This window comes from Mycolicibacterium sarraceniae, assembly GCF_010731875.1.
Classification (GTDB): Bacteria; Actinomycetota; Actinomycetes; order Mycobacteriales; family Mycobacteriaceae; genus Mycobacterium; species Mycobacterium sarraceniae.
The window spans coordinates 4266706-4497391 of sequence record NZ_AP022595.1 but is presented as its reverse complement, the minus strand read 5'-3'; the positions used below and the strand labels follow the sequence as shown (position 1 = coordinate 4497391).

The 230686-nt window shown below is 66.9% G+C and carries 194 protein-coding genes, 1 tRNA gene and 20 pseudogenes (2 of these 215 running past the window's edge); 138 read left to right on the top strand and 77 right to left on the bottom strand.

All coding sequences use genetic code 11. The features are described 5' to 3' along the window. On the bottom strand, positions 1–65 hold the beginning of the coding sequence (locus G6N13_RS22450) for a TPM domain-containing protein (protein WP_163700696.1). Its footprint begins 1951 nt before the window's first position; only the first 65 of its 2016 coding nucleotides appear in the window; its start codon is at positions 63–65; the stop codon falls past the left edge of the window. Between G6N13_RS22450 and G6N13_RS22445 the strand changes: the two genes are divergently transcribed. The 3 genes from G6N13_RS22445 to G6N13_RS22435 are packed head-to-tail and all read left to right on the top strand — an operon-like array spanning position 64 to position 3688. After that, positions 64–1377 (top strand): deoxyguanosinetriphosphate triphosphohydrolase, encoded by a 1314-nt coding sequence (locus tag G6N13_RS22445; protein ID WP_407663808.1) that lies wholly within the window; start codon positions 64–66, stop codon positions 1375–1377. The two genes, G6N13_RS22450 and G6N13_RS22445, sit on opposite strands and share 2 nt — an antisense overlap. Before the next feature lie 9 nt (positions 1378–1386). After that, complete coding sequence (gene dnaG / locus G6N13_RS22440) at positions 1387–3321, top strand: DNA primase (RefSeq protein WP_163700689.1); 1935 nt, start codon at positions 1387–1389, stop codon at positions 3319–3321. Positions 3322–3376: 55 nt separating this feature from the next. Then, a complete protein-coding gene (locus G6N13_RS22435; RefSeq protein ID WP_163700686.1) occupies positions 3377–3688 on the top strand; it encodes a DUF7155 family protein in 312 nt (103 codons plus the stop codon). 91 nt (positions 3689–3779) lie between these two features. On the opposite strand, the gene G6N13_RS22430 is transcribed toward G6N13_RS22435, so the two are convergent. Continuing rightward, positions 3780–4031, bottom strand: coding sequence for a hypothetical protein (locus tag G6N13_RS22430; protein WP_163702437.1), 252 nt, complete (start codon positions 4029–4031; stop codon positions 3780–3782). Between the two features lie 152 nt (positions 4032–4183). Here G6N13_RS22430 and G6N13_RS22425 point away from each other — a divergent pair. The 4 genes and pseudogenes from G6N13_RS22425 to G6N13_RS22410 all read left to right on the top strand — a co-directional run bounded on the left by G6N13_RS22425 (position 4184) and on the right by G6N13_RS22410 (position 5537). Next, positions 4184–4256: transfer RNA gene (locus G6N13_RS22425), tRNA-Asn, on the top strand. Between the two features lie 54 nt (positions 4257–4310). Then, positions 4311–4536, top strand: a pseudogene (locus G6N13_RS22420) (ABC transporter permease); the annotation flags it as partial. A gap of 88 nt (positions 4537–4624) precedes the next feature. Further along, complete coding sequence (locus tag G6N13_RS22415; RefSeq protein ID WP_163700683.1) at positions 4625–5377, top strand: YebC/PmpR family DNA-binding transcriptional regulator; 753 nt, start codon at positions 4625–4627, stop codon at positions 5375–5377. A gap of 7 nt (positions 5378–5384) precedes the next feature. Next, positions 5385–5537, top strand: coding sequence for a hypothetical protein (locus tag G6N13_RS22410; protein WP_163694302.1), 153 nt, complete (start codon positions 5385–5387; stop codon positions 5535–5537). Here the strand turns inward: G6N13_RS22410 and G6N13_RS22405 are convergent. Next, positions 5512–5766, bottom strand: coding sequence for a TetR/AcrR family transcriptional regulator C-terminal ligand-binding domain-containing protein (locus G6N13_RS22405; protein WP_163700680.1), 255 nt, complete (start codon positions 5764–5766; stop codon positions 5512–5514). The two genes, G6N13_RS22410 and G6N13_RS22405, sit on opposite strands and share 26 nt — an antisense overlap. Before the next feature lie 202 nt (positions 5767–5968). On the opposite strand from G6N13_RS22405, the gene ruvC reads away from it, so the two are divergent. From ruvC to G6N13_RS22385, 4 genes and pseudogenes are all read left to right on the top strand, one after another. Beyond that, a complete protein-coding gene (ruvC, locus tag G6N13_RS22400) occupies positions 5969–6547 on the top strand; it encodes a crossover junction endodeoxyribonuclease RuvC (RefSeq protein ID WP_163700678.1) in 579 nt (192 codons plus the stop codon). Beyond that, positions 6544–7137: a Holliday junction branch migration protein RuvA gene (gene ruvA, locus G6N13_RS22395; protein WP_163700675.1), complete on the top strand. Its 594-nt coding sequence runs from the start codon at positions 6544–6546 to the stop codon at positions 7135–7137. The genes ruvC and ruvA overlap by 4 nt, the downstream gene beginning before the upstream one ends. After that, positions 7134–8201: a Holliday junction branch migration DNA helicase RuvB gene (ruvB, locus tag G6N13_RS22390; protein ID WP_163700672.1), complete on the top strand. Its 1068-nt coding sequence runs from the start codon at positions 7134–7136 to the stop codon at positions 8199–8201. The genes ruvA and ruvB overlap by 4 nt, the downstream gene beginning before the upstream one ends. 5 nt (positions 8202–8206) lie before the next feature. Next, positions 8207–8410 (top strand): annotated as a pseudogene (locus G6N13_RS22385) (DUF1304 family protein); the annotation flags it as partial. 1 nt (position 8411) lies between these two features. Here the strand turns inward: G6N13_RS22385 and G6N13_RS22380 are convergent. The 3 genes from G6N13_RS22380 to G6N13_RS22370 form a co-directional block, all read right to left on the bottom strand. Then, a complete protein-coding gene (locus G6N13_RS22380) occupies positions 8412–9266 on the bottom strand; it encodes a phytanoyl-CoA dioxygenase family protein (RefSeq protein WP_163700667.1) in 855 nt (284 codons plus the stop codon). 4 nt (positions 9267–9270) lie between these two features. Beyond that, the gene (locus G6N13_RS22375) at positions 9271–9870 is read right to left on the bottom strand and encodes a TetR/AcrR family transcriptional regulator (RefSeq protein WP_197746812.1); all 600 of its coding nucleotides are present in this window, start codon (positions 9868–9870) and stop codon (positions 9271–9273) included. Positions 9871–9936: 66 nt separating this feature from the next. After that, complete coding sequence (locus G6N13_RS22370; RefSeq protein WP_163700664.1) at positions 9937–10473, bottom strand: nucleotidyl cyclase domain-containing protein; 537 nt, start codon at positions 10471–10473, stop codon at positions 9937–9939. 351 nt (positions 10474–10824) lie between these two features. On the opposite strand from G6N13_RS22370, the gene G6N13_RS22365 reads away from it, so the two are divergent. Continuing rightward, positions 10825–11004, top strand: coding sequence for an alpha/beta fold hydrolase (locus G6N13_RS22365; RefSeq protein WP_235677863.1), 180 nt, complete (start codon positions 10825–10827; stop codon positions 11002–11004). A 6-nt stretch (positions 11005–11010) separates the two neighbouring features. Here G6N13_RS22365 and car read toward each other — a convergent pair whose 3' ends face one another. Beyond that, on the bottom strand, positions 11011–14499 hold the full coding sequence (gene car / locus G6N13_RS22360; RefSeq protein WP_163700661.1) for a carboxylic acid reductase: 3489 nt from the start codon (positions 14497–14499) through the stop codon (positions 11011–11013). Between the two features lie 472 nt (positions 14500–14971). Between car and G6N13_RS22355 the strand changes: the two genes are divergently transcribed. Then, positions 14972–15283, top strand: coding sequence for a hypothetical protein (locus G6N13_RS22355; RefSeq protein WP_235677862.1), 312 nt, complete (start codon positions 14972–14974; stop codon positions 15281–15283). On the opposite strand, the gene G6N13_RS22350 is transcribed toward G6N13_RS22355, so the two are convergent. The 3 genes from G6N13_RS22350 to G6N13_RS22340 all read right to left on the bottom strand — a co-directional run bounded on the left by G6N13_RS22350 (position 15255) and on the right by G6N13_RS22340 (position 18884). Next, complete coding sequence (locus G6N13_RS22350) at positions 15255–16688, bottom strand: gamma-aminobutyraldehyde dehydrogenase (RefSeq protein WP_163700658.1); 1434 nt, start codon at positions 16686–16688, stop codon at positions 15255–15257. The two genes, G6N13_RS22355 and G6N13_RS22350, sit on opposite strands and share 29 nt — an antisense overlap. A gap of 11 nt (positions 16689–16699) precedes the next feature. Then, the gene (gabT, locus tag G6N13_RS22345) at positions 16700–18040 is read right to left on the bottom strand and encodes a 4-aminobutyrate--2-oxoglutarate transaminase (RefSeq protein WP_163700655.1); all 1341 of its coding nucleotides are present in this window, start codon (positions 18038–18040) and stop codon (positions 16700–16702) included. Positions 18041–18194: 154 nt separating this feature from the next. Then, complete coding sequence (locus G6N13_RS22340; RefSeq protein ID WP_163700652.1) at positions 18195–18884, bottom strand: nitroreductase family protein; 690 nt, start codon at positions 18882–18884, stop codon at positions 18195–18197. Positions 18885–19015: 131 nt separating this feature from the next. Between G6N13_RS22340 and yajC the strand changes: the two genes are divergently transcribed. The 6 genes from yajC to G6N13_RS22310 all read left to right on the top strand — a co-directional run bounded on the left by yajC (position 19016) and on the right by G6N13_RS22310 (position 27391). After that, complete coding sequence (gene yajC / locus G6N13_RS22335) at positions 19016–19360, top strand: preprotein translocase subunit YajC (protein WP_163700649.1); 345 nt, start codon at positions 19016–19018, stop codon at positions 19358–19360. Positions 19361–19470: 110 nt separating this feature from the next. Next, positions 19471–21417: a protein translocase subunit SecD gene (gene secD, locus G6N13_RS22330; protein WP_163700646.1), complete on the top strand. Its 1947-nt coding sequence runs from the start codon at positions 19471–19473 to the stop codon at positions 21415–21417. Between the two features lie 4 nt (positions 21418–21421). Further along, positions 21422–22681: a protein translocase subunit SecF gene (gene secF / locus G6N13_RS22325; RefSeq protein ID WP_163700643.1), complete on the top strand. Its 1260-nt coding sequence runs from the start codon at positions 21422–21424 to the stop codon at positions 22679–22681. A 6-nt stretch (positions 22682–22687) separates the two neighbouring features. Next, the gene (locus tag G6N13_RS22320) at positions 22688–24340 is read left to right on the top strand and encodes an ABC transporter substrate-binding protein (RefSeq protein ID WP_163700640.1); all 1653 of its coding nucleotides are present in this window, start codon (positions 22688–22690) and stop codon (positions 24338–24340) included. After that, positions 24322–24864 carry an adenine phosphoribosyltransferase gene (locus G6N13_RS22315; RefSeq protein ID WP_163700637.1) on the top strand — a complete coding sequence of 181 codons (543 nt, stop codon included), beginning with the start codon at positions 24322–24324 and terminating at the stop codon, positions 24862–24864. The genes G6N13_RS22320 and G6N13_RS22315 overlap by 19 nt, the downstream gene beginning before the upstream one ends. Positions 24865–25075: 211 nt before the next feature. Beyond that, positions 25076–27391 carry a RelA/SpoT family protein gene (locus G6N13_RS22310; protein WP_235678113.1) on the top strand — a complete coding sequence of 772 codons (2316 nt, stop codon included), beginning with the start codon at positions 25076–25078 and terminating at the stop codon, positions 27389–27391. A gap of 107 nt (positions 27392–27498) precedes the next feature. On the opposite strand, the gene G6N13_RS22305 is transcribed toward G6N13_RS22310, so the two are convergent. After that, a complete protein-coding gene (locus G6N13_RS22305) occupies positions 27499–28500 on the bottom strand; it encodes a peptidylprolyl isomerase (RefSeq protein WP_163700631.1) in 1002 nt (333 codons plus the stop codon). Positions 28501–28506: 6 nt separating this feature from the next. Next, positions 28507–29400, bottom strand: a complete 894-nt coding sequence (locus tag G6N13_RS22300; RefSeq protein WP_163700628.1) for a peptidylprolyl isomerase — start codon at positions 29398–29400, stop codon at positions 28507–28509. A 445-nt stretch (positions 29401–29845) separates the two neighbouring features. On the opposite strand from G6N13_RS22300, the gene G6N13_RS22295 reads away from it, so the two are divergent. The 3 genes from G6N13_RS22295 (at position 29846) to G6N13_RS22285 (ending at position 32627) form a co-directional block, all read left to right on the top strand. Next, positions 29846–30553 (top strand): MBL fold metallo-hydrolase, encoded by a 708-nt coding sequence (locus tag G6N13_RS22295; protein ID WP_163700626.1) that lies wholly within the window; start codon positions 29846–29848, stop codon positions 30551–30553. Then, positions 30550–31809 (top strand): histidine--tRNA ligase, encoded by a 1260-nt coding sequence (gene hisS, locus G6N13_RS22290; protein ID WP_163700623.1) that lies wholly within the window; start codon positions 30550–30552, stop codon positions 31807–31809. Before G6N13_RS22295 ends, hisS begins: the two co-directional genes overlap by 4 nt. 365 nt (positions 31810–32174) lie before the next feature. Continuing rightward, a complete protein-coding gene (locus G6N13_RS22285; protein WP_163700620.1) occupies positions 32175–32627 on the top strand; it encodes a hypothetical protein in 453 nt (150 codons plus the stop codon). Positions 32628–32710: 83 nt separating this feature from the next. Here the strand turns inward: G6N13_RS22285 and G6N13_RS22280 are convergent. Then, positions 32711–32917: pseudogene (locus G6N13_RS22280) on the bottom strand (urea ABC transporter substrate-binding protein); the annotation flags it as partial. Between the two features lie 258 nt (positions 32918–33175). Here G6N13_RS22280 and G6N13_RS22275 point away from each other — a divergent pair. Then, the gene (locus tag G6N13_RS22275; RefSeq protein ID WP_163700617.1) at positions 33176–33613 is read left to right on the top strand and encodes an Rv2576c family protein; all 438 of its coding nucleotides are present in this window, start codon (positions 33176–33178) and stop codon (positions 33611–33613) included. 5 nt (positions 33614–33618) lie between these two features. On the opposite strand, the gene G6N13_RS22270 is transcribed toward G6N13_RS22275, so the two are convergent. Continuing rightward, complete coding sequence (locus G6N13_RS22270; protein ID WP_163700614.1) at positions 33619–33807, bottom strand: hypothetical protein; 189 nt, start codon at positions 33805–33807, stop codon at positions 33619–33621. Between the two features lie 141 nt (positions 33808–33948). Between G6N13_RS22270 and G6N13_RS22265 the strand changes: the two genes are divergently transcribed. The 3 genes and pseudogenes from G6N13_RS22265 to G6N13_RS22255 all read left to right on the top strand — a co-directional run bounded on the left by G6N13_RS22265 (position 33949) and on the right by G6N13_RS22255 (position 37186). Beyond that, positions 33949–34404, top strand: a complete 456-nt coding sequence (locus tag G6N13_RS22265; protein WP_163700611.1) for a hypothetical protein — start codon at positions 33949–33951, stop codon at positions 34402–34404. Between the two features lie 149 nt (positions 34405–34553). Then, a pseudogene (locus tag G6N13_RS22260) lies at positions 34554–35950 on the top strand (IS1380 family transposase). A 216-nt stretch (positions 35951–36166) separates the two neighbouring features. Further along, entirely contained in the window at positions 36167–37186 is a 1020-nt protein-coding gene (locus tag G6N13_RS22255) for an Rv2578c family radical SAM protein (RefSeq protein ID WP_163700608.1), read from the top strand. On the opposite strand, the gene G6N13_RS22250 is transcribed toward G6N13_RS22255, so the two are convergent. The 7 genes and pseudogenes from G6N13_RS22250 to G6N13_RS22220 form a co-directional block, all read right to left on the bottom strand. Continuing rightward, positions 37183–38067, bottom strand: coding sequence for a TIM barrel protein (locus G6N13_RS22250; RefSeq protein WP_163700605.1), 885 nt, complete (start codon positions 38065–38067; stop codon positions 37183–37185). The two genes, G6N13_RS22255 and G6N13_RS22250, sit on opposite strands and share 4 nt — an antisense overlap. Before the next feature lie 56 nt (positions 38068–38123). Beyond that, on the bottom strand, positions 38124–39176 hold the full coding sequence (locus G6N13_RS22245) for an ABC transporter ATP-binding protein (protein ID WP_163700602.1): 1053 nt from the start codon (positions 39174–39176) through the stop codon (positions 38124–38126). Between the two features lie 28 nt (positions 39177–39204). Continuing rightward, positions 39205–39810 (bottom strand): annotated as a pseudogene (locus G6N13_RS22240) (carbohydrate ABC transporter permease); the annotation flags it as partial. 93 nt (positions 39811–39903) lie between these two features. Beyond that, positions 39904–41163, bottom strand: coding sequence for an acyl-CoA dehydrogenase family protein (locus G6N13_RS22235; RefSeq protein WP_163700595.1), 1260 nt, complete (start codon positions 41161–41163; stop codon positions 39904–39906). Next, complete coding sequence (locus G6N13_RS22230) at positions 41160–42299, bottom strand: acyl-CoA dehydrogenase family protein (RefSeq protein ID WP_163700592.1); 1140 nt, start codon at positions 42297–42299, stop codon at positions 41160–41162. The genes G6N13_RS22235 and G6N13_RS22230 overlap by 4 nt, the downstream gene beginning before the upstream one ends. 84 nt (positions 42300–42383) lie before the next feature. Beyond that, positions 42384–43613 carry an amidohydrolase family protein gene (locus G6N13_RS22225; RefSeq protein WP_163700588.1) on the bottom strand — a complete coding sequence of 410 codons (1230 nt, stop codon included), beginning with the start codon at positions 43611–43613 and terminating at the stop codon, positions 42384–42386. A 109-nt stretch (positions 43614–43722) separates the two neighbouring features. Continuing rightward, the gene (locus tag G6N13_RS22220) at positions 43723–44343 is read right to left on the bottom strand and encodes a TetR/AcrR family transcriptional regulator (RefSeq protein WP_163700585.1); all 621 of its coding nucleotides are present in this window, start codon (positions 44341–44343) and stop codon (positions 43723–43725) included. Positions 44344–44418: 75 nt separating this feature from the next. On the opposite strand from G6N13_RS22220, the gene G6N13_RS22215 reads away from it, so the two are divergent. Next, positions 44419–45300, top strand: coding sequence for an acyl-CoA thioesterase (locus G6N13_RS22215; protein ID WP_163700582.1), 882 nt, complete (start codon positions 44419–44421; stop codon positions 45298–45300). Between the two features lie 133 nt (positions 45301–45433). Here G6N13_RS22215 and G6N13_RS22210 read toward each other — a convergent pair whose 3' ends face one another. Beyond that, positions 45434–46837 (bottom strand): IS1380 family transposase, encoded by a 1404-nt coding sequence (locus G6N13_RS22210; RefSeq protein WP_163700579.1) that lies wholly within the window; start codon positions 46835–46837, stop codon positions 45434–45436. Between the two features lie 129 nt (positions 46838–46966). On the opposite strand from G6N13_RS22210, the gene G6N13_RS22205 reads away from it, so the two are divergent. Further along, positions 46967–47644 carry a DUF427 domain-containing protein gene (locus G6N13_RS22205; protein ID WP_163700577.1) on the top strand — a complete coding sequence of 226 codons (678 nt, stop codon included), beginning with the start codon at positions 46967–46969 and terminating at the stop codon, positions 47642–47644. Here G6N13_RS22205 and ypfJ read toward each other — a convergent pair. Next, positions 47622–48503, bottom strand: a complete 882-nt coding sequence (gene ypfJ / locus G6N13_RS22200; RefSeq protein WP_163700574.1) for a KPN_02809 family neutral zinc metallopeptidase — start codon at positions 48501–48503, stop codon at positions 47622–47624. The two genes, G6N13_RS22205 and ypfJ, sit on opposite strands and share 23 nt — an antisense overlap. Positions 48504–48526: 23 nt before the next feature. On the opposite strand from ypfJ, the gene G6N13_RS22195 reads away from it, so the two are divergent. Next, entirely contained in the window at positions 48527–50005 is a 1479-nt protein-coding gene (locus tag G6N13_RS22195) for a carboxylesterase/lipase family protein (protein WP_163700571.1), read from the top strand. On the opposite strand, the gene G6N13_RS22190 is transcribed toward G6N13_RS22195, so the two are convergent. Then, entirely contained in the window at positions 50002–50490 is a 489-nt protein-coding gene (locus G6N13_RS22190; RefSeq protein ID WP_163702432.1) for an SRPBCC family protein, read from the bottom strand. The two genes, G6N13_RS22195 and G6N13_RS22190, sit on opposite strands and share 4 nt — an antisense overlap. Before the next feature lie 126 nt (positions 50491–50616). On the opposite strand from G6N13_RS22190, the gene aspS reads away from it, so the two are divergent. Further along, positions 50617–52392, top strand: a complete 1776-nt coding sequence (gene aspS, locus G6N13_RS22185; RefSeq protein ID WP_163700567.1) for an aspartate--tRNA ligase — start codon at positions 50617–50619, stop codon at positions 52390–52392. Then, a pseudogene (locus G6N13_RS22180) lies at positions 52389–52544 on the top strand (nitroreductase/quinone reductase family protein); the annotation flags it as partial. The gene aspS and the pseudogene G6N13_RS22180, both read left to right, overlap by 4 nt. A 232-nt stretch (positions 52545–52776) precedes the next feature. Here G6N13_RS22180 and G6N13_RS26270 read toward each other — a convergent pair. Continuing rightward, a pseudogene (locus tag G6N13_RS26270) lies at positions 52777–52893 on the bottom strand (acetyl-CoA C-acetyltransferase); the annotation flags it as partial. 45 nt (positions 52894–52938) lie between these two features. Between G6N13_RS26270 and G6N13_RS22165 the strand changes: the two are divergent. From G6N13_RS22165 to G6N13_RS22150, 4 genes are all read left to right on the top strand, one after another. After that, on the top strand, positions 52939–53433 hold the full coding sequence (locus G6N13_RS22165) for a winged helix-turn-helix transcriptional regulator (RefSeq protein ID WP_163700565.1): 495 nt from the start codon (positions 52939–52941) through the stop codon (positions 53431–53433). Between the two features lie 25 nt (positions 53434–53458). Next, entirely contained in the window at positions 53459–54790 is a 1332-nt protein-coding gene (locus G6N13_RS22160) for a condensation domain-containing protein (RefSeq protein ID WP_163700562.1), read from the top strand. A 280-nt stretch (positions 54791–55070) separates the two neighbouring features. Continuing rightward, positions 55071–55499, top strand: a complete 429-nt coding sequence (locus G6N13_RS22155; protein ID WP_235678112.1) for an MmpS family transport accessory protein — start codon at positions 55071–55073, stop codon at positions 55497–55499. After that, positions 55496–58393, top strand: a complete 2898-nt coding sequence (locus G6N13_RS22150) for an MMPL/RND family transporter (RefSeq protein WP_163700556.1) — start codon at positions 55496–55498, stop codon at positions 58391–58393. Before G6N13_RS22155 ends, G6N13_RS22150 begins: the two co-directional genes overlap by 4 nt. Here G6N13_RS22150 and G6N13_RS22145 read toward each other — a convergent pair. Next, positions 58390–58710, bottom strand: a complete 321-nt coding sequence (locus G6N13_RS22145; RefSeq protein WP_163700553.1) for a hypothetical protein — start codon at positions 58708–58710, stop codon at positions 58390–58392. The genes G6N13_RS22150 and G6N13_RS22145 overlap by 4 nt on opposite strands. A 73-nt stretch (positions 58711–58783) precedes the next feature. Next, entirely contained in the window at positions 58784–59227 is a 444-nt protein-coding gene (locus G6N13_RS22140) for a hypothetical protein (RefSeq protein WP_163700550.1), read from the bottom strand. A 118-nt stretch (positions 59228–59345) separates the two neighbouring features. Here G6N13_RS22140 and G6N13_RS22135 point away from each other — a divergent pair, with 118 nt between their 5' ends. From G6N13_RS22135 to G6N13_RS22120, 4 genes are all read left to right on the top strand, one after another. Continuing rightward, on the top strand, positions 59346–62699 hold the full coding sequence (locus tag G6N13_RS22135; RefSeq protein ID WP_163700547.1) for a transglutaminase family protein: 3354 nt from the start codon (positions 59346–59348) through the stop codon (positions 62697–62699). An 80-nt stretch (positions 62700–62779) separates the two neighbouring features. After that, positions 62780–65449 carry a circularly permuted type 2 ATP-grasp protein gene (locus G6N13_RS22130; RefSeq protein WP_179965038.1) on the top strand — a complete coding sequence of 890 codons (2670 nt, stop codon included), beginning with the start codon at positions 62780–62782 and terminating at the stop codon, positions 65447–65449. Beyond that, complete coding sequence (locus tag G6N13_RS22125) at positions 65446–66354, top strand: transglutaminase family protein (protein WP_163700544.1); 909 nt, start codon at positions 65446–65448, stop codon at positions 66352–66354. Before G6N13_RS22130 ends, G6N13_RS22125 begins: the two co-directional genes overlap by 4 nt. Beyond that, positions 66347–67399 (top strand): zinc-binding metallopeptidase family protein, encoded by a 1053-nt coding sequence (locus G6N13_RS22120; protein WP_163700541.1) that lies wholly within the window; start codon positions 66347–66349, stop codon positions 67397–67399. Before G6N13_RS22125 ends, G6N13_RS22120 begins: the two co-directional genes overlap by 8 nt. A gap of 64 nt (positions 67400–67463) precedes the next feature. Here G6N13_RS22120 and G6N13_RS26265 read toward each other — a convergent pair. Continuing rightward, a pseudogene (locus G6N13_RS26265) lies at positions 67464–67553 on the bottom strand (hypothetical protein); the annotation flags it as partial. Positions 67554–67563: 10 nt separating this feature from the next. On the opposite strand from G6N13_RS26265, the pseudogene G6N13_RS25515 reads away from it, so the two are divergent. Next, positions 67564–67752, top strand: a pseudogene (locus tag G6N13_RS25515) (MmyB family transcriptional regulator); the annotation flags it as partial. Positions 67753–67830: 78 nt separating this feature from the next. On the opposite strand, the gene G6N13_RS22105 reads toward G6N13_RS25515, so the two are convergent. After that, entirely contained in the window at positions 67831–69063 is a 1233-nt protein-coding gene (locus G6N13_RS22105) for a serine hydrolase domain-containing protein (RefSeq protein ID WP_163702428.1), read from the bottom strand. Positions 69064–69149: 86 nt separating this feature from the next. Between G6N13_RS22105 and G6N13_RS22100 the strand changes: the two genes are divergently transcribed. Beyond that, positions 69150–69989, top strand: a complete 840-nt coding sequence (locus G6N13_RS22100; protein ID WP_163700538.1) for a DUF3097 domain-containing protein — start codon at positions 69150–69152, stop codon at positions 69987–69989. A gap of 154 nt (positions 69990–70143) precedes the next feature. Further along, on the top strand, positions 70144–71355 hold the full coding sequence (locus G6N13_RS22095; protein WP_163700534.1) for an acyl-CoA dehydrogenase family protein: 1212 nt from the start codon (positions 70144–70146) through the stop codon (positions 71353–71355). Positions 71356–71418: 63 nt separating this feature from the next. Here G6N13_RS22095 and G6N13_RS25510 read toward each other — a convergent pair whose 3' ends face one another. Continuing rightward, positions 71419–71607: a hypothetical protein gene (locus tag G6N13_RS25510; protein WP_235677860.1), complete on the bottom strand. Its 189-nt coding sequence runs from the start codon at positions 71605–71607 to the stop codon at positions 71419–71421. A gap of 135 nt (positions 71608–71742) precedes the next feature. Between G6N13_RS25510 and G6N13_RS22085 the strand changes: the two genes are divergently transcribed. Next, the gene (locus G6N13_RS22085; protein WP_163700532.1) at positions 71743–72468 is read left to right on the top strand and encodes an IclR family transcriptional regulator; all 726 of its coding nucleotides are present in this window, start codon (positions 71743–71745) and stop codon (positions 72466–72468) included. Positions 72469–72534: 66 nt separating this feature from the next. On the opposite strand, the pseudogene G6N13_RS22080 reads toward G6N13_RS22085, so the two are convergent. Then, positions 72535–73050 (bottom strand): annotated as a pseudogene (locus tag G6N13_RS22080) (SDR family NAD(P)-dependent oxidoreductase); the annotation flags it as partial. Between G6N13_RS22080 and G6N13_RS22075 the strand changes: the two are divergent. The 12 genes and pseudogenes from G6N13_RS22075 (at position 72977) to aroQ (ending at position 84828) form a co-directional block, all read left to right on the top strand. Beyond that, positions 72977–73558, top strand: a complete 582-nt coding sequence (locus G6N13_RS22075; RefSeq protein ID WP_235677859.1) for a TetR/AcrR family transcriptional regulator — start codon at positions 72977–72979, stop codon at positions 73556–73558. The pseudogene G6N13_RS22080 and the gene G6N13_RS22075 overlap by 74 nt on opposite strands. Positions 73559–73944: 386 nt before the next feature. Beyond that, positions 73945–75273 carry a replication-associated recombination protein A gene (locus G6N13_RS22070; RefSeq protein WP_163700526.1) on the top strand — a complete coding sequence of 443 codons (1329 nt, stop codon included), beginning with the start codon at positions 73945–73947 and terminating at the stop codon, positions 75271–75273. A gap of 181 nt (positions 75274–75454) precedes the next feature. Beyond that, a pseudogene (locus G6N13_RS22065) lies at positions 75455–75589 on the top strand (YjbQ family protein); the annotation flags it as partial. Positions 75590–75667: 78 nt separating this feature from the next. Next, positions 75668–78358, top strand: coding sequence for an alanine--tRNA ligase (gene alaS, locus G6N13_RS22060; protein ID WP_163700524.1), 2691 nt, complete (start codon positions 75668–75670; stop codon positions 78356–78358). A gap of 5 nt (positions 78359–78363) precedes the next feature. After that, positions 78364–78861, top strand: a complete 498-nt coding sequence (gene ruvX, locus G6N13_RS22055) for a Holliday junction resolvase RuvX (protein WP_163700521.1) — start codon at positions 78364–78366, stop codon at positions 78859–78861. Continuing rightward, positions 78854–80089: an endolytic transglycosylase MltG gene (locus G6N13_RS22050; protein ID WP_163700518.1), complete on the top strand. Its 1236-nt coding sequence runs from the start codon at positions 78854–78856 to the stop codon at positions 80087–80089. The genes ruvX and G6N13_RS22050 overlap by 8 nt, the downstream gene beginning before the upstream one ends. A gap of 6 nt (positions 80090–80095) precedes the next feature. Beyond that, entirely contained in the window at positions 80096–80896 is an 801-nt protein-coding gene (locus G6N13_RS22045; protein ID WP_163700515.1) for a shikimate dehydrogenase, read from the top strand. A gap of 10 nt (positions 80897–80906) precedes the next feature. Beyond that, complete coding sequence (locus G6N13_RS22040) at positions 80907–81335, top strand: prepilin peptidase (RefSeq protein ID WP_179965037.1); 429 nt, start codon at positions 80907–80909, stop codon at positions 81333–81335. Positions 81336–81415: 80 nt separating this feature from the next. Then, complete coding sequence (aroC, locus tag G6N13_RS22035; protein ID WP_163700512.1) at positions 81416–82633, top strand: chorismate synthase; 1218 nt, start codon at positions 81416–81418, stop codon at positions 82631–82633. Positions 82634–82637: 4 nt separating this feature from the next. Next, positions 82638–83303, top strand: a complete 666-nt coding sequence (locus tag G6N13_RS22030) for a shikimate kinase (RefSeq protein WP_163700510.1) — start codon at positions 82638–82640, stop codon at positions 83301–83303. Next, entirely contained in the window at positions 83300–84388 is a 1089-nt protein-coding gene (gene aroB, locus G6N13_RS22025) for a 3-dehydroquinate synthase (RefSeq protein WP_163700507.1), read from the top strand. The genes G6N13_RS22030 and aroB overlap by 4 nt, the downstream gene beginning before the upstream one ends. After that, positions 84385–84828, top strand: a complete 444-nt coding sequence (gene aroQ, locus G6N13_RS22020) for a type II 3-dehydroquinate dehydratase (protein WP_163700505.1) — start codon at positions 84385–84387, stop codon at positions 84826–84828. Before aroB ends, aroQ begins: the two co-directional genes overlap by 4 nt. Positions 84829–85078: 250 nt before the next feature. Here aroQ and G6N13_RS22015 read toward each other — a convergent pair whose 3' ends face one another. Beyond that, entirely contained in the window at positions 85079–85705 is a 627-nt protein-coding gene (locus G6N13_RS22015; RefSeq protein ID WP_163700502.1) for a B-4DMT family transporter, read from the bottom strand. A 33-nt stretch (positions 85706–85738) separates the two neighbouring features. Between G6N13_RS22015 and G6N13_RS22010 the strand changes: the two genes are divergently transcribed. Genes G6N13_RS22010 through nusB form a run of 3 tightly spaced genes read left to right on the top strand, consistent with a single transcriptional unit; the run spans position 85739 to position 87904 of the window. Further along, positions 85739–86830, top strand: coding sequence for a M24 family metallopeptidase (locus tag G6N13_RS22010; protein ID WP_163700499.1), 1092 nt, complete (start codon positions 85739–85741; stop codon positions 86828–86830). Between the two features lie 30 nt (positions 86831–86860). Then, positions 86861–87424, top strand: a complete 564-nt coding sequence (gene efp, locus G6N13_RS22005) for an elongation factor P (protein ID WP_163700496.1) — start codon at positions 86861–86863, stop codon at positions 87422–87424. Continuing rightward, positions 87425–87904 carry a transcription antitermination factor NusB gene (gene nusB, locus G6N13_RS22000; protein ID WP_163700494.1) on the top strand — a complete coding sequence of 160 codons (480 nt, stop codon included), beginning with the start codon at positions 87425–87427 and terminating at the stop codon, positions 87902–87904. It abuts the gene before it with no gap. A gap of 125 nt (positions 87905–88029) precedes the next feature. On the opposite strand, the gene G6N13_RS21995 is transcribed toward nusB, so the two are convergent. Beyond that, positions 88030–89235, bottom strand: coding sequence for a serine hydrolase domain-containing protein (locus G6N13_RS21995; protein ID WP_163700491.1), 1206 nt, complete (start codon positions 89233–89235; stop codon positions 88030–88032). A gap of 385 nt (positions 89236–89620) precedes the next feature. Here G6N13_RS21995 and pyrR point away from each other — a divergent pair, with 385 nt between their 5' ends. Genes pyrR through pyrF form a run of 7 tightly spaced genes read left to right on the top strand, consistent with a single transcriptional unit; the run spans position 89621 to position 98208 of the window. Next, positions 89621–90163, top strand: coding sequence for a bifunctional pyr operon transcriptional regulator/uracil phosphoribosyltransferase PyrR (gene pyrR, locus G6N13_RS21990; protein ID WP_163702424.1), 543 nt, complete (start codon positions 89621–89623; stop codon positions 90161–90163). Beyond that, complete coding sequence (locus tag G6N13_RS21985; protein ID WP_163700487.1) at positions 90160–91113, top strand: aspartate carbamoyltransferase catalytic subunit; 954 nt, start codon at positions 90160–90162, stop codon at positions 91111–91113. The genes pyrR and G6N13_RS21985 overlap by 4 nt, the downstream gene beginning before the upstream one ends. Continuing rightward, complete coding sequence (locus G6N13_RS21980; protein ID WP_163700484.1) at positions 91110–92402, top strand: dihydroorotase; 1293 nt, start codon at positions 91110–91112, stop codon at positions 92400–92402. Before G6N13_RS21985 ends, G6N13_RS21980 begins: the two co-directional genes overlap by 4 nt. Continuing rightward, positions 92399–92896, top strand: a complete 498-nt coding sequence (locus G6N13_RS21975; protein ID WP_163700481.1) for a PH-like domain-containing protein — start codon at positions 92399–92401, stop codon at positions 92894–92896. The genes G6N13_RS21980 and G6N13_RS21975 overlap by 4 nt, the downstream gene beginning before the upstream one ends. Then, positions 92893–94017, top strand: a complete 1125-nt coding sequence (gene carA, locus G6N13_RS21970; RefSeq protein ID WP_179965036.1) for a glutamine-hydrolyzing carbamoyl-phosphate synthase small subunit — start codon at positions 92893–92895, stop codon at positions 94015–94017. The genes G6N13_RS21975 and carA overlap by 4 nt, the downstream gene beginning before the upstream one ends. Beyond that, on the top strand, positions 94018–97359 hold the full coding sequence (gene carB / locus G6N13_RS21965) for a carbamoyl-phosphate synthase large subunit (RefSeq protein ID WP_163700475.1): 3342 nt from the start codon (positions 94018–94020) through the stop codon (positions 97357–97359). 24 nt (positions 97360–97383) lie between these two features. Next, on the top strand, positions 97384–98208 hold the full coding sequence (gene pyrF / locus G6N13_RS21960; RefSeq protein ID WP_163700472.1) for an orotidine-5'-phosphate decarboxylase: 825 nt from the start codon (positions 97384–97386) through the stop codon (positions 98206–98208). On the opposite strand, the gene G6N13_RS21955 is transcribed toward pyrF, so the two are convergent. Beyond that, positions 98205–98663, bottom strand: coding sequence for a hypothetical protein (locus tag G6N13_RS21955; protein ID WP_163700469.1), 459 nt, complete (start codon positions 98661–98663; stop codon positions 98205–98207). The two genes, pyrF and G6N13_RS21955, sit on opposite strands and share 4 nt — an antisense overlap. 468 nt (positions 98664–99131) lie before the next feature. Between G6N13_RS21955 and mihF the strand changes: the two genes are divergently transcribed. From mihF to metK, 5 genes are all read left to right on the top strand, one after another. Further along, positions 99132–99455 carry an integration host factor, actinobacterial type gene (gene mihF / locus G6N13_RS21950; RefSeq protein WP_036338016.1) on the top strand — a complete coding sequence of 108 codons (324 nt, stop codon included), beginning with the start codon at positions 99132–99134 and terminating at the stop codon, positions 99453–99455. Between the two features lie 5 nt (positions 99456–99460). Beyond that, complete coding sequence (gene gmk, locus G6N13_RS21945; RefSeq protein WP_407663798.1) at positions 99461–100075, top strand: guanylate kinase; 615 nt, start codon at positions 99461–99463, stop codon at positions 100073–100075. A 73-nt stretch (positions 100076–100148) separates the two neighbouring features. Beyond that, positions 100149–100451, top strand: a complete 303-nt coding sequence (gene rpoZ, locus G6N13_RS21940) for a DNA-directed RNA polymerase subunit omega (protein ID WP_108056092.1) — start codon at positions 100149–100151, stop codon at positions 100449–100451. A gap of 22 nt (positions 100452–100473) precedes the next feature. Continuing rightward, positions 100474–101718, top strand: coding sequence for a bifunctional phosphopantothenoylcysteine decarboxylase/phosphopantothenate--cysteine ligase CoaBC (coaBC, locus tag G6N13_RS21935; RefSeq protein WP_163700466.1), 1245 nt, complete (start codon positions 100474–100476; stop codon positions 101716–101718). A 123-nt stretch (positions 101719–101841) separates the two neighbouring features. Further along, on the top strand, positions 101842–103050 hold the full coding sequence (gene metK, locus G6N13_RS21930; protein WP_163700464.1) for a methionine adenosyltransferase: 1209 nt from the start codon (positions 101842–101844) through the stop codon (positions 103048–103050). A 317-nt stretch (positions 103051–103367) separates the two neighbouring features. Here the strand turns inward: metK and G6N13_RS21925 are convergent. From G6N13_RS21925 to G6N13_RS26260, 7 genes and pseudogenes are all read right to left on the bottom strand, one after another. Then, positions 103368–103695 (bottom strand): annotated as a pseudogene (locus G6N13_RS21925) (NAD(P)/FAD-dependent oxidoreductase); the annotation flags it as partial. Between the two features lie 132 nt (positions 103696–103827). Beyond that, a pseudogene (locus tag G6N13_RS25505) lies at positions 103828–104007 on the bottom strand (IS256 family transposase); the annotation flags it as partial. A 116-nt stretch (positions 104008–104123) separates the two neighbouring features. Continuing rightward, positions 104124–104879, bottom strand: a complete 756-nt coding sequence (gene istB, locus G6N13_RS21920) for an IS21-like element helper ATPase IstB (RefSeq protein ID WP_163694606.1) — start codon at positions 104877–104879, stop codon at positions 104124–104126. Positions 104880–104929: 50 nt separating this feature from the next. Continuing rightward, positions 104930–106359, bottom strand: a pseudogene (gene istA / locus G6N13_RS21915) (IS21 family transposase). A gap of 158 nt (positions 106360–106517) precedes the next feature. Next, a complete protein-coding gene (locus G6N13_RS21910) occupies positions 106518–106745 on the bottom strand; it encodes a hypothetical protein (RefSeq protein WP_163694300.1) in 228 nt (75 codons plus the stop codon). A gap of 194 nt (positions 106746–106939) precedes the next feature. Further along, positions 106940–107998, bottom strand: a complete 1059-nt coding sequence (locus G6N13_RS25760; protein WP_163700459.1) for a hypothetical protein — start codon at positions 107996–107998, stop codon at positions 106940–106942. Between the two features lie 78 nt (positions 107999–108076). Next, positions 108077–110448 (bottom strand): annotated as a pseudogene (locus tag G6N13_RS26260) (hypothetical protein); the annotation flags it as partial. Positions 110449–110462: 14 nt separating this feature from the next. On the opposite strand from G6N13_RS26260, the gene G6N13_RS26375 reads away from it, so the two are divergent. Further along, positions 110463–110777, top strand: a complete 315-nt coding sequence (locus tag G6N13_RS26375; protein ID WP_163700449.1) for a hypothetical protein — start codon at positions 110463–110465, stop codon at positions 110775–110777. Between the two features lie 1208 nt (positions 110778–111985). Here the strand turns inward: G6N13_RS26375 and G6N13_RS21880 are convergent. The 4 genes from G6N13_RS21880 to G6N13_RS21865 form a co-directional block, all read right to left on the bottom strand. Next, positions 111986–112342 carry an adenylate/guanylate cyclase domain-containing protein gene (locus G6N13_RS21880; protein ID WP_163700446.1) on the bottom strand — a complete coding sequence of 119 codons (357 nt, stop codon included), beginning with the start codon at positions 112340–112342 and terminating at the stop codon, positions 111986–111988. A 40-nt stretch (positions 112343–112382) separates the two neighbouring features. Further along, positions 112383–112523 carry a hypothetical protein gene (locus tag G6N13_RS21875; protein ID WP_163700444.1) on the bottom strand — a complete coding sequence of 47 codons (141 nt, stop codon included), beginning with the start codon at positions 112521–112523 and terminating at the stop codon, positions 112383–112385. A gap of 467 nt (positions 112524–112990) precedes the next feature. Beyond that, positions 112991–113386, bottom strand: a complete 396-nt coding sequence (locus G6N13_RS21870) for a hemophore-related protein (RefSeq protein ID WP_163700441.1) — start codon at positions 113384–113386, stop codon at positions 112991–112993. A gap of 96 nt (positions 113387–113482) precedes the next feature. Then, the gene (locus G6N13_RS21865; protein ID WP_163700438.1) at positions 113483–114409 is read right to left on the bottom strand and encodes an esterase LipI; all 927 of its coding nucleotides are present in this window, start codon (positions 114407–114409) and stop codon (positions 113483–113485) included. Here G6N13_RS21865 and G6N13_RS21860 point away from each other — a divergent pair. The 9 genes and pseudogenes from G6N13_RS21860 (at position 114387) to G6N13_RS21820 (ending at position 122498) form a co-directional block, all read left to right on the top strand. Next, the gene (locus tag G6N13_RS21860) at positions 114387–115133 is read left to right on the top strand and encodes a lysoplasmalogenase (RefSeq protein WP_163700434.1); all 747 of its coding nucleotides are present in this window, start codon (positions 114387–114389) and stop codon (positions 115131–115133) included. The two genes, G6N13_RS21865 and G6N13_RS21860, sit on opposite strands and share 23 nt — an antisense overlap. A 9-nt stretch (positions 115134–115142) precedes the next feature. Further along, a complete protein-coding gene (locus G6N13_RS21855; protein ID WP_163700431.1) occupies positions 115143–117140 on the top strand; it encodes a primosomal protein N' in 1998 nt (665 codons plus the stop codon). A gap of 132 nt (positions 117141–117272) precedes the next feature. Next, a pseudogene (locus G6N13_RS21850) lies at positions 117273–117602 on the top strand (DUF2207 domain-containing protein); the annotation flags it as partial. A gap of 85 nt (positions 117603–117687) precedes the next feature. Continuing rightward, positions 117688–117958 (top strand): annotated as a pseudogene (locus G6N13_RS25490) (LemA family protein); the annotation flags it as partial. A gap of 4 nt (positions 117959–117962) precedes the next feature. Then, positions 117963–118892, top strand: coding sequence for a methionyl-tRNA formyltransferase (gene fmt / locus G6N13_RS21840; protein WP_163700427.1), 930 nt, complete (start codon positions 117963–117965; stop codon positions 118890–118892). Further along, positions 118889–120361 carry an RsmB/NOP family class I SAM-dependent RNA methyltransferase gene (locus G6N13_RS21835; protein ID WP_179965034.1) on the top strand — a complete coding sequence of 491 codons (1473 nt, stop codon included), beginning with the start codon at positions 118889–118891 and terminating at the stop codon, positions 120359–120361. Before fmt ends, G6N13_RS21835 begins: the two co-directional genes overlap by 4 nt. A 10-nt stretch (positions 120362–120371) precedes the next feature. Continuing rightward, positions 120372–121058 (top strand): ribulose-phosphate 3-epimerase, encoded by a 687-nt coding sequence (rpe, locus tag G6N13_RS21830; protein ID WP_179965033.1) that lies wholly within the window; start codon positions 120372–120374, stop codon positions 121056–121058. Further along, positions 121055–122056: a bifunctional diaminohydroxyphosphoribosylaminopyrimidine deaminase/5-amino-6-(5-phosphoribosylamino)uracil reductase RibD gene (gene ribD, locus G6N13_RS21825; RefSeq protein WP_163700424.1), complete on the top strand. Its 1002-nt coding sequence runs from the start codon at positions 121055–121057 to the stop codon at positions 122054–122056. The genes rpe and ribD overlap by 4 nt, the downstream gene beginning before the upstream one ends. A 205-nt stretch (positions 122057–122261) precedes the next feature. After that, positions 122262–122498, top strand: a complete 237-nt coding sequence (locus tag G6N13_RS21820; RefSeq protein WP_235677858.1) for a hypothetical protein — start codon at positions 122262–122264, stop codon at positions 122496–122498. Here G6N13_RS21820 and G6N13_RS21815 read toward each other — a convergent pair. Beyond that, entirely contained in the window at positions 122487–124064 is a 1578-nt protein-coding gene (locus tag G6N13_RS21815; RefSeq protein WP_163700421.1) for an MFS transporter, read from the bottom strand. The genes G6N13_RS21820 and G6N13_RS21815 overlap by 12 nt on opposite strands. 11 nt (positions 124065–124075) lie before the next feature. Next, positions 124076–124774, bottom strand: coding sequence for an LppX_LprAFG lipoprotein (locus G6N13_RS21810; protein WP_170310463.1), 699 nt, complete (start codon positions 124772–124774; stop codon positions 124076–124078). Positions 124775–124904: 130 nt separating this feature from the next. On the opposite strand from G6N13_RS21810, the gene G6N13_RS21805 reads away from it, so the two are divergent. Next, a complete protein-coding gene (locus G6N13_RS21805; protein WP_163700418.1) occupies positions 124905–125504 on the top strand; it encodes a riboflavin synthase in 600 nt (199 codons plus the stop codon). Between the two features lie 449 nt (positions 125505–125953). On the opposite strand, the gene G6N13_RS21800 is transcribed toward G6N13_RS21805, so the two are convergent. After that, a complete protein-coding gene (locus G6N13_RS21800; protein ID WP_163700416.1) occupies positions 125954–126454 on the bottom strand; it encodes a hypothetical protein in 501 nt (166 codons plus the stop codon). A 154-nt stretch (positions 126455–126608) separates the two neighbouring features. On the opposite strand from G6N13_RS21800, the gene G6N13_RS21795 reads away from it, so the two are divergent. Further along, positions 126609–129743, top strand: a complete 3135-nt coding sequence (locus G6N13_RS21795; protein WP_220096766.1) for a beta strand repeat-containing protein — start codon at positions 126609–126611, stop codon at positions 129741–129743. Positions 129744–129771: 28 nt separating this feature from the next. Here G6N13_RS21795 and G6N13_RS21790 read toward each other — a convergent pair. From G6N13_RS21790 to G6N13_RS25480, 3 genes and pseudogenes are all read right to left on the bottom strand, one after another. Further along, positions 129772–130660 (bottom strand): annotated as a pseudogene (locus G6N13_RS21790) (IS5 family transposase). 45 nt (positions 130661–130705) lie between these two features. Next, positions 130706–130996 (bottom strand): annotated as a pseudogene (locus G6N13_RS25485) (IS110 family transposase); the annotation flags it as partial. Between the two features lie 822 nt (positions 130997–131818). Continuing rightward, the gene (locus G6N13_RS25480; RefSeq protein WP_163694299.1) at positions 131819–132175 is read right to left on the bottom strand and encodes a hypothetical protein; all 357 of its coding nucleotides are present in this window, start codon (positions 132173–132175) and stop codon (positions 131819–131821) included. Between the two features lie 94 nt (positions 132176–132269). On the opposite strand from G6N13_RS25480, the gene G6N13_RS21775 reads away from it, so the two are divergent. Further along, entirely contained in the window at positions 132270–134549 is a 2280-nt protein-coding gene (locus G6N13_RS21775) for an Ig-like domain-containing protein (protein WP_235677857.1), read from the top strand. Here G6N13_RS21775 and mgtE read toward each other — a convergent pair. Further along, positions 134546–135931: a magnesium transporter gene (mgtE, locus tag G6N13_RS21770; RefSeq protein WP_163700406.1), complete on the bottom strand. Its 1386-nt coding sequence runs from the start codon at positions 135929–135931 to the stop codon at positions 134546–134548. The two genes, G6N13_RS21775 and mgtE, sit on opposite strands and share 4 nt — an antisense overlap. Before the next feature lie 271 nt (positions 135932–136202). On the opposite strand from mgtE, the gene G6N13_RS21765 reads away from it, so the two are divergent. Genes G6N13_RS21765 through whiA form a run of 7 tightly spaced genes read left to right on the top strand, consistent with a single transcriptional unit; the run spans position 136203 to position 143367 of the window. Continuing rightward, the gene (locus G6N13_RS21765) at positions 136203–137474 is read left to right on the top strand and encodes a bifunctional 3,4-dihydroxy-2-butanone-4-phosphate synthase/GTP cyclohydrolase II (RefSeq protein WP_163700404.1); all 1272 of its coding nucleotides are present in this window, start codon (positions 136203–136205) and stop codon (positions 137472–137474) included. After that, positions 137471–137950 (top strand): 6,7-dimethyl-8-ribityllumazine synthase, encoded by a 480-nt coding sequence (ribH, locus tag G6N13_RS21760; RefSeq protein WP_163700402.1) that lies wholly within the window; start codon positions 137471–137473, stop codon positions 137948–137950. Before G6N13_RS21765 ends, ribH begins: the two co-directional genes overlap by 4 nt. Next, complete coding sequence (locus G6N13_RS21755; protein WP_163700399.1) at positions 137947–138411, top strand: PH domain-containing protein; 465 nt, start codon at positions 137947–137949, stop codon at positions 138409–138411. Before ribH ends, G6N13_RS21755 begins: the two co-directional genes overlap by 4 nt. 9 nt (positions 138412–138420) lie before the next feature. Further along, positions 138421–140421 carry an excinuclease ABC subunit UvrC gene (uvrC, locus tag G6N13_RS21750; protein WP_163700397.1) on the top strand — a complete coding sequence of 667 codons (2001 nt, stop codon included), beginning with the start codon at positions 138421–138423 and terminating at the stop codon, positions 140419–140421. Next, on the top strand, positions 140418–141335 hold the full coding sequence (gene rapZ / locus G6N13_RS21745) for an RNase adapter RapZ (protein ID WP_163700394.1): 918 nt from the start codon (positions 140418–140420) through the stop codon (positions 141333–141335). The genes uvrC and rapZ overlap by 4 nt, the downstream gene beginning before the upstream one ends. Beyond that, on the top strand, positions 141332–142393 hold the full coding sequence (yvcK, locus tag G6N13_RS21740) for a uridine diphosphate-N-acetylglucosamine-binding protein YvcK (RefSeq protein ID WP_163700390.1): 1062 nt from the start codon (positions 141332–141334) through the stop codon (positions 142391–142393). The genes rapZ and yvcK overlap by 4 nt, the downstream gene beginning before the upstream one ends. Then, the gene (whiA, locus tag G6N13_RS21735) at positions 142390–143367 is read left to right on the top strand and encodes a DNA-binding protein WhiA (protein WP_163702414.1); all 978 of its coding nucleotides are present in this window, start codon (positions 142390–142392) and stop codon (positions 143365–143367) included. The genes yvcK and whiA overlap by 4 nt, the downstream gene beginning before the upstream one ends. Here the strand turns inward: whiA and G6N13_RS21730 are convergent. Continuing rightward, on the bottom strand, positions 143350–144027 hold the full coding sequence (locus G6N13_RS21730; RefSeq protein ID WP_163700386.1) for an MOSC domain-containing protein: 678 nt from the start codon (positions 144025–144027) through the stop codon (positions 143350–143352). The two genes, whiA and G6N13_RS21730, sit on opposite strands and share 18 nt — an antisense overlap. Positions 144028–144267: 240 nt before the next feature. On the opposite strand from G6N13_RS21730, the gene gap reads away from it, so the two are divergent. From gap to secG, 4 genes are read left to right on the top strand one after another with little or no spacing between them, the layout of a single operon-like run. Further along, a complete protein-coding gene (gene gap, locus G6N13_RS21725; protein ID WP_163700383.1) occupies positions 144268–145287 on the top strand; it encodes a type I glyceraldehyde-3-phosphate dehydrogenase in 1020 nt (339 codons plus the stop codon). Positions 145288–145289: 2 nt separating this feature from the next. Beyond that, a complete protein-coding gene (locus G6N13_RS21720) occupies positions 145290–146498 on the top strand; it encodes a phosphoglycerate kinase (protein ID WP_163700380.1) in 1209 nt (402 codons plus the stop codon). A 7-nt stretch (positions 146499–146505) separates the two neighbouring features. After that, on the top strand, positions 146506–147291 hold the full coding sequence (gene tpiA / locus G6N13_RS21715) for a triose-phosphate isomerase (protein WP_163700378.1): 786 nt from the start codon (positions 146506–146508) through the stop codon (positions 147289–147291). Between the two features lie 30 nt (positions 147292–147321). After that, positions 147322–147555, top strand: a complete 234-nt coding sequence (gene secG / locus G6N13_RS21710) for a preprotein translocase subunit SecG (protein WP_099251382.1) — start codon at positions 147322–147324, stop codon at positions 147553–147555. Positions 147556–147650: 95 nt separating this feature from the next. Here secG and G6N13_RS21705 read toward each other — a convergent pair whose 3' ends face one another. Next, positions 147651–149324 carry an amidohydrolase gene (locus tag G6N13_RS21705; RefSeq protein ID WP_163700375.1) on the bottom strand — a complete coding sequence of 558 codons (1674 nt, stop codon included), beginning with the start codon at positions 149322–149324 and terminating at the stop codon, positions 147651–147653. A 260-nt stretch (positions 149325–149584) separates the two neighbouring features. After that, the gene (locus tag G6N13_RS21700) at positions 149585–150943 is read right to left on the bottom strand and encodes an HNH endonuclease signature motif containing protein (RefSeq protein ID WP_163700372.1); all 1359 of its coding nucleotides are present in this window, start codon (positions 150941–150943) and stop codon (positions 149585–149587) included. 124 nt (positions 150944–151067) lie between these two features. Between G6N13_RS21700 and ppc the strand changes: the two genes are divergently transcribed. Further along, a complete protein-coding gene (gene ppc, locus G6N13_RS21695) occupies positions 151068–153860 on the top strand; it encodes a phosphoenolpyruvate carboxylase (protein WP_163700368.1) in 2793 nt (930 codons plus the stop codon). 291 nt (positions 153861–154151) lie between these two features. On the opposite strand, the gene G6N13_RS21690 is transcribed toward ppc, so the two are convergent. From G6N13_RS21690 to tkt, 6 genes are read right to left on the bottom strand one after another with little or no spacing between them, the layout of a single operon-like run. Continuing rightward, entirely contained in the window at positions 154152–154538 is a 387-nt protein-coding gene (locus G6N13_RS21690) for an ATPase (protein WP_163700365.1), read from the bottom strand. 4 nt (positions 154539–154542) lie between these two features. Beyond that, the gene (pgl, locus tag G6N13_RS21685) at positions 154543–155286 is read right to left on the bottom strand and encodes a 6-phosphogluconolactonase (RefSeq protein ID WP_163700362.1); all 744 of its coding nucleotides are present in this window, start codon (positions 155284–155286) and stop codon (positions 154543–154545) included. After that, positions 155283–156194 carry a glucose-6-phosphate dehydrogenase assembly protein OpcA gene (opcA, locus tag G6N13_RS21680; RefSeq protein WP_163700359.1) on the bottom strand — a complete coding sequence of 304 codons (912 nt, stop codon included), beginning with the start codon at positions 156192–156194 and terminating at the stop codon, positions 155283–155285. Before opcA ends, pgl begins: the two co-directional genes overlap by 4 nt. Continuing rightward, entirely contained in the window at positions 156191–157759 is a 1569-nt protein-coding gene (gene zwf / locus G6N13_RS21675) for a glucose-6-phosphate dehydrogenase (protein ID WP_163700356.1), read from the bottom strand. Before zwf ends, opcA begins: the two co-directional genes overlap by 4 nt. Further along, positions 157756–158874, bottom strand: coding sequence for a transaldolase (gene tal, locus G6N13_RS21670; protein ID WP_163700354.1), 1119 nt, complete (start codon positions 158872–158874; stop codon positions 157756–157758). Before tal ends, zwf begins: the two co-directional genes overlap by 4 nt. A 31-nt stretch (positions 158875–158905) precedes the next feature. Then, positions 158906–161029 carry a transketolase gene (gene tkt, locus G6N13_RS21665; protein WP_163700352.1) on the bottom strand — a complete coding sequence of 708 codons (2124 nt, stop codon included), beginning with the start codon at positions 161027–161029 and terminating at the stop codon, positions 158906–158908. 242 nt (positions 161030–161271) lie between these two features. On the opposite strand from tkt, the gene G6N13_RS21660 reads away from it, so the two are divergent. After that, positions 161272–162213 carry a heme o synthase gene (locus G6N13_RS21660; RefSeq protein WP_163700348.1) on the top strand — a complete coding sequence of 314 codons (942 nt, stop codon included), beginning with the start codon at positions 161272–161274 and terminating at the stop codon, positions 162211–162213. A gap of 38 nt (positions 162214–162251) precedes the next feature. Here G6N13_RS21660 and G6N13_RS21655 read toward each other — a convergent pair whose 3' ends face one another. Then, positions 162252–163226: a quinone oxidoreductase family protein gene (locus G6N13_RS21655; protein WP_163700345.1), complete on the bottom strand. Its 975-nt coding sequence runs from the start codon at positions 163224–163226 to the stop codon at positions 162252–162254. 18 nt (positions 163227–163244) lie between these two features. Here G6N13_RS21655 and G6N13_RS21650 point away from each other — a divergent pair, with 18 nt between their 5' ends. After that, positions 163245–164195 (top strand): ATP-grasp domain-containing protein, encoded by a 951-nt coding sequence (locus G6N13_RS21650; protein ID WP_163700342.1) that lies wholly within the window; start codon positions 163245–163247, stop codon positions 164193–164195. On the opposite strand, the gene G6N13_RS21645 is transcribed toward G6N13_RS21650, so the two are convergent. The 4 genes from G6N13_RS21645 to mptB form a co-directional block, all read right to left on the bottom strand. After that, on the bottom strand, positions 164145–165101 hold the full coding sequence (locus G6N13_RS21645) for a COX15/CtaA family protein (protein ID WP_163700339.1): 957 nt from the start codon (positions 165099–165101) through the stop codon (positions 164145–164147). The genes G6N13_RS21650 and G6N13_RS21645 overlap by 51 nt on opposite strands. Before the next feature lie 62 nt (positions 165102–165163). Next, entirely contained in the window at positions 165164–165940 is a 777-nt protein-coding gene (locus G6N13_RS21640) for an ABC transporter permease (protein WP_163700335.1), read from the bottom strand. A gap of 61 nt (positions 165941–166001) precedes the next feature. Next, a complete protein-coding gene (locus G6N13_RS21635) occupies positions 166002–166910 on the bottom strand; it encodes an ABC transporter ATP-binding protein (RefSeq protein WP_163702412.1) in 909 nt (302 codons plus the stop codon). A gap of 20 nt (positions 166911–166930) precedes the next feature. Beyond that, entirely contained in the window at positions 166931–168679 is a 1749-nt protein-coding gene (gene mptB, locus G6N13_RS21630; protein ID WP_163700332.1) for a polyprenol phosphomannose-dependent alpha 1,6 mannosyltransferase MptB, read from the bottom strand. A 25-nt stretch (positions 168680–168704) separates the two neighbouring features. On the opposite strand from mptB, the gene G6N13_RS21625 reads away from it, so the two are divergent. From G6N13_RS21625 to G6N13_RS26255, 12 genes are all read left to right on the top strand, one after another. Beyond that, positions 168705–169463, top strand: a complete 759-nt coding sequence (locus G6N13_RS21625; protein ID WP_163700329.1) for a helix-turn-helix transcriptional regulator — start codon at positions 168705–168707, stop codon at positions 169461–169463. Positions 169464–169526: 63 nt separating this feature from the next. Further along, a complete protein-coding gene (gene sufB / locus G6N13_RS21620; RefSeq protein ID WP_163700326.1) occupies positions 169527–170969 on the top strand; it encodes a Fe-S cluster assembly protein SufB in 1443 nt (480 codons plus the stop codon). Further along, the gene (sufD, locus tag G6N13_RS21615; protein ID WP_163700323.1) at positions 170969–172171 is read left to right on the top strand and encodes a Fe-S cluster assembly protein SufD; all 1203 of its coding nucleotides are present in this window, start codon (positions 170969–170971) and stop codon (positions 172169–172171) included. Before sufB ends, sufD begins: the two co-directional genes overlap by 1 nt. Further along, positions 172168–172935 (top strand): Fe-S cluster assembly ATPase SufC, encoded by a 768-nt coding sequence (sufC, locus tag G6N13_RS21610; protein ID WP_163700321.1) that lies wholly within the window; start codon positions 172168–172170, stop codon positions 172933–172935. The genes sufD and sufC overlap by 4 nt, the downstream gene beginning before the upstream one ends. Position 172936: 1 nt before the next feature. Further along, a complete protein-coding gene (locus tag G6N13_RS21605; RefSeq protein ID WP_163700318.1) occupies positions 172937–174181 on the top strand; it encodes a cysteine desulfurase in 1245 nt (414 codons plus the stop codon). Beyond that, entirely contained in the window at positions 174178–174642 is a 465-nt protein-coding gene (sufU, locus tag G6N13_RS21600; protein WP_163700315.1) for a Fe-S cluster assembly sulfur transfer protein SufU, read from the top strand. Before G6N13_RS21605 ends, sufU begins: the two co-directional genes overlap by 4 nt. Beyond that, positions 174639–174998, top strand: coding sequence for a metal-sulfur cluster assembly factor (locus tag G6N13_RS21595; protein ID WP_163700312.1), 360 nt, complete (start codon positions 174639–174641; stop codon positions 174996–174998). Before sufU ends, G6N13_RS21595 begins: the two co-directional genes overlap by 4 nt. A gap of 138 nt (positions 174999–175136) precedes the next feature. After that, positions 175137–175496 carry a thioredoxin gene (trxA, locus tag G6N13_RS21590; protein ID WP_163700310.1) on the top strand — a complete coding sequence of 120 codons (360 nt, stop codon included), beginning with the start codon at positions 175137–175139 and terminating at the stop codon, positions 175494–175496. Positions 175497–175522: 26 nt separating this feature from the next. Continuing rightward, entirely contained in the window at positions 175523–176347 is an 825-nt protein-coding gene (locus G6N13_RS21585) for an enoyl-CoA hydratase (RefSeq protein ID WP_163700308.1), read from the top strand. An 18-nt stretch (positions 176348–176365) separates the two neighbouring features. Beyond that, positions 176366–178000 (top strand): ABC-F family ATP-binding cassette domain-containing protein, encoded by a 1635-nt coding sequence (locus G6N13_RS21580; protein WP_163700304.1) that lies wholly within the window; start codon positions 176366–176368, stop codon positions 177998–178000. 89 nt (positions 178001–178089) lie between these two features. Further along, entirely contained in the window at positions 178090–178278 is a 189-nt protein-coding gene (locus G6N13_RS21575) for a helix-turn-helix domain-containing protein (protein ID WP_163700301.1), read from the top strand. Positions 178279–178339: 61 nt separating this feature from the next. After that, positions 178340–178543, top strand: coding sequence for an ester cyclase (locus G6N13_RS26255; RefSeq protein ID WP_163702410.1), 204 nt, complete (start codon positions 178340–178342; stop codon positions 178541–178543). On the opposite strand, the gene G6N13_RS21565 is transcribed toward G6N13_RS26255, so the two are convergent. Both G6N13_RS21565 and G6N13_RS21560 read right to left on the bottom strand, forming a co-directional pair. Continuing rightward, complete coding sequence (locus G6N13_RS21565) at positions 178540–179106, bottom strand: TetR/AcrR family transcriptional regulator (RefSeq protein ID WP_163700298.1); 567 nt, start codon at positions 179104–179106, stop codon at positions 178540–178542. The genes G6N13_RS26255 and G6N13_RS21565 overlap by 4 nt on opposite strands. A 6-nt stretch (positions 179107–179112) precedes the next feature. Next, positions 179113–181923 (bottom strand): aconitate hydratase, encoded by a 2811-nt coding sequence (locus G6N13_RS21560; protein ID WP_220096765.1) that lies wholly within the window; start codon positions 181921–181923, stop codon positions 179113–179115. A 190-nt stretch (positions 181924–182113) separates the two neighbouring features. Here G6N13_RS21560 and G6N13_RS21555 point away from each other — a divergent pair, with 190 nt between their 5' ends. The 9 genes from G6N13_RS21555 to G6N13_RS21515 all read left to right on the top strand — a co-directional run bounded on the left by G6N13_RS21555 (position 182114) and on the right by G6N13_RS21515 (position 190920). Further along, positions 182114–182677 (top strand): Rv1476 family membrane protein, encoded by a 564-nt coding sequence (locus tag G6N13_RS21555; protein WP_163700295.1) that lies wholly within the window; start codon positions 182114–182116, stop codon positions 182675–182677. Positions 182678–182867: 190 nt separating this feature from the next. Beyond that, a complete protein-coding gene (gene ripA / locus G6N13_RS21550) occupies positions 182868–184325 on the top strand; it encodes an NlpC/P60 family peptidoglycan endopeptidase RipA (RefSeq protein ID WP_163700292.1) in 1458 nt (485 codons plus the stop codon). 26 nt (positions 184326–184351) lie between these two features. Then, positions 184352–185041, top strand: coding sequence for an NlpC/P60 family peptidoglycan endopeptidase RipB (gene ripB / locus G6N13_RS21545; protein ID WP_163700289.1), 690 nt, complete (start codon positions 184352–184354; stop codon positions 185039–185041). A 107-nt stretch (positions 185042–185148) separates the two neighbouring features. Then, complete coding sequence (moxR1, locus tag G6N13_RS21540) at positions 185149–186267, top strand: chaperone MoxR1 (protein WP_163700287.1); 1119 nt, start codon at positions 185149–185151, stop codon at positions 186265–186267. Beyond that, a complete protein-coding gene (locus tag G6N13_RS21535) occupies positions 186264–187208 on the top strand; it encodes a DUF58 domain-containing protein (RefSeq protein WP_163700284.1) in 945 nt (314 codons plus the stop codon). Before moxR1 ends, G6N13_RS21535 begins: the two co-directional genes overlap by 4 nt. Further along, complete coding sequence (locus tag G6N13_RS21530; RefSeq protein WP_163700281.1) at positions 187205–188212, top strand: VWA domain-containing protein; 1008 nt, start codon at positions 187205–187207, stop codon at positions 188210–188212. Before G6N13_RS21535 ends, G6N13_RS21530 begins: the two co-directional genes overlap by 4 nt. Positions 188213–188285: 73 nt before the next feature. Continuing rightward, positions 188286–189035 carry a 3-oxoacyl-ACP reductase FabG1 gene (gene fabG1 / locus G6N13_RS21525; RefSeq protein WP_163700279.1) on the top strand — a complete coding sequence of 250 codons (750 nt, stop codon included), beginning with the start codon at positions 188286–188288 and terminating at the stop codon, positions 189033–189035. A gap of 13 nt (positions 189036–189048) precedes the next feature. After that, on the top strand, positions 189049–189858 hold the full coding sequence (gene inhA, locus G6N13_RS21520; protein WP_163700275.1) for an NADH-dependent enoyl-ACP reductase InhA: 810 nt from the start codon (positions 189049–189051) through the stop codon (positions 189856–189858). Between the two features lie 3 nt (positions 189859–189861). After that, the gene (locus tag G6N13_RS21515; RefSeq protein WP_163700272.1) at positions 189862–190920 is read left to right on the top strand and encodes a ferrochelatase; all 1059 of its coding nucleotides are present in this window, start codon (positions 189862–189864) and stop codon (positions 190918–190920) included. On the opposite strand, the gene G6N13_RS21510 is transcribed toward G6N13_RS21515, so the two are convergent. Then, positions 190889–191749 (bottom strand): Rv1486c family protein, encoded by an 861-nt coding sequence (locus G6N13_RS21510; protein ID WP_163700269.1) that lies wholly within the window; start codon positions 191747–191749, stop codon positions 190889–190891. The two genes, G6N13_RS21515 and G6N13_RS21510, sit on opposite strands and share 32 nt — an antisense overlap. Positions 191750–191827: 78 nt before the next feature. Here G6N13_RS21510 and G6N13_RS21505 point away from each other — a divergent pair, with 78 nt between their 5' ends. The 3 genes from G6N13_RS21505 (at position 191828) to G6N13_RS21495 (ending at position 194130) form a co-directional block, all read left to right on the top strand. After that, positions 191828–192262 (top strand): NfeD family protein, encoded by a 435-nt coding sequence (locus tag G6N13_RS21505; RefSeq protein WP_163700266.1) that lies wholly within the window; start codon positions 191828–191830, stop codon positions 192260–192262. 12 nt (positions 192263–192274) lie between these two features. Next, positions 192275–193510 carry an SPFH domain-containing protein gene (locus G6N13_RS21500; RefSeq protein WP_163700262.1) on the top strand — a complete coding sequence of 412 codons (1236 nt, stop codon included), beginning with the start codon at positions 192275–192277 and terminating at the stop codon, positions 193508–193510. A 299-nt stretch (positions 193511–193809) separates the two neighbouring features. After that, positions 193810–194130 (top strand): hypothetical protein, encoded by a 321-nt coding sequence (locus G6N13_RS21495; RefSeq protein ID WP_163700259.1) that lies wholly within the window; start codon positions 193810–193812, stop codon positions 194128–194130. Here G6N13_RS21495 and G6N13_RS21490 read toward each other — a convergent pair. Next, a complete protein-coding gene (locus G6N13_RS21490; protein WP_235677856.1) occupies positions 194106–194810 on the bottom strand; it encodes a TVP38/TMEM64 family protein in 705 nt (234 codons plus the stop codon). The two genes, G6N13_RS21495 and G6N13_RS21490, sit on opposite strands and share 25 nt — an antisense overlap. A gap of 120 nt (positions 194811–194930) precedes the next feature. Between G6N13_RS21490 and mutA the strand changes: the two genes are divergently transcribed. The 8 genes from mutA (at position 194931) to G6N13_RS21450 (ending at position 212827) form a co-directional block, all read left to right on the top strand. Then, a complete protein-coding gene (mutA, locus tag G6N13_RS21485; protein WP_163702404.1) occupies positions 194931–196757 on the top strand; it encodes a methylmalonyl-CoA mutase small subunit in 1827 nt (608 codons plus the stop codon). Position 196758: 1 nt separating this feature from the next. Beyond that, complete coding sequence (gene scpA / locus G6N13_RS21480; protein ID WP_163700254.1) at positions 196759–199014, top strand: methylmalonyl-CoA mutase; 2256 nt, start codon at positions 196759–196761, stop codon at positions 199012–199014. Continuing rightward, positions 199014–199997 carry a methylmalonyl Co-A mutase-associated GTPase MeaB gene (gene meaB, locus G6N13_RS21475; RefSeq protein ID WP_163700252.1) on the top strand — a complete coding sequence of 328 codons (984 nt, stop codon included), beginning with the start codon at positions 199014–199016 and terminating at the stop codon, positions 199995–199997. Before scpA ends, meaB begins: the two co-directional genes overlap by 1 nt. Positions 199998–200082: 85 nt before the next feature. Further along, a complete protein-coding gene (gene lipL / locus G6N13_RS21470) occupies positions 200083–201339 on the top strand; it encodes an esterase/beta-lactamase LipL (RefSeq protein WP_163702401.1) in 1257 nt (418 codons plus the stop codon). A 1051-nt stretch (positions 201340–202390) separates the two neighbouring features. Continuing rightward, entirely contained in the window at positions 202391–208624 is a 6234-nt protein-coding gene (gene pks2, locus G6N13_RS21465) for a sulfolipid-1 biosynthesis phthioceranic/hydroxyphthioceranic acid synthase (RefSeq protein WP_235678111.1), read from the top strand. Positions 208625–208653: 29 nt separating this feature from the next. Further along, complete coding sequence (locus G6N13_RS21460) at positions 208654–210096, top strand: condensation domain-containing protein (protein ID WP_163700245.1); 1443 nt, start codon at positions 208654–208656, stop codon at positions 210094–210096. Next, positions 210096–211466, top strand: coding sequence for a hypothetical protein (locus G6N13_RS21455; protein WP_163700242.1), 1371 nt, complete (start codon positions 210096–210098; stop codon positions 211464–211466). Before G6N13_RS21460 ends, G6N13_RS21455 begins: the two co-directional genes overlap by 1 nt. Positions 211467–211477: 11 nt before the next feature. Continuing rightward, on the top strand, positions 211478–212827 hold the full coding sequence (locus G6N13_RS21450) for a hypothetical protein (RefSeq protein WP_163700239.1): 1350 nt from the start codon (positions 211478–211480) through the stop codon (positions 212825–212827). A gap of 6 nt (positions 212828–212833) precedes the next feature. Here the strand turns inward: G6N13_RS21450 and G6N13_RS21445 are convergent, their stop codons facing one another. The 4 genes and pseudogenes from G6N13_RS21445 to G6N13_RS21430 form a co-directional block, all read right to left on the bottom strand. Then, positions 212834–213559: a GAP family protein gene (locus tag G6N13_RS21445; RefSeq protein WP_179965031.1), complete on the bottom strand. Its 726-nt coding sequence runs from the start codon at positions 213557–213559 to the stop codon at positions 212834–212836. Positions 213560–213600: 41 nt separating this feature from the next. Then, a complete protein-coding gene (locus tag G6N13_RS21440) occupies positions 213601–214881 on the bottom strand; it encodes a glycosyltransferase (RefSeq protein ID WP_163700236.1) in 1281 nt (426 codons plus the stop codon). Continuing rightward, positions 214878–215090, bottom strand: coding sequence for a hypothetical protein (locus G6N13_RS21435; RefSeq protein ID WP_163700233.1), 213 nt, complete (start codon positions 215088–215090; stop codon positions 214878–214880). The genes G6N13_RS21440 and G6N13_RS21435 overlap by 4 nt, the downstream gene beginning before the upstream one ends. A 30-nt stretch (positions 215091–215120) precedes the next feature. Beyond that, positions 215121–215479, bottom strand: a pseudogene (locus tag G6N13_RS21430) (XRE family transcriptional regulator). A 137-nt stretch (positions 215480–215616) separates the two neighbouring features. Between G6N13_RS21430 and G6N13_RS21425 the strand changes: the two are divergent. The 3 genes from G6N13_RS21425 to G6N13_RS21415 all read left to right on the top strand — a co-directional run bounded on the left by G6N13_RS21425 (position 215617) and on the right by G6N13_RS21415 (position 221160). Next, a complete protein-coding gene (locus G6N13_RS21425) occupies positions 215617–216201 on the top strand; it encodes a hypothetical protein (RefSeq protein ID WP_163700230.1) in 585 nt (194 codons plus the stop codon). A 229-nt stretch (positions 216202–216430) separates the two neighbouring features. Then, a complete protein-coding gene (gene ileS, locus G6N13_RS21420; protein ID WP_163700226.1) occupies positions 216431–219646 on the top strand; it encodes an isoleucine--tRNA ligase in 3216 nt (1071 codons plus the stop codon). Between the two features lie 104 nt (positions 219647–219750). After that, positions 219751–221160 carry a DNA polymerase IV gene (locus G6N13_RS21415; protein ID WP_163700224.1) on the top strand — a complete coding sequence of 470 codons (1410 nt, stop codon included), beginning with the start codon at positions 219751–219753 and terminating at the stop codon, positions 221158–221160. Here G6N13_RS21415 and G6N13_RS21410 read toward each other — a convergent pair. Continuing rightward, positions 221125–222042, bottom strand: a complete 918-nt coding sequence (locus tag G6N13_RS21410) for an asparaginase (protein ID WP_163700221.1) — start codon at positions 222040–222042, stop codon at positions 221125–221127. The genes G6N13_RS21415 and G6N13_RS21410 overlap by 36 nt on opposite strands. Here G6N13_RS21410 and lspA point away from each other — a divergent pair. From lspA to rarD, 3 genes are read left to right on the top strand one after another with little or no spacing between them, the layout of a single operon-like run. Further along, the gene (gene lspA / locus G6N13_RS21405) at positions 222041–222643 is read left to right on the top strand and encodes a signal peptidase II (RefSeq protein WP_163700219.1); all 603 of its coding nucleotides are present in this window, start codon (positions 222041–222043) and stop codon (positions 222641–222643) included. The two genes, G6N13_RS21410 and lspA, sit on opposite strands and share 2 nt — an antisense overlap. Continuing rightward, positions 222643–223569: an RluA family pseudouridine synthase gene (locus tag G6N13_RS21400; protein ID WP_163700216.1), complete on the top strand. Its 927-nt coding sequence runs from the start codon at positions 222643–222645 to the stop codon at positions 223567–223569. The genes lspA and G6N13_RS21400 overlap by 1 nt, the downstream gene beginning before the upstream one ends. Further along, positions 223566–224468 carry an EamA family transporter RarD gene (gene rarD / locus G6N13_RS21395; protein WP_163700211.1) on the top strand — a complete coding sequence of 301 codons (903 nt, stop codon included), beginning with the start codon at positions 223566–223568 and terminating at the stop codon, positions 224466–224468. The genes G6N13_RS21400 and rarD overlap by 4 nt, the downstream gene beginning before the upstream one ends. Here the strand turns inward: rarD and G6N13_RS21390 are convergent. Next, a complete protein-coding gene (locus G6N13_RS21390; RefSeq protein ID WP_235677855.1) occupies positions 224444–225478 on the bottom strand; it encodes a polysaccharide pyruvyl transferase family protein in 1035 nt (344 codons plus the stop codon). The genes rarD and G6N13_RS21390 overlap by 25 nt on opposite strands. Between G6N13_RS21390 and G6N13_RS21385 the strand changes: the two genes are divergently transcribed. Further along, a complete protein-coding gene (locus G6N13_RS21385) occupies positions 225470–226738 on the top strand; it encodes an Rv1490 family membrane protein (RefSeq protein WP_235677854.1) in 1269 nt (422 codons plus the stop codon). The two genes, G6N13_RS21390 and G6N13_RS21385, sit on opposite strands and share 9 nt — an antisense overlap. A gap of 28 nt (positions 226739–226766) precedes the next feature. Next, positions 226767–227366, top strand: a complete 600-nt coding sequence (locus G6N13_RS21380; protein ID WP_163700204.1) for a SecDF P1 head subdomain-containing protein — start codon at positions 226767–226769, stop codon at positions 227364–227366. A 1-nt stretch (position 227367) separates the two neighbouring features. On the opposite strand, the gene G6N13_RS21375 is transcribed toward G6N13_RS21380, so the two are convergent. Further along, positions 227368–227589, bottom strand: a complete 222-nt coding sequence (locus tag G6N13_RS21375) for a hypothetical protein (protein ID WP_235677853.1) — start codon at positions 227587–227589, stop codon at positions 227368–227370. Positions 227590–227880: 291 nt separating this feature from the next. On the opposite strand from G6N13_RS21375, the gene dnaE reads away from it, so the two are divergent. Then, positions 227881–230686, top strand: the 5' portion of a protein-coding gene (dnaE, locus tag G6N13_RS21370; RefSeq protein ID WP_163700203.1) for a DNA polymerase III subunit alpha. It continues 731 nt past the right edge of the window; 2806 of the gene's 3537 nt are visible here — the first part of the coding sequence; its start codon is at positions 227881–227883; the stop codon falls past the right edge of the window.

The following is a 230686-nucleotide window of genomic DNA, read 5'->3' as shown; positions in this document are numbered from 1 at the left end:
GGTGCCACCAGGGTGGCGGCGGTGAGGATGGCCGCGAGCAGGCTGAGCACACGAGCGAGGCGCATGAGTGTCAAATGTAGTGCTGTCGGGCTGGCAGACTATGCCTCGGTGACGACGAATGAGCACGGCCACTACGACGAGGCCGACCGTGAGCGGGTGGTGCACGAACCGCCGAAGACTGCCGGGCTGCCCGGTACGTCGACCGAACACCGCACCGAGTTCGCCCGCGACCGGGCGCGCGTCCTGCACTGTGCTGCCCTGCGCCGGCTGGCCGACAAGACCCAGGTGGTCGGGCCCCGCGAGAGTGAGAACCCGCGCACCCGGCTGACCCACTCGCTGGAGGTCGCCCAGATCGGGCGGGGAATGGCGCTGCCGCTGGGCTGCGATCCCGACTTGGTGGATATGGCCGGGCTGGCTCACGACATCGGTCACCCGCCCTACGGTCACAACGGCGAACGCGCACTCGACGAGTTCGCGGCGGCCTGTGGCGGTTTCGAGGGCAATGCCCAGAACTTCCGGATCTTGACTCGGATCGAGCCGAAAGTGCTTGACGAACAAGGTCGTAGCGTCGGCCTGAACCTGACCAGGGCCGGGTTGGACGCGGTGACGAAGTACCCGTGGTTCCGCGGTGAGCGCGGGCGGAAATTCGGGTTCTACTCCGACGACCGGGCGCTGGCCGAGTGGGTGCGCGGCAGCGCGGCGGCACAGCGTCCGTGCCTGGAATCCCAGGTCATGGATTGGGCCGATGACGTCGCCTACTCGGTGCACGATGTCGAGGACGGTGTGGTGTCGGGCCGCATCGACCTGCGGGTGCTGGCCGATGACGATGCGGCGGCGGCGTTGGGCAGGCTGGGGGAGTCCAGCGGCGTGAGTGCCGGCGATCTGGAGGCCGCCGCCCGGCGGCTCTCCGAGCTGCCGGTGGTGGCCGGGGTCGGCAAGTACGACGGGACTCTCACGGCGTCAGTCGCACTCAAGCGGCTGACCAGTGAGCTGGTGGGCCGGTTCGCCTCGGCGGCGGTGCGCCTGACCCACGAGCTGGCCGGGCCGCAGCCGCTGGTGCGCTACCGGGCGGATCTGCAGGTGCCTGCCACGGTGCGTGCCGAGGTCGCGCTGCTCAAGACACTGGCACTGCAATTCATCATGTCCGATCCGCGCCACCTCGAACTGCAGGGACGACAGCGCGAACGCATCCACGACGTCGCGGACTGGCTGCTGGATGGCGCGCCGGCGACGTTGGACCCGGTGTTCGCCCCCGAGTTCAGCGCCGCGGCCGACGATGCCGCCCGCATGCGGGTTGTCGTCGATCAGATCGCATCATTCACCGAAGGCCGGCTGGAGCGCATCGACGCGCACAAGGCCGGTGTCCCTGGGCTCTAGACTGTGCCGATGGCGGGAGCGGTGAGCGCGGGTGGCGACCGAAAGGGTCGTATCTCCGACCGCGATATCGCTGCCATCCGGGAACAGGTTCCTATCGAAGACGTCGTCGGCGACTACGTCCAGTTGCGCCGGGCCGGCGCCGATTCGATGAAGGGCCTGTGTCCCTTCCACGACGAGAAGTCGCCGTCGTTCCACGTGCGCCCCAACCATGGCCACTTCCACTGTTTCGGCTGCGGCGAGGGCGGCGACGTTTACGCGTTCATCCTGAAGATCGAACACGTCAGCTTTGTCGAGGCCGTTGAGATGCTGGCGGACCGTATCGGCTACACCGTGACCTACAGCGGTGGTGGCACCAGCGTCCAGCGTGACCGGGGAAGCCGGAGCCGGCTGACCGCCGCCAACGCCGCCGCGCAGCAGTTCTACGCGGCCGCACTGGAATCCGAGGAGGCCGCGCCAGCCAGGAAGTACCTCACCGAGCGCAACTTCGACGCTGCGGTGGCTAAACAGTTCGGTTGTGGCTTCGCGCCGTCGGGTTGGGATTCGCTGACCAAGCATTTGATCCGAAAAGGCTTCGAGTTCAAGGAACTTGAAGCCGCCGGATTGTCCCGCGAAGGCAGGCGCGGACCGATGGACCGCTTCCACCGCAGGCTGCTGTGGCCGATCCGCAGCGCCAGCGGCGAGACCGTCGGCTTCGGCGCACGCCGGATTTTCGACGACGACCAGATGGAAGCGAAGTACGTCAACACCCCAGAGACTGTGCTGTACAAGAAGTCCAATGTCTTGTTCGGCATCGATCTGGCCAAGCGGGATATCGCCAAGGGGCATCAGGCCGTCGTCGTCGAGGGGTACACCGACGTGATGGCCATGCACCTGGCCGGGGTGACCACCGCAGTCGCCTCGTGCGGTACTGCGTTCGGCGACGAGCACCTGTCCATGCTGCGGCGACTGATGATGGACGACAAGTTCTTTCGCGGCGAACTGATCTACGTGTTCGACGGTGACGCGGCCGGTCGAGCCGCCGCGCTCAAGGCATTCGCGGGCGAACAAAACCTTGCCGGCCAGAGCTTCGTGGCTGTCGCGGCCGACGGGATGGATCCGTGCGATCTGCGGCTGGCGCAGGGTGACACGGCGCTGCGCGATCTGGTGGCCCGGCGTACGCCGTTGTTCGAGTTCGCCATTCGCACCGCGCTGGCCGAGCACGACCTGGACATGGCCGAGGGGCGGGTGGCGGCGTTGCGCCGCTGTTCTCCGATGGTCGCTCAGATCAAGGACCCCACGTTGCGCGACGAGTACGCCCGCCAGCTCGCCGGCTGGGTCGGCTGGGACGACGTCGCCCAGGTGATCGCACGGGTGCGCGAGGAAGCCGGCCACAAACCCGGGGCGCGCGGCGACAACCGGCGCCCGGCCGCCGGACGGCCCGCGGCCGCTGCCGACCATGGAGCCCACCGTCCCGACCCCCGGGATCCGACGCTTCGACCGCAGCGCGAGGCGCTCAAAGCTGCCCTGCAACACCCCGTACTAGCCGGGCCGGTGTTCGACTCGCTGGCTGTTGAGTGCTTTACCCATCCCGGCTATGCCGCGGTGCGCAACGCGATCGAGACCGCGGGTGGGACGTCGTCGGGCCTGACCGGTGGTCAGTGGATCGATACGGTGCGTGAACAGAGCGGTGCCCCGGCGACGGCAGGCCTGATCTCCGAACTCAGCGTCGAGAGCGTCCGGATCGAAGACGAGGAAAAACTGCCCCGGTACATCGGCAGTGTGCTCGCTCGGCTGCAAGAGGTCTGGGTGGGCCGACAGGTCGCCGAGGTGAAGTCCAAGCTGCAGCGGATATCGCCGGTGGATCACGGAGACGAATACCACGCGCTGTTCGGCGACTTGGTGGCGCTGGAGGCATATCGGCGCAGCCTGCTCGAGCAGGCTAGCGGCGACGACCTCACTGCGTGAGACCAGTCGGCGGGTTATGGTTAACGAACTGCCTGTCTTAAGCGAAAGGTCAGATATGACTACCGCGAACACCCGTGCCCGCCGTTTCGCCGCCGCTGGCGCGCTCGTCGTGGCTGCGGCTGCGGTTACGGTCCTGGCTGAACTGACTGCCCCGACCGCCTCGGCGAACCCCGGCGGCACCTGCCTGGCGTGGTTCGGCTCGCGGGGCGACGGCCAGTGCCTGAGCTACTCGAACAACAACGTCAGCGTGGGCACCCCGCAGCTCGGCGTCTTTGGCCCCACCGCCGGTTCGATGCCCGGTGGCGGTGTCGGTATCAGCACCGGGCCGCTGTTGCCAGGTCAGACCATCAGCATCCCGTTGGGCTAGTTCTTCTCCGTACACCCTCGAGATCGACGTGTGGGCGGTAACTTCGCGCGATCTACGACCATGAGGTCGATTCTGGCCTCGTGAGCCTGAGTTATTGCGTTTCCGACCGCCGTGGTTCAACCACGGTGGTTTCGGCGTCTATCTCGGTCAGCGTGACCATCTTCGGATCGGGATCCGGCGACACGCGGTCGGCGAGCTTGCGGCGCCCGGCGTCGATCACGGTCTTGGTGGCGGGATTGTCCGTCAGTGCGCGGTAGGTGCCGACAATCTGCTCATAGCGCTTGCGTCCGGCCTTGGTGCCCAACACATAGCCCACTCCGAGCACGGCCAGATATTGGATCACTGCATTCCCTTCGTCGAAACTCTGCTCCACCATCCTGCCTGACCCGGCGGGGTTGGCGCCCCTCCACCGGTTTGGCGTCGGGGGTGTTCGATAAGCTAGAGTCACCTTCCGGTCCGCATCAGCGCAAGCGCGCTTTCGCGGGAAGTAGATAGTCCCCTGTAGCTCAATTGGCAGAGCTTCCGACTGTTAATCGGACGGTTCTTGGTTCGAGTCCAAGCGGGGGAGCAGTAGAAAAATAGCCGTCTAGCTGGTGGTTGCCCGGATTAGACGGCCTGAGTTATCCGCGGCCACATTCAGACGAGTCTGCGGCTGGCGCTGGGCATCGCGTGGGGTGGTTATGGTGCCCGCGCAAATGCTCGGAGTTCGCTCGGGGTTGGGCTACCAGATTTTCAACGCCCGCGATCCGCTCGCGTATGGCCAGGGAGTGGCCGTCGTTTTGGTGATCGGCGTCGTCGGCTACCTGCGCGATCTCCTCGCCCGCCTCGCACTGGGCGGTCGAATCAGGGCGTGGCCGCCTGGGTTAGCTTCATGGCTGGCGCCGACCAGTAGACTCGTCGGGTTATGGCAGGACGGAAAGTACGGAGAAGAACCCGATGAGCGGCCATTCCAAGTGGGCTACAACCAAACACCAGAAGGCCGTCAAGGATGCGCGCCGCGGCAAGGAGTTCGCCCGGCTGATCAAGAACATCGAGGTTGCGGCGCGTACCGGTGGCGGTGACCCCGGGGGTAACCCCACCCTGTACGACGCCATTCAGAAGGCCAAGAAGACCTCGGTCCCCAACGACAATATCGAGCGCGCCCGCAAGCGTGGCGCTGGTGAAGAAGCCGGTGGCGCCGACTGGCAGACGATCATGTACGAGGGCTACGGGCCCAACGGTGTCGCGGTGCTGATCGAATGCCTGACCGACAACCGCAACCGCGCCGCCGGTGAAGTCCGTGTGGCGATGACCCGCAACGGCGGCAATATGGCCGACCCGGGTTCGGTGTCGTACCTGTTCTCCCGCAAGGGTGTCGTCATCCTGGACAAGAACGGCCAGTCCGAGGACGACATCCTGATGGCGGTCCTGGATGCCGGTGCCGAAGAGGTCAACGATCTCGGCGAGAGCTTCGAGGTGATCTCCGAGCCGACCGATCTGGTCGCGGTGCGCACCGCCCTGCAGGACGCAGGCATCGACTACGACTCCGCCGAGGCCGGTTTCCAGGCGTCGGTGACGGTGCCGCTGGACGCCGACGGCGCCCGCAAGATCATGAAGCTCGTCGACGCGCTGGAGGACAGCGATGACGTGCAGGACGTGTACACCAATGCCGATATCTCCGACGCGGTCCTCGCCGAGATCGAGGAGTGAGCTCGGCATGGCTGATGTGACCGACCCCAACGGGGTCACCTGGTCGGTGCGACGCTGGTGGTTCGATGCGTCGCCCTGGGAGTCCGGCTTCGCCACACTCGATGCGCTCGCCCGCGCAATGCAGGAAAGCGCCGTCACCCAATATGCGCCCGAGGCCTGATCAGCGCATCCCGTGGCCTGACCCGTCGTGGATGATCAGCCCGCCGCCTAGCAGGAACGGATAGAGCGACGGGTTCGGCTCCGATCGCGATATCGCGGTCGATGTCGGCACGCAGTTCGCTCCGCGCCACCCCGCGGTCCCAGACCGTCTCCAGCACCGCGCGCCGTGAGCGAATCACCCCATCCCGCAACTCGTCGGCCACCTCGGGGTCGGGGGAGTCGGCCTGCATCTCAGAGGTCGCACGGACCACCGCTGAGCGCGACTGTTCGCTGCGGGGTCGGCCCGGACAGATCGGGGTGGAACGCGTCGGGGCCGCTCATGGTCTGACGATAGCCACTGCTCAGCGATCCGCGTGGCGTGTCATGACCGATCCCGTCACCCCGGCCCGCTACTGTTATCGAACAGCTGTTCGTAGTCGGAAAGGGCGATCCGTGCGGGTGATGGGAGTCGACCCAGGGTTGACGCGCTGCGGTCTGTCGGTGATCGAGAGCCGCGGTGGCCGGCAGGTCACCGCGCTGGATGTCGACGTCGTGCGCACTCCGGCCGAGCAGCCGCTGCAGCTTCGGCTGATGACGATCAGCGACACCGTCGACCACTGGATGGGCACCCACCTGCCCGATGTGATCGCGATCGAGCGGGTCTTCGCCAACCAGAACGCCAACACCGCGATGGGCACCGCCCAAGCCGCCGGAGTGATCGCGCTGGCGGCCGCCCGCCGCGATATCGACGTACATTTCCACACCCCCAGCGAGGTCAAGGCCGCCGTCACCGGTAACGGCCGGGCAGACAAGGCACAGGTCACCGCGATGGTCACCCGGATCCTGCAGTTACAGCAGAAGCCGACGCCGGCGGACGCCGCCGACGCGCTGGCTCTGGCGATCTGCCACTGTTGGCGCGCCCCGATGATCGCCCGGATGGCGCAGGCCGAGGCGATGGCCGCCGAACAACAACGCGCCTATCAAGCCCGCCTGAAGGCCGCGCGCAAGCCGATGACGCGGAGCGCGACATGATCGCCTCGGTGCGCGGTGAAGTCCTCGACATCGCCCTCGACCACGTGGTCATCGAGGCCGCTGGCGTCGGCTACAAGATCATGGTCACCCCCGCCACGCTGGGGACGCTGCGCCGCGGTACCGAGGCCCGGCTGATCACCGCGATGATCGTGCGGGAGGACTCCCAGACGCTCTACGGCTTCGCCGATTCCGATGCGCGCGACCTGTTCTCGACACTGCTCGGGGTGTCCGGGGTCGGTCCGAAGATCGCGCTGGCGACGCTGGCGGTCTACGACGCGAACGCGCTGCGCCAGGCCTTGGCCGACGGTGACGTGACCGCCCTGACGCGGGTGCCCGGCATCGGCAAGCGTGGTGCCGAACGCATGGTGCTGGAGCTGCGGGACAAGATCGGCGCGGTCCCCGGCGGTGCTGGCCTGTCCGCGGCCACCGGGCACGCGGTGCGCGCACCGGTGGTGGAAGCCCTTGTCGGACTTGGCTTTGCGGCCAAGCAAGCCGAGGAAGCCACCGACAAGGTGCTCGCCGCTGACCCGGATGCGAATACGCAGAGCGCGCTGCGCGCGGCGCTGTCACTATTGGGGAAGACCAAGTGAGCCGGTTCGACGACGAAGACGAGGGCGACGAACTCGAACGCGATGTCTCGCCGGCGCTGACCGTCGGTGAAGGCGATATCGACGCCAGCCTGCGGCCCCGGTCGCTGCGCGAATTCATCGGCCAGCCGCGGGTGCGCGAACAGCTGCAGCTGGTTCTGGAAGGCGCCAAGAATCGCGGCGGCACACCGGATCACATCCTGCTGTCCGGCCCGCCCGGCCTGGGCAAAACATCACTGGCGATGATCATCGCCGCCGAACTGGGCACCTCGCTGCGCATCACCTCCGGGCCCGCTTTGGAACGAGCGGGCGACCTGGCGGCGATGCTGAGCAACCTCGTCGAGCACGATGTGCTGTTCATCGACGAGATCCACCGCATCGCCAGGCCCGCCGAGGAAATGTTGTACCTGGCGATGGAGGACTTTCGGGTCGATGTCGTCGTCGGCAAAGGCCCTGGGGCGACGTCGATTCCACTGGAGGTCGCGCCCTTCACCTTGGTCGGTGCCACCACGCGGTCCGGCGCGCTGACCGGGCCGCTGCGCGACCGCTTCGGGTTCACCGCCCATATGGACTTCTATGAGCCCTTCGAATTGGAGCGCGTGCTCGCCCGCTCGGGGGGCATCCTCGGCATCGAGGTGGGTGCCGAGGCCGGCGCCGAGATCGCCCGGCGGTCGCGCGGCACACCACGTATCGCCAACCGGCTGTTGCGGCGCGTGCGTGACTACGCCGAGGTGCGTGCCGACGGCGTGATCACCCGCGATATCGCCAAGGCCGCGCTGGCGGTCTACGACGTCGACGAACTTGGCCTGGACCGGCTCGACCGCGCGGTGCTCACGGCGCTGACCAAAAGCTTCGGCGGCGGTCCAGTCGGGGTGTCCACCCTCGCGGTCGCGGTGGGGGAGGAAGCCACTACCGTCGAGGAGGTGTGCGAGCCGTTTCTGGTCCGCGCGGGCATGATCGCGCGGACTCCCCGCGGCCGGGTGGCCACGCCGCTAGCCTGGACTCACCTCGGCGTGGTGCCACCGCCGCGGGCCAGCGGACTAGGTCAGTCCGGTCTTTTCGAATGATGGGAGCCCCGTTCGGCACCACCGCCGAGGAGGCGCAGACCACCACACTGATGGCCCTCAATCAGGGCTTCTACAACCTGTTCCTGGCGATCGTCAGCGTCATCGGCATTGTCGCAATCATCATGGGAGACAATGCGATCGGTGCGGCACTGGTGTTCGCCGGCGTCGGATCGATGCTCGCCGCTGCTGTCGTGTTGCTGGTCATCGCCATCATCTGATCCCCAGGATCCGTTTGGGGTGCATGCCGTCCACCATGCCCATGAACGGCGGATGGATGCTGTAGCCGAGCATCCGGCGGATGTTCTCCGATACGGTCCGCACCGTCGCGGGCGGTGTCGACAGCGTGAACGCCTCCTGCGGGCGTAGCCACGGCTCGCAATACTGCGCGGTCACGGCCAGCCGGCTCTGGTCATCCGTGCGGTTGGCGCCGCCGCCATGCCACAGCGTGCCGGCGAAGAACACCACCGACCCGGCCGGCATCACAACGCTGACCTGTTGGTCGGCGTCGGTGGGTCTGCGGTCGTCATCCCAGTGGTGGCTGCCCGGAATGACGACGGTGGCACCGTTATCCGCGGTGAAATCGGTGATCGCCCAGATCGTCGCCACGCTCAACGCCGGGCGTGGGCGCGGGACCGGATACATGCCGTCGTCGAAATGCAGGAACTGGGCCGATTCTCCGGCGTTGATCCGGATGGCCTGGAGCTGGGACAACAGATAGTTGGGCAGCAACAGCCGATCGAGCAGTGCCAGCACCCGCGGATGCTCGACGATCCCGTCGCAACCCCGGGTCTTGGTCAACAGGCTGTAGGCCCGCTGAGTGTGTAAGCCCTCGAAGGCATTTCGGCCGACCGGCCCGAGCAGTGGGTCCACCGCGGTGCCGATATCCCGACAGGCCTGCGCCGTCAGGAGGCCTTCGAGGACAACGTAGCCGTCACGCTCGAGGGCGGCCAGATCGGAGTCGACGTGCTCTCCCGGCGCTGTTGCGGTGGCGGTCGATCGGTAGGTCCCGGCGATATCGGTATAGAGATCTTCGACGTTGTCGACACGAACTACGTTGTGCGCCATGGGTTTATCCTTTCCCGGTTGAGCTGAGACCGACGGCACCGGCGACGAACGACCAGAGCTGGTCGATGACGTCGGGTGCGGGCGGTCGGGGATCGCGCGTCAGACACACGGCAACCACCGCATTCGTCCCGCCGATCGTGGCTGCGGCCAGATACTCGGGATCACGGTCGGCCGGGATCTCACCGTCTCGCTGCCCCTGGGCCATGTTGCGGGCGCCGACCTTACTCATCTCCTGGAGCCAACGGCTGCGTGCGGTGGCCAGCTCGCCATCGCCGACACCGGCGAGGATCGCGGGAGCCACCGGCTCTGCGTACAGAAAATGCACCCAATCGGCGATACGCTGACGTTCCCGTTCGGCCCAGGTCGGGGCGTCGTAGATGCGAAGCGCAATGGAATCGGAGAAGCGCTGGTAAAACGCGTCGACGACAGCGACGAGTAGCCCGGTGCGGGTGCCGAAGTAGCGGTAGGGCAGGCCGGCGCTGACTCCGGCCCGGCGCGCGACTCCCGCGACCTCGAATGGTGCGGTGCCGGCCAGCTCCGCGGTCGCGGCCTCGATGAGCCGCTCTCGAGCCTGGATGCCGCGGGTCGTCATCGCCGTCGTCACGGCACCATCCTAAGTTGAGTTCAACTCAATTTCTAGGTGTGGCGAAGCTGGGCTTGCGTGCGCACATCAGCCCGGACTGGCGGCGGTGCGGTAGCGCACCTGGTTAGCGCCCGCTCGTTTGGCCTCATACATCGCGGCGTCAGCTGATTCGCCCAGCTGCTTGATGATCGCGCCCGCAGAGGCGCCGGCGAGGTCGTTGACCGGCACCGTCGCTACTCCGGCGCTGGCCGTCACGCCAAACGGCATCTCGGCGACAGCTTCCCGGAGCCGCTCGGCACAGAGCACCGGAGCATTCGACTCGGTCAGGTCAACCAGCATGACGGCCAGCCATTGCGACTGTGTTCTGTCAGCCGTGGCGACAAGTTGCAGCACCGAGTGGTCGTAGCCGCGTCGGTTGCGCAACCCGGTGAGCGGATCGGTGTCCGACATTCTGGCGTCCAGGCTCAGCAGATGTAGGAACAACTGCGTTCCGAACGGGACCGCGAGCACGGCGACCAGTATGCCGAGCACATGCCCGACGGCCATAGCGGTATCGCCTCCCGCGGCGATCTGTACGCCGGCGTAGACGGTGGTGGCGATCGCGTTGATGAGCGTCGCCGCCAACAGCCGGCTGGAGTGGTACTGAAGCGCTGCAATTGGCGCGAGGCACGATTTTCCGAGACCCAGTCGTATTGGTCGGGCTGGTGCCACCACCGGCGGACCCACGCCGCCATGCCCACGTCTTTGTGCCTCTGGTCCGCCGCTAGACGTCATAGCGTCGCCACGTGATGCGATCGCTGTCGGTGCTGGTGTGCCTGCTCCTGGTCGGGTTGACCGGGCGCGCTCGTGGCGCGGCCGAGCCGGCGGGCCGACTGGTGGGACATCGGTACCGGCCGGCAGCTCCACCTCGAATGCCAGGGGCTCGCCTTACGACATCATTCTCGACGCGCAGCTGAAACCCAGCAACCGCATACCGTGCAGCGGGATGTCGACGATGTCGTCGCGCTGATCGATGCCGCCCAGCTGCCGGGACCGTTGGTATTCGCCGCGCACTCCTACGGCGGGCTCATCTTCGACCTGCTGGCGCGGACTCATCCCGACCTGGTTGCCGACCACATCATTGGGGTCGGCAACCAGGTCCGGCGGGCGGGCTAGCCGCTCCTACCGCAGGCCGAGCAACTGAAAATCGGTCATGTACTTGACGATCACCCGCGGGGTGACATGCGGAATGTCCTTGTCCGGAGGGATTTTCGCGTCCTGCACCGCGGCGCGGAACCGTTCGGTCGGGGCGATCGATCCGCGGACCGGTCGCTCCGCGTGCTGATAGTTGTGCAGCAGCGGAAGCAGCGAGTACTGGCGCTGGCGGTCGGGCAGTGCCCGCATCGAGGTCTCGAAGCGTTGCAGCCATGCGCCGTACTCGGCGATCCGCTGGATCGGGTAGCCGGCCTCGACCAGCCAGTCCACGAACTCGTCGAGCCCGATGCCGTCGTCGTAGGGATTCATCACGTGGTAGGTCTGGAAGCCTTCGGTGACATATGCACCCAGGGTGGAGATCGCCTCGGCGATGAACTCGACGGGCAGGCCGCCGTAGTGGGCCCGCTGGCGGTTGCCGTCGGCGTCGAGCTGGTAGAACGACGCGGGTGCGATACCGGTGGCCACCAGGCTCAGCATCATCCGGGTGAACATATCGGGCAGGTTGAGCTGCCCGCCGTAGGTGGTGTCGGCCAGGATCATGTCGCAGCGGAAGACTGAAACCGGAAGGCCGCATAGGTCGTTGGCCTCGCGCAGCAGCACTTCGCCGGCCCACTTGCTGTTGCCATAGCCGTTGGCGTAGGAATCGTCGACCGCCCGGGTGGGACTGATCACACGGATGTCGCCGTCCTCGACGAACTGGCCCGGCGTGATGCCGGCACCCACGCCGATGGTCGAGACGTACACGAACGGCTTGATTTTGTTGGTCAACGCGATCCGGATCAGCTCAGCGGTGCCGACAGCGTTGGGGCCAAACAACTCCCGATACGGAAGAACGTGATTGACCAATGCCGCGGGGTCGACGATCAGATCGACCGTATCGGCCAGTCGCTGCCACGTCTGGGTATCCAACCCCAGGTTTTCTTCGCCCTTGTCGCCGGCGATCACCTCGAGATGCTCGGCGGCCAGTTCGCGATAGTGCACCAGCAGTGTGGGATCACCACTGTCGAAGGTGGAGTCGAGTCGTTGGCGCGCGTCCTCATTGGAGCGGGCTCGCACCAGGGCGATTACCTTGCCGCCGACCAGACTCATCCGTTCCAGCCATTCCAGGGCCAGGTAGCGGCCCAGAAATCCGGTTGCGCCGGTGAGCAAGACGGTGCGAATCTCACTACTCGGGCCGGGCAGTTGCGGTGCGGCCGCCAGTGTCGCGGCATCGATAAACCGGTCCAGCGTGAGATCACTGGCGTGGGCTTCGGTGGCGCCCGCACCATGGACCGAGGCGAACGTTGGCCGCTTTCTACCCGAACTCCGTTCGGCTTCGATATAGCCCGCGATAGCCTGCAGATCGTTGGCCGGGCTGACGATCACACCCACCGGCACCTCGATCGCGAAGATCTCGTTGAGCAGGTTGGCGAATGTCAACGCCGACAGCGAATCTCCACCCAGATCGGTGAAGTGCGCGTCCGGCTGCAACTCGGTGGCCGCGGCACCCAGCAGCGCGCCGGCGGCACGGGTGATGGTTGCCAGCACCGGTGCGTCGGAACCACTGCGCCGAAGCGTGCGCAGCTCGTTGGCCTGTCCGTCGGCCAGATCGGTATAGAGCTGTTCCAGCGCGGAGCTGTAGCGTTCCTTCAGCCGCGGCCACGCCAGTTTGCGGATACCGGTCAGCAGCCCGTTCTCGACGGTGAAAGGCGTTGTCTCGACGAGGAAATCACGCGGGATCTCGTACGACTGTAAACCGGTCGCGCGGGCCACATCCTGGAGGGATTCGCCGATCAGACTCTTGAGTTCCGCCGCATTGTGCTGCGCCGCCGCCTCGGCGGTGGGCACCACCACGGCCAGCAGGTACGGCCGAGCGCTGTTGCCGTACAGGTAGATCTGGTGCACCAGTGGGCTGCCCAAGAAGGCGGCCTCCAGCTTCGAGACCGTGACGAACTCGCCCTGGGACAGCTTGAGGACGTTGTTGCGCCGGTCGACGTACCGCAGCTGGTCTGGCGCAGGTTCGGCGACGATATCGCCGGTCCGGTAGAAGCCGTCCTCGTCGAACATCGTCGCGGTCACTTCGGGACGCTTGTAGTAGCCGGGGAAGAGCTGTGTCGTCTTGACCAGCAGCTCACCGCGCGGGTGCGGCAGGTCGGTGGCGAAGTACCCCAGTTCGGGAACGTCGACGAGCTTGTAGTCGGTGACGGGCGGGCGGCGCACGACGCCGTCGACGAATACCGCGCCGGCTTCGGTCGAGCCGTATCCCTCGATCAGATGCATGTCCAGGAAGGTCTCGAGCCATGCCTTGAGTTCGGGCGCGATCGGTGCCGAGCCCGTCATCGCCGAGACGAAGCGTCCGCCGAGCAGGCTCTGGCGCTGCTCGGCCAGTACCCGGGCTTCATCGTCGGGTCGCCGGTCGACCTCGCTTTGCACTTCTTGGTGGATCATGTCCCACACCCGCGGCACCAGATTCAGCTGGGTGGGGCGAGTCAGTGCCAGGTCTTCGAGGAACGTGGACAGGTCCGCGCGGGCGGCGAAATAGACTGTGCCGCCGACGCTTAGCGTTCCGTACAGCGCGCCACGGCCCATCACGTGGCTCATCGGCATGAAGCTCAGCACGATCGCGGGGTAGGTGCCCTGCTTGTCGTCCCAGTGCGCGGCCGCGGCGGTCCACATGTCGGCGACTTTCCGCGCGGGGTACATGGCGCCCTTCGGGGCGCCGGTGCTACCGGAGGTGTAGATCAGCAGGGTCAGCGGGTCGGCTTCGGTGGTCGCGGCCGGCTCGGTGGAACGACCGGTGCCATAAGCGATTTCGTCGGCCAGGGTGGTCACGGTCACCTCGGTGCCGGTCAGCCGGTCCTTGGCGGCGGCCAGCGCGTCGCGCTGATCGTCGACTTCGGGCCGGAAGTCGAAGACCACCAGGCGTTTCGGGGCCGGCCCGGCGAGAACGAGTTCGACGGCGTCGTCGAGATAGTCGATGCTCGACGCGATCACGGTCGGTTCGGTCTCGGTGATGATCGGGTGCAGCTGGGTGGCTCCGGCGCTGGTCTGCAGCGGTACGGACACCGCGCCCAGTTGGGCCAGCGCGAGGTCGATGACGGTGTAGTCGACGCTGGTGAAGCCCAGGATGGCCACTCGGTCACCAGGTTGCGCGGCATCGCCCGACCAGGCGCCGGCGATCGCCTCCACCCGGTCCCGAAGCTCGCGATAGGTGATGGTGTCGAACTGGTCCACCAGTTCGGCGGTGGTGCGGTGCGTCTGCGGGTCTTGGACCAATCGCACGACGCGCTGACCGAGCGCGGGTCGGTCGGCGTAGCCGTCGAGGACGGTCTCGATGATCCTGGGCAGGCTTAGGCCGGGTTGGCCGGCGGCCGCGGTGACGGTGGGATCGGGCGTTGCGGCGGCGAACTGCGGGTCGGTCGCGTAGAGATCGGCGACGCGCTGCTCGAACCGGGCTTCGCGAGTGTCAGTCGACATAACGGAACTCCATGAACACGCTAGAGAAACAAGATGGAAGTGGGAGCGCTTCGTTGCGTCCAATCCAAACTACGTTAGCAAAGCTAACGGTATTCCCTTCGGCGGCCGAAGGCGGCTGTGAACGTGCTGTCCATCGCCCGGCCCGGCGCGACGGGGGTACTCGTGCGCCATCACGAGGGTTCCCCTGGCTCGGTGCGCAGCCTGCGTGACGTGCGCTACGCGCAGCGGCCAGTCGTCGCTGAGCCCACTGAACGCGTTGTCGCTGAGCATGATACGGCCGCGACGACCGTCATTGAGACGCCGCGCCGGACGCCCGTCGCACCCTGACCGCGCGAGTCGGGGAGGGCTCGCGTGCAAAGAACCCACCCGCCGTCGATGCACGGCGGGTGGGTTCTTGGGTAAGAGAGATCACTGTGCGATGTGCGCCACAAACCCGATGGCGTTGCGTGGCTTCCGGGCCACAGTGGAACACATGACCGCAATGTTCAGTGCCGACCACGAGTTCGTCCGGATCGCCGATGTGTGCGCGACTTTGGGTGTGCCGCACGACGACTGGGTGCTGTTCTGGCGCTGGGCCGACGAGCTGCCGGACACCCGCGCGGTCGAAGAACTGAACTCCTACGTGGACGTGCTCGTCGCCGGACGGTGCGTCAGGCCGGCCGACGATGAGATGAGCCGGCTGATCGCGCAGGGCTTGACCGACGACGAGATCCGCGGGCGCGTCGCCGACCTCGTGGCGAAACCTCAGGACGAACTCAGCCCGTGTAAGCCATCACGTGCTTGATGCGCGTGTAGTCCTCGAAGCCGTACATCGACAGATCCTTGCCGTGGCCTGAGGCCTTATAGCCGCCGTGCGGCATCTCGGCGACCAGCGGGATATGGGTGTTGATCCACACGCAGCCGAAGTCCAGCGCATTGGACACCCGGATCGCGCGGGAGATGTCCTTCGTCCACACCGAGGACGCCAGACCGTACTCGGTGCCGTTGGCCCAGCGAATAGCCTCGTCTTCGTCGGCGAACGACTGCACGGTGATCACCGGCCCGAAGATCTCCTCCTGCACCTGACGGTCATCCTGCCGCAAACCGCCGATTACCGTCGGCTCGATGTAGAAACCCTTGTCGCCCTGACGGTTTCCGCCGGCGGCCACCGTGGCATGCGACGGCACATCGGCCAGGAAACCGAGCACCCGGTCGAGCTGATTGGGATTGTTGACCGGCGGCACCCAGGCGTCCTCGTCATCGGCCGCCCGGCCGAATGTGGTGGCCGCGCCCTTGGCCTGTTCGGCCAGCGCGGCCGTTAGCTCCTCGGCGACGCCGGCGCGAGCCAGCACCCGGGTGGCCGCGGTGCAGTCCTGCCCGGCGTTGAAGTAGCCGGCCGTCGCGATTCCCTCTGCGGCGGTGGCGATATCGGCGTCATCGAACACGATGACCGGTGCCTTACCGCCCAATTCGAGGTGAGTGCGCTTGAGATGGCCGCCCGCACTGACCGCGACCGCGCGGCCGGCGGCGACCGATCCGGTGATCGACACCATCTGCGGCGTCGGATGCGCGACGACGGCGGCGCCGGTCACCCGGTCGCCGCACACGACGTTGAGCACACCGGGCCCGAAATGCCTGGCGGCGATCTCGGCCAGCATCACGGTGGTCACCGGGGTGGTGTCGCTCGGCTTGAGCACAACGGTGTTGCCCGCCGCGATCGCCGGAGCGAACTTCCAGATCGCCATCATCATCGGGTAGTTCCACGGGGCGACCTGGCCGATTACTCCGACCGGCTCGCGGCGGATCCACGAGGTGTGGCCGACCAGATACTCGCCGGCCGATTTGCCCTCCAAAATCCGTGCCGCACCGGCGAAGAACCGGATCTGGTCGACCATCGGAGGAATCTCCTCGGCCGCCGTCACATGATTGGGCTTGCCGGTGTTGCGCCCCTCGGCGGCGACCAGATCAGCGGCCGCCTTTTCGACATCATCGGCGAAAGCCAGCAGCGCTTTCTGTCGATGTGACGGGGTGGTGCGTTTCCAGTCGGCAAACGCCGCGCTGGCTGCCGCATACGCGTTGTCGATATCCTGCTCGTGGGAAATCGGCGCGGTGCCGTACTTTTCACCCGTGGAGGGGTCGACTATCGCCATGGTGCCACCGCTGACCGAGTCGACGAGCTCGCCGTTGATGAAATTCTTGACGTCTGCCATCCCGGTTCGCCTCAGAGCTCGCGGAGAATGTCGGCCAGCACCCCGAGGCCTTCGAGCAGCAGCTCGTCACTGATCGTCAACGGCGGCAGGAAGCGCAGCACATTGCCGAACGTGCCACAGGTCAGCACCAGCACACCCTCGGCGTGCGCCTTGGCCGCCAGGTTCTTGGTGAGGTCCGGATCTGGCTCTCCGGTACCGGATTTCACCAACTCGACGGCAATCATCGCGCCGCGGCCGCGGACATCGCCGATGCGGTCGTCGTCGGCCTGGATCCGGCCGAGCTTGTCCTTCATCAGCGCTTCGATCTGTTTGGCGCGGGCCACCAGCCCGTCGAGCTCGATGGTCTCGATGGTGGCCAGTGCGGCCGCGCAGGCCACCGGGTTACCGCCGTAGGTGCCGCCGAGCCCGCTGACATGCGGGGCGTCCATGACCTCGGCGCGCCCGGTCACCGCCGCCAGCGGCAGGCCGTCGGCGATACCTTTGGCGGTCACGATCAGGTCCGGTTCGATGCCCTCGTCCTCGCAGGCGAACATCGAGCCGGTGCGGGCGAACCCGGTCTGCACTTCGTCGGCGATGAACACGACGTTGTTCTCGGAGCACCAGGCCCGCAGCGCCGGCAGGAACCCGGGTGCGGGGACGATGAAACCGCCCTCACCCTGGATCGGTTCGATGACGATCGCGGCCAGGTTGGCCGCACCGATCTGCTTGTCGATCACCGTCAACGCCCGCTCGGCCGCCAATTCACCGTCGGTGGCCCATTCCTTGTCGATGAGGCCGTCGCGGAACGGGTAGGACATCGGGGCGCGGTACACCTCGGGCGCGAACGGGCCGAAGCCGCTCTTGTAGGGCATGGACTTGGCGGTCAGCGCCATCGTCAGGTTGGTGCGCCCGTGGTACGCGTGATCGAAGGCCACCACCGCGGTCTTGCGGGTGTAGGCGCGGGCGATCTTGATCGCATTCTCGACTGCCTCGGCACCGGAGTTGAACAGCGCGGACCGCTTCTCGTATGAGCCGGGAGTGAGGCGGTTGAGGTGTTCGGCGACGGCGATGTACTCCTCGTACGGCGTCACCATGAAGCAGGTGTGGGTGAAGTCGGCGACCTGCGCGCGCACCGCTTCGACCACCCGCGGTGAGGAATTGCCGATCGTGGTGACGGCGATCCCGGACCCCAGGTCGATCAGCCGGTTGCCGTCGACGTCCTCGATGATCCCGCCGCCGGCGCGTGCGGCGTAGATCGGCATCGTGACGCCGACACCGTGTGACACCGCGGCGACGCGACGTTTGGACAGCTCGAGGGATGCGGGGCCGGGGATGTCGGTGACGAGTTTGCGGCTCTGCTCGGGGGTGGGCACTTCTGTTCTCCTAGACGACGGTGGCACGGACGCGGCGGGCCATCCGAGCCTAGTCGGGTGATAGCGCGACGCAACGGAAAACCCGGTTCCAGGGCGTGATGAATAGTGGATTACGTCGGTCGATGGAGGCAAAATCGACGTAATCGGTTGGTGTCTAGTCGGGGTCGGGCGCGAATGTCTCACCGTCGATCCGGTCGACCGTGGTGAACGATGCGACGGGTTGGCGGGTCAGCCGACGGGGCTGGCGCACCGGGTGACCGAGGGCGATCACAGCCGCCAGCACCAGCGGGTCGCCGGCGCCCAGCAGCTGTTTCACCTCGTCTTCGGCCCGGATGAGCATGGTGGTCAGCACCCCGGCGAGGCCTTCGGCCCGAGCGGCCAGCAGGATGCTCCACGCGAACGGATAGACCGACGCGCCGCCGGCCAGCGAATAGCGATCGAGGTCTCGATCCACAGCGGCCAGCTGGGACAGATCGGCGAACACCGCCAGCAGCACCGGGACCTCGTCGAGGTGCGCGGCCATTCCGCCGACGACGACGGCGTCGGCGTCGGCCGCGGCGGCCAGCGCGGCCGCCTCCTCGTCACGGTCGTTGACCGGCGACCACGGGCGCAGCCCGGCCGCGGTCAACGTTAGGTACTCGCCCCAGGGCGTCAGATAGAGGTCACGCAGACGGGATCGGATCGCGCGGTCCTTGACCACCACCACGCGCCAGGCCTGCGCATTGGCGCCGCTGGGGGCGAATCGCGCGGTGTCTAGAATGCGGGTCAGGGCGGCGTCGTCGACCGGCTCATCGGTGAAATCGCGCACCGAGCCGGTGCTGCGCAGGGTGTCGATCAGGTCCATCCGACCATCTTCCATTGACGGTGCCGGTCGGCGGCGAGCCGGGACAATGGCAGACTGTGCAGCTATGTAGCGCGTGACCGGACGGTCGCGGAGCGCTCACCCAGCACCCGATACGAAAGAATCGAGCCGCCATGGACCTGCTCGTCTTCCTGCCCTTGATCGTCATCATGGGCGGATTTATGTATTTCGCGTCCCGGCGCCAGCGCAAGGCCATGCAGGCCACGATCGACCTGCACGAGTCGCTGGTCGTCGGCGATGAGGTGTGGACTACCTCCGGCCTGCGCGCCACCATCACCGGGATCACCGACGACACCGTCGACCTGGAGATCGCTCCGGGTGTGGTGACCACCTGGATGAAGCTCGCGGTTCGTGAGCGCATCGAGGACGATGCGGCCGTGGCTGACGACGCCGAGGACATCCCATCGGGGGCCACCGAGATCACCGGCAGCGACGCGGACCGTCTCACCAGAGACTGAACCGCCAGGCACACCACGTACCCTCTAGCGGGAGTTGAGAGGACCGCGTACGCGGGACGCGGCATTACGACCTAGCGGGACGCGGCACAAAACCTAGGAGTGACAACAACGTGGCATCGTCTTCGGCGCCGGTGCATCCCTACCGCTGGCTGGCGCTGTTCCTGGTCCTGCTTATCGGGGTCTACCTCCTCGTATTCCTGACCGGGGACAAACACGCCAGCCCGAAACTGGGCATTGACCTGCAGGGTGGCACTCGCGTCACGCTGACCGCGCGCACCCCGGACGGCTCCAAGCCCACCCGCGATGCGCTGAACCAGGCCCAGCAGATCATTGCCGCCCGCGTCAACGGTCTCGGCGTCTCCGGCTCCGAGGTCGTGATCGACGGCGACAACCTCGTCATCACCGTTCCGGGAAACGACGGCAATGAGGCCCGCAACCTCGGCCAGACCGCGCGGCTGTTCATCCGCCCCGTGATCGGCCAGCCGATCCCGATCGAGGCCATCAAGCAGCAGATGCAGGCCGCGGGGGTCAAGCCAGGTGCGGGGCCCGCGCCAGCTGGCGCACCGCCGGCCGGTGCACCCGCGCCCGGGGGGGAACCCGCACCCGGTGGCGCCGAGGCACCCGCACCCGGTGGCGCCGAGGCACCCGCACCCGGTGGCGCCGAGGCACCCGCACCCGGTGGCGCCGAGGCACCCGCATCCGGTGGCGCCGAGGCACCCGCATCCGGTAGCGGCGAGGCACCCGCATCCGAGCCGGCCAACCCGGCTCCGGCACCGCAGCCGCGTCCGTACCCGGCCGAGCCGGCGCCGTCGCCGGCCCCGCCCGCGCCGGAACCGGCGCCCGCTCCCGGAGAGCCGGCTCCGCCGGCCGCCGGAGCACCCGCACCCGGAGCGCCTGCACCAGGCGCGCCCGCGCCCGGCCCGCCGGATCCGCGTAAGGACCTCGCGGCGCGCATCCAGTTCGAGAAGGAACTGCGCCAGAGCACCAACCAGAACCTGCTGCTGATCGCCGTGCAATACATGGCGGGCAAGTGCGACCAGCCCGACATCCTGGCCGGCAATGACGACCCGAACCTGCCGCTCGTCGCCTGCTCGGAGGATCACAAGTACATCTATGTACTGGACAAGTCGATCATCAGCGGCGATCAGATCAAGGACGCCACGTCCGGGCTGGACAACCAGAGCGGCGCCTACGTCGTCGACCTGACGTTCAAGGACCAGGCCGCCACCACGTGGGCGGACTTCACCGCCGCGAACATCGGCACACAGACGGCGTTCACGCTGGACTCGGAGGTGGTCTCGGCCCCGCAGATTCGGGAAGCTATTCCCGGTGGACGCACCCAGATCAGCGGCGGCAACCCGCCGTTCACCGCCGATAGCGCCAAGCAGCTGGCCAACGTCTTGAAATATGGTTCGCTACCGCTGTCCTTCGAATCCTCAGAGGCCGAAACTGTCTCGGCGACACTGGGATTGGCGTCACTGAAGGCCGGCCTGATCGCAGGTGCCATCGGTTTGGCGCTGGTGTTGTTGTACTCGCTGCTGTACTACCGCGTGCTGGGCTTGCTGACGGCGCTCTCGCTGGTGGCCTCAGGCGCTATGGTGTTCGGCATCCTGGTGCTACTCGGGCGATACATCAACTACACCCTCGACCTTGCCGGTATCGCCGGTCTGATCATCGGTATCGGCACCACCGCCGACTCGTTCGTGGTGTTTTTCGAACGCATCAAAGATGAGATCCGCGAAGGGCGTTCGTTCCGCTCGGCGGTACCTCGAGGTTGGGCGCGCGCTCGTAAGACCATTCTGTCCGGTAACGCGGTGACATTCCTGGCCGCCGCGGTGCTGTACTTCCTGGCCGTCGGTCAGGTGAAGGGCTTCGCGTTCACCCTGGGCCTGACCACGATCCTCGACGTTGTCGTAGTGTTCCTCGTGACCTGGCCACTGGTGTACCTGGCATCGAAGTCGCCCACCATGGCTAAGCCGGCCCTGAACGGTCTCGGCGCGGTACAACAGATCGCCCGAGAACGCCGAGCGGCCCAAACAGCGACGGGACGGGGGTAGATCCATGGCCAAGGACATTCAGGACACTGCGGACGACACGTCGTCCGCCGCCGTCGAGGCACCCGATCTGGAATCCTCTGCAGCGGGCGCGCCCAAGCACGGTTTCTTCGTCCGCCTCTATACCGGCACAGGCGCTTTCGAGGTCATCGGCCGGCGCAAGATGTGGTATGCGATCAGCGGTTTGATCGTGCTCGCCTGCATCGTGAGCATCGCGGTGAAGGGTTTCACGTTCGGTATCGATTTCGAGGGCGGCACCAAGATCTCGCTGCCGACCGCCGGACAGAACGGCGTGATCACCACCCAGCAGGTGGAGGACGTCTACAGCAAGTCGCTGGGGCACGGCCCGGAATCGGTCGTCGTGGTCGGCAACGGCCCATCGGCCACCTTGCAGATCCGCTCGGAGAAGCTGAGCAACGAAGAGTCCGCGAAGCTGGGTAGTGCCCTGTTCGAGGCGTTGCAGCCCACGGGTTCGGACGGCAAGCCCAGTGAGCAATCCATCAGCCAGTCGGACGTGTCGGAGACCTGGGGTGACCAGATCACCAAGAAGGCGCTGATCGCCCTCGGCGTGTTCCTGGTCCTGGCAGCCATTTACATCACCTTCCGCTACGAGCGGTACATGGCGCTCTCGGCGCTATTGACGCTGGTGTTCGACCTCGTTGTCACGGCTGGGGTGTATTCGATCGTCGGGTTCGAGGTCACTCCGGCGACGGTCATCGGTCTGCTCACGATCTTGGGCTTCTCGCTCTACGACACTGTCATCGTGTTCGACAAAGTCGAGGAGAACACCCACGCCTTCGAGCACACCACCCGAAGAACATTCGCCGAACAGGCCAACCTCGCGGTCAACCAGACTTTCATGCGCTCGATCAACACCAGCTTGATCTCGGTGCTGCCTATCCTCGCGCTGATCGTGGTCGCGGTCTGGCTGCTCGGCGTCGGCACGCTGATGGACCTGGCGCTGGTCCAGCTGGTCGGTGTGATCGTCGGAACCTACTCGTCGATCTTCTTCGCGACCCCGCTACTGGTGTCGCTGCGGGAGCGCACCGACCTGGTGCGCACCCACACCCGGCGGGTGCTCAACCGGCGCAAGCCGGCTGCGAGCGCCGGCGACGTCGTCACCGGCGGTGCCGTCGACCTGGAAAAGGCCGCCGATGCGGTCCCCGCCGAAGCGACTGTCGGCGGTACCCCGACGGTCGGCAACAAGCCGTCGCCGGGAGCCCGGCCAAGCCGGCCAACCGGCAAACGCAGCACCCGAGGGCGATAGCGAGCCATGGCTGTGGGGCGCCATCGCGTCGCCGCTGTAGCAGTGGCGGCCGTCGCGGGAGTGGTCGCGTCGAGCGTTCTGGCCTCGTGTTCGGGTAGCCCTGCGGATCAGATCAACTACGCCGTCGACGGCATGCTGATCACCTACAACACCAATACCGTGACGGGTGCGGCCTCAGCCGGCCCGCAGGCTTTCGCCCGGGTGTTGGCCGGCTTCACGTTCCACGGTCCTGACGGGCAGGTGCTGGCCGACCACGACTTCGGGTCGGTATCGGTGGTCGGCCGGGACCCGCTGGTGCTGGACTACCAGATCTCCGACAAGGCCGTGTATTCCGACGGCAAGCCGGTGACATGTGACGACATGGTGCTGGCGTGGGCCGCGCAGTCCGGCCGGTTCCCAGCCTTCGATGCCGCCAGCCGGGCCGGTTACCTCGACATCGACGGTATCGACTGCCAGCCGGGCCAGAAGAAGGCGCGGGTGAGCTATCTGCCGGGCCGTGCCGTTGTCGACTACCAGCAGCTGTTCACCGCGACCTCGATGATGCCGTCGCACGTCATCGGTGACGTGCTCGGCCTGGACGTCACCCGCGCCATCCAGAGCGATGACCCGGCGGCCGTCGACCGTATCGCCCAGACCTGGAACACCGTGTGGGATCTCAAGCCCGGTGTCGATATCAAGCGGTTCCCCTCGGCTGGTCCCTACAAGATCGACTCGATGCTGCCGGCAGGGGCGGTGGTGCTGACAGCCAACGACCGGTGGTGGGGCGCCAAGCCGATAACCAAGCGAATCACGGTGTGGCCGCGCGGAGTTGACGTACAGGACCGAATCAACAACGGCACCTTCCAGGTCGTCGATGTGGCGACCGGATCCTCGGGCACCCTGACCACGCCGGACGGCTATGACCGCCACGAGCTGCCCTCCGGCGGTATCGAGCAGCTCATCTTCGCGCCGGACGGCCCCCTTTCGGCGACGCCGGCCCGGCGTGCGGTGGCCCTGTGCACCCCGCGCGATCTGATCGCGCTGAACGCCGAGACGCCGATCTCCAACGTCCGGCTCAACCCGGCCAGCGATGACGCGTTCAGCGGGATCGAAGGCGTCGCGATCGCGGGTCAGTTCGGTTCGGCCAATCCTGACGCCGCCCGTGACGCTCTCGGCGGCCAGCCGCTGACGGTGCGCGTCGGTTATCAGGCACCCAACCCGCGATTGGCGGCGACCGTCGGTGCGATCACCAAATCCTGTGCCGCCGCTGGCATCACGGTCGTCGATACGACGTCGGCCACGACAGGTCCTCAGACCTTGCGCGACGGTAAGCTCGACGTCCTGTTGGCCAGCACCGGCGGTGCCACCGGCAGCGGCTCGACAGGGTCCTCTGCGCTGGACGCCTACACACTGTTCTCCGGCGACGGCAACAACCTGCCCCGCTATGTCAACCCGCAGATCGACGGCATCATCTCCGCGCTTGCGGTCACCGCCGACGCGAAGGAACAGGCCCGGCTGCTGGGCGACAGTTCACCGATTCTGTGGGGCGACATGCCCACCCTCCCGCTGTACCGTCAGCAGCGCACGGTACTGGCATCCAAGAAGATGTATGCGGTGGAAGGCAATCCGACCAAGTGGGGCGCGGGCTGGAATATGGACCGATGGGTGTACGAGAAGTGAGTGAGTCCGTTGAGGACGTCATCAGGTCATTGACGCGCGAGGTGTCCGACTTTCCCGAGCCGGGCATCCAGTTCAAAGACCTCACCCCGGTGCTGGCCGATCCCAAGGGGCTTGCCGTTGTGACCGGCGCGCTCGCCGAGATCGCGGCCGGCGCCGACCTGGTGGCCGGTATCGACGCCCGCGGGTTCCTGCTCGGTGGCGCGGTGGCCCATAAGCTGGGCATCGGCGTCCTGGCGATCCGCAAGGGCGGCAAGCTGCCGCCGCCGGTGCACAGCCAGAACTACAGCCTCGAATACGGCACGGCGACATTGGAGATCCCCGCCGACGGCATCGATTTGACCGGGTGCCGCATCGTGATCATCGATGACGTGCTCGCCACCGGCGGCACTCTGGCTGCGGCCGGTGCGTTGCTGGCGGCCAGCGGGGCCGAGGTTCCGATCGCCGCGGTGGTGCTGGAGTTGTCCGGGCTCGGCGGCCGGGACAAGATCTCCCCGCTGCCGGTGACCAGCCTGCAGACCGTCTGAGCGGCTAGACGGGGGCCAGTCAACCGTCACCAGCATTCGTGGACCAAGACGAGCACCGTCACCCAGGCGATGAATGTTGCCGCGCCTTCTTCCCGGGGGCTCGACTGGGCAGGCCTGCCACTCGGCCGCTCACGGCGGGATATCCTCGAAGTTGCGATGGCGAGGAGGTGATGGCGTGGTGGACGACAACGGCGCTGTGACCGCGGCGCCGATGCCGGTCGGCGACATCCCGCCCGCCGAGCCGCGGGTGGAGACCCCGAAGACCACCAGCAGCGCGTCACGGCGGGTGCGCGCCCGGCTGGCACGCCGGATGACCGCACAGCGCAGCACCGTCAACCCGGTGCTGGAACCACTGGTCGCCGTGCACCGGGAGATGTACCCGAAGGCCGACCTGGCGATCCTGCAGCGCGCCTACGAGGTGGCCGAGGCCAAGCACGCCGATCAACTTCGCCGCTCGGGCGATCCGTACATCACCCACCCGCTGGCGGTCGCCAACATCCTGGCCGAACTCGGCATGGACACCACCGCGTTGGTGGCCGCGCTGTTGCACGACACCGTCGAAGACACCGGCTACGCCATGGAGGCACTGACGGCCGACTTCGGCGAAGAGGTGGCGCATCTGGTCGACGGGGTCACCAAGCTGGACAAGGTGGCGCTGGGCACCGCCGCTGAGGGCGAGACCATCCGCAAGATGATCATCGCGATGGCCCGGGATCCGCGGGTGCTCGTCATCAAGGTCGCCGACCGGTTGCACAACATGCGCACTATGCGGTTCCTGCCGCCGGAAAAGCAGGCCCGCAAAGCCCGCGAGACGCTGGAAGTCATTGCCCCGCTTGCTCATCGGCTGGGGATGGCCACCGTCAAATGGGAGCTGGAAGACTTGTCCTTCGCGATCCTGCATCCCAAGCGCTACGAGGAGATCGTGCGGCTGGTCGCCGATCGGGCACCGTCGCGGGACACCTATCTGGCCAAGGTTCGTGCCGAGATCACCTCGGCGCTGTCCGGGATGAAGATCACCGCGGCCGTCGAGGGCAGACCCAAGCACTACTGGTCGATCTATCAGAAGATGATCGTCAAGGGCCGCGACTTCGACGATATCCACGACTTGGTGGGTGTGCGGATCCTGTGCGACGAGATCCGCGACTGCTATGCGGCTGTGGGCGTTGTGCATTCGCTGTGGCAGCCGATGCCCGGGCGGTTCAAGGACTACATAGCCCAGCCGCGGTTCGGGGTGTACCAGTCGCTGCACACCACCGTGGTCGGCCCGGAAGGCAAGCCGCTGGAGGTGCAGATCCGCACCGAGTCCATGCACAAGACGGCCGAGTTCGGCATCGCGGCGCATTGGCGTTATAAGGAATCCAAGGGCCGCAACGGAGTTCCAGCCTTGAATGCCGCCGCCGAGATCGACGATATGGCGTGGATGCGGCAGTTGCTCGACTGGCAGCGGGAGGCCGCCGACCCCGGTGAGTTCCTCGAATCGCTGCGTTACGACCTCGCGGTTCAGGAGATCTTCGTATTCACTCCCAAGGGTGACCTGATCACTCTCCCGGCCGGCTCCACCCCGGTGGACTTCGCGTATGCGGTGCATACCGAGGTCGGACACCGCTGTATCGGTTCCCGGGTCAACGGTCGGTTGGTCGCCCTGGAGCGCAAGCTCGAAAACGGCGACCAGGTCGAGGTTTTCACCTCGAAGGCGCCGAACGCGGGGCCATCACGGGACTGGCAGACGTTCGTCGTGTCGCCGCGGGCCAAGGCCAAGATCCGGCAGTGGTTCGCCAAGGAACGCCGCGAAGAGGCACTGGAGGCCGGTAAGGACTCCATCGCCCGCGAGGTGCGCCGGGTCGGACTTCCGTTGCAGCGGCTGGTCAATGCCGAAGCAATGGGCGCGCTGGCGCAGGAGCTGCGCTACACCGACATCTCGGCGCTCTACACCGCCGTCGGGGAGGGTCATGTCTCGCCACGGCACGTGGTGCAGCGGCTGGTGGATCAGCTCGGCGGCGCCGAGAGTGCCGAAGACGAACTGGCCGAACGCTCGACGCCGGCCACCATGCCGGTGCGTCATCGCAGCAATGATGACACCGGCGTCGCGGTGCCCGGCGCAGCCGGGACGCTGACCAAACTCGCCAAGTGCTGCACACCGGTACCCGGTGACAACATCATGGGATTCGTCACACGCGGCGGGGGTGTCAGCGTGCACCGCACGGACTGCACCAATGCCGGTTCCCTGCAACAACAGTCCGAACGCATCATCGAGGTGATGTGGGCGCCGTCGCCTACATCGGTGTTCCTGGTGGCCATCCAGGTCGAGGCCCTCGACCGACATCGGTTGTTGTCCGATGTCACCCGGGTGCTGGCCGATGAGCGGGTCAACATCCTGTCGGCTTCGGTGACCACCTCTAACGATCGAGTGGCGATCAGCCGCTTCACCTTTGAGATGGGCGACCCCAAACACCTCGGGCATGTGCTCAACGCGGTGCGCAACATCGAAGGTGTCTACGACGTCTACCGGGTGACCAGCGCGGCCTGACCGCACAGCTCACAGCGTGCTGAACGCCCTAGCGCTGCAGATTATCTCATCGAAATGTCCACCGGCGTGACGGTTACGCAGACACTGGGCTCCGCCAAGGCTGACGTTCAGTTCAGTCGGATCGTCTTGATCGTCACCGGCTTGGCGGGCTTGCCATCGTCGGCACCGCCGGCAATGCCGATCGCGGCGATATCTTCGAGAACCTCGAAGCCGGTCTTGTCGACCTGGCCGAACGCGGTGTAGGTCGGCGGTAGCTTGGAGTCGCGGTAGACGATGAAGAACTGGCTGCCGTTGGTATCGGGTCCAGCGTTAGCCATAGCCAGTGTGCCGCGGGGGTAGGTCACGGGCTGCTTGAGTGCCTGGTCGAACGGCCGGTACTGGTTCGTCGGGTATTCGTTGGCGAACCGGTATCCGGGTCCGCCGGTTCCGCTGCCGGTGGGGTCACCACACTGCAGCACCGACAGTGACCGCGAGTCGGTGAGGCGATGGCACGGGGTGTCGTCGAAATAGCCTTGTGTGACCAAACTTTCGAAGCTGTTGACCGTGCAGGGTGCCTTGGCGTTGTCAAGGTGCAGGACGATCGGCCCGGCGTTGGTGACCACCGTCGCGTCCACCGTCTTCGGCGTGGTGGCGACCTTACCGGCGACCGGCGGTCGGACCGGTTTGTCGGCCGGAGTCGCGGTGACCGGGTACTGGCAGTTGAGGCCGAGCGTGGCCGGTGGCACGAACGCCGGCAGTTGCCCGCCACCGGGTCCGGCCGCCGTGGTCCGAGGCGGAAGGCCGGCACCGCCGGTGCGATCCAACTCCCTGGCCACCCAGGAGAAAAGCGCGATTCCCGCGATCAAAGCCACGATGCTCACGACCGTCACCAGATAGCTGATCACCAGCCCGGCGATCGCCAGCCCGCGGCCTTCCTCGCCGCTCTTTTTGATCTGCGACAGCGAGATGTGCCCGAATACGATGCCCAGCGGCGCGAACACGAACGCACAGATCAGTGCTGCGACAGCCATCCCATTGGTCGGCTGCGGTACCGGATACGGGTAGGGCCCGGGCCCGTACGGCGCACCGTAATGCGGTTGCGGCGGTGGGTAATACGGCGGCTGGCTCATGGCCGGTTAGTCCAACAAAATCGACTTGACCTGCACACCCGTCGCCGGCTTACCGTCCTGGTCGCCGCCGGCCACCCCCGCGGCAGCGATCTTGTCCAGCGTGGCCAGGCCGGTCGCGTCGATCGTGCCGAACGCGGTGTAGTTCGGCGGCAGCTGCGAGTCCTTGTAGACCAGGAAGAACTGACTGCCGTTGGTGCCCGGCCCGGCGTTGGCCATGGCCAGCGTTCCGCGCGGATAGACCACCGGCTGTTGCAGGCCGGGATCGTTCGGCGGGTACTGGTCAGTGGGATACTCGTTGGCGAACTGGTAACCCGGTCCGCCGGTACCGTTGCCGGTCGGGTCACCGCACTGCAGCACCGCCAACGACGGCGACGTCGTCAACCGGTGGCAGGGGGTGTTGTCGAAGAAACCCTTTTGCGCCAGGCTGGCGAAGCTGTTCACCGTGCACGGGGCCTTGGCGTTGTCCAGAACCAGCCCGAGGTTGCCCTGGTTGGTGCTCATACTGGCGCTCACTGTGGGCGGGGTGGTCGGCACCTTGCCGCTGTGCGGCGGGTCGACCTTCTTACTGGCCGGCTCGGGCGAGGCCGGGTACTGGCAGTTGGCGCCCAGGTTTGCTCCGGGCTTGAACGCCGGCAGGCCGCCGGTGGGCGGTGGAGGGGCGATCGGCCCATTCGGGTCGGTCGATGCGCTGCTCGGCACCGAGGATGACGCGGATGCCGTGGTCTTGTCGTCCTTGTTGGTCAGGACAAATGTGGCCACCAAGGCCGCGGCCACGACGATCGCCACCACACCGCCGATCACGACGAACAGCTGGCGACGCTTCTCCTGTTGAGCGCGACGCTCCAGCTGCCGCTCGAGTTTGCGCTTGGCCGTCGCACGTCGCTGTTCATTGGTGGGCACCGCGGTGGTCCTCCGTTGGGTTCGGGTGAGTCGGCACCGAGTGTGCCAGCTCATGCTGAGACGGATTGTCCGGTGCCGACGTCGTTCGGTTGACTGAAGTCCTACTTTACGTGCGGGTGCCTTGCTACCGGCGCAACGGATGGGCGGCTACCAGTAGGGGCGCAGTGGCCGACACCGCGCTGGTGAACCGGCCCGCACGTCAGCATGCGTTTGCGACGAACCGAGATCGATTGCGCCACCGTTGGATTGGTGGCGATCACTAAGCCCATGCGCTGCATCCGGTGCAGTGGTACTGGCCCTTCTCCGGCGCCGACCCGGTCCACAACGGCCTGGTGTGCGGCTCGCGGGGCTTCGGCCGGCAAGGTCATACCCCAGCCCTGGTCTTCACCCGATAGGCGGCCCAGGGGTCCGCGGCCCGGTGAACAGGGATGGGAGACTGGACCACGTGCTGCTCACCGGATTCCCGGCTGGCATGTTGGCATGCAACTGCTACGTGCTGGCCCCACGCCCCGGGGCCGACGCCATCGTCGTCGACCCGGGTCAGCGCGCGATGGGTACCTTGCGCCGTATTCTCGACGAGAATCGGCTGACCCCCGCGGCGGTGCTGCTCACCCACGGGCATATCGACCACATCTGGTCGGCGCAGAAGGTCGGCGATACGTTCGGCTGCCCGGTGTACATCCATCCCGAGGACCGTTTCATGCTCACCGACCCTATCCGGGGCCTCGGTCCCAGGCTGGGCCAGATCGCACTCAGTGCGCTGTTCCGCGAGCCCCGGCAGGTCGTCGAACTGGACTGCGACGGGGACAAGATCGAGCTCGGCGGCATCACGGTGACCGTCGACCACACGCCCGGCCATACCAAGGGCTCGGTAGTGTTCCGAGTCGCGCGGGCCGGGTTTTCCAGCGGGCAGGAGCGCAGCGACCCGGGGATCAGCGGAGTTCCCTTGGCCTTCACCGGTGACACCCTGTTCAAGCAGACGGTGGGCCGCACCGACCTGCCCGGCGGCAGTGGCCGGGACCTGCTCGGCTCGATCGTCGACAAACTCTTGGTGCTCGACGACGACACCCTGGTATTACCGGGGCACGGTGAATCCACCACCATTGGTCTCGAACGCCGTACCAATCCATTCCTCGAAGGTCTGACCACGTGAGCGAATTCCAGGCGCCCAAGGGTGTCCCTGACTACCTGCCGCCCGAATCGGCCGAGTTCGTCGCCATCCGCGACGGCCTGCTGCGGACGGCCCGGCTGGCCGGCTACGGCGATGTCGAGCTGCCCATCTTCGAGGACACCGCACTGTTCGCCCGCGGCGTCGGCGAGTCCACCGATGTGGTCTCCAAAGAGATGTACACCTTCGCCGATCGCGGCGAGCGGTCGGTGACGCTACGGCCCGAGGGCACCGCCGGTGTGATGCGCGCGGTCATCGAACACGGACTGGACCGCGGCGCACTGCCGGTCAAGCTCTGCTATGCCGGTCCGTTCTTCCGCTATGAGCGTCCACAGGCCGGGCGGTACCGGCAGCTGCAGCAGGTCGGGGTCGAGGCTATCGGCGTCGACGATCCCGCGCTGGATGCCGAGGTCATCGCGACCGCCGATGCTGGCTTCCGCTCGCTGGGCCTAAACGGCTTCCGCCTGGAGATCACCTCGCTGGGTGACGACACCTGCCGGCCCCAGTATCGGGAGCTGCTGCAAAGCTTCCTGTTCGCACTGGATCTCGATGACGACACCAAACGGCGCGCCGAGATCAACCCGCTGCGGGTGCTTGACGACAAACGACCGCACGTGCGGGAGGTGACGGCCGACGCCCCGGTGATGCTCGACCATCTCTCCGATGTCGCCAAGCAGCATTTCGAGACGGTGCTCGCCCACCTCGATGCGCTCGGGGTGCCCTACGTGGTCAACCCGCGGATGGTGCGGGGGCTGGACTACTACACCAAGACCACATTCGAGTTCGTGCATGACGGACTCGGTGCCCAGTCCGGGATCGGCGGTGGCGGCCGCTACGACGGGCTGATGCGTCAGCTCGGCGGTCAGGACCTCTCCGGTATTGGCTTCGGGCTGGGGGTCGACCGCACCCTGCTGGCGTTGCGGGCTGAGGGCAAAACAGCCGGAAACCCCAGCCGCTGCGATGTTTTCGGGGTTCCGCTGGGAGAGCAGGCCAAATTGGTGCTCGCGAGGCTGGCGGCGAACCTGCGCGCGGAGGGCGTACGCGTGGACGTGGCGTACGGCGATCGCGGCATGAAGGGCGCGATGCGCGCTGCCGATCGTTCGGGTGCTCGCCTTGCCTTGGTAGCAGGCGACCGCGATATCGAGGCCGGAACCGTGGGGCTCAAAGATCTCACCACCGGCGCCCAGATCGACATTGCGGCCGACTCGGTGGCCGCTGAAGTGATAACGCGGCTGGCCTAATTCAGGCCAGCCGCGCCATCGGTCGTTCAGGTGGTTGTCAGCCAGCCGGGCAAAGGTCGGTCTTCGCGAAGTTGATCGCGGCGTCGGCCTGAGCATGGCTGATCTGGCCGGAGTTGGTGAAGTACGTCTGCGACAGCTGGTTGGGATCTGCGCCGCCAGCCAGCCTTGCAGATGGTACTGCCCGTCTCTTGTCAGTGGAGTTACTACTGAGGCAGAAGTTACTACGTTCGCAGCCAACGCGAAGAGAACGCCGATAGATTCGCGGCGCCCACTGCGCACCCCCATTTATCCAATTCTCACTGGATTCTTGGCGGACCCTTGGGCTAGGTGGGAACCGTGTCGTGTGTGGGGTTCGTTTTACCGTCATGACCACCGCGACCGGCGCCCGGCTCATTAAGAGCTACCTCAGCACCCGCCAGCTGAGGCATTTCCGCGGGCACCACGACGACGAGTACTTCTTTCTCGTCAGTGCCAACCACGGCCGCCTGCACGTGCATCTGCAACCGTGCGGGCCGTCGGGAGCGGCGGTTCAGGTCACCATCACCGGCGAGCGCTACTACCCGGCCGAGCAGCGCTGCAGGGTGGCATCCCTGGTGGACCAGTGGAATGATTCCGCGCCGCGGGTCAGTGCCGCGGTATTCGAATCCTGCGATCCGCGTCTGGTCGGTGTGCTGGCCGAGCGGTGCTATCGCGGTGGTGACGTCGAATTCGGCCCGTCGGTCGATCAGGCCGTGCAATCGGCGGTCGATCTGTTCGGCCGGCTGAGGATGCTGATGGCGTCGCGGTCCGACGACGCCCGTCTGCTCGACGCGGGCTGAGGCTCAGGGCTGCTTGCTCGGGGCCCGGCGCCCGAATGTCATCCTCAAGCAGCATGGCCTTGCGGCTTGAGCTGGTCCGGCGCGCCGCCCGTGCCGTTGATCTCGTCGACGGCGAGCTTGATGGCGTCGCGGCCGGTCACCTTGGAGATCGCCATCGTGCCCGACAACGAGTTCAGTGGACTCGTCTTAACATTGGACCCGGACGTTTCCACGCAGGATTCAGACTTTGCTGAATCGGTCTCGCTGGCCTTGCTGCCGCAGCCCGACAGCACGAGTCCGGCTGCCACCATCACGCTTGTCGCAGCCAATGCCGATCGATTCAGAGCGGACCGCCGGAGTTGTACAAAGGCCCTTTCATGTTGGGAAACAAAAGCATTGGGCGTCGACAGACCTGATGGCCCCCGAACCCACGGTTGGTGTCAAAGCGGACGTTAGAGCGCATGAGTTTCTCTGACAGATCTGTGTGTGATGAACGCGTTAACCTGCTATCCATTCGCTGCGCGTCGCGGGGTCGCGACACGGGTAACGCTGCCGATAGCGTGGCCGATATGCGTGATATGCGAAAAGTGACAGCAAGGGTTGGGTCGGCGCTGGTGATGGCGGCTGCCGGTGTTGCGGCCACTCACGCGGTGTCGAACGCCGATCCGGCGCCCGGGCATCAGGTGACGTACACACTCGCCACGGGTGGGACCTACGACTTCACCATCACCTACCTGACCGCTCAGCCGCCGAGCAAGGACGCGTACAACGCGAACTCCGACGCGTTCATCAAGCGCGAGACCATCACGGTGTCGCCGGATGCGCCGTGGGTTTTCCAGACCACTCTCGCGGATCCGCAGTGGGCGTTCCTTCAGGTTGGGAGCACCACCCATGGCGGACAGGGGGCCCCGAACGCGCACTGCGATGTGGCCATCGACGGCCAGGTGGCCGTCGCCCAAGATGCCCCCTACAGCCCCCAGTGCTACTTATCCAAGTGGACCTCGTGAGCGCCTCATAGGCGCTTGCTGACGAACACCCGGCGAACGCCGTCCTGTCCGCCCCGGTGGGTTTCGACGTAGCCGAACCGCGGACACCTGGCGATGTTCTCCGTCATCGAGGCATTGGTGTCGAGGCGAATCTCGGTCAGCCGCGCGGCGCGGGTGGTTCCGGTGGCGGCAACGGCGGCCGAGCAGCCGATCATCGGACGTCAAAACCCACACAGCCAGATCGAGGTGTGTCCCGATACCGGTGACGCCATCGTGCTACCCGGGCCTGGGTTCGGCCGCGGACCGGCGTCCGTCTGGTCCTGCCGGACGACGAGGACGCCGAAACCCTGGCGGCGGTGTTGCGTCCGGCCGGAATGACCGTGGAACTGAACCCCGATTTCAGCACCGAGGCGTGGCGCAAGCTGTTGGTCAACGCACTGGCCGGGCTCATGGTGCTCGGCCGGCGGCGGGCCGGGCTAGCCAGGTGGCATCCTGGCCAGGTGGGGCTGATTTTCCGGTTGGTCGAGCTGCTGCTCGTCATCGTGCCGCTGGCCGGTGCGGTCTACGCGGCCTGGCGGGGCATCTGCGCGTTCAACAAGCGGGAAGCTGAGCCGGATTCGCTGCTGCTTGCGCCGAAAAATCAAGCGGCACAATGGCGCATCGTCACCCGTTGGCTCGACTGCGAACTCCCTGCTGCGGGTGGCCGCCGATCGAGGTGCCACGCAGCAGGAGCGGGAACGGGCCTACGACTTGGCCCGCGGCGAGCTCGACGGGTTGCTCGTGCTACCGGAGCGGACCACCGCCGCCCTTGAGCGGGGTATCGCGGGGGAGTTGGACACCTAGCCTGAATTTTTCGTAAAACGCGCTGGTCGGAGTGTGTTGATAGGCGAAAGTGCCTGTCCTGCAAGGCATGATGGGACTTGTCGAGAGTCCATGATGCGAGCTGGAAGGCACTTCGCAGGTGAAGAGTATCGCAGCGGTTTCCCGGGTGAAAGTCTCTGCGGACGGTCATGGTGTCGTGTCCCATGCCGGAATGGGCATGCTGCGGGAACTGGCGGAGCTGTCCGGGTTGTCGGCAGGGGTCACCGCGGCGTTGGCCGACACCTATCGGGGCCCGTGGATCTACCCGCCGGGCGCGGTGTTCGCCGATCTCGCCGCGGCGGTCGCCGACGGCGCGACCTGCATCGACGGGGTCGGACAGTCGTGCGGGGACCGTGAGCACGTGTTCGGTCCGGCCGCCTCGACCACCACAATGTGGCGGCTGGTCGACGAGCGGATCGACGCCGCCCACCTGCCCGCAATCCGTGCGGCGCGATCGGATGCGCGGGCCGCGGCGTGGGCCGCCGGGGCCGCGCCCGCCGGCGACGGTGGCTGCACATCGACATGGACGCCACCATCACTATCGACCATTCCGACAACAAGCAGAACGCGGCCGCGACCTGGAAGAAGACCTATGGTCACCACCCGCTGCTGGCGTTTTTGGACCGCCCCGAGGTCGCCGGCGGTGAAGCGTTGGCCGGGCTGCTGCGAGCAGGCAACGCCGGGTCCAACACCGCCGCCGATCACATCACCGTGTTGGGTCGGGCGCTGGAATCGCTGCCGGCCGCCTACCGACCCGACCCCGACGACCCCGCCGCCCAAAAGATCCTGGTGCGTTCGGATTCGGCCGGCGCGACGCACAAGTTCGCCACCGAATGCCGCCGCCAAGGCGTGGGGTTCTCGTTCGGGTTCGCCGTCGACGCCCGCGTACGCGACGCGGTCGACACCCTCAACCTCGCCGACGCCTGGTATCCGGCGATCGACTCCGGCGGCGGGATCCGCGACGGCGCGTGGATCGCCGAGGCCACCGGCCTGGTCGACCTGAGCGGCTGGCCGGCCGGCACCCGGCTGATCCTGCGCAAGGAACGTCCCCATCCCGGCGCGCAACTGAACTTCACCGACGCCGACGGGATGCGGGTCACCGCCTTCATCACCGACACACCCAACGGCGTCATCGACGGGCAACTCGCCGGTCTGGAATTACGTCACCGCCAACACGCCCGCGTCGAAGACCGCATCCGCGAGGCCAAGGCCACCGGGCTGCGAAACCTACCCTGCCACGGTTTCGACGCCAACAATGCCTGGCTCGAAATCATCCTCGCCGCCACCGACCTCGTGGCATGGGCCACATTGATCGGCTTCACCGAGCATCCTGATCTGGCCACCTGCGAGATCGACACCTTCCGCTATCGGGTCCTGCACGTGGCCGCCCGCATCACCAAAGGCGCCCGCCAAATCCGGCTGCGCATCGACGCCACCTGGCGCTGGGCGGCAGCCATCACCGCCGCCTGGCACCGACTCCGCGACGCCTTCCCCTGAATCCCCGCACCGACCTGTCCCAACGACTACGAAAGACCTACCGGCCCTTGGAAAGCCCGCCCAACCCGACGACACGGGACGACCAAACACGCCCCATGTCGAAAAGACCGAAGAAACCGGCCACCCCAGCCCAACCCGCAACCGAAATCGACCGGCATGCAAAATCGAGGCTAGTGGCCCATTGACAGATCATCGCACATGCGTTCGAATAAAGGAATGCGGTGGAGCGGCCAAGGGATAGCGGTCGACGACGGTGCGCTGCCCGGACTGCAGCGCATCGGCCTGGTGCGCAGCGTGCGCACCCCGCAATTCGACGGCATCACGTTTCACGAGGTGCTCTGCAAGTCGGCGTTGAACAAGATTCCGGCCGCCTCGATGCTGCCATTCCGGTTCACCGTCAACGGCTACCGGGGCTGCTCGCACGCCTGCCGGTACTGCTTCGCCCGGCCCACCCACGAATATCTGGAATTCGATCCGGGTGCCGATTTCGACAGCCAGATCGTGGTGAAGACCAATATCGTCGACGTGCTGCGCCGCGAGCTGGGGCGTCCGTCGTGGCGCCGGGAAACTGTGGCGCTGGGCACCAATACCGACCCGTATCAACGGGCTGAGGGTCGCTATGCGTTGATGCCGGGCATCATCGGCGCGCTCGCTGCGTCGGGCACGCCGTTGTCGATCCTGACGAAGGGCACCTTGCTGCGCCGGGATCTGGATCTGATTGCCGATGCGGGACAACGAGTTCCGGTATCGGTCGCGATCTCGCTGGCCGTCGGTGACGCCGATCTGCACAAGGATGTGGAACCCGGCACACCGTCGCCGCAAGCCCGGCTCGGGCTGATCGCGGCGGTGCGCGAGGCCGGGCTGGACTGCCACGTGATGGTCGCCCCGGTGCTACCGCATCTCACCGACTCGGTCGAGCATCTCGACGGCCTGCTCGGCCAAATTGCCGCGGCGGGCGCGACATCGGTCACGGTGTTCGGCCTGCACCTGCGCAGTTCGACGCGGGGCTGGTTCATGAGCTGGCTGGCGCGCTCGCATCCCGAACTCGTTGCGCCCTATCGGCAGCTGTACCGTCGCGGGGCCTACCTGCCGCAGGAATACCGCGACGTGTTGCGCACACGCGTGGCACCGCTGGTGGCCAAGTACGGGCTGGCGCGAGATGGCCACTCCTTCCGCGGGGCGCCGGCCGCGGCTGTGCCCGTCACCGAACCCGAGCCGGTGCCCACGCTGTTCTAAGTCGATTGTTGCGCGCCGGACAGCGCGGTCCGCCAGGTCGCCACACTCTCCTGCAGATCGGCGAGCACCGTGTCGTCGGCCTGCTCATGCGCGTGGATGACTTCAAAAAACAGGTAGACGTCGCCGGTCCAGTTCCGCCGGAGTTGATCGACCACGACAGTCGGGTCGACGGTGCCCTCCGCCTGGGTAGCGGCGGTGAACGGCCCGTGATGGTCGGCGCCACGGGGTGATTGCTGAAGTTGCACGACCGGGGTATGTCGCCAGCTCTGGCGGATCCAATTATCGATGTGGCCGCTTGGCGTCGCCGGATCCAGTGCCGCAGGGTGGCCGAGATCCAGGCACAGCCGCCACGGTATTGCCGTATCGGCGAGCGCGCCCTCGACGGCATGTGCCTCGTCGATCGAATGCCCGTATTCGCGGGTCACAGCAAGGTTCTCGAACTGTAGGTGGTCCAACCCGGCGGCGCACGCCGTGTCGGCGAGCTTACGCATGGCTTCGAGTTCGTCGTCGATCAAAGCCCGCGCGCGCTGCGCATCCGCCGCCGCTGCTACTGACAGCGCCCCGAGGTGCCCACCCACACCGCGCCCGCCCGCCGCTGCGGTCACCGCGATCATCTGCTCATACCAGCCGCAGGCCGCGGCGCGGTCGCCAGCATCATCGGAGAGCAGCAGCCCGGATGAATAGGCCGCCAGCCCGGTGAACAGACTGTGGATTTCGAGACCGTATTCATCGGCCGCCGCGCGCGCACGCTCTGCGTACGACAGTGCCGCGGCCGGATCGAAACCGACCGGCAGCAGATCGATGCTCAGCTGGACGACGTCGAGGCCGAGTTCCTTCTTGGCGATCCGCGCCCAATCGCGGGGCTCGGGCCAGCGTTTCACTGCAAAACAGGTATTGATGCCCAGGTGCAGCCGTGGTGCTGGCGTTGATGCGTTCGTCATTCGATGCGATTTCCTGATTCGCGGTCGAAGTAGTGGGCGGAGCGCGGCCGGACGCGCAGCGCGACCGGGGCACCGGATTCGATGCCGCCGAGACGGCTGACCTCCGCGACCGCCGTCAGTTCAGTGGCACCCGCCGTGACCGTGACGATGGCGCGCGGTCCCAGCAACTCGACGAGCGAAACGACGGCGTGTGACGCCGGGTCGGGGCTCAGGAGCAGATCGTCAGGCCGCACTCCGAGTAGCAGATCACCGCGCCTCGGCGGATCCACCGCGAAGTCGATTCCGATTTCTGTATGCAGCAGCGACTCTGAGTACGAGCCGGCGATCAGGTTCATCTTGGGGCTGCCGACGAAGGTCGCGACGAAGGTGTCCACCGGCCGGGAATACACCTCGTTCGGCGTGCCGGTCTGCGCCACACCACCGTTGCGCGTTACCACCATCCGATCAGAGAGGGTCATCGCCTCCTCTTGGTCGTGGGTGACGTAGAACGAGGTGATGCCCAGCCGACGCTGGATGCGTAGCAGTTCGGTGCGCGTTTCGATCCGGAGTTTGGCGTCCAGATTGCTCAGCGGTTCGTCGAATAGGAAGATCGCCGGTTCGCGGACGATTGCGCGGGCGATGGCGACGCGCTGTTGCTGGCCGCCGCTGAGATCCTTGGGACGACGTTTGAGTAGTTCGCCGAGGCCCACGGACTGGGCGACTTCGGTGGCGCGGCGGTGTGCGTCGGCCTTCTTCATCTTCTTGGCGCGCAACGGAAATGCCACATTGTCCAGGACGTCGAGATGTGGGTAGAGCGCGTAGTTCTGGAACACCATCGCGATGTCACGGTCACGGGTGTCGACATGCGTGACATTGCGCTCGCCGATGAAGATGTCTCCCGAGGACACCGCTTCCAGGCCGGCAAGCATGCGCAGCGAGGTCGATTTGCCACATCCAGACGGGCCGACCAGGACAGTCATCGATCCGTCCGGCAGGTCCAGGTCGAGGTTGTCGACGACGTGATTCTGACCGTAGGTCTTGGTGACGTTGCTAAAAGTAATGGTAGCCAAGGGTTCTCTCTGTTCGATGGATGGCTGGTCAGAATTTGACGGCACCGCCGCCCATGCCCTGGATGAGGCGGCGTTGGACGAAGAAGGCCGCGATGACGACAGGCACGATGGAAATGATGATGGCGGCGCTCATGGTGCCGAGATCGACTCCGCGGAAGGTGTTGAACGACGAGATCGCAACTGGAAGCAGCTGATTCTTGTTGGGTGCCAGAATCAGTCCGTAGAACATGTCGTTCCAGGACAAGATGAAACCGAAGATGGCGGCCGCACCGATGCCAGGCAACACCTGGGGGACCATCACCTTGTTGAAGGCTCCAAACCGGGTCAGACCGTCGACGCGGGCCTGTTCCTCCAGCGATGCCGGTACCGATTCCCACAAGCCGATGAGAAACCAGGTGACGAACGGCAGCACGAAACTGATGTGCGCCAAGGTGACTGGGATCAACGTGCCGCTCAGACGAAGTGTGTAGGCCATGGTGAGAAACGGAAAAACCAGTACCGCGGGCGGCAGAACCTGGGCGGCCAGCATGCCGAATCGGGTGACAGAACCGCCGGCTCGGTACCGCGAGATGGCGTAGGAGGCCATGGTCCCGGCAACGATACTGACGACCACCGTGGTGACGGCGACAACGGCGGTCACTGAGCTCATGGCGGTAGTCAGGGACTACCGCTGCTCCCTGCCCCCGGCCGCAGTTGGCTAACCGGGCAGGGACAGGTCAAGCGCGGCCTAGCCGCCGCCGCGCCTGACCTGATTGAACGGCACACCCTTGTCGGCGGCCAGTTCGCGCGGGAAGCCGAGGATGCGCTCGCTGATCACATTGCGGGCCATCTCGCTGCTGCCGCCACCGAGTGAACCGGTCTGCCGGGACAGAAACCTGATTCCGATATCCAAGATGTCGGACAGCTCCCCGCCCTCGTCGACCACACCGGCGGTACCGGCGATCGCCAGCGCGGTATCGACTTCGAGTTCGGTTGTCTCGGCATGGAACAACCGGATCAGCGTGCCCGAGTTGGGCGGCAGGGTGCCATTGCCGATGGCGCTGCCGACGTGATGGATCAGTTGCTCCTTGACGATTCGGCGCACCAACGCGCGGCCGGCCAGGCTCTGCACCGCAGGGTCGTCGCCCTGACCGGTGCGCTCGGCGAGGGTGACATGATCCGGCGGCATCTCTTCGGCGTTCTCCGCGCCGGCGCCGCTGGCGAATTCTGATCCGCCGCCGACCGCGCGGCGCTCGTGGTGCAGCTGACGGGAGGCGACTTCCCAGCCGTTGTTGACCTCGCCGACGACGGCCTCATCGCCGAGTTCGAGGCCGTCGAAGAACTCCTCGCAGAATTCCTCGTTACCGTTGACCTCCTTGATCCGGCGCATCGTGATGCCGGGGGAGTTCAAGGGCACCAAGAACATCGTCAAGCCCTCGTGCTTGGGCACGGTCCAGTCGGTGCGGGCCAGCATCAGCCCGTAGTCGGCGGCGAACGCGCTGGTGCTCCACGTCTTCGCGCCGTTGACGATCCACTTGTCGCCGCGGCGATCGGCGCGGGTGATGACGCCGGCCAGATCTGAGCCGCCGCTGGGCTCGCTCAGCAGTTGACAGAGCACCTCGTCGCCACGGATGGCAGCCGAAATACGTTCGCGCTTCTGGGCTTCGGTACCCATATCGAGAATCGTCGCCGCGCAAATGGTCAGCGAGGGCACGTTGAGGATCAGCGGCATCTCATAGCCGCGGCATTCGATGTCGAACGCACGCTGGTAGGCGTAGTCCAGGCCCTGCCCGCCGTACTCGGTGGGGAAACAAAGACCGGCGAAACCGCCCTCGTACAAACGCTTTTGCAGATCCTGAGCGCGGTCCCATGAGGGTTGTTCGGCGCGCACCGCGAATGGCGGGTGGTCGGGGTCGATGGGCGTCATGTTCGCCGCCAGCCAGCTACGGGCCCTGGCGGCGAATTCGGCGACCGATTCGGTTGCCGTAGAGATCGCGGTGTCGCTCATGCCGAAGTCTCCTGTCGCACAGTCTTGGCACTCAGCGCGTACACCGCGCGGTGGTGATCGTCGGGGGAACCATAGAGTGCGCGGTAGAGCTCGGTGCGGCGCAGAAACAGGTGCAGATCATGCTCCCAGGTGACGCCGATCCCACCGTGCAGCTGCACACAATCCTGCAGCATGACCGGAGCACGTTCGGCCACATAGGCCTTGGCGACGCTCACCAGTTTGGCGGCGTCATCCGAGCGGGCTGACACCGCAGCCACTGCACCGGCGGTGGTGGCTCGGCACGCCTCGAACCAAATCTTCATATCGGCGAGCCGGTGCTTGAGTGCTTGGTAGGACGCCAGTGGTCTGCCGAAACTGTGACGGTCGAACATCCACTGTGTCGTCATCGCCAGCACGGTCTCGAGAATCCCGACGATCTCGGCGCATTGCAGCACCAACGCAACCTGTCGCTGTCGCTCGATGATCGCCGGTGTCTGGGCGGCATCCCCGACCGCGGCGGATTCGTCGACCTCGACACCGTTGAATTCCACTCGGGCATAACGCTTCACCATGTCAACGGACCGTTGTTCGGTGACCGTGGCTCGATCGGCAGAGACCAGGAACTGGCCAGGACTGCCGTCGACGTCGGCGACCACCAGAAAGACACCAGCTTCGGCACCCGCTTCGACGCGGTCCTTCACCCCGTCGATACGGTAGCCGGACTCGGTGCGCGTCGCGGTCACTGCAGGCTGCAACGGGGACAGCGACCGGCGCGGTTCGTAGACCGCCCACGACGCGATCAGCTCGCCCGACACCAGCGCTTGGATGCTGTCCTCGTGTCCGTTCGGAGCCTCGACGAGGCCCGCCAGCACGATGCTCACCGGATGCAGCGGACCAGGTGCCACACTATGGCCGATCTGCTCGGCCACCAGGGCGAGGTCGGCCAGCCCGTCACCCGAAACACTGCCGCCGCCAAGCTCTTCGGGCACCAACAGGCTGGCCCAGCCGAGCTCGGCCGCCCGCTGCCACCATGCGCTGTCGAAGGAGGTGTCCGCCGCGTGAAGCTCGCGCACCCGGCTCAGTGACGCTTCCTTCTCCAGGAAGGCCTGCGTTGTCGACGCGAACAGCAGCTGTTCGGGGTTGGCGACTTCGGTCATGGTGTCGTTCTCGCTTTCATCAACACCGCAGACGTGCGCGCCGGGTTCCCGGCGCGCACCCCCATCACGACAATTCCGATCGGGTCAAGCGATGACGAGCGCGGGCACGTCGGGCTTGTGGACCGACTCATTGGGGACCTTGAACAGGTCGACCAGGTTGCCGCCCATTACCTTTCGCTGCTCTTCTTCGTTAAGGCCCTGTACGATCAGGTCGTCAACCAGGTTGATCGGGTCGGCCAAGCCCTCCGGGTGCGGCCAGTCCGAACCGAAGATGATGCGGTCGACGCCACACAGGTCGGCCATCTTCTTGAAGTCGTCCTCCCAGAACGGCGCGACGTAGACGGCCCGGGTGAATGCCTGGATCGGGTCCTCGGGGAACTCCTGCGGCATCTTCGCGTAGACGTCGTTGAACTGGTGGAAGAGGTAGGGGACCCAGGATGCGCCGTTCTCGATGGACAGGATGCGCAGATTCGGGTTGCGGGTCAGCGCACCGTGGCAGACCAGCGCGGCCATGGTGTCCTCGATCGGGCGCTTACCCATCGCAACCATCCGGAACGAGGTCGGCTTGAACGGGGTGAATTCCTCGGCCGGCTCCCAGTCGTTGAGGTACTGGGCGTAACCACTGTCAGAGGCGTGCATACACACCGGGATACCGGCCTTCACGCAGGCGTCCCAGAACGGATCGAACTCGGGCAGGCCGAGCGAGCGGCTCCCGCGGAAGCCGGGCACCGGGGCCGGACGCACCAAAACCGTCTTGGCACCCCGTTCCAGGCACCATTCGAGTTCCTCGAGTGCGCGGTCGACGATGGCCAGGTCGATGACCGGGGTGGAGAAGATCCGGCCTTCGTAGTCGAACTGCCACGTCTCGTACATCCACTGGTTGAGCGCGTGGATGATGTCCAGGATCAGCTCGGGATCGTCCTTGAGCCGCTCCTCGACCAGGCTGGCCAGGGTCGGGAACATGATCGTGTAATCCAGGCCTAGGCCGTCGAGCACCTCGAGGCGCGCCTCCGGATTGCGGAAGGCGGGGATCGCCTTCATCGGCTTACCCATGACCTCGCGGAAACTCTTGCCGCCGCTGCCGTGTTTGAAGTATTCCTCCTGAGCGCCGGGGCGGGCGACGACCTCGAAGGTCGGGTTGGGGATGTAGTCGCTGATGTGGTTGCGCACCACGATCTTGGTGCGGCCCTTGACAGCGATGTAGTCGATGACGCCCTTGCGGTGGTCCGGCAGGAATTGCGTCAGCGCTTCCTGGGGCTCATAGAAGTGGTTGTCGGCGTCGAACACGGGGTAGGGGAGCTGGCGCGAGGGCATGGCTGCCTCCAGAAATTCTGAATTAGTGGGCTAACGGTAATGACGTTACCACGTGGGCAGCTTGGTAAAAGCATCGGTCGAAAAATAGTTGTCTAGCTGCGTGAACAGGTCAGGGAAGCAGGCCGCGCACGCAAAAATCGTAAATATGTGCCGCGGCTATGGGCACCCCGTTGAGTTCGGCGCCAAGGCTGCGTAACCGCATCGCACCAAGCACCGCCTGCATGATCAGCGCGGCGGTGGTTTCGGACTGCAGATCCGCCCGGAACGTCCCCTCTGTTTTGCCGCGTTCGAGGATCTCGCCGATCAGCTGATGCAGCGGGGAGAGCACTCGGGAGTACTCCTTGGGCAGGGTCTCGGCGAGGTGGTCGTTGTAGTACGTCAGGCCGCGGTTGATGCTGTCCTGCTTGGTGGATTCGGCCGGGGTGCAGATCCGGTCGATCAGCAACCGCATCGCCTCGGCGGCGGGCAGGCCGTCGGTCTCTGCGCGCCACGCCTTGGTGGACTCGGCCATGATCGTGTCGATGAGCGCCAGCAGCAGCTCATCTTTGGTGGTGAAGTGCTGGTAGAACGACCGCAGCGAGGTTTTCGAGCGCTCCACGACCTCCAGCACGGTGAAGTCGGTGCGGCCCGTCTCGGCCAAGATCGACAGCGCCGAGCGCATGAAGCGACTCCCCCGGGAGTCTGGATCAGCGCTTATTGCGTCGCGGGAGCGTTCGTCGGCCTTGGCCATCGGGTCAGCTTAACGGTCGGGTTACAGTGACGAGAATGCCGTTACCGTCTTGGAACACGACGAGGTGAGGAACAGATGGCTTCGAATTCCGGCGACACCCTGTGGACTGTGGCGCGCCTGCTCGACCTCTTCGATAGCGAGGCCCAAAGCCAGGATCGCCACATCGCCCCGACGGGTATTGCCGACGCCGACGATCGCCAGGTTGTCGAGGGCACCCAGGTGCTCGCCCAAGCGATCGTGGCCGCGGCAAAGCGCTTCGAGGGCAAGTCAATTCGCTCGGTGCACAGTGTCTTTGCCCGCGCGGTACTTGTCGGACCGCCGGTGGTGCTCGATATCGACGTCGTCTCCGAAGGCCGTTCCACGGCCACAGCGATCATCACCGCCTCTCAAAACGGCAAGCGCGCGATGGCCTTCACCGTGCTCGCCGACGTCCCCACACCCGACGTGATCCGCCACCACCTGCCGCGTCCGGAGGTGGCCGGACCGGATCAAGCCAACGTCTGCGAGATGCCGATGGACGGCCGGCTGGTCAAGCTTGTCGACGTCATCGACATCAACAGCCCCGACGAGGTGGGCCCGCCCGAGGTCTACGCGTGGCTGCACTATGAGCCCATCCCGACACGCGATGATCTGGCCAAGGCCCTGATCGCTTATTTCACCGGGCATCTGGGCATCTCGACGACGATGCGCGCGCATGCCGGCATCGGCACCGCCCAGTCACACCTCACCGTTTCAACCGCGCCGATGACGGTCGCGGTGAGCTTTCACGAGCCGGTCAGCTGGAGCGGGTGGCTGCTCTACACCCACGAGAGCACGCAGGTCGGTGCCGGCATGTCCTACATCCGCGGGGCGATCCACACCCAGGAAGGTGAACTGATCGCGTCGTTCACCCAGGACGCGTTGATCCGTCCGCTGCGGGTCACCGACAACGCGATCGCGGCCGAAGCGCGGATTTAGCCTGAATCCACCGACGGGTGGTGGTGAGTAGGGTTGATCTTCGTTGGCGTCGGTCTTCCGGGTGTGGGCGTGAGGTAGTTGCTGGTCTGTCCAGCTTTTCCTGTGTGTTCCGGTCGGGCCTTTCGGCGGTTGGTCAGGTTGTCGCAGGTAGTGGTGGGCTGTGTCCGATGGTGTTGTGCCACAGTGCAAGCCAGGACCTGGACCACGGCCAGTGGGAGGGTAGGTGCAGGATCGGGCGGCGCTGGGGACGGGCCAGTCGGGCGGGAACATTGACGATGGTGCGTCGCAGTGTCGATCCGCGTGCTCGGGTGTGCCGCTCTCCGGCTAGGACACCGGCCGCGCGCAGCAGGTTGTGGGCAATCGCCGAGCACAAGATCCAGGCCGAGTTCGCGCCGAACCGGCCCGAGGGCAGATGCGCCAGCGGTCCGTCGATGAGATCGGCGAATACGGTCTCGATGATCGCGTGCTGGCGGTGGGTGATGTCGGCCTGATCGACGGGCAGGTCGGTGTTGGTGAGAAACGGGTGATACCGCCACACCGGGAACAGCGTGTCACGGAAACGGGCGTCCTTGACGCGGCGGACCACCAATCGGGCCGTGATGCGATCGGGGGTGGATGCGAAGGCGGTGTAGTCGATTTCGGCGACCTCGGCATCAGAGATCCAGGTACCGGTGTCGGGGTCTTGGACGGCGCCGGGATAACGCACTGGCGTCCACGCCGTCTCGTCGATCCCGGCGAGCGCGCGTTCGATGGCGGGATTGCGGGTCATCACCATCGAGAACCGCGCACCATGGCGCACGCAGGCGGTAATCACCGCGCGCGAGCCGTAGGCCGAATCCCCGCGCACCAGAATCTGCCCGCTGGCTCCCGCGGCGCGGGCGGTGCCGATCGCCTGGGCGACCATCCGCCCGGCCCCCTTACTGGAGTTGGCCCGCCCGGCGCGGAGCCGCATCCCGGCGATCACCGGCGCAGCACCCGCGGTGCTGATCGTGGTGGCCAGCGGGGACAGTCCCTTGCGCAGGATCTGCTTGCCGGCGATCTTGGTGTGCCCGTAGGAGGCGCCTTGTTTGGCGTGCCCGTAGACCGGGCGTAGCAGCGAGTCGATGTCGATGAACACCCGCTCATCGGCGCCGGGTAGCAACTCGACCCGCTGACACAATGCCACCAGGTGCTCGCGTAGCACCGATTCCAACTGGCGGGCGTGCCCGAAGGTGAACTCCCGCAACAACGTTCCGACCGTCGACGGTGCGTACACCCCGCCGAAGAGGGTCTTCATACCGCCCGACCGGACCACGTCGAGGTCGTCGATGCAGTCCGCGCCCGCGCACATGCCCGCCACCACGGTGGCCAGTTTCGGGGCGGGGTTCGCCGACCCGGACGTGATCCGGGGCGCCATGATGCGGACCTTCTCATCAAACAACCTGCCCAGCCCGGTCTGCTCGGCCAACGTCATGACCGGCACAAGTCCGGCGCACGACACGAGATTGTCATCGTCGAACACCGCTGACTCCGCGGCGAACCTATGCGAAACTTGCACTCGAAGTGCCTTTCCGAACTGGACCCGATTGCTGCTTGAGAACACCAATCATCCCAGTTCAGAGGGCACTTTCTTCATTCCGACACTCGGCTAACGCCACCGCCCGTCGGTGGATTCAGGTTTAGCGCCATGAGCTTGGTCGCCGGCCGCGGGCCGCTGGGTCCGGACCGGGCCGGCTGGTTCTGCCCGCCGGTGGCCGAGCCGATCGCCTACGTCGAGCCTCATCCGCGCCGCATCCAGGCGCTGCGCGACGGGCGGCTGGTCATCGACACCGAGAACGCGCTGATGGTCCACCGCGCCGGGGCGCCCTTGAGTTATGTCTTCCCGGTCGGTGAAACCGCCGATCTGCCAACCGAACCCGAAGAGCTCGCGGCAGGCTACGTGCGGGTGCCGTGGGACGCTGTCGACACTTGGCTGGAGGAGGGGCGCACCCTGGTGCACTATCCGCCCAACCCGTATCACCGGGTCGATTGCCGGCCCACCCGGCGGCGGCTGCGCGTCGAGGTCGCGGGCGATGTGCTGGTGGATACTGACGACACCACGATCGTGTTCGAGACATCCCTGGCGCCAAGGCTTTACGTTGCCGCTGAGCATGTGCGCACCGATCTGCTGCGGCGCACGGCCACGTCGAGTTACTGCAACTACAAGGGGTATGCGACCTATTGGGCGGCCGACGACGTGGAGGACCTGGCGTGGAGCTATGCAAAGCCGCTAACCGAAACCTGGCCCATCAAGGGCTATTTCAGCTTCGACCCTGAGCGGGCGGACGTCACCGCCGAGCTGCCTAACCCAGATTCCCGGTCTTGAACGTGTCGCACTGCTTGAGGTCACCGGTCTGATATCCGGTGGTGAACCACTTTTGGCGTTCGGCCGACGACCCGTGCGTCCACTGCTCGGGGTTCACCCGTCCGGTGGCCTGCTTCTGAATCCGGTCGTCACCCACCGAGGACGCCGCAGACAGCGCGTCGGCTATGTCCTTATCGGTCAACGGCTGTAGATAGGTGACATCGGTGCCGGGCTGTTTGGTGATCGCGGCGTAGTGTGCCCACACACCGGCATAGCAGTCGGCCTGCAGTTCGGTGCGGACACTGCCCCCGGTGGCACCCTGCGCGCCCTGCTGGGCCCGGCCCAGCACACCGAGCAGATCCTGCACGTGGTGACCGTACTCGTGAGCCACCACGTACTCCTGCGCCAACGGTCCACCACTGGAACCGAATTGGGTCTTGAGGACCTCGAAGAAATCGGTGTCGAAATAGGCGGTCTGGTCCACCGGGCAGTAGAACGGCCCGACATCGCTGGTCGCCGGTCCGCAGCCGGTGTTCACGCTGCCCTTGAACAACATCATCGTCGGCCGGGTGTAGCCCTTGAGTAGATCCGCCCAGACGCCGTCGACGGAATTGCCGGTGGCGACCACTCGGCATTCGACGTACTCGTTGGCGTCGGCGCCGGACTTGCACTTGCTCAGGTCGTAGCCCGAGGACTGCTCGGCGCCCGGCGGCAGGGCCGGTTGCTGATTGAGCACCTGGCTCGGGTCGACCCCGAGGAACACCGCCAGCAGCACCACCACCAGGCCGCCCAGGCCGCCGCCGATGGCAATAACCCGGCCGCTGCGACCACCGGTCGAGGTGGTGCTCGTGTCGATCTGCATACCCTCGTTGAAGGTCATGGCCACCACACTACGATTCAGTCGTGGCCGTCGTCGCGGATCCGTCGACCGTGGTTCCGACCTCTACCGGTGCCGTCCGCGGCGCCACCGAGCATGGTGTGCGCGTCTGGCGCGGCATTCCCTACGCCGAGGCACCGGTCGGGGATCGCCGATTCCGCGAACCCATCCCGCCGCGGCCGTGGCCGGGCGTGCGAGACGCCATCGAGTACGGACCCATGCCCCCGCAAGGCCGCTCGTTCGTCGGCGGTGGGCGCGATGACCCGAAGATCCGCGATGAAGCCTGCCTGACCCTCACGGTGTGGGCGCCTCCCACGGATCGGCCGTTGCCGGTCATGGTGTGGATCCCCGGCGGCGCCTTCGTCTACGGCGCCGGGCAACTCCAGCTCTACAACGGCTCACGGCTGGCAGCCAACGGCGATGTCGTGGTGGTCAACGTGACCTATCGGCTCGGTGTGTTCGGCGGCTTCGAACTCGGCGACCTCGGTGCCGGATTCGCCGACAACCTGTGTCTGCGTGATCAGATCGCAGCGCTGCAATGGGTGCGAGACAATATCGCCGCGTTCGGCGGAGACCCGCAGCGCGTGACCATTTTCGGCGAATCAGCCGGCGCGACGTCGGTGCTGGCGCTGCTGGCCAGTCCGGCCGGCGCCGGCCTGTTCGCTCGCGCGATCGCCCAGAGTCCGGCGCTGCCGCTGATCGCCGACCGCGCGACCCGAGCCCGGCGGGCCCATGAGTTCGTCGACGTCGTCGGTGCCGATCCCGCCGCGTTCCCGGTGCTGCCGCAGCGGGTGCTGCGCCGTGCGGCCGGTGAGATCCAGCGCCGCAGCGTCGCGACCAGTCCGACGCTGGCCTACGGGTTGACCTATGGCGTAGACCTGTTGCCGCGGCACCCGATTGAGGCAGCGCGAGCCGGTGAGGTCAACCGCGTTCCGCTGATCGTGGGTACCAACAGCCATGAGGCGTCGATGTTCGCCTGGGCCAAGCCGCCCATGCTGCCCACCACGCGGGAGAGCATCGACGCATATTTCGACCGGGTGGGGCCCGGTGTGCGGGACCGGGTGCTGGCCGGTTATCCCGACTACCCGCGCCGGCGCTCGCAGATCGCCGTCGGCTCCGATGTGATGTTCGGCGCGCCGACGTGGGCGTTCGCCGACGCCTACAGTGCGCATGCGACCACCCACGTCTACCGGTTCGACCACACCACCTGGACCCTGAAGATGCTGGGGCTGGGAGCCACGCACGGCAGCGAGATCGTGCACGTCCAGCACAGCTACGGCTCCTACCTCGGGCGCAAACTGCATCCGCTGGGCCGACGGGTACAGCCCGCGGTCGGTCGCCGGATGCAGCGCACCTGGCTGAGTTTCGCCACCGACGGTGGGCTCGACGACTGGCCGCGCTATGACAGCGCGCGGCGGCGCACCCGAGTCATCCAGTCCAACCGCGATGTGTCCGTCGACGACCCTGACGCGCAGCGTCGCCACGCCTGGGCCGGGCTGTACTAGTGGTAGCGCTTGTCGGTGTACCGGCGCAGGTTGGCCAGGAACCATGTGAACGAGAGGTTCATCAGCGGCCCGCCCACGACCAGGCCGATGCGGGCCGGGCCGTTCGCCTTCTGCGCCAACGTCCAGGTCAGCCGGCAGCCACCTGGTGTTTCCACCACGGTGTATTCCTCGGCGAACGCGGCGACCGCTTTGTTGGAGCAGGTGTTGAACCGAAATGCTAAGTAGCGGAACGGTTCCCAGGCCAGGAACTCCTCGTCGCCGACCAGGCCGCCGAGCATGTTGACTGTGCGGGTGGTGCCGACTCCGTAAGGCTTGGGGCTGGTCCAGGTGACCTTGGTGATGACCTTGGCCCACTGCGGCCAGGATCCGGCGTCGGCCAGCACGTCAAAAAGCTGCTCGGGTGTGATGGCGAGATCGACGCTGTTGGAGAACCGGAACGGTGCGGTCTTGATCCAGCTCAGGTCGACGCGCTCACAGGGATACATCGTGGTCATCGGGTTACCTCCGCGGGAGACCATACACCGAGGTGACGAATGTCGGGTCGGGCCTACCTCATAGACTGAGCACTCGGTTTCCTTTCGTTGTTGATCGATAACCCCAGGGAGTTTTCAGTGCTGCGCAGTCACGCCGCCGGTTCGTTGCGAGCCTCCGACGCCGGACAGACGGTCACCCTGGCCGGTTGGGTGGCCCGCCGGCGCGATCACGGCGGCGTCATCTTCATCGATCTGCGCGACTCGTCCGGGACGTCCCAGGTGGTGTTCCGCGACGCCGACGTGCTGGCTGCGGCCCACCGGCTCCGCGCCGAGTTCTGCGTCGCGGTCACCGGTGTGGTCGAGGTCCGCCCCGAGGGCAACGCCAATGCCGAGATCGCCACCGGCGAGATCGAAGTCAACGCCACGTCGCTGACCGTGCTGGGGGAGAGCGCTCCGCTGCCGTTCCAGCTCGATGAGCAGGCCGGCGAGGAAGCCCGGCTGAAGCACCGCTATCTCGACCTGCGCCGCGAGGGCGGCCCGGGTGGGGCGATCCGGTTGCGCTCCAAGGTCAATGCGGCCGCCCGCTCGGTGCTGGCCGGTCACGATTTCGTCGAAATCGAAACCCCGACGCTGACTCGCTCGACGCCGGAGGGCGCCCGCGACTTCCTGGTGCCGGCCCGGCTGCAGCCCGGCTCGTTCTACGCGCTGCCGCAAAGCCCACAGCTGTTCAAGCAGCTGTTGATGGTGGCGGGTATGGAGCGCTACTACCAGATCGCGCGGTGCTACCGCGACGAGGATTTCCGCGCCGATCGCCAGCCGGAGTTCACCCAGTTGGACATGGAGATGAGCTTCGTCGACGCCGATGACGTCATCGCGGTCTCCGAGGAAGTGCTGCGGGCCGTGTGGTCCACGATCGGCTACGACCTCCCGACGCCGATCCCGCGGATGTGTTACGACGAGGCGATGGGCCGATTCGGTAGCGACAAGCCCGATCTGCGGTTCGCCGTCGAACTCGTCGAGTGCACCGAATACTTCAGCGACACGCCGTTCCGGGTGTTCCAGGCGCCCTACGTCGGTGCCGTGGTCATGGCCGGCGGTGCGTCCCAACCGCGCCGCACGCTGGATGGCTGGCAGGAGTTCGCCAAACAGCGCGGGCACAAGGGCCTGGCGTATGTGCTGGTCGGTGCGGACGGCGAACTGAGCGGCCCGGTCGCCAAGAATCTGTCCGACACCGAACGTGCCGGGTTGGCCGCTCACGTCGGTGCCACACCGGGCGACTGTGTGTTCTTCGCCGCCGGGACCCCCAAGGGCGCCCGTGCCCTGCTCGGGGCAACGCGCATCGAGATCGCCAAGCGGCTGGACCTCATCGATCCGAACGCGTGGGCCTTCACCTGGATCGTGAAGTGGCCGCTGTTCGAACCGGCCGACGATGCGACGGTGGCCGGTGACGTCGCGGTGGGGTCAGGCAACTGGACCGCGGTGCATCACGCGTTCACCGCGCCGATGCCGGAGTCGGAGGCGACATTCGACACCGATCCGGGGTCGGCGACGGCCAACGCCTACGACATCGTCTGCAACGGGAACGAGATCGGCGGCGGCTCGATCCGTATTCATCGCCGCGACGTGCAGGAGCGGGTGTTCGCGATGATGGGCATCGATCATGAAGAAGCCCGCGCGAAGTTCGGATTCCTCTTGGACGCCTTCACCTTTGGCGCGCCGCCGCACGGTGGTATCGCCTTCGGCTGGGATCGCATCGTGGCGTTGCTGGCCGGGGTGGACTCGATCCGCGAGGTGATCGCCTTTCCGAAGTCCGGCGGTGGAGTGGACCCGCTGACCGATGCTCCGGCGCCGATCACTGGCCAGCAGCGCAAGGAATCCGGAATAGATTTCACAGCCACGCTGGACAAGCCATGAGCTCGCCCGATCTGTCGTCCCTGAACGACTTCAATAAGAACATCATCGAGGAGTTCCGGGCCAACGCCGGCATCGTCGGCGGGCCGTTCGAAGGCCGTCCGCTGCTGATCCTCCACACGACCGGTGCGAAGTCCGGCCGGGTCATCCCGCTGCTCGAGCTGACGAGGGTCTAGCGCCGGCCGGTAGCGCGGTGGCGTGACCGTCGAAACGTTGAGCCCGCAGGTTCTTTCGTTTCTCGCCCGCCCGCTCTACAGATTCTTCTCGACCGCCGCCGGTCCGTCGCCGTCACAGCCTCGGCCAGTGTGGTTCGAGGTGACCACAGCCGCCCTCGCACATCGCCTGCAGGCGCGCCGCGTAGGCCTGCGTGTAGAACGCGGGCTTGAGACCGGCCAGCGTGTCGACCGTGGTGCCGGGAACTGTCTCGGGGAAGCCCCGACCCAGCAGTGCGGTGCGGGCGATGTTGACGGCTTGGTCGCCGACCTGCGACACCGCGCCGGCGATACCACCTAGGTATAGTGAAAACAACTCAGAAAGAAAGTGACGTCCGTGACAGTGCTGCAGGGCCCCCTGGTGGACCGCGATGCCTGGTCGGCGGTCGGGAAATGCCCGATCGAGAAGACGATGGCGGTGATCGGAACCAAGTCGGCGATGCTCATCCTGCGCGAGGCCTACTACGGCACCACCCGGTTCGACGACTTTGCCCGCCGGGTGGGCATCACCAAGGCAGCCACCGCGGCCCGGCTCGCCGAACTGGTCGACGCCGGCCTGCTGACCAGGCAGCCCTACCGTGAACCGGGGCAGCGGGTCCGCGACGAATACGTGCTGACGCCGGCCGGCGCCGAGTTGATGCCGGTGGTGTGGTCGATGTTCGAGTGGGGCCGGCGCCACCTCAGCAATGACAGTAGGTTGCGGCTGACCCACCTGGAGTGCGGGGCCGATGCAACCGTCGAAATTCGTTGTGCCGAAGGTCATCTCGTGCCTCAGTCCGAACTCGGTGTGGAACTAACGCGAAAGGGCGGTGCGGCGCCTGCGTCGAGGTAGCGCCACCCTCGCCTAACATGGCGGTGTGGACTCCACGTTGGCCTACATCGACCAGGGATCGTTCCTCGGCCTGCGGGCGCTTGGCCGAGGCCCACTTGCCCAGTGTGGCTGGATCTACGAGCATCCGGTCGACCTCGACGCCCTCCGGCGGTTTCATCACAACCTCGGCTACGGCCTGCTCGGGCGCCGCGTCGAACGCTCGCCCCTGCCGTTCGGGCGCGACCGCTGGGTGAGGTGGACCGGCCCCGCCGACGTCGATATCGCGGCCACCGTCCGCCCGCGCGGCGAGGCGATGGCCTGGCTTGACGAGCAACTGCGCGTCCCGATCGACCCCGAGAGGGGGCCGTCCTGGCGCCTGGCCATGCAACCGCTGGAGACCGGCGGCGCGGTCATCGCGCTGGTGGTCTCGCACACGGTCTGTGACGGACTAGGCGTGATCCAGGCGATCGGCCAGGCCGCCAGTGGCCAGACGTGGGACCTCGGCTATCCGCAGCCCGGGGCGCGCACCCGCGCTCAGGCGCTACGTCAGGACGCCGCCGCGATCCTGCGGTCGATTCCTGATTTCGCCAACGCGGTCGTCGCCGCTGTCCGGCTGGCCCGTAGCAACCTGGGCGAGTTGTCCTCGTCGGCCGGGCGCTCAGCTCCGGCGCCCACCAGTCTCGACGGCGCTCGTTCTGTCACCGTGCCGTCCGTCGTCGCCCAGATTGACGAGGCTCAATGGAAAAATTGCATGGAAAGCCTTGGCGGAACCAGCAATTCGCTGTTCGCCGGCATCGGCGCCAAGATGGGGCAGGTCTTCGGCCGGGTCGACGACAATGGTCTGGTGCGGCTGCAGTTCCCGGTTAGTGAGCGCACCGAGGGGGATACCAGAGCCAACGCGCTGACCGGGATCACGGTGATGATCGACCCAGCCGACGTCACGGCGAGCCTGCGCGACGTGCGTGCCGAGCTGAAGCGGAATCTGGCGGCGCTCTCCGAGGCGCGGTTCGAACTTCTGGGCCCGGTGGCGCTCGCGCCGTTGGTGCCGCTCAGTCTGGCGCGCCGGCTCGAGGGAATGGCATTGGGTGCGGGTGCCCCGGTGGGCTGCTCCAACCTCGGGAAGCTGGACGCCTCGGTGAACCGGCCCGACGGCACCGACGCCGAATACCTCGTTCTGCGACAGATCGAGTCCAGGACCACCGCTGACATCCTCGATCGACTCGGCGGGACGATGTTTCTGGTGTCCGGCCAGGTCAATGGAAAAGTCTCGCTCTCGATATCGTCATGGCGGCGTGGCGGCCCGAACAGCAAAGAGGAGTTGCAAGCCACGTTCGTGCAGGTGCTCGACGAATTCGGGCTGACCGCGACCATCCAATGACTGGGGTCCTGTGACGGCCGCCGGAACTTTTCCTGACCCATGAGGCTGATCACACGGGTTATGCTGACGAGATCCGTTAGTCCTACTATGTAGCGGTGCTAAATGCAGCCGCGGTGAATCGACAGGCTGAACTGCAAGGCCGAAAGGGGGGCAGGTCATGACCACGGAGAGCCAGACTTACCCCTCCTCGGGTGCGTCGACGGACAACGACGCCCAGGCCGGCCCGGACCAGCAGCAGGCCAAACCCTCTGGCCACGGCACCAAACGGCGGGGTGGACCGCTGAAGCTGCTGCGCACGGTCTGGCTGCCGATCGTGATCCTTCTCGTCGTTGCGGTCGCCGCGTTCGGCGTGTATCGGCTGCACGGTGTGTTCGGCAAAACCGAGCTGACCCGCCCGGGTAGTGGGCTGGCCAACGACACCAAGCCGTTCAACCCCAAGACCGTCGTGTACGAGATCTACGGTCCGCCGGGAGCCGTCGCGACCATCAACTATCTCGACCTGGACGCCCAGCCGCAGATAGCGCGGGACGTCACCCTTCCGTGGTCTTTGACCTTGACGACCACCGCGCCGGCGGCCTCGGCCAATATCGTCGCCCAGGGCGACACTGACAGCATCGGCTGCCGGATCACCGTGAATGGCGAAGTCAAGGACGAAAAGACCTCGACCGGGGTGAACGCCCAGACCTTCTGCCTGGTCAAGTCCGCATGATCACTCTGAACAAGGGCGATAAGCCCCAGGCCGACGAGCACGGCAAGCGCCCGCACATCGCGCAGTGGGTGCGTTGGCTGTCCGTGCCGATCATCCTGGGCTGGCTGGCCCTCACCGTCATCACCAACATCGTGGTGCCCCAGGTCGAGGTGGTCGGTCAGCAGCAGTCGGTGCCGATGGCGGCGACCGACGCGCCCTCGTCGATCGCGATGAGCACGATCGGCACGACGTTCCAGGAGTTCAAATCGAACACCTCGGTGATGGTCGTGCTCGAGGCCGATCAGCCCCTGGGTGACGCCGCACACCAGTACTACAACGAGATCGTCAAGAAGCTCGAAGCCGACAAGAAGCATGTCGAGCACATTCAGGACTTCTGGAGCGACCCGCTGACCGCCGCCGGGGCGCAGAGCGCCGACGGCAAATCCTCCTATGTGCAGGCCTATCTGGCTGGCAACATGGGCGAGGGCCTGGCCAATGAGTCGGTCGAAGCCGTCAAGCAGATCGTCGAAAGCATGCCGCCGCCACCGGGGATCAAGGCCTACGTCGCCGGATCCTCGGCACTGATCAACGACACCCACATCGCCGGTGACCGCAGCCTGAAAATGATTACCGGCCTGACCTTCGGCGTCATCACCGTGATGCTGCTGTTCGTCTATCGCTCGATCGGCACCGTGCTGATCGCGTTGTTCATGGTGTTCCTCGAACTGGCGGCCGCTCGCGGTGTGGTGGCCTTCCTCGGCTATCACCACCTGATCGGGCTGTCGACGTTCGCGGTCAACCTGCTCGTCATGGTCGCGATCGCGGCCGGCACCGACTATGTGATCTTCCTGTTCGGCCGCTATCAGGAGGCCCGAAGTAAGGGCGCCGACAAAGAGGCGGCCTATTACGAGATGTATCACGGCACCGGCCATGTGATCGTCGGGTCCGGTATGACGATCGCCGGTTCGATGTTCTGTCTGCACTTCACCCGAAGTCCGATGTTCAGTTCGATGGGCATCCCCTTGTTCGTCGGCATGGTGGTGGTGGTGGCTGCCGCGATGACGCTCGGCCCCGCCGTCGTCACCGTCGCCAGCCGGTTCGGAATGCTGGAGCCCAAACGGGCCTCGCGCGAACGGTTCTGGCGCCGTATCGGTACTGCCGTCGTGCGCTGGCCCGGTCCGATCCTGGTCGCGACGACGTTCGTCTGCTTGATCGGGCTGCTCGCGCTGCCCGGCTATCGCACCGACTACAACGACCGGCACTATCTGCCGGCGGACATCCCGGCCAGCGAAGGGTTCGCCGCCGCGGAGCGGCACTTCCCGGAGGCCCGGCTCAGCCCCGAGTTGTTGATGCTGCAGAGCGATCACGACCTGCGTAATTCGGCGGACTTCCTGGTGATCGACCGGGTGGCCAAGGCCATCTTCCACACCCCGGGTATCGGTCGAGTGCAGACCATCACGCGGCCGCTCGGCAGCCCGATCGAGCACAGCTCGATTCCGTTCCTGCTGGGCATGCAGGGCACCACGCAGACGCTGAACCAGTCCTACATGCAGGACCGCATGAAGGACATGCTCAAAATGGGCGACGACATGAACGTGTCGATCGCGACCATGACGCAGATGTACGACCTACTGGGTCAGCTCAACGCCGTGACCCACAGCATGGTCACCAAGATGGACGTGACACTGGCCGACATCCAGTCGCTGCGCGACAATATCGCCAATTTCGACGACTTCTTCCGGCCGATCCGCAACTACCTGTACTGGGAACCGCACTGCTACGACATCCCGATGTGCTGGTCGGTCCGGTCGGTCTTCGACACCCTCGACGGCATCGACACGATGACCGACGACTTCCAGACCCTGGTGCCCGACCTGCACAAGCTGGACCTGCTCACCGCTCAGATGCGCACGCTGATGCCGCCGATGATCGACACCATGCGGTCGATGCGGACCATGCAGTTGACGATGCAGAGCACACAGTCCGGCCAGCAGGATCAGATCGCGGCCATGCAGGACAATCAGAGCGCGATGGGCAAGGCGTTCGACGAGGCCAAGAACGACGACTCGTTCTATCTGCCGCCGGAGGCCTTCGACAATCCGGACTTCAAGCGCGGTATGAAGATGTTCTTGTCGCCGGACGGAAAAGCGGTGCGGTTCATCATCTCTCATGAGGGTGATCCGATGTCGCCGGAAGGTCTCACCCATATCGACCCGATCAAGAACGCGGCGTTCGAGGCGATCAAGGGCACTCCGCTGGAAGGGTCCAAGATCTACCTCGCCGGCACCGCGGCCAGCTACAAGGACATGCAGGACAGCGCCGACTACGACATCCTGATCGCCGGTGTGGCCGCCCTCTGCCTGATCTTCGTCATCATGCTGATCATCACCCGGGCCGTGGTGGCCTCTGCGGTGATCGTGGGCACGGTCGTGCTGTCACTGGGCACCTCATTCGGGCTGTCGGTACTGATCTGGCAAGACCTGATCGGCCGGCCGCTGCACTGGATGGTGCTGATCATGGCCGTCATCATCCTGTTGGCGGTGGGTTCGGACTACAACCTGCTGCTGGTCGCTCGACTCAAGGAGGAGATCCCGGCCGGGTTGCGCACCGGCATCATCCGGGCGATGGGGGGCAGCGGCTCGGTGGTCACCTCAGCGGGACTGGTGTTCGCGGTGACCATGGCGGCCATGGCATTCAGTGAACTGACGATCTTGGCGCAGGTCGGTACGACCATCGGTATGGGTCTGCTGGTCGACACCTTGGTGATCCGGTCGTTCATGACACCGTCGATCGCCGCGCTGATGGGGCGTTGGTTCTGGTGGCCGCAGCGGGTGCGCCCGCGTCCGGTGCCGAGCAAGTGGCCGAGGCCGGCTGCGGCGAACACCGAGCCGATCGCGGTCGAATCTCAGTCCTAGTGAACCGTTTTCGTATCGTCCATGGCGTTGTGCGCGCCGTCGATGCAGCCTCGCTGGTAGCTGGAACTCTTGGTGGCGGCTTGTCCGGCGCAGTAGGTCGAGATCGACTCCTCGTGGGCCTTGTAGCCGCCCGCGTCGACCCAGCGCTGCCCATCGGCGTAGCCGCTCCAGAAGGCGGCGTCCTTGCGGTCTGAGGTCAGCATGAAGATCACGCCGAGGAGCGCGAACACTGCGATCACGAGTGCGGCTTTGACCCAGCGCTTGGTCAGCCAGGGCCACAACGGGGCAGGTATCCAACGCGGCTTGGGCCGATCCACACCGACGATTCTCGCACCAGTGCAAGGAAGTACTGCGTACGCGTGCCGAAGCGCCGGGCATCGATGTAACACGCTAGCGTCTAGCCCCTGTGGAGTGGATGACGACGCTCGAGAAGTTGAAGGACCGCATGTCTCGTCGCGGGATCGTGATGACGATCTTGACCCTCGCGGTCCTCGGTCTGGTGATCGCGACGCTGCGGTATACGCCGACCCCTCCTGACGACATGCCGCGATCACCCGTGCAGACGAATTCGCGGGTCCCCGTGGTCGAGCCATCGCCCGCCCCCTGGCTGAACGCTCCGCCGTCGGCTACTAGCGCTGCGCCTTCTACAAGCGCTGGGCCTTCTACTACCGTCGCGCCTCCACCTCCTGCTGCGCCGCCGCCGGTGCAAAACACGATAACCACGCCGACGTACATCCCGACCCCGACGTACAGCCCCACACCGACAGCCACTTCGAGCACGACGCCCACCTCCACGGCGACGACTGGTCCTAGCGAGCAGCCCGCCTTCCCCATCCGGCCCACCCACGCGCCCTCTGACCTACTTCCCAACGGTGGAAGGCGTAGTTAAGAAGATCACCCCTCGACCGCGCGTCATGCACGCGTGCGCGCGTTGTGATGGGATTAGCGGCCTATGGGTATCAAAGTGGCGCTGGAGCACCGCACCAGCTACACCTTCGACCGCTTGGTGGAGGTGCACCCGCACGTCGTCCGGCTGCGTCCGGCGCCGCACTCCCGCACGCCGATCGAGGCGTACTCGCTGGAGGTCGAGCCTGCCGACCACTTCGTCAACTGGCAGCAGGATGCGTTCGGTAACTTCCTGGCCCGGCTGGTCTTTCCGACTCGCACCCGGCACCTGAGCATCAAGGTCGGCCTGATCGCTGATCTCAAAGTGATCAACCCGTTCGACTTCTTCATCGAGGACTACGCCGAGACGTTCCCGTTCACCTATCCCAAGGCGCTCAAGGATGACCTCGAGCCGTACCTGCGGCCCGTCGACGAGGCTGAGGAAGGGTCGGGCCCGGGGGAGTTGGTTCAGTCCTGGGTGCGCAATTTCGTGGTCAAGCCCGGAACCCGGACCATCGACTTCCTGGTGGCGCTCAACCGCGCGGTCAATGGCGACGTCGGCTACAGCGTCCGGATGGAACCCGGCGTGCAGGCCCCAGATCTCACGTTGCAGACCGGGATCGGCTCGTGCCGCGATTCGGCATGGCTACTGGTGTCCATCCTGCGTGAGCTCGGCCTGGCTGCCCGGTTCGTATCCGGCTACCTGGTGCAGCTGTCCTCTGATGTCGAGGCCCTCGACGGCCCGTCCGGGCCGGCTGCCGATTTCACCGATCTGCACGCGTGGGCTGAGGTGTACGTTCCCGGCGCCGGCTGGATCGGGCTCGATGCCACCTCGGGACTGTTCGCCGGGGAAGGACATATCCCGCTGGCGGCCACCCCGCACCCGTCGTCGGCCGCGCCGATCACCGGCGCCACCGGGGTGGCCGAGGCCACCCTGGATTTCGCCAACATCGTCACCCGGGTGCACGAGGACCCGCGTGTCACGCTGCCCTACACCGAGGCGGCGTGGGCGGCCATCAACGCGCTCGGCACGCGTATCGACCAGCGGCTGGCCGACGGAGACGTCCGGTTGACGATCGGTGGCGAGCCGACCTTCGTCTCGGTGGACAACCGGGTCGACGAGGAATGGATCACCGCCGCCGACGGACCGGATAAGCGGGAACGGGCCTCGGTGCTGGCCGCGCGCCTCAAGACGGTGTGGGCGCCCGGTGGTCTGGTGCAGCGCAACCAGGGCAAGTGGTACCCCGGAGAACCGTTGCCGCGCTGGCAGATCGGAATCCACTGGCGTCGGGACGGACAGCCGCTGTGGAACGATCCCGCGCTGCTGGCCGACCCGTGGGGCGCCGAATATGACGAGGTGGAACCCGACGCCGCCCGGCAGGTGCTGGCGTCGATCGCCGAGGGGCTCGGGCTGCCGGCCGGCCAGGTGCGGCCAGCCTACGAGGACGCGCTGGGCCGGCTGGCCCGGGCGGTCCGGCTGCCCTCTGGTGATCCGGTCGAGTCCGATGCGGATCTGGAGACCGACACCCCGGCGGCACGCGCGGCACTGCTGGCCCGCCTGGAGGAGTCGGTGGACGCCCCGGCGGCCTACCTGCTGCCCGTGCACCGTCGCGAGGACGACGCCGGCTGGGCCAGTGCCGACTGGCGGCTGCGACGCGGCCGCGTCGTGCTACTGGAAGGTGACTCACCGGCCGGGCTGCGGTTGCCGCTGGGGTCGATCAGCTGGCAGCCGCCACGGCCCTCGCTGCCCGCCGACCCGATCGCCAGCGGGCGCCGGCGGCTGCCGGTGGAGCGCGAGACCGCCGATGCCGCCGCCGCGGCGATCGAGGACGCCGCCGACGCCCCCACCACCGCGATGGTGGCCGAGGTGCGCGATGGCCTGCTTTACATCTTCCTGCCGCCCACCGAAGAGCTGGAATACTTCGTCGACCTCATCGGCCGGGTGGAGTCCGCCGCGGCCACGGTCGGTTGCGCGGTGGTAATCGAGGGTTACGGGCCGCCGTCGGACGGGCGGCTGGAATCCATGTCGGTCACACCGGACCCCGGCGTCATCGAGGTCAACGTGGCGCCCACCTCGAGTTTCGCTGAGCAGCGGGACCAGCTGGCGACCCTTTACCGGGAAGCCCGGCTGGCTCGACTGTCTACAGAGCAATTTGACATAGACGGAACCCACGGCGGCACCGGCGGCGGCAACCACATCACGCTGGGCGGTATCACCCCGGCCGACTCACCGCTATTGCGCCGGCCAGACCTGCTGGTGTCGCTGTTGACCTACTGGCAGCGTCATCCCGCACTGTCCTACCTGTTCGCCGGCCGCTTCATCGGCACCACATCGCAGGCCCCCCGGGTCGACGAGGGCCGTAGCGAGGCGTTGTACGAACTCGAGATCGCGTTCGCCGAGATCGCCCGGCTGAGCTCAGGGGAGGACAATCCGCTCGGACATGGTCGCTCCGCAAGCTTTGCTCCGTGGGTCACCGATCGGGCGCTGCGCCACCTGCTCACCGATATCACCGGCAACACCCACCGTGCGGAGTTCTGCATCGACAAGCTTTACAGCCCCGACAGTGCCCGCGGCCGGTTGGGCCTGCTGGAACTGCGCGGTTTCGAGATGCCCCCGCATTACCAGATGGCGATGGTGCAGTCGCTGCTGGTGCGCGCGCTGGTGGCCCGGTTCTGGGAGCAACCGCTGCGAGCTCCGCTGATCCGGCACGGGCTCAACCTGCACGGCCGATACCTGTTGCCGCACTACATCATTCACGATATCGCCGATGTGTGCGCCGATTTGCGTTCCCATGGCGTCAACTTCGACACCAGCTGGCTGGACCCGTTCACCGAGTTCCGGTTCCCGCGGATCGGCACCGCGGTGTTTGACCATGTGGAGATCGAACTGCGCGGCGCCATCGAGCCGTGGAACACCCTCGGCGAGGAATCCACCGGCACCGGCACGGCGCGTTACGTCGACTCCTCGGTGGAGCGGATTCAGGTCCGCACCATCGGCGCCGACCGGCAGCGCCACGTGTTGACCTGCAACGGATACCCGGTCCCGATGCTGGCCACTGACAACCCCGATGTTCAGGTCGGCGGAGTCCGCTACCGCGCATGGCAGCCGCCGAGCGCGCTGCACCCCACGATCACTGTCGATGGCCCGCTGCGCTTCGAGTTGGTGGACACCGGCACCGGCACCTCCCGCGGCGGCTGCACGTATCACGTCTCCCATCCCGGCGGCCGGTCCTACGACAGCCCGCCGGTCAATGCCGTCGAGGCCGAATCACGGCGCGGCAGGCGCTTCGAGGCCACCGGGTTCACACCGGGCAAGGTCGACGTGGCCGACATCCGGGAGAAGCAGGCCCGGCAATCGACCGACGTCGGCGCCGCGGGAATCCTCGACCTGCGTCGGGTGCGCACCGTGCTGCAGAGCTGATGGATAAGGCCGACCCCGAATGTGGCCGGGGCAGGCCATTCTCGTAGGTTTGCAGGAATACTTCAGTCAGGAGGTGGGCCGTGTCGCTGTCGGCCGCCGGTTCTGGCTTGACCCGCCCCAGCCCTGACCCCGACCGGTTGCTGGCGGGATATGGTGCCGCCCGCGCTCAGGACACGCTCTTCGACCTGCGTGCCGGGGCGGGCGCATTCGGCGGCACCGGCTACGACGAGTTCGTCGACGCCACCGGCGCCGTCCGGCCGTCATGGCAGGAGCTCGGTGATCTCATCGGCGGGCGAGGTCGCGCGGGACTGGACCGGTTACGCCGGGTGGTGCGCGGGCTCGTCGACAACGATGGCATCACCTACATCGAAGTGGATCACGAAGGGGAGGCCGTCACCAATGGCCAGGGCATCGCGTTGCCCGGCCCGTGGCATCTGGATGGCCTGCCGCTGCTGCTGAGTGCCTCGGACTGGGAGACGCTGGAAGCCGGTGTGGTGCAACGGTCCCGCATCCTGGACGGGGTACTGACCGATTTGTACGGCGAGCGCCGGGCGATCACCAGCGGAATTCTGCCGCCGCAGCTGCTGTTCGGCCACCCCGGCTATATCCGGGCCGCGCGCGGTATCGAGAATCCGGGCCGCCATCAGCTATTCATGCTCGGCTGCGATATCAGCCGCAACGCGGATGCGCGGTTCGTGGTCAACGCAGACTGGGCGCAGGCGCCGTCGGGTGCCGGGTATGCGCTGGCCGATCGCCGGGTGGTGGCCCATGCGGTGCCCGACGTCTACGAGCGCATCGGCCCGCGGCCGGCGTCGCCGTTCGCCCAGGCGCTGCGGCTGGCGCTCATCGAGGCCGCGCCCGAGGCCGCCGAGGATCCGGTGGTCGTGATCCTGAGCCCCGGTATCCACTCCGAAACCGCATTCGATCAGGCCTATCTGGCATCGGCGCTGGGCTTCCCGCTGGTGGAGAGCGCAGATCTGGTGGTGCGCGACGGCAAGCTGTGGATGCGTTCGCTGGGCACGCTCAAGCGGGTGGACGTGGTGCTGCGCCGCGTCGACGCCGACTACGCCGACCCGCTCGACCTGCGGCCCGACTCGCGCCTTGGTGTGGTCGGCCTGGTCGAGATGCAGCGTCGCGGTGCGGTGACGGTGGTCAACACACTTGGCGCTGGAATTCTGGAAAGCCCTGGGCTGCAACGCTTTCTGCCTCAGTTGGCCGATCGTCTACTGGGGGAGAAGCCGCTGCTGGACACCCCGCAGCTGTACTGGGGTGGGTTCGAGCGGGAGCGTTCACACCTGCTGGCACGGCTGAGCTCACTGCTGATCAAGTCGACGGTCGGCGGCGACACCATCGTGGGTCCGGCCTTGTCATCGGCAGAGCGCAGTGAGCTGGCCGCCCGGATCGAGGCGAACCCCGGGGAGTGGGTCGGCCAGGAGCTGCCGCAGTTCTCCTCCGCGCCCACCGACCACTATTCGGGCGGGTTGTCGGCGGCCAGCGTAGGTCTGCGGTTGTTCACGGTGTCGCAGCGCGGCGGGTATGCGCCGATGATCGGCGGGCTCGGCTACGTGCTGGCGTCCGGCAATGCTGCGTACAAGCTGAAAAGCGTTGCAGCAAAAGATATTTGGGTGCGCCCACCCGCCAGGGCGATGACCGACACGCTCACCGTGCCGCCAGTGGAGCTGCCCAGCGGCACCCGATTCATCAGCTCGCCACGGGTGCTGTCGGACCTGTTCTGGATGGGCCGCTATGGCGAACGGACCGAGAACCTGGCCCGCCTGTTGATCGTGACCCGCGAGCGTTATCACGAGTACCGCTACCGCCAGGACATGGCGGGCAGTGAGTGCGTGCCGGTTCTGCTGGCGGCGCTGGGTGCGCTGACCGGGACTGACACCGAGGCGACTGGGAGCTACGCCGATGCGGTGGCCAGCGCCCAGCGCACGCTGTGGTCGCTTACGGTCGATCGGCGGCGCGCGGGATCGCTGGCCCAATCCGTCGAGCGGCTGGCCCTGGCCGCCCGGTCGGTACGCGACCAGATGTCCAACGACACCTGGATGGTGCTCGGCGGCGTCGAACGTGCGCTGGCCGAGCCGGCGGCCGCACCGCCCAGCCCGCAACGCGGTGCCCTGGTCGCCGACGATACGCAGCTGGCCACGGCACAGCAGCAGACGCTGGCCGGCATGCTGGCGCTGTCGGGGGTGGCCGCCGAGTCGATGGTGCACGATGCCGGCTGGACTCTGATGGACATCGGCAAGCGCATCGAGCGCGGGCTGGCCTTGTCGGCGCTGCTGCGCGCCACGCTGACCATCGAGCGCGGCGCGGGAGCCGAACAGACCATCACCGAGTCCGCTCTGGTGGTGTGTGAGTCCTCGGTGATCTACCGCAGGCGCAACCTGGGCAAGGTTAGTGTGGCGGCTGTGGCCGACCTCGTGCTGTTCGACGGGGAGAACCCAAGATCGCTGGTCTACCAGTTGGAACGGCTGCGTTCGAATTTGCGTGCGCTGCCCGGCGCGTCGGGCTCGTCGCGACCGGAGCGGCTGGTCGACGAGGTCAGCACGCGGCTGCGCCGGCTGAATCCGGCGGACCTCGAGGTGGTCGACGCCGAAGGTCGCCGCGCCGAACTCGACAAGCTGCTGGACTGGATACACAACGCGCTGCGCGATCTCTCCGATGTCATCACCCGCGCCCAGCTGTCGCTGCCCGGTGACATGCAGCCACTGTGGGGACCCGATCAGCGCCGGGTCATGCCATGAGTTCGACCGGCACCAGGGCGTACCGCGTCACCCATCGCACGGAGTACAGCTACTCCGACGTGGTGACCAGTTCCTACGGCCGCGGGCACCTCACCCCGCGCGATACGGTCGGGCAACGGTGCCTGTCCTATGAACTCGATATCGATCCGGTGCCCGCCGATCGCTCCACCAGCCGCGATGTGTACGGCAACATCAGCTCCTACTTCCACATCACCGAACGCCACGACGCCCTGACCGTGACCAGCCGCTCCGTCGTGGAAGTCGATCCGCCGCCCGCCGAGCTCTACCAGGCGGGCTGGGCGCTGGCGCCGTGGGAAGCGATTCGCCCGGTCGGCCACAACGGGGCCCTGGCTTCGGAATTCACCCTCGATCTTCGTCCACCCGAAATCACCGACGCAGTAAGGGACTTCGCCGCACCGAGTTTCACCCCGGGCCGACCACTGGTCGAAGTCCTCCGCGACCTCAATGCCCGGATCTTTTCCGACTTCACCTACAAATCCGGGTCTACCACGGTGTCCACACTGGTGAGCGAGGTTTTGCACGCCCGGGAAGGGGTATGTCAAGACTTCGCTCGGCTGGCTATCGCCTGCCTGCGCGCCAACGGATTGGCGGCGAGCTACGTGTCGGGATACCTCGCCACCGACCCGCCGCCGGGAAAGGAACGGATGTACGGCGTGGATGCCACCCATGCCTGGGCCGCGGTGTGGACTCCGCAAAACGAATGGCTCGGGCTTGATCCCACCAACGACAACTTGGTCGACGAGCGTTACATCACCGTGGGCTGGGGTCGCGACTACGCCGATATCCCGCCGCTGCGCGGCATCATCTACACCGATTCCGAGCGGAGCGCCATCGACGTCTCGGTCGACGTCGCACCCTACGACGAGGGCGTGCTACATGCGTGACTTCATCTGCCCCAACTGCGGCCAGCATCTGGCCTTCGAGAACTCGGTCTGTCTGTCCTGCGGAAGCAGGCTCGGATTCTCTTTGGACGACATGGCGTTTCTGGTGATCGCCTCTGGCGAGGGCAGCGAGCATGGTGGGTCCGTCGACGCTGCCGACTACCAGTTGTGTGCAAATCTCTATCTGGCCGAATGTAATTGGCTGGTCAAGGTGGAGCCGGTCCGCCAGCTGTGCACGTCGTGCCGGCTCACCCGCACCCGGCCCGATGACGACGACACCACCGCGATGTCGGCGTTCGCCCTGGCCGAGCAGGCCAAGCGGCGCCTGATCGCCGAGCTGCACGAGCTCAAGCTGCCGATCGTCGGCCGCGACGAGGATCCGACGTACGGGCTGACCTTCGATTTGTTGTCCAGCGCGAAGGAGAAGGTGTTCACCGGCCACGACAACGGCGTGATCACCCTGGATCTCGCCGAGGGCGATGATGTGCGCCGTGAGCAGCTGCGCACGTCTATGGACGAGCCGTATCGCACCCTGCTGGGCCATTTCCGCCACGAGATCGGCCACTACTACTTCTATCGGCTGGTCGGTACCGCGCCGACGCATCTGCAGCGGTTCACCGAACTGTTCGGCGATCCCGACGCCGACTACCAGGCGGCGCTGGACCGTCACTACAACGAGGGCCCGCCCGCCGGCTGGAAGAAGAACTACGTCTCGTCCTACGCCACCATGCATCCCGCCGAAGACTGGGCCGAGACGTTCGCGCACTACCTGCACATCCGGGACACCCTGGACACCGCCGCGGCCTTCGGGCTGGCCTCGGCTAACGCGACCTACGAGCGAAGAGTGTTGGGGCCCAGTGGGTTCGACAACATGATCGAGATGTGGTTGCCGTTGTCCTGGTCGCTGAACATGGTGAACCGGTCGATGGGCAAGGACGATCTCTACCCGTTCGTGCTGCCGGTGCCCGTCCTGGAGAAGATGCGCTTCATCCACGCCGTCATCGACGAGGTCACCTCGTCGTCGGCCAGCGTCCCGCAGCAGAGCTGAGCTGAGCGGGGTGCTCTGACGCGCCCAGGCCCAGCGTTGTCTTCAGGCTGGGCGGACGGCATCGACATCGCGTTCCGAGACCGCGACCCTTCAAAAATGATGTCGGATAGAGCATTTCCTGCATCCCGGGCCCACCTCGCGGCCCCTGCGATCGCGCCGGCACGGTGGATCGCCTCGCAGACGATGCGACGGTGCGGGCTTTGCTCGCTGACTGGGAGCTCACCAGTCAGCGCTTTCTGGCTGAGTTCCGCGCCGAAATCGGTTCGCGTCTGGGCGATCCCGTCTTAGCAGATCTTGTTGCGCGCCTGTCGGATGTCAGCCCCGCATTCCGGGCCGGGTGGCAACGCCACAGTATTGAGGGGTTCGAGTCGCGCGAGCGGCTCTTTCACCACCCGGAGATCGGCACAGTCCGGCCGACTGACGCGCGGAGGTCACGTCTGCGAGCGCCCCCCGAGAATGCCGTGCATCAGCGCTTGCCGCAGGGCCAGTTCGCGGGGATCGCTGTACAAGTGGAATCCGAGTTTGTTCATCACGTAGGCGAATCCGATCCCGGTGTCGGGATCGGCGAACCCGAATGAACCGCCGAAGCCCGGTGTGCCGAAAGCCTTGTCGGTGGACCCGAAGCGGAACTGCGGCAATGGTTTTGAGAAGCCCAGTGCGAAGTTGGTGGTGACGTTGAGCACCCTGTCCCGCAGGCCCCCGCTGGGCGGGACGGCCGGCGCGGCCAGTGCCGACACGACATCGGCACTCAGGCCGATCTGGTCGCCGCCGGTCGCGGCGGTGCCGTAGTACTTGGCCACCGATCTCGCTGTGCCGATTCCGTTGCTCGACGGTATCTCGACCGCCCGGACGTCATCGCGGTTGTAGGCACCTTCCCAGGGGTTGACATCGGCGGGCAGACCAGTGCTGCGAGCAGCAAGGCCGACGGGATTGAGCGCGGCCATCGCGAAACCGGCCGGCATCTCTTTCAGGTGAAGCAGGCATTCGGCCCGCTTCCACTGATACAGGGTCGCAACGCGATTGCGATCGATGTCGGCCGGCAGCCCGATGTGCAGGTCCAGACCGAGCGGCGCGGCGATCTCCTCGGCCAGGAACCGGCCCACCGTACGGCCCGCCGGGTCGGTGCGGCGAATCAGCTCGGATTGATACCAGCCCAACGTGATTGCGTGATAGCCGTGCCGGGCGCCGACGGGCCAGGCCGGAGCCTGTGCCGCCAGGATGGAGGCCAACCGCTCGGGATCGGCGACATCGCGAAGGGTCGGCTTGGGGGTGAGGGCCGGTAGGCCGGCCTGGTGTGCGAGCAGTTGGCGGACCGTGACGTCGCCCTTGCCGGCGTGGGCGAATTCCGGCCAGTAGTCAGCGACTTTCGCGTCGTAGCACAGCATGCCCCGGGACACCGCGACCGCGAACGTCAGCGCCGTGACGCCCTTCGTGGTCGAGAACATGTTGACCATGGTGTCGGGCTGCCACGGCGCCTTCGTCAGCCCGTTGCGGTAGCCGCCCCACAGGTCGACGACCTTGACCCCATCCCGATAGACGGCCACGGCGGCGCCGACTTCCGCGCCGGCGGCCAGGTTCGCCCGGAACGCATCGGCGACTCTGCCGTAACCTTCGGCGACGTCGCCGCCCATCAAGTCCGGCGGCACTGCAACTTTGAGCACTATTGAGCCCTTCGGTGTTCACCAGGAGGATATGCCGGCGCGCCGCGCGCCACGGCCACATTCGGCGTGACGGCCAATACGATCGCCGGGTGGCTGATCGCTATGGCGCCGATGTGCTGGCCAACAATCCGCACGACTCCCGCAAGTCCCGCTCGACGGAACAGGCCGTGGAGTTGGGAATGGTCGTCGAGGACCCGCAGTCGGGGTTCGTCGGCGCGGTCGTGGGTGTCGAAGGCTCCCGGGTCGAACTGGAGGACCGCAGGGGACGGCGGCGGGTGTTCCCGCTCGGCCCGGGCTTTTTGTTCGAGGGCAAGCCGGTGATCCTGACGCCGCTGCGGCGGTCGGCACCCGCCGCAGCGCAGCGCACCAAATCAGGTTCGGTGAAGGTGGCCGACACCCGCGCCAAGGTCGCGCTGGCCAGCCGTATCTACGTCGAGGGCCGTCACGACGCCGAACTCGTCGAGCAGGTATGGGGTGAGGACCTCCGGGTCGAGGGCGTCGTCGTGGAATACCTCGGCGGCGTCGACGACCTGGCCGGCATCGTCGCGTCGTTCCAGCCCGCACCGGGCCGCCGGCTCGGGGTGCTGGTCGATCACCTGGTGGCCGGATCGAAGGAGGCCCGGATCGCCGAGACGGTCCGGCGCGCGCCGGGCGGGGAGCACACCCTGGTCGTCGGGCATCCCTACGTCGACATCTGGCAGGCCGTCAAGCCGGAGCGGGTGGGCCTGACGGCGTGGCCGTCGGTACCGCGCAGTGTCGAGTGGAAACACGGGATCTGCGACGCGCTGGGCTGGCCGCACCGAGATCAGGCCGATATCGCCAGGGCCTGGCAGCGCATCCGCTCCTCGGTTCGGGACTGGACCGATCTGGAGCCGCAGCTGATCGGCCGGGTCGAGGAACTCATCGATTTCGTCACTCAGCCGGCCTGAGGTGGGCGTGCGCGTGTGACGGATATCGCAGGCGGCATTCGGCAAACTTCGGTGTACAGTCGTTCACTGTACGAACTTTACCGCCGACTGCAGTCTGGCTGTCGTTACCCGATGCCGGCCGACGCGATACGACTTGATCCGGAGCTGCACCGCCATGACGTTCTCCCTCGAAGTGTCAGAAGAAGTCGCCACTGTCCGGGATTGGGTGCACCAGTTCGCCGCCGAGATCGTGCGACCCGCGGCCGCCGAATGGGATGAGCGCGAGGAAACCCCTTGGCCGCTGATCCAGGAGGCTGCCAAGGTCGGTCTCTACACCCCCGAGCTGTTCGGCGAGATGTCCGTCGAGCCGTCCGGCATCGGCATGTTGACGGTGTTCGAGGAAATGTTCTGGGGCGACGCCGGTATCGGGCTGTCGATCCTCGGTACCGGACTGGCCGCGGCCGCGCTGGCCGCTAACGGCACGCCCGAGCAGATCGGGGAGTGGCTGCCCGCGATGTTCGGTACCCCGGGCGATCCGCTGCTGGCCGCGTTCTGTTCCTCAGAGCCCGGTGCCGGCTCGGACGTCGGCTCGGTGCGCACCCGAGCCCGCTACGAGCAAGCCACCGACGAGTGGGTGCTCAACGGCACCAAGACCTGGGCCACCAACGGCGGTATCGCCAACGTGCACATCGTGGTCGCGTCGGTCGACCCCGAACTGGGCACCCGCGGTCAGGCCACCTTCATCATTCCGCCGAACACGCCCGGGTTCTCCCAGGGGCAGAAGTTCAACAAGCACGGCATCCGGGCCTCGCACACCGCGGAGGTGGTGCTGGACAACGTGCGGATACCGGGCAACCTGATCCTGGGCGGTATGGAGCGCTTCGAGCAGCGGATCGCCCGCGCGCGGGAAGGGCAGCGGACATCCGGCCAGGCGGCGATGGCGACCTTCGAGCGCACCCGGCCCGTCGTCGGCGCCATGGCGCTGGGTGTGGCTCGGGCGGCCTACGAGTACGCCCTCGAATATGCCTGCGAGCGTGAGCAATTCGGCCGCAAGATCGGCGACTTCCAGGCGATCGGATTCAAGCTTGCCGATATGAAGAGCCGTATCGACGCCTCCCGGCTGCTGGTCTGGCGGGCCGGCTGGATGCAGCGCAACAACAAGCCGTTCTCCTCGGCCGAGGGTTCGATGGCCAAGCTGCACGCCAGCGAGACGGCGGTGTACGTCACCGACGAGGCCATCCAGGTCCTCGGCGGCAATGGTTACACCCGCGACTACCCGGTGGAGCGGATGCACCGCGACGCCAAGATCTTCACGATCTTCGAGGGCACCAGCGAAATTCAGCGGCTGGTGATCGCCCGCCGGCTCACCGGTCTGCCGCTGCGCTGACGTCGAGTCGACCGATGCCGCCGAGGTACCGGGCGGAGGAGGAGTGAGACAATCGGCTCTAGCCTAGGCCGGTGCCGGGGCGATGTCCCCGTCCGGGTCGCCCATCCGGCCCATCGGGTTGGCAGCGTCGGCGATCGCCGCAATCTCGGGATGCTGTGCGGTAACCGCAAGGAAGGCTTGGCTTTTCGCGGCCGAGCCGATGTGGGCGTTGACGCCGTTGAGCCGGCTCGCCGTCGACCTGGCTGCGGTCACCCGCGGCTGCCCGGCGCAGGCGAGGTGGTCCAAGCTGTTCTTACCGTCGCCACGCCGGCGGAATGCTTGCGTCCCGGTGATCGAGACCGCTACGGTGAGGTAGAACCAATTCTCCTCAAGCGGATAGGAGCGCCAATGACGGCGGCCTTGAGCGACACCGCTCCTGCATCGATGTTGGACCGGTTTACGGCGATTATCGATGCCTTCGAGGACACGTCTGCGGGGCTGACGCTGGATCAGATCGCGGCGCGGGCCCACCTGCCGCGTTCGACGACCCACCGCATCCTCGACCAGCTGGTGCGTCTGCAGTGGCTGACGCATTCGGGCCGGGGTTATCGGCTTGGTGCGCGTACGTCGGCACGGGGTGCGGTGGACGGCGCCGATGTCCGGCTGCGCTCGGTGGCGGCACCGGTACTGCACGAGATGCAACTGCGTACCGGTGCGGTGGTGCATCTAGGCGTGCTCGATCGCGGCGAGATCGTTCATCTGGACAAGCTGGGTGGCCCGTCGGCGCGCCAGGTGCCGACATCGGTTGGCGTCCGGATTCCGGCGCATCGGGTGGCGCTCGGCGTCGCCGCACTGGCCGGGCTTTCGCCCGAAGATGTGGTGGCCGAGCTCAACCATGTCCGCGGCTGGGAGCCGGATGCGGCGTGGTGGGGCGAGCTGCACAAGGCCCGCCGTCGCGTCGTGATCCGCCAGGGTGACTACACCGCCCCGATGCTGTCGGTGGCGGCGACGATCGGCTCGCGTGCGGCGATCGGGATCGTCACCTCGGACCGGGTGCTCGCGCAGCGATGTCAGCCATTGGTCTCCGCATCGGCGGCGCGGATCGCCCGGACGCTGGCCGGTGCAAACAGCTAGCCCGCCCAGCGTGCGGGTTGTCGACGATTTTCACCGAAATCTCGACGAGAACCCCCACAGTCGGCGCTGCTCGAGCCCCTCGCGGGCGACGACCCGCATGCCAGGCACGCCGAAGTTGAGGCCCAGCCACAGCCCCTCGGCGAAGATGCGCCCATAGGCCTTGACCCCGCCGTACACCGGGTGGCGCACCGACCCCAGATATCCCGACATCGACCCGACCAGCAGGATGCCGCCGCGGTGCCGCTCGCGCATCAATCGGCCGTAATGCTGGGTCAGCGCCATCATTGTGGTGATGTTGAGGTCGATCACCCGCCGAAAATCCGCCAGCTCGGCGTCCAAAAACTCCGCACTACACGTGTTGGCGCCGGCGTTGTGGATGAACAGCCCGACCTCGAGCTCATCGGTCAGCGCGCGCAGCTCGTCGCCCGCGCCGGTCCGGCCAGTGCTCAGCGTCTCGCTGATCGGTACTGCTGCGCTGGGCGCTGGCCGATACCGGATACTGAGATGCGTGCCGCGGATCGGAGAGCCCCGGGCGCCTGCCCGCCCGGCGACCGATGACCAGGAGAATCGCCGTGGCGCCATCCTGTCCGCCGCCGCGCGGCTCGGCTCGGCCAAGGAGATCGACCGGATCCAGGCTCAGGAAATCGCCGCCGACGCGGGCGTCGCGCTGCGCACTCTCTATCGCTATTACCCGTCGAAGCATCACGTGTTCGCCGCGGTGCTCGACGAGCAGGTTGTCCACTTCCGGCCGCCGGCGCCCACCGGCGACGCGGCCGATGACATCGCCCGCCTGATGGTCGATGCGTGCCGAAATCTGTTGCGCCACAAACATCTTGCGCACGCGATGATAACCTCCACACAGATCGTGCGCGCTCAGGCCGATGCGCCGGACGACCCGACTCTGCGTGAGCTGATCCTCGAGATTGCGGGTTGTGACAACCCCACGCAGGAACAGCTGCGCCGCTCCCGGCTGGTGCAGCAGGCCGCGTTCGGCATCCTGACGTGGACGGTCGGCGGCGCGCTGCGCCCCGACGACGCGCTGGAAGACGTCGACGTGGCCTGCCGGCTACTCGTCGGCGATGTCTTCTGACGGATTCTGAGCTGCCACCCGTCTGACCCAACCCGGCTGGCCAGCACTGAACCGGTGAGGATCAGCACCAGACCGGCGATGTGGAACCAGGTCAGCGGCTCGCCCAACAGCGCCACCCCGGCGAACGCCAGCGCCGTACAGATGCCCGCGAGCAGCAGCCAGGCCGCGATCATCTCGAAGAACGCGAACCCCGCCACCGCTTTCCAATGCCGACGCAGCAGCGTGCGAGCATCGCGCGACAGTGCCAGCGGCAGCAGCAGCGCCGCACCGACCGCCGATCGGGTGATCAACAGATACGGAATGCCCCAGATGACGCATCGCGGCGAACAGAACCCAGCCGTGTGCAGTCACGACGACCACATTACGAACGTGGTAAGTCTGAGGGCGTGTCCGACAGCCTGTTCGATGTGCCCGGCGGCGACGACGGCCGGGTCAGCTCGGCCGCGCCGACGTCGGCTCCGCTGGCGGTCCGGATGCGCCCGGCGAGTCTGGACGAAGTCGTCGGGCAGGAGAACCTGCTCCGCCCCGGCTCGCCGCTGCGACGGCTCGTCGAGGGTTCGGGTGCGGCGTCGGTGATCCTCTACGGCCCGCCCGGCACCGGTAAGACCACGCTGGCATCGCTGGTGTCGCAGGCCACCGGTCGGCGGTTCGAGGCGCTTTCGGCGCTGAGCGCCGGTGTCAAAGAAGTGCGCGCCGTCATCGACAACGCCCGGCGGGCGGCGGCCTACGGCGAACAGACCGTGCTGTTCATCGACGAGGTGCACCGCTTCTCCAAGACGCAGCAGGACGCCCTGCTGGCCGCGGTGGAGAACCGCGTGGTGCTGCTGGTGGCCGCCACCACCGAGAACCCGTCGTTCTCCGTTGTCGCTCCGCTGCTGTCCCGATCGCTGATCCTGCAGTTGCAGCCACTGACCGCCGACAACATCCGCGCCGTGATTCAGCGGGCCATTGAGGACCCGCGCGGGCTGGCCGCAGCCGTCACCGTTGACGACGACGCCGTCGAGCTGGTGGTGCAGCTGTCCGCCGGTGATGCCCGCCGAGCGCTGACCGCGCTGGAGGTCGCCGCCGAATCAGGTGAGCATGTCAGCGTCGAGACCATCGAGCAGTCGCTGGACAAGGTGGCGGTGCGCTACGACCGCGACGGCGATCAGCACTACGACGTCATCAGCGCGTTCATCAAGTCGATCCGCGGGTCCGACGTCGACGCTGCGCTGCACTATCTGGCGCGAATGCTGACCGCGGGAGAGGATCCGCGCTTCCTGGCGCGCCGGCTGATGATCCTGGCTAGTGAGGATATCGGGATGGCCGACCCGACAGCGCTTTTGACCGCGGTCGCGGCCGCGCAGACTGTCGCGCTCATCGGAATGCCGGAAGCCCAGCTGACCCTGGCGCACGCGACGGTGCACCTGGCCACCGCGCCGAAATCCAACGCGGTCACCACCGCATTAGGTGCGGCGATGAACGATATCCGGGCGGGCAAAGCTGGTTTGGTACCGGCGCATCTGCGCGACGGGCACTATGCGGGGGCGGCCAAACTCGGTAATGCCGTCGGGTACCGGTATCCGCACGACGACCCCGATGGTGTTGTGCCGCAACAGTATCCGCCCGATGAAGTGGTGGGGGTCGACTACTACACGCCGACCACGCACGGTGCGGAGCGGGAGATCGCCAGCAGGCTGGACAAGCTGCGGGCGATCATCCGGCGCAGGCGCTAAGCCATCTCGGGTACGCGCAGCCGGGCGATCGCCAATTCGAACCCGCCGAACTGTTCGATCTCGGGAAGCGCCGTCAGCTTGTAGAACTCGACGGCCCGGTCGAACTGGTCGGGTCTGGCCTTGAGCTACGGTGAGAATCGTGGACACCGATGTGCTCGACGTCCCGCACGCCACGGCCGGCGTCGTGTCGCCAACGGTGACGCTTCCGGTGGCCGACGGCACGTCGCTGCTGGGCACCTGGCGCAGCGTGGTGTTGGTCGATCTGAACAGGGACAACCCGCGCCGATCGGTTCGGCTGAGCTTCGTGGGCGGCTGACCGGTCAAGGTCGGTCGACCGGTAATGTGGAGCGGTCGAGGCGTCAGTCGAGCCGCATCCCGAACGCAAGGAATTTCAGTGCAGACACACGAGATCAGGAAGCGTTTCCTGGATCATTTCGTGAAGGCAGGTCATACCGAGGTGCCGAGCGCCTCGGTGATCCTCGATGACCCGAACCTGCTGTTCGTCAACGCGGGCATGGTGCAGTTCGTGCCCTTCTTCCTCGGGCAGCGCACCCCGCCGTACGACCGGGCGACCAGTGTGCAGAAATGCATCCGCACCCCGGACATCGACGAGGTCGGCATCACCACCCGGCACAACACCTTCTTCCAGATGGCCGGCAACTTCAGCTTCGGCGACTACTTCAAGAGGGGCGCCATCGAGCTGGCCTGGGGCCTGTTGACCAATGCGGTCTCCGAGGGTGGCTACGGCTTCGACCCGGAAAAGCTTTGGGCCACCGTTTATCTCGATGATGACGAGGCGATCGAACTGTGGCAGGAGGTCGCGGGGCTGCCTCTCGAGCGGATCCAGCGTCGCGGCATGGCCGATAACTACTGGTCGATGGGGATCCCGGGGCCATGTGGGCCTTGCTCGGAGATCTATTACGACCGCGGCCCGGAGTACGGCGTGGATGGCGGACCCGAGGCCAACGAGGACCGCTACATCGAGATCTGGAATCTCGTGTTCATGCAGAACGAGCGCGGCGAGGGCACCAGCAAGGACAATTTCGAGATCCTCGGGCCGCTGCCGCGCCGCAACATCGACACCGGTATGGGTGTCGAGCGCATCGCCTGCCTGCTGCAGGGCGTCGACAACGTCTACGAGACCGACCTGGTCCGTCCGGTGATCGACAAGGTCGCGGAGTACGCGCGCGTCCCGTACGGAAACCACAGCTCAACCGCCAGCGACGTGCGCTACCGGATCATCGGTGACCACAGCCGCACCGCGGCGATCATCATCGGTGACGGTGTCACCCCCGGTAACGAGGGTCGCGGCTACGTGCTGCGGCGGCTGCTGCGTCGCATCATCCGCGCCGCCAAACTGCTCGGTGTCGAACAGCCGATCATGAGCGAGCTGATGGTCACCGTCCGCGATGAGATGGGCCCGTCCTACCCGGAGCTGGTCACCGACTTCGACCGCATCCACCGGATCGCGGTCGCCGAGGAGACCGCGTTCAACCGGACCCTGGCTGCCGGCTCGCGGCTGTTCGAGGACGCGGCCGAATCGACCCGCGCCGCCGGAAAGTCCACGCTGTCCGGCTCGGACGCCTTCACTTTGCACGACACCTATGGCTTCCCGATCGACCTCACCCTAGAGATGGCCGCCGAGGCCGGCCTGTCGGTGGACGAGGAGGGCTTCCGCGGTCTGATGGCCGAGCAGCGCCAGCGGGCCAAGGCCGACGCCGCCTCGCGCAAGCAGGCGCACACGGACCTGTCGGCCTACCGCGACCTGGTCGACGGCGGACCTACCGAGTTCACTGGATTCAACGAACTCTCCTCGCAGGCAACGATTCTGGGAATCTTTGTCGACGGTGTCCGGGTGCCGGTGGTCAGCCACGGCGGCGCTGAAGGCACCGTCGAGCTGATCCTGGATCGCACCCCGTTCTACGCCGAGTCCGGTGGCCAGATCGCCGACGAGGGTGCCATCTCCGGTACCGGATCATCGGCGACCGCGCACGCGAGCGTCACCGATGTCCAGAAGATCGCCAAGACGCTGTGGGCTCATCGGGTCCGGGTCGAATCCGGCGAGTTCGTCGAGGGTGACATGGTCACCGCGGCCGTCGATCCCCAGTGGCGTCGCGGCGCCACCCAGGGTCACTCCGGCACCCACATGGTGCACGCCGCATTGCGACAGGTGTTGGGGCCCAACGCCGTTCAGGCCGGTTCACTCAATCGCCCGGGCTACCTGCGGTTCGACTTCAACTATCAGGGCGCGTTGAGCGACGAGCAGCGCGCTCAGGTCGAAGAAGTCACCAACGAGGCCGTGCAGGCCGACTTCGAGGTGCACACCTTCAACGAGAAGCTGGAAAAGGCCAAGGCGATGGGCGCCATGGCGATGTTCGGTGAGTCCTATCCCGACGAGGTCCGGGTAGTCGAGATCGGTGGCCCGTTCTCACTGGAACTCTGCGGTGGCACCCACGTGCACAACTCGGCCCAGATCGGTCCGGTCACGATCCTCGGTGAGTCCTCGGTCGGTTCCGGGGTACGCCGCGTGGAGGCTTACGTGGGTCTGGACTCCTTCCGGCACCTGGCCAAGGAGCGCGCGCTGATGGCCGGGCTGGCCACGTCGTTGAAGGTGCCGTCCGAAGAGGTGCCGGCGCGCGTCGCCACCCTCGTCGAGAAGCTCAAGACCGCTGAGAAAGAACTCGACAAGATCCGACTGGCCAGCGCGAAGGCGGCCGGGGCGAACGCCGCCGCCGGCGCCGAGCAGGTGGGTAAGGTCCGTCTCGTGGCACAACGGATGTCCGCCGGAATGACCGCCGGCGATCTGCGCTCCCTGGTCGGCGATATCCGCGGCAAGCTGGGCTCGGAGCCCGGCGTCGTGGTGCTCATCTCCGAAGGAGATGAGGGCAGCGTTCCGTACGTGGCCGCCACCAACCGGGCTGCGCAGGATGCCGGCCTGAACGCCAACGAGCTGATCAAGCAGATCTCGTCGGCCGTCGACGGGCGGGGCGGCGGCAAGGCCGACCTGGCTCAGGGGTCTGGTAGGGACGCGGCCGGAATCGATAGGGCACTGGCGGCAGTTCGCGCAGAGATCGCGCGGAGCTAGCCTCAGTGCTCTCCGCACAGAACCGTGTGCCCGACCGGCCCGGCGCCGAAGATCCCGGGCGGGGTCGGCGGCTCGGTGTCGACGTGGGCACGGTGCGGATCGGGGTGGCGCTCAGCGATCCCGACGGGATCCTGGCCACTCCCGTTGAAACAGTTCGACGTGACCGTTCCGCACGGCATCTGAGGCGGCTGAGCGCGCTGGTGGCCGAACACGACATCGTCGAAGTGGTCATCGGGTTGCCGCGCACACTGGCCGACCGGGCCGGGGCGTCGGCGCAGGACGCGGTAGAGGTGGCCGACGCGCTGGCCGGGCGGATCGCCCCGGTGCCGGTGCGGCTGGCCGACGAACGACTGACGACAGTGGTGGCCCAGCGGTCGTTGCGGGAGGCCGGCGTGCGTGCCAAGAACCAGCGCGGGGTGATCGATCAGGCCGCCGCGGTCGGGATTCTGCAGGGCTGGCTGGACCAGCGCCGGGCCATGACGAACGAGGGCGACGATGTCTGAGGACTACGACGAGCGCTCGGGGCCGGTGGTGGTCGGTCCGCCAAGACGGAGGATGAGTCGCCTCGATCGGGTCCGTGCCCGACGAAACCGTAACCGCCGCAGGTTGATCGGGGCTGCCGCGGCAGCCCTGCTGGTTGTCGTGGTGGTGGCCGCGGTGTACCTGGGCGGCGAGGTGTTCGGCGGTGGTGGCTCGGGCGATTTCGCCGGCGATGGCAAGGATGACGTCGTCGTCCAGGTCCACGATGGCGACTCCACCACTCAGATCGCGCAGATCCTGCGCGACAAGGGCGTCATCTCCAACGTCAAGGGATTCGTGGACGCGGCCAAGGACAACGCGGCGATTGCCGCGATCCAGCCGGGTTTCTACGCCGTGCGCACCGAGATGTCGGCGTCGGCCGCGGTGCAACACCTCGCCGACCCGCACAACCGCGTGGGCAAGATCGTGATCCCCGAGGGCCGCCAACTCGATGACATCGCCGAGGTCGGGTCGGGCAAGGTGACCGACGGCATCTTCACCCTGATCTCCAAGGCCACCTGCGTCCCGCGGGGCGACGAGCAGAAATGCGTGCCCGCCGAAGACCTGCGCAAGGTGGCCGAACAGGCACCGCCGGAACAGTTGAACGTGCCGGAGTGGGCGGCCCAACCGGTGGCCGGGCTGGGTAAGAACCACCGCCGCCTGGAGGGGCTGATCGCGCCGGGCACCTGGAACGTGGACCCGTCGGCCTCCCCGCGGGACATCATCGCCAAACTGGTCGGCCAGAGCGCTGATCACTACGTCGGCGGTGGGCTTTTGGACACCGCCAAGGCGATGAACATGTCGCCGTACCAGATCCTGGTCGTCGGTTCGCTGGTGCAGCGCGAGGCCAAGCCGCACGACTTCGCCAAGGTCGCCCGGGTGATCTACAACCGGCTGGCGGTGCCGCAGAAACTGGAATTCGATTCGACGGTCAACTACCTGCTGGATCGGCAGGAAATCGCCACCACCGACGCCGACCGGGCTCAGCTGACGCCGTGGAACACCTACGCCGTGCAGGGGCTGCCGGCGACGCCGATCTGCTCACCGGGCGAAGAGGCGCTGACGGCGGCCGAACGGCCGGAGCCGGGGGACTGGCTCTACTTCGTCACCGTGGACACCGAGGGCACCACCCTGTTCACCCGCGACTACCAGCAGCACCTGGCCAATATCGAGCTGGCCAAGCGCAATGGCGTGCTCGACTCGGCTCGCTAGGCCTCGATGACCGCGCGTAAGGCGGCGGTGCTGGGCTCACCCGTCGCGCATTCCAAATCCCCGCTGCTGCATCTGGCCGCCTACCGTGCGCTCGGCCTCGCCGACTGGACCTACGAACGCCTCGAGTGCACGGCCGATGAATTGCCGCGCCTGCTCAGAGGTTTCGGCCCCGAATGGGTGGGCGTCTCAGTGACGATGCCGGGCAAGTTCGCCGCCCTACAGTTCGCCGACGAACGCACCGAACGCGCCGAACTGGTCGGCTCGGCCAACACGCTGGTCCGCACCGACCACGGCTGGCGCGCCGACAACACCGATATCGATGGCGTCGCCGGTGCACTCGGGCATGTCCGGCGTCTTCGGCACGCGATCGTGCTCGGCTCGGGCGGAACCGCACCCGCCGCCATCGTGGCGCTGGCCGACCTGGGCGCGATCGAGGTCACCGTCGTGGCCCGCAACCGTGACAAGGCGGCCCGGCTGCTGGACCTCGGTGCGGCCGTCGGCGTCACCGTCGCGTTCTGCGACCTGACCGACCCGCGGCTCCCACAGCTCGCGGCCGCCGCCGACGGCCTGGTCAGCACCGTCCCCGCCAATGCCGCAGCCTCCTACGCCGGCGTATTCGCCCGGGCGCCGGTGCTGCTCGACGCCATCTACGACCCGTGGCCCACGCTGCTGGCCACCGCCGTGCAGGAAGCGGGCGGCGAGGTGATCAGCGGCGTGCAGATGCTGCTGCATCAGGCCTTCAGTCAGGTCGAACAATTCACAGGGCATCCGGCGCCGCGTGAGCAGATGGCCGCCGCGCTCGGTTAACGTCGCCCCGATGCGCCTGATTGGGTTCGGGATCGTGCTGGTGTGGGCGGCAGGGTTGACGGTGTTCGACGTCCGCGATCGGCGGTTGCCGAACATGCTGACGCTGCCCGGGGCGGTCGCGGTGCTGGCCGTCGCTTTTCTGGACGGCCGTGGCCTGCCTGCGCTGGCCGGAGCGTTGGGCCTGGCTGCACTGTATTTGGTTGTGCACCTGGCGATCCCAGCGGGGTTGGGCGCCGGCGACGTCAAGCTCGCACTCGGTGTGGGTGGCTTGACGGGCGCGTTCGGCCCCGATGTCTGGCTGTTGGCAGCGCTGGGCGCGCCGGTGCTGACGGCGCTACTGGCCGCTGTCATCGCGGTGCGGGATCGCAGCGCGACGGTGCCGCACGGCCCGTCGATGTGCGTGGCTAGCCTGACCGCCGCGGCACTCGTCCTGTTCTAGCGATCGGGGTTTTCGTCATGGCGGTGTCTTCTCGTGCCTGCCGGACAGCAAATTGGGTCTGCCGTGACCGGCGTGGGAAGATGGGACGCGTGTTGCGATGGACGACCGCCGGTGAATCCCACGGCCGCGCGCTGGTAGCCGTGGTCGAGGGCATGGTCGCCGGTGTGCAGGTCACCTCCTCTGATATTGCCGAGCAGCTGGCCCGCCGGCGCCTGGGCTATGGCCGCGGCGCCCGGATGAAGTTCGAGCAGGACCAGGTCACGGTGCTGGCCGGGGTCCGCCACGGCGCCACCCTGGGCGGCCCGATCGCCATCGAGATCGGCAATACCGAGTGGCCCAAATGGGAAACCGTGATGGCCTCGGATCCCGTCGCCGCTGATGATCTCGACGTCGCGCGCAACGCGCCGCTGACCCGCCCCCGACCCGGCCACGCCGACTTCGCCGGCATGCTGAAATACGGCTTCGACGACGCCCGTCCGGTGCTCGAGCGGGCCAGCGCCCGCGAGACCGCGGCGCGGGTCGCCGCCGGTACCATCGCGCGGTCCTTTCTGCGCCAGGCACTCGGCGTCGAGGTGCTCTCGCACGTCATCTCCGTCGGTGCGTCGGTGCCCTACGACGGCCCCTCGCCGGCCGCCGGCGACTCCGACCGCATCGACGAGAGCCCGGTCCGGGCCTTCGATAAGGCTGCCGAAGCCGACATGATCGACCAGATCGAGGCGGCCAAACGAGACGGCGACACCCTGGGCGGCATCGTCGAGGTCGTCGTCCACGGACTGCCGATCGGTCTGGGCTCGTTCACCAGCGGTGACAACCGGCTGGACAGCCAGCTTGCCGGCGCGGTGATGGGCATTCAGGCCATCAAGGGCGTCGAGATCGGCGACGGCTTCGAGACCGCTCGGCGGCGCGGCAGCCAGGCCCATGACGAGATGTACCCCGGCCCCGATGGCGTGGTCCGCTCCACCAACCGGGCCGGCGGCCTCGAGGGCGGGATGACCAACGGTCTGCCGTTGCGGGTCCGGGCCGGGATGAAGCCGATTTCCACGGTGCCGCGCGCGCTGGCGACCGTCGACATGGCCACCGGTGATGAGGCCGTGGCCATCCACCAGCGCTCCGACGTGTGCGCGGTGCCTGCCGCTGCTGTGGTGGTGGAAACCATGGTCGCCCTGGTGTTGGCCCGCGCGGTGCTGGAGAAGTTCGGCGGCGATTCGCTGTCGGAGACCCGGCGCAACGTCGACGGTTACCTGCAGGCGGTGGCGCAGCGGATGCCGTCCGATCCGCCGGTGCGGGCGTCGGGGTAGCGCGATGGCGCCGAAAGCCGTGCTGATCGGATTGCCCGGCTCCGGGAAGTCCACCATCGGGCGGCGGCTGGCCAAGGCGATGGGGGTGGCGATGCTCGACACCGACGCCGCCATCGAGGAGAAGACCGGCCGCACCATCGCCGACATCTTCACAGCAGACGGCGAGCAGGAATTCCGCCGCATCGAAGAAGAGGTCATCCGCGAAGCGCTGGCGGCTCACGACGGGGTCCTGTCACTGGGCGGCGGCGCGGTGACGACACCGGGGGTGCGCGACGCGCTGGCCGGGCAGACCGTGATCTTCCTGGAGATCAGTGCGGCCGAGGGCGTGCGCCGGACGAGTGGCAACACCGTCCGCCCGCTGCTGGCGGGACCCGATCACGCCGAGAAGTACCGCACGCTGATGAATCAGCGGGTGCCGCTGTACCGGCGGGTCGCAACGATCCGGATCAACACCAACCGGCGCAACCCCGGTGCGGTCGTGCGCCACATCATGACCCGGATGGAGAATCCGCAGCCATCCCGTCGGCGCAGGCCGCCGTGGCGGCGTTCGTCGTCGGCGAACGACAAGCGTTCCCCCCCACCGTCACCGGATAAGCCGGTGGAGTCCACCCCGGTCACGCCTGCCACCCCGGCGGCGCTGGCCGCTCGTCGCGCCGGAGTTCGCAAATGACCGAGACTCGTGAGCCGGTGACCATCGAGGTCGCCGTCGATCCGCCCTATCCGGTGATCGTGGGCACCGGCCTGCTCGGCGAGCTCGGTGAGCTGCTCGGCGGGCGGCACAAGGTGGCGATCCTGCACCAACCGGTACTGTCGCAGACCGCCGAAGCCATCCGAGCGCACCTGTCGGGCACGGGTGTTGACGCCCACCGCATCGAGATCCCCGACGCCGAGGCGGGCAAGGACCTGGCCGTCGTCGGCTACATCTGGGAGGTGCTGGGCCGCATCGGTATTGGCCGCAAGGATGCGTTGGTGAGCCTCGGTGGCGGGGCGGCCACCGACGTGGCCGGCTTCGCGGCGGCGACCTGGCTGCGGGGTATCGACATCGTCCACGTGCCGACCACACTTCTGGCCATGGTCGACGCTGCCGTCGGCGGCAAGACCGGGATCAACACCGACGCGGGCAAGAACCTGGTCGGTGCGTTCCACCAGCCGGCCGGTGTGCTGGTTGATCTGGCGATGCTGGAAACGTTGCCGCGCAACGAACTTGTCGCCGGGATGGCCGAAATCGTGAAGGCCGGTTTCATCGCCGATCCGAAGATCCTGGACCTCATCGAGGCCGACCCGCAGGCCGCGGTCGACCCGGTCGGTGCGGTGCTGCCGGAGCTGATCCGGCGGGCAGTCGCCGTCAAGGCCGAGGTGGTGGCCGCTGACGAGAAAGAGTCGGCGCTGCGCGAGATCCTCAACTACGGGCACACTTTGGCGCACGCCATCGAACGTCGCGAGCGCTACAAGTGGCGCCACGGTGCGGCAGTGTCGGTGGGATTGGTGTTCGCCGCGGAACTCGGCCGGCTGGCCGGCCGGCTGGATGACGAAACCGCCGCGCGGCATCGCGACGTGCTCACCGCGCTGGGGCTGCCGGTCAGTTACGAGCCCGGTGTGTTTCCCGAACTCGTCGACATCATGGCCGGTGACAAGAAGACTCGCTCGGGGGTGCTGCGGTTCGTCGTGCTCGACGGGCTGGCTAAACCGGGACGGCTGGAAGGCCCCGATCCGGCGCTCCTGGCGGCGGCCTACGCGGAGGTGGCGAAGCAGTGACAACCGTCCTGGTGCTCAACGGGCCCAATCTGGATCGGCTCGGCCGCCGCGAACCCGCGATCTACGGAAGCACGACCTATGACGACCTCGTCATGCTGATCGAGGCGCAGGCCACCGAGCTCGGGCTCACCGCCGTGGTGCGCCAATCCAACAGCGAGGGCCAGCTGATCGACTGGGTGCACGCCGCGGCCGACGCCGGTGACCCGGTGATCCTCAACGCCGGTGCGCTCACCCACACGTCGATAGCGTTGCGGGACGCCTGCGCCGAGCTCAAGGCCCCGCTGATCGAGGTACACATCTCCAATGTTCATGCGCGCGAAGAGTTTCGGCACCACTCGTACCTGAGCGGGATCGCGACCGGCGTGATCGTCGGACTCGGTGTGCAGGGCTACCTGCTAGCACTGCGCTACCTGGCCACCCCCGACGTCACCATCGACTAGCCGTGTCGAACCGGATGGCGCTGGGCGCCGACACCTCTGCCCAGGCCTGGGAGGAGCACGCCGATCTGCTGGAGCCGCACTTCTGGGGGGCGGGCCGAGCAGCTGTGGCGGATCGCGATGCAGACGTGGGTACTGCAGGTCGGTAACGACCGCGCCCGCCCGCACATGCCACCACTGGATCACCTGTCGACGGATTTCCTCGCCGCGTTCACCGCCGTCAGATAGTAGCGACGATGCTGCCAAACGGGGGTCAGGACTTGGGGGTCTCGCCCTTGGTCATATCGATCTGCTCGGTCGGCTCGTCGCGCTCGGCGGTCGCCACCGAGGACGTCTGCTCCTCGGTCGCCGCGGCCTCGTGGGTGCCGAGCCCGGCAATGGGTCCGGTGCGATCGTCGTCGCGGGCGGCGTCGAACACGTCGCCGGTGCTGCCGTCTTCGCGGCGGCGCTCCTGCGGGGGCCGCTTGCGATCGACCAGGTAGCGGCCGATGGCCACCGCGGCGATGGCCGGGATGAACACCACCAGCGCGGTGAACGCCGCGTACGTGGTGAGCTCACTGATCAGGCCCTCGGCGTAGACGTTCGTGTAGAACAGCGACACCACCCAGACGATCAGACCGGAAAGGATGCCGGCGATCAGCCCGGCCAACAGCCAGGTCATGGCCAGATCGCGGCGGCGGTCCGGGTCAGGATTGGTGTTCGCGTCGGCGCGGCCGTCGAGCAGGCCCCAGATCAACGATGCGATGGCGAACACCACGACCAGCAGAATGCTGATCGATCCGGCCTTGGTTTCGTAGATGTTGATCAACGTGCCCTGCAGGATCCGGACGATCACCATGCCGGCAGCGAAGGCCAGTCCGCGCAACAACCACGTAGTCATGGTTAGGCAGCGTAGCGAGTAGCGTCAGCGACCGTGACACATTCCCAACGCCGGGACCGACTTGCCGCCCGGTTGGCAGCCGACGGGCTTGACGCGATTCTGATCAGTGACCTGGTCAACGTGCGTTATCTGTCCGGTTTCAGCGGCTCGAATGCGGCGTTGCTGGTGTTCGCGGGCGACACGCCGACGGTGCTGGCCACCGATTCGCGCTACCGGACGCAGGCCGCGCGCCAGGCGCCCGACGTGGAAACCGCCATCGAACGGGCCTGCGGGCGTCATCTGGTCGGGCGGGCGGTGGCCGACGGTGCGGCCCGGATCGGATTCGAGAGCCATGTCGTCACCGTCGACGGGTTCGACGTGCTGGCTCGTGAGCTGGACGATCATCCGGCCGCCCAACTGGTGCGGGCCTCGGGAACCGTCGAGGAGCTGCGAGAGGTCAAAGACGCCGGCGAGATCGCGCTGCTGCGACTGGCCGGTGAAGCGGCTGACGCGGCCCTGACCGAGCTGGTCGACAGCGGCGGCCTGCGGCCCGGACGCACCGAGCGGGAGATCGGCCGCCAGCTCGAGGCGTTGATGCTGGAGCACGGCGCCGACGGACCGTCATTCGAGACGATCGTGGCCGCCGGCGCCAATTCGGCGATCCCACACCACCGGCCCACCGACGCGGTGCTGGCCAGCGGCGATTTCGTCAAGATCGATTTCGGTGCGCTGGTCGGCGGCTATCACTCCGATATGACGCGCACCTTCGTGCTGGGGGCGGCAGCCGACTGGCAGCGGGAAATCTATGAAGTGGTGGCAGCCGCGCAGCAGGCCGGCCGCAATGCCCTCGACGTCGGGGCCGAGCTGCGCGATGTCGACGGCGCTGCGCGGCGGGTCATCGTCGACGCCGGTTACGGCGAGTACTTCGGCCACGGCCTCGGGCACGGCGTCGGATTGCAGATCCACGAAGCACCGGGAATCAACTCCGCTGCCGCCGGTACACTGCTTGCTGGCTCCGTGGTGACCGTGGAACCCGGTGTCTACCTGCCCGACCGTGGCGGTGTCCGCATCGAGGACACCCTGGTCGTCGGCGAGCGAAGCCCCGAATTGCTGACCCGATTCCCGAAGGAATTCATGGTCCGGTGAGGACCGGATAGACGAGGAGAACGACCGACCGTGGCATCCACTGCCGATTTCAAGAATGGCCTTGTGCTGAACATCGACGGCCAGCTCTGGCAGATCACCGAGTTCCAGCACGTCAAACCGGGCAAAGGCCCGGCGTTCGTGCGTACCAAACTCAAGAACGTGCTCACCGGCAAGGTCGTCGACAAGACGTACAACGCCGGGGTGAAGGTGGAGACCGCGACCGTCGACCGGCGTGACGCCACCTACCTCTACCGGGACGGCTCGGACTTCGTCTTCATGGACTCCGAGGACTTCGAGCAGCATCCGCTGCCGGAACCGCTGGTGGGCCGGCTGTCGGACTTCCTGCTGGAGGGCATGCCCGTGCAGATCGCGTTCAACGAGGGCGCCCCGCTGTACCTGGAGCTCCCGGTGACCGTCGAGCTCGAGGTCGCCAGCACCGAGCCGGGCCTGCAGGGCGATCGGTCCAGCGCGGGCACCAAGCCCGCGACGCTGGAGACCGGGGCCGAGATTCAGGTTCCGCTGTTCATCAACACCGGCGACAAGCTGAAGGTCGACTCCCGCGACGGCAGCTATTTGGGGCGCGTGAACGCCTAAATGGCTGATCGCAAGGCCGACAAGGGTCGGCACCAGGCCCGCAAACGCGCCGTCGACCTGCTCTTCGAAGCCGAGGCCCGAGGCCTGACGTCCGCTGAGGTGGCCGAGGCGCGCAGTGCGCTGGCCGCGGCCAACCCCGACGTGTCAGCGTTGAATCCCTACACGGTCACCGTCGCCAACGGGGTGACCGCGAACGCGGCCCACGTGGACGAGCTGATCACCTCGCACTTGCAGGGCTGGACGCTGGAGCGCTTGCCTGCCGTGGACCGCGCGATCCTGCGGGTGGCGGTCTGGGAGCTGCTGCACGCCGACGACGTTCCCGAGCCGGTGGCCGTCGACGAGGCGGTCGAGCTGGCCAAGGAGTTGTCCACCGATGATTCGCCGGGCTTCGTCAACGGGGTGCTGGGGCAGGTCATGCTCGTGACTCCGCAGATCCGCGCGGCCGCCGCCGCGGTTCGGGGCACCGCGCCCGAGGCGTAATCTGCCCGCCATGGACGCCGAGCAGCACCTCGCGGCGCGGTTTGCGGGGGCCGCAACCCGCGCTGTCGTCGCCTACCTGCTCGAATCATCGGGCGCCAGCGCCCGATCTCGACGATCGCGATGGTTTAGAGCCCCAGCGCGTCGTAGGTCCGGCGCACGAATTTCGGCTGCACCGACTGCAGTTTGGTCAGCGACGTGTTGCCGGCCACCGCGGCGGCGGCCGGCGCGCTGAGGTTCGGATAGTTCTGGATCAGGTAGATCAGGATCAGATCGTTAGCCGGGTCGGCCTGCCACCAGGTGCCGTAGGCGCCGGGCCAGCTGAACGTGCCCGCCCCGCCGGGACCGTACAGCTGCGAGGATTTGACCGGATCGGTGACCACCGAGAGGTTCAGGCCGAAGCCGCGGCCCACCCAGAACGGCAACCCCAGGAACGGGTATTGCTTCTGTTCGGCGGTCAACCGATCGGTGCGCATCAGCCGCACCGACTCCTCGGAGAGCACCCGCACCCCGTCGACGTGGCCGCCGCCCAACAGCATTCGGGCGAACCGCAGGTAGTCGTCGACGGTTGTCACCAGGTTCGCGCCGCCCTGGCAGAACCGGGGTTCGGTCACCGGGATCGGGCCTATCGCGTCGTGCTGCAGGCCGGTCTCTTCGTCGAGCCGGTACATCGTCGCGGCCCGGGCGCGCTTATTGGGGGAGATGTAGAACCCGGTGTCGGGCATGCCCAGCGGGTCGAAGATCCGCTCGGTGAGCACGGTGTGCAGCGATTTGCCCTCGATCCGCGAGACGGCGATGCCGAGGACGTCCGTGGCGTGACTGTAGGTCAGTCGCTCGCCGGGCTGGTGGACCAGCGGCAGCTTCGCGACCTCCGCCAGCCAGTGGTCCTGGTCCTGGCGGAATGAGACCTGCGCATACGCCCTGCCCAGGGGGCCGGCCACCGAGAACGGGTAGGCCAGTCCGCTGCGGTGGGTCATCAGGTCGTCGATCGTGATCGGCCGTTGTGCGGGCACGGTCCGATCCAGCGGGCCGGTCGGATCCACGAGCACCTGCATGTCGGCCAGCTCCGGCAACCAGCGGCTGACCGGATCGGACAGCGCGAGCTTGCCCTCCTCGATGAGAGCCATCGCCGCCGCCACCGTCACCGGTTTGGTCATCGAGGCGATCCGGAAGATCGTGTCGCGCTGCACCGGTAGGCCGGCGTCGACGTCGCGGTAACCGATTTCGTTGACCTGCAGGATATTCCCGCGCTGCCACACCAGGGTGACGGCGCCTGCCAAATAGCCGGCGTCCACGGCCTGCACGACTGAGCTGCGATTGTCCCCGAGATTCACCAGGCGGATTCTACTGAGCGCCGTCTACTGACGGCCGCTGCGCCGTCACCAGCCAGAATCCCATGTCGACGCCGGCATTGCCGGCCCGGTGCTCGGCGGTGATCTGACCCTGCTCCTGCCACGTGACGACACTTTCCTTGGGGCCCTTGGTGTCCCAGGGACCATCGTGACGCCAGGGCTCACCGCGGACAGAGCATCGAAGTCCCAGTGGGACGGATGCGGTGTGGTCGCCTCATCCAGGCTAATCGGAAACACGATTGCGCGGTTCGAGAAGATGAGTTGGTGGGTGTTACGCTGCCCGGCAGTTCGACATCCTTTAACGATCCGTCCAGAGAGGCGGAGAAGGAGGTCCGGTTAGCTCGTGAGCCCAGACGACCGTGAATTGATGTCCGGTGCGGACGTCGGTAGAACCGTTTCCCGCATCGCCCATCAGATCATCGAAAAGACGGCGCTCGACGCCCCCGACGCGCCCCGCGTCGTCCTCCTCGGCATTCCCACCCGCGGTGTCACGCTGGCCAACCGGTTGGCCGAAAAGATCGTCGAGTTCGCCGGCGTCACGGTCGGCTGCGGCGGCCTGGACATCACGCTGTACCGCGATGACCTGGACTTCAAGCCGCCCCGTGCGCTGGAGAAAACGTCGATTCCGACGGGCGGGATCGACGGCGCCCTGGTGATCCTGGTCGATGACGTGCTCTACACCGGGCGTTCGGTGCGCTCGGCCCTGGACGCCCTGCGCGATATCGGCCGGCCGAAGGTGGTGCAGCTGGCCGTCCTGGTCGACCGCGGCCATCGCGAACTGCCGCTGCGGGCGGATTACGTCGGCAAGAACGTGCCCACCTCGCGCAGCGAGAACGTCAAGGTGCGCCTGGTCGAGGACGACGGCGTCGAAGGTATCTGGATCGCACCCCAGGGAGGTCCCACCCGATGACGATCCGGCATCTGCTCTCGGCGGGCGATCTGACCCGCGATCAGGCCACCGCGATCCTCGACGACGCTGACCGGTTCCGGCAGGCGCTGCTGGGGCGCGAGGTCAAGAAGCTGCCGACACTGCGCGGGCGCACGATCATCACAATGTTCTACGAGAACTCCACCCGCACCCGGGTGTCGTTCGAGGTCGCCGGCAAATGGATGAGCGCCGACGTGATCAACGTCAGCTCGTCGGGATCCTCGGTGGCCAAGGGGGAGTCGCTGCGCGACACCGCGCTGACGCTGCGCGCGGCCGGCGCCGATGCGCTGATCATCCGCCACCCGGCTTCGGGTGCGGCGCAACAGCTCGCGGAGTGGACGCTGGAGGACGACGGCACCGGGCCCTGCGTGATCAACGCTGGTGACGGCACCCACGAGCACCCCACCCAGGCGCTGCTGGACGCGCTGACGCTGCGCCAACGTCTCGGGGGCATCGAGGGCCGCCGGGTGGTGATCGTCGGCGATATTCTGCACAGCCGGGTGGCCCGCTCGAACGTGTCGCTGCTGTCCACGCTGGGTGCCGAGGTGGTGCTGGTCTCACCGCCCACCCTGCTACCGGTGGGGGTGCAGGACTGGCCGGTGACGGTGTCGCACGATCTGGACGCCGAACTGCCGGGTGCCGATGCGGTGATGATGCTGCGGGTACAGGCCGAGCGGATGAACGGCGGGTTCTTCCCGTCGGAGCGGGAGTATTCGATCCGCTACGGGTTGTCCGATCGCCGGCGGGCGGTACTGCCTGGCCATGCGGTGGTGCTACACCCCGGCCCGATGCTGCGCGGTATGGAGATCTCCTTCGCCGCCGCGGATTCATCGCAATCAGCTGTGCTGCAACAGGTTTCCAACGGTGTTCACGTGCGGATGGCGGTGCTGTTCCATCTGCTGATCGGCACGGACGAGGCGGTCTCGGTATGAGCGTGTTAATTCGCGGCGTCCGGTTGTACGGCGAGGGCGGCCAGGTCGACGTCCTGGTGGGCGACGGGCAGATCGCCGAGATCGGCCCGAAGCTCGAGGCGCCGAACGATGCCGACGTCATCGACGCCACCGGTCAGGTGTTGCTGCCCGGCTTCGTCGACCTGCACGCCCATCTGCGCGAGCCCGGCCGGGAATACGCCGAAGATATCGAAACCGGTTCGGCTGCAGCCGCATTGGGTGGCTACACCGCCGTGTTCGCAATGGCCAACACCGATCCGGTCGCCGACAGCCCGGTGGTCACCGATCACGTCTGGCGGCGCGGTCAGCAGGTGGGCCTGGTCGACGTGCATCCGGTGGGTGCGGTCACGGTGGGGCTGGAAGGTAAGCAGCTCACCGAAATGGGCTTGATGGCCGCCGGTGTGGCGCAGGTCAAGATGTTCTCCGACGACGGTGTCTGCGTCGACGACCCACTGGTGATGCGCCGGGCGCTGGAGTACGCGACCGGGCTCGGGGTGCTGATCGCCCAGCACGCCGAGGAGCCGCGACTGACCGTCGGCGCCGTCGCTCACGAAGGCCCCAACGCCGCCAAGCTCGGGCTGGCCGGCTGGCCACGCGCCGCCGAAGAGTCCATCGTCGCCCGTGACGCGCTGCTGGCTCGCGATGCCGGTGCCCGGGTGCACATCTGCCACGCGTCGACCGCCGGAACTGTCGAGCTCATCAAATGGGCTAAGCAGCAAGGTATTTCGATCACCGCCGAGGTCACGCCACACCACCTGCTGCTCGACGACAGCCGGCTGGCCGGCTACGACGGGGTGAATCGGGTGAACCCGCCGCTGCGGGAGGCCTCCGACGCCCAGGCGCTGCGTCAGGCGCTGGCCGACGGGGTGCTCGACTGTGTGGCCACCGACCACGCGCCGCACGCCGAGCAGGAGAAGTGTTGTGAGTTCTCCCATGCGCGCCCGGGCATGCTCGGCCTGCAGACCGCGCTGTCGGTGGTCGTCGAGACGATGGTGGCCACCGGCCTGCTGGATTGGCGCGGTGTGGCGCGGGTGATGAGCGAGAACCCAGCCCGCCTTGTCGGACTGGACGATCAGGGCCGTCCACTGGAGGTGGGGGAGCCCGCCAACCTGGTCGTCGTCGACCCGGCCGGCACCTGGGTGGTCGAGGGCTCGGAGCTGGCCAGCCGGTCAGCCAATACCCCGTTCGCGGCAATGACGCTGCCGGCGACGGTCACCGCGACACTGTTGCGGGGCACTGTGACAGCGCGGGACGGGAAGAGCCCAGCGTGAACACCGGAACGGCGATCGGGGCGTACATCTTCGCTTTCGTCATCGTCGTGATCATCGGCGTGCTGATCGGGCGCATGCTGCGGGGCTGGAAACACCGCGCCAAGCGGCAGATGGCACTGCTGGGTGAACTGCCGTCGATGCCCGATCTGCTGAGCTCGGCCATTGTCGCCCCGACCAGAGGCCTCTACGTGGGCACCACCTTGGCGGGCAATTGGCTGGAGCGGATTGCCGCCGGCGACTTGGGTTTCCGGTCCAAAGCGGTGCTGACCCGCTACCCCGAGGGGATTTTGCTCGAGCGCTCCGGGGCGACGCCCATCTGGATTCCGCAGGACGCGATCGCCGGCATCCGCGCCGAGCGGGCACTGGCCGGAAAAGTGGCAGGCATCTTGGCGATTCGCTGGCGGTTGCGCTCGGGCACCGAGGTTGACACAGGCTTTCGCGGCGACGACCGCCGCGACTATGCACGATGGACGACAACAGGAGAAGCAGCGTGACGGGTAAAGCCCAGCTGATATTGGAGGACGGGCGGGTCTACACCGGCACCGAATTCGGTGCGGTCGGAGAGACTCTCGGCGAAGCGGTGTTCTCCACCGGGATGTCCGGCTACCAGGAGACGCTGACCGACCCCAGCTATCACCGCCAGATCGTGGTGGCCACTGCCCCGCAGATCGGCAACACCGGCTGGAACGACGAGGACTCCGAGAGCCGCGGCGACAAGATCTGGGTGGCCGGCTACGTCGTGCGTGACCCCTCGCCGCGGGCGTCGAACTGGCGGGCCACCGGGACACTGGACGACGAGCTCGCGCGCCAGCACATCGTCGGCATCGCCGGGGTCGACACCCGCGCAGTCGTGCGCCACCTGCGCTCCCAGGGCTCGATGAAGGCCGGGGTGTTCTCCGGGCCTGCGCTGGCCGACACCGAGGAACTGCTGCACCGGGTGCGCAGCCAGCCCGCCATGCTCGGTGCTGACCTCGCTGGGCAGGTCAGCACCACGCAGAGCTACATCGTGGAACCCGAAGGTGCGCATCGGTTCACCGTCGTCGCGCTCGACCTCGGCATCAAGACCAACACGCCGCGCAACTTCGCCAACCGCGGCATCCGAACCCACGTGCTCTCGTCGGCGGCCACGTTCGCCCAGATCGCCGAGCTGAAGCCGGACGGGGTGTTCCTGTCCAACGGCCCGGGCGACCCGGCCACCGCCGACCACATCGTCGGGGTGACCCGCGAAGTCCTGGGTGCCGAAATCCCGCTTTTCGGAATCTGTTTCGGCAACCAAATCCTGGGGCGGGCGCTGGGACGGTCCACCTACAAGATGGTGTTCGGCCACCGCGGTGTCAACGTGCCGGTGATCGATCACGCCACCGGCACGGTCGCGATCACCGCGCAGAACCACGGGTTCGCGCTGGAAGGTGAGGCCGGTGAGCATTTCAGCACCGACTTCGGCCCCGCGCTGGTCAGCCACAGCTGCGCCAACGATGGCGTCGTCGAAGGCATCAGACTCGCCAACGGGAAGGCTTTTTCGGTGCAGTACCACCCGGAGGCCGCGGCCGGACCGCACGACGCGAACTACCTGTTCGACCAATTCGTGGACCTGATGGACGAGGGGAAGCGCTAAATGCCACGCCGGACCGACCTCAACCACATTCTCGTCATCGGCTCGGGGCCGATCGTCATCGGCCAGGCCTGCGAGTTCGACTACTCGGGCACCCAGGCCTGCCGGGTGTTACGCGCCGAGGGACTGACCGTCAGCCTGGTCAACTCGAACCCGGCGACGATCATGACCGATCCGGAGTACGCCGACTACACCTACGTCGAGCCCATCACCTCGGCGTTCGTCGAGAAGGTCATCGCCCAGCAGGCCGCGCGCGGTAACAAGATCGATGCCGTGCTGGCCACCCTGGGCGGTCAGACCGCGCTGAACACCGCTGTCGCCCTGCACAATGACGGCGTCCTCGAAAAGTACGGCGTCGAGATGATCGGCGCCGACTTCGACGCCATCCAGCGCGGTGAGGACCGGCAGAAGTTCAAGGACATCGTCGCGAAAGTCGGCGGCGAGTCGGCGAAGTCGGCCGTCTGCTACACGATGGCCGAGGTACGCGAGACCGTCGCCGAGCTGGGCCTGCCCGTCGTGGTTCGCCCGTCGTTCACCATGGGCGGGCTGGGATCGGGCATGGCGCATTCGCTCGAGGACGTCGAGCGGATGGCAGGCGACGGCCTGGCGGCATCCCCGTCGGCGAACGTGCTGATCGAGGAATCCATCTACGGGTGGAAGGAATACGAGCTCGAGCTGATGCGCGACCACCACGACAACGTGGTGGTGGTGTGCTCGATCGAGAACGTCGACCCGATGGGGGTGCACACCGGTGACTCGGTGACTGTCGCCCCGGCGATGACGCTCACCGACCGCGAATACCAGACCATGCGGGACCTGGGCATCGCGATCCTGCGCGAGGTCGGGGTGGATACCGGCGGCTGCAACATCCAGTTCGCGGTGGACCCGAAAGACGGCCGGCTCATCGTCATCGAGATGAACCCGCGGGTGTCACGCTCGAGTGCGTTGGCCTCCAAGGCCACCGGATTCCCGATCGCCAAGATCGCCGCCAAGCTCGCGATCGGCTACACGCTCGACGAGATCGTCAACGACATCACCAAGAAAACCCCGGCCTGTTTCGAGCCCACACTGGACTACGTCGTGGTCAAGGCGCCGCGGTTCGCATTCGAGAAGTTCCCCGGTGCCGACCCGACGCTGACCACCACGATGAAATCGGTGGGCGAGGCGATGTCCTTGGGCCGCAACTTCATCGAAGCGCTGGGCAAGGTGATGCGCTCACTGGAGACCACTCGCGCCGGGTTCTGGACCGGGCCCGACGACGACGGTTCGGTGCCCGACATCCTGGACCGGTTGCGCACCCCGACCGAAGGGCGGCTCTACGACATCGAATTGGCGCTGCGGCTCGGCGCCGGCGTCGAAGAGGTTGCCGAAGCCTCCGGTGTCGACCCGTGGTTCGTCGAGCAGGTGGCGTGCCTGGTCGCGTTGCGCCGGGAATTGATCGAAGCGCCGGTGCTCGACGAGGACCTGCTGCGGCGGTCCAAGCACAACGGGTTGTCCGATCGTCAGATCGCCTCGCTGCGAACCGAATTGGCCGGTGAAGCCGGTGTGCGGGCACTGCGCCAGCGCCTTGGCATCCATCCGGTGTTCAAGACCGTCGACACCTGCGCGGCCGAGTTTGAGGCCAAAACGCCCTACCACTACTCCAGCTATGAGCTGGACCCCGCAGCCGAGACCGAGGTGGTGCCGCAGACCGATCGGCCGAAGGTGCTGATCCTGGGATCGGGCCCCAACCGCATCGGTCAGGGCATCGAGTTCGACTACAGCTGTGTGCACGCGGCGACCACGTTGAGCGAGGCCGGGTTCGAGACCGTCATGGTCAACTGCAACCCCGAAACGGTGTCGACGGACTACGACACCGCCGACCGGCTGTACTTCGAACCGCTGACCTTCGAGGACGTCCTGGAGGTCTACCACGCCGAATCGCAGTCAGGACAGGGCGGTCCGGGGGTGGCCGGGGTGATCGTGCAGCTCGGCGGGCAGACCCCGCTGGGGCTGGCACAGCGGCTGGCCGACGCCGGCGTGCCGATCGTCGGCACCCGGCCCGAGGCGATCGACCTCGCTGAGGACCGCGGACGCTTCGGTGATGTGCTGAAGAGCGCAGGGTTGCCGGCACCGAAGTTCGGCACGGCCACCAGCTTCGAGCAGGCCCGCGAGATCGCCGCCCGCATCGGCTATCCGGTCCTGGTGCGGCCGTCGTACGTGCTCGGCGGGCGCGGGATGGAGATCGTCTACGACGAACAGACATTGCACGGGTACATCACCCGGGCCACCCAGCTCTCACCCGAGCATCCGGTGCTGGTCGACCGGTTCCTCGAGGACGCGATCGAGATCGACGTCGACGCTCTCTGCGACGGCACCGAGGTCTACATCGGTGGTGTGATGGAGCACATCGAGGAGGCCGGTATTCACTCCGGTGACTCGGCGTGTGCGCTGCCGCCAGTGACGTTGGGCCGCAGCGATATCGAAGCGGTCCGGCGAGCCACCGAGGCGATCGCACACGGCGTCGGCGTGGTCGGACTGCTCAACGTGCAGTACGCGCTCAAGGACGATGTGCTCTACGTGCTGGAGGCCAATCCGCGGGCCAGCCGGACCGTTCCCTTCGTCTCGAAGGCCACCGCGATCCCACTGGCCAAGGCCTGCGCGCGAGTCATGCTCGGCGCCAGTATCTCCCAACTGCGAGCCGAAGGTGTGCTGGCGGCGAGCGGGGACGGCGCGACACCGTCGCCGAACGCGCCGATCGCGGTGAAGGAGGCGGTGCTGCCGTTCCACCGGTTCCGCAAGGCCGACGGCTCGGCCATCGACTCGCTGCTCGGACCGGAGATGAAGTCGACCGGTGAGGTGATGGGCATCGACCGCGATTTCGGCAGTGCGTTCGCCAAGAGCCAGACCGCGGCGTACGGATCGTTGCCGAGCACCGGCACGATCTTCGTCTCGGTGGCCAACCGCGACAAGCGCTCGCTGGTGTTCCCGGTCAAGCGGCTCGCCGATCTGGGTTTCCGAGTACTGGCCACCGAGGGTACCGCGGAGATGCTGCGCCGCAACGGGATTCCCTGCGGCGTGGTGCGCAAGCACTTCGAGGAACCGGGCGAAGGCCGACCCGCCATGTCTGCGGTGGACGCGATTCTCGCCGGTGACATCGACATGGTGATCAACACCCCGTACGGCAACTCGGGCCCGCGCATCGATGGCTACGAGATCCGCTCGGCCGCGGTGGCGATGAATGTCCCGTGCATCACCACCGTCCAGGGCGCCTCGGCAGCCGTGCAGGGCATCGAAGCCGGTATGCGCGGTGACATCGACGTGCGCTCGCTGCAGGAGTTGCACGCCACCCTGGGTCATGACTGAGGTGGGCCATGACTGAGGTGGGTCATGACTGAGCCCGGGTTCGGCGCCCGGCTGGCCGCCGCGATCGGCGCGCGGGGGCCGCTGTGCCTCGGCATCGACCCGCATCCGGAATTGTTGCGGGCCTGGGACCTTCCGATCAGCGCCGACGGCCTGGCCCGGTTCAGCGAGATCTGTGTGCGGGCTTATGCCGGGTTCGCGATCGTGAAGCCACAGGTGGCGTTCTTCGAGGCTTACGGCTCAGCGGGTTTCGCGGTGCTGGAGAACACCATTGTTGGGTTGCGAGAGGCCGGGGTGCTGGTGCTCGCCGACGCCAAACGCGGCGACATCGGCTCGACGATGGCCGCCTATGCACAGGCCTGGGCCGGCACCGGCCCACTGGCTGCCGATGCCGTCACGGCCTCGCCATATCTCGGATTCGGTTCGCTGCAGCCACTTTTGGATATGGCCGCCGCCAACGGGCGCGGTGTGTTCGTATTGGCCGCCACCTCCAATCCAGAGGGTGCGTCGGTGCAAAGGGCGCTGACGGGAGAGCGCACCGTGGCGCAATCCGTCGTCGATGATGCCGCCGCCGTCAACCGGGCCGGGTTACCGCAACCGGGTTCGATCGGTGTTGTCGTCGGCGCCACGCTGGACGTGGTGCCCGATCTCAGCGAGGTGGGCGGGCCCGTCCTGGTGCCCGGGGTGGGCGCGCAGGGCGGACGCCCCGAGGCGCTCGGTGGCCTCGGGGGCGCCCGGCCCGGCCAGATTCTGCCGGCGGTATCGCGCGAAGTCCTGCGCGCCGGACCGGATTTCGCTGAGGTCCGGACGGCGGCGGAGAAGTTGCGCGACGCGGTGGCGTATCTCGTTTAGAGGGGGATCCACGTCCCGAACAGCCAGAATCCCCAGTTCTGGTAGCCCGGGTCGAGTACCGGGTTGACCCAGTTGCCGTTGTAGTTGAACGGCTGGTGATCCCAGCGGCCCTGATCGATACCGCGCCAGCCCAGATCTTGCGGCGGGGGTCCCGGACGCCAGCCGCGGTCATCGTGACCACCGCCCCATTGCGGCCCGCCAGGCCCGCCATCAGGGCCGCCGCGCCAGTCGGCCGGGCCAGGGCCGCGGCGGTCGGGCCCCGGTCCACCAGGACCACGCTCGCCCGGGCTCTGACAGGCCTGGATGCCGCACGGGCCGCCTGGTCCACCTGGCCCGCCGTCAGCCAGGGCGGGAGCCGCTCCCACCGTCAGCCCCGCGATCGTGATTCCGACCGCCGCTACGGCAATCCGGCCGGTCATCCGGGTAGCAACGCGGGTGGATTGTGTGATGGACATGGCACGTCCCTTCGAGGTTCGAATCAGTCACTGAACCCCCCGACACCGACCACGCTAGATAGTCCGCCTATGCAAAATCTGTCGCGCAGCTGTGCGTGCGGTAAGCGATCGACGGCGGCGGTCTCGACACGCCCGACACGCCGCGACCTGCCGGTGAGGTGAAATTTGCCCTCACTCGGCTGCCGGTACCCGCCCGCCGCTGCTGGTCAACCGGTGCGTACCGACAAAACTGCAGGTAGACGCATAGTCAATGATGCGATTTTGAGCTTGTGAACGGCCGCGAACACACCTCGGAATGTTGTCTCGACACCTGTCCAGACAACGAGATCTTGGCCCATATCCTGCGGGTTTGCACCGCTAAGCAGGGGGTGGGGTTAGATTTCGTCAGGTGGCGTGGGTACGGTCGCTGACGCTGGCTGAAGTACCCGGCCCAGGCAAAACAATGATGGTGATGAGACGGAGGAACCCGTGGCCCTTCCCCAGTTGACCGACGAGCAGCGTGCAGCCGCGTTGGAGAAGGCTGCTGCTGCGCGTCGTGCACGAGCTGAGCTCAAGGATCGGCTCAAGCGTGGTGGCACCAACCTCAAGCAGGTGCTCAAGGACGCTGAGACCGACGAGGTTCTCGGCAAGATGAAGGTTTCCGCACTGCTGGAAGCTTTGCCCAAGGTGGGCAAGGTCAAGGCGCAGGAAATCATGACCGAGCTGGAGATCGCACCGACACGCCGCCTGCGTGGCCTCGGTGATCGGCAGCGCAAGGCATTGCTGGAAAAGTTCGACTTCACCGCCGACTAGAGACGGTGAATGCCGGCGGAGGGCCGGACAGCGCGGGCGCTGTGCCCGACCACCGTGGCCGTGGCCGAGTGGTGGTGCTGTCCGGGCCATCCGGGGTAGGGAAGTCGTCCGTCGTCCGTTGCCTGCGCGAGCAGGTGCCCGACCTGCACTTCAGCGTGTCGGCGACCACCCGGGTCCGGCGTCCGGGCGAGGTGGACGGCGTCGATTACCACTTCGTCACCCCGGAGCAATTCCAGCGGTTGATCGATGATGGTGACCTGCTCGAATGGGCAGAGATCCACAACGGACTGCAGCGCTCCGGCACCCTGGCAGCCCCTGTGGCCGACGCTGTGGTGGCGGGACGTCCCGTCCTGATCGAGGTCGACCTGGCCGGTGCGGAAGCCGTCAAACGGGCCATGCCCGAAGTGTTGACGGTGTTCTTGGCACCGCCCAGCTGGGAGGCGCTCGAAGAGCGGCTGACCGGCCGGGGCACCGAAACACCCGAGGTGCAGGCGCGCCGACTGGACACCGCCCGCGCCGAACTCGCCGCTCAGGGCACGTTCGACGTCGTTGTGGTGAACAACCAATTGGATTCGGCCTGCGCCGAATTGGTATCCTTGCTGGTGGGCGCGCGGGATTGACGCCCCAAAGCCGGCGCGAGACGTCGATGACCCCGATTTTTAATCCGCAACATCCGCCAGGAAGAAGTTCTACGTGACGCAAGCCAGCTCGGATCACTACGATCCGGCCCCGGGTGCCGCAACCGCCTATGACACACCGCTGGGCATCACCAACCCGCCCATCGACGAGTTGCTGGACCGGGTGTCGAGCAAGTACGCGCTGGTCATCTACGCCGCCAAGCGTGCGCGCCAGATCAACGACTACTACAACCAGCTCGGCGACGGCATCCTCGAATACGTCGGCCCGCTGGTCGAGCCCGGCCTACAGGAGAAGCCACTGTCGATCTCGCTGCGCGAGATCCACGGCGATCTGCTCGAACACACTGAAGGCGAGTAGCTCACCAAGCCCGGGCTAGTTGATGAACCGCAAGCGGATCATCGTCGGCGTCGCCGGAGGTATCGCCGCATACAAGGCGTGCTCGGTCGTCCGCCAGCTCAGTGAAGCCGGCCATGACGTTCGTGTCGTCCCCACCGAGTCGGCATTGCGGTTCGTCGGTGCCGCGACGTTCGAGGCGCTGTCCGGGCATCCGGTGCGCACCGGCGTCTTCGAAGACGTCGATGAAGTGCCGCATGTCCGGCTCGGGCAGGAAGCCGACCTCGTCGTCGTCGCGCCGGCCACTGCTGACCTGCTGGCCCGCGCCGTCGCCGGCCGCGCCGACGATCTGCTGACCGCGACGCTGTTGACGGCCCGCTGCCCGGTGCTGTTCGCGCCGGCAATGCACACCGAGATGTGGTTGCACCCCGCCACCGTCGAGAACGTGGCGACGTTGCGTAGCCGCGGCGCGGTCGTGCTCGAACCCGCGTCCGGGCGACTCACCGGCGCTGACACCGGCCCCGGGCGGCTGCCCGAGCCTGAAGAGATCACCACCTTCGCCGAGCTGCTGCTGGCCCGCTCCGACGCGATGCCGTACGACCTGGCCGGCGTCAAGCTGCTGGTGAGTGCCGGCGGGACCCGTGAGGCCCTCGATCCAGTTCGCTTCATCGGCAACCGCAGCTCAGGTAAGCAGGGCTACGCGGTGGCCAGGGTGGCCGCCCAGCGTGGCGCCGACGTCACGCTCATCGCCGGAAACACGGCCGGACTGGCCGAGCCCGCCGGTGTCGAGGTGCTGAACATCACCTCCGCCGCACAGCTGCACGAGGCAGTGACCAAACACGCGCCAGACGCCCACGTGCTCGTCATGGCCGCGGCCGTCGCCGACTTCCGGCCCGCTCATGTGGAGACCACCAAGATCAAGAAGAAGCCCGATGTGGTGGATGCGCCCGCCATCGAGTTGGTGCGCAACGACGACGTGCTGGCTGGTGCCGTGCGTCAACGGGCCGACGGGCAGCTGCCCAATATGCGCGCCATCGTCGGCTTCGCCGCCGAGACCGGTGACGCGAACGGTGACGTGCTGTTCCACGCTCGGGCGAAGCTCGCGCGCAAGGGGTGTGACCTGCTCGTCGTCAACGCGGTCGGGGAGGGTCGCGCTTTCGAGGTGGATAGCAACGACGGGTGGCTATTGGGTGCCGACGGCACCGAAGCCGCACTGGAGCACGGGTCGAAGACACTGATGGCAAGTCGTATCGTGGACGCGATCGCCACGCTCCTGCGGCGCGAGGCTTAGTCCGATCGGCATCGATTAGCAGAAAGTTGCGCCTAACGGTTGCGCGGGACGTACCGTCCCGGTTTGGTCTGTCAGGGGCGACTATATGATTCGCAGAACTAAGTTTTTGGAAGGGATGACAACGTGAGCGCAGGTCGGCTGTTTACCAGTGAGTCGGTGACCGAGGGGCATCCCGACAAGATCTGCGACGCCATCAGCGATTCGATCCTTGATTCGCTGCTGGCTGCGGACCCGAAGTCGCGGGTCGCGGTCGAGACGGCGGTCACCACCGGTCAGGTGCATGTCATCGGTGAGGTAACGACATCGGCCAAGGAAGCGTTCGCCGATATCAACGACACGGTCCGCAAGCGCATCCTGGAGATCGGCTACGACTCGTCGGAAAAGGGCTTCGACGGCGAGACCGCCGGCGTCAACATCGGTATAGGCCGTCAGTCGCCCGATATCGCTCAGGGCGTGGACACCGCCCACGAGACCCGCGTCGAAGGCGGCGCCGATCCGCTGGACCTGCAGGGCGCCGGCGATCAGGGCCTGATGTTCGGCTATGCGATCAAGGACACGCCCGAGCTCATGCCGCTGCCGATTGCGTTGGCGCACCGGCTGGCCCGCCGCCTGACCGAGGTGCGCAAGAGTGGCGTCCTCGATTACCTGCGTCCGGACGGCAAGACCCAGGTCACCGTCCAGTACGACGGCACCACCCCGGTGCGGCTGGACACCGTCGTGCTCTCGACGCAGCACGCCGCAGGCATCGATCTGGAAGGCACCCTGACCCCGGACATCCGGGAGAAGGTCGTCAACACCGTGCTGGCCGACCTGAATCACGATTCGATGGACACCTCTGACTTCCGGCTGCTGGTCAACCCGACCGGGAAGTTCGTGTTGGGTGGCCCGATGGGCGACGCCGGCCTGACTGGCCGCAAGATCATCGTCGACACCTACGGCGGCTGGGCCCGCCACGGTGGAGGTGCGTTCTCAGGCAAGGATCCGTCAAAGGTGGACCGTTCGGCGGCGTACGCGATGCGCTGGGTCGCCAAGAACGTCGTCGCCGCCGGCCTGGCCGAGCGGGTCGAGGTGCAGGTCGCCTACGCCATCGGCAAGGCCGCCCCGGTTGGGCTGTTCGTCGAGACCTTCGGTTCCGAGACCGTCGACCCGGCCCGCATCGAGAAGGCCATCACCGCGGTGTTCGACCTGCGGCCCGCAGCGATCGTCCGCGACCTGGACCTGCTGCGTCCCATCTACGCGCCGACCGCGGCCTACGGCCACTTCGGTCGCACCGATATCGACCTGCCGTGGGAGCGCCTGGATAAGGTCGACGACCTCAAGAACTCGGTCTAATCCCGCGCGGCTCAGGCCGTGAAGCGATACTCGTCGAGCCGGAAGCGCCGGCTGTGCCAGCACCCCTCGACGGTGCTGGCCTCGCTTGTCACCTCGACTCGAGTGGCTTGCGCCAGGCGCCGGCCGATGTGGTGGCCCTGAGCCTCGATCACCTTGAAGCCGGTGGCCGGGTTGAAGGTCGACAGGTGCGCAGGTGCTTCCGATTTCGGACATCTGGCCCGCCGGCAGGAAGGTCAGCTCCACGTAGGCCGGGCTGACGAATCGCTGCAGGGCCATGTCGCCGGGCATTCGCATCGCTCAGCGAGCGGCCCGTGAGATCGGGAGCCCGCCAGCTTCTGAGTGCGGTCCCAGCGTGCGGTGTGCATGGTGAACCCGCCGAACGAGTCCGCTCCGTCGATCTCGGGCAGCTTGGGGATGGTCAGCACGCCGCTTGCGTTGATCAGATACCGCGCGTTGAGCTGATCCCCGGATTCCAGTTCCACCCGCCAGGCGTTATGCGCGGCATCGAACACCGCCCCAGTCACCCTGGCGCTAAACCGGATTCGGCTGCGCAGCCCGTACTTCTCGACGCAATGTTCGGCGGAGGCCCGCAGTTCGTGACCGGGCCCGTAGGTGCGCGAGACAGTGCAAGCTCTGCTCGAAGGAGATTGGTCCGTGAACGCACGGTGGCACAAGTGCTTTCGATCGGGTTGGTGGTTCTCCGGTGGATCCAGTGCTCGGCCGGGCATTTGTAGAACTCCTTGAGCGCGGCGAACGCGACAGGGTGGGGTGGCCGACAACCCCGGCACCCGAACCCAGGAACTGCTTCAACGCCGGACCGAAATCACTGGTCGACAAACCGTGCAGATACAGCAGCGGCAGCACCTCGCTCATCTGCGGTGACGTGCGCGCCCATGCCGGCAGGATCGCCGAGGGGAACCGTTGCCGCTGGCCGGTATCGGCGTCGATCCGCCGGTCATGCGTCTCCGTAGCCGTAGTTGTCCACGGTCACGTATTTCCCCAGGGGTTGCCGTCACGTAATTCCCCAGGTTCAGGTGCTGCTGCGGTGAGCGTAGCGAACCGCTAAGTGGGTGTCAGGTGGTCTTGGTGCCGGGTCGTTTCCGGGGTCGGTAGGACGGGCCGTCCATGAGGACTTGGTGGCTGGTGTTGATGAGTCGGTCGAGCAGCGATTCGGCCACGACCGGGTTCGGAAACAGCGGGTACCAGTCCTTCGGGGCCCGGTTGCTGGTCAGGATCAGGGGCTTGGCGGCGATGGCGCGGTCGGAGACAAGGTCGTAGAGGTCGTCGCTTTGGGTGGGGGTGTGCTCACGCATCGCGAAGTCATCGACGATCAGGACCAGGGGGCGGGTGTATTCGCGCATGCGTTGTCCGATGGTGCGGTCGGCGTGGCCGCCGGCGAGGTCGGCGAGCATGCGGGAGCATTTGACGAAGCGGATGTCGCCGCCGCGGAGTGCGACTTGATGCCCGAGTGCCTGTGCCACATGGGTTTTCCCGACTCCGACGGGTCCGTAGAGAATCACTGATTCACCGGCCTCGAGCCAGCGCAACGCGGCCAGGTCGCGCAGCATCGCAGCGGGCAGTTTCGGGCTGACGGTGAAGTCGAAGTCCTCGAAGGTGTTGGGCTGTTCGAAGCGGGCGCGGCGGACCCGTCGGGCCAGGGCGGCGGTCTCCCGGCGGGCGATTTCGTCTTCGCAGAGTACTTGGAGGAATTCCAGGTGTCCGAGTTTCCCGTCGCGGGTTTGAGCCAGGCGGGCATCGAGGGTGTCGAGCATGCCGGTCAGTTTGAGGGTCTTCAGTGCGGCCCGCAGGCTGGGATCGTGAATGGTCATGACTATGTCCTTGGAGTTGAAGTGGTTGCAGTGGAGGTGTTTTCGTGCGCTCAGGCAGTGAGGTCGGTGTCGAACGCGTCAGGTCCTCGCAGCATCGCCGGTGGTGGCGGGACGACGGCGGGCGAGGCATGGTCTGCTTCGGTGCCGGCGACCAGGATGCCTTTGACGGTGCGATAGCCGGGGTCCCCGACCTGCAGTGCTCGAGTGCAGGCCGCGTCCAGTCGGCGATCGCCGTACTTCTCGCGCAGGCGGATGATCCCCTGGATGGCGCGGAGCCGGTGGATGGCGTTGACCGTGGACAATTCGGCGACGACCGCGACGGCGCCGGGCCCGATCTGCTCGGCCTGGGTGCGGCACCACGTCACGGTGCGCAGGGTGTGGGCGATCTTGTGGGGCGGGTAGTGCTCGACATTGGTCGAGCGGCCCGCCAGATGCAGCACGTGAGTCGCGACCACGGTCCCGCTGTGGAAGATCTGCACGACGTCACCGGCGGTGCGGGCGGTGACCTGCTGGCCGATCAGCCGCCACGGCACCGAGTACAGCGCCTTGCCGGACTTGACGTGGCAATCCGCGGCGACCCGCCCGATCGAGTAGATAACCGACTCAAACACTCTGGGCGGCAACGCCATCAGCGCATCGCGTTCGATCGCTGCGAACACCGACGCCGGGGTCTGCCCATCCAGACCGCGGGCATCGGCCGCTCGATGCGAGGTTTGTCCTTCGGCTTGCGGGCTCGCGCCGGATCGATCAGGGTGCCGTAGTGCGCGGCGAGCTCGCCGTAGGCCGGATTGATCAGCGGATCGTAGAGGTCGGGTCGCTCGACTCCGGTCTTGAGGTTGTCGCACACCAGCCGCGCCGGCACGCCGCCGAAGAACTCGAACGCCGCGACATGCGAGGCATTCCAGGATGTTTGATCCATCCGCAACACCGGTTGGACGAACAACGCCCGTGAACACGACAGGATCATCGCGAATACCCACACCGCGACGCGGCGCCCCGATTGCGGGTCCCACCACATCCCGAGCTTGCCGTAGTCGATCTGCGCTTCACTGCCGGGTTCGACCGCACCGCGGGGTACCGTGACTTTGCCTTCGAGTCGCTCCTCGGCGAAAGCGGTTGCCACGTAACGACGTACCGTCGATTCGGACACATCCACATGATGGTCGTCGCGGAGGCGCTGCGCGATGGTCGCCACTGTCACCGGAACCTTCAGCTGCTCGGCGATCCACTGGTGATGCACGGCGATCTGGGGCCATGTCAGTGCCCGCGCCACCGGATCGATGAGCTCGGGAAACCAACGCCCGATGCGTGCCCGCCATAGCTGCTCGTCAAACTCCTCCGGGCACGGTGCCAGACCCTCGGCCAGCGCCGGGGCCAGATACTTGCGGATGGTCTTGCGGTCGATGCCCAGCGCCTCATTGATCTGCACCTGGGATCGGCCGGCATTCCAGTGCCGGAACATCTCCACGAAATCAGTCACGTCCCACGATCTCCTCGCCACTCAAGGCCCCTTCCAGGACCCCTGGCGGGGCACCTGAACGGAGCGAACCTGAACAGCGCCCCAACCCCCACCGGACACGCCCCACGGGGTGGGGAATTACGTGACCGAGGGTGAGGAATTACGTGACGGACAACCCCTCAGACCTGGGGAATTACGTGACCGCTGACACCGTAGTGATAGAAGAGACGATCGCCCGTGCCGGACCACACCTGCTCACACCGCACACCGTCTTGGGTGACACCGTCGTCGCCGTCGGGGAGATCGAACCCGGTGACGAGGTAGGCACCGGTCGGCGAGGTAGCGCAATTCCGTGGGGTCCAGGGAATCCGCACCAGCACCGAGACCGAGGTGATAGAGCGGCACATCGCTGAATCGGCTAGCACACAGTGAAGACGGTGGCCGTGAGTCGGCTACCGTCGACGCCGTTCTGCTCGAGCGATCCCGATGCTGGTCCACCGGGGTTGTCCCGGTGATCGGGGCGCGATCGCTGCGAGCAGCGCGACGACCATCTGGGCGCGCTGAGCATCGAGATCGACGCACCGCCCTATGACCGCCTGGATCAGGTCAGCCGTGTCGAGCCAGGAGAGCCCTGCGGCAAGCTGGCGGATAACGCCGCGCCTCGCGGGGGCGAGGACGCGACGACCCACTTCCACCCGGCGGGCTCGACGGTTTCTCCCGTCTGAAGCCCGCCAGCTTCCCCGCGCAGCGGCGGTTTATGCCTAGCCGGCGGCACCGCCGGCACCGCCGTCCCCGCCGGTCCCGCCGCCGCCGCCGGTCCCGCCGGTGCCGCCGGTGGGCGCGGCGCCGGGCGTGCCGGCAGTGCCGGCACTGCCGCGGCCGCCGAGGTGGGGCTGTGCCGTGCCCGCCGGTCCCGCCGGTCCCGCCGCCGCCGCCGGTCCCGCCGGTGAGGCCGTTGCCGCCGGTCCCGCCGGTCCCGCCGCCGCCGCCGGCACCGCCGTCCCCGCCGGCGTAGCCGGCCACTGCCGGCGCCGCCGTGCCCGCCGGTCCCGCCGCCGCCGCCGGTCCCGCCGTTGCCGCCGTCGCCCTGGTTGCCCGCCGTGCCTGGGCCGCTTTCCTGCCTGCCGTTGTTGCCGGCGCTGCCTGCGGCGCTGATCCGCCGGTGCCGCCGTCCCCGCCGGTGCCGCTGGGGGGGCCGTCGGCACCGGCAGAGCCGTCGGCGCGGCGCCGGTCCTGGTCCGCCTTTGCCGCCGTTGTTGGGGCGCTGACGCCGCCGCCCGCCGGTCCCGCCGTCGCCGCCGGCCCCGCCGGCTACGCCGGCAGAGCCGTCGGCGCCGTTGCCGCCGGCCCCGCCGACACCGCCGTCGCCGTTGGTGCCTGCGGTGCCTGCGGTACCTGCCCCGGTTCCGGCCGCGCCGCCGAACCCACCCGCGCCACCCGCCCCGCCGGTGCCGCCAGCGGCCCCGGCTGTCGCGCCATCGACGCCCGCCGCGCCGGCGCTGCCGTCACCGCCCTTGCCGCCGTCGCCGTTTTTGCCACCAGCGGCAGCCGCGCCGCCGTTACCGCCGTTACCGCCAGCGGTACCCGGGGCAGCGCTGGGGTCGGCCCCGGCGTTGTAGCCGTCACCGCCGTTACCGCCGTTACCGGACACGCCGCTCACGCCGGTGGCACCAGTGAGACCCGCGGTCGCTCCGGTGCCACCGGCGGCACCCCCGGCCCCGCCGATACCGCCCGCTCCGCCACCGGCCCCGCCGTTACCGCCGGTCCCGCCATCAGGAGTGGCGGCATCACCGTCACCGCCTCGTCCACCGGTACCGCCTGTCCCGCTGCGACCGCCGGCCCCGCCGTTACCGCCGTTACCGTTGCCGCCCGCGCTACCCGAACCCAGGGCCACCCCACCAGCACCGCCGTTACCACCAGCCCGCCGATACCGCCGGTGCCGCCGTTACCGCCGGCTTGGCCCTGCGCACCGGCGGTCGCACCGTCGAGTCCGGTCACACCATCGCCGCCGGCGCCGCCGACCCCACCGAGGCCGCCGACCCCACCGGCACCGCCGTTACCCGAGATCGAGCCACCACGCCCGCCGGCACCACCGTTACCGCCGAGACCGCCGCCGCTTCCGTTCGTCCCCGACGCTCCGGCCATGCCGGCCGCACCGCTACCACCAGCACCGCCGGCACCACCATTACCGGTAGACCCGCCGTCACCGCCGGCGCCGCCGTTACCGCCAGCGGTACCCGCCACAGCGCTGGGATCGGCCCCGGCGTTGTAGCCGTCACCGCCGTTACCGCCGTTACCGGACACGCCGCTGACGCCGGTGGCACCGGTGTGACCCGCGGTGGCTCCGGTCCCACCGGCGGCACCCCCGGCCCCGCCGGTACCGGCGGCACCACTGGTGCCGCCGTTACCGCCGTCACCGCCGTTGGGAGTGGCGGCATCACCGTCGATGCCGTTACCGCCGTCACCGCCTGTCCCGCTGCGACCGCCGGCCCCGCCGTTACCGCCGTTACCGTTGCCGCCCGCGCTACCCGAACCCAGGGCCGCCCCACCAGCACCGCCGTTACCGCCAGCCCCGCCGATACCGCCGGTGCCGCCGTTACCGCCGGCTTGGCCCTGCGCACCGGGGGTCGCGCCGTCGAGTCCGGTCACACCGGTGCCGCCGACACCGCCGACCCCGCCGAGGCCGCCGACCCCGCCGGTGCCGCCGTTACCCGAGATCGAGCCGCCACGTCCGCCGGCACCGCCGTTACCGCCGAGACCGCCGCCGCTTCCGTTCGTCCCCGACGCTCCGGCCATGCCGGCCGCACCGCTACCACCAGCACCGCCGGCACCACCATTACCGGTAGACCCGCCGTCACCGCCGGCGCCGCCGTTACCGCCAGCGGTACCCGGCACAGCGCTGGGATCGGCCCCGGCGTTGTAGCCGTCACCGCCGTTACCGCCGTTACCGGACACGCCGCCCGCGCCGGTGGCGCCGGTGTGACCCGCGGTCGCTCCGGCCCCCCCCCGGCCCCGCCGATACCGGCGGCACCACTGGTGCCGCCGTTACCGCCGGTCCCGCCATCAGGAGTGGCGGCATCACCATCACCGCCTCGTCCGCCGGTGCCGCCCGTCCCGCTGCTACCGCCGGCCCCGCCGTCACCGCCGTCACCGTCGCGTCCGCGCCAGAACAACCACCCGTTCCCGGCCTGCCCGCCGGCCCCACCGGTGCCGCCCGTCCCGCCGACCCGCCGGTACCGCCCGTCCCGCCGACCCCGCCGGGGATGGTCGCATCGGCACCGTTGGTTCCAGCGACTCCCTGAGCGCCGACCCCACCCGTGCCCCCGACACCACCGTCACCGGAGCGGCCGAAGATCCAGCTGCCCAGCCCGCCATCACCACCGGTTCCGCCGGCACCGCCCGTGCCGCCGGGACCGGTGGCGCCGACAGCGTTAGCCCCGGTACCGCCCGCGCCGCCGCTACCGCCGTCACCCCAGATCGACAACAAGCCGGTGCTGCCACCATGACCGCCGGCCCCGCCCGCAGCCGACACGTCAGTGGAGTTTCCGCCCTGACCGCCCGCGCCGCCGCTGCCGATCAGGTATCCGCCCCTGCCGCCATCACCACCCGCGCCGCCGCTACCACCGTCACCACCGGCCCCGCCACGGCCCCACAGGGTGAACAACCTCGTATCGCCGCCGTCACCACCGGCACCGCCGGACCCGCCGTCACCACCGGCACCGGCATTGCCCAACCAGAACCCACTCGCCCCGCCGTCCCCACCAGCCCCACCAGACCCGCCAGCACCGCCACGACCGCCGTTACCGTAGAGCGACAGCATCCCGGCGTCACCGCCCCTGCCGCCAGCCCCACCAGCCCCGCCAGCCCCGCCGGTCCCGCCGTTACCGTAGAGCAGGCCACCCGAGCCGCCGGCACCGCCGGCGTGACCACTCGAGCCCGCCCCACCGGCCCCACCGTTACCCATCAGGCCCGCACTGCCGCCGTTACCACCGTTGTAGCCGTTACCGCCGTTGCCCAACAGGCCACCGCCGCGACCGCCGTTGCACACCGCGCCCCCCGTGCAGGTCGACGGGGTGTAGCTATAGCCGTTGCCGAGTAACAGGCCAGCATTGGGATGAGCCGCGGTGCCATTGGACACGAAGATCGCGATAAAGCTGCCCGGAGTCCAACTCGACGGCAACGCCGGATTCGACAGTGCCGCCGTGATCAAACTGTTCGGCACCGGTAACACCGACACCGACGCAGACGCCGACTTCGCGGAGGCAGGACCGCTCACCAGAACACCCGACCCGGCCCCGGTCCCGGTCGCGGTCGCGGTCGCGGTCGCGGTCGACGAGGGCGCCAAACCCTCGGAGGAGACAGCCGAGCGCGCCACCACCGACGACGCGCTACCGCTCCCCGCGGGCGCACCACCACGGGCCGCACCAGCCGACCGCTGACCCGACATCGCACCCCGCGACGCCACAGAAGAAGGCGCCGTCGACGGCCGACTGGAAACCACACCCGTCTTCACAGTCTTGGCCGGGGCGTCAGCTCTGCTACTGGCCGCCGACGAGCCAGAACCCTCGCCGGTATCGGCATGAGCCACCCCCGAACCACCCACCAAAGCGGCACCCACACCCAGGGTCATCGCACCCGCACCCAACCAGCCATAGGCAGTGATCCGCCGGCCCGCGCCACGCGGCTTCTCACGCCGATGAGCCGGACCACTGTCATCGAGGCCCATGTCATTGACCACCGCAGCCCACACCGACGCCGACAACGAATTCAACTCCACACCACTGCCCTCGGTCATTGCCCCAGCCTCTCGCCGCAAAAACTGCTCCGGTACGGCAAAAGTCACCACGACAATGCCGTCAAAAAATTAACACAAGCATCAGGAATCGCTGGGCTCATTCGCAGCCCACGAGTTACTCCCGCCTCCACAAGCGCGGATTGGCGATCACCGGCCAGCAACGCAGCACTGATCGCGCCGTGCTAGCCCGCCGGATCGCCCACGAAGATCGATAGTGCCGGCATTGCGGGAAACAGAGCAGCCCGCCTGACAGCAACCACCCGCACATTGACCCACGAGCCGCTCAGGTGGCGGTAACTAAGACGGCCCGGCCCGGCCCCTCGACAGCGTCGCCGACCGCTCCCACAAGGCGTTCACCGACCGGCCGCGCAGCGGCCACAATGCCGGACCCCTTCCCCGTGGCCAGGCGGACCAGCAACGCCCCCCACGACTGCCCGCGCCGCATGCAGTCGGCCACCTGCCGACACCGCAACCGCAGCACCGATCCACTCCACACCTGCCGCCACACCCGACACACCAGAGCCGATCAGCTCACCGACAAGCAGAACACCCGGCTGGCCACCCTGTTCACCAGCGACACCCATATCGAGGCCCAGACCACCTCGACGATGTATCACCACCGTGGCCACCCACCACGAACCACACCGCACCACAGGCCGCACCACAGGCCGAGCGATGACGGCCGCACTGACCACCACGCTGAGCACCAGTGTTCCCACGCCGCCACAGGAACTGATCTGCCCCGGCCGCACGCTGACCAAGCAGGCCGCCGATGGTGGTCATAGGATTTTCCCGTTGCTTATCGGTCGAATCGTTGGATTACCAACTGTGACAAGCAATTCAAGCCCGAAATCATTCCGGCTGCGTACTGGCCGTCGCGGCCACGGCCAGCCGGCTGGGCGTGCTGCGGCCGCACAACCGCGACGCTTCCTGCACCGGGTCCCCGATAACGGTGTATTCGAAGCGGTGGTGCGACCCGAAGTTGCCGGCCACCATAATGCCTGCGGCGACACCGATGCTCACACCGATCCCGGGGACGTCGCGGCGCAGTTGGGCGGCCATCGCGCGGGCCGCGGCCAGTTCCACGACTTGGACCGGCGGGCGGCTGCCCACCACCTGCGTCGACCCGACGATGTCGACGAACAGCACCGCGGCGCGGCATTCCTCGCCGCCGCGGTTGACATTGCGCTGTTCGGCCGCCAGCGCCACATCGCGCCCGACGTGGCGATCAGCCAGCAGGCGATCAGAATCAGGATGACCCGAAAATCACTGCGGCGCCTGCCAGCAGCACCACGGCCACCGCGAGTTGCGTCACCGTCATATTGCGCAGGGTGAGAGTGAAGCCGGCCGCCAACGCAATCCCCACGACCGGCACGCAGGAGCCCAGCACCCAGGCCATGATCGTGCGGCCCAATACTGCGGGGCCGCCGCGATGTTCGGGGTTGGCCGACTCGCGCGCTTGTGCTGCCCACCGGGCGCAACAGTGGCCCGGGCCCAGCCGATGATCACCGCAACGACGACGTAGGTCGGAGCGACGATGGCGGTGATCGAATGTGCCCGTCGCGCAAGGATATTGGGCAGCGGGATGGCGACGGTGATCACGGATACGGCGACGGCCACACCAATGAGATTGGCGACCACCACGAACACCGTAAGGATGATCTGGATACGAATTCGCCGGCGGCGCTGACTTTCCGAGACACGACCCAATAGCCTGGACCCGTAATCCGGCGTGGCTGGTGCCTTGGCGCTTTACTGTGTGAACCACTCCAGGGTGCCGCTAATAGGTCGCACCGGCATCTATCGATCATTCGTCACGCGTAGGCGACCTTCCGGCCGCCTACGCGTAGCGACGGTCTAACCGACGAACTGGTCGAACGCCCACTGGTACTGGGGTGGAATGACCTGGACGCCGCACTGCTTCTGCAGCGTGCCCAGCGGGGCGAGGATCCCGGTGAACTCCTGGTACTCCTGCGGGTTGGCCTGCGCGTAGGCCTGCAGGGTCTGCGAGGCCTGTGCGCGCGGCTGCATCGCCGCGGTCATCAGCATCTTTTGGCCGGCCGGGTGGGAGGCCAGGTAGCCCTGGATCTGCCCCTGCGCGGTCGCGACGGTGGCGTCGATATTGTCTTGGCTGCAGTCAGGTGCGGCGATCGCGGCCGGGGCGGCGATGACCGCCGAGGCCAGGCCGGCGGTGATAGCGCCGAGACAAATGCCGAGTGTTCGCCGGGTTCTGGCGGCTTCAGCAATTTTCATGGGGTGAGGTCCCTTCACATCGTGAATTCGGTTGCCATTGTGGCCTGTCCGGACGGTCCCGACAAGGTTTGCTGCGGTTACTGCTTTTCTCGCTGCTCACGCGTGCAACGCTGCGCGCAGAGCGGCTAATCCACGTTCGGTCGCCGCAGTGGCGGCCGGGACAACCCCGGCGTAACCGAGGTAGCCATGCACCAATGTGTCGGCCTGATGTAGCTCGACCGTTACACCGGCCGCCGCCAGCAGCTCCGCGTAGCGGGCGCCGTCGTCGCGCAGCGGGTCGTGGCCGGCGACGGCGATATAGGCGGGCGGCAGACCGGCGAGGTCGGCGGCCCGGCCCGGCGCCAGCCCCGCCGGGGGGTCGGTCAGATCGATGTCGCCGGCGTACCAGCGGCTGAAGGCGTCGATGGCCGCCCGATCGAGTATTGGCGCGTCGGCGTTCTCGGCGAACGACGGCAGCGAGTTGTCCCACATCGTCGACGGGTACCAGAGCAGCTGGAACACGATCGGCGGGCCGCCGTTGTCCCTGGCCAGCTGGGCGACGACGGCAGACAGTGTGCCGCCGGCCGAGTCGCCGGCGACCGCGAGCCGAGATGCGTCCGCGCCGAAGCTGTCGGCATGGGCCGCCACCCACCGGGTGGCGGCAAGGGCGTCGTCGACGGCTGCGGGGTAGGGGTGCTCGGGAGCCAGTCGGTAGTCGACCGAGACGACCACGGCGCCGGCGCCGACCGCGTGATTGCGGGCCGTGCCGTCATGGGTGTCGAGATCGCCGACGGCGAAGCCGCCGCCGTGGAAATACATCGTGACCGGTGGGTCGACTATGTCGTCGGGCCAGTAGACGCGGATCGGGATCGGGCCGGCCGGGCCGTCGATCTGGTGGTTCTCCACCCGCAGCTCGGGATGGACGGGGGCTCGCGGCAGCTCCCGGAGCCGGCGGCGCGCCTCCTCGATTCCCCTGTCGACAATCAATTGGAATGGCACTGCTTCCAGTACCTTCTGCAGGATGGCATCCACCGGCGGTCGCATCAGCCCACCGTACTTACGGACCCTGACACCGTGGTGGGTCGCCGGCGCCGCGGCGGCGATCGGCTACGGCATTTTCCTGGTGGTCACCGTGCTGCGCCTGCCCGCGAACGCCCCGCTCACCGGGCAGTTCCTGGGCCAACCCGCCGTCAAGGCGCTGATGGCCGTCTTGCTCGCGGTCGCGGCGCTGTGGCATCCGATCCTGCGGGAGCGGCGCTGGCTGGTCGCGGCGCTGCTGTTCTCCGCGGGCGGCGACTTCTTCCTCGCCATGCCGTGGTGGCAGCCGTCGTTCGTGCTCGGACTCGGCTCGTTCCTGGTGGCCCACCTTTGCTACCTGGGCGCGTTGTTGCCGCTGCGAGGTCCCAGCCGGCCCCGCCTGGCTGCCTCGATAGTCGTCGTCATCGCCTGCGTGAGTTTGCTGGTGTGGTTCTGGCCGCGACTGGTCGCCGACGGGTTGACGATTCCCGTGATGGTCTACATGGCCGTGCTCGCCGCCATGGTCTGCTCGGCGCTGGTGGCCCGGCTGCCCACACCATGGACGGCGCTTGGGGCGGTGTCGTTCGCGATCTCCGACGGCATGATTGGCATCGGCCGTTTCGTGTTGGACTCACAGGCACTGGAAGTGCCGATCTGGTGGGTGTACGCCACATCGCAGGTGCTGATTACTGCCGGTTTCTTCTTCGGCCGGGTGCCGGCAGAGGAAACCGTTTGTCGGAGCCGTCGCTAGTCTTCGACGATGCCGATCCGGCGCGCCGCCGAGCACGAACCCATCGCCCGGGTGCTGCCGATGCTGTCGGTGCCGCACCTGGATCGCGAGTTCGACTATTTGGTGTCGGCCGAACAATCCGACGATGCCCAGCCCGGGGTCCGGGTCCGGGTCCGCTTCCACGGCCGTCTGGTCGACGCGTTCGTTCTCGAACGGCGTTCGGAGACCGACCATGTCGGCCAGCTGGGCTGGCTGGACCGGGTCATCTCCGCCGAGCCGGTGCTCAACCCGGAGATCCGCCGCCTGGTCGACGCGGTCGCCGCCCGCTACGCCGGTACCCGCCCCGATGTGCTCCGCCTGGCGATCCCGCCCCGGCACGCCGGGGCAGAGAAAGCGCAGGCCGACCCCCCGTTGCTGCCCGTCATCGACCCGGTCGACCCCGCAGGCTGGGCCCGCTACGGCGGCGGTGAAGGGTTCCTGGCCGCGCTGCGCGACGGCCGGGCGGCCCGCGCGGTCTGGCAGGCGCTGCCCGGCGAGCAGTGGTGCGACCGGATCGCCGATGCCGCTGCGGCAGCTGTCAGCGGTGGTTACGGGGTGCTAGCCGTGGTTCCCGATCAGCGCGATATCGATGCGCTGTGGCAGGCCGCGACCACGCGGATCGACCCGGCCGCCGTTGTCGCCCTGTCAGCCGGACTCGGCCCCTCGGCCCGATACCGGCGCTGGCTAGCGGCGCTGCGCGGGCATGCCCGGCTGGTCATCGGCACCCGTAGCGCGGTGTTCGCCCCGGTCGAGCGGCTCGGTCTGGTCATCGTCTGGGACGACGGTGACGACACCCTCGCCGAGCCGCGCGCCCCGTACCCGCACGCCCGCGAGGTGGCGATGCTGCGCGCCCACCAGCTGCGCTGCGCGGCGGTGATCGGCGGCTACTCCCGCACCGCCGAGTCACAGGCGCTGGTGCAGAGCGGCTGGGCGCACGACCTGGTCGCCTCCCGTCCGCTGGTGCGCGCGGCCGCGCCCCGGGTGCTCGCCCTGGACGACGAGGGCTACGCCGAGGAACGCGACCCCGCCGCCCGGTCGGCGCGGCTGCCATCGCTGGCGCTGCGCGCGGCCCGTGCCGCACTCGACAACGGAGCCCCGGTCTTGATCCAGGTGCCGCGGCGCGGTTACGTGCCCTCGGTGGCCTGCGCGCGGTGCCGGACGATCGCCCGCTGCCGGCACTGCATGGGTCCGCTGTCGCTGTCCGAGCGGGATGCGGCAGGCGCGGTGTGCCGCTGGTGCGGGCGGATGGACACCGCACTGCGCTGCCGGCGTTGCGGCTCCGACGCAATCCGCGCCGTGGTGGTGGGGGCCCGCCGTACTGCCGAGGAGATGGGCCGGGCCTTCCCAGGGACGACGGTCATCACCTCGGCCGGGGACGCGGTGCACACCGAGATTGAGCCGGGTCCGGCGCTTGTCGTCGCGACCCCGGGCGCCGAACCGCACGTGCCGGGCGGATACGGCGCGGCGCTGCTGCTGGACAGCTGGGCGTTACTGGGCCGCCAGGACCTGCGCGCTGCCGAGGACACCCTGCGGCGCTGGATGGCCGTGGCCGCGCAGGTGCGTCCCCGGGGCGACGGCGGGGTGGTGGCGGTGGTGGCCGAATCGGCCATCCCGACCGTGCAGGCACTGATCAAATGGGATCCGGTCGGGCATGCCGAGGCCGAATTGGCGGCCCGCTCCGAGGTCGCGCTGCCACCGTGCGTGCACATGGCCGCCGTCGACGGCAGCTCGGATGCGGTCAGCGCGCTGCTCGAACATGCCGAGTTGCCGGAGGACGCCGACCAGCTCGGCCCCGTCGACCTGCCGCCCGGTGTTCGCCGCCCGCCCGCGACCGAGCCCGGCGAGCCGGTCATCCGGATGCTGGTGCGGGTTCCCAAGGACGAGGGCCTGGGGCTGGCCGCTTCGCTGCGGCATGCCATTGCGATCGCCAGCGCCCGGCGCGACCAGGAGGCAGTTCGGGTACAGATCGACCCGTTGCACATAGGGTGAAGCCCGACCGTCTGACAGTGGGGGCGAGATGAAGTCGTCCGGCCGGGTCATCAGGTTCTCGATCGCCTTGCTGCTCATCGCCCCGGGCTGACCGCGACGCTGTTCTCCCTGGCCGAGCGCAAGCTGATCACTTTGCATCAGGTCAGCGACAAGAAGTTGACCATCACCGGCAACGCGCAGTATGCGCAGTGGGCCGACGTCGACCCGGTCAGCGTGGATATCGCCTCGGCGCTCAAGGTGCTCGGACTCGATACCCGTTTTGATGCCGATAGCAGTGTGGCCGCAGGCAAGAAGCGGTCCCGTGCCAAAACGGACATGGCCGCGTCGGTCATGAAGTGGGCGTTCGCCGGCCTGATGGTCACACGCTCCCGGGAACTGTGGCTGCGGTTCTTCAATGTCGTCGCGCTGGTGCTGGCCGTCGTCACCTTCGTCTGGTCCCCGGTCACTCTGTGGGGTGTGCCGCTTGCGCTGTTCTTCCCGTTCACGATCGCCGGTGGAGTCGCCGCCTTGTGGGCCCGTAAGTACCAGACCACGACCGGCGAGGTCGGCCCGCAGCCGGACTGCGGAGAAGGAATTCGACAGCGCGGTCGGTCACGTGCTGGCGCTTGGGCAGAGCTACCCGCAGCCTGAACTCGTCGAACAACTTCCTCAACCTGCAGCAGAACCTCGCCGACACCGAGGACAAGCTGGCATACGCGCGGCAGTGTTACAACGACGCGGTCGCGACGGTGAACCGATTGATCACCACGATTCTGACGATGTTCGTCGCGCCGATGGCCGGGGTGTCGCAGCGCGAGTTCTGCCAGGTGCCAAAGTAGCGGTATGCGAATTGTTTTCGCCGGCACCCCCGAACCGGCACTGCCGTCGCTGCGGCGGCTGATCGATTCACCGCGCCACGAGGTGGTCGCGGTACTCACCCGCCCGGACGCGGCCGCCGGGCGTCGCGGCAAACCCGCCCCGTCACCGGTGGCGCGGCTGGCTGACGAGGCCGGTATCCCGGTGCTGCGCCCGGCGAAGCCCAATTCCGCAGAGTTCATCGCCGAACTGGCCGAACTGGCGCCGGAATGCTGCGCGGTGGTGGCCTACGGCGCACTGCTGTCCGCGACGCTACTGGCGATTCCGGCGCATGGCTGGATCAACCTGCATTTCTCGCTGCTGCCGGCCTGGCGGGGTGCCGCGCCGGTACAGGCTGCCCTCGCGGCGGGCGATACCGTCACCGGCGCAACGACTTTCCTGATCGAGCCGAGCCTGGATTCCGGGCCTGTGTACGGAGTGGTCACCGAGACAGTGCGCCCGACCGACACCGCGGGCGACCTGCTGGAACGGCTGTCGGCCTCGGGTGCGGGGCTGTTGGAAGCGACCCTGGACGGGATCGCCGACGCGTCCCTGACGCCGGTGCCACAACCGGCTGAGGGGATCAGCCTGGCGCCGAAAATCACTGTCGAGCAGGCGCGGGTGTCGTGGGAGCTGCCCGCGCACGTCGTCGATCGCCGGGTCCGCGCGGTGACGCCCAATCCGGGCGCCTGGACGATGATCGGTGACCTACGGGTGAAGCTCGGCCCGGTCACCGTCGATGAGACGGGTGCCCCGTTGGCGCCGGGGGAGATCGCGGTGGATCGGTTCGGAGTCCGGGTTGGCACCGGGACGGTGCCGATCGTGCTCGGCGCAGTGCAGCCGCCAGGCAAGAAGCCGATGACTGCCGCCGACTGGGCCCGCGGCGCCCGGCTCGACGAAACGGTGCGGGCGTCATGAGCGAGCGTCCCGGCAACCGGGGAAAGCCCAACGACCGCAACGGCTTCCAGAAGCGCGACCGAACCGGGGCGCCGCCGGGTCGCGACCGCGACCAGCAGCGGCCACCGCGGCGTCCTCGCCGCACCCCGCTGGATCCGGCCCGCCAGGCCGCCTTCGATGTGCTGCGGGCGGTGTCCGAACGCGACGCCTACGCGAACCTGGTGCTGCCGTCGATGCTGGCCGAGCGCGGGATCCATGGCCGCGACGCGGCGTTCGCCACCGAACTGGCCTACGGCACCTGTCGAACCCGGGGCCTGCTCGACGCCGTGATCGCGGCGGCGGCCGGGCGCACGGTCGACCAGATCGATCCGGTACTGCTGGACCTGCTGCGCCTGGGCAGCTATCAGCTGCTGCGCACCAACGTCGCCCAGCATGCCGCGGTGTCCACTACCGTCGAACAGGCCGGTATCGAATTCGACAGTGTCAGAGCAGGTTTCGTCAACGGTGTGCTGCGGGCGATCGCCGGCCGCGACGAGGCGTCCTGGGTGGCCGAGCTGGCGCCGTCCACGAGCACCGACCCGGTCGGGCAGCTGGCGTTCGTGCACGCGCACCCGCGCTGGATTGCCCAGGCGTTCGCCGATGCACTCGGTGCCGACGCAGGTGAGCTCGACGCCACTCTGGCTGCCGACGACGCCCGCCCCGGTGTGCACCTGGCCGCGCGGCCGGGAGTGCTGACCGCGCAGGAGCTGGCCGCCGAGGTGGACGGGACGGCCGGGCGGTACTCGCCCTATGCGGTCTACCTGGGCGGCGGTGATCCAGGCCGGCTGTTGGCTGTGCGCGATGGCAAGGCGCTGGTGCAGGACGAGGGCAGTCAGCTGGTGGCCCAGGCGCTGACGCGGGCCCCGTTGATCGGCGACGACGGCGGACGCTGGCTGGACCTGTGCTCGGGCCCGGGTGGTAAGACCGCGCTGATCGCCGCGATCGCCGCGCAGCACGGTGGCAGTGTCACCGCGATCGAGCCCACACCGCGCCGGGCAGAGTTGGTCGAGCAGAACACCCGCGGCCTGCCGGTCGAGGTGCTGCGCGTCGACGGCCGCGAGTCGGGGCTGGAAGCCGGCAGCTTCGACCGGGTGCTGGTGGATGCACCCTGCACCGGACTCGGCGCGCTGCGGCGCCGGCCGGAAGCCCGTTGGCGGCGGACCCCGGGCGACGTCCCGGTGCTGGCCAAGCTGCAGCGTGAACTGCTGGCCGCCGCGATCGCCCTGACCCGCCCCGGCGGGGTGATCCTCTACGCGACTTGCTCCCCGCACCTGGCCGAGACCGTCGGCGTGGTCTCCGATGCGCTGCGCCGTCAGCCGGTCACCGCGCTGGACACCCGGCCGCTGTTCGCCCCCGCCGAAGAACTGGGTAGCGGTCCGTACGTGCAGCTGTGGCCGCACCGGCACGGTACCGACGCGATGTTCGCGGCTGCCCTGCAGAAGAACGCATAGGGTGACTGCCATGGTGACCCCGTCCCGTCCGATGATTGCGCCGTCGATCCTGTCGGCTGATTTCGCCCGCCTGGCCGAGGAGGCCGCTGCGGTAGAGGGTGCCGACTGGCTGCACGTCGACGTCATGGACGGCCACTTCGTACCCAACCTCACGCTCGGCCTTCCGGTGGTGGAGAGCCTGCTGGCGGCCACCGATATCCCGATGGACTGCCACCTGATGATCGACAACCCGGACCGATGGGCGCCGGGGTACGCCGAGGCCGGTGCCTACAACGTCACGTTCCACGCCGAGGCCACCGACAACCCGGTCGCGGTGGCCCGCGATATCCGCGCCGCCGGTGCCAAGGCGGGCCTGTCGGTGAAGCCGGGGACCCCGCTGGAGCCGTACCTGGAGATCCTGCGCGATTTCGACACCCTGCTGGTGATGTCGGTCGAACCGGGCTTCGGCGGGCAGAGCTTCATCGCCGAGGTGCTGTCCAAGGTCGCAACGGCGCGGCGGCTGGTCAACTCCGGTGAGTTGACGATCCTGGTGGAGATCGACGGCGGTATCAACGCCGACACCATCGAGCTGGCTGCCGAGGCCGGGGTGGATTGCTTCGTCGCCGGTTCGGCCGTGTACGGCGCACACGACCCGGCTGTCGCGGTCGAGGCGTTGCGCCGCCAGGCCGGCGGCGCCTCGCAGCACCTGCGGATATGACGGCAGTCGAGGCCGCGATGCGACTCGCCATCGCCGAGGCGCAGCAGGTCAAGGGCTCCACCTACCCGAATCCCCCGGTAGGAGCGGTCATTCTGAGTGCGGCAGGCGATATCGTCGGCGCCGGCGGCACCCAACCTGCGGGCGGCGCGCATGCCGAGGTGATGGCGCTGCGGGCGGCCGGCGAGCGTGCGGCCGGCGGTACCGCCGTCGTGACCCTGGAGCCGTGCAATCACCATGGCCGTACGTCGCCGTGCGTCGATGCCCTGATTCGAGCCGAGGTGGCCGCGGTGGTCTATGCCGTCGCCGATCCCAACCCGGTCGCCTCCGGTGGCGCCGACCGCCTGCGCGACGCCGGGATCACCGTCAGCGCCGGGGTGGGCGCCGAGGAGGTGACCGGCGGCCTGCTGCGGGAATGGCTGCACAAACAGCGCACCGGTCGGCCGCACGTCACGTGGAAGTTCGCCACCAGCGTTGACGGGCGCAGCGCTGCCGCCGACGGATCCTCGCAGTGGATCACCAGCGATGCGGCGCGCGCCGACGTGCATGTGCGTCGTGCCGCGTGCGACGCGATCCTGGTCGGCACGGGCACCGTGTTCATCGACGATCCGACGCTGACCGCCCGACCAGGTGGGGCACTTGCCGAGCGGCAGCCGCTTCGCGTGGTGGTCGGCAAGCGGGAGATCTCCTCGGAAGCCAATGTGCTCAATGATGATTCGCGCACGATGGTGATCCGCACCCACGATCCGCATGAGGTCATACAGGCGTTGGCGGACCGCACCGACGTGTTCATCGAAGGGGGTCCGACGCTGGCCGGCGCGTTTCTGCGGGCCGGGGTGATCGACCGCATCCTGGCCTATGTCGGGCCGATCCTGCTCGGTGGCCCCGTCACCGCCGTCGATGATGTCGGTGTGCCCACCATGGCGCGGGCGCTGCGGTGGCGCTACGACGGCGTCGACCGGATCGGCCCGGACCTGCTGCTGAGCTTGGTTCCTGGCTAGGAGCGTGGGTCGGTCGGCGGTGTCGACATCACCCACGCCCGCGGGCCCGCGTGGCGCAGGCAGCGTCGCGAGTTCCAGAGAATCTTCCCGGACCCGTTCGAGAGCCTGCCGGTCAACGCGACATGACCGCCGCTGCGGCGTGCACGGTCTATCGGGTCACCACCGTCAAGCGCGGGCGGCTCACCCATGTCGCTGTCGACGGGGGATGGGGGACAACCTCGAGGTGTCGCTGTACGGACAGCGGTTCGAGCCATCGCTCATCGACCGGCTGGGCGGCGGGGAGACCGTCACCCACCGGGGCATACTGCCACACGATGTCCAATCAGCACCGGCGCGCGCCGCTTTCCGGTGGTGTTCGCCGCCGATGCCCGGCTGGTGGTGCGCCGGGCCACCTCGGGCCGACCTGCTGGCCCGCGACGTAGAGCCTCCGCTACGCGGGTAGCGATTCTTCGACCTCGGGCTGTTCGTAGTGCTTCATCAACGCCACTATGCCGCCGACCAACGCGAACAGTGCGCCGACCAGGCACACCCATACCGTGACTTCGAAGATCGAGCCGTACTGCATGGCGAATGCCGTGCGATAGCGCTCGGCCTCGCCCGCCAGTCTGGTGGCCAGGCTGGTACCGCCCGGGCTGGGCAGGGTGGTCAGGATCTGGTTGAACCGGTACAGGCCCCACGCGCTCAGCGCCGCGACACCGATCAGCATGCCGGTCATCCGGGCCACCACGACCAGCGACGACGCGATGCCGTGCTGGGCCGCCGGCACGGCGCGCAGGGCGGCCGAAGTGAGCGGACCGATCACCAGGCCGAGCCCGAGACCCGCCAGCGCCAGATCGGTGTCTATCACCGGCAGTGACGCGAAGCCCAGATTGTGGTGCGCGCTCGCCACGTTGGTGCCCCAACGCGACACCAGCCAGTAGGCGCCGGCTGAGATCACCATGCCGACCCCCGAGACGATCCAATCCCCGATCCAGCCACCGATCCGGCTGGCGATCCAACCGCCGATCAGCGCGCCGATCGGCAGCGCGATCAGGAAGTGCAGCAGCAGGAAGGCGGCTTGCGTCTGGTCCTTGCCCAGCACGCCCTGACCGAACAACTCGACGTTGACCAGCGTGACCATCAGTGCCGCGCCCGCGCACAGCGAGGTGCCCAGCGAGAGCAGGAAAGGAAGGAACCGCACACCGGCCGGTTCGATCAGCCGGGTGCGGGCGAAACGTTCCCACACCGCGAACGCGATTGCCGCGACGATCGCCCCACCCACCAAGATCAGGCCATGCGGCGGCAGCAGCTGCTTGCCATCGGGGTTCGGGTTGTACAGACCGATGACGGCCAGGCCCAGTGCGATCGCGAGCAGAATGCCGCCGACCAGATCGATCTTCTCGGGATTGGCGCTGCGGTCGTGGGAGGGCAGGCTGAAGTGGATCAGGATCATCGCGACCACGGTCAGCGGCACGTTGATCCAGAACACGTCCTGCCACTTGCCCAGCAGCAACACCACACCGATGCCGTACAGCGGGCCGAGCACGCTGCCCAGCTCCTGGGCGGCGCCGATGCCGCCGAGTACCGTAGCCCTGCTGCGGGCTGCCCACAGGTCGGCGGCCAGCGCCAGCGTGACGGGCAGCAGGGCACCGGCGGCGATGCCCTGCACGAGCCGGCCGATCACCAGCATGGTCAGGTCGGTGGACAATGCCGTCACCACCGAGCCCACCGCGAAGGTGACCAGCGACAGCTGCAACATCAGCTTGCGGCCGAACCGATCGGACAGTCGGCCCAAAAGGGGCATGGCCGCGACATAGCCCAGCATGTACCAGGTGATGATCGGCGTGACCTGCTGGAGCTTGTTCACCGGGATGCCGACCGTCGACATGATGTCGACCATGATCGTGACGACGACGTAGGTGTCGAGCGCCCCGAGCAAGACGGCCAGGCTGCCCGCGCTGATCACGATCCGGCGGCTGCGGCCGGCGCTCTGCGCCCGGTGGGCTGCGGTGTCCAGAGACTCAGCCATGACTCAGGCCGTCAGACGGCGGGCTTGGTGACGGTGACCGGCTTGTCCCACTCGGACAGCGTGATCTGAATGCTGCCGCCGTTGCCGGTGTCGGTCTTGGCCTGCACCAGCTGATGCGGATCGGCCTTCTGGATCCACACGGTGGCGGGCAGCGGATTGGTCGCCTTGAGCGGAATCAGCTTGTTCATAGCGTCGGCGCTGACCTTGCCGCTGATCCGCACGGTGTCCACGCCATTGATGGTCTCGCTGGCGTTGGACTTGGCGTCGGTGATGCTGGCGAGCCAGTTGGCCAGGCCGTTGTCCGGGTTGAGGACCACCGACGGGTCGTAGATGTCCTTGGCGGGGCCCATGTCCAACCAGTTGTTCGGGGTCAGCGCCGCGTATAGAGTGCCGTCGAGGACGACGAGCTGGATATCGACGTCCGAGCCGCCCATCGAGATCGTGGAATTGCCGGACACCGCGACAGCGGGAATGTTGGTCAGGTCGCCGGCGAGCTTCTTGACCGGCAGGCCGTCGATCTTGCCGCCCACAGTGATGTCGAGGTGGGCACTCTTGAGGCCCTTGGTGACCGCGATCGACTGCTGCAGCAGCCCGGCGGCGTCCGGTAGCGGTTCGGATGGCTTCGACGATGACGAGCAGCCGGCGACGGACAGGGCTGCTGTGGCGAAGAGGGCGACAAGGACGGCATACATTCGGCGGCGCGTCGGCATAGGTGCATCGTAGAGGGTCGAGCCGACGTGATCGGCGCCACCAGGCGGGGTGGAGCCGGTGATATGGGCCGCTAGCTGCGTTTTTAGTGGGACTAAGCGAGTGTCGCCGGGGCCGGGCTAGATTGAGCGCGTGTTCACCGGAATCGTCGAGGAACTGGGTGAGGTTGTCGGCAAGGAGGAGCTGGCCGACTCGGCCCGGTTCATCATCCGCGGCCCTGTCGTGACCAGCGATGCCCGCCACGGCGACTCGATCGCCGTCAACGGTGTATGTCTGACTGTCGTCGACGTGCTGCCGGGCGGGCAGTTCAGTGCCGACGTGATGGCCGAGACGCTCAACCGGTCCAGCCTGGCCGCTGTCGGTGTCGGCGGCGCGGTGAACCTGGAACGGGCCGCGGCGATCAACAGCCGTCTCGGCGGGCACATCGTCCAGGGGCACGTCGATGGCACCGGGCGGGTGGTGTCCCGTACGCCGTTCGAGTACTGGGAGGTCGTGCGGATCGCGCTGCCGGCCGAGCTGTCGCGGTACGTCGTCGAGAAGGGTTCGATCACCGTCGACGGCATCTCCTTGACGGTCTCCGGGCTTGGTGACGACTGGTTCGAGGTGTCGTTGATCCCGACGACCCTTTCGCTGACCACTCTGGGTCGCTCTGGCCTCCGGACGCTGGTGAATCTCGAGGTCGACGTCATCGCGAAGTATGTCGAACGGTTGCTGGCCGATCGCGAGCGGTGAGCTGCGGTGACCCAGTGAGCATCTGATCCGTGTCAGCTAATCGCTTGATCAGGTACGGGTGTTTGCTGAAGGCTGACTTCCGGCGGAATCCGGTCAGCGTCTCAATGGTGCCAGAAGAGCGCCAATGTGCCTCGGCGCATCGTTTGTGAGGGCTGGGAACTGTCACGGTCAACCACGACGGCCTGCTGCCGACCGCCGTTGAGCCGTGCTTTGCCCGACTCCGCAGCGCGGTATGCGTAAATCTCCTGATTTAAGCGACTGAAACACGATCGCCACTGCGTGAGACACGCCGACGCCTGTCGCCTCCTAAATGTTCATTTCACAAGCTTCTTGTCAATTTCCTGGGACAGAACCTTGGCGAACCTGTGAGCGGGGTGTTACGTTTCGGTGTCAACAGAGTGGCGCGCACGTCGGGGAGGGTCTGTGAGTTCCAAGAAACGGGCAGGTCGTCACAGCAAGCAGGCTGCTCGCCATCGGAAGGTCGTCTCTCGCGCCAAGAAACGCGCGGCTCGCAACGGGATTTTCGCGGCTGCGGTAGGCCTGGGTCTGGCGGTGAGCGTCGGCCAGGGCATTGCCGCAGCCTCCCCGGACGGCGGGTCGTCGGACTCCGGAGCACCGCATTCTGCGGGTAACTCGGGGAGCAATTCCAGCCACTCTGCGACGTCGAACCGCACCGGTGCAGCGGCTGGCCCGGCACGCACCCGACCGACAGCCAAGGCACCGGCCTCGAACTCCAACAGCGGTTCCACAACGGTCGTCCGGTCATCGGGCTCGGCCCGGTCACTCGCCGCAGCCGGTACTTCGACCGACACCACAGACACCACCGGCACCACAGACACTACCGGCACCACAGACACTACCGGCACCACCGGCACCGCCGGCACCACCGGCACCACCGGCACCACCGGCGCCACCGGCGCCACCGGCGCCACCGGCGCCACCGGCACCACCGATGGGACCGCTCAGCCGGATCCCACGACAGTGCCGACCGCTGACTCCTCAACGACGGCGACAGCGACGGATGGGCCGGCAACGTCGGACGCTATCCATCCAAAAGTGACCTCCGCGAGGAGTGTCGCCAGCGCCCCTTCCGCGGCTGCTGTTGTGGCCTCCAGGGCCCCATCTGCTGCCGCGTTGTCGATGAACGGCGATCTGTCGATCGTTCAGGGCGACGCGGGACCAATCACCACCCCGGCGCGCTACGACATCCAAACATCGCTGGATGCCTGGGGTGCGCAGCTGGATGCCCTTCTGGCAGCGCCACTTTCGGCGGCTAACGCGTGGCTCAAGACGCCGATCGACATTCTGAACATGTTCTTCGTGTCAAGCATCACTGTCGACAGGTTGTCGTACGGGTTGAATGCGCTGGGAAGCCTTATCAACCAGTTCGTGCCGCCGTTCAAGATGGCGGACGGTGCGCCGTCGATTATCACCCTGGCCTCCGTGTCGGGCGCGGTGCTCGCCGGAGCGATCACGCTGATGAACACCTCCCAGACTGCCGACATCAACCACTGGCTAGACGAGGGTTGGAGCCTCGCCCAAGCGATCTACAAAATCGCCTCGAACCCCATCCTCTACGGGCTTACCACGGACGACATGGACGGTGTCATCGGGGCTGCACGGTCTGCCTTCCTCGCCCCGAAAAAGGTCCTGGACATGCAGGTCAACCTCGGTCAAGCGCCGAACCCGGTATCGCTCGCCATGTACGTCGTCGTGGTCGCGATCTTCCGCCGGTTCGCGGAGGTGGCGACCGACCACCAACCCGTGGTGACGGACATGCAGCAGACCAGCCAGCATCTGCCGGGTGATAGCGGCACGACAGTGTCGGGATACGTGCAGTTCTACGATCCCGACGGTGACCCGATCACTTCGTTCGGCTTCACCGAACCCAATGACAGCCGGTTCACCGTCACTGTCGTGGACGGTACCAACGGGCGGATGAACTGGAAGGTCTGGGACTGGAATCCACTGGGCCCCTCGACCCCCAAGACTCTGACGTTCACCATGACGGTTCTCGCCCAAGGCGATGGCCAGATCAGCGTCTCCCAGCCGTACATGCCGAACGGCAACGAAACCAAAAAAACGGTCACCGTCACGGTCTACTACAACCAGGCCGTGGGGACGATGACCAACACGGTCACGAGCACCTCCGGGCTGGGCGTGGTTCGCGGTGTGGTCTCTACACCGGCGAGTCCGGACAACCCGACGACCTATACGCTCAACGGCGCCAGCGGGGGAACGGCGTACACCGCCAACGGCGGCATCATCAAACTCAATTCGGCGACCGGCGCGTATATTTACACCCCGAACCGGGCATCGAGCGCGACGACGGACTCGTTCCAGCTGACGAGCACTGACAGCTTCGGCCATACCTATACGACTGCCGTGTCGGTGCCGGTGAGCTCCGCGTCGCCGGTGACCACTTTCAACACCCGGACCGGCACGGTGACCGGCGGCCTGGCCATCCCCACGGGCAGTGCCGACGTCGGGCTGATGAACTACAGCCTGGGCACCGGTCCCAACCCCGCCAGGGGCACGGTGACTGTGAATGCCGACGGCACTTTCGTCTACACCAGGTCGGCGACGGCTGGATCGCAGCCGACGACGGACTCGTTCACGATCCTGGGCACCGACAGCACCGGGAAGACGGTCACCGTCGCTGTGGTCAACGTCAACGCGACCCTGGGCAACAGCGCGCCGGTGGGCACGGGTCTGACCACCGACTCTCCCGTTGGCGCGCCGACCTACAACGCGGGAGGCGGTCCGCGCGACGAGCAGCACACGACGGGCACGCTGCACGCGACGGACGCCGATGGCGATCCGGTGACGTTCGCTGCCGGCACGTACACCACTGCTCAGGGCGGGTCGATCACGGTCAGCGCGAACGGCACGTTCACCTACGACAAGAACGTGTTCGCTCCCTTCGGAGTTCACAACAGCTACTGGCATACCCACGCTGTCGACGGTGACCCGGGCGACACGTTCACCATCAATGTCAAAGACAGTTACGGCGCCACCACCGCGGTGACGTACTCGGTCCCGATCGCGAAGCTCAACGCACCGCCCACGGTCGACGGCGGAACGGTGAACAACAGGACCACCTCGGCCATGGGTGTGGTTCGCGGCAAAATCGCGGGTGCCGATGGTGACGGCGACAGCCTCACCTACAGCATGGTCGGCGCCACGAACGGCTCGGTGTACGGCTCCGGTGGCGGCATCATCAAGATCAATTCGGACGGTTCGTTCGTGTACACCCCGAACGCGGGAGCCACGTCGGATACGTTCCAGGTGCTCGTCAACGACGGCCATGGGGGCATTACGCAGGCGACGGTCACCCTGAACGGGCTGACGACGCCGTCGCCGCAGACCAACACCAACGGGGTCGCGGGTGTCACGAATGGTTCGCTCGACGTCCCGGCCGGCGACACCGGACTGGGGCTGACGTACAGCCTGGGCAGCGGCCCGTCGAAGGGCACCGTGGTGGTCAACGCCAACGGCACCTACACCTATACCCGGACGGCGGGCCTGGGTCACAGCACGTCCCCGAGCGATTCGTTCACCATCACGGCGACCGATTCCACCGGCAAGTCCGTGATCATCGCGACGATCAACGTCGCCCCGTCGGTGAGTAACAATGCGCCTGCCGTGTCTGTCATCACACAGCCGACGGTCGGAACTCGCAGCGGGACGACGCAGACCACCACCGGCAAGATCCAATGGAGCGATGCCGACGGCGACGCGATGACGATCAACGGACAGGCCGCCCCGACCGGCACCAACACCATCACGCTCAGCACCAGAAACGGTGGCACCGTGGTGCTCAAGGGCGACGGAACGTTCACCTATACCCGCACTGTGAGCAACGCGCAGTCGCACCAGGCGGCCAAGATCGGTGCCGCCGACAGTGATGTGAACGACTACGTCGACATCACGGTCGCCGACGGCTACGGAGGTAGCACCGCTACCGCAGTAAAGGTGGCGGTGTACGCGACCAACAGCGCGCCGACGATCTCAGGTGGCTCGAAGTCCCTCAGAAACGTCCTCACGATTAAAGTCGATGATGCTGACGGGGACAGCCTTTCATTCGCCCACAATGGCTCCAGCTTCACCTTCGGCGGTCGTGGAGTTTCGACCAGCACCTTGTGGGGCGGCAACACGCTCACCGTCACCGACGGCTACTACGTCGTCAACAACGGCGTGGTCACCAGCACGCCGGCGAGCACGACGAAGTCCTGGTAGGGCGCTCCCGACGTCTAGGTCGTGTCTGCTAATTGCGGACACGGTGGAAGGTGATGATTGCGGCTAGGGTGACTCCGCCGAGGTAGCTCAGAGCGTACTTGTCGTAGCGAGTGGCGATCGCGCGCCAGTGTTTGAGGCGGTTGAAGCATCGCTCAATGGTGTTGCGATGCTTGTAGATTCGTCCGGAGAATGCGGGTGGCCGTCCACCTTTGCTGCCTTTGGCTTTGCGGCGGTTGATCTGATCGCTGCGTTCGGGGATGGTGTGGGAGATCTTGCGCTGCCGCAGTCGAGCGCGGGTCAAATCGTGGGAATAGGCGTTGTCGGCCAGGAGGCGGAACGTGTCGATATCGGTGTCACTGAGCAGGTCCAGCAGTGGCCACAGCATCGGATTGTCGCCGGCTTGGCCAGCTGACAGTGACATGACTACCGGACTGCACCGCTGGTCGGCCAGCGCATGGATCTTGGTGGTCAATCCGCCACGGGAACGCCCGATCGCATGGTCATCGGGCTCGTCGGAGTATTTCTTGTAATTCGACAGATCCCCCTGTGTGCCGACCCGGGCGGGCACCCGCGCCGTGCTGATGGACACGCACGCTGGTCGAATCCACGGCCAGCAGCAGTTCGACCAAATCGGCGTCGGCGTCATCGGCGCCGAGAGCGGAGACGCGCGAGATCGCGGCGAATATCTGTGCGTAGGTGCCATCGGTGGACCAACGCAGATGTCGTTGGGCCACTGACTGCCAGGCGCCGAACTGCTCGGGAAGATCACGCCATGGAGATCCGGTCCGAAAACGCCAGATAATACCTTCCAGCGTCAGCCGATGATCGTTCCACGGCCGGCCCCGACGGCGACCGCAGGGCAGTACCGGCTCGATCACCGACCACAAATCATCAGAAATCACATCAGTCCGCAGCACCTAAACAGCATCAAGCACAACACCGTTCACACTAAGCAGACACGCCCTGACCCGATCACCAGACGGCCGCTGCAACTTCGAGGGTGCTGCCACCAAACACACGATCCGCGCCGCCACCAAGAACCGGGCCAACCCGAAACCGGTCGGACCCGCCTCGTAGGTCACCGCCACCCGGCCCGGCAACGACCGCAACCATTCCAAAATATCCTGATAATTCGGGGTCAACCGACGTTCGACCACCTCACCGGTGTCCCCGTCAAGAGCACATCCAACGACCGAACGTGCGTGCACATCCAAACCAACACTCATACGATGACGTTTCACTGGGGCCTCCATCCACATCTGTGGCTCTACCGGCCAGGACCCAATTCCTGACGGCAACCCACGTTTACATGTGGCGAGGCCCCAGCCTCCCCATACCGTCTAGGCGCCATGCCTAGTCGGAACGCGGTGACCGTGGCTGCAGGCAGCTACACGTTGGCCGACGCCGACCGTCGACAAGTACGACAACGGCAACATCAACGTGATTGAAGTCGATGATGCTGACGGGGACAGCCTTTCACTCGTCCACAATGGCTACAGCTTCACTTACGGTGGTCTCGGCGACCAAGTCCTGGTAGGGCGCTGCGCATCACCTCTACGTGGACGGTGGTCGTAACGCTGCCCTGGCCGACCGCGCTCCGATCTGCGCAACATTTTGCTGGCCCAAGAATTAGATTTGGCGCTCCGACGCGCCAAATCGACGATTGTCACAGCGAATGCACAGCTCAGAGTTGTTGCGACACATTCGACGGTGTGGATTCTTTGCGAGGCGATGGAGGCAGTGTTACGTTGCGAGAGCAGGAAAGGGGCGCACCTACTCACGCACAGGTGAATAAGTAGCGTTCTCACATCTCGTCGGTAGGGAGTGTCGATGACTTCGAAGAAGAAGCAGACAGGTTGCCATAGAAATCAGGCGGCTCGTCATCGGAGAGTCGTCGCACGCAACAGGAAGCGCGCGGCACGCAACGGTATCCTGGCCGCCGCGGTCGGCTTTGGCCTGGCGGTAGGTGCTGGCCAGGGCGTGGCGGCGGCCGCCACTGCCGGAGGGTCGTCGGATTCCGGTTCGAAGCCGACTTCGACGGAGGATTCCGCCAAGGCTTCTAGCGCGACCGTCGCTCACAGCGCCGTCGGTTCGGCCAAACCCCGGCCCACTGGCCCGTCAAACAGCGCGTCGCCATCGACCGCGTCCAAGGGCACCAACTCACCGACTGCGACCGCCGTGTCGACAAAGACGAGCGTGGTTGTCACTGCCGCCTCAACAGATTCGACGGCCACCAGCAATTCCACCGCCGCAGCGACAAGCGCTACGTCCACGTCGATTGCAACCGCAACGTCCAAGGCTGCCGCCGCGGCGGCGGTGCCGACTGCAACCGCAACGTCCAAGGCTGCCGCCGCGGCGGCGGTGCCGACTGCAACCGCAACGTCCAAGGCCGCCGCCGCGGCGGCGGTGCCGACCGCTGCTGCGACAGTCACGGCCGGGACGGGGGCGTGGTACTTCGACGGCGCTCTGACCTGGGCACTCAACCGGCTCGCCGGGTGGCCCGGACTGCCGCAACCGTTCGTCGCGGTGACTAACTACCAAGCTGATCGGAGTTTCGACGCCGCCGACGCTCAGCTCGATTCCTTGGTTGCGAACGCGGGCGTGGGCAGTCCGGCCAGGTGGGTTCCCGATCTGATCGGCATATTGCACCTTTTTGTCACCTCGGCGATCCCCACCTATACGTTCAGTGACACCCTCAAGGCGTGGGGTGACTTCCTGAACCGGGTAGTGCCGCCCTTCACCATCACCTCCGCGGCGGGCACCTTCGGCATCATCACGCCGTACAAGATCATGGGTGCTGCGGTCGCTGGGGCGGCAACGGTTCTGACGGACATGCTGAACAATGTCTACAACCCGGCCCAGTGGGAGATCGATGTCATCTCTGCGACCACTGGGGCTACCGTCACCAGTGGTGACCTCAGTGACCTCACCAGTCTCGTCACCAAGATCGCGGCATCTGTAGTCCTCGGTAAGGGTGCGTACAGCAATCCGACAGATGCGTTCAACCTAACTCTGCCGACTTGGACCGCGGCCCAAGTGAATCCGTTCACGGTCGTGACCTACGTCGCGCTGGTCGGCCTGTACAAGCGGTTCCAGCAGATGGCTGCCCTGGAGACCTTCACGACCAGCACTGGGTACGGGAGTTGGCTCTACACCCTGGGGAGCGGCAGCTCGGAATCCGAGTACGCGGCGGGAGCGTTCACCGCCGTCGATCAGGACGGCAACGCGGTGAGCTTTCAGCCCGCGGACGGGAATACCTACACCTCGGCAGGCGGGGCGTTGGTGACCATCAACACCTACGGCGGTGGATACACCTACACCAACACGCTTCCCGGCGCAGCGTTCTTCCACAAAGCAACCTTGGAAAACCCGGCCGATAGGTACGACACCGTGAACATTCCGGTGACGACCGCGGACGGCGCGCCTTACACAGTCACCTTCAAGATCCAGATCATCAATGGGACGAACACCCCTCCGACGGCATCCCCGTCGAATAGCGGCGCCGACGCGCTGGGCGTGGTGCGCGGCACCGTCGGCGGCAGCGATGCCGACGGTGACGCGTTGACCTACTCGTTGGTCAGCTCGTCGGTCAACGGTTTGAGCGGTAACTCCGCCTACACCAAAAACGGCACCAACAACGGGGGCATCGTCACCCTCAACTCGACGACGGGCGCGTTCACGTATGTCTCGAGCTCGACGGCTGGCACCTCGCAGAGCTTCCAGGTGCAGGTCGACGACGGCCATGGCGGCAACACCACCGCGACGGTCACCGTGCCCAACACCACCTCGATCACCCCGTCCAATGTCAACACCTCGACGCAGAATGTCGAAAGCGGTTCGGTGCCAATCCCGACTGGGGACGGCGGCATGTTCACCTACAGCCTGGGCACCGCCCCGACGAAGGGCACTGTGACGTCGTTCAACGCGGCCACCGGTGCCTTCACCTACAGCCGCAACTCGACTCTGGGCCACACCACGTCGCCCGCCGACATGGTCACCGTGATCGCCACCGACGCCAACGGCCGCACGGTCACCCTGAGTCTGCCCGTCAGCCCGACGGTGCCCAACACCCCGCCCGCGATCTCCCAGACAACGATAAACGCGGGTAGCACCAACTCGGCGCAGTGGGGTTTGAACACGAGCACCTGGACGCAGACGACCACCGGCAAGATCACCGCGACCGACGCCGACGGGGACAAGCTCACCTACTCGCTGGTCAATCCGAGTACCCACGCCGCCGTCACGACCACCACCAACGGTGGCACGGTGACATTCAATGCAGACGGCACGTACACCTACACGATCACCAACAACCAGGCGTACTTCCACGGTGCGGCGAAGATTGGCGCGACCGGTACGGCGGTGGACGACTCATTCACCGTCGCGGTCGATGACGGGTTTGGCGGCACGGCCTATGCCACGGTCAACGTCCCCATCTACGCGGTGAACACCGCGCCCTCGATGAGCACCAACAGCCCGGTGTGTGGCTTCGGCATCTGCACGGCGACGGCGACGCTGAGCGACGCCGACGGCGACTCTCTCAGCGGTGCTCTGAACACGTCCAACAACGGCACGGGCAGCCCGTGGTACACCCTCTCTCGGGGGTCGGTGACCATCAACGCGGGGAGCCAGCACACCTTCAGTTGGACCGGCAACAGCAACGGCGCCGGTACCCAACAGACCGGTATCCAGACCTACACGGTCTATGACGGCTACTACCGGGTCGTCAACGGCGTAATCGATAACACCTACCCGACGCGGGCGTGGGTCCAGTGGAATGGCACCACCAGGACCTTCGGGAACTAGAGCCCGGCCAACTGCGGCAGCGTGGCGTGGGCGATCCAGAAGTAGATGATCAGCCCGGTGCCGTCGACGATGGTGGCGATCATCGGTGCCGACACGACCGCGGGGTCCACCTTGCACTTCTTGAGGATCAGCGGCAGCACCGAGGAGACCAGGGCCGACCACAGCACGATCGCGGCGACCGTCAGGGACACCGTGATGGTGATCTGCGGTCCGACCCCCAGCGTCCACGAGCGGATGATCGCGGCGGCGGCCATGGTGAGGGCGACGAGGAAGCCGGTCGACATCTCCTTGGTCAGGATCGCCGGCAGATCACGCAGCCGAACCTGCCCGGTGCCCATGGCTCGCACGAGGGTGGTGGTGATCTGGGTGCCGGTGTTTCCGCCGGTGCCGATCAGCAGCGGGATGAAGAACGCCAGCGCGACGACGGCCTCCATCTCGTCCTCGAACGCCCGCAATACCGTGCCGGTGTACGCCTCGGCGACGAACAACACGAGCAGCCAGACAATTCGCTTGCGCCACAACCGAAACGGTGAGGCGCGGAGGTAGGGGACCTCGAGAGGTTCCGAACCACCCTGGCGTTCGGCGTCCCGCGTCGCCTCCGTCTCGAGGATGTCGGCCGCGGCGTCGGCGGTAAGGACACCGAGCAGCCTGCGATGCTCGTCGACCACCGGCAGCGCGGCCAGCTCGTAGTCGACCAGCGACTGGGCGGCCTGCTCCGCGTCGACCGTGGGACGAACCCAGACGGGATCTTCACTGCTCAGCTCCGCCACCGGCTGATCGGGCTGGGCCAGCACCAGATCCTGGAACTCCAGAAACCCGGTCAGCCGGAGGTCGTCATCGGTCACGTAGATCAGAGCGCCGGCCCGCGCCCTGCTGCGCACCTGCGCACTCTGGGTGCGCAGCAGGGCCTCCGCCTCGGCGGCTGTGATCGAATCCGGAATGGTGAACACGTCGGGCAGCATGTGGGCGGCAACCGAGGTCGCAGGCCAGCGCAAGGCCCCGCGAAGAACCAGCGCCTGAGACTCGTTGACCTGCGCGAGCAGCTTTTCTCGGGCCGAATTGGTCAGCCGCCGAAGGACTTCGGCGGCCTCGTCGGTTTCGAGTGCTTCCAGCCACCGCGCCGACTGGGTGACTTCGGCCGCTCGCACGATCCGGGTGGCCAGGTCGGGATCGACCGAGCCGAGCAGCTCGGGACCCGTCGAGGCGTCGAGCAGGGACGCGAAGCGGGCGAGCTTATCCCGCGACATCGCGCCGACCTGACGAATTCGCTCGACCGACCCCGCCGACCGCAGCCATTTGTCGACCGCGGCGGCGGAGTCCAAGTGGTCGGCTCGGACGGGCAGCACACCGAGAACGCCGACATCAAGACCCGGACCCTTCATCGCACTCCTCAGTGTTGGCTTCGCTTCCGAAGCTATGAGACTGCACGGCCGGCACCCCGATGTCAACCATAGGGCAGTGAGCCCTGAGTGTTCATCCGTCGTTCACCCCGCGGTCCGTCCCGCCACGTACGCCACACCGCACAGCTGGCCTGCGGTTATCCGAAGACGCGGGCGCCGGTCGGGCCGCTGAACAGGACGGGCAATAGTGGGCCGCCTGTGGTGGTTCATACTGTCTACAGCAGCATCAAGTGAGAAATGACAGGCGGCAACGATGACGAGGCTGGACACCGTCGAGAGGGCGGTCGCCGATATCGCGGCAGGGAAGGCCGTCGTCGTCATCGATGACGAAGACCGGGAGAACGAAGGAGACCTGATTTTCGCCGCCGAGAAGGCGACGCCGGAGCTGGTGGCGTTCATGGTCCGCTACACCTCGGGCTACCTGTGTGTGCCGCTGTCCGGTGAGATCTGTGACACGCTCGGCCTGCTGCCTATGTATGCGGTCAACCAGGACAAGCACGGCACCGCATACACCGTGACCGTCGATGCCAAACAGGGTGTGGGAACCGGTATTTCAGCGGCTGACCGGGCCACCACCATGCGTCTGCTGGCCGACCCGGGCAGCGTTGCCGACGACTTCACCAAGCCCGGCCACGTTGTTCCGCTACGCGCGAAGGACGGCGGTGTGCTGCGCCGGCCCGGGCACACCGAAGCCGCCGTCGACCTGGCCCGGCTGGCCGGCCTGCACCCCGCCGGTGCCATCTGTGAGATCGTCAGCCAGAAGGATGACGGTTCGATGGCCCAGACCGATGAGCTGCGCGTCTTCGCCGACGAGCATGATCTGGCCCTGATCTCCATCGCCGACCTGATCGAGTGGCGGCGCAAGCATGAGAAGCACATCGAGCGGATCGCCGAGGCGCGGATCCCCACCCGGCACGGCGAGTTTCGGGCGGTCGGCTACTCCAGCATCTACGAAGAGGTAGAGCACGTCGCCCTGGTCAAGGGCGATATCTCCGGGCCGGAGAACGACGGCCATGACGTTCTGGTGCGGGTGCACTCGGAATGCCTCACCGGTGACGTGTTCGGGTCGCGCCGCTGTGACTGCGGTCCGCAGCTGGATGCGGCGCTGGCGATGGTGGCCCGCGAGGGTCGCGGCATCGTGCTCTACATGCGGGGGCACGAGGGTCGTGGCATCGGCCTGATGCACAAGCTGCAGGCTTACCAACTGCAGGACGCCGGTGCCGACACCGTCGATGCCAACCTGGAGCTGGGGCTGCCCGCCGACGCCCGTGACTACGGGATCGGTGCGCAGATCCTGGTGGATCTCGGGGTGCGCTCGATGCGGTTGCTCACCAACAACCCCGCCAAGCGGGTGGGCCTGGACGGCTATGGACTGCACATCATCGAGCGGGTGCCGCTGCCGGTGCGGGCCAACGCCGAGAACATCCGCTACCTGATGACCAAGCGTGACCGGATGGGTCACGACCTGAGCGGGCTCGATGACTATGACGAGGCAATCCCGGGCGATATCGGGGGAGCTTTGTGAGCGCGGGCGCGGGCGTCCCGGATTTCCCGGAGATGGACGCCTCAGGGGTGTCGCTGGCCATCGTGGCCAGTACATGGCACTCGAAGATCTGCAACGCTCTGCTCGACGGTGCCCGCCGGGTGGCCGATGACTCCGGGGTGCCGAGTCCGACGGTCGTCCGGGTGCTCGGCGCCATCGAAATCCCGGTCGTCGCACAGGAACTCGCGCGGACGCATGATGCGGTCGTCGCGCTCGGTGTCGTGATACAGGGCCAGACACCACATTTCGACTATGTCTGCGACGCTGTCACTCAGGGTCTGACCCGGGTCTCACTGGACGCATCGACCCCGGTGGCCAATGGAGTGCTCACCACCAACACCGAGGAGCAGGCGCTCGATCGCGCCGGGCTGCCCGGTTCGGCCGAGGACAAGGGCGCGCAGGCCGCGGCTGCTGCACTGTCGACCGCGTTGACGCTGCGCCACCTGCGCGGGGCATGACCACGACGAACTGCGACTGGGATGTGGTGCTGCGGCCCCGCCTGACGCCCTATGTCGCCTATATCGCTGCCTTCGTCGTCGCCACGGCCGGGATCGTGATCGGTTTCCTGCTGAAGATCCGTTACACCGGGGCCATCATCCAGACCGCCGACCAGGTGTCGATGGCTGTCCTCGGGGTGATCCTGGCTGCTGCGATCCTGCTGCTGGCAACTCCGCGGGTCCGTGTCGGGCGAGCCGGGATCGGGGTGCGCAACCTACTGACCGAGCGGGTCGTCCCGTGGCGGGATGTGGTCGACGTGTCGTTCCCGCAGGGCGCCCGGTGGGCCCGGGTGGATCTGGCTGACTACGAATACGTTCCGGTGCTCGCCATCCAATCGATCGATGGTGAGCGGGCGGTGGCGTCGATGGACGCCCTGCGCGACCTGCTCGCCCGGTACCGGCCCGTCGGACACTCCGACTAACCTGGGGGCGTGCCCGATCCCGCGTCGTACCGGCCAGCGCCCGGGTCGATTCCAGTCGAGCCGGGTGTCTATCGATTCCGGGATCCGCACGGCCGAGTGATCTACGTCGGCAAGGCCAAGAGCCTGCGTAGCCGCCTGACGTCGTACTTCCAGGACATCTCCGCACTGCATCCGCGTACCCGCCAGATGGTGACCACTGCGGCCAAGGTCGAGTGGACGGTGGTCACCACCGAGGTCGAGGCGCTGCAGCTGGAATACAACTGGATCAAGGAGTTCGACCCTCGGTTCAACGTCCGCTACCGCGATGACAAGTCGTACCCGGTGCTGGCCGTCACGCTCAACGAGGATTATCCGCGGCTATTCGTCTACCGCGGTCCGCGGCGCAAGGGGGTGCGCTACTTCGGCCCGTACTCGCATGCCTGGGCCATTCGGGAGACCCTCGATCTGCTGATCCGGGTGTTTCCCGCGCGCACCTGCTCGGCCGGAGTCTTCAAGCGGCACAGCCAGATCGAGCGCCCGTGTCTGCTGGGTTACATCGACAAGTGTTCGGCGCCATGCGTGGGCCGGGTCAGTGCCGAGGAGCATCGCGAGATCGTCGGAGACTTTTGCGATTTCTTGTCCGGCAAGACCGATCGCTTCGCCCGCGAGCTGGAACATCAGATGAACGCCGCGTCCGCCGAACTCGACTTCGAGCGGGCCGCCCGACTGCGCGACGATATTGCCGCACTCAAGCGCGCCCTGGAGAAGCAGGCCGTCGTGTTCGGTGACGGCACCGACGCCGATGTGGTGGCTTTCGCCGACGACGACTTGGAGGCCGCCGTACAGGTCTTCCACGTCCGGGGCGGGCGGGTACGCGGCCAGCGTGGCTGGGTTGTCGAAAAGCCTGGTGACCCAGGCGAATCCGCGCAATCCCAGCTGGTCGAACAGTTCCTCACCCAATTCTATGGCGACCAGGCCGAATTGGGTGGCGCCGCCGATGAAGCCACCAACCCGGTGCCGCGCGAGGTGCTGGTGCCGTGCCTGCCGCCGAATGCCGATGAGCTCGGCGATTGGCTCGCTGGCCTGCGCGGTTCGCGGGTGGCGCTGCGGGTGCCGCAGCGCGGTGACAAGAAGGCGCTTGCCGAGACGGTGCACCGCAATGCGCAGGAGGCACTGCAGCAGCACAAGCTCAAGCGTGCCGGCGACTTCACCGCCAGATCGGCTGCGCTGCAGAATATTCAGGAATCCCTAGGTCTGGCCGACGCGCCGCTGCGTGTCGAGTGCGTCGATATCAGCCACGTTCAGGGCACCGATGTGGTGGCCTCCCTGGTGGTGTTCGAGGACGGTCTGCCACGCAAGTCCGACTACCGGCATTTCGCGATCAAGGAGGCCGCCGGTGAGGGGCGTTCTGATGATGTGGCGTCGATCGCCGAGGTGACCCGGCGACGCTTCACCCGCCATGTCCAGGACCAGCAACGACCCATTGAGGAATTCACCGCAGAAGGTAAATCCCGCAAGTTCGCCTACCCGCCCAATCTCTACGTTGTCGACGGCGGCGCTCCTCAGGTCAACGCCGCCCAGGCGGTGCTCGACGATCTCGGCGTCACCGACGTCGCGGTGATCGGTCTGGCCAAGCGTCTCGAGGAGGTGTGGGTGCCCGGCGAGATAGATGCCGTCATTCTCCCCAGGAACAGTGAGGGCCTCTATCTGTTGCAGCGGGTGCGGGATGAAGCCCACCGCTTCGCGATCACCTACCACCGCAGCAAGCGGTCCAAGCGGATGACGGCCTCGGCGCTGGATTCGGTGCCCGGCCTCGGGGATATCCGCCGCAAGGCGCTGGTGGCTCACTTCGGCTCGCTGGCGAGACTGCGTCAGGCGAGCGTCGAGGAGATCACCTCGGTGCCGGGCATCGGGGCCGCGACGGCCGCCGCGGTACTGGAAGCGCTAGGCGTTGGCGTGGATTCGGCGGGATCGGCTGTGGTGGACGAGCGTGTCGGTGAAGATCAGTCTGCTCAACAGGCGACGCGATGAGAGAAAACAGCACAGGCGAAAATATGCACACCGGAGTGGCCGGCGAGGAATTGGGTATCGACGTGGTGTTGGTGACCGGTCTGTCCGGGGCCGGGCGCGGAACCGCCGCGAAAGTTCTGGAAGATCTCGGCTGGTATGTGGCCGACAATCTGCCGCCCGAACTCATCGCCAGGATGGTCGACTTCGGCCTGGCTGCCGGCTCGCGGATCACCAAACTGGCGGTGGTGATGGATGTGCGCTCTCGTGGCTTCACCGGTGACCTGGAGTCGGTGCGCATCGAGCTGGCCACCCGCAACATTCACGCGCGGGTGCTGTTCATGGAAGCCTCCGACGTCATCTTGGTGCGCCGGTACGAGAACAACCGGCGCAGTCATCCACTGCAGGGCAACCAGACGCTGGCCGAGGGCATCGCCGCCGAGCGATCCATGCTGGCCCCGGTGCGGGCGTCGGCGGATCTGGTCATCGACACCTCGACCCTGTCGGTGCACGGCTTGCGGGAGAGCATCGAACGGGCCTTCGGCGGGGAGGTCGTCGCGCAGACCAGCGTGACGGTTGAGTCGTTCGGGTTCAAGTACGGTCTGCCGATGGACTCCGACATGGTGATGGACGTCCGCTTCCTGCCCAACCCGCACTGGGTCGACGCGCTCCGGCCGCACACCGGCCAGCATCCGGCGGTCCGTGCCTACGTCCTGAGCCAACCTGGTGCCGAGGAGTTCCTGCAGACCTACCATCAGCTGCTGGGGCTCGTCGTCGACGGCTACCAGCGGGAGGGGAAGCGCTATATGACCGTGGCCATCGGCTGCACCGGCGGCAAGCACCGCAGTGTCGCCATGGCCGAGGCGCTCGCCGGACTGCTCGAGCACAACGAGCATCTGTCGGTCCGCGTGCTGCACCGCGATCTGGGTCGCGAATGAGCCGTATCGTCGCCCTCGGTGGTGGGCACGGTTTGTATGCGACGCTCTCGGCGGCGCGCCGCCTCACCCACGACATCACCGCGGTGGTCACCGTGGCCGACGACGGCGGATCGTCGGGCCGGCTGCGCAGCGAGTTGGATATCGTGCCCCCGGGTGACCTGCGAATGGCGTTGGCCGCCTTGGCTTCTGACAGTCCGCATGGGCGGCTGTGGGCCACCATCCTGCAGCATCGGTTCGGGGGCAATGGTGCGCTGGCCGGGCACCCGATCGGCAACCTGATGCTGGCCGGGCTCAACGAGTTGCTGGCCGATCCGGTGGCCGCGCTCGATGAGCTGGGCCGCATCCTGGGGGTCAAGGGCCGAGTCCTGCCGATGTGCCCGATCGCCCTGCAGATCGAGGCCGACGTGTCCGGTCTGGACGGGGACCCCCGGATGAGCCGGGTGATCCGCGGTCAGGTGGCGGTGGCGACCACCCCGGGCAAAGTACGTCGTGTGCGTCTGCTGCCCGGCGATCCGCCCGCGACCCGACAGGCGATCGATGCCATCATGACGGCCGATCTGGTGGTGCTCGGGCCGGGCTCCTGGTTCACCAGTGTCATCCCGCACGTCCTGGTGCCCGAGCTGGCGGCCGCGCTGAAAGCCACCACCGCGAGTCGCGCCCTGCTGCTGAATCTGGTGGCCGAGCCGGGGGAGACCGCCGGCTTCTCCGCCGAGCGTCATCTGCACGTACTCGGTCAGCATGCGCCGGGCTTCGCCGTCGACGAGATCATCGTGGACGCCGCCCGCGTCCCCTCTGAACGGGAGCGTGACCAACTTCGCCGCACCGCAAGCCTGCTGGAAGCTTCGGTTCGGTTTGCTGACGTCTCCAGACCTGGTACACCTTTACATGACCCGGCGAAGCTGGCTGCAGCACTTGACGGTGTGCGTACCCGGAACACGATTCCCGCGGCATCTTCCCTTCCGTCGGCTGCGTCCGAACCGGCCGGAGGAATTGGACAGGGGGATGGGGTGCAAGGCCCAACTGGAAACGGACCGAGAGGTGACGACCCGTGGCGATGACGGCCGAGGTGAAGGACGAACTCAGCCGGTTGGCAGTCAATTCTGTGACTGCCCGCCGCGCGGAGGTGGCCTCGCTGTTGCGCTTCGCCGGTGGCCTGCACATCGTGTCGGGCCAGGTGGTCGTCGAGGCCGAAGTGGACCTGGGCATCATCGCCCGGCGGCTGCGCAAAGACATCTACGATCTATACGGCTACAACGCGGTGGTGCACGTGCTGTCGGCCAGCGGCATCCGCAAGAGCACCCGCTACCTGGTCCGGGTCGCCAAGGACGGTGAGGCGCTGGCCCGCCAGACGGGTCTGCTCGACATGCGCGGCCGGCCCGTGCGGGGTCTGCCCGCCCAGGTGGTCGGCGGCAGCGTCGGCGACGCGGAAGCGGCGTGGCGCGGCGCATTTCTCGCGCACGGCTCGCTGACCGAGCCGGGACGGTCGTCGGCGCTCGAAGTGAGTTGTCCTGGACCGGAAGCCGCGCTGGCGTTGGTCGGTGCCGCCCGGCGGCTCGGGGTCAGCGCCAAGGCGCGCGAGGTGCGGGGGACCGACCGGGTCGTGGTGCGCGACGGCGAGGCCATCGGCGCGCTGCTGACCCGGATGGGCGCCCAGGACACCCGGCTGACGTGGGAGGAACGGCGGATGCGCCGCGAGGTGCGCGCCACCGCCAACCGGCTGGCCAACTTCGACGATGCGAACCTGCGCCGCTCGGCCCGCGCCGCGGTGGCCGCTGCGGCCCGCGTTGAGCGGGCGTTGGAGATCCTGGCCGACACGGTGCCCGACCACCTGGCCACCGCTGGCCGGCTGCGGGTCGAACACCGTCAGGCTTCGCTGGAGGAGCTGGGCCGGCTCGCCGACCCGCCGATGACCAAAGATGCTGTGGCCGGCCGTATTCGGCGTCTGCTGTCGATGGCCGACCGGAAGGCAAAACAGGACGGCATCCCTGATACCGAGTCGGCCGTCACCCCGGATCTACTCGAGGACGCTTAGACCGGTCCGCTTAGCCACGAAGGCCTTGAGTTCGGCCGAGAGCGCATCGGCGGCCACCAGCTGGGGCAGCAGGCTGGGATCCGACATCTTGGCGCGGTAGACCAGGCCGATCGTCACATCGTGGTCGGGCCGGTGCTCGATCTCGATGGTGTCGCCGGCCCGCACGGTCCCCGGCGCGATGACCCGCAGATACGCACCGGGTTTACCGGCAGCGGTGAACGTCTTGATCCAGCCGTCGATGTCCAGGAATTTCTCGAAGGTCCGGCACGGGGTGCGGGGCGCGGAGACTTCCAGCAGCAATCCCGCCGTGCCGACGCGCCAGCGGTCACCGATGCGGGCTCCTGTGACGTCGACGCCGACGGTGGTGAAGTTCTCGCCGAACATGCCGTTGGCCAGCGGCCGCGACAGCCGCCCCGCCCACTCGTCGAGGTCTTCGCGGGCGTAGGCGTAGACGGCTTGGTCGGCACCGCCGTGCAGCTTCTGATTGCCGATGGTGTCGCCGACCAGACCGCTGCCAAGGCCTTCACGCATCGGCCCGGGAGAGCGCACCTGCACCGTCTCCGTGGTGGCCACCTTGTCGATACCCGTCGGCTTCGGCGCCTTCGTGTCCGGGTTCTTACGCGCGTGAGCCGACACATTGACCGACAGGACATGTGCCATCACAACAGAATAATGGCGGGGCAGCATTCGAGCGGGGCGGGCGGTTTCGGGTACTCGGCGACGCGCAGACCACGGTGCAGCGCCACGGCACGCTGCCCGCGATCCGGGAACGCTGGACCGGCTCGCCCCGTCGAGACCAGAGCGGGCCCCAAAACGGGTGACGATCCGGGCGGTCGCGCACGCCGGTGAGCACGCGATTAGGCTGGGCCCGGGTACTGAGAAGCTACTAGAGGAGACACCGTGACCATCCGGGTTGGCGTTAACGGTTTCGGCCGCATCGGGCGCAACTTCTTCCGCGCCCTGGACGCGCAGAAGGCCGAGGGTAAGAACACCGACATCGAGATCGTGGCCGTGAACGACCTGACGTCGACTGCCACGCTGGCGCACCTGCTGAAGTTCGACTCGATCCTGGGCCGGCTGCCCTACGACGTCAGCGTCGACGGTGACTACATCGTCGTCGGCGACCACAAGATCAAGGCGCTGGCAGTCAAGGAAGGCCCGGCGGCGCTGCCCTGGGGTGACCTGGGCGTCGACGTCGTGGTCGAGTCGACCGGCATCTTCACCAACGCCGCCAAGGCCAAGGGCCACTTGGACGCGGGCGCCAAGAAGGTCATCATCTCCGCGCCGGCCACCGATGAAGACATCACCATCGTGCTCGGCGTGAACCAGGACAAGTACGACGGCAGCCAGAACATCATCTCCAACGCCTCGTGCACCACGAACTGCCTGGGCCCGCTGGCCAAGGTCCTCAACGACGAGTTCGGCATCGTCAAGGGCCTGATGACCACGATCCACGCCTACACCCAGGATCAGAACCTGCAGGACGGCCCGCATAGCGATCTGCGCCGTGCCCGCGCCGCCGCCCTGAACATCGTGCCGACCTCCACCGGTGCGGCCAAGGCCATCGGCCTGGTGCTCCCGGAGCTCAAGGGCAAGCTCGACGGCTACGCGCTGCGGGTGCCGATCCCCACCGGCTCGGTGACCGATCTGACCGCTGAGCTGAAGAAGCCCGGCACCGTCGAGGAGATCAACGCGGCGTTCAAGGCTGCCGCCGACGGCCCGCTCAAGGGCATCCTCAAGTACTACGACGCGCCGATCGTCTCCAGCGATATCGTCACCGACCCGCACAGCTCGCTGTTCGACTCGGGCCTGACCAAGGTCATCGACAACCAGGCCAAGGTCGTCTCCTGGTACGACAACGAGTGGGGCTACTCCAACCGTCTGGCCGATCTGGTCGCGCTGGTCGGCAAGTCGCTGTAACCATGGTCGCCACTCTCGACGACCTGGTGAAAGAGGGCGTGGAAGGGCGGGGCGTTCTGGTGCGCTCCGACCTGAACGTCCCGCTCGACGCCGACGGTGCCATCGCTGATCCCGGCCGCATCATCGCGTCGGTGCCCACGCTGAAGGCACTGGCGGACGCCGGTGCCAAGGTTGTGGTGACCGCGCACCTGGGCCGCCCCACGGGTGGACCGGACCCGCAGTTTTCGCTGGCGCCGGTCGCGGCCGCGCTGGGGGAGAAGCTGGGACGGCATGTGCAGCTGGCCGGTGACGTGATCGGCACCGACGCCCTGGCGCGGGCCGAGGGCCTGACCGATGGCGATGTGCTGCTGCTGGAGAACATCCGGTTCGATCCCCGGGAGACGTCGAAGGACGATGCCGAGCGGTTGACGTTGGCCAAGGCCCTGGTCGACTTGGTTGGCGATGACGGCGCTTTCGTGTCCGACGGCTTCGGTGTCGTGCACCGCAAGCAGGCCTCGGTCTACGACGTGGCCACACTGCTGCCGCACTACGCGGGCACGCTAGTGGCGGCCGAGGTCAAGGTGCTCGAGCAGCTGACCAGTTCCACCGAGCGGCCCTACGCCGTGGTGCTGGGCGGATCCAAGGTGTCGGACAAGCTGGCCGTCATCGAGAACCTGGCCACCAAGGCCGACAGTATCGTCATCGGCGGTGGCATGTGCTTCACCTTCCTTGCCGCGCAAGGAGTTTCGGTGGGCACCTCGCTGCTGCAGGAGGAGATGATCGAGACCTGTCAGCAGCTGCTCGACAAATACGGCGATGTCATCCACCTGCCGGTCGATATCGTCGTCGCCGAGAAGTTTGCGGCCGATTCGGTGCCGGAAACCGTTTGGGCTGATCAGATCCCGGCCGACAAGATGGGTCTGGATATCGGTCCGGAGTCGGTCAAGCGGTTCACCAAGCTGCTCTCGAACGCCCGCACGATCTTCTGGAACGGCCCGATGGGCGTGTTCGAGTTCCCGGCGTTCGCGGCGGGCACCAAGGGGGTGGCCGAGGCGATCGTCGCCGCGACCGGCAAGGGCGCGTTCAGCGTCGTCGGCGGTGGTGATTCGGCTGCCGCGGTGCGTCAGCTCGGGCTGCCGGACGACGGTTTCTCGCACATTTCCACCGGCGGCGGTGCATCGCTGGAATACCTTGAGGGCAAGAGCCTTCCCGGTATCGATGTCTTGAATTAGGAGTGCTGTGTCCCGTAAACCGCTGATCGCGGGCAACTGGAAGATGAACCTCAACCACTTCGAGGCCATCGCGCTGGTCCAGAAGATCGCGTTCTCGTTGCCCGACAAGTACTTCGACAAGGTCGACGTCACGGTCATCCCGCCGTTCACCGATCTGCGCAGTGTGCAGACCCTGGTCGACGGCGACAAGCTACGGCTGACCTATGGTGCGCAGGATCTGTCCCCTCACGATTCGGGGGCCTACACCGGCGATATCAGCGGTGCGTTCCTGGCGAAGCTGGGCTGCACGTTCGTGGTGGTCGGGCACTCCGAGCGCCGCACCTATCACCACGAGGACGACGCGGTGGTCGCCGAGAAGGCGGTGGCGGCGTTCCGGAACGGACTCACGCCGATCGTCTGCATCGGTGAGCAGCTCGAGGTGCGTGAGGCTGGCGGTCATGTTGAGTTCTGTGTGGATTCGTTGCGCGGCTCGCTCGCCGGGCTGACCAACGAGCAGCTGACGAACGTCGTGATCGCCTACGAGCCGGTGTGGGCCATCGGCACCGGGCGGGTGGCCAGTGCCGCCGACGCGCAGGAAGTGTGCGGGGCGATCCGTGCCGAGCTGGCCAGCATCGCCACGCCGCAGATTGCCGATGGTGTCCGGGTGCTGTACGGCGGCTCGGTGAACGCCAAGAATGTGGGCGAACTGGTCGGGCAGAAGGATATCGACGGCGCACTGGTCGGCGGGGCATCGCTGGATGGCGAGCAGTTCGCCATCCTGTCGGCGATCGCCGCAGGCGGGCCGCTGCCGTAAGCAGGCTTTCGAGCAGGTATTCTGGGCGTCATGGTTTTGACTCTGCAGATCATCCTGGTGGTCACCAGCGTGCTGGTGGTGTTGCTGGTGCTGCTGCACCGCGCCAAGGGTGGCGGCCTGTCGACGCTGTTCGGCGGCGGCGTGCAGTCCAGCCTGTCCGGGTCGACGGTTGTCGAGAAGAACCTCGACCGCTTGACGTTGTTCGTCACCGGTATCTGGGTGGTGTCCATCGTCGGGATGGCCCTGCAGATCAAATACAGCTGACCTGTCAGGTGGTGAAGACGGCGCGCGCCGATGACCGGCCGGCTGTCCGCCGCCGAGCGCAAGCGCCTGCACGCGCCGCTGTTCGCGATGCTGGGTCACCCGGACACGAATGTGCGGCCCTCGTAAACCGTGCCCAGCACCTCGATGTCGTCGAGCCGCAGCGGATCGACCGCATACGGGTCCTGGGCCAGGACCGTGAAGTTGGCGAGTTTTCCCGGCGTGATGCTGCCGAGCTCGCGCTCGAGCCGCCACGAGTAGGCGGCCTCGATCGTGACCGCACGCAGCGCGTCATCCACCGAGATCCGCTGATCGGGGCCGGCGACCCGGCCGCTGGGTGTCTGCCGGTTGACCGCGCACCAGGCCAGGGTCAGCGGTGCGGCCGGGCCCATCGGCAGGTCGGAATGCAGCGACAGCGGGATGCCTCGGCTCAGCACTGATGCCGCTCGGACCATCGCGTCGGCGCGTTCGGAGCCCAGCCCGTGGGCGGTGTATTGATCGGCGAATCCGACGGGATAGTACGAATTGGCGGACACGATGCAGCCCAGCTGGGCGATGCGCTCCACCTGCGCCTCGGTCGAGTTGGCGAAGTGCACGATCACCGTGCGGTGGTCGGCGCGCGGATGGCCGGCCATGCACTCGGCGATGGTGTCGAGCACCAGATCCAGTCCGGCGTCACCGTTGACGTGAATGTGCAACTGCCAGTCCGCGTTCCAGTAGACCTTCGCGAACGCCCGAAACGTGTCGGGTTGCATCATCCACTCGCCGTGATGGCACAGGTCGGGGTGGCCCGACTCGTCGAGGTACGGGTCGCGCATCTGCATCAACTGGCTGATGATCGCGCCGTCGGCGAACAGCTTGACCTGCCGCGGTAGCAGCCGCACCTTGCCCGCGGCGGCGCTGTCGACCTGCCGCTGCGCGTCGGCGACCGCGTCGGCGGGGTCCATACCGGAGTCTGCCTGACTGCGAGCATCGACGAGAAACGTTGATGTGAAGGGAGTTTCCTCGGATCCGAGGATGTCTTGATACAGCAACCACGGTTCGAACGCCCACATGATGCCGGGCTCGTTGATCGCGGTGACTCCGTTGCGGTGCAGGTAGGCGACCAGCTGGCGCAACCCGGCCGCCAGCCGGTCCTGGCTCATGAACAGCGGAGAAAGCTTGGGAAGCAGCAGGTTCATCCCGGTTTCCCACCAATGGCCGGCGTCCAGATCGACCATCGTGCTGGCGGTGCCCTGGCCGGTCAGGTCCGCGGCGGTGATGCCGAGCCGATCGATCGCCGCGGAGTTCAGATACCACTCGTGACAGGACCGCTGCCACACCGCGATCGGGCGCGTGGTGCTGATCGCGTCGAGTGCGGCGCGATCCAGCGCGCCGTGCCAGAGCTTGTGATAGCCCCACGAGAACAGCCACTCGGCCGGGTCGGAAAGCTGCTGTTCGGCAGTGGCGAGCCGACTCCGGTACTCCGCGGGTGAGTGCGCGGCCGGATAGATCTTGTCGGGTAGCCGCCAGTCCTCGATGGCGATCACCTCGGTCATCAGAGTGGTGGCCCCGAGCACCGGATGCAGGTGTTGATCGATCAGACCCGCACAGATGATCGCATCAGCGAAGGTGTCATCGACCGTCCCGGTCGCCCGGAGTTCGTCGGCATGGCCGACGGCGGTGATCCGGCCATCGGTCACGGCGACAGCGGTGGCATCGGGTATGTCGGGATCCATCGTGATGACGCGGCGGGCGGTGAACACGGTGGTCATCGGTTCAGTGGCCATCATGCGATCCTGCCTGCTGTTGTATCCCGGTGGGCGGAGCGTGGCCCGAAGCGTCACCACTGGCAGGCGATGCCGCTGTTGAGGGGCAGCGGCACGGGCGTCGCGCCAGCGTGAATCGCCGGTGCCGCCCCGACACCGATGGCGAAAATGCCGGTGAGAACTAATCCGCGGATCATTGCAACCCCTCGTTGCGGTTCGAACCTCGACTCGCGGGAGATTAACGAACAGCCACGCCCCGTGGGCGATAAATGACGAGAACGTCATTAGGGACCGGCGCCGGGACCCGGACCCGGCGGCTCGTCCGAGTCGGCGAGCAATCGCTCGGGGTGGTGCACGTCGTTCACGCGCGGGGGACCGCTGCCATCGCTCCAGGCGATACGGCCGTCCTCGGTGACGGTCGTCGTGTACTCGCCGTCAGTGGCCATCTTGTGGTCACAGGCGCAGCCGAAGTGCAGGTTGTCCGCGTCGGTCGGCCCGCCCTCGCTCCACGGCTGCGCGTGATGAACCTCGCAGTGATATCCCGGTTCGAAGCAGTTCGGTTTTGTGCAGCCACGATCACGTGCGTAGCAGATGATTCGATGGTCCTCTGTCGCAAGGCGTTTGGCACGGCCCAGGTACAGCGGCCGCGTGGAGTGGTCCTCGAACACCGCCAGGTAGTGAATCGCCTCGCCGGCCATCCGGATGACGTCGCGCATCGGCAACCGGCCGGTACCGCCGGTACGAGCCCAGCCACACGCCTGCTCGAGCTCGCCCAGCGTCGTCGTCACGATCACGGTCACCGGCAGCCCGCGGTGCTGGCCCAGTGCGCCGGATTCGACCCCGGCCTTCAGGCCCAGTTTCAGTCCGTCGTGGCAGCGCTGCTCGGGCGTGCGGGTGTCGCGGCCCTCGGTGCCGTCGGGAACATGGCGCCCCGGCCGTTGCGCGGCCGTCACGGTCTCCAGATAGGCGCGTCCCTCCGGATCCAGCCAGCCCGAGAGCCTGCTCATCCCGTCCGGCCCCTGCCGGCCCAGCACCACGCCGCGGCGCCGGGCGCGGTCCTCGTCGGTGAACGTGCCATCCGGGTTCAGGCAATCGGCAATCCCAACGCCGATCGCGGCGACGAATCTCGAATCCTCCTCCCGCGCATGGCGAACGAGCGTCCTCTCGGCGGCCTCGCGGTCGGCCGGCGCCACCACTGAAGGCAACCTGTCGAGTGCTTGGCACACCGCGGCGATATGATCCTCGCCGACTTCGCCCTCCTCGACGGCGGCCGCCAACGCCGGCAGCTCAGGCGGCAGGGGCGCCCCGGTGGGCGACCGGCGTGCGCGGATCCGTGAGGCGATCCGGAATCGCCGCTTGACCTCCCCGGCGGTCAGCCGCAAACGGCTGGCCAGCACGTCACGAACCTTGACGCCGGCCGGCATGCCGACGCCGTCGACCGGTTCGGCGATCTCACCGAACATCCGGTAGGACAGGCCCCTGTTGACCCGATCCTGCGCTTCCAGACGGGCGGCCACCTCGATGCGAAACGCATTACCGGCCAGATCGGTACACACGGACCGCAACCGGCCGTACGCGGTGTCCACGGCATCGAGCTCAGCGCGCACGGCCACGTGCACGTCCTCGGCGCTCAGCGGTTCCATGACTCCACGGTATAGAACATGTGTTCGAATCCCATGGGCGAGAATCCGCAGTGTGGATGAATCCGAAGCTGTGGATAGATTCACACGTTCTGCAGCCCCCACCGCGCACCCTGATACTTGAGGGATGGCTGAACTCCCCGAATCTCTGGAACCGATCGGCGCGGTCACCCGCACCAAGGTCGGGAGGGAGGCCACCGAGCCGATGCGGGAGGACATCCGACTGCTCGGCACGATCCTTGGCGATACCGTCCGCGAGCAGAACGGCGAGGAGGTGTTCGACCTCGTCGAGCGGGCCCGAGTCGAATCGTTCCGGGTGCGCCGCTCCGAGATCGACCGGTCCGAACTCGCCCAACTCTTCGACGGCATCGACATCCATCAGGCCATCCCGGTGATCCGTGCCTTCACCCACTTCGCGCTGCTGGCCAACGTCGCCGAAGACATCCACCGCGAACGCCGCCGCGCCATCCACGTCGCCGCCGGAGAACCCCCGCAGAACAGCACCCTGGCGGCCACCTACCTAAAGCTGGACGCCGCGCACCTCAATCCCGACACCGTCGCCGAGGCGCTGAAAGGTGCGTTGGTGGCACCGGTGATCACCGCTCATCCGACCGAAACCCGCCGCCGCACCGTCTTCGACACCCAGCACCGCATCACCCAGCTGATGCGGGTGCGGCTGCGTGGGCAGGATGAAACCGAGGACGGCCAGCCGGTCGAGACCGAACTGCGCCGCCAGATCCTGACCCTGTGGCAGACCGCGCTGATTCGGTTGTCCCGGTTGAAGATTCAAGATGAGATCGAAGTCGGACTGCGCTATTACCCGGCGGCGTTCTTCGAGGTGATCCCGAAGGTGAACGCCGAAGTGCGCGACGCATTGCGGGCGCGGTGGACCGACTCCGAGCTACTGGCCGCGCCGATCCTGCGGCCGGGGTCGTGGATCGGTGGCGATCGGGACGGCAATCCGAACGTCGACGCCGAGGTGGTGCGGCTGGCCACCGGCAGTGCCGCCTACACCGCGCTGGGGCACTACTTCGCTGAGCTGACGCACCTGGAGCAGGAGCTGTCACTGTCGGTGCGGCTGGTGAAGACCACCGAGGACCTCGTTGCGCTGGCCGACGCCTGCAACGAACCGGCCCGGCTCGACGAGCCGTATCGCCGAGCCTTGCGGGTGGTGCATGCCCGGCTGACCGCCACCGCGCATGACATCCTCGACCGCACCCCGCAGCACACCCTCGATCTCGGCATGCCGCCCTACGAAACGCCGGCCGAACTGCGCGCCGACCTTGACGTCATCGACGCCTCGCTGCGCGCCAACGGCAGTGCGCTACTGGCCGACGATCGGCTGTCTCGCTTGCGAGAAGCCGTGGATGTCTTCGGCTTTCACCTCAGCGGCCTGGACATGCGGCAGAACTCCGAGATGCACGAGGAGGTCATCGCCGAACTGCTGTCCTGGGCCGGGGTGCATCCCGATTATGCGTCGCTGTCCGAGCCGGAGCGCGTCGAGGTGCTGGCGGGGGAGCTGGCCACCCGGCGGCCGCTGGTGCGCGACGACTCCGAGCTCTCGGAGCTGGCCCGCAAGGAGCTCGACATCGTCTTCGCTGCCGCCCGCGCCGTCAACGTCTTCGGTCCGGCGGCCGTGCCGAACTACATCATCTCGATGTGCCAGTCGGTCTCGGATATGCTGGAAGCCGCAATCCTGCTCAAAGAAGCTGGGCTGCTCGATATTTCGGGCGATCCCGTGCACGCGCCAGTTGGTATCGTGCCGCTGTTCGAAACCATAGATGACCTGCAACGCGGTTCGGCCATCCTCGAATCGGTGCTGGACCTTCCGCTGTACCGCGCGATGGTGCACGCCCGCGGCGAGAGCCAGGAGGTCATGCTCGGCTACTCCGACTCCAACAAGGACGGCGGGTATCTGGCCGCTAACTGGGCGCTGTACCGGGCCGAACTGGATCTGGTGGAATCGGCACGCAAGACCGGGATCCGGCTGCGGTTGTTCCACGGCCGCGGCGGCACCGTCGGCCGCGGCGGAGGTCCGAGCTATGACGCGATCCTGGCCCAGCCGCCGGGTGCGGTGAAGGGGTCACTGCGGCTGACCGAGCAGGGCGAGATCATCGCGGCCAAGTACGCCGAACCGCGTATCGCCCACCGCAACCTCGAGACGCTGCTGGCGGCCACGCTGGAGTCGACGCTGCTGGACACCGAGGGCCTGGGCGATCTGGCCGAAAGCGCGTATCAGGTGCTCGACGATCTCGCTGCCCGCGCTCAGCGGGCGTATGCCGAATTGGTGCACGAGACGCCGGGTTTCGTCGAATACTTCAAGGCGTCCACGCCTGTCAGCGAGATCGGCTCGCTCAATATCGGCAGCCGGCCGACATCGCGTAAACCGACCACGTCGATCGCCGACCTGCGGGCCATCCCGTGGGTGCTGGCGTGGAGTCAGTCGCGGGTGATGCTGCCCGGCTGGTACGGCACGGGCAGCGCGTTCGAGCAGTGGATCGCCGAGGAAGACGGTCGCCTCGAGGTCTTGCAGGATCTGTACGTGAAGTGGCCCTTCTTCGCCACGGTGCTGTCGAATATGGCGCAGGTGCTGGCGAAGTCGGATCTGGGTCTGGCCGCGCGGTATTCGGAGCTCGTCGAGGACGAGGAGCTGCGGCGCCGAGTGTTCGACAAGATCGCCGCCGAACACGAGCGCACCATCCGCATGCACGAGCTCATCACGGGCCAGGACGATCTGCTCGCCGACAACCCGGCGCTGGCCCGTTCGGTGTTCAACCGGTTCCCGTACCTGGAGCCGCTGAATCACCTGCAGGTGGAGCTGTTGCGCCGCTTCCGATCTGGTGACGAAGACGAGCTGGTGCAGCGCGGCATCCTGCTGACGATGAGCGGGCTGGCCTCAGCGTTGCGCAATAGCGGCTAGTTCAGCCAGGTGGCCCACGGCGCGTACACCATAGCGGGACGGGCGTACGTGTCGGGAGTCACGACGATCTGAGTGTTGGGAGTTGTACGTCGAGGCGTCGGCGCCGGCCGGACCCGTAATCGGTGGACACGATGGAACCTGCAATGCCACAACAGCGTCAAACCTGCCATGACACAACCTGACTGCTCGCTGGAGAACACCGCTGAATTGATTGGTCCGCTGCCGTCGGTCGCCCCGCCCGTGCTGGCCGACTGGGCTGTCGCCGATCCCGACGATGGCTGGTGGTAGGAGCTAGCGAGCCGCGCGCCGCACCGCGTTGACGATGCCGCGCACCGCTGATTCGGTGGCGGCCAGCGGTGATAACACCGCTTCACCGACTCCGACGATGCGCTCGACCCGCTCGACGATCCCTTCCATCCGGGCGACGACGGCGACCAGCCGCGGTGCCAGCTCGTCGATGCGGCCCAGAGTGGAATTGAACACCACCAGGGTCTCCTCGAAATACCCGATCGTGCCGTTCATGCCGCTCATCGTCGTGTTGAGGTCGGTGAGCGCCTCGCTCATCCCGGTCAGGATGGTGTCGAGCTGGTCGACGGTGACATCCGCGTTGAGCGCCGCCTGCGCCAGGGTCTTGATCCGGTCGCGACCGGTGCGGGGCGGTGGCGTCTTGTCGACCATGAGCTCAGTCTGGCAGCTTGCTCGCTGCCTCGGTGTCGAGAAGCCAAACTGTGGCCTCGAAGCCCACCGCGCCGGCCGCGGGCACGTCGTCGGGGCTGGCGCCGCCGATTGCCTCGGCGACGGCATCGGCCTTGGCGGCACCCGATACCACCAGCCACACTTCGCGCGAGCGGGTGACGGCGGGCAGCGTCAGCGTGATCCGCCGCGGCGGCGGCTTGGGGGAGTCCTCGACCCCGACGACGAACCGGACGGTTTCGGCGACCGCCGGGGTGTGCGGGAACAGCGAGTTGATGTGGCCTTCGCCGCCCATCCCGAGCAGGTGTACGTCGAAAGCCGGTGTGGGCTCACCAGGCTCGGCGGTGGCGGCCAGCTCGCGCTCGTAGGCCAGCGCCGCGGCATCCAGGTCGTCGCCGTACTCGCCGTCACTGGCTGCCATCGGGTGCACATTGCCGGCCGGGATGTCGATGTGATCGAGCAGTGCCTCGCGGGCCTGCTTGTCATTGCGCTCGGCGTCGTCGGCGGGCACAAAGCGATCGTCGCCCCAGAAGATGTGCACCGTGGACCAGTCGATCGCCTCGTCGTGTGCGCCGACGTGTTTGAGCAGGCTGATACCCGTTCCGCCACCGGTCACTACGATGAAGGCCCGGCCGCGGGCCGCGATCGCGGACGTGATCGCCTCGACCAGCCGGTCGCCGACGGCGGTCACCAGGGCTTCGGTATCGGGGTAGGTCTGCACGATGCGGCTCATATGTAGTGCACCTTGTCGATTCCCTGGAGTGCGGACAGATAGATATCGTCGGCATCGAGCCTACGCAGATCCTCGGCCAGACACTCTCCGGTCTCCCTGCGTGCCAGCGGCACCTTCGCGTCGGGGCGGGCAGTGCGCGTCAGCGTCGCGGTCACCCCGGTCTGCGGACGGCTCAAGGTGATCGTCTCGGTCGGGCGAACCAGCTCGACCTTCAGATCGCCGTATGCCCGCTGTACCGGACCGTCGATCCGGGTGGCCAGCCAGCCGGCCAAGACATCAAGGGAGGGTTCGGTTTTCAGCCCCGAGACCAGCGCCGACGTGATGGGCTCGAACGGCGCCTGGTCCAACGTCGAGGTGAGCAAAGCCCGCCAGTATGTGATTCGGCTCCACGCGAGATCGGTATCCCCGGCGGTGTACCCCTCGAGGCGACCCTTGATCGAATCCAGCGGGTCCACGCCATTGGTGGCATCGGTGATCCGGCGAATCGCTAACTGTCCCAACGGGTCTTCAGCTGGAATAGCGGGGGCTACCGCGGGCCACCATGCCACGACCGGAGTGTCGGGCAGCAGGAACGGCATCACGACGCTGCTGGCCTGGTTGGCCAGCGGTCCCGACAACGTGAGTACGACGACCTCACCCGAACCGGCGTCATGACCGACGCGGATCTGCCCGTCCAGCTTGGGTTCGGCCGCATCCGGATCCCCGGGCACCACCACGATCACCCGGCAGGGGTGCTCGTGGCTGGCGCTGTTGGCCGCCTCGATCGAATCTTCTAGCATGGCGCTGGTGTCCGGTGCGATGACCAGGGTCAGCACCCGGGCCATCGTGATCGCCCCGCCCTCGGTGCGCAGCGAATCCAGCTTCTTGTTGACCGCGCCGGTGCTGGTGTCCGGCATATCGACAATCACGGGCGCCTCCATTCGCGCCCAGACCGGCGCAACATCTCGAACGCGGATTCCGGACCCCAACCGCCGGACTCGTACGGCTCAGGCTTGCCATGCGATGCCCAGTTCTCCAGCGCGGGGTCCAGGATCTTCCAGGCCAATTCGACTTCCTGGTTGACCGGGAACAGCGAAGGCTCACCCAGCAGAACATCGAGGATCAGTCGCTCGTAGGCCTCCGGTGAATCCTCGGCGAACGCCGAACCGTAGGAGAAGTCCATGTTGACGTCGCGGACCTCCATGGCATGGCCGGGCACCTTGGAACCGAACCGCAGCGTGATGCCTTCGTCGGGCTGTACCCGGATCACCAGTGCGTTCTTGCCGAGCTCGTCGGTCATGGTGTCGTCAAACGGCAGGTGCGGGGCTCGCTTGAACACCAGGGCGATCTCAGTCACCCTGCGGCCCAGTCGTTTTCCGGTCCGCAGATAGAACGGCACACCCGCCCAGCGGCGGGTGTCCACATCGAGGGTGATCGCCGCGTACGTCTCGGTGGTGGAGGTCTGCGAGAAACCCTCTTCCTCGAGCAACCCGACAGCCTGCTCGTTGCCCTGCCAGCCGGCGGTGTACTGGCCGCGCGATGTGTTGTCATCCAACGGTGCCACCAGCCGCGTGGCCGAGAGCACCTTGATCTTCTCGGCCTGCAGCTCGTCGGGGCTGAAGTTGACCGGCTCTTCCATCGCCGTGAGCGCCAGCAGCTGCAACAGGTGGTTCTGGATCACGTCGCGGGCTGCACCCACACCGTCGTAATAGCCGCCACGGCCGCCGAGTCCGATGTCCTCGGCCATGGTGATCTGGACATGGTCGACGTAATGCGCATTCCAGATCGGGTCGAACAATTGGTTGGCGAAGCGCAGCGCCAGGATGTTCTGCACCGTCTCTTTGCCGAGGTAGTGATCGATGCGGAACACCGATGATTCGGGAAAGACGCTGTTGACCAAGGTGTTTAGCTCTTCGGCGCTCTTGAGATTGTGACCGAACGGCTTCTCGATCACCACCCGACTCCAGCAGCCGTCGGGCTTGGTTGCCAGGCCCGATGTCGACAACTGTTCGAGCACCTGCGGGAACGCCTTCGGCGGGATCGACAGGTAGAACGCGTGATTGCCGCCCGTGCCGCGCTCGGCGTCGAGCTTCTTCAGCGTGTCGGCCAACCGGCCGAACGCGGCATCGTCATCAAAAGCGCCCTCGACGAACCGGATTCCCTCGGCCAGCCGGTCCCAGACCTCTTGGCGAAACGGGGTGCGGGCATGCGCCTTGACAGCGGTCAGCACGATATCGCCGAAGTCCTGGTCCTTCCAGTCGCGCCGAGCGAAGCCGATCAGCGCGAACGTGGGAGGCAGCAGACCGCGGTTGGCCAGGTCATAAATCGCCGGCATCAACTTCTTGGTGGCGAGATCACCCGTGACGCCGAAGATCACCACCCCACACGGGCCCGCGATGCGGGGCATGCGCTTATCGCGCTTGTCCCGCAATGGGTTCTGCCAGTCGGCGGGTGCGCCCGCGCAGGTCACCGCCGGAGTGGCTGCGTCACTCATTTGGCGGCGGCGTCCAGCTGTTCCTGGGTTGCGTCGAGGAGTTCCTGCCAGGACTTCTCGAACTTGTCCACGCCCTCGTCCTCCAAGACCAGGAACACGTCGGTGAGGTCGATGCCGATGGCCTCGAGCTTGTCGAACACCTCCTGGGCCGCCGCCGCGCTGCCGGTGATGGTGTCTCCGGTGACCACACCGTGGTCGGCGACCGCCTCAATGGTCTTCTCCGGCATGGTGTTCACCGTGTTGGGGGCGACGAGTTCGGTGACGTAGAGGGTGTCGGAGTAGTCCGGGTTCTTGACACCGGTGGACGCCCACAGCGGCCGCTGCACCAGGGCACCGGCTTCGGCGAGCGCTTCGAAACGCTCACCGCCGACGAATACCTCTTGGTAGGCGGCGTAGGCCAGCCGGGCATTGGCCACGCCGGCTTGTCCGCGCAGCGCCAGCGCCTCGTCGGAGCCGATCGCCTCCAGCCGCTTGTCGATCTCGGTGTCCACCCGCGACACGAAAAACGAAGCGACCGAATGAATCTTGGACAGGTCGTGGCCGGCCTGCTTGGCGGCTTCTAGCCCGGCGAGGTAGGCGTCGATGACCTCGCGGTGGCGCTGCACCGAGAAGATCAGCGTCACGTTGACCGAAATGCCCTCGGCCAGAACCGCGGTGATCGCGGGCAGGCCGGCCTTGGTGGCGGGGATCTTGATCAGCAGGTTGGGCCGGTCGACGATCTTCCACAGCTCGATGGCCTGCAGCACGGTCTTATCGGTGTCGTGGGCCAGCCGCGGGTCGACCTCGATGGACACCCGGCCGTCGATACCGTTCGATGCCTCCCACTGCGGGTGCAGGACGTCGCAGGCCTCGCGGACGTCATCGGTGGTGACGGTGCGGATGGTCGCGTCGACATCGGCACCGCGCTCGGCGAGCTCGCAAACCTGTGCGTCGTAGGCATCGCCGTGCGAGAGCGCGGCCTGGAAGATCGACGGGTTGGTGGTGACACCGACGATGCTGCGGGTGTCGATCAGCTCCTGCAGGTTGCCGGTCTTCAGCCGGGTCCGGGATAGATCGTCGAGCCAGACGGACACGCCGGCGGCGGACAGCGCCGCGAGGTTGGGATTCTGCGCCATGACGGTTGCCTCTCGTTGTTCTCGTGTGCGATCAGTTGTCGATTGCGCGTTCTGCGGCCGCGGCAACGGCTTCGGGGGTGAATCCGAACTCGCGGAACAGGGTCTTGTCGTCGGCGGATTCGCCGAAGTGCTCGATGGAGACGATCTCACCGGTGTCACCGACGTACTTGTACCAACTTTGGGCGATACCCGCCTCGACTGCGACCCGGGCCGAGACGTCCGGGGGCAGCACGCTGTCGCGGTACTCCTGCGGCTGCGCCTCGAACCATTCGACACAGGGCATCGACACCACATAGGCGTTGATGTCCTTGGCCGTCAACAGCTTTTGCGCCTCGACCGCCAGCTGCAGCTCGGAGCCCGTCGCGATGATGATGACATCGGCATCGTCGGCTGGGCTGCCGCCGCCGAGCACGTAACCGCCCTTGGCCACGCCGTCGGAGCTGGTGCCCTCGAGCACCGGGATGCCCTGGCGGGTCAGGATGAAACCGACTGGGCCGAAGTGGGATGTCGCCGGCCCAGCGGCTCCGGAGCCCTTGCCCCGAGCGATGATGCTTCGCCAGGCGTAGGCGGTCTCATTCGGATCGCCCGGACGCACCACCGACAGCTTGGGGATCGCCCGCAGCGCGGCCAGGTGCTCGATGGGCTGGTGCGTCGGACCGTCCTCGCCAAGGCCGATCGAGTCGTGGGTCCAGATGTAGATGGTGTCGATGTCCATCAACGCGGCCAGCCGGACCGCGCCGCGCATGTAGTCGGCGAACTGCAGGAATGTGCCTCCGAACGCGCGGGTCGGCCCGTGCAGCGCGATGCCGGACAGGATCGAGCCCATGGCGTGCTCCCGGATGCCGAAGTGCAGCACCCTGCCGTACCAGTCCGCGGTGTAGTCCTCCGTCGAAATCGACGGTGGGCCAAAGGATTTCACGCCGTTGATGGTGGTGTTGTTGCTACCGGCCAAGTCCGCGGAGCCGCCCCACAGTTCGGGCAACTTGGGTGCGACATCGTTGAGCACCTTGCCGAATGCGGCACGGGTGGCCAACGGCTTGGAGCCTGGCTCCCAGTATGTGAGGTCGGCGTCCCAGCCGTCAGGCAGCTCGTTGGCCAACAGCCGGTCCAGCAGGGCCTTGCGCTCCGGCTCTCGCTGCGCCCAGGCGTCGAACTCGCCCTGCCACTTCTCGTGAGCCTCCCGGCCCCGGTCGACGAGCTTGCGGGTGTGCTCGATGACCTCGTCGCTCACGTCGAACGACGTATCCGGGTCGAAACCCAGCACCTTCTTGGTGGCCGCGACCTCGTCGGCGCCCAGTGCCGAGCCGTGCACGCCGCCGGTGTTCATCTTGGTGGGCGCGGGATAGCCGATGATCGTGCGCACCGCGATGAACGACGGCTTGTCGGTGACCTTCTTGGCTTCCTCGATGGCCTTCTCGATGCCGACGACGTTCTCGCCGCCCTCCACGACCTGGACGTGCCAGCCGTAGGCCTCGTAGCGGGCCGGGGTGTCTTCGGTGAACGCGATGTTGGTGTTGTGCTCGATCGAGATCTCGTTGTTGTCCCAGAACACGATCAGGTTGCCCAGCTGTTGGGTGCCCGCGATCGAGGACGCCTCGGAGGTGACGCCCTCTTCCATATCGCCGTCGGAGGCGATCACGTAGATGTAGTGGTCGAACGGGCTGGTGCCGGCGGGAGCGTCCGGGTCGAACAAGCCGCGCTCATAGCGCGCCGCCATCGCCATCCCGACGGCCGAGGCCAGGCCCTGGCCCAGCGGGCCGGTGGTGATCTCCACGCCGTCGGTGTGCCGGAACTCCGGGTGGCCCGGCGTCTTCGAACCCCAGGTGCGCAGTGCTTCGATATCGGAGAGCTCGAGACCGAACCCGCCGAGATACAGCTGAAGGTACAGGGTGAGGCTGCTGTGCCCGCAGGACAGGACGAATCGGTCCCGGCCCAGCCAATGGACGTCGCTCGGGTCATGCCGCATCTCACGCTGGAACAGCGTGTAGGCCAGGGGAGCCAGGCTCATCGCGGTACCGGGATGTCCGTTTCCGACCTTCTGCACCGCATCGGCGGCGAGGACCCGCACGGTGTCGACGGCTTTCGAATCGACCTCCGCCCAATCCTCGGGGTGGTGCGGCTGGGTCAGCGCGGCAATCTCTTCGACAGTTGTCACTAAGTCGCTCCTGGCATCGTCAGATGGGCTGGCAACTGGGGTGGTCCTCTTCACCCTAATGCCGGTCGGGCCCTTGCTGCATAGCGCTGCTACCAGCGTTACCCGCCGGTGAAGCGCTACACCCAGAACTGTGTCATCGCGATGTCATCGTCGTGAATCGACCCTTCGGTTCTGATACTCCGACAGCGGCGTCTACCATCCTCTGTAGTAGATCGTCGACAGGTGTGTCAGGAGTCGGTTGCGTGAGAGTTAGCGAAGTGCACCTCGTTGACGGGGCGCCGATCCGATTCCGCGACCGGTTGCTGGGCTATCTGGCTCTGACCAAGCCGCGCGTCATCGAGTTGCTGCTGGTCACCACCATTCCAGCGATGCTGCTGGCCGGTCGCGGCACGGTCGATCTCCCGCTGATCCTCAACACCCTGTTCGGCGGCCTGCTGGCGGCCGCCGGCGCCAACACGCTCAACTGCGTGGCCGATGCCGATATCGACAAGAAGATGAAGCGCACCGAGCGCCGGCCGCTGGCCCGGGCCACGGTGCCGCGCAGCCACGCGCTGGTCTTCGGGCTCGCGCTGTCGGGGGCGTCGTTCTTCTGGCTGTGGTGGACGACGAACATGCTCTCGGCGCACCTGGCCGGGGCCACGATCGCCTTCTACGTGCTGGTCTACACCCTGCTACTCAAGCGCCGCACCTCGCAGAACGTGGTCTGGGGCGGCGCGGCCGGTTGTATGCCGGTGATGATTGGCTGGTCGGCGGTGACCGACACGATCGGCTGGCAGGCGCTGGTGATGTTCGCGATCATCTTCTTCTGGACACCGCCGCACACCTGGGCGCTGGCGATGAAGTACAAGGATGACTACGCCGCTGCCGGTGTGCCGATGCTGCCGGTGGTCGCCACCGAGCTGCAGGTCACCAAGCAGATCCTGATCTACACCTGGCTGACGGTGATCGCCACGCTGGCGCTGATCCCGGCGGCCGGCTGGGTGTATGCCTCGGTGGCCGCGCTGGCTGGCGCTTGGTTCCTGGTGATGGCCCATCGCCTGCACGCGGGCGTGCGCCGCGGCAACCCGGTCAAGCCGCTGAAGCTATTCCTGCAGTCGAACAACTACCTCGCCGTGTTGTTCGTGGCGCTGGCGGTCGATTCGGTGCTGGCGCTGCCGACTATCGCCCAGCTCGTCATCCGCTGACCCCCGGCTGGAGAACCCCGACCGGGGTAGGCCTCCAGTCAGGGCAGCAACACGATTGAGCCCGTCGTCTTGCGGCCCTGCAGATCGCGGTGTGCCTGGGCAGCCTCGGCCAGTGGGTAGTGGCCGCCTACGGTGATCGTGATCGAGCCGTCCGCGATCGCATCCAGCAATTCGCCCGCGCGCCAAGCGAATTCGTCCTGGGTGCGGGTGAAGTGAGCAAGGTTCGGCCGGGTCAGATACACCGATCCGGCGGCGTTGAGTCGCTGCGGGTCGACCGGCGGCACCGGTCCGCTGGACGCGCCGAACAGCGCCAGCGTGCCCCGAATCGCCAGGCTGGCCAGGCTGGCGTCGAAGGTGGTCTTGCCCACGCCGTCGTACGCGGCCGCGACGCCGTGGTCGTTGGTGAGCTCGCGGATCTTGGTGGCGAAATCGGCGGTGTCCTCGGGGTAATCGAGCACCTCGATCGCGCCGGCCTGGCGCGACAATTCGGCTTTCCCCGGGCTGGAGGCCGTGGTGATCACCCGCGCGCCCAGGCTGGTCGCCCACTGGGTCAGGATCAGTCCGACGCCTCCAGCGCCCGCGTGCACGAGCACGAAATCGCGTGCCTGCACCGGATACACCGACTTGATCAGGTAGTGCGCCGTCATCCCCTTGAGCAGTGCGGAGGCGACCGCATCCGAGGCGACGTTATCGGGCACGTAGGCGACGAAATCGGCTGGCGCGACGCAGAAGTCCGCGTAGGCGCCGATGGCGGCGGCAGTCACCACCCGGTCACCGGGCGTGATCGCGGCGACGTCGTCGCCGACCGCGGCCACCGTCCCGCACACCTCGCTACCCAGCACGAACGGCAGCTCCCGCGGGTACTGCCCGGAACGGAAATAGGTGTCGATGTAGTTGACGCCGATCGCATCCGCCTCGATGAGCACCTCTGTCGGGCCTGGTTCGGGTTTCGGCTTCTCGACGTAGTTCAGGACCTCGGGACCGCCCGTCGCGGCGACTTCGATTGCGTGCATGTCACTATCATCCCCGGTGTGGCCCTACCGTCGAAGCTGGCACGTCCCGATGTCTTCCACCCGAGCATCGTGCTGGCCGGATGCCCACAACTCGTCGAGGGTGACGGCGACGACTACGGCCTGATCCAGGCACTGCGTGGCCGCGGGTTGCACGCAACGTGGCTGTCCTGGGACGATCCGCAGACCGAGCGCGCCGACCTCGTGATCCTGCGCGCGGCATGGGATTACGTCGAACGCCGCGACGAGTTCCTGGCCTGGACCACGCGGGTGCGCGCCCTGCTGAACGCCCCTGACGTGGTGGCCTGGAATAGCGATAAGCACTATCTGCGGGACCTTGCCGACGCCGGCGTGCCCACCCTGACGTCGTCCTTCTTCGAGCCTGGCCAGAAGGTCACGCTGCCCAGGGGCGAGATCGTCGTCAAACCCGCGATCGGCGCCGGTTCGATCGACACCGGACGATTTGTCGACCACACCGCCGCCCGCGCCCACGTCGCGGCCCTGCAGGCGTCCGGGCGCACCGCACTGGTCCAGCCCTACGACGCCCGCGTGGAAGCGGGGGAGACCGCGCTGGTGTTCCTGGCCGGCAAGCAGTCTCATGCCTTCACCAAGGGCCCGATGCTTCCGCCCGAAGGCCAGGTGGCCCTGCTCGACGAATCGGGGACCTACGTCGCGGAGACGCTGACATCGGCCGATCCCGACTTCGCGATGTGGGATGTGGGCGTCGCCGCGCTGGAGGCCGCGAGTGGACACCTGGGCATCGAGACCACCGACCTGTTGTATGCCCGGGTGGATCTCATCGGCGGCCCCGATAACCCCGTGCTGTTGGAGCTCGAGGTCATCGAGCCGGGGCTGGGCTGGAGACAGCTCGACACGGCCACCCGCGAGCTGCAGCAGCGCACGTTCGCGGTCGAGGTGGAATCAGCTCTGGAGCGTCGTGGGCTCGGCCCGCTGTCGCATCGACGCCCATAGCGCGGCGGTGGCCGCGGTGGCCGCGGCCGCACCCGCGACGTGCAACGCCACCAATGCGGCGGGTACGCCGGTGAAGAACTGCACCGCGCCGATTAACCCTTGGGCCAGCACGACCGCGACCAACACCGCCAGCCGCCGCATGATCAGTCGCGGGGCGAACACCGCCTGCAGGCCCGCGGCAAGCCCGGCCAGCAACGCCAGATAGCCGATCAGCAGCGTCGAGTGCAGGTGCACCAGCGTGAGGATCTCCACCTCGAGGCGCGGCACAGCGCGCTGCGGGCTCTTGTCCCCGGCGTGCGGACCGGCGCCGGTGACCAGCGTCCCGGTGACCAGCGTCGCGGACAGCGTCAACACCCCGAGCAGGGTCAGATGCCGGAGCGGTTTGGGCACCAGAACGGTGGGCAAGCCATCGTCTGGTTCGCCGATCTTCACGTACAGCAGGGTGGCCAGCCACACCATGGCCATCGAGACCAGCAGGTGGATCGCCACGGTCCACCAGGCCAGGCCAGCCAGCACGGTGATACCGCCGAGCACGGCTTGTAGCACGGTCGAGGCCGGCATCAGCCAGGCGTAGACCAGCACCTCGCGACGGCGGCGGGCGCGGGTGACGGCCAGGACGGCCAGGATCGCGGTGATGACCACCAGGAAGGTGATCATCCGGTTGCCGAATTCGACGGCCTGATGGATGCCGGGCACTTCGGCGTGCGGTACCGGGACGAAACTGCCCGGGAAGCATTGCGGCCAGGTCGGGCAGCCCAGCCCGGATGCGGTCACCCGCACGATCGCGCCGGTGACGGCGATCCCGCCCTGAGTGAGGATGACCGCCGCGGCGATGATGCGCTGGGTGCGCAGGCTCGGCAGTGGAAGCCGGTCCACCAGCCGCAGGAAAAACCGTCTGACGGGCACGGGCCGATCGTAGAGGACGACTAACTACGCGCCGTAGTAGGGGCCTGAGCGTAGGGGACCGCTTAGGTGAAGCGGAACCACCGCAGCGCGCCCAGCGCCGCCACCGCACCCCACACCGCCAGCACCGCGATGCCGAACCAGTCCATCGACAGTGACATCGCCTGCGTGAGCGTCTCGGTGAGGGCGCCGGACGGGGTCAGCCGGGCCACCCAGGCCACCCCGCGCGGGATCGCGCCGGACTCCAGCGTCAGCGCGCCCATCCCGGCGAAGACGAACCACAGCAGGTTGGCCACGGCCAGCACGATCTCGGCGCGCAGCGTACCGCCCAGCAATAGGCCCATGGCGGCGAAGCCCGCGGTGCCGAGCGCGATGACGACCGCGCCCAACAGCAGACCAGCCGGGTGCGGGCGCCAGCCAAGGGCCAGTCCGATACCGCCGAGCAGCAGTGCCTGCAGGAACACCACGGTCACCACGGCCAGCGATTTCCCGGCGATGATGCCCCACACCGGAAGTGCGGTGGCGCCCAAACGTTTCAGCGCCCCATAGCGACGGTCGAAGGCCACCGCGATGGCCTGGCCGGTGAACGCGGTGGAGATCACCGCCAACGCCATGATCGCCGGGACGAACACCGCGACACGCTGCGTACCGAACGAGCCCAGCGGCAGCAGGGTGAGGCCGATCAGCAGGGTGATCGGGATGAACATCGTCAGCAGTAGCTGTTCGCCATTGCGCAACAACAGTTTCAGTTCGAGGCCGTACTGCGCGGCCAGCATTCGCTGCACCGTGCTGGGCCGGGGGTCGGGGGTGAACGTGCCGGGCGGGAAAAGCTCCGTCGTCATGCCGCACCCTCGCAGGCTGGGTTGGGCCATGGCGGTCCGTGATTGGCTCCGCAAGGGTCGCTCATGGCCGCAGCTCCTTGCCGGTCAATTCCAGGAAGACGTCTTCGAGGCTGCGCTGCTCCACTCGTACATCGGTGGCCAGCGCATTGAGTCGGGCACACCACGCCGTCACCGTCGCCAGCACCTGCGGGTCGATCGTGCCTTCGACCAGGTACTCGCCGGGCGAATGTTCTTTCGCCACATAACCTTCCGGTAATGCGGTAATCAGCAGTGACAGGTCTAGCTGGCGCGGCGCGGAGAATCGCAGCTGGCCTTCGGCGCCGCCCCGCATCAACTCCGCGGGCGTACCGGCCGCGACGGCCGACCCGTGGTCGATGATCACGATGCGGTCGGCGAGTTCCTCGGCTTCCTTGAGTTGATGGGTGGTCAGCACCACCGTCACCCCGTCGCGACGCAGCGCCTCGATCAGGTCCCACACCACCAGCCGGGCGTGCGCGTCCATGCCTGCGGTCGGCTCGTCGAGGAAGACCAATTCCGGGCGCCCGACCAGCGCGCAGGCCAGCGCAAGCCGCTGCTGCTGGCCGCCGGAGAGCCGGCGATAGGTGGTGCGGGCGGCGTCCGTGAGCCCCAAGGTGTCCAGCAGCCACGCCGGATCCAGGGGATCGGCGGCGTAGGAGGCGACCAGCTGCAGCATCTCGCCGGCTCGCGCGGCGGGGTAGCCGCCACCGCCCTGCAACATGACGCCGATCCGCGCCCGCACCCGGGCGTTATCGGTCACCGGATCCAGCCCGAGTACCTCGATCGTGCCCTCGTCCGGCCGGACGAATCCTTCGCACATCTCGACGGTGGTCGTTTTGCCGGCCCCGTTGGGACCCAGTAGTGCCAGCACTTCGGCGCGGTCTACCTCGAGGTCGAGGCTCGACACCGCAGTCGTCGTGCCATAACGCTTGGACACCCCGCGCAGTCGCACAGGGATTTCGTGGCCGGACGTCACGGGGACTCAGCGTATGCGCCGGGCGTCGAGCGCGGCACCGGCGGCTCGCCGGGCGGCCGGGGAGGAGTGGCATCGGGCGGCTCGGGCGGTGGGGCCGGATCGGGTTCCTGGCCGCTGAAAGCCTCGTTGGTGCCGGGTACTTTGCGCCAGGGCAAGTGGTTGAACGTCACCGCGATCAGCAGCAGCACGATCACCAGGCTTGCCACGACGGCGAGGAAGATCTGGAACAGGGCGAAGCGGTCGCCGTTGGCGGTGGGCCCGAAGATGCCGACGACGAGCGATATCGCGATGGTCGCGATCCGGAAACCCGGACGGGTGGCCCAGGCGGCCAGCGGAATGATCGCCCACAGCAGGTACCACGGCTGCACAACCGGGAACAGCAGTACGGTCGCGCCCAGCGCCACCCCCAGTCCGCCGACCGGGTGTAGCCGTCCCCGGAACACGGCCAGCAGCAGCCAGGTGACGGTGATCGTAATGAGCAGTACGCCCATGGCGCGGGTCAACGACAGGACGGCAGTGGTGTGATCGCCCAGGCCCAGCAGGATTCCGACCTGGCCGGTGCCCAGCGCCAGCAGCGTCGGCGGCGACATCCAGCTGCGCACCACATTGGCCGTGCCGAGCGTGAAAACCCAGCCGAACCCCAGGCCGCTGGCCCAGCCGATCACCGCCATCACCACCAGCGACAGCCCCGTCATCAGCGTGGTGGCCTGCACGAACGCCCTCAAACTGGCACCCCAGCGATGTCCCAGCGCCATGCCGACGAAGCCGAGCGCCAGCAGTCCGGGCAATTTGACCTGCGAGGACAGCACGATCAGCACCGCGCCCAGGATCAGCATGGCCAGCGGTGTCCACGCCTGCCACTCGTCTCGCCCGCGTGGCCGGTGCAGCGGCCGAGGTACCAGCGACCCCGCGGCGTCCACACCGCGCAGCGCGAACTCCGTGCCGACAAGCATCAGGCCCAGCATCAGCGCCTCATTGTGGATTCCGGCCACCAGGTGCATCAGCAGCAGCGGATTGGCCGCACCCAGCCACAGCGCGGTGACTTCGGCCACCCCGCAGCGCCGCGCCAGCCGCGGCACCGCCCACACGATCATGCCGACCCCGAGCAGCACGACCACGCGATGGATGAGGACGGCGGCGACGATGTCCTCCCCGGTCAGCGCGGAGATCCCGCGACCGACCCACAAGAACAGCGGCCCGTACGGCGCCGGCGTCTCGCGCCACAGCGTGGGCACCGACATTGTGAACACGTGATCCAGGCCAAGGCCGGGGGCGGGGCCGACTGTGTACGGATCAAGGCCGTTGTAGGAAATCTGGCTCTGCGCCAGGTAGGAGTAGACGTCGCGGCTGTACATCGGCGGTGCGATCAGCAACGGCACGACCCACAGCAACAGAGTGTGATCAAGCTGACTACGCGACATCCGGCGGCTGCCGAGCGCGAAACGGCCTAGCATCAGCCAGGCCAGCGCCATCATGACCGCACCGGTGGTGGTCATCGTCAACGAAACGGTCTGGATGCGCGACGGCAGGTTGAGCAGCCGCACCCCGAAAGTGGGGTCCTGCATGACCGGACGGGCACCCGCGCCGAGAGCGCCTATCGCCATCAGCACTGTGCCGGTGGCGCCGAACATCCGGGTGCGGCGCATCGCGCGCAGTTCAGCATCGTTGAGGGGCGAACCCACCGTGCGTTCATCGCCGTGCAAGCGGGCGATCGACGAGCTCAGTGAATGTTGGCGGGCTGCCACCACAGCACTCTAACTGCCGGGGCTTATGACCTCGGGGTCGCTAAGGGTGCCCTTGCTAGACCTGGTCGGCGAATTGCGTAACACTGGTGTTGTGAAAATCCCGCCCGATGTAGATGTGGTGCCCGTGCTGGGCGCTGCGGTGCATGACGGACAGACCCGGCGCACGATCGTGCAGCTGTTGGTCGAGTCGGGATCGATCACCGCCGCCGAGATCGGTCGCCGGCTCGGCTTGTCTGCCGCCGGAGTGCGCCGGCACCTCGATGCGCTGATCGACGCTGGGGACGCCGAGGCCAACACCGCGGCAGCCTGGCAGCAGGCCGGCCGCGGACGCCCCGCCAAGCATTACCGGCTCACATCGGCCGGGCGGGCCAAACTCGAGCACACTTACGACGACCTGGCCTCGGCCGCGATTCGCCAGCTGCGGGAGATCGGCGGCGATCAGGCGGTCGAGGCGTTCGCCCGGCGCCGCATCGACGTGATCCTGGCGGGAGTGAAGCCCGGTCCCGATGATGTTGAATCTACTGCCGAGCGGGTAGCCGATGCGTTTACCAGGGCCGGCTACGCGGCGACGACGACGCGGGTGCGCGGCCCGCTGGCAGGTATCGAGATCTGCCAGCACCACTGCCCGGTGTCCCATGTCGCCGAGGAGTTTCCGGAGCTCTGCGAGGCCGAACAGCAGGCGATGTCGGAGGTCCTCGGGACTCACGTTCAGCGCCTGGCGACAATCGCCAACGGCGACTGCGCCTGTACCACCCACGTGCCGCTCACACCGGCGCACCGCTAGAAGAGCACCACTTCGGCGCTCAGCCCGCACCGAAGCCGTCACGATCGATTGAGGAGCGTCGCCATGACACTCACACCGGAAGCCAAGCCGGTTGAGCCGCTGACCCAGGAAGAGGCCATCGCCTCGCTGGGCAAGTACGGCTACGGCTGGTCGGACTCCGATGTCGCCGGTGCTAGCGCCCAGCGCGGGCTGTCGGAGGCGGTGGTGCGCGACATCTCGGCCAAGAAGAGCGAACCGCAGTGGATGCTCGACATGAGACTCAAAGCGCTCCGCACATTCGAGAAGAAGCCAATGCCGAACTGGGGGTCGAATCTCGACGGCATCTTCTTCGACAACATCAAGTACTTCGTGCGCTCCAGCGAGAAGCAGGCCGCGACGTGGGATGACCTGCCCGCCGATATCAAGAACACCTATGACCGGCTCGGCATCCCGGAGGCGGAGAAGCAGCGCCTGGTTTCGGGTGTGGCCGCGCAGTACGAGTCCGAGGTGGTGTACCACTCCATCCGCGAGGACCTGGAAGCTCAGGGCGTTATCTTCCTGGACACCGACTCGGGTCTGCGGGAACACCCCGAGCTGTTCAAGGAGTACTTCGGCACGGTGATCCCGGCCGGCGACAACAAGTTCTCCGCGCTCAACACCGCGGTGTGGTCGGGCGGTTCGTTCATCTACGTGCCCAAGGGTGTCCACGTCGACATCCCGCTGCAGGCCTACTTCCGGATCAACACCGAGAACATGGGTCAGTTCGAGCGGACGCTGATCATCGTCGACGAGGACGCCTATGTGCACTACGTCGAGGGTTGCACCGCGCCCATCTACAAGAGCGACTCGTTGCACTCCGCGGTGGTGGAGATCATCGTCAAGCCCGGGGGCCGTTGCCGCTACACGACCATCCAGAACTGGTCGAACAACGTGTACAACCTGGTGACCAAGCGCGCCAGGGCCGAGGCCGGCGCCACCATGGAGTGGGTCGACGGCAACATCGGCTCGAAGGTGACGATGAAGTACCCGGCGGTATGGATGACCGGTGAGCACGCCAAGGGTGAGGTGCTCTCGGTGGCGTTCGCCGGCGAAGGGCAGCACCAGGACACCGGTGCGAAGATGCTGCACCTGGCACCGAACACGTCGAGCAACATCGTGTCGAAGTCGGTGGCCCGCGGCGGCGGTCGCGCGTCCTATCGCGGCCTGGTCCAGATCAACAAAGGAGCACATGGGTCGCGCTCCTCTGTGAAATGCGATGCGCTGCTGGTCGATTCGATCAGCCGCAGCGACACCTACCCCTACGTCGACATCCGAGAGGACGACGTCACGATGGGGCACGAGGCGACCGTGTCCAAGGTCAGCGCCGATCAGCTCTTCTACCTGATGAGCCGCGGCATGACCGAGGACGAGGCGATGGCGATGGTGGTGCGCGGCTTCGTCGAGCCGATCGCCAAGGAACTACCCATGGAATATGCGCTGGAGCTCAATCGCTTGATCGAGCTGCAGATGGAAGGTGCTGTCGGATAGTGGTTCAGAATTTGACTGAGGCTGCCGAAGGGATCATCAAAAACAAGGGCGAGCAATTCAGCTCGTTCGATGTCGATGCCTTCGAGGTGCCCGGCGGTCGCGACGAGCTGTGGCGGTTCACCCCGCTGAAGCGGTTGCGTGGCCTGCACGACGGCTCGGCGCCGGCTACCGGTGCCGCCACGATCAATGTCACCGAGCAACCCGGGGTGACGGTGGAGACAGCCGGCCGCGGCGACGAACGACTCGGCCAGGGCGGGGTGCCCGCTGATCGGGTTGCCGCCCAGGCATTCTCGTCGTTCACACAAGCCACGATCGTGACCGTGGGTCGCGACACCGAGGTAGCCGAACCGATCGAGATCGTCGTCACCGGTCCTGGTGAGGGTGCGGTCGCCTATGGGCACCTGCAGATCCGGGTCGAGGAATTGTCGCGGGCCATTGTCGTCGTCGACCTTCGTGGCAGCGGAACCTACGCGGACAACGTGGAGATCATCGTCGGTGATTCGGCCGGTGTCGGCGTCATCTGGATCGCCGACTGGGCCGACGACATGGTGCACGTGAGTTCGCATCACGCCAAGCTCGGTAAGGACGCCGTCCTCGGTCACGTTGCGGTGACGCTCGGCGGCGACGTCGTCCGCACCTCGGCGATAGTACGGTTCGCCGCCCCCGGTGGTGACGCGCAGTTGCTCGGCACCTACTTCGCCGACGACGGCCAGCACTTCGAGTCGCGGCTGCTGGTCGATCACGCGCAGCCCAACTGCAAGTCCGATGTGCTGTACAAGGGTGCGCTGCAAGGTGATCCGGATTCCAAGAAGCCCGACGCGCACACCGTGTGGATCGGTGACGTGCTGATCCGGGCCGAGGCCACCGGCACCGACACCTTCGAGGTGAACCGCAACCTGGTGCTGACCGACGGCGCGCGCGCCGACTCCGTGCCGAACCTGGAGATCGAGACCGGTGAGATCGTCGGCGCCGGACACGCCAGTGCCACCGGGCGTTTCGACGACGAGCAGCTGTTTTACCTGCAGGCCCGCGGTATCCCGGAGGAGCAGGCCCGCCGGCTGGTGGTGCGCGCGTTCTTCGGCGAGATCATCAACAAGATCGCCGTCCCCGCCGTCCGCGAGCGCCTCACCGAAGCCATCGAACGAGAACTAGCCATTACTGCTGAGTTCACTTCACAAGACGGGAAAGCCACACGGCCATGAGCACTTTGGAAATCAAGGACCTTCACGTCAGCGTCGCCAATGAGGACGGCACCGAGAAGGAGATCCTCAAGGGCGTCGACCTGACCGTGAAGTCGGGGGAGACCCACGCGGTCATGGGCCCCAACGGATCGGGCAAGTCCACGCTGTCGTATTCGATCGCCGGCCATCCCAAGTATCACGTCACCTCGGGGTCGATCACCCTCGACGGTGAGGACGTGCTGGCGATGAGCGTCGACGAACGCGCCCGCGCCGGCCTGTTCCTGGCCATGCAGTACCCGGTCGAGGTGCCCGGAGTGTCGATGTCGAACTTCCTGCGCACCGCGGCGACCGCGGTACGCGGTGAGGCGCCCAAGCTCCGGCACTGGGTCAAAGAGGTCAAGGCCGCGATGACCGATCTGGAGATCGACCCACAGTTCGCCGAACGCAGTGTCAACGAAGGCTTTTCGGGCGGCGAGAAGAAGCGCCACGAGATCCTTCAGCTGGGCCTGTTGAAGCCGAAGATCGCGATCCTCGATGAGACCGACTCCGGCCTGGACGTCGACGCGCTGCGCGTGGTGTCCGAGGGCGTCAACCGCTTCGCCGAAGCCGAGCATGCCGGCGTGCTGCTGATCACGCACTACACCCGCATCCTGCGCTACATCCAGCCCCAGTTCGTGCACGTGTTCTTCGACGGGCGCATCGTCACCTCCGGCGGTCCCGAACTCGCCGATGAGCTCGAAGAGAACGGCTACGAGCGCTTCACCCAGGCCGCGGCCGGAGCCTGACATGACCGCCTCGGTGGACTTGGATGTCACGGCCGTTCGCGCCGACTTCCCGATCCTGAATCGGGTGATGCGAGGCGGACATCAGTTGGCGTATCTGGATTCCGGGGCGACGTCGCAGAAGCCGCTGCAGGTTCTCGACGCCGAGCGTGACTTTCTGACCACCTCCAACGGCGCGGTGCACCGCGGTGCGCACCAGCTGATGGAGGAGTCGACCGACGCCTACGAACAGGGGCGGGCCGATATCGCGGCGTTCGTCGGGGCGGACGCCGACGAGCTGGTGTTCACCAAGAACGCCACCGAATCGCTGAACCTGGTCTCGTATGTGCTGGGGGACAAGCGGTTCCAGAGTGCTGTCGGGCCCGGCGACGTCATCGTCACCACTGAGCTGGAGCACCACGCCAACCTGGTCCCCTGGCAGGAACTGGCCCAGCGCACCGGGGCGACCCTGCGCTGGTACGGCGTCACCGATGACGGGCGGATCGACCTCGACTCGCTGCAGCTCGACGAGCGGGTGAAAGTCGTCGCATTCAGCCATCATTCGAACGTCACCGGCGCGGTGGCGCCGGTCGGGGAGCTGGTGTCGCGGGCCAAGGCTGTTGGCGCAGTGACCGTTCTCGATGCCTGCCAGTCGGTACCGCATCAGCCGGTGGACTTCCACGGCCTGGATGTCGACTACGCCGCGTTCTCCGGCCACAAGATGCTGGGCCCCACCGGGATCGGTGTGCTCTACGGCCGCCGCCAACTGCTTAGTGCGATGCCCCCGTTCATCACCGGGGGCTCGATGATCGAGACTGTCACGATGGAGGCCGCCACCTATGCGCCCGCACCGCAGCGGTTTGAGGCCGGCACCCCGATGACGTCGCAGGTAGTCGGATTAGCTTCTGCGGCAAGGTATCTCAGCGCGCTGGGGATGGATGTGGTGGAAGCCCACGAGAACGAGCTGGTGGCCGCGGCCCTGGAAGGTTTGGCCAGGATTCCGCACGTGCGCGTCATCGGGCCGAAGTCGCTTGAGCACCGGGGCTCGCCGGTCAGCTTCGTGGTGGACGGTGTGCACGCTCACGATGTCGGGCAGGTGCTCGACGATGAGGGCGTCGCCGTGCGGGTCGGGCATCACTGCGCTTGGCCGCTGCACCGCCGGTTCGGCATCGCCGCCACCGCGCGGGCATCGTTCGCGGTGTACAACACCGCCGACGAGGTGGATCGCCTGGTCGGCGGAGTGAAGCGCGCGGTGGAGTTCTTCTCGTGAAAATCGAGCAGATGTATCAGGAAGTGATCCTGGACCACTACAAGCACCCGCACCACCGCGGGCTGCGTGAGCCGTTCGGCGCTGAAGTGCACCACGTCAACCCGACATGCGGGGACGAGGTGACGTTGCGGGTGGCGTTGTCCGAGGACGGCGAGCAGGTCACCGATATCTCCTACGACGCCCAGGGTTGCTCGATCAGCCAAGCGGCCACCTCGGTGCTCACCGATCAGGTGATCGGCCTGACGGTCGGCGATGCCCTGAAGACGGTGGCGGCGTTCAGTGACATGGTGTCGTCGCGGGGCGCCGTCGAGGGCGACGAGGACGTGCTGGGCGACGGCGTGGCGTTCGCCGGAGTGGCGAAGTACCCGGCGCGGGTGAAGTGCGCGCTGCTGGGGTGGCTGGCTTTCAAAGATGCGGTGGCGCAGGCCTTCCATCGAAAGGACTTGGAGGAGAAGCGATGAGCGATAGCGAAACTGCCTCAGCGGAACCGTCGGAGGAATTCCTCGCCGATATCGAGGAAGCCATGCGCGACGTGGTGGACCCTGAACTCGGCATCAATGTCGTCGACCTCGGGCTGGTCTACGGCCTGAACGTCGAAGGTGCCGAGGGCTCGAAGGTCGCCCTCGTCGACATGACGCTGACGTCGGCCGCCTGCCCGCTGACCGATGTGATCGAGGACCAGACGCGCACCGCGCTCGTCGGCGCTGGGCTGGTCAACGAGATCAAGATCAACTGGGTGTGGAACCCGCCGTGGGGCCCCGACAAGATCACCGAGGACGGCCGCGAACAACTGCGGGCGCTGGGCTTCACGGTCTAGCCTCGCACCATGCTCACCATCCCCGCCTTCGTCTGTCGGGGCGGTGCGGCCAGCGCGCTCGGCTTGTGTATTGACGCTGCCCCGGTTGTAGTGACGCAGACAGGGAACAGACAGCGAAAACTGGACGTTGGGACTGACGTGGCTACCCAAGACCTCACCGCGCAGAACTTCAACGACACCATCACCGGAAACGACATCGTGCTGGTCGACTTCTGGGCGTCGTGGTGCGGACCGTGCCGGGCCTTCGCCCCGACCTTCGCGGCGTCCTCGGAGAAGCACCCTGATGTGGTCTACGCCAAGGTCGACACCGAGGCCGAACAGGAGCTGGCGGCCGCCGCCGAGATCCGCTCGATCCCCACGCTGATGGCGTTCAAGAAGGGCAAGCTGATCTTCAACCAGGCCGGTGCGCTCCCGCCCCCGGCGCTCGAGGACCTCATCGCGCAGGTCAAGGAGTTCGATGTCGACGCGGCCGGCGCGTCTCAGTCTCACGACACATAAGGCCGAGCACGGGTTACCGTGCAACCGTGATTCGTGACTCTGGTTTCGTCCTCGTCGACACCCCGCTGCCCAACGTTGCGCTGGTGACTCTGAACCGGCCCGAGCGGATGAACTCCATGGCGTTCGACGTCATGCTGCCGCTCTTGGAAGTTCTCACCGAGCTCCGTCACGACAACACCGTGCGCGCGGTTGTGCTGACCGGTGCCGGGCGTGGCTTCTCCTCGGGCGCCGACCACAAGTCCGCCGGTTCGATACCGCACGTCGCGGGGCTGACCCGGCCGTCGTTTGGGCTGCGGTCGATGGCTGTGCTCGACGATGTGATCCTCGCCATGCGGAAATTGCACCAGCCAATCATCGCGGCGGTCAACGGCGCCGCTATCGGTGGCGGGCTCTGCCTGGCGTTGGCCGCCGACATCCGGGTGGCGGCCAGCGGCGCCTACTTCCGCGCCGCCGGGATCAACAACGGACTGACCGCCAGTGAGCTGGGCTTGAGCTACCTATTGCCGAGGGCGATCGGATCGTCGCGGGCGTTCGAGATCATGCTGACCGGCCGGGACGTCGACGCCCAGGAGGCCGAGCGGATCGGCTTGGTATCCCGGCAGGTGCCCGAAGACGAGTTGTTGCCGGCCTGCTTCGAGATCGCCACCCGGATCGCGGCGTTCTCCCGCCCCGGCACCGAGTTGACCAAGCGGACGCTATGGAGTGGACTAGACGCCGGTAGCCTGGAGGGACATATGCAGGCTGAAGGCCTCGGGCAACTCTATGTGCGCCTGCTCACCGCCAACTTCGAAGAGGCGGTTGCTGCGCGCGCCGAGAACCGCGCCCCTGTGTTCACCGACGAGAAGACGTAACACAAAGGAGAAGTGCGCGTGATTACCGCAACGGACCTCGAGGTCCGCGCCGGCGCGCGCACGCTCCTGCTCGCCGAGGGCCCCGCGCTGCGGATACAACCCGGTGACCGCATCGGTCTGGTCGGGCGCAACGGCGCCGGTAAGACGACGACCATGCGAATCCTGGCGGGGGAGGGCGAGCCCTACGCGGGCACCGTCGTCCGCACCGGCGAACTCGGCTACCTGCCGCAGGATCCCCGCGAAGGCGATCTCGACGTGCTGGCCCGGGACCGGGTGCTCTCCGCGCGCGGCCTGGACAGCCTGCTATCCGACCTGGAGAAGCAGCAGGCGTTGATGGCCGAGGTGGTCGACGACGCCGCGCGCGATAAAGCGGTGCGTCGCTACGGCCAGCTCGAGGAGCGCTTCGCGGCCCTCGGCGGATACGCCGCGGAGAGCGAAGCGGGCCGTATCTGCGCGAGCCTCGGCCTCCCCGAACGCGTCCTCACCCAGCCGCTGCGGACACTGTCGGGCGGCCAGCGCAGGCGTGTGGAGCTGTCCAGGATTCTGTTCGCGGCGGGCGGAGGCTCCGGCACCGGGTCCTCCAACACCACTCTCTTACTCGACGAGCCGACCAACCACCTCGACGCCGACTCGATCGGCTGGCTGCGCGACTTCCTCAAATCCCACACCGGCGGTTTGGTGATCATCAGCCACAACGTCGAACTGCTCGAAGAGGTGGTCAATCGGGTGTGGTTCCTCGACGCCGTGCGCGGCGAGGCCGATGTCTACAACATGGGCTGGCAGAAGTACCTCGACGCCCGTTCCACCGACGAGCAGCGCCGCCGCCGGGAACGCGCCAACGCCGAGAAGAAGGCCAGTGCGCTGCGCACCCAGGCCGCCAAGATGGGCGCCAAAGCCACTAAAGCCGTTGCCGCACAGAACATGTTGCGCCGTGCGGAGCGGATGATCGCCGAGCTCGATGACGAGCGTGTCGCCGATAAGGTGGCTAAGATTCGGTTCCCGACCCCGGCCGTCTGCGGTCGTACCCCGTTGGTGGCCAAGGGCCTGACCAAGACCTACGGCTCGCTGGAGATCTTCACCGGCGTCGATCTGGCCATCGACAAGGGATCCCGGGTGGTCGTGCTGGGCCTCAACGGCGCCGGCAAGACCACGCTGCTGCGGATCCTGGCCGGGGCGGAAAAAGCTGACGCCGGCGCCATCGAACCGGGGCACGGGCTCAAGCTCGGATACTTTGCGCAGGAACACGACACGATCGACGGCAACGCCTCGGTGTGGGAGAACATCCGCCATGCCGCGCCCGACACCGGCGAACAAGATCTGCGCAGCCTGCTCGGTGCGTTCATGTTCACCGGTCCGCAGCTCGATCAGCCGGCGGGCACCCTGTCCGGTGGTGAGAAGACCCGGCTTGCGCTCGCGGGTTTGGTGGCCTCGACGGCCAATGTGCTGCTGCTCGACGAGCCGACCAACAACCTCGATCCCGCTTCGCGCGAACAGGTTCTCGATGCACTGCGCAGCTATCAGGGCGCGGTGGTGCTGGTGACCCACGACCCCGGCGCCGCCGAAGCGCTCGACCCCCAACGGGTCGTCCTGCTTCCGGACGGCACCGAGGATTACTGGTCCGATGAGTATCGGGATCTCATCGAACTGGCCTGACAACTGACCATTTCGGTGATTCCGGCCAAACCGTGCGGTTGCGCTCCTACCCTGAGGGCTATCGGCGCGATCGACCGGGGAGGGTCATGATGAGCAAGCCAACCGAAGCTCATGATCAACTGCTGAACAATCTGCGCAACGCCTACGAGGGTGGCGCGAGTATCCGCACCCTGGTGGCGACGACGGGCCGCTCCTACGGGTCCATCCACGCGCTGTTGCGCGAGTCGGGGACCACGATGCGTAGCCGCGGTGGCCCCAACCACGTGACCAGACGCTAACTTTCGGACCCTTGCGGCTATGGCCGATAATCGATGACATGGCAAGCGATTTCGAGCAGCTCTGGTCCCTTTATCTCGACTAACTCATGGTGCAGTTCGCCCCACTGGTCGCGGCGCCTTCGAAGGAATCGAAGCGACGGGGCGCAACATCACCATCTCGGCATTCACCATCTACCGGGTCGAGGGGGACACCTTCACTCACGTGTGGGACCTCGCCGACTTCGCATCCCTGACGGAGCAGATTAGCTCGGGGAAGCTCGGCTAGCGGTCGGCCCGCACCGAAACCTCCACCAGGTCCAGCACCGCCGAGAGCCGCCGGGGATCTTCGCCCGCAGCCAGCCGTGCCACCAGACCGTCGAGCACCAGGTCGAGATAACACTGCACCACATCACTGGCGACGTCGTCGCGCAGTCGGCCGGCCTGCTTCTGCCTGCGCAGCCGATCGCTGGTCGCCGCCGACAGTTCAGCTGAGCGTTCCGCCCAGCCCTGCTGGAACACCGGGTCGTTGCGCAGCTTGCGCGCGATCTCCAAACGTGTTGCCAGCCAATCGAATTGATCAGGCGCGGCCAGCATGTCCCGCATCACCTGGACCAGGCCCTGGCTCGAGGTGACCTCGGCCATCCGCTCGGCGTCCTCGCGCGCGAGCGCGAAGAACAGGGTGTCCTTATCGCGAAAGTGGTGGAAGATCGCGCCGCGGGACAGACCGATGGTCTGCTCCAGGCGGCGCACGGTTGCCTTGTCGTAGCCGTACTCGGCAAAACAGCGCCGTGCGCCGTCGAGGATCTGGCGACGGCGGGCCGCCAGATGGTCCTCGCTGACCCGGGGCACGTCCGGCTAGCCGGCCCGCAGCATGTTGCGCAGCACGTACTGCAGGATGCCGCCGTTGCGGTAGTAGTCGGCCTCGCCGGGGGTGTCGATGCGCACCACCGCGTCGAATTGAACCTTCGACCCATCCTCTTTGGTGGCGGTGACGCTGACGGTCTTCGGCGTCTTGCCGTTGTTCAGCTCCTCGATCCCGGCGATGTCGAAGACCTCGGTGCCGTCCAACTTGAGCGACGCCGCCGATTCGCCGGCCGGGAACTGCAGCGGGATCACGCCCATACCGATCAGGTTGGAGCGGTGGATACGCTCGAAGGACTCGGTGATGACCGCGCGCACACCCAATAGGCTGGTGCCCTTGGCCGCCCAGTCTCGGGACGAGCCGGAGCCGTATTCCTTGCCGCCCAACACAACCAGCGGAATACCCGCGGCCTGGTAATTCTGCGAGGCATCATAGATGAAGGCCTGCGGGCCACCATCCTGGGTGAAGTCCCGCGTGTAGCCACCGGAGACGTCGTCGAGCAGTTGGTTCTTCAGCCGGATGTTCGCGAACGTGCCGCGGATCATCACTTCGTGGTTGCCGCGGCGCGACCCCAGCGAGTTAAAGTCCTTGGGCTCGACGCCGTTGGCCTGCAGGTACTGGGCGGCGGGCGTGCCCTTCTTGATGGCGCCGGCCGGGCTGATGTGGTCGGTGGTCACCGAATCGCCAAGCAGCGCAAGCACTCTGGCTCCGGCGATATCCTTCACCGGCTGCGGATCTGCCGGCATGCCGTCGAAGTAGGGAGCCTTGCGGACGTACGTCGAGGCGTCATCCCACTCGAAGATGTTGCCCTCGGGGGTGGGCAGCGAGCGCCAGCGGTCGTCACCCTTGAAGACATCGGCGTAACTGGCGGTGAACATGTCCCGGTTGATCGAGGACGCGATGGTCTCTTCGATCTCCGCAGTCGTCGGCCAGATGTCCTTCAAGAACACGTCATTGCCCTCGGTGTCTTGCCCGAGCGGATCATTCTCGAAATCGAAGTCCATGGTTCCCGCGATGCCATAGGCGATCACCAGAGGCGGCGAGGCCAGGTAGTTCATCTTGACATCGGGGGAGATGCGGCCTTCGAAGTTGCGGTTGCCGGACAGCACTGCCGTCACCGACAGGTCATTGTCGTTGATGGCGGCCGAGATCTCGTCAGGCAGTGGGCCGGTGTTGCCGATGCAGGTCGTGCAGCCGTAGCCGCCCAGGTAGTAGCCGAGCTTCTCCAGGTACGGCCACAGGCCGGCCTTGTTGTAGTAGTCGGTGACGACCTGCGAACCGGGAGCCATATTGGTCTTCACCCACGGCTTGGACGTCAGGCCCTTCTCGACGGCCTTCTTGGCCAGCAGCGCGGCACCTAGCATCACCGACGGGTTGGAGGTGTTGGTGCACGATGTGATTCCGGCCACCACGACGGCGCCGTGGTCGAGGACGAACTCACCGCGCTCATCGGATTTCACCGTGATCGGCTTGGATGGCCGGCCCTGGGCGCCGTTGGCCGCCGACGGACGCGCATCGACCGCCCCGTCGTCGGCGAAGGACAGCGACACCGGGTCGCTGGCCGGGAACGACTCCTCGACGGCCTCGTCGAGCTTGGTCTCCGGGGCCGGATGGTTGTCTTCGACGTAGTTGTGGATGTCCTTGCGGAACGCGTTCTTGGCGTCCGTCAGCTCGATCCGGTCCTGCGGCCGCTTGGGTCCGGCGATCGACGGCACCACGGTGGACAGGTCGAGTTCCAGGTACTCGGAGAACTTCGGTTCGTGATCGGCGTCGTGCCACATGCCCTGGGCCTTGGCGTAGGCCTCGACAAGAGCCAGCTGCTCGTCGGTCCGCCCGGTCAGCCGCAGGTATTTGATCGTCTCGTCATCGATCGGGAAGATTGCTGCGGTGGAACCGAATTCGGGGCTCATATTGCCCAGCGTGGCGCGGTTGGCCAGCGGCACCTCAGCAACACCGTTGCCGTAGAACTCGACGAACTTGCCGACCACACCGTGCTTACGCAGCATGTCGGTGACGGTGAGCACGACATCGGTGGCGGTCACGCCCGGCTTGATCTCGCCGGTCAGCTTGAAGCCGACGACGCGGGGGATGAGCATCGAGACGGGCTGGCCCAGCATCGCGGCCTCGGCCTCGATGCCGCCGACGCCCCAGCCGAGTACGCCGAGGCCGTTTTGCATGGTGGTGTGGCTGTCGGTGCCCACGCAGGTGTCGGGGTAGGCGACACCGTCTCGCTCGAAGACCACGCGGGCCAGATACTCGATGTTGACCTGGTGCACGATGCCGGTGCCCGGCGGGACGACCTTGAAGTCGTCGAAGGCACCCTGGCCCCAGCGCAGGAACTGGTAGCGCTCGCCATTTCTTTCATATTCCAGCGCGACGTTGCGCTCGAAGGCATCGGCGGTGCCGAACACGTCGAGGATCACCGAGTGGTCGATCACCATCTCGGCGGGCGAGAGCGGGTTCACCTTCTCCGGGTCACCGCCCAGGGCGGATACGGCCTCGCGCATGGTGGCCAGGTCGACGATGCAAGGGACACCGGTGAAGTCCTGCATCAGGACGCGGGCCGGGGTGAACTGGATCTCGATGCTCGGCTCTGCTGAGGGATCCCAGTTCGCGATCGCTTCAATATGCTCTTTGGTGATGTTGGCGCCGTCTTCGGTGCGCAACAGGTTCTCGGCCAGCACCTTGAGGCTGTAGGGCAGTTTCTCGGTGCCGGGCACCGCATCGAGGCGGTAGATCTGGTAGCTGTTGTCGCCGACCTTCAGATTGTCGCGCGCTCCAAACGAATTCAGTGAATCGCTCACATCAACTCCCGGCGTTGTCTTCAATGCCGACGGGCTGTGCCGGCATGCGTCCCCAATACTAACAGTACGGTTGTCCTGCTAAGCGGGCGGCTGGGTGTCCGCGCACGGGCAACGGTCCTGGGTCTCAGTCTTGTCTTCCTCGGCGCGTGGTGCCACCCCGGAGTTCGGGCGCGAGGTACCGTTTCCGATCGTGACGATTCTGCCCGCGCCGACCTTCATTCCGGTGGAGGTGTGTAGCAGTGTGGGCCTGGCGCCGTCGACGCCGGTCGAGCAGTGCCTGGCGGCGGTCAAGGCCGATGTGGCCTCCGATGGTGTCGCCGCGCCGGCCGCCGATGCGGCCGGTCTGCAGAAGGTGGTGGCCGCGGCTGCAGCCCGTGGCGTCGACCTCAAGGTCGTCGTCATGCAGAGCAGTCCGCCGATCGACACCCCCCTTCGCGATATCGCCACCGAGATCGGTAGCGCCAACCCCGGTTCGACGGTGTTGGTGCTCAGCCCAGGTTGGGCCGGCACCTACAGCACCACCTATGACCGCGTCACCCTCGAGGCGGGCCAGGACGTGGCCAAGACGGCGCCGAATCCGGTGGTCGGCACACAGGCTTTTGTCGACCAGTTGGAAACGCCGGACTTTCCCTGGGTTGGATTAACGTTCGCACTCCTGATCGGGGTGGCTGCGGCGGCTGTTTTGACCCGAGTTCTGCAGCTTCGGGCTCGCCGCTCGCAAAATACCGAAATGCCGTCTGAACAGCCAAAATAGCCTTATCTGGCAAATCAATAAGATTACTTTTCGGCAACATCCCGTAAATGACAAAGATGTAATTCTTGCCGGAAGTTTCCTCTGCGACAAATGTGACGTACGGTGCAGTTGTCGCCATTGTTATTGATGTGACTGATGTGACATCTGTTACTGGCGTGACTGCACGTGGAGCAGAGGAGATCAGGGTCGAATGAGGCGTTCACATCGCGGCTCTTTTGTCCGGCCGGCCATCCGCATCGCCAGGCCGATGGGACCGCTGGCGCTCAGTGTTGCCATGACACTGACGATGCCGGGAGTGGCGCACGCTGAGCCGGGCGCCGGCCCCAACACGATCGCCGGCCTGATCGCCGACGTCGCCGACGCCAACCAGCGGCTACAGGACATCGGGGCCAAGGTGCAGGCCGAGCAGGAAAGCGTCAACAAGGCGATCGTCGACGTCCAGACCGCCCGGGATGCCGCGGCAGAAGCCCAGCAACAGGTCGATATCAGCGCGGCGGCGGTCAAAGACGCCAACGGCGCCATTGCCGCCGCCCAGAAGCGATTCGACGAGTTCGCAGTGGCGGCCTATATGAACGGACCGTCCGCATCCCTGTTGATGGCGTCGACTCCCGAGGACATCATCTCCACCGCATCGGCCAACCAAGCGGTGGCGCTGAGCTCCGAACAGGTGATGACCGATCTGCAGCGTGCTCGCACCGAACAGCTCAACAAGGAGTCCGCGGCCCGGCTGGCCAAGCAGAGGGCCGACCAGGCCGTCGCCGACGCCGAAGCCAGTCAGCAGACTGCGGTCTCGGCATTGACCCAGGCGCAGAAGACGTTCGGTGATCAGCAGGCGCAGATCAACCAGCTGGCCGCCGAACGTAAGGCGGCCCAGGACAAGCTCGAGGCTGCCCGTCAGTGGTCGGCGCCGGCGAATTCGCCTGCCGCCGTGCCGCAGTCGGTCGCGACCGGCCCGGCGACCCCGGGGGATCGCTGGGATCCGGCCGCGCCGGGTTCGGCCAAGGCGCCCGACGCGGGCAAGGTTCCGCCGTTCGGCAGTGCGTCGGAGTGGGATACGACGCTGCCGATGGTGCCCAGCGCCTTCGTCTCCGGTGACCCGATCCAGATCATCAACGCGGTGCTGCAGATCTCGGGCTCGTCGCTGAACGCGACCAAGCAGATGGGCAAGAGCTTCCTGCAGAAGCTGGGCATCCTGAAGCCCGACGACACCGGAATCACCAACGGCGCGATTCCCTACGTGTACGGCGCGCAGGCCTCCGAGTACGTCATCAAACGTGCCAGCTCACAGATGGGCGTGCCGTACTCCTGGGGTGGCGGGACCGCCACCGGTCCCAGCAACGGTATCGACAGCGGCGCCGGCACAGTCGGGTTCGACTGCTCGGGGCTCATCCTCTACGCGTTCGCCGGCGTCGGCATCAGGCTGCCGCACTACTCGGGTTCGCAGTACAACATGGGCCGCAAGATCCCGTCGTCCCAGATGCGCCGTGGCGACGTGATCTTCTACGGCCCCGGTGGCAGCCAGCACGTGACCCTCTACCTGGGCCAGGGCCAGATGCTCGAGGCTCCCTACACCGGCTCCAACGTCAAGATCTCGCCGGTGCGTACCAGCGGCATGACACCGTTCGTCATCCGCTACATCGAATACTGACGCGGAGTTGTACAGGAGCTTTTTCTATGTTTCGCACTAGTTCTCGACGGGTCTTCGTGGGAACGGTCCTGACGGCGCTCACCCTGGCATTCGGTCTTGCCGGTCCGGCGAACGCCGATCCGGGCGAGTGGGATCCGACGCTGCCCAAGCTGCTGAGCGCGGGCGCCCCCGGTGACCCGCTTGCGGTGGCCAACGCCTCACTGCAGGTTGCCCAGCAGTCCGCGCAGGCGACGATGGACCTGGGCCGCAAGTTCCTGGCCGGCCTCGGCATCGGCGGCTCTCCGTCGGCGCTGCCCGGCAGCCGGGTCAGGGGACCGCAGGCCATCGAATACGTGATCGCCCGTGGTGCCTCGCAGCAGGGCGTGCCCTACTCGTGGGGCGGCGGCGCGATCAACGGACCCAGTGCCGGCGTGGAAGAGGACGCGGGCAAGGTCGGCTACGACTGCTCGGGATTTGTCCGCTATGCCTTCGCAGGCGTTGGCGTGCAGCTACCCAAGTACTCCGGCGACCAGTACAACGCCGGCCGTCACATCCCGCCGTCGCAGGCCAAACGCGGCGATCTCATCTTCTACGGGCCGAACGGCACCCAGCACGTCACCATCTATCTGGGCAACGGGCAGATGCTCGAGGCGTCGTCGGCGGCCGGTCACGTGACCGTCAGCCCAGTCCGCACCGCGGGTATGACGCCCTACCTGACGCGCATCATCGAGACCTAACCAGACGCGCCAGCGAACGGGGTACGTCGACGGATCCCAGAACGCCTGGAATAGTTGTGAGCGGGTACCGAGGTGCCCGACAAAACCAACAGCTGTGGAGGAAGTCGATGACGTCACCAGGTGGGTCGCCCGCAGGCCCCGGAGCGTTTGCCGGACCGGCCGGAGCTCCGGCCGCCCCGCCGTCCGGCGGTAACGGTCTGGCCGGCGAGGTGAACACCCTGGAGCGGGCGATCTTCGAGGTCAAGCGGATCATCGTCGGCCAGGACCAGCTCGTCGAGCGCATCCTGGTCGGGCTGCTGGCCAAGGGACACGTCCTGCTTGAGGGTGTCCCCGGCGTCGCCAAGACGCTGGCGGTCGAGACCTTCGCCAAGGTGGTCGGCGGCACCTTCGCCCGCATCCAGTTCACCCCCGACCTGGTGCCCACCGACATCATCGGTACCCGTATCTACCGGCAGGGCCGCGAAGAGTTCGACATCGAACTCGGCCCGGTGGTGGTGAACTTCCTGCTGGCCGACGAGATCAACCGCGCCCCGGCAAAGGTGCAATCGGCACTGCTGGAGGTCATGGCCGAGCGCAAGATCTCCATCGGCGGCAAGACCTACGAGCTGCCCAAGCCGTTCCTGGTGATGGCGACCCAGAACCCGATCGAGAACGAGGGTGTCTACCCGCTGCCGGAAGCCCAGCGCGACCGCTTCCTGTTCAAGATCAACGTCGACTACCCGTCGCCTGAAGAAGAGCGCGAGATCATTTACCGGATGGGTGTGACCCCGCCGGAGCCCAAGCAGATCCTCGAGACGGGCGACCTGCTGAGGCTGCAGAATGTCGCCGCCAACAACTTCGTCCACCACGCATTGGTGGATTACGTGGTCCGGGTAGTCACCGCGACGCGCCGGCCCGAACAGTTCGGCCTCAATGACGTCAAGGCCTGGATCGCCTTCGGCGCCTCGCCGCGTGCGTCGCTCGGCATCATCGCCGCCGCCCGTGCCCTGGCGCTGGTGCGCGGCCGCGACTACGTCATCCCGCAGGATGTCATCGATGTGATCCCGGATGTGCTGCGCCACCGGCTGGTGCTGACCTACGACGCGCTCGCCGATGACATCAAGGCCGAAACCGTCATCAACCGGATCCTGCAGACCGTCGCTCTGCCGCAGGTGAATGCCGTTCCGCAGCAAGGACATTCGGTGCCGCCGGTGGTTCCCGCCGGCGCGGGTGCCAACGGTCGGTGAGCGACTCGCAAACCTTGCACCCGCCGTCGTTTCAGCGCGGTGAGATCAGTGACGCCAAGCTCTCTGCGGCACTGCGCACACTCGAGCTGACGATCACCCGCAAGCTCGACGGGGTACTGCACGGTGACCACCTGGGCCTGATTCCGGGGCCGGGTTCTGAGCCCGGGGATTCGCGGATCTATCAACCCGGCGACGATGTCCGCCGGATGGACTGGTCGGTCACCGCGCGCACGCAGGTTCCGCACGTCCGGCAGATGATCGCCGACCGCGAGCTGGAAACGTGGCTGGTGGTCGACATGTCGGCCAGCCTCGACTTCGGCACCACCGGCTGCGAGAAACGGGATCTGGCGGTGGCTGCCGCGGCGGCGATCACCTACCTCAACAGCGGCGGCGGTAACCGCCTCGGCGCGATCATCGCCAACGGCGACACCATCACCCGCGTCCCTGCGCTGTCCGGTCGCATGCACGAGCAGACCATGTTGCGGACCATCGCCACCATGCCCAAGGCGCCACCGGGAGTGCGCGGTGATCTGGCCGCCGCCATCGACGCCCTGCGCCGGCCCGAGCGCCGCCGCGGGATGGCGGTGGTGATCAGTGACTTCCTTGGCCCGATCACCTGGATGCGCCCGCTACGCGCGATCGCCGCCCGCCACGAAGTTCTGGGCATCGAGGTGCTCGACCCGCGCGATGTCGAACTGCCACCGGTCGGCGATGTGATCCTGCAGGACGCCGAATCCGGCGCCACCCGCGAGTTCACTATCGACGAGCAGCTGCGTGACGATTTCGCCCGTGCCGCCACGGCGCACCGTGAGGAAGTGGCGCGCACCCTGCGCCGCTGCGGTGCGCCGCTGATGACGCTGCGGACCGACCGCGACTGGATAGCCGATATCGTGCGATTCGTCGCGTCGCGACGCCGCGGCGCCATGGCGGGCCGTCAATGACACTGCCGTTGCTCGGGCCGATGACGCTCTCGGGCTTCGAGCACCCGGGGTTCTTCCTGTTCCTGCTCGTCATCGCCGGGTTGGTCGGGCTCTACGTCGTCGTGCAGTACGCCCGGCAGAAGCGGGTTCTGCGATTCGCCAACATGGAATTGCTGGAAACCGTTGCGCCCAAACGGCCTAACAAGTGGCGGCACCTGTCGGCCATCCTGCTGATCGCGTCCCTGGTGCTGCTGACCATCGCGATGGCCGGGCCGACTCACGATGTGCGGATCCCCCGTAATCGCGCCGTGGTGATGCTGACCATCGACGTCTCGCAGTCGATGCGCGCCACCGATGTCGAACCCAGCCGGCTGGTCGCCGCGCAGGAAGCCGCCAAACAGTTCGCCGACCAGCTGACCCCGGGTATCAACCTGGGTCTGATCGCCTATGCCGGCACAGCCACCGTGCTGGTGTCGCCGACCACCAACCGAGAGGCCACCAAGAACGCGATCGCCAAGCTGCAACTGGCCGACCGCACGGCCACTGGCGAGGCGATCTTCACCTCGCTGCAGGCCATCGCGACCGTCGGTGCCGTCATCGGCGGGGGCGACACCCCGCCGCCGGCCCGCATCGTGCTGATGTCCGACGGTAAGGAGACCGTGCCGTCGAACCCGGACAACCCGAAGGGCGCGTTCACCGCCGCCCGCACGGCCAAGGATCAGGGCGTGCCGATCTCCACGGTGTCGTTCGGCACCCCGTACGGCTTTGTGGAGATCAACGACCAGCGTCAGCCGGTCCCGGTCGACGACGAGATGCTCAAGAAGATCGCCGATCTCTCCGGCGGCAATGCCTACACCGCATCGAGCCTGCAGCAGCTCAAGGAAGTCTTTACCTCGCTGCAGGACCAGATCGGCTACGAGACCACCAAGGGAGAGGCCAGCACCGGCTGGTTGCGGCTGGGCGCACTCGTGCTGGCCCTTGCCGCGCTCACCGCGCTCCTGATCAACCGGCGCCTGCCGGGCTGATGCCGCTCGGTTCGATTTCACCGGTGCGGTGTCGATTTCGGCGCGAGGAACCGCAGGCACTAAGTTGTCTCCAATGAGCGAATCTCCTACCGAGCATCCCGTGGGTAAGCCGCCGTTCGTTTCTCGTTCTGTGCTGGTCACCGGTGGAAACCGGGGGATCGGTCTGGCGATCGCACAACGATTGGCCGCCGACGGCCACAAGGTCGCCGTCACCCACCGTGGCTCGGGTGCGCCCGAAGGATTGTTCGGCGTCGTGTGTGACGTCACCGACACCGAGGCCGTCGACCGCGCCTTCAAGGAGGTCGAGGAGCATCAGGGCCCCGTCGAGGTGCTGGTGTCCAACGCCGGTATCTCCCAGGACGCGTTCCTCATCCGGATGACCGAAGAGCGCTTCGAAAGCGTCATCAACGCCAACCTGACCGGGGCGTTCCGAGTGGCCCAGCGCGCGTCGCGCAGCATGCAGCGCAACCGGTTCGGCCGGATCATCTTCATCGGATCGGTCTCGGGCATGTGGGGGATCGGCAACCAGTCCAACTACGCGGCGGCCAAGGCCGGCCTGATCGGGATGGCCCGGTCGATCTCGCGGGAGCTGTCCAAGGCCGGCGTCACCGCCAACGTCGTTGCCCCCGGCTACATCGACACCGAGATGACTCGCGCGCTCGACGAGCGGATCCAGGAGGGTGCGCTGGACTTCATCCCGGCCAAACGGGTCGGGACGGCCGCGGAGGTCGCCGGGGCGGTCAGCTTCCTCGCATCCGAGGATGCCAGTTATATCGCTGGCGCGGTCATCCCCGTCGACGGCGGCATGGGCATGGGGCACTAGGTAAAGGACTGATATGACAGGGCTTCTTGAAGGCAAGCGCATCCTCGTCACGGGGATCATCACCGACTCGTCGATCGCGTTCCACATCGCCAAGGTTGCCCAGGAGGCCGGCGCTAAACTGGTGCTCACCGGGTTCGACCGAATGAAGCTGATCCAGCGGATCGCCGACCGGCTGCCCCATCCGGCGCCGTTGCTCGAACTCGACGTGCAGAACGAGGAGCACCTCTCGACGCTGGCTGACCGGATCACCGCCGAGATCGGAGAGGGCAACGGGATCGACGGGGTGGTGCACTCCATCGGTTTCATGCCGCAGACCGGCATGGGCATCAACCCGTTCTTCGACGCGCCCTACGAGGATGTCGCCAAGGGCATTCACATCTCGGCGTACTCCTACGCCTCGCTGGCCAAGGCCATGCTGCCGGTGATGAACCCCGGTGGCGGCATCGTCGGCATGGATTTCGACCCGACCCGGGCGATGCCGGCCTACAACTGGATGACGGTCGCCAAGAGCGCACTGGAATCGGTCAACCGGTTCGTTGCTCGTGAAGCCGGCAAGGTCGGGGTTCGCTCGAATCTGGTTGCCGCAGGCCCGATCCGGACCCTGGCAATGAGTGCCATCGTCGGTGGCGCGCTCGGTGACGAAGCCGGCGCCCAGATGAAGCTGCTCGAAGAGGGCTGGGATCAGCGTGCCCCGCTGGGCTGGAACATGAAGGACCCGACACCGGTCGCCAAGACGGTGTGCGCGCTACTGTCGGACTGGCTGCCGGCCACCACCGGCACGATTATCTTCGCCGACGGCGGCGCCAGCACCCAGCTGCTCTAACCGATGTCCGTTCCGGCGTTTGACGCACTCCTGGTCCTGTCGTTCGGCGGACCGGAGGGGCCTGAGCAGGTGATGCCGTTCCTGGAGAACGTCACTCGAGGTCGGGGGATCCCGCCGGAGCGCCTGGCTTCGGTCGCCGAGCACTATCTGCATTTCGGCGGGGTATCGCCGATCAACGGCATCAACCGCGCCGTGATCGACGAGATCCGCGCCGAACTCGCCGAGCGCGGTGAGCAGCTGCCGGTGTACTTCGGCAACCGTAACTGGCGGCCGCTCATCGAAGACACCGTTGCCGCAATGGCTTCCGACGGTGTGCGCCGCGCCGCGGTGTTCGCCACCTCGGCCTGGGGCGGCTATTCCGGTTGCGCGCAGTACCAGGAGGACATCGCCCGCGCCCTTGCCGCCGTCGGCGACGGCGCCCCGGAATTGGTGAAGCTGCGCCAATACTTCGACCATCCGCTGCTGGTGGCGATGTTCGCCGACGCGATCGCCGACGCCGCCGCGACGCTGCCGGATTCGCTGCGCGCCGATGCGCGGCTGGTGTTCACCGCACACTCGATACCGCTGCGCGCCGCCGACCGGTGCGGGCCGGATCTGTATGCCCGCCAGGTCCGGTACGCCGCGGCGCTGGTGGCCGCGGCCGCCGGCTACCCGGACTACGACGTGGTCTGGCAATCCCGTTCGGGGCCGCCGCAGGTGCCGTGGCTGGAACCCGATGTCGGCGAACATCTCTCGGCGCTGGCCGGATCGGGCACCAAGGCTGTGCTGGTCTGCCCGGTGGGGTTCGTCTCCGACCACATCGAGGTGGTGTGGGACCTGGACAGCGAATTGCGCCAGCAGGCAGATGATCTCGGCGTCGCGTTGGCGCGGGCGTCGACACCCAACGCGCAGCGCCGCTTCGCGCGGCTGATCCTTGACCTCGTCGACGAAGTACGTGACGGCCGCGAACCGGTGCGAGTGATGGGCGCCGAGCCGGTTGCGGGGTACGGGGCCAGCGTCGACGGGCGGTTGTGCACACCCGCGTGCGCGGCTAGTGCCAGGCCGAGTGCAGGATCGCAGTGACCGCGGCGATCCGCGCCGAGCGCACGATCGAGGCCAGGGGCCGCAGTGCGGCGTTGGCGATCTGAGCCTCCGATGCGCTTTGGGTGCCGATCGGCATCAATCCCGAGCTGACCGTGATGATCGCGTCGACGTGCGCGGCGTTCTCCAACACCCGCAGCGCCCGCGTCGGAGCGTGTTCGGGGGCGCGGTGGTGCCTGCCGGTTTCGAGCACCTGCTCGACGAGCCCGCGCGGGTCGTCGATGCCGCCGGCAGCGCCGAGCTGCAGGGCGCCGAGCGTGTCGGCGGCTGACCGCACCGCTGAACGCAGCTCGTACTCGGCCTCGCCGAGATCGCGGTAGTCGACCAACGGAGCCGCAGGCAGCGAGTACACGGTCCACGACAGCGCGCACAGTTCGGGCACCCGGTCGCAGTCGGGCAGCTCGTCGTCGACGTCGTCGTACTCGAACTCGGGGACCACACCGATCGTGTCGCCGGCCGGGCTGGTGACGATGATCGCCTCCCCGGAGGCCAGTGCGTCCCGCTGGAATTGGGTGCCGGGTGCCAGGCCGCGGACGTCGCCGGGAACCGGCAGCGCGACGCTGATCGCCGGCGGCTGGGCATCGATTGAGCGACCGGCGACGGTCCGCAGCGTCTGCAGCAGCGACACCGCACCGGCGTCGTCGACATCCGGCCACGGCAGGCCGGTGTGACCGGCTGCGACCGAGTCGTAGGCGGTCACCGAATGTGTTGGCGCCCAAGCCGATAACGCGTCAAGAACATCGTCGGGCGCGGCTTGGCCGGCCAGCCAGGCGTTGGCCCACAGGGACAGCGAAACACTCGGGCACCACATGATGCTCGCAGTGTAGTGGTTCCACGTTGAAGCGGCCTTCTTCAACCGCTGCACGGTTTACCGGGATATCCTGGCGTCATGCCCGCGGCGCTGATCTGGCTCGTGTTCGCCCTGGGTCTTGCCGGTGCCGAGGCGCTCACGGGCGATATGTTCCTGCTAATGCTGTCCGGCGGCGCACTCGCCGCGGCCGGGTCGAACTGGCTGCTGAACCTGCCCATCTGGGCAGACGGCGCGGTGTTCTTGGTGGTTTCGGTGCTGCTCCTGCTGACCGTGCGCCCCGCGCTGCGGCGCAGATTCACCAAGGGCGAGGGGATGCTGGAACCCGTCAAGGCGCTGGAGGGCAAGAGCGCACTCGTGCTGGATCGGGTGGCGCAGCATGAAGGCCAGGTGAAGCTCGACGGCGAGGTGTGGACGGCACGCCCCTTCGACGACAACGATGTCTACGAGCCGGGCGACCACGTCACCGTCATGCACATCGACGGTGCCACGGCGGTCGTCTGGAAGAACGGGTGAGGAGAACCCTTCATGGACGGTGGCATAGCGGCTTTGGTCCTGCTTGCGGTGTTGGTGATCTTCGCGATCATCGTGGTCGCCAAGTCCATCGCCCTGATCCCGCAGGCCGAGGCGGCCGTCATCGAACGGCTCGGGCGCTACAGCAAGACGGTGTCGGGGCAGCTCACTTTGCTGATTCCGTTCGTGGACAAGGTCCGGGCCCGGGTCGACCTGCGGGAGCGGGTGGTGTCGTTCCCGCCACAACCGGTCATCACCGAGGACAACCTGACCGTCAACATCGACACCGTGGTGTATTTCCAGGTCACCAACCCGCAGGCGGCGGTCTACCAGATCAGCAACTACATCGTCGGTGTGGAACAGCTGACCACCACGACGCTGCGCAATGTCGTCGGCGGTATGACCCTCGAGCAGACGTTGACTAGCCGCGATCAGATCAACGGCCAACTCCGCGGCGTGCTGGACGAGGCCACCGGCCGCTGGGGCCTGCGGGTGGCCCGCGTCGAGTTACGCAGTATCGACCCGCCGCCGTCCATCCAGGACTCGATGGAAAAGCAGATGCGCGCCGACCGAGAGAAGCGCGCGATGATCCTCACCGCCGAAGGCAGCCGAGAGGCGTCGATCAAACAGGCCGAGGGCCAGAAGCAGGCACAGATCCTGGCCGCCGAGGGCGCCAAGCAGGCCGCGATCCTGGCCGCCGAGGCCGACCGGCAGTCCCGGATCCTGCGGGCCCAAGGTGAGCGGGCCGCGTCCTACCTGCAGGCACAGGGCCAGGCCAAGGCCATCGAGAAGACGTTCGCTGCGATCAAAGCGGGCCGGCCCACCCCGGAGATGCTGGCTTACCAGTACCTGCAGACGCTGCCGCAGATGGCCAAGGGTGAAGCCAACAAGGTGTGGCTGGTGCCCAGTGACTTCGGTTCGGCGCTGCAGGGATTCACCAAGATGCTGGGCGCGCCCGGTGAGGACGGCGTCTTCCGGTACACGCCGTCACCGGTGGAGGAGAACGTCCCCAAGGCCGACGACGACGCCGATGAGGTCGCCGACTGGTTCGACACCAAGACCGACCCCGCGATCGCGCAGGCGGTGGCCAAAGCCGAGGCCGAGGCCCGCACCTCGGTGCCCGCGGTCGGTGCGGCTCCGGTACCACCGCCCCCGCCGATCGCCCCGCCGGTGTCCTACCCGCCGCTGTCCGAGCAGCAGGCCCCACCGGCTGACCCGCAGTACGCCCCGCGGCACGGCAACGAGCAGTAGTCCGGTGCAGGCGTCACCGCGGATCTACACCCTGATGGCCGCGGGACAGGCCGCCGACGCCGCACTGTGCGCGATCCCGGCGCTGGCCCGATTCACCGCCGTCACGCTGCGATCTACTTCGCCCTGGCCGTTGGCTCGCATGTCCGGGTGCGCGACTTCGGCCGAGCCACCTGAAGGTGAGTGGTCCCTTGGCCTCGTTTGCTGGTATGCGGAGGTGCGTCGCGTCCGGCGGATATCAGTGCTGGTGCGGCCACGGCTGCCTGGCGGGCGAGTTGCCAGTGGCGTTGACGCCGTCGACCTTGACCATCCGGGTCGCCGATCCCCGAATCCGGCCCGGCGAGCTTCCCAGGGAACGCATCGAGGCGATCACCCCCAAATGGGTGGCGAACTCAGTCAGTGGAGCAAAGGCTCTGCAGATTGAGATTGCTTACCGCCCTGCGGAATCTACGGACGACGCGCCCCAGACCGTGATGCTCGGCCTGCAACTGACGGTCGAGCCGATCAACCTGTATCGCGCTCTCGTGACGTGGAATAAGGGCGCCGAGTCTGACCCGAATCAATTGTTGGATCGGATCGAACAACTACTGCGCGGCAGCTATTCGACGTCAGCCCTGCGGTGACGCCGAACCTCGTAAGCCAACCCACCGACGCCGACGGCCGCGGTGCACACCGACACCAGCACCAGTAGCGGGCTGATATTGCCCGTGAGTGCGTCGCCGAGGAACACCACCGCGGCGGTACCGGGAATCAGCCCGGCCAGCGTGGCCCAGAAGTAGGGGAGCACCCGCACCGCCGACGCGCCGACGGCGTAGTTGAGCACCGAGAACGGGACCGCCGGGATCATCCGCAGCGAGAAGACCGCTGGCCAGCCGCGAGCATTCAGGCGGGCGTCCACCGACGCAAGAGCAGGATGGCTGATCAGCTTGCTCAGCTGCCAACCCAACGCGCGCACCAGCAGCAGCGCGATGAGAGCGCTGACCGTGCTGGCGGCGACGGCGATCCCCACACCGAGAGCCGGGCCGAACAACAGGCCGGCCGCCAGCGTGAACGCGGTGCGGGGGAACGGGAACACGGTGACGACGATGTGCGCGGCCAGGAAGGCCAGCGGGAACCACGTCCCGAGTGAGGTCGCCCAATCCCGCAACTGCAACGCCGTGGGCAGCGGTATCAGCAGCGCGACTGCGACGAGAATCACAGCGGCGATCGCGGTGACGACAATCCGTCTCCGGGACACCTGGCGCGCCGTGGCGACCACTGCTGCACTCACGCTGCGCAGCGTGCTGCGGGTGTTCGACGTCACGTTTACCAAGATTACGGGCCGCCTAGTCGGCGACGTGACTCCTGAGGCCATCATTTAGCCTGATGGTCTGATGGCGTTCCCGGCAGGGACGCCCACTTGCTGCGACAACAGGAGTTGCCGGTGTCGGTAGAGGTGGATGAGGGGCGCGCCCGCTGGCGCACCGCAGTGGCAGGCGTGCTAGCCAAGAGTAGCCGCAAGGATCCGGCGGATCTGCCCGCTGAACCCGAGACGCTGCTGGATTCGCCCACCTACGAGGGCTTTTCGATCCGCCCGTTATACACCACGCTCGACGCGCTGCCCGAGCCGCCACTGCCCGGTGCCTGGCCATTTGTCCGCGGTGGCGACGCCCATCGCGACGTTATCGCCGGCTGGAAGGTCGCCGAGGTGTTCGGGGCGTCCGGTGCGCTCGCCGACGGGAACTCCGCCGTGCTAAGCGCGCTCGGAGACGGGGTCAGCGCACTGGTACTGCAGGTCGGCCAGGACGGGGTGGCCCCCGCCGACCTGGACCGGCTGCTGGAAGGTGTCTACCTCGAACTCGCGCCGGTGATCTTGGACGCCGGGGCACACTTCGGCGACGCCGCCGAGGCGGTGTTGGCGTTGGTTGCCGGCGCCGACGACGCCCAGCGCGCCGCCATGTCGATCGACCTGGGCGCGGACCCGCTCACCGCGCCGCTGAGCGGATTGCCCGCGCCGAGCATCGAGGACGTCGCCGGAGTGGCCAGGAATCTGGCCGGCAGCGCCGGGGTGCGCGCCATCACCGTCGACGGCCCGGCATTCCACAACCGCGGCGCCAACGCCGCCTGGGAGCTCGCCGGCGCACTGGCGGCCGCCGTCGACTATGTGCGGGCTCTTGTCGATGCTGGGATCGGCGTCGCCGACGCGCTGCGCCAGATCAGCTTCCGGCTGGTGGCCGACGACGACCAGTTCGTGACGATCGCCAAATTCCGGGTCGCCCGCCAACTCTGGGCCCGAGTCGCCGATGTGCTCGGCGAGCCCGAGAGCGGCGCGGCGACGCTGCACGCCGTCACCTCGCTGCCGATGATGACCCAGCGCGATCCCTGGGTGAACATGCTGCGCACCACGCTGGCCGCATTCGGCGCCGGCGTCGGGGGAGCCGATACCGTCGCGGTGCTGCCGTTCGACGTGGCGATCCCGAGCGGGTTCCCGGGGATGAGCGCGGGCTTCGCCCGCCGTATCGCGCGCAACACGCAGTTGCTGTTGCTCGAGGAGTCGCATATCGGGCGGGTGCTCGACCCGGCCGGCGGCTCCTGGTACGTGGAGGACCTCACCAAGAGCCTTGCGGCGCAAGCATGGTCGCACTTTCAGGATGTCGAGTCCCGGGGCGGGTTCGTCGCCGCGGGTGATCATATCGCCGAGCGGATCGAGGAAATCCGGGCGCGCCGGGCCGACGATATCGCCCATCGGCGGACACCGGTGACGGGGATCAATGAATTCCCGAATCTGTCCGAAGCGCCGCTGCCGCATTACAGTTCGTCGGAGACCGTGCGGCGCTACGCGGCCGGTTTCGAGGCGCTGCGTGACCGCTCCGACGCATTCCTGGAGCGCACCGGTGCGCGCCCGCTCGTCCTGCTGCTGCCGGTTGGGCCGCTGGCAGAGAACAACATCCGTGCGACGTTCGCGGCCAACCTGCTGGCCTCCGGCGGAATCGAAGCGGTCAACCCGGGCACTGTCGACGCGGCCTCCACGGCTGCGGCGATCGCTGATGCCGGCACGACGGTCGCGGTGCTCTGCGGCACCGACGCCCGCTACGGCACCGATGCCTCCGACGTGGTGGCCGCTGCGCGGGCCGCGGGCGCAACCCAGATCTACCTGGCCGGCCCGGAGAAGGCGGTCGCGGATTCCGCGGATAAACCAGACCACTATCTGACCGCGAAAATCGATGCAGTCGAAGTGCTTTCGTCCCTGCTCACCCGATTGGGGGCCTGATATGACTGCCTCGACAACCGGCATGGTACCGAGCTTCGCCGAGGTCCCGCTGCACAGCGAGCGGCCGGCGGAGGTGCCCACCGAGGCTGCCGTCACCGACCACGTCGCGGCCGCCGCGGCCGCGCACGGCTACACCGCCGAGCAGCTGGAGTGGCAGACCCCCGAGGGCATTGCCGTCAAACCGGTCTATGTCAGCGCCGACCGCGATGCCATCGCCGCGGCCGGATACCCGGTCGACAGCTTCCCCGGTGAGCCGCCGTTCATCCGCGGACCCTACCCGACGATGTACGTCAACCAGCCGTGGACCATCCGGCAGTACGCCGGGTTCTCCACCGCCGCCGAATCCAACGCCTTCTACCGGCGCAACCTGGCGGCCGGGCAGAAGGGTCTGTCGGTGGCCTTTGACCTGGCCACCCACCGCGGCTACGACTCCGATCACCCCCGGGTGGCCGGTGATGTCGGAATGGCCGGGGTGGCAATCGATTCCATCCTGGATATGCGTCAGCTGTTCGACGGTATCGACCTGGGCGCCGTCAGTGTGTCGATGACGATGAACGGTGCGGTGCTGCCGATCTTGGCGCTGTACGTGGTGGCCGCCGAGGAGCAGGGGGTGCCGCCGGAGAAGCTGGCCGGCACCATCCAGAACGACATCCTCAAAGAGTTCATGGTCCGCAACACCTATATCTATCCCCCGAAGCCGTCGATGCGGATCATCTCGGACATCTTCGGCTACACCAGCGTCAAGATGCCGAAGTTCAACTCGATCTCGATCTCCGGTTACCATATCCAAGAAGCCGGTGCGACAGCCGATCTCGAGTTGGCCTACACGCTGGCCGACGGTGTGGAGTACCTCAAGGCGGGCCGGGATGCCGGCCTCGACGTCGACACGTTCGCGCCCCGGCTGTCGTTCTTCTGGGGCATCGGCATGAACTTCTTCATGGAAGTCGCCAAGCTGCGCGCCGGTCGGTTGTTGTGGAGCGAACTGGTGGCCGAGTTCGGTGCCAAGAACCCGAAATCGCTTTCCCTGCGGACACATTCGCAGACATCGGGCTGGTCGTTGACCGCTCAAGATGTGTTCAACAACGTCCCGCGCACCTGTGTCGAGGCCATGGCCGCCACTCAGGGCCACACTCAGTCGCTGCACACCAATGCCCTCGACGAGGCGCTGGCATTGCCTACCGACTTCTCCGCACGCATCGCGCGCAACACCCAACTGCTGCTGCAGCAGGAGTCGGGCACCACCCGGCCGATCGACCCCTGGGGCGGCTCGTACTACGTGGAGTGGCTGACTCATCAGCTGGCCGAGAAGGCGCGGGCGCACATCGCCGAGGTTGCCGAGCACGGCGGAATGGCCCAGGCCATCGGCGAGGGCATTCCCAAGCTGCGCATCGAGGAAGCTGCCGCGCGGACGCAGGCGCGGATCGACTCTGGTGCCCAGCCGCTGATCGGCGTGAACAAGTACCAGGTCACCGAGGATCAGGAGATCGAGGTCCTCAAGGTCGAGAACAGCCGGGTGCGTGCCGAGCAGCTGGCCAAGCTGGAGCAGCTGCGCGCCGAGCGCGACGAGGTGGCCTGTCAGGCCGCGCTAGATGACTTGACCCGGGCGGCAGGGGAGTCCGGGGTCGCCGGCGAGGGCGACTTGGGCAACAACCTGCTGGCACTGGCGATCAACGCCGCGCGCGCCAAGGCCACCCTCGGGGAGATCTCCGACGCGTTGGAAAAGGTGTACGGGCGGCATCAGGCCGAGATCCGGACCATCGCGGGTGTCTATCGGGATGAGGTCGGAAAGGCCCAGAATGTGAGTGCCGCAATCGAATTGGTGGAGAAATTCGCCGAGTCCGATGGCCGCCGGCCGCGCATCCTGGTGGCCAAGATGGGTCAGGACGGGCATGACCGCGGACAGAAGGTCATCGCCACCGCCTTCGCCGATATCGGCTTCGATGTGGACGTGGGCTCTCTTTTTTCCACCCCGGAGGAGGTCGCGCGCCAAGCAGCCGATAACGACGTCCACGTGGTGGGGGTGTCCTCGCTGGCTGCTGGCCACCTGACGTTGGTACCGGCCCTGCGTGACGCGCTCGCCGAGGTGGGCCGTCCCGACATCATGGTGGTCGTCGGCGGTGTCATCCCGCCCGGTGATTTCGACGAGCTTTATGCCGCCGGGGCCACCGCGATCTTCCCGCCGGGCACGGTGATCGCTGATGCCGCGGTGGACCTGCTGCACAAGCTCGCCGAGCGGCTCGGCTACGACCTCACCTGATGTCCGCCGACGTCGACGTCTTCGCGGAGGCAATCCGCAGCGGTGATCGTGCAGCCTTGTCGCGAGCCATCACCCTGGTCGAGTCGACCCGGGCCGATCACCGTGATCAGGCGCAGCGATTACTGCTGGAGTTGATGCCGGATGCCGGCAAGGCCGTCCACATTGGTATCACCGGGGTGCCCGGGGTGGGGAAGTCGACCACGATCGAGGCGCTGGGCATGTACCTCATCGCGCGGGGCCATCGGGTCGCGGTCCTTGCCGTGGACCCGTCTTCGACTCGCACCGGCGGTTCGATTCTGGGTGACAAAACCCGGATGGCGAAGCTTGCCGTACACCCGGACGCCTACATCCGTCCGTCGCCCACGTCGGGAACCCTTGGCGGCGTGGCAAAGGCGACCCGGGAGACGATTGTGCTCGTGGAAGCCGCCGGATTCGACGTGATCCTGGTGGAAACGGTCGGCGTCGGTCAGTCCGAAGTAACCGTGTCGAACATGGTGGACACCTTCGTTTTCCTCACCCTGGCCCGCACCGGCGACCAGCTGCAGGGCATCAAAAAAGGGGTCCTCGAGCTCGCCGACATCGTGGTGGTCAACAAGGCCGACGGTGCGCACGCCATCGAGGCAAAGGCATGCGCACGCGAGCTATCGGCAGCAATCAGGCTGATCTATCCGCGCGAAACACACTGGCGCCCACCAGTATTGACGATGAGTGCGCTGGAGGGCCACGGTTTACAGGAGCTGTGGGACACAGTCCTTGCCCACCGTGACGCGCTGACAGGGGCCGGGGAGTTCGATGCCCGCCGTCGTGCGCAACAGGTCGACTGGACCTGGTCGATGGTGCGTGACGCCGTGCTCGACCGGGTGCTCAGCCACCCGGCGGTACGCGCCGAGCGAGCCGAGATCGAGCGCCAGGTTCGTGAGGGCGAGCTGACGCCCGCGCTGGCGGCCCAGCGAATCCTTGCTGCTGCCGAACAGTCAACCTGACGGCCCGCGTGTCAAGTTAACGGTTTGGCAACAATGAGCTGCAGATGTGCCCAGGCCGGTTAAATTCCCATCTGTGACTCAGGCGATGCACGGACGCGACACCCTGCCCCATGGGCTGCAGGGAGCCGCCGACCCGAACTTCGCTTCTGCGCTGCGCAGTTTCGCGGCGATGTTCCCGCATCCGCGCTTCGGCGGCGGTGCGCTGGCCGTCTATCTCGATGGCCGGCCCGTGGTCGATGTGTGGACCGGCTGGGCGGATCGACGCGGACGGCAGCGCTGGACCGCTGACACCGGGGCCATGGTGTTCTCGGCGACCAAGGGTGTGGCCTCGACGGTCATCCACCGGCTCGCCGACCGCGGCCTGATCGACTACGACGCGCCGATGGCCGAATACTGGCCTGAGTTCGGTGCCAACGGTAAGGCGGACATCACTGTCCGCGACGTGATGCAGCACCGCGCGGGTCTGGCGCATCTGCGTGGCGTGCGCAGGCGCGACCTGCTCAACCACGTCGTTATGGAGGAACGCATCGCGGCGGCGCCAGTGGGCCGATACTTCGGCAAGCCCGCGTATCACGCGCTGACCTACGGCTGGCTGCTGTCCGGGCTGACCCGCGCGGTCACCGGGATGGGCATGCGTGAGCTGATTCGCATCGAGGTGGCCGACCCGCTCAACACCGACGGGATTCACTTGGGCCGGCCGCCCGCCGGTGCGCCGACGCGGGCCGCCAGCATTATCGGACCCCAGCTGAACATTCCGAACCCGATCTTCAACACCGTCGCCCCGCGGATCGCGGCCTGGGAAGTGTCGGCGATCTTCGGGTCCCTGTATTTCCCCGGTATGCGTTCGACAGTCCAGGGGGCCATGCCCCTGCTGGACAGCGAGCTTCCGGCGGCCAACGGTGTGGCCACCGCGCGCAGCCTGGCCCGAATGTACGGCGCAATCGCCAACGGTGGCGAGATCGACGGTCAGCGCTACCTGTCGTCCGAGCTGGTCGCAGGTCTTACCGGCCGGCGAGATCTGACCCCGGACCGCAACCTGATCATGCCGCTCGGCTTCCACCTCGGATACCACTCGCTGCCGATGCCGGGTCTATTGCCCGGCTTCGGTCATGTGGGTCTGGGTGGTTCGCTGGGCTGGGCGATCCCGGAATCGGGATTGTCGTTCAGCTTTGTTCATAACCGCTTGCTCACCCCGTTTGTCGTCGCCGATCAGGCCGGTTTCGTCGCCACTGCGGCATTAATCCGGCGGGGTGCCGCCGCTGCTCGCAAGCACGGGTTCGCGCCCGTCACCGAATCTGGTGCCCCGTTCGGGCCGCTTTCGGCCGGGGTCGTTGCAGGGTAATTCGGCCCTTGACCGCCGCGTGCCGGCTCCTTGCTGGCCGCATCCCACCTTCGGCGTGTTGGCTGGTCATGCGGTCGGTCGTTGCTGTCGGTGACCTCGCCACATGGCCCCGCTGTGACCTCTAGCAAATTTTCACAGCGAGTTCACAAGGCACCGTTAAAGGGGTGATAACTGCCGTCGGCCGTCGGTCGAACCGTCCTGATGTTCATCTCCGACGGAAAGTGCGCCGATTATCTACGAATAGCCGGTCGATTATCCTGTCGCGTTTGCTGACTCAAGGTGAGAAATATCGGGAGACTGGTAACAGAGGTCTCCGCCCCGGTGGGAATGTGGCCGGGATCGCGTTTAACAGAACACCAATATTGAAATCTCAGCCTACTCTCAGGTCGATAGCCATCTCCTGTGTGTCGCGACGATAACTACAGGCTGGTGGGTTGCGGACACCTGAAGCGGGATTGCGGAAACTCTCAGGATGGCAGCGCGATCCGGACCCTTGGATGCGCCCGGGAGGACAGTACTGGCCACTATTCAATGGCCGAGTCGGGGTAATTTGGGTTGTCGGGTTCGAGTGCCTAGACGGGATCATTACCTTAATTTGCTAAATCCGGATCGATACCAATGTGTGGCAGAAATGCGATAGTAATCACCCTGCAACTTCTTCCTCCCCATCGGGGGTGGGCCAGCGGAGGCGATCCGGGTGGCCGACGGGGGTGCTGAGTCACAATAAAAATCCAGCTAGAGCCGATTTTGATCGAACATCTCAGGAACGTGACGGCGATCACGTTGGTCGGTGTGGCTGGAACCACAGCTATCGGATACGCGCCCGACCGGGCGCGGCGTTAGGGTCAAAGGTCAGATTGCTCAATCCCTAATCAAAAACATGAACTCATTCTCGCGGTCTTAACGAAAAACGGCTAAGCTACCGAGCACATTGGCAACTTCGACTGGGTAGCTAACGCTGCTTGGTGGGGACTGGTTGCCTTGCCCAGTCTCAAGAAGTGAGGTGTGAGTGGTGCGTCAGACATCTGTCACCCCCATCGCCGTCGTCGGCATGGCCTGCAGACTGCCCGGTGGTATCGACTCGCCCCGCATGCTCTGGGAGGCGCTGCTCGAGGGTGCCGACCTGGTCACTGAGATTCCTGCCGATCGCTGGGAGGCCGACGACCTCTACGACCCTGAGCCCGGTGTGCCGGGCCGCTCGGTGTCCAAGTGGGGCGCGTTCATCGATGACGTGACCGGTTTCGACCCTGACTTCTTCGGCATCAACGAGCGCGAGGCCACCGCAATGGACCCGCAGCACCGAGTGCTGCTGGAGACCTGCTGGGAAGCCACCGAACAAGCCGGTTTCACCCCGTCGTCCTTGTCGGGCACATCGACCGGTGTCTTCATCGGCATGTCGCACGACGACTACGCGATGGTCACTAGCGACGCGGGTGCCTTCGATCAGGCCTACGCCTTCACCGGCGCGCCCTTCAGTATGGCGTCGGGCCGCATCTCGCATGCGCTCGGTCTCCACGGCCCCGCGGTGACCATGGACACCGCCTGCTCCTCGAGTTTGGTCGCGGTGCACCAAGCTGTCCGCAGCCTGCACGATGGTGAAAGCGATATGGCGCTCGCCGGTGGCGTGATGCTGATGCTGGACAAGCGTCTCTACGCATCGTCGTCGGGCCAGGGCATGCTGTCGCCAACCGGACGCTGCCACTCATTCGACGTCGCCGCCGACGGCTTCGTCCGCGCCGAAGGCTGCGGCATCGTCGTGCTCAAGCGCCTCGATGACGCCCAGCGCGACGGCGACCGCGTACTGGCCGTCATCAAAGCCACCGCGTCCAACCAGGATGGCCGCACCGAAAACATCCTGACGCCGTCGCGGGACGCTCAGGTGTCGGTGTTCCAGGCTGCGCTGGCCGCCGCGGACGTCGACCCCGCCACCGTCGGCATGGTCGAGGCGCACGGCACCGGCACCCCGGTGGGCGACACGATCGAGTTCAACAGCATCTCGACCGTCTACGGCCACTCCGGCCCGACCGCACTCACCTCGGTGAAGAGCAACTTCGGCCATGCCGAGTCCGCCGCGGGCGTGCTGGGACTCATGAAGGCCGTGCTCGCCGTTTACCACGGTGTGGTGCCCCAGAACCTGCACTTCACCCAGCTGTCCGAGAAGAACGCCAAGGTCAAGACCGGGATGTTTGTCCCGACCGAGAACATCCCGTGGCCGAGGCAGGACGGCCCGCGCCGTGCCAGCGTCTCGTCCTACGGCATGTCCGGCACCAACGTGCACGCGATCCTGGAGCAGGCCCCCGAGGCCCCCGTACGCGTCGATGCCGACCGCGCCACCCACGACCTGCTGCTGTTCCCGGTGTGCTCCACCTCGGTCGATGAGCTCCGCAACACCGCCGCAAAGCTGGCTCAGTGGGTCGAGAACGCCGGTGATGAGTTGTCGCTGCCGGATCTGGGCTACACGCTGAGCCGTCGGCGCGGCCATCGTCCGGTGCGTACCTCGGTCATCGCCGAGGATCGCGGCTCGCTGATCAAGCAGTTGCGCGCAGTCGCCGAGGGTGACGAGCCGTATCAGGCCGCCGTTGGCCACGACGACCGCGGCCCCGTCTGGATCTTCTCCGGGCAGGGTTCGCAGTGGGCGTCGATGGGCACCGGCCTGCTGGCCACCGAGCCGGTCTTTGCGGCCAAGGTCGCCGAGATCGAGCCACTGATCGCCGCCGAGTCGGATTTCTCGGTTACCGAGGCGATGACCGCCCCCAACACCGTCGAGGGCATCCACCGGGTTCAGCCCACCATCTTCGCCGTGCAGGTCGCGATGGCGGCCACCATGGCTTCCTACGGGGTGCAGCCCGGTGCAGTCATCGGTCACTCGCTCGGTGAGGTCGCCGCCGCCGTCGTCTCCGGGGCGCTGTCCCTGGAAGACGGCGTCAAGGTCATCTGCCGCCGCTCGCTGCTGTGCCTGCGACTGGCCGGCGGGGGAGCGATGGCCTCCGTCGAGATGCCCGCACAGCAGGTGCGTGAGGAGCTCGAGCAGCAGGGCATCGAAGACGTGGTCGTCGCCGTCGTCGCATCGCCCAAATCGACCGTCATCGGCGGCGCCACCGATACCGTCCGCAAGATCGTGGCCGGTTGGGAAGCCCGCGAGATCATGGCCCGCGAGGTCAACGTCGACGTGGCATCGCACTCGCCGCAGGTCGATCCGATCCTCGACGAGCTCGCCGAGATGCTGGACGACATCACGCCGATGGCACCCGAGGTGCCCTACTACTCAGCGACCTCGTTCGACCCCCGCGAGCAGCCGTACTGCGATGCCGACTACTGGGTGGACAACCTGCGCCACACGGTCCGGTTCTCGGCAGCGGTTCAGACCGCTCTGGAAGATGGCTTCCGCGTCTTCGGCGAGCTGGCCCCGCACCCGCTCCTGATCCGTGCCATCGACCAGACCGCCGGCACGCTCGACATCAGCGTCGCGGCCCTGGCCGGCATGCGTCGCGGCCAAGAGGTCCCCAACGGTATGGGCGACTTCCTCGGCGATCTGTATTCCGCAGGCGCGCAGGTGGACTTCTCGGTTCTCTACCCGGTCGGTCACCTGGTCGATGCCCCGCTGCCCACGTGGACCCACCGCAACCTGGTGCTGATCGCCGACGGTGTCGGCCACGAGGTCCGAGGCGCGCACCTGGTCGCCGCCCACCCGCTGCTGGGCTCGCACGTCCGGCTGCTGGAAGAGCCCGAGCGCCACGCCTGGGCCGCCGAGGTCGGTACCGGCGCGCACCCGTGGCTGGTCGATCACCAGATCAACAATGTCGCGGCACTGCCCGGTGCGGCCTACTGCGAAATGGCGCTGGCCGCCGCGCGCACCGTGTTCGGTGACGACGCCGAGGTTCGCGACGTCACGTTCGAGGCGATGCTGTTGCTCAAGGATGTGACTCCGGTCAGCGCCGTCGCTTCGGCGGACGGCTCAGGTCTCTTCGACTTTGTCGTCGAGACCGACACTGACGGTGAGCGGGAGCGCCGCGCCAGCGCAACGCTGTCTGCCAGCGAGACTGTTGGGCAGCCGACCGCCTACGACATGGACGCGCTGCGCGACGCCCACCCCAACCGCGCTGACGGCGAGGGCGTGCGCCAGTGGTTCGACGGGCGCGGCGTGCAGTTCGGCCCCGCGTTCACGGCGCTGGTCGCGGTCAACGCCGCCGATGAGACCGGCGACACCGTGCTGGCCGAGATCGGCCTGCCCAGCTCGATCCGCAACCAGCAAACCTCCTATGGTGTCCACCCGGCGCTGCTGGACGCCTGCTTCCAGTCGGTGGCCGCCCATCCGGGCGTACAGGCCTCCGGCGCCGGTGGGCTGCTGTTGCCGCTGAGTGTGGACCGCCTGCGGGTGCACGGAACGACCCGCAATGCCCGCTACTGCCTGACCAAGCTGACTTCACTGGACGGTTCTTCGGTCGAGGCCGATATCGATCTCCTCGATGACTACGGCACGGTGTTGTTCACCGTCCAGGGTCTGCGAATGGGCACCGGGATGTCCAAGGACCACGAGGGCGACCGGGTGCTCAACGAGCGCCTGCTCGGCATCGAGTGGCGCCAGAACCAGGTCGCCGAGATCACCCACACCACATCCGCGACGTGGCTGGTGGTCAGCACATCCGATGTGGCCGACCTGCTGTCCTCAGCGCTTACGGACGCGCTGAAACTCAGCGACGCCGACGTCACCACGATGTCCTGGCCGCAGCAGGCCGACCACGCGGGCAACGCCCAGCGGTTGCGCGCGTACTTGACCGAAGGCGGCTTCGCCAACGTCATCGTCGTCAGCGGCGCGCGCAACGGCTGTCCCGAAGAGCAGCTGCCGCACCGCGGGGCAGAGCACGTCCGCCACCTGGTGCGGATCGCCCGTGAGCTGGCCGACACCGCCGGTGACCCGCCGCGGCTCTACGTCATCACCCGCGACGCCCAGACGGTGCTGGCTGACGACCGGCCGAACCTCGAGCAGGCCGGCCTTCGTGGTCTGTTGCGCGTGGTCGGTGCCGAATATCCGCAGCTGCGCCCCAGTCAGATCGATGTCGATGACGATGTTGATTCCAAGCTGCTGGCCCGCGTTCTGCTGAGCGGTTCGGAAGAAGACGAAACGGCGTTCCGGGGTGGCGAGTGGTACACCGCCCACCTCCACCCGAGCCCGTTGCGGCCCGATGAGCGCTACACCACCGTCGTGGATCACTCCCGCGACGGCATGCGCCTTCAGATCCGTACCCCGGGCGATATGCAGACCCTCGAGCTGACTGCCTTCGACCGCATCCCGCCGGGACCGGGGCAAATCGAGGTCGCGGTCACCGCGTCCAGCCTGAACTTCGCTGACGTCCTGCTCGCGTTCGGTCGCTACCCGAGCTTCGAAGGTCTGAACCCGCAGCTGGGCATCGACTTCGCCGGCGTGGTCACCGCGGTCGGTCCGCAGGTCAGCTCGCACCGGGTCGGCGACCACGTGGGTGGTATGTCGCCCAACGGCTGCTGGGGCACGTTCGTGACCTGTGACGCCGACGTCGCCGTGACGCTGCCGGCGGGCCTGCGTGACGATCAGGCCGCTGCGGTGTCAACCGCGTCGGCCACCGCCTGGTACAGCCTGGTCGACCTGGCCAAGATCAAGGCCGGCGACAAGGTGCTGATCCATTCCGCGACCGGTGGTGTGGGTCAGGCCGCGATCGCGATCGCTCGCCACACCGGTGCGGAGATTTTCGCCACCGCCGGCACCGAGGAGCGCCGGGACATCCTGCGCCATATGGGCATCACCGGTGTCTACGACTCGCGCAGCGCCGCCTTCGCCGAGCAGATCCGCAAGGACACCGACGGCTACGGCGTCGATATCGTGCTGAACTCGCTGACCGGTGCCTCCCAGCGGGCCGGCGTCGACCTGCTCGCCTTCGGCGGCCGGTTCGTCGAGATCGGTAAGAAGGACATCTACGGCGACACCCGGCTCGGGCTGTTCCCGTTCCGGCGCAACCTGTCCTTCTACGGTGTCGACCTGGCGCTGATGGCCACCACGCACCCCGAGCAGGTCCGCGACCTGCTGAGCACCGTCTATCGGCTGACCGCCGAGGGCGTCCTGCCGCAGCCGGAGACCACGCACTACCCGCTGGCCGACGCCGCGACCGCCATCCGCGTGATGGGTGCGGCCGAGCACACCGGCAAGCTGCTGCTCTCGGTGCCGAAGGTGGGCCACAGCAATGTCATGGTGCCGCCGCAGCAGGCCACGGTCTTCCGCACGGACGGCTCCTACATCATCACCGGTGGTCTCGGCGGCCTTGGCTTGTTCCTCGCCGCGAAGATGGCTGCGGCCGGCTGCGGCCGGATCGTGCTGAACTCGCGCTCTGAGCCGAAGGCCGAAGCACTGGCCGAGATCGCCCGCATGCGGGCCGCCGGTACCGAGGTCGAGGTCGTCAGCGGCGATATCGCACTGTCGGAGACTGTCGACCGCCTGGTGGCGGTGGCCACCGAGACCGGCCGGGCTGTGCGCGGTGTCCTGCACGCCGCCGCCGTCGTCGAGGACGCGATCCTGACCAATATCAGTGATGAGCTGATCGACCGGGACTGGGCTCCAAAGGTCTACGGCGCCTGGCACCTACACCGGGCCACCACCGCGCAGCCGCTGGACTGGTTCTGCTCGTTCTCCTCGGCGGCCGCCCTGATGGGCTCGCCCGGGCAGGGTGCCTACGCCGCGGCCAACAGCTGGCTCGACGGGTTCACCCACTGGCGCCGCTCGCAGGGTCTGCCCGCCACCGCGATCGCCTGGGCGGCATGGGACGAGATCGGCGCCGGCAAGCACCTGGCCGCTGCCGGCGACACCGCGATGATCAGCCCGGACGAGGGCGCGCATGCGTTCGAGGCGCTGCTGCGCCACGACCGCGCCTACAGCGGCTACGCACCGATCATCGGTACGCCGTGGCTGACCGATCTCGCCGCGCGCAGCCCGTTCGCCGAGGCTTTCCAGGCCAGCGGAGACCGGCCGGCAGACACCAGCAGCTTCCGGGCAGAACTGCATGACCTGCCGCGCGACGAATGGACGACGCGGGTGCGCCGGCTGGTATCCGAGCAGCTCAGCCTGATACTGAGGAGATCTATCGACCCAGACCGGCCGATTTCGGAGTACGGTTTGGACTCCTTGGGGAACCTCGAACTACGAACCCGTATCGAAACTGAAACGGGAATACGCGTTCGATCGATGGATATAACTACTGTCCGGTCGCTGGCCGAAAGCCTGTGCGAAACGCTTGCCGGCGTCATCACGTCTGCACGCTGACAAACAAGGGTCGATAGGGGAATCTGACAGTGGTCGCACTTACCGCAATCCATGACTGGGTTGACGCGCCGGGCACGGTCGTGTCGTGGAGCCCGTCGCCGGCATGCCTGAAGAAGGTCCAGGACGCGCCCGTGAGCGACGTGCCTGCGAGCTACCAGCAGGGCCAGCACATCCGCAGCTACCGCAATCACACGGCCAATGGGCTGGAGATGGCGCGGCTGCTGATCCCGGCATGGAACATGCCCGGCAAGTGTGACGTCCGGGCGATGACCTTCGTCATCAATGCCTACCTGCGCCGGCACGACACCTATCACAGCTGGTTCGAGTTTGACGACGCCGACCAGATCGTCCGCCACACCCTCGGGAACCCGAACGACATCCAGTTCGTGGCCAGCAAGCACGGCGAGATGAACTCGGCGCAGTGGAAGAAGCACGTCCTCGACACCCCGAGCCCGCTGGAGTGGGACTGCTTCCGCTTCGGTGTCATCCAGCGCGCCGATCACTTCACGTTCTACGTCAGCGTCGACCACCTGCACGCCGACGCGATGCTGATGATGGCGCTGTTCGTCGAGATGCACATGAACTACGAGGCCCTGGCCGGCGGTGGCGCACCGCTGCGTCTGCCGGATGCGGGCAGCTACGCCGACTACTGCGTGCGCCAGCGCAGCTACACCGAGCAGCTGACCATGGATTCGCCGGACGTTCGCGGCTGGCTGGACTTCCTGGACAGCAATGGCGGAACCCTGCCGACGTTCCCGTTGCCGCTGGGTGATCCGTCCGTGCACTGCAGCGGTGACCTGCTGACCGTTCAGCTGATGGACGATCACGAGTCGGACCGCTTCGAGTCGGCCTGCACCGCGGCGGGTGTCCGCTTCATCGGTGGCGTCTTCGCTGCCGCTGCCATCGCCCACCGCCAGCTGACCGGTGCCGACGACTACCACGTCATCACGCCGACCACCACCCGCAGCACTCCGGCGGAGTTCATGACCACCGGTTGGTTCACCGGCGTCGTTCCGCTGTCGGTACCCGTCGCCGCGCGCAATTTCGCCGAGGTGGCCCGCGCCGCCCAGGAGTCGTTCGACTCGGGGATGCCGCTGGCAAACGTGCCCATCGAGCGGGTGTACGAGCTTGCCGAGTCGGAGTCCACCCCACGTATCCACCCGGCCGGACCGGGTGTGCCGATGCTGTCCTACCTCGACGTGGGCCTGCCGCCGCTGAACCCGGTCATCATGTCTCAGTGGTATGCGCAGAGCGGGCACATCTACACCGATCTGGGCGCGGCGAATCAGGTCGGCATGTGGGTGAACCGGCGCACCGAAGGCACGATCATCACCGTCGCCTACCCGGACAACCCGATCGCTCGCGAGTCTGTTGCCGAGTTCGTCGAACTCATGAAGTGCATTTATCTTCGGGTGGCCGACGGCCGCTCCGAACTCGTGTCGTCGTCTCGCTTGCCCGTCGCAACGGTCTGATGCCGGTGGGCGACGACCGCCGGCCCGCACCCGACAATGTGGTGCCCTACGCCGACCAGGCGCTGCTGTTGGCGCTGCGCGGGGCCGGTCAAGAGGCCGTCATGCAGGTCCTATGGATCTACGAGCATCCGATCGACCTCGACGGTGTTCGGCGTTTCCATCAGAACTACGGCCAGGGGCTCATCGGCCGGCTGATCGAGCGCTCGCCGCTGCCGTTCGGCCGCCACCGGTGGGTCTCGGTTCCCGGACCGCAGGCTGAGCTGGACATTGCCGAGCATCCGCGCCCCCGTGAGGAGCTGTACGACTGGGCGCACGAGCAGGTGGAGCTGCCTCTCGATCCGGAATTCGGTCCGTCCTGGCGGCTGGGTGTCCAGTCGTTCACCGACGGAACCAGCGCCGTGAGCCTGGTCGATTCGCACACCGTGATCGACGGTGGCGGTGCGGTCGTCACGGTCGCTGATGCCGTTCTGGGCATCCGCAAAGACCTGGGTTATCCGCCCCGCAATTCCCGCACCCGCATGCGTGCCCTTCGTGAAGACGTCCGACAACTGGGTAAGGATCTGCCCGAGATCGGCCGAACGCTGCGCAAAGCGGCCAACGTGGCCACCCGTCGCAAAGCCGAGCTGACCCGCCCCAGCGTGCCGGTGCCGACGTCCGTCGGTGGCAGCGATGACGTCGTCAAGACGGCGTTCAGCACGGCGCTCATCGACATCGGCGACTGGGATAGCCGGGCGGAGAGGCTCGGTGGTAATCATTTTTCGCTGGTCGCCGGATTCGCCGGCAAGCTGGCCGAAATTCTGGGCCGCACGCGTGCGACCGACGGCGCCGTGACGCTGATGATTCCGGTCAGCGAGCGTGCTGACGCCGACGACACCGGCGGCAATGTCGTGACGATCGCCAAAGTGACGTTCGACCCCGGTCCGGTGGCGAAGGATCTTTCCGGAGCGCGTACGGCGATCAAGCAGGGTCTGGCGACCGCGCGGGAGAAGCCCGACGAGATGGTCGAGCTGCTACCGCTCATCCCGTTCCTGCCCAAACGCGCGATGGCCCGGATGGCCGATATGGCCTTCAGCTTCACCGACGACGTACCGGTGAATTGCTCGAATCTGGGGGACGTGCCCGACATTTTGCTCAGCGTCGACGGCACCGTGGCCGAACGGTTCTACTTCCGCGGTATCGACCGCAATCTGACCCGCGGTGTCCTGGAGCGACGGCACGGGCTGATGACGGTGGCCTCGATGCGCCTGGGCGGTAAAGTCATCCTGCCGGTCATGAGTTATCTACCGGGCGCGGACAACTCGCGCGCGCGGCTACGCGAGGTGATCGCCCAGACTCTGGCAGAGTTCCAGCTGTCCAACGTCATCGAGTGAGGGTTTGAGCAGTGACCACTGAATCGCAGGAACACCGGCTTGAGTTCTTCGACCAGACGGCGTTCGAGATGATGCGGGCCACCGGGCGTGGCCAGCTCATGCAATGCGTCTGGGTCTACGAGCATCCCGTCGATTTTGAGGGACTTCGCCGTTTTCACCGCAACTTCGCCCAATCGCACGGCGGACGGCACATCGAGCGTTCACCGCTGCCGTTCGGCCGGCCGCGCTGGGTCAAGCCCGGTCATGCTCCGTCGGAGATCCAGATCAACGAGACGGCCCGTCCGCGCGCCGAGCTCATGGATTGGGCAGACGAGCTCGCCAGTCTGCCGATCGACCCCGAGCACGGCCCGACGTGGTATCTCGTCGTGCAACCGCTCACCGACGGTTCCACCGCGATCAGCATGGTGGGCTCGCATGTCATCGGGGACGGGATCGGGGCCGGGCTAGCGGTCTTCGAAGCGGTCACCGATACCGTCCGTGACGCGGGATATGACCGGCCGGGCTCGCGGACCCGTCGCCAGGCGTTGGCCGCCGACGCGCGCCAGGTCGTGCGTGACCTGCCGGTGACGCGCAAGGCGCTGGTCAACGGCGCAAAACTGGTGTGGGGGAAGCGGCGAGAGCTCGCCCAATCCAGAAAGACGCGCGCCGGCCAGCCGATCGAGGAGTTCGTCTCGGTACCTTCGGCGGCGGTCATCGTCGATATCGCGGAGTGGGATGCGCGCGCGGAAAGCCTTGGCGGGAACGGTTATTCCCTGCTGGTGGGGTTCACCGCGCAGGTGGCCAAGCACATGGGCCGGTGCCGTCGCTCCGACGGAGCGGTGACGCTGGTGATCGCGATCAACCTCCGGGAGAGCCTGGAAGACGACCGTGCCCTTGCCATGGCCTTCGCCAATGCCACCGTCGACCCGGAGAAGGTGACCGTCGATCTGACCGAGGCCCGCACCGTCGTCCGCGAGGCGCGGCAGATGGCCAAGGAACAGACCGACCCCACCATGGAACTGCTACCGCTGATGCCGTGGTTACCCAAGGCCGCGGTCAAAGCGGTGGCCGAGCTGCTGTTCTCCTACTCCGAGGATCTGCCGGTGTCCTGCTCGAACCTCGGTGATCTGCCGCCGCAGATCGCCCAGGTCGACGGCACCACTGCCGAGTTGGTGATTCTGCGTGCGTTGGACCAGAACGTGACGATGCGGGAGATCGAGCGGTCGCGCGGTCAGCTCGTCGTGGTGTCCGCGCGGGTAAACGGGAAGGTCTCGATCTCGATCGAGGCCTACGAGATCGGCGCGGAGAACACCAAGCAGCAGCTGCGCGAGCTGGCCGAGACGACGCTCACCGAGTTCGGGCTCACCGGCGTCATCGTCTGACTCGGGTCACAGGCTGTGCAGGCCAACCCCGATCAGGATGATCCCGACCACCGCGACAAACGCACCGGCGTGCTTGCGGGTGCGGGTGCGGATCCATTCGTTGAAGCGCTGTACCCAGATCCGGGTCTTGCCGGGTACCACCATGAAACTCAGTAGCGGGATCACCGCAGCCCAGCTGGCCAGCAGCAGGAAGGTGACCAACGCCGACGCCTGCTCGATGGGCGGGGCCTTAGAGGCGATGATCAGCGCCAGCAGCGCCATGTAGTCGACGCTCGGCATCGCCAGCGCCGCGCCGATCGAACCCGAGAACCACGACGACTCGCCCTTGGCGAAGCCGCGCACCTTGGTCGACAGCCGGCTGAACCGGCTCGGCGGCGCGGCATCCTGCACTACGACGGGGGTATCGGCGGCACCGGCCGGCACCTCGACCATCTCCTTGCGCGCGAACTGCTTCAACGGAATGTTGGACGCCAACAGGCCGCCCAGCAATACGGCGACGGCACCGATGCCGATCTGGATGAGCGCCGGGTTGAAGTTGGCCTTGCTCAGGAAGCTGTGGTGGAAGATGAACAGCACCGCGAAGCCCACGCTGAGGCTCACCGTCAGGCCGGTGCAGAGGAAGACGAACAGATGCCGCGCCGGCCGGGGACGGGTCAGCAGTAGGGCGATCAACCCGATACGTGCGGGCTCGATGCTCACCGCGAGGCCCAGTAGCACCACGGTTGTCCACACAGCGCGAAACTCTACCTTGCCGGGCCTGAGCAGCGTTGACATCAGCCGGGGCGGCGGTTGCGGCCGGCCGCTTCGAGAAGGTCGGCCGCGGCGGTCACGCTGCTTGACGCCGGGCTCATCCGGGTGGCGAGCAAACGGGACTGTTCGACTATTTGCCGAGACAGCACGGCGCGTAGATCGGCCAGCAGCGAATACCGTGTAGAAGCTGAGAAACGTCGGGATGTGCCGATACCGAGCCGTTCTATCTGTTTGCCCCACAATGGTTGCTCCGCAGCGACCCATAGCACCAGAGTGGGCACTCCGGCCCGGATCCCGGCCGCGGTGGTGCCCGCGCCGCCGTGGTGCACCACGGCTCGGCAGGACGGGAACACGGCGGCGTGGTTGACCGAGCCCACGACCTTGACGTGCTCGGCGGTGGCAGTGTCGTCGAAATCCGAGAAGCCCGCGCAGATCAAGGCGCGCTCGCCGAGCTCCGCGCAGACGTCGCTGACCAGCCGAACCGTCTCGGCGGGGGAGTCGATCGGCATACTGCCGAAGCCGAAGTAGATGGGTGGCGTTCCGTTGGCGATCCACGATGTCACTTCGGTGTCGACCTCGGTGGGAAGCTGCAGTGTCAGTGATCCGATCAGCGGGCGTCGCTCACCCCATTCCCGGGCCAGCCCGGGGAAGAACACCTTGTCGTAGGCCTGGATCTCGAGTGCGCCCGCGGCCACGATGCGCGCCACCGGCCGGGTGGTCGCCACGGGCAGGCCCAGGTCGCGGCGCTGGGCGGATTCCGCCGGTTTCAGCAGCCGCCAGTGCAGCCATTCACCCATCGAATATGCCGCGCTGGCCACGGATAGCGGCAGCTTGACCGGCAGTACCTGGGTGTTGGCCCGCACCGGGAAGTAGTGCACCTCGGCCAGCGGGATGCCGCGAAACTCGGCCACGTTGGCCGCGATCTCCTGATACGCCGTGCCCGTCACCATCAGGTCGGCGCCGTCGGCCAGCGACAGCAGCGTGTCGCTCATCTCGGACCAGCCGCGAGTCGCCGCCGCCCTGGCTTTGCGCACGGCAGTCAGCGGGTTGCCTAGCCGGACCCAGTCCGCCGGAGCGGCCGCCGTGAGCGCATCGGGGCGCTCGAAGACGTCGCCCTGCAGTTGTTTCTGGGAGTCGGGACCGTAGCCGACGAGGGCCGCAACGCCCGCGGACTCGGCGAAACCGACGAGGTTGGGTGGTACGGCCATCCGCACGTCGTGCCCGCGACGCTGCAGCTCAAGTGCTACTGCCGCACAGGGTTCGACGTCACCGCGTGTCCCGTGGATGCTCACCGCGAATTTCATCGATGCCCATTATCGGGGACCCGCCCGAGGGTGTCCGCGGTCAGCTCGACGCTCGGGTGAACTTGGTCTTGATGCGCCACGCACGCGCAGGCGAAGAACCAGACCAGCTTGCCGCCTTCGAGCTCCTGAAGCGTTGGCGCAATACCAGCACCACGCCGGCCCTGCAGGGCGATGTTCAGTGATATGCGCACCAAGACCCATGCAGTCATCGCCTAACGCCCGAATAACGTCAGCAAATACTACAGTGGCGGATCGTTGAGTCGAGGTTTCAATTCTGAGAGGTTTCCAGGAATTCGAGTCGTGGCGACGGTATCAATTGTCGTCAGCGTAAATGTCGGCCGAATCGATGTATTGCCGGAGTTCTTCGCGACTCATCAATCGGAAGTGGACCTGCAAGTCCGGATAACTGAGCCCGGATCGCGTGGCCACCAGGCGCAGCTCCTCGGCATTGGGGTGGACGCGTTCCTTGACCCGCCGGTAATACGTGCTGCTTGAGGTACCTTCAGGCGTCGTGGACGCCCTTGGCTTCGATGTCCCCGTCCAGGAGGTGGCCGAGCGAGGTCTTGAGCTGACCTCCGTTTTTATCCGTCCTGGGCACCGGCAAAGAATAACCCGGAACTCCCGGTAATAGGTACTCGGAACGCAATTCAGGGAATTCATAGGTCAATTGACAGCGTCGTCACAATTTCGGGATTGGTCTCCCATTTTTGGGACACAACCGCTACCGTAACGGCCATGGTTGCTCCTGTGACCTACCCGTCTAGCAATGTGCGGGTAGTTGACGATCGGACTCTCGGCCGGCCTCGACCAGAGGATTTGGTCCGACTCTCGGCTCCGCTGTCCCACGAACTGACCGATGAACTCGACGGTGCTGTTGAGTTCGCCGGTCTCGGTGTCGAGGAAGTTCTTCTGGCCGCTCTGGGCCGGGCGATCGCCCGGACCATCGGCGTCGGTTTCGCGACGATCAGTGGTTTGACCACGGTCCGCCCGGTCCGGCTGTGCTGTGCTGAAGAACGACACATGGATGCCAACGCGCTGTTGGCTGATGTCCGCGAGGCGTTGACGCCAGCCAGGCAGCTCAGCAATGCGCCGGCCGACGTCGTGTTCTCGTTTCTCGGGCTGCCGCCGGATCCGGCACTCGGACCGCTTCAGCTCACCGACGGTCCGGCCCTGGGGGTGCTCGCCTACCGCGGCGACGGGGAATTGCAGATGGACTGGTGGTTCGACGGCTGGCGGCTCGACCACTGCACCATCGAAGAACTGACGATCCAGTTCCGGCTCGGTCTGATCGGTCTGACCTCCGAGGCCATCCCGGCCTGAGCCGGCGGCTAGAATTCTCCCAACGGCGTCGATCCGGCTATCACCGGGGAGCCTTCGGAAGAACAGCCCACTTCGCGGGCCGAGTAGAACCGAACGGGCAGGCCCGTCATAGCCGATACAAGAGCGACGCGCGGATGACGCGCGTAAGCGGGGTGGTACCGCGGCGCTCGCGCACCAGCGCGTCGTCGTCCCCGTGCCCAGGCAGCTGGCACAGGAGACGAACGCGCACGTGACCGAGAATGGCTATCCGAAGCCGGCCGGTGGCTCACCCAGTTTTCCCGCCCTCGAACTCGAGGTGCTCGACTATTGGGCGACCGACGATACCTTCCGGGCGAGTATCTCCCGCCGCGACGGCGCGAAAGAATACGTGTTCTACGACGGTCCGCCGTTTGCCAACGGCCTGCCGCACTACGGCCACCTGCTGACGGGCTATGTCAAGGACATCGTGCCGCGCTATCGCACGATGCGCGGCTACAAGGTCGAGCGCCGGTTCGGCTGGGACACCCACGGGCTGCCGGCCGAACTCGAGGTGCAGCGTCAGCTCGGTATCACCGACAAGGCCGAGATCGAAGCGATGGGCATCGAGACGTTCAACGATGCCTGCCGCGAATCGGTGCTCAAGTACACCAGCGAGTGGCGCGACTACGTGACCCGTCAGGCCCGCTGGGTCGATTTCGACAACGACTACAAGACACTCGACCTGTCGTTCATGGAGTCGGTCATCTGGGCGTTCAAACAGTTGTGGGACAAGGGCCTTGCCTATCAAGGCGTCCGGGTGCTGCCGTACTGCTGGAATGACGAGACCCCGCTGTCCAACCACGAGCTGCGGATGGACGATGACGTCTACCAGAGCCGGCAGGACCCGGCCATCACCGTCGGGTTCCGGGTCAACGAGCCCGGATCCGATCTGGACGGCGCGTACCTGCTGATCTGGACCACCACGCCGTGGACGCTGCCGTCCAACCAGGCGGTGGCGGTCAACCCCGAGGTCGACTACGTCGTCATCCGGGTCGATGACCGCCGCCTCGTGCTGGCGCAGGCGCGGCTGGGCGCCTATGCGCGCGAGTTCGGGGAGGAGCCCGAGGTGCTCGCCACCGTCACCGGTGCACAGCTGCTCGGCCTGCATTACCTGCCGCCGTTCCCCTATTTCGGTGACTCTTCCAACGCTTTTCAGGTGCTGCGTGGCGATTTCGTCACCACCGAGGACGGCACTGGTGTGGTGCACATGGCGCCCGCCTATGGTGAGGACGATAAGGCGACCACCGACACCGTCGGGATCGTGCCGGTCACCCCGGTGGACTCCAAGGGTCGCTTCGACGTCACGGTGCCGGACTATCAGGGCCAGCACGTGTTCGACGCCAACCCGCAGATCATCCGGGATCTGAAGAACGGCACCGGATCGGCCGCGGTGAACGCCCCGGTGCTGATTCGGCACGAAACGTACGAGCACTCCTATCCGCACTGCTGGCGCTGCCGCAATCCGCTGATCTACCGCGCGGTGTCGTCATGGTTTGTCAAGGTCACCGAGTTCCGGGACCGGATGGTCGAACTCAACCAGCAGATCACCTGGTATCCCGAACACGTCAAAGACGGCCAGTTCGGCAAGTGGCTATCGGGCGCGCGGGACTGGTCGATCTCGCGAAATCGCTACTGGGGAACCCCCATTCCGGTGTGGGTATCCGACGATCCGGCGCACCCGCGGATCGACGTCTACGGCAGCCTCGACGAGCTGGAGCGCGACTTCGGCGTGCGTCCGGACAACCTGCACCGGCCCTATATCGATGAGCTGATCCGGCCCAATCCCGATGACCCATCCGGTAATTCGACGATGCGCCGTATCGACGACGTTTTCGACGTGTGGTTCGACTCCGGGTCGATGCCATACGCTCAGGTGCACTACCCGTTCGAGAACCAGGATTGGTTCCAGACCCACTTCCCGGGTGACTTCATCGTGGAGTACATCGGCCAGACGCGCGGCTGGTTCTACACGCTGCATGTGCTGTCGAGCGCGCTCTTTGATAAGCCGGCGTTCAAAACCTGTGTGTCACACGGGATCGTCCTGGGCAACGACGGCGCCAAGATGAGCAAGTCGCTGCGCAACTATCCCGATGTCAACGAGGTGTTCGACCGCGACGGCTCCGATGCCATGCGGTGGTTCCTGATGGCCTCGCCGATCCTGCGCGGCGGCAATCTGGTGGTCACCGAACAGGGTATCCGTGAAGGTGTCCGGCAGGTGCTGCTACCGCTGTGGAACGCCTACAGTTTCCTGACCTTGTACGCGCCGAAAATCGGTACCTGGCGCGTGGATTCGACCCATGTGCTGGACCGCTACATCCTGGCCAAGCTCGCTGAGCTGCATGACGGGCTGACCGGTGCGATGGATGTCTGCGATATCTCCGGTGCCTGCGAGCAGCTGCGCCAGTTCACCGAGGCGCTCACGAACTGGTATGTGCGCCGGTCGCGTTCGCGGTTCTGGGATGAGGATCGTGATGCCATCGACACCCTGCACACCGTGCTCGAGGTGACCACTCGGCTGGCGGCTCCGCTGCTGCCGATGTCCACCGAGGTGATCTGGCGTGGCCTGACCGGTGAGCGTTCGGTGCATCTGACCGACTGGCCGCAGGCTGGTGTCGTCCCCGCGGACCCCGCGCTGGTGGCGGCCATGGACCAGGTGAGAGACGTGTGCTCGACGGCGTCCTCGCTTCGTAAGGCCAACAGGTTGCGGGTGCGGTTGCCGCTGCCGAAACTGACTGTCGCGGTTGATAATCCGTCGGCGCTCGCACCGTTCGCGGACCTGATCGCCGATGAGCTCAATGTCAAGGCCGTCGAGCTCACCGACGACATCCCGGCCTACGGCCGCTTCGAGCTCGCGGTCAACGCCCGAGCTGCAGGACCGCGTATCGGCAAGGACGTGCAGGCCGCCATCAAGGCGGTCAAAGCCGGCGACTATGTGCTGGGGGCTGACGGCACGCTCACCGCGGGCCCGGCGGTGCTGTTGCCAGAGGAGTTCACGGCCAAACTGGTCGCGGCCGATCCCGAGTGGACCGCCGCGCTCCCCGAGGGCACCGGGCTGGTAGTGCTGGACGGCACGCTCACGCCCGAGTTGGAGGCCGAGGGCTGGGCGCGGGACATGATTCGGGAATTCCAAGAGGTCCGACGCAGGCTTGGATTGGATATCGGGGACCGAATTGAGCTGGAACTGACCATTCGGGAATTCGAAGAAGGTTGGCGCGATGAGCTGAGAAGCTTTATGGCACAGGAACTCCTGGCCCACAGCTTCACGATCGTGCCAAATCCGGCTTTACGGGTGGGCACGCCAGAAGATTCAGGCCTAGATATGGTCGGCGGAAGGCTGAGCACTCAACCTGACGAGGATGGGTGGATGATCGGCTCGGTCGGTCGAGGCTACAAGTACCGGCTCAGGAGAGTCGCCACAGCGGATTGAGACTTTGGCGGCAGATCGGCTCAGTGACGAGTGGCCAGTTATGCACGCATACAAGGCAAATATCGTGTGATAAGTGGCCACTCGGCGGGCAATAGGATCGAGGCATGGAGCGCTGGGTCCTGCACTTCGACATGGATGCGTTCTTCGCATCCGTCGAGCAGCTGACCCGCCCGACGCTGCGCGGCCGGCCGGTGCTGGTCGGCGGGCTCGGCGGCCGCGGTGTGGTGGCCGGGGCCAGTTACGAGGCCCGGGTGTTCGGCGCGCGCTCGGCGATGCCGATGCATCAGGCCCGCCGCATGGTCGGAGCGCCCGCGGTGGTGCTGCCCCCCCGCGGAGTGGTCTACGGCGTCGCGAGCCGTCGCGTGCTGGACACCGTGCGGGCGATGGTGCCCGTACTGGAGCAACTGTCCTTCGACGAGGCCTTCGGGGAACCGGCCGAACTGGTCGGGGCCAGTGCCGCGGACGTCGAGGAATTCGCCGCTCTGCTGCGCAGGCGGGTGCGCGAAGAGACCGGCCTGGTCGCCTCGGTCGGTGCCGGATCGGGCAAGCAGATCGCCAAGATCGCCTCGGAACTGGCCAAACCCGACGGGCTGCGAGTGGTCCGCCGCGATGAGGAACGGCCCCTGCTCGATGGCCTTCCGGTGCGCCGGTTGTGGGGGATCGGCCCAGTGGCCGGGGAGAAACTGCACCGGCTCGGCATTGAAACCATCGGTCAGCTGGCCGCCCTGTCCGATACCGAAGCTGCCAGCATCCTGGGCGGCGCCGTCGGCGTCGCACTGCATCGCCTCGCTCGCGGTGTCGACGACCGGCCGGTCGCCGAACGTGCCGAGGCCAAGCAGATCAGCGCCGAGTCGACATTCCCCGCCGACCTGACCACCATCGAGCAGCTGCGTGATGCCATCGGCCCGATCGCCGAGCACGCCCACCGGCGTTTGGAGCGTGACGGCCGCGGGGCCCGCACGGTGACTGTCAAACTCAAGCGGTCGGATATGACCACGCTCACCCGCTCGGCGACGCTGCCGTATGCCTCCGGAGATGCCGGCACGCTCAGTGCCACCGCACACCGACTGCTGCTCGACCCGCGCGAGGTCGGCCCCATTCGCCTTCTCGGCGTTGGCTTTTCGGGCCTATCCGATGTCCGCCAAGAGTCGCTGTTCCCCGACCTCGAACAATTCGATGCGGCTGCTGCTGACACGGTGGACACCCATGTGCCGGTGCCGGAGTCCGTGCTCGACGCCGCCGGCTGGCGTATCGGCGACGATGTCAGCCATGCCGGCTTCGGCCACGGCTGGGTGCAGGGTGCCGGCCACGGTGTGGTCAGCGTGCGGTTCGAGACCCGCGGCAGTGGCCCCGGCGTGATGCGGACCTTCCCGGCCGGAGAGCCCGAGCTGCTCAAAGCCAACCCGGTGGACAGCCTGGACTGGGCTGACTATCTCGCGGAGCTGGAGGCCCGGTCAGCCCCACCGGGTGATGACCGCTCAGCCCCACCGGGTGATGACATCGAGCACGGGTAGCCCCAGGCTGAGCGCCACCGTCAGCAGCGTGCGAGCCTGAGAGCTGCGCAGCTGCGGCACCATCACCGCGCCGGCGTCGACCAGGTCGTGGCCCGGTCCGTACCGCGCCTCGGTACGGCCATGCGGCACCCGGGTGGTCACCGCGACCGCCAGCCCCCGTGCGCACGCCCGCCGCACGGCGTCGACCACTGGGGTGCCGGCATTGCCCGCTCCCATCGCCTCGATGATCAGCCCGCGAGCACCGGCGAGGGCGAACGCGTCGATCGCGGTCCCGTCGGCGCCGGGGTAGGCCGCCGCGATGTCCACCCGCCCAACCTCTTTCACCGCTCCCAGATACGCACGTTCCTTGCCGCCGGTCACCGAAAAGCAGCCGTCACTGACCAACCCCACCGGCGGGCGACCACCGAACAAGCCCGGCCCACCCACCTTGGTGGTGCCCAGCGCGGGCAGCACGACCCCGGCGAAGCAGATCAGCACACCGAGATCGCGCGCCAGCGGGCTGGCTGCTACCGCGAGGGCGTCGCGCAGATTGCCTGGGCCGTCGGCGTCGGGGGCGTCGGCAGACAACGCCGCGCCGGTCACCACCACGGGGGCTGCGCCGCCGTAGGTGAGCTCCAGCCACAGCGCCGTCTCTTCCATCGTGTCGGTGCCGTGCGTGACGACCACCCCGTCGGCGTACCGGGCGGCCTCGGTGACGGCGGCGCCGATGCGCAGCCACTCGGCGGGTGTCAATTGCGAGCTGTCCACGGCGAACAGGTCGATCACGCGCGCATCCAGGCCCGATACCAGCTCTGCGCCGCCGTGCACGGGCCGCAGCACGCCGTCGTGGTCGGCGCTGGTGGAGATGGTCCCGCCCGTGGTGACGACGACAAGTCGCGGCATGCCCAACAGACTAGGGAATGATGGGGGAGTGACCGACGACGAATCCACGCCTGACACCGAGACGCGGCTGCGGCTGCGGTTGCTGTTGTCGGTGGCAGGCGTGGTGCTGGCCCTCGACGTCATCACCAAGGTGCTGGCGGTGCGGTGGCTGACCCCGGGACAACCGGTGTCGATCATCGGCGACACCGTCACCTGGACTTTGGTGCGCAACTCCGGGGCGGCGTTCTCCATGGCCACCGGCTACACCTGGGTGCTGACGCTGGTGGCCACCGGTGTGGTGGTGGGCATCATCTGGATGGGCCGGCGGCTGGTGTCGCCCTGGTGGGCACTGGGCCTGGGCATGATCCTGGGCGGTGCGCTGGGCAACCTGGTCGACCGGTTCTTCCGCTCGCCAGGCCCACTGCGCGGTCACGTCGTCGACTTCCTGTCCATCGGCTGGTGGCCAGTGTTCAACGTGGCCGACCCCGCGGTGGTCGGCGGGGCGATCCTGCTGGTCGCCCTCTCGCTGTTCGGCTACGACTTCGACACCACCGGCCGGCGCACGAGCGAGCCGGCCACAGCCGATGACACAGCGGCGGACGACAAGGCCGAGACCGCCTGATGGCCGAACGCTCGATGCCGGTTCCCGAGGGTCTGGCCGGTATGCGGGTCGACGCCGGTCTGGCCCGGTTGCTGGGGCTGTCCCGCACGGTGGCCGCGGCGATCGCCGAGGACGGCGGCGTTGAGCTCGACGGGGTGCGGGCGGGCAAATCGGATCGCCTCGAGGCCGGCGCGTGGCTGCATGTCCACATCCCCGAGGAAGCCCCGCCGCCGGAGAACACGCCCGTCGAGATCGAGGGCATGACAATCCTGTACTCCGACGCCGATATCGTCGCCGTCGACAAACCCCCGGGCGTAGCCGCGCACGCGACCGTCGGCTGGTATGGCCCCACCGTGCTCGGCGGGCTGGCCGCGGCGGGATTCCGGATCAGTACCTCCGGGATCCACGAACGCCAGGGCATCGTGCACCGGCTCGACGCCGGCACCTCCGGGGTCATGGTGGTGGCGCTGTCCGAGCGGGCCTACACCGTGCTCAAGCGCGCGTTCAAACAGCGCACTGTCGATAAGCGTTATCACGCTGTGGTGCAAGGACATCCGGATCCGTCCAGCGGCACCATCGACGCACCGATCGGCCGGCACCGCGGCAACGACTGGAAATTTGCTGTCACCGAAGCCGGGCGGCATAGCATCACCCACTACGACACACTCGAAATGTTCCGGGCGGCAAGCCTTCTCGACATCCACCTGGAAACCGGCCGTACCCATCAGATCCGGGTGCATTTCGCCGCGCTGCACCATCCCTGTGTCGGTGATCCGACCTACGGTGGCGATCCGGTGCTGGCCAAGCGGCTCGGCCTGGAACGGCAGTGGCTGCACGCCCGGTCACTGGCGTTCGCCCACCCGGCCGACGGCAGGCATTTCGAGGTCGCCAGCCCGTATCCTGCCGATCTGCAGCTCGCGCTGGACCAGCTGCGCGTCGAATCGTGACGGGCGCCGTCAAGGACACCAAGTCCGGCGGGCTGCTCTACGGGATCGGGGCGTACGGATCCTGGGGGTTGTTCCCGGCGTTCTTCCCCTTACTGAAACCCGCTGGGCCTCTAGAGGTTCTGGCCCACCGCATCGTCTGGACGCTGATATTGATGGCCGGTGTGGTGGTGGCCATGCGCACGCTGTCCGATCTACGAGCGATCACCGGTCGCACCTGGCTGCTGCTGACGGGCGCGTCGGCACTGGTATCGGCGAACTGGCTGATCTTCATCTATGCCGTCAACAACGGACACGTGATCGACGGTGCCCTCGGCTACTTCATCAACCCGTTGATCAGCGTGCTGCTCGGGGTGCTGATCTTCCGAGAGCGGCTCAACCGGGCTCAGATCGTGGCGGTGCTGATCGCGCTGGCTGCGGTGCTGCTGCTGGCCTTTGAGGTGGGCGGACCGCCGTTCATCGCGCTCGGTCTCGCCTTCACCTTTGGCCTCTACGGCGTGGTGAAGAAGGTGGTGCCCGTCGACCCGCGGGTCAGCGTCGGCCTGGAGGCGGCGATCGCGGCGCCGTGCGCCATCGCCTACATCGTCGTGCTGCAGGCGAGCGGGCATGGGCAGTTCACCAACAACGGCGCGGGCCACATCGCGTTGATGATGCTCTCGGGTCCGATTACCGCGATCCCGCTGCTGTTCTTCGCCGCCGCCGCCCACCGCCTGCCGTTGGTCACCCTCGGGCTGCTCATGTATCTGAATCCGGCCATGCAGATGACCTGGGGAGTGGTGGTGGCGCACGAGCCGATGCCACCGGCGCGCTGGGCGGGTTTCGCGCTGATCTGGCTGGCGCTCTTGGTGTTCAGCGGTGATGCGCTGCGCCGCACCCGTCAGTCGGCGGCGATACCGAGCTGACGGCGCAGGGCCCCGTACTCGGAGTGCAGCTGGACCCGGAGCCGGTCCACGGCAGCGCGTTTGGTGGCCCGGAGGGTGGTCGCGTCGGCGAGTGCGCCGAGCACGCGGTCGACGACGGCGGCGCCGGTCACCTGATCAGTGCGGATCAGTGCGCCCTCGTCGTCGATGGACAGCGCGAAATCGCGGCACTTCGGTTGGTACTCAAGCGAAACCACCGGCGTATCGGACAGCGCCGCCAAGATCCCGGCGTGCAGCCGGCAGACGATCGCCGCCGAGCAGCGGCCGAATTCCGCCGTGGCTGCCTCAGCGTTGGCGGGCAGCAGGATGTCGGCACGGACATCTCGCAACGCCACTTCGACCCATTTACGGTCGCTCGGATTCATCAGAATCCCGACGAACCGGTGGCCGCGGCCCGCCAGCTCGCGCACCGCGACGGCGACCTGCTCGGCGACCCCGGCCGGATCATGTCCCCAGAGGTCGTCGCCGTAGCCGAGGTTCACCCCGATCAGTCCGTCGGAGACCGGCACTTCGGGTCGCGGCAGGATCAGCGCCGGATCACCGGTGACCTGGGCGGAGATACCGATGCTGTCGAGCAGTTCGACGCTTCGGGGTCCACGCACCGAGACCGAGTCGAAACCGGCGAGGATGGGTTTCCACTTGGTGAGCTCGCTCCCGCCCGACCCGCTGCCGCGTCCGGTGTAGCCGGGGTCCTGGACACCGACGCCGATCGCGTACTTTCCGTTGTTCTTCGTAACCGCCAGCCCGATCCTGGCCAGCATGCGGAAATAACGCACTCCGATCAGGGTCCCGCCGCCCATCACCAGCGTGCTCGGCCGGCGTAGCCGCTCCAGTGCCGCGGCGGGCGGGAACACGAATTCATGGGCCTGTCGGGGGACGTTGGTGAACACGACCCCGGGTAGCTGCGATTTGACGGCGTCGTAGATCGCGTCGTCGCCGAGATTGGCCTTCTCGTGGAAGCCCAGATAGGCGACCGCCGCGTCTTGGCTCACGCGAACCGACCCTATACTCATCCGATGCCGAGCACCGCGGTCACCACCGGTGGCCGGCGTGGCTTCTTCATCACGTTCACGGTGCTGCTGGCGGTGTGGGCCGCCGTACTGCTGACGATCGCGCTGACCCTGATCCCCGACGGCTACTGGTATTCGTACTTCGTCATCGACTACAGGACCGGTTTCATCCGGCGCGGACTGGCCGGCGAGATCCTTGGCCTGTTCGGCCGGCAGCACTACTTCGGTGGGCTCATCGTGTTGCGCTGGGTTCCGACCGTGGTCTTCGCTCTGGGCCTCGCCGCGGTGGCCTGGTCGGTTGCGGTCAGGTCGGGCCGCTCGCAGCGACGCGGGCTGTTGGCCCTGCTGATTCCCGTGCTGCCGTTCGGTTTTGCGTTCGCCCTGTTCTCGGCGCGCACCGACCTGCTGGGAGGTGCTGCGCTGATCGGTTTCGCGCTCGCGCTGACCCGAGTCACGACCACCCGCGCGACCGTGATCTCCAGTGCGATCTACGGTCTGGTACTGGCGGTGCTCTCACTGATCCACGAGGCCAGCCCGTTCCTGTTCGGTCTCGGTTCGCTGGCGGCGTTGACAGTGCTTGCGGACCGGCTGGATACCAAGGCGTTTCGGGCCAGCGTTGTGCTGGCGCTCGGACCCGCCCTCCTGGTCGCCGCGGCCCTGGCTGCCTTCGGCAGACGGAAGGTGTCACCCCAGCTGTGCCACGTGGTCCAGCACGGGATGATGAACCATCCGTTGGCGGGCAAACCCACGGTCGGCCAGCTGCTGAGCGGTTTCCACTACTACGTCGACTATCACGACTGGTTCTGCCGGGCCTTCCTGCCGCTATTCGACATGACCTTCACCGAAGGCGTGCGGTTCGTCGCCAGTATCGGTGTCATCGCGCTGGCCGGTTCGACCGTCTACGGGGTCGTGACACTGGTGATCAGCATGCTGGCGATTGGCCACGTGTCGGGTGTTCCGGTGCGGCGATTCGTCACGATCCTGCGCGCACGGCCGCTGGCGATGCTGATCGGCGCGGTGATGATCCTGCCGGTGTTCGGCACCGGCGTGGACTGGGTCCGCTGGTGGGTCATCATTGCCTTCGATCTCGGCCTGGTGTTCCTGTTGTACACCCGCGATCAGCCCGAGGTGGACGAGCCGCCCGCCCGGCGCACCCTGATCGTGTTCGCCGTCGGCGCCATCTTGCTGGCGGTGATCCCGATCGGCATCATTCCCGGCTTCGGTGCGCCGGTACCCATCTGAGCCAACGAGAACGCAGATCGAGGAGCGTATGACCGACAATTCTCAGCGCAACCGGCGGATCCGGATCGCGATCGTCGCCGCGTTATCGTCGGTGGCCGCTGTGGTGCCGATTGTCGCGGTGCTGCTGACTCCGGGCATCCTGTTCGATCGGCAGGATCAGACGGCGGCGTCGACGACAACCACGACCGCCCCGCGCCCGCTGACCATCAAACCGCTGGCGTTGCGCCCGGTGATCGGCCCCGCCTACGTCCCGCAAGGCGACGACTGCGCCCCGCCGCCGCCGACACCGCCGGACCAGCCGCTGCGGACGTGCGACATCCTCAAGTCCGCGGTGTACACCCTGGGGCCGGAAGCGTTGCGGATTCAGCTGACCGATGTCGATTCGTTTCTGAACCCGCTGACCGCCAAACAGACCGTGCAGGTCACGATGACCGAGGAATCGGCCCGGGCGTTCGCCGATTACACCGCCGCGCACATCGACGAGCAGGTCGCGTTCGTCCGGGCCGGCGTCATCGTCTGGGCGCCCAAGATCACCAAGGCGATCGACAGTGAGGTGCTGCAGCTCTCCGGTGAGGTGACCGGCGAGCAAGCGGCCGAGATCGCCCGGATGCTGAAGGACGAAGCCTGACCTACAGGCGCGTGTACTCGACCACGATGCCCGCGCCGATGGCGAGGATGACCCCGACCGTGAACACTGTGGCCGCGGGAATCAGGTAGCGCGACAGCGGTGTCTGCCCGGCCATGACGGTCTGGCGCACCCGCTGGTAGCGCTGGCCGACCAGGAACAGGCTGGCCAAGGCGGACATCAGGGTGACGAGCACTCCTGGGCCGGCCGGGAAACGTTCGGTCACACTCCACCGGAGGGTCAGCGCGCCGACGAGAAGCGTGCCGAGGATCGTGCGCTGCCCGGCCAGCGCGGTGCGCAGCTAGGCCAGAAACGTGCGTTCGTTGGCCAGCGTGAACCGGTAATCGGGATCGTTGCCCACACTGCGCAGCGGGGGTTTGCGCGCGAACATAGGCATCTGGATATCAGTGTGGCGCGGGTGTGCGGTAGCGATCGGTTCAGAGTTATCGCCACCGGCCCGGACACGTACCGCGACACGCCGAAGGCTGTCGGTCGGCGGCCCTAGACTGACGGGCCTATGGGTAAGAGCTTTGTACACCTGCACAACCACACCGAGTATTCGATGCTCGACGGTGCCGCGAAGATCACCCCAATGTTCGCCGAGGCGCAGCGTCTCGGGATGTCCGCCATCGGTATGACCGACCACGGAAACATGTTCGGGGCCAGCGAGTTCTACAACGCGGCCACCAAGGTCGGCATCAAGCCGATCATCGGGGTCGAGGCGTATATCGCTCCCGGCTCCCGGTTCGACACCCGCCGCATCCTGTGGGGTGATCCGGGCCAGAAGAGCGACGATGTGTCGGGCAGCGGCTCCTACACCCACATGACGATGGTCGCCGAGAACGCCACCGGCCTGCGCAACCTGTTCAAGCTGTCGACGTTGGCCTCATTCGAGGGCCAGCTCGGCAAGTGGTCGCGGATGGACGCCGAGATCATCGCCGAGCACGCCGAGGGCATCATCGCCACCACCGGCTGCCCGTCCGGTGAGGTCCAGACCCGGTTGCGGCTGGGCCACGAGAAGGAGGCGTTGGAGTCGGCCGCCAAGTGGCGGGAGATCTTCGGCCCGGAGAACTACTTCCTGGAACTGATGGACCACGGGCTGTCGATCGAGCGCCGGGTCCGTGAGGGCCTGCTTGAGGTCGGCCGCAAGCTCGGCATCCCGGCGCTGGCCACCAACGACTGCCACTACGTGACTCGCGATGCGTCGCACAACCACGAGGCGCTGCTCTGCATCCAGACCGGCAAGACACTGTCGGACCCCAACCGGTTCAAGTTCGACGGTGACGGCTACTACCTGAAGTCGGCCGCCGAGATGCGCGCGCTGTGGGACGCCGAGGTGCCCGAGGCCTGCGATTCGACGCTGCTGATCGGCGAGCGGGTGCAGTCCTACGCCGACGTCTGGGCCCCGACCGACCGGATGCCGATCTTCCCGGTGCCCGACGGCCACGACCAGGGCAGCTGGCTGCGTCACGAGGTCGAAGCCGGTCTGCGGCGGCGCTTTCCGGACGCGGTGCCCCCGGAATACACCGAGCGCGCGAGCTTCGAGATCGACGTCATCTGCGGCAAGGGCTTCCCGTCGTACTTCCTGATCGTCGCCGACCTGATCAACTACGCGCGGTCGATCGACATCCGGGTGGGGCCCGGCCGCGGATCGGCCGCCGGGTCGCTGGTGGCCTATGCGCTCGGCATCACCAATATCGACCCGATTCCGCACGGGCTCCTGTTCGAGCGGTTCCTGAACCCGGAGCGCCCGTCGGCACCCGATATCGATATCGACTTCGACGACCGTCGCCGCGGTGAGATGGTGCGCTACGCCGCCGAGAAATGGGGCAGCGACCGGGTGGCCCAGGTCATCACCTTCGGCACCATCAAGACCAAAGCGGCACTGAAGGATTCGGCGCGCGTCCACTACGGCCAGCCGGGCTTCGCGATCGCCGACCGGATCACCAAGGCGCTGCCACCGCCGATCATGGCCAAGGACATCTCGGTGTCGGGCATCACCGATCCCACCCACGAGCGGTACAAAGAGGCCGCCGAGGTCCGCGCCCTGATTGACACCGACCCCGACGTGCGCACCATCTACGAGACCGCGCGCGGGCTCGAGGGCCTGGTCCGCAACGCGGGCGTGCACGCCTGCGCGGTGATCATGAGCTCCGAACCGCTGATCGAGGCGATCCCGCTCTGGCGGCGGCCGCAGGACGGCGCGATCATCACCGGCTGGGACTATCCGTCGTGCGAGGCCATCGGCCTGCTGAAGATGGACTTCCTCGGCCTGCGGAACCTGACGATCATCGGTGACTGCATCGAGAACATCAAGGCCAATCGCGGTATCGACCTGGACCTCGACTCCCTGCCGTTTGACGACCCGAAGGCCTACGAACTACTGGGGCGCGGTGACACGCTGGGCGTGTTCCAGCTCGACGGCGGGCCAATGCGTGACCTGCTGCGGCGCATGCAGCCCACCGAGTTCAACGACATCGTCGCCGTGTTGGCGCTGTACCGCCCGGGCCCGATGGGCATGAACGCGCACAACGACTACGCCGACCGCAAGAACAACCGGCAGGCCATCAAGCCGATCCACTCGGAGCTGGAGGAACCGCTCAAGGAGATCCTCAACGAGACCTACGGCCTGATCGTCTACCAAGAGCAGATCATGTTCATCGCGCAGAAGGTCGCCTCCTACTCGATGGGTAAGGCCGATGCTTTGCGAAAAGCCATGGGCAAGAAGAAACTTGAGGTCCTCGAGGCCGAGTACCAGGGTTTCAAAGAGGGGATGACCGCCAACGGTTTCTCCGAAAAAGCGGTGAAGGCGTTGTGGGACACCATCCTGCCGTTCGCCGGCTACGCATTCAACAAATCGCATGCCGCCGGCTACGGGCTGGTGTCCTACTGGACCGCCTATCTCAAGGCCAATTTCCCGGCCGAGTACATGGCCGGGCTGCTCACCTCCGTCGGGGACGACAAGGACAAGGCCGCGGTCTACCTGGCGGACTGCCGCCGCCTCGGCATCACCGTGCTGCCACCCGATGTCAACGAGTCGGTGCAGAACTTCGCCTCGGTGGGTAACGACATCCGGTTCGGGCTGGGCGCGGTCCGCAACGTCGGCGCCAATGTGGTCAGTTCGCTGGTCGCCACCCGTGGCGACAAGGGTAAGTTCACCGATTTCTCGGACTACCTGAACAAGATCGACATCTCGGCCTGTAACAAGAAAGTCACCGAATCCTTGGTCAAGGCCGGGGCTTTCGACTCGCTGAATCATCCCCGCAAGGGCCTGTTCCTGATCCACACCGACGCCGTCGACTCGGTGCTGGGCACCAAGAAGG

What these genes read in the sequence shown, in the direction of transcription:
- G6N13_RS22445 (WP_407663808.1), top strand. Translation starts at nt 64, where the DNA reads ATGAGTGTCAAATGTAGTGCTGTCGGGCTGGCAGACTATGCCTCGGTG.
- dnaG (WP_163700689.1), top strand. Translation starts at nt 1,387, where the DNA reads ATGGCGGGAGCGGTGAGCGCGGGTGGCGACCGAAAGGGTCGTATCTCC.
- G6N13_RS22435 (WP_163700686.1), top strand. Translation starts at nt 3,377, where the DNA reads ATGACTACCGCGAACACCCGTGCCCGCCGTTTCGCCGCCGCTGGCGCG.
- G6N13_RS22415 (WP_163700683.1), top strand. Translation starts at nt 4,625, where the DNA reads ATGAGCGGCCATTCCAAGTGGGCTACAACCAAACACCAGAAGGCCGTC.
- G6N13_RS22410 (WP_163694302.1), top strand. Translation starts at nt 5,385, where the DNA reads ATGGCTGATGTGACCGACCCCAACGGGGTCACCTGGTCGGTGCGACGC.
- G6N13_RS22405 (WP_163700680.1), bottom strand. Translation starts at nt 5,766, where the DNA reads ATGCAGGCCGACTCCCCCGACCCCGAGGTGGCCGACGAGTTGCGGGAT.
- ruvA (WP_163700675.1), top strand. Translation starts at nt 6,544, where the DNA reads ATGATCGCCTCGGTGCGCGGTGAAGTCCTCGACATCGCCCTCGACCAC.
- G6N13_RS22380 (WP_163700667.1), bottom strand. Translation starts at nt 9,266, where the DNA reads ATGGCGCACAACGTAGTTCGTGTCGACAACGTCGAAGATCTCTATACC.
- car (WP_163700661.1), bottom strand. Translation starts at nt 14,499, where the DNA reads ATGTCGACTGACACTCGCGAAGCCCGGTTCGAGCAGCGCGTCGCCGAT.
- G6N13_RS22355 (WP_235677862.1), top strand. Translation starts at nt 14,972, where the DNA reads ATGACCGCAATGTTCAGTGCCGACCACGAGTTCGTCCGGATCGCCGAT.
- G6N13_RS22350 (WP_163700658.1), bottom strand. Translation starts at nt 16,688, where the DNA reads ATGGCAGACGTCAAGAATTTCATCAACGGCGAGCTCGTCGACTCGGTC.
- G6N13_RS22340 (WP_163700652.1), bottom strand. Translation starts at nt 18,884, where the DNA reads ATGGACCTGATCGACACCCTGCGCAGCACCGGCTCGGTGCGCGATTTC.
- yajC (WP_163700649.1), top strand. Translation starts at nt 19,016, where the DNA reads ATGGACCTGCTCGTCTTCCTGCCCTTGATCGTCATCATGGGCGGATTT.
- secF (WP_163700643.1), top strand. Translation starts at nt 21,422, where the DNA reads ATGGCCAAGGACATTCAGGACACTGCGGACGACACGTCGTCCGCCGCC.
- G6N13_RS22320 (WP_163700640.1), top strand. Translation starts at nt 22,688, where the DNA reads ATGGCTGTGGGGCGCCATCGCGTCGCCGCTGTAGCAGTGGCGGCCGTC.
- G6N13_RS22315 (WP_163700637.1), top strand. Translation starts at nt 24,322, where the DNA reads ATGGGTGTACGAGAAGTGAGTGAGTCCGTTGAGGACGTCATCAGGTCA.
- G6N13_RS22310 (WP_235678113.1), top strand. Translation starts at nt 25,076, where the DNA reads ATGCCGGTCGGCGACATCCCGCCCGCCGAGCCGCGGGTGGAGACCCCG.
- G6N13_RS22305 (WP_163700631.1), bottom strand. Translation starts at nt 28,500, where the DNA reads ATGAGCCAGCCGCCGTATTACCCACCGCCGCAACCGCATTACGGTGCG.
- G6N13_RS22285 (WP_163700620.1), top strand. Translation starts at nt 32,175, where the DNA reads ATGACCACCGCGACCGGCGCCCGGCTCATTAAGAGCTACCTCAGCACC.
- G6N13_RS22275 (WP_163700617.1), top strand. Translation starts at nt 33,176, where the DNA reads ATGCGTGATATGCGAAAAGTGACAGCAAGGGTTGGGTCGGCGCTGGTG.
- G6N13_RS22270 (WP_163700614.1), bottom strand. Translation starts at nt 33,807, where the DNA reads ATGATCGGCTGCTCGGCCGCCGTTGCCGCCACCGGAACCACCCGCGCC.
- G6N13_RS22255 (WP_163700608.1), top strand. Translation starts at nt 36,167, where the DNA reads ATGCGGTGGAGCGGCCAAGGGATAGCGGTCGACGACGGTGCGCTGCCC.
- G6N13_RS22235 (WP_163700595.1), bottom strand. Translation starts at nt 41,163, where the DNA reads ATGAGCGACACCGCGATCTCTACGGCAACCGAATCGGTCGCCGAATTC.
- G6N13_RS22230 (WP_163700592.1), bottom strand. Translation starts at nt 42,299, where the DNA reads ATGACCGAAGTCGCCAACCCCGAACAGCTGCTGTTCGCGTCGACAACG.
- G6N13_RS22225 (WP_163700588.1), bottom strand. Translation starts at nt 43,613, where the DNA reads ATGCCCTCGCGCCAGCTCCCCTACCCCGTGTTCGACGCCGACAACCAC.
- G6N13_RS22220 (WP_163700585.1), bottom strand. Translation starts at nt 44,343, where the DNA reads ATGGCCAAGGCCGACGAACGCTCCCGCGACGCAATAAGCGCTGATCCA.
- G6N13_RS22215 (WP_163700582.1), top strand. Translation starts at nt 44,419, where the DNA reads ATGGCTTCGAATTCCGGCGACACCCTGTGGACTGTGGCGCGCCTGCTC.
- G6N13_RS22205 (WP_163700577.1), top strand. Translation starts at nt 46,967, where the DNA reads ATGAGCTTGGTCGCCGGCCGCGGGCCGCTGGGTCCGGACCGGGCCGGC.
- ypfJ (WP_163700574.1), bottom strand. Translation starts at nt 48,503, where the DNA reads ATGACCTTCAACGAGGGTATGCAGATCGACACGAGCACCACCTCGACC.
- G6N13_RS22190 (WP_163702432.1), bottom strand. Translation starts at nt 50,490, where the DNA reads ATGTATCCCTGTGAGCGCGTCGACCTGAGCTGGATCAAGACCGCACCG.
- G6N13_RS22150 (WP_163700556.1), top strand. Translation starts at nt 55,496, where the DNA reads ATGATCACTCTGAACAAGGGCGATAAGCCCCAGGCCGACGAGCACGGC.
- G6N13_RS22140 (WP_163700550.1), bottom strand. Translation starts at nt 59,227, where the DNA reads ATGGGGAAGGCGGGCTGCTCGCTAGGACCAGTCGTCGCCGTGGAGGTG.
- G6N13_RS22135 (WP_163700547.1), top strand. Translation starts at nt 59,346, where the DNA reads ATGGGTATCAAAGTGGCGCTGGAGCACCGCACCAGCTACACCTTCGAC.
- G6N13_RS22125 (WP_163700544.1), top strand. Translation starts at nt 65,446, where the DNA reads ATGAGTTCGACCGGCACCAGGGCGTACCGCGTCACCCATCGCACGGAG.
- G6N13_RS22120 (WP_163700541.1), top strand. Translation starts at nt 66,347, where the DNA reads ATGCGTGACTTCATCTGCCCCAACTGCGGCCAGCATCTGGCCTTCGAG.
- G6N13_RS22095 (WP_163700534.1), top strand. Translation starts at nt 70,144, where the DNA reads ATGACGTTCTCCCTCGAAGTGTCAGAAGAAGTCGCCACTGTCCGGGAT.
- G6N13_RS22085 (WP_163700532.1), top strand. Translation starts at nt 71,743, where the DNA reads ATGACGGCGGCCTTGAGCGACACCGCTCCTGCATCGATGTTGGACCGG.
- G6N13_RS22050 (WP_163700518.1), top strand. Translation starts at nt 78,854, where the DNA reads ATGTCTGAGGACTACGACGAGCGCTCGGGGCCGGTGGTGGTCGGTCCG.
- G6N13_RS22045 (WP_163700515.1), top strand. Translation starts at nt 80,096, where the DNA reads ATGACCGCGCGTAAGGCGGCGGTGCTGGGCTCACCCGTCGCGCATTCC.
- G6N13_RS22040 (WP_179965037.1), top strand. Translation starts at nt 80,907, where the DNA reads ATGCGCCTGATTGGGTTCGGGATCGTGCTGGTGTGGGCGGCAGGGTTG.
- aroC (WP_163700512.1), top strand. Translation starts at nt 81,416, where the DNA reads ATGGGACGCGTGTTGCGATGGACGACCGCCGGTGAATCCCACGGCCGC.
- G6N13_RS22030 (WP_163700510.1), top strand. Translation starts at nt 82,638, where the DNA reads ATGGCGCCGAAAGCCGTGCTGATCGGATTGCCCGGCTCCGGGAAGTCC.
- aroB (WP_163700507.1), top strand. Translation starts at nt 83,300, where the DNA reads ATGACCGAGACTCGTGAGCCGGTGACCATCGAGGTCGCCGTCGATCCG.
- G6N13_RS22015 (WP_163700502.1), bottom strand. Translation starts at nt 85,705, where the DNA reads ATGACTACGTGGTTGTTGCGCGGACTGGCCTTCGCTGCCGGCATGGTG.
- nusB (WP_163700494.1), top strand. Translation starts at nt 87,425, where the DNA reads ATGGCTGATCGCAAGGCCGACAAGGGTCGGCACCAGGCCCGCAAACGC.
- pyrR (WP_163702424.1), top strand. Translation starts at nt 89,621, where the DNA reads ATGTCCGGTGCGGACGTCGGTAGAACCGTTTCCCGCATCGCCCATCAG.
- G6N13_RS21985 (WP_163700487.1), top strand. Translation starts at nt 90,160, where the DNA reads ATGACGATCCGGCATCTGCTCTCGGCGGGCGATCTGACCCGCGATCAG.
- G6N13_RS21980 (WP_163700484.1), top strand. Translation starts at nt 91,110, where the DNA reads ATGAGCGTGTTAATTCGCGGCGTCCGGTTGTACGGCGAGGGCGGCCAG.
- carB (WP_163700475.1), top strand. Translation starts at nt 94,018, where the DNA reads ATGCCACGCCGGACCGACCTCAACCACATTCTCGTCATCGGCTCGGGG.
- pyrF (WP_163700472.1), top strand. Translation starts at nt 97,384, where the DNA reads ATGACTGAGCCCGGGTTCGGCGCCCGGCTGGCCGCCGCGATCGGCGCG.
- G6N13_RS21955 (WP_163700469.1), bottom strand. Translation starts at nt 98,663, where the DNA reads ATGTCCATCACACAATCCACCCGCGTTGCTACCCGGATGACCGGCCGG.
- coaBC (WP_163700466.1), top strand. Translation starts at nt 100,474, where the DNA reads ATGAACCGCAAGCGGATCATCGTCGGCGTCGCCGGAGGTATCGCCGCA.
- istB (WP_163694606.1), bottom strand. Translation starts at nt 104,879, where the DNA reads ATGACCATTCACGATCCCAGCCTGCGGGCCGCACTGAAGACCCTCAAA.
- G6N13_RS21910 (WP_163694300.1), bottom strand. Translation starts at nt 106,745, where the DNA reads ATGTGCCGCTCTATCACCTCGGTCTCGGTGCTGGTGCGGATTCCCTGG.
- G6N13_RS21870 (WP_163700441.1), bottom strand. Translation starts at nt 113,386, where the DNA reads ATGAAAATTGCTGAAGCCGCCAGAACCCGGCGAACACTCGGCATTTGT.
- G6N13_RS21860 (WP_163700434.1), top strand. Translation starts at nt 114,387, where the DNA reads ATGGCATCCACCGGCGGTCGCATCAGCCCACCGTACTTACGGACCCTG.
- G6N13_RS21865 (WP_163700438.1), bottom strand. Translation starts at nt 114,409, where the DNA reads ATGCGACCGCCGGTGGATGCCATCCTGCAGAAGGTACTGGAAGCAGTG.
- G6N13_RS21855 (WP_163700431.1), top strand. Translation starts at nt 115,143, where the DNA reads ATGCCGATCCGGCGCGCCGCCGAGCACGAACCCATCGCCCGGGTGCTG.
- fmt (WP_163700427.1), top strand. Translation starts at nt 117,963, where the DNA reads ATGCGAATTGTTTTCGCCGGCACCCCCGAACCGGCACTGCCGTCGCTG.
- G6N13_RS21835 (WP_179965034.1), top strand. Translation starts at nt 118,889, where the DNA reads ATGAGCGAGCGTCCCGGCAACCGGGGAAAGCCCAACGACCGCAACGGC.
- rpe (WP_179965033.1), top strand. Translation starts at nt 120,372, where the DNA reads ATGGTGACCCCGTCCCGTCCGATGATTGCGCCGTCGATCCTGTCGGCT.
- ribD (WP_163700424.1), top strand. Translation starts at nt 121,055, where the DNA reads ATGACGGCAGTCGAGGCCGCGATGCGACTCGCCATCGCCGAGGCGCAG.
- G6N13_RS21820 (WP_235677858.1), top strand. Translation starts at nt 122,262, where the DNA reads ATGGGGGACAACCTCGAGGTGTCGCTGTACGGACAGCGGTTCGAGCCA.
- G6N13_RS21815 (WP_163700421.1), bottom strand. Translation starts at nt 124,064, where the DNA reads ATGGCTGAGTCTCTGGACACCGCAGCCCACCGGGCGCAGAGCGCCGGC.
- G6N13_RS21810 (WP_170310463.1), bottom strand. Translation starts at nt 124,774, where the DNA reads ATGCCGACGCGCCGCCGAATGTATGCCGTCCTTGTCGCCCTCTTCGCC.
- mgtE (WP_163700406.1), bottom strand. Translation starts at nt 135,931, where the DNA reads ATGAAGGGTCCGGGTCTTGATGTCGGCGTTCTCGGTGTGCTGCCCGTC.
- G6N13_RS21765 (WP_163700404.1), top strand. Translation starts at nt 136,203, where the DNA reads ATGACGAGGCTGGACACCGTCGAGAGGGCGGTCGCCGATATCGCGGCA.
- G6N13_RS21755 (WP_163700399.1), top strand. Translation starts at nt 137,947, where the DNA reads ATGACCACGACGAACTGCGACTGGGATGTGGTGCTGCGGCCCCGCCTG.
- rapZ (WP_163700394.1), top strand. Translation starts at nt 140,418, where the DNA reads ATGAGAGAAAACAGCACAGGCGAAAATATGCACACCGGAGTGGCCGGC.
- yvcK (WP_163700390.1), top strand. Translation starts at nt 141,332, where the DNA reads ATGAGCCGTATCGTCGCCCTCGGTGGTGGGCACGGTTTGTATGCGACG.
- whiA (WP_163702414.1), top strand. Translation starts at nt 142,390, where the DNA reads ATGACGGCCGAGGTGAAGGACGAACTCAGCCGGTTGGCAGTCAATTCT.
- G6N13_RS21730 (WP_163700386.1), bottom strand. Translation starts at nt 144,027, where the DNA reads ATGGCACATGTCCTGTCGGTCAATGTGTCGGCTCACGCGCGTAAGAAC.
- G6N13_RS21720 (WP_163700380.1), top strand. Translation starts at nt 145,290, where the DNA reads ATGGTCGCCACTCTCGACGACCTGGTGAAAGAGGGCGTGGAAGGGCGG.
- secG (WP_099251382.1), top strand. Translation starts at nt 147,322, where the DNA reads ATGGTTTTGACTCTGCAGATCATCCTGGTGGTCACCAGCGTGCTGGTG.
- G6N13_RS21705 (WP_163700375.1), bottom strand. Translation starts at nt 149,324, where the DNA reads ATGATGGCCACTGAACCGATGACCACCGTGTTCACCGCCCGCCGCGTC.
- G6N13_RS21700 (WP_163700372.1), bottom strand. Translation starts at nt 150,943, where the DNA reads ATGGAACCGCTGAGCGCCGAGGACGTGCACGTGGCCGTGCGCGCTGAG.
- ppc (WP_163700368.1), top strand. Translation starts at nt 151,068, where the DNA reads ATGGCTGAACTCCCCGAATCTCTGGAACCGATCGGCGCGGTCACCCGC.
- G6N13_RS21690 (WP_163700365.1), bottom strand. Translation starts at nt 154,538, where the DNA reads ATGGTCGACAAGACGCCACCGCCCCGCACCGGTCGCGACCGGATCAAG.
- pgl (WP_163700362.1), bottom strand. Translation starts at nt 155,286, where the DNA reads ATGAGCCGCATCGTGCAGACCTACCCCGATACCGAAGCCCTGGTGACC.
- zwf (WP_163700356.1), bottom strand. Translation starts at nt 157,759, where the DNA reads ATGAGTGACGCAGCCACTCCGGCGGTGACCTGCGCGGGCGCACCCGCC.
- tal (WP_163700354.1), bottom strand. Translation starts at nt 158,874, where the DNA reads ATGGCGCAGAATCCCAACCTCGCGGCGCTGTCCGCCGCCGGCGTGTCC.
- G6N13_RS21655 (WP_163700345.1), bottom strand. Translation starts at nt 163,226, where the DNA reads ATGCACGCAATCGAAGTCGCCGCGACGGGCGGTCCCGAGGTCCTGAAC.
- G6N13_RS21640 (WP_163700335.1), bottom strand. Translation starts at nt 165,940, where the DNA reads ATGACGACGGAGCTTTTCCCGCCCGGCACGTTCACCCCCGACCCCCGG.
- G6N13_RS21625 (WP_163700329.1), top strand. Translation starts at nt 168,705, where the DNA reads ATGACCTCGGGGTCGCTAAGGGTGCCCTTGCTAGACCTGGTCGGCGAA.
- sufB (WP_163700326.1), top strand. Translation starts at nt 169,527, where the DNA reads ATGACACTCACACCGGAAGCCAAGCCGGTTGAGCCGCTGACCCAGGAA.
- sufC (WP_163700321.1), top strand. Translation starts at nt 172,168, where the DNA reads ATGAGCACTTTGGAAATCAAGGACCTTCACGTCAGCGTCGCCAATGAG.
- G6N13_RS21605 (WP_163700318.1), top strand. Translation starts at nt 172,937, where the DNA reads ATGACCGCCTCGGTGGACTTGGATGTCACGGCCGTTCGCGCCGACTTC.
- G6N13_RS21595 (WP_163700312.1), top strand. Translation starts at nt 174,639, where the DNA reads ATGAGCGATAGCGAAACTGCCTCAGCGGAACCGTCGGAGGAATTCCTC.
- G6N13_RS21575 (WP_163700301.1), top strand. Translation starts at nt 178,090, where the DNA reads ATGAGCAAGCCAACCGAAGCTCATGATCAACTGCTGAACAATCTGCGC.
- ripA (WP_163700292.1), top strand. Translation starts at nt 182,868, where the DNA reads ATGAGGCGTTCACATCGCGGCTCTTTTGTCCGGCCGGCCATCCGCATC.
- ripB (WP_163700289.1), top strand. Translation starts at nt 184,352, where the DNA reads ATGTTTCGCACTAGTTCTCGACGGGTCTTCGTGGGAACGGTCCTGACG.
- moxR1 (WP_163700287.1), top strand. Translation starts at nt 185,149, where the DNA reads ATGACGTCACCAGGTGGGTCGCCCGCAGGCCCCGGAGCGTTTGCCGGA.
- G6N13_RS21530 (WP_163700281.1), top strand. Translation starts at nt 187,205, where the DNA reads ATGACACTGCCGTTGCTCGGGCCGATGACGCTCTCGGGCTTCGAGCAC.
- fabG1 (WP_163700279.1), top strand. Translation starts at nt 188,286, where the DNA reads ATGAGCGAATCTCCTACCGAGCATCCCGTGGGTAAGCCGCCGTTCGTT.
- inhA (WP_163700275.1), top strand. Translation starts at nt 189,049, where the DNA reads ATGACAGGGCTTCTTGAAGGCAAGCGCATCCTCGTCACGGGGATCATC.
- G6N13_RS21515 (WP_163700272.1), top strand. Translation starts at nt 189,862, where the DNA reads ATGTCCGTTCCGGCGTTTGACGCACTCCTGGTCCTGTCGTTCGGCGGA.
- G6N13_RS21510 (WP_163700269.1), bottom strand. Translation starts at nt 191,749, where the DNA reads ATGTGGTGCCCGAGTGTTTCGCTGTCCCTGTGGGCCAACGCCTGGCTG.
- G6N13_RS21505 (WP_163700266.1), top strand. Translation starts at nt 191,828, where the DNA reads ATGCCCGCGGCGCTGATCTGGCTCGTGTTCGCCCTGGGTCTTGCCGGT.
- G6N13_RS21500 (WP_163700262.1), top strand. Translation starts at nt 192,275, where the DNA reads ATGGACGGTGGCATAGCGGCTTTGGTCCTGCTTGCGGTGTTGGTGATC.
- scpA (WP_163700254.1), top strand. Translation starts at nt 196,759, where the DNA reads ATGACTGCCTCGACAACCGGCATGGTACCGAGCTTCGCCGAGGTCCCG.
- meaB (WP_163700252.1), top strand. Translation starts at nt 199,014, where the DNA reads ATGTCCGCCGACGTCGACGTCTTCGCGGAGGCAATCCGCAGCGGTGAT.
- lipL (WP_163702401.1), top strand. Translation starts at nt 200,083, where the DNA reads ATGCACGGACGCGACACCCTGCCCCATGGGCTGCAGGGAGCCGCCGAC.
- pks2 (WP_235678111.1), top strand. Translation starts at nt 202,391, where the DNA reads ATGGCCTGCAGACTGCCCGGTGGTATCGACTCGCCCCGCATGCTCTGG.
- G6N13_RS21455 (WP_163700242.1), top strand. Translation starts at nt 210,096, where the DNA reads ATGCCGGTGGGCGACGACCGCCGGCCCGCACCCGACAATGTGGTGCCC.
- G6N13_RS21440 (WP_163700236.1), bottom strand. Translation starts at nt 214,881, where the DNA reads ATGAAATTCGCGGTGAGCATCCACGGGACACGCGGTGACGTCGAACCC.
- G6N13_RS21435 (WP_163700233.1), bottom strand. Translation starts at nt 215,090, where the DNA reads ATGACTGCATGGGTCTTGGTGCGCATATCACTGAACATCGCCCTGCAG.
- G6N13_RS21425 (WP_163700230.1), top strand. Translation starts at nt 215,617, where the DNA reads ATGGTTGCTCCTGTGACCTACCCGTCTAGCAATGTGCGGGTAGTTGAC.
- G6N13_RS21415 (WP_163700224.1), top strand. Translation starts at nt 219,751, where the DNA reads ATGGAGCGCTGGGTCCTGCACTTCGACATGGATGCGTTCTTCGCATCC.
- lspA (WP_163700219.1), top strand. Translation starts at nt 222,041, where the DNA reads ATGCCCAACAGACTAGGGAATGATGGGGGAGTGACCGACGACGAATCC.
- G6N13_RS21410 (WP_163700221.1), bottom strand. Translation starts at nt 222,042, where the DNA reads ATGCCGCGACTTGTCGTCGTCACCACGGGCGGGACCATCTCCACCAGC.
- G6N13_RS21400 (WP_163700216.1), top strand. Translation starts at nt 222,643, where the DNA reads ATGGCCGAACGCTCGATGCCGGTTCCCGAGGGTCTGGCCGGTATGCGG.
- G6N13_RS21380 (WP_163700204.1), top strand. Translation starts at nt 226,767, where the DNA reads ATGACCGACAATTCTCAGCGCAACCGGCGGATCCGGATCGCGATCGTC.